The organism is Tardiphaga sp. 862_B3_N4_1 (assembly GCF_051811085.1).
GTDB lineage: Bacteria > Pseudomonadota > Alphaproteobacteria > Rhizobiales > Xanthobacteraceae > Tardiphaga > Tardiphaga robiniae.
In genome coordinates this window covers 1-226364 of the sequence record NZ_JBPWQB010000002.1, presented here as the reverse complement: position 1 = coordinate 226364, position 226364 = coordinate 1, and the positions used below count along the sequence as shown (strand labels likewise).

218 protein-coding genes and 4 pseudogenes (1 of these 222 running past the window's edge) are annotated in these 226364 nt (G+C 60.2%); 136 read left to right on the top strand and 86 right to left on the bottom strand.

The genetic code is table 11. The features are described from left to right. Positions 1-827, bottom strand: partial view of an IS110 family transposase gene (locus AB8B02_RS18385; protein ID WP_439064770.1) — the 5' portion only. It extends 226 nt beyond the left edge of the window; the window shows 827 of its 1053 coding nt (coding positions 1-827); it begins with the start codon at positions 825-827; its stop codon lies beyond the left edge, outside the window. A gap of 116 nt (positions 828-943) precedes the next feature. Further along, positions 944-1492 carry a MarR family winged helix-turn-helix transcriptional regulator gene (locus AB8B02_RS18380; RefSeq protein ID WP_439064769.1) on the bottom strand — a complete coding sequence of 183 codons (549 nt, stop codon included), beginning with the start codon at positions 1490-1492 and terminating at the stop codon, positions 944-946. A gap of 80 nt (positions 1493-1572) precedes the next feature. Between AB8B02_RS18380 and AB8B02_RS18375 the strand changes: the two genes are divergently transcribed. Next, positions 1573-2364 carry an SDR family NAD(P)-dependent oxidoreductase gene (locus AB8B02_RS18375; protein WP_439064768.1) on the top strand — a complete coding sequence of 264 codons (792 nt, stop codon included), beginning with the start codon at positions 1573-1575 and terminating at the stop codon, positions 2362-2364. A 212-nt stretch (positions 2365-2576) separates the two neighbouring features. Here the strand turns inward: AB8B02_RS18375 and AB8B02_RS18370 are convergent, their stop codons facing one another. The 3 genes from AB8B02_RS18370 to AB8B02_RS18360 form a co-directional block, all read right to left on the bottom strand. Continuing rightward, positions 2577-4508 carry a caspase family protein gene (locus AB8B02_RS18370; protein WP_439065892.1) on the bottom strand — a complete coding sequence of 644 codons (1932 nt, stop codon included), beginning with the start codon at positions 4506-4508 and terminating at the stop codon, positions 2577-2579. A gap of 385 nt (positions 4509-4893) precedes the next feature. After that, positions 4894-5817, bottom strand: coding sequence for a dienelactone hydrolase family protein (locus AB8B02_RS18365; RefSeq protein WP_439064767.1), 924 nt, complete (start codon positions 5815-5817; stop codon positions 4894-4896). A gap of 108 nt (positions 5818-5925) precedes the next feature. Beyond that, positions 5926-6123 (bottom strand): hypothetical protein, encoded by a 198-nt coding sequence (locus tag AB8B02_RS18360; protein WP_244628280.1) that lies wholly within the window; start codon positions 6121-6123, stop codon positions 5926-5928. Between the two features lie 67 nt (positions 6124-6190). Between AB8B02_RS18360 and AB8B02_RS18355 the strand changes: the two genes are divergently transcribed. The 11 genes and pseudogenes from AB8B02_RS18355 to AB8B02_RS18305 all read left to right on the top strand — a co-directional run bounded on the left by AB8B02_RS18355 (position 6191) and on the right by AB8B02_RS18305 (position 19129). Then, positions 6191-9355, top strand: coding sequence for a CHAT domain-containing protein (locus tag AB8B02_RS18355; protein WP_439064766.1), 3165 nt, complete (start codon positions 6191-6193; stop codon positions 9353-9355). Between the two features lie 26 nt (positions 9356-9381). Further along, complete coding sequence (locus AB8B02_RS18350; protein ID WP_184511667.1) at positions 9382-9834, top strand: hypothetical protein; 453 nt, start codon at positions 9382-9384, stop codon at positions 9832-9834. A gap of 213 nt (positions 9835-10047) precedes the next feature. Then, positions 10048-10815 (top strand): hypothetical protein, encoded by a 768-nt coding sequence (locus tag AB8B02_RS18345; RefSeq protein ID WP_120286831.1) that lies wholly within the window; start codon positions 10048-10050, stop codon positions 10813-10815. Positions 10816-11184: 369 nt separating this feature from the next. Beyond that, positions 11185-11364, top strand: a pseudogene (locus tag AB8B02_RS18340) (PilZ domain-containing protein); the annotation flags it as partial. A 261-nt stretch (positions 11365-11625) separates the two neighbouring features. Beyond that, complete coding sequence (gene uvrA, locus AB8B02_RS18335) at positions 11626-14169, top strand: excinuclease ABC subunit UvrA (protein ID WP_120286830.1); 2544 nt, start codon at positions 11626-11628, stop codon at positions 14167-14169. 265 nt (positions 14170-14434) lie between these two features. After that, a complete protein-coding gene (locus tag AB8B02_RS18330; protein WP_120286829.1) occupies positions 14435-14842 on the top strand; it encodes a BLUF domain-containing protein in 408 nt (135 codons plus the stop codon). 661 nt (positions 14843-15503) lie between these two features. Further along, positions 15504-15752 (top strand): hypothetical protein, encoded by a 249-nt coding sequence (locus tag AB8B02_RS18325; protein WP_120286827.1) that lies wholly within the window; start codon positions 15504-15506, stop codon positions 15750-15752. Beyond that, on the top strand, positions 15752-16366 hold the full coding sequence (locus tag AB8B02_RS18320) for a cell envelope biogenesis protein TolA (RefSeq protein ID WP_120286826.1): 615 nt from the start codon (positions 15752-15754) through the stop codon (positions 16364-16366). The genes AB8B02_RS18325 and AB8B02_RS18320 overlap by 1 nt, the downstream gene beginning before the upstream one ends. Positions 16367-16612: 246 nt before the next feature. Further along, positions 16613-17170: an alpha-ketoglutarate-dependent dioxygenase AlkB gene (locus tag AB8B02_RS18315; protein WP_439064765.1), complete on the top strand. Its 558-nt coding sequence runs from the start codon at positions 16613-16615 to the stop codon at positions 17168-17170. A gap of 28 nt (positions 17171-17198) precedes the next feature. Continuing rightward, complete coding sequence (locus tag AB8B02_RS18310; protein ID WP_120286824.1) at positions 17199-18443, top strand: DUF763 domain-containing protein; 1245 nt, start codon at positions 17199-17201, stop codon at positions 18441-18443. After that, positions 18440-19129 carry an alpha/beta hydrolase family protein gene (locus AB8B02_RS18305; protein WP_439059642.1) on the top strand — a complete coding sequence of 230 codons (690 nt, stop codon included), beginning with the start codon at positions 18440-18442 and terminating at the stop codon, positions 19127-19129. Before AB8B02_RS18310 ends, AB8B02_RS18305 begins: the two co-directional genes overlap by 4 nt. 31 nt (positions 19130-19160) lie before the next feature. Here AB8B02_RS18305 and rpoH read toward each other — a convergent pair whose 3' ends face one another. Together rpoH and AB8B02_RS18295 are read right to left on the bottom strand one after the other, a co-directional pair. Continuing rightward, positions 19161-20042, bottom strand: a complete 882-nt coding sequence (rpoH, locus tag AB8B02_RS18300) for an RNA polymerase sigma factor RpoH (RefSeq protein ID WP_439064764.1) — start codon at positions 20040-20042, stop codon at positions 19161-19163. Positions 20043-20152: 110 nt separating this feature from the next. Beyond that, entirely contained in the window at positions 20153-20605 is a 453-nt protein-coding gene (locus AB8B02_RS18295) for an Hsp20 family protein (protein ID WP_231081045.1), read from the bottom strand. Between the two features lie 661 nt (positions 20606-21266). On the opposite strand from AB8B02_RS18295, the gene AB8B02_RS18290 reads away from it, so the two are divergent. Further along, positions 21267-24449: a GAF domain-containing protein gene (locus tag AB8B02_RS18290; RefSeq protein ID WP_439064763.1), complete on the top strand. Its 3183-nt coding sequence runs from the start codon at positions 21267-21269 to the stop codon at positions 24447-24449. A gap of 353 nt (positions 24450-24802) precedes the next feature. After that, a complete protein-coding gene (locus AB8B02_RS18285) occupies positions 24803-25141 on the top strand; it encodes an integration host factor subunit beta (protein WP_439064762.1) in 339 nt (112 codons plus the stop codon). A gap of 388 nt (positions 25142-25529) precedes the next feature. On the opposite strand, the gene AB8B02_RS18280 is transcribed toward AB8B02_RS18285, so the two are convergent. The 6 genes from AB8B02_RS18280 to AB8B02_RS18255 form a co-directional block, all read right to left on the bottom strand. After that, positions 25530-25880, bottom strand: coding sequence for a hypothetical protein (locus AB8B02_RS18280; protein ID WP_068738777.1), 351 nt, complete (start codon positions 25878-25880; stop codon positions 25530-25532). Between the two features lie 69 nt (positions 25881-25949). Beyond that, a complete protein-coding gene (locus AB8B02_RS18275; RefSeq protein WP_068738776.1) occupies positions 25950-26174 on the bottom strand; it encodes a hypothetical protein in 225 nt (74 codons plus the stop codon). Between the two features lie 48 nt (positions 26175-26222). Beyond that, on the bottom strand, positions 26223-26462 hold the full coding sequence (locus AB8B02_RS18270; protein WP_439064761.1) for a hypothetical protein: 240 nt from the start codon (positions 26460-26462) through the stop codon (positions 26223-26225). Positions 26463-26840: 378 nt separating this feature from the next. After that, positions 26841-27491 carry an outer membrane protein gene (locus AB8B02_RS18265; RefSeq protein ID WP_068738774.1) on the bottom strand — a complete coding sequence of 217 codons (651 nt, stop codon included), beginning with the start codon at positions 27489-27491 and terminating at the stop codon, positions 26841-26843. A 520-nt stretch (positions 27492-28011) separates the two neighbouring features. Continuing rightward, positions 28012-28269 (bottom strand): hypothetical protein, encoded by a 258-nt coding sequence (locus AB8B02_RS18260; RefSeq protein ID WP_120286816.1) that lies wholly within the window; start codon positions 28267-28269, stop codon positions 28012-28014. A 302-nt stretch (positions 28270-28571) separates the two neighbouring features. Further along, positions 28572-28892: a hypothetical protein gene (locus AB8B02_RS18255; protein WP_120286815.1), complete on the bottom strand. Its 321-nt coding sequence runs from the start codon at positions 28890-28892 to the stop codon at positions 28572-28574. Between the two features lie 1155 nt (positions 28893-30047). Here AB8B02_RS18255 and AB8B02_RS18250 point away from each other — a divergent pair. Then, positions 30048-30226 (top strand): annotated as a pseudogene (locus AB8B02_RS18250) (RlpA-like double-psi beta-barrel domain-containing protein); the annotation flags it as partial. A 1261-nt stretch (positions 30227-31487) separates the two neighbouring features. On the opposite strand, the gene AB8B02_RS18245 reads toward AB8B02_RS18250, so the two are convergent. After that, positions 31488-31781, bottom strand: coding sequence for a hypothetical protein (locus tag AB8B02_RS18245; protein ID WP_120286813.1), 294 nt, complete (start codon positions 31779-31781; stop codon positions 31488-31490). A 736-nt stretch (positions 31782-32517) separates the two neighbouring features. Here AB8B02_RS18245 and AB8B02_RS18240 point away from each other — a divergent pair. After that, complete coding sequence (locus AB8B02_RS18240) at positions 32518-32694, top strand: hypothetical protein (RefSeq protein WP_199711949.1); 177 nt, start codon at positions 32518-32520, stop codon at positions 32692-32694. Here AB8B02_RS18240 and AB8B02_RS18235 read toward each other — a convergent pair. After that, positions 32654-32863 (bottom strand): PepSY domain-containing protein, encoded by a 210-nt coding sequence (locus tag AB8B02_RS18235; protein WP_439064760.1) that lies wholly within the window; start codon positions 32861-32863, stop codon positions 32654-32656. The genes AB8B02_RS18240 and AB8B02_RS18235 overlap by 41 nt on opposite strands. Positions 32864-33906: 1043 nt before the next feature. Between AB8B02_RS18235 and AB8B02_RS18230 the strand changes: the two genes are divergently transcribed. Further along, a complete protein-coding gene (locus AB8B02_RS18230; protein WP_439059631.1) occupies positions 33907-34602 on the top strand; it encodes a helix-turn-helix transcriptional regulator in 696 nt (231 codons plus the stop codon). Positions 34603-34709: 107 nt separating this feature from the next. Then, positions 34710-35015 (top strand): ribbon-helix-helix domain-containing protein, encoded by a 306-nt coding sequence (locus AB8B02_RS18225; RefSeq protein WP_439059630.1) that lies wholly within the window; start codon positions 34710-34712, stop codon positions 35013-35015. Between the two features lie 9 nt (positions 35016-35024). Here AB8B02_RS18225 and AB8B02_RS18220 read toward each other — a convergent pair whose 3' ends face one another. Further along, on the bottom strand, positions 35025-35210 hold the full coding sequence (locus AB8B02_RS18220; protein ID WP_068738891.1) for a hypothetical protein: 186 nt from the start codon (positions 35208-35210) through the stop codon (positions 35025-35027). 1309 nt (positions 35211-36519) lie between these two features. Here AB8B02_RS18220 and AB8B02_RS18215 point away from each other — a divergent pair. The 3 genes from AB8B02_RS18215 to AB8B02_RS18205 are packed head-to-tail and all read left to right on the top strand — an operon-like array spanning position 36520 to position 37425. Beyond that, positions 36520-36747, top strand: coding sequence for a hypothetical protein (locus AB8B02_RS18215; RefSeq protein WP_068738890.1), 228 nt, complete (start codon positions 36520-36522; stop codon positions 36745-36747). Between the two features lie 4 nt (positions 36748-36751). Continuing rightward, the gene (locus AB8B02_RS18210; protein WP_439064759.1) at positions 36752-37102 is read left to right on the top strand and encodes a hypothetical protein; all 351 of its coding nucleotides are present in this window, start codon (positions 36752-36754) and stop codon (positions 37100-37102) included. A gap of 59 nt (positions 37103-37161) precedes the next feature. Then, a complete protein-coding gene (locus AB8B02_RS18205; protein WP_147421558.1) occupies positions 37162-37425 on the top strand; it encodes a hypothetical protein in 264 nt (87 codons plus the stop codon). Positions 37426-37721: 296 nt separating this feature from the next. On the opposite strand, the gene AB8B02_RS18200 is transcribed toward AB8B02_RS18205, so the two are convergent. Beyond that, entirely contained in the window at positions 37722-38060 is a 339-nt protein-coding gene (locus AB8B02_RS18200) for a hypothetical protein (protein ID WP_439064758.1), read from the bottom strand. A 34-nt stretch (positions 38061-38094) separates the two neighbouring features. Here AB8B02_RS18200 and AB8B02_RS18195 point away from each other — a divergent pair, with 34 nt between their 5' ends. Beyond that, positions 38095-38298, top strand: coding sequence for a cold-shock protein (locus AB8B02_RS18195; protein ID WP_068738889.1), 204 nt, complete (start codon positions 38095-38097; stop codon positions 38296-38298). A 64-nt stretch (positions 38299-38362) separates the two neighbouring features. On the opposite strand, the gene AB8B02_RS18190 is transcribed toward AB8B02_RS18195, so the two are convergent. After that, the gene (locus tag AB8B02_RS18190; RefSeq protein WP_158596709.1) at positions 38363-38515 is read right to left on the bottom strand and encodes a hypothetical protein; all 153 of its coding nucleotides are present in this window, start codon (positions 38513-38515) and stop codon (positions 38363-38365) included. Between the two features lie 542 nt (positions 38516-39057). Between AB8B02_RS18190 and AB8B02_RS18185 the strand changes: the two genes are divergently transcribed. Then, positions 39058-40200, top strand: a complete 1143-nt coding sequence (locus tag AB8B02_RS18185) for an AI-2E family transporter (protein ID WP_439064757.1) — start codon at positions 39058-39060, stop codon at positions 40198-40200. Positions 40201-40855: 655 nt separating this feature from the next. Here AB8B02_RS18185 and AB8B02_RS18180 read toward each other — a convergent pair. Then, complete coding sequence (locus tag AB8B02_RS18180; RefSeq protein ID WP_439064756.1) at positions 40856-41719, bottom strand: hypothetical protein; 864 nt, start codon at positions 41717-41719, stop codon at positions 40856-40858. A gap of 685 nt (positions 41720-42404) precedes the next feature. On the opposite strand from AB8B02_RS18180, the gene AB8B02_RS18175 reads away from it, so the two are divergent. After that, positions 42405-42614, top strand: coding sequence for a hypothetical protein (locus AB8B02_RS18175; RefSeq protein WP_439059625.1), 210 nt, complete (start codon positions 42405-42407; stop codon positions 42612-42614). A gap of 305 nt (positions 42615-42919) precedes the next feature. Here AB8B02_RS18175 and AB8B02_RS18170 read toward each other — a convergent pair whose 3' ends face one another. The 3 genes from AB8B02_RS18170 to AB8B02_RS18160 form a co-directional block, all read right to left on the bottom strand. Then, positions 42920-43381 carry a low affinity iron permease family protein gene (locus AB8B02_RS18170; protein WP_068738758.1) on the bottom strand — a complete coding sequence of 154 codons (462 nt, stop codon included), beginning with the start codon at positions 43379-43381 and terminating at the stop codon, positions 42920-42922. A gap of 703 nt (positions 43382-44084) precedes the next feature. Beyond that, positions 44085-44324, bottom strand: a complete 240-nt coding sequence (locus AB8B02_RS18165) for a hypothetical protein (protein ID WP_081422159.1) — start codon at positions 44322-44324, stop codon at positions 44085-44087. Positions 44325-44491: 167 nt separating this feature from the next. Beyond that, positions 44492-45241, bottom strand: a complete 750-nt coding sequence (locus AB8B02_RS18160; RefSeq protein ID WP_439064755.1) for a DUF1236 domain-containing protein — start codon at positions 45239-45241, stop codon at positions 44492-44494. A gap of 343 nt (positions 45242-45584) precedes the next feature. Between AB8B02_RS18160 and AB8B02_RS18155 the strand changes: the two genes are divergently transcribed. Further along, positions 45585-45713, top strand: coding sequence for a hypothetical protein (locus AB8B02_RS18155; protein ID WP_286144418.1), 129 nt, complete (start codon positions 45585-45587; stop codon positions 45711-45713). Between the two features lie 253 nt (positions 45714-45966). On the opposite strand, the gene AB8B02_RS18150 is transcribed toward AB8B02_RS18155, so the two are convergent. Then, a complete protein-coding gene (locus tag AB8B02_RS18150; protein WP_081422136.1) occupies positions 45967-46599 on the bottom strand; it encodes a response regulator transcription factor in 633 nt (210 codons plus the stop codon). A gap of 26 nt (positions 46600-46625) precedes the next feature. Between AB8B02_RS18150 and AB8B02_RS18145 the strand changes: the two genes are divergently transcribed. Next, complete coding sequence (locus AB8B02_RS18145; RefSeq protein ID WP_439064754.1) at positions 46626-48011, top strand: histidine kinase; 1386 nt, start codon at positions 46626-46628, stop codon at positions 48009-48011. Here AB8B02_RS18145 and AB8B02_RS18140 read toward each other — a convergent pair. From AB8B02_RS18140 to AB8B02_RS18130, 3 genes are all read right to left on the bottom strand, one after another. Beyond that, a complete protein-coding gene (locus AB8B02_RS18140) occupies positions 48008-48196 on the bottom strand; it encodes a hypothetical protein (RefSeq protein ID WP_139069975.1) in 189 nt (62 codons plus the stop codon). The genes AB8B02_RS18145 and AB8B02_RS18140 overlap by 4 nt on opposite strands. A 360-nt stretch (positions 48197-48556) precedes the next feature. Continuing rightward, positions 48557-48961: a DUF1236 domain-containing protein gene (locus tag AB8B02_RS18135; RefSeq protein ID WP_068738747.1), complete on the bottom strand. Its 405-nt coding sequence runs from the start codon at positions 48959-48961 to the stop codon at positions 48557-48559. A 1148-nt stretch (positions 48962-50109) separates the two neighbouring features. Beyond that, positions 50110-50349 (bottom strand): hypothetical protein, encoded by a 240-nt coding sequence (locus AB8B02_RS18130; protein ID WP_439064753.1) that lies wholly within the window; start codon positions 50347-50349, stop codon positions 50110-50112. Between the two features lie 263 nt (positions 50350-50612). Here AB8B02_RS18130 and AB8B02_RS18125 point away from each other — a divergent pair, with 263 nt between their 5' ends. The 4 genes from AB8B02_RS18125 (at position 50613) to mdoH (ending at position 55740) form a co-directional block, all read left to right on the top strand. Next, entirely contained in the window at positions 50613-50927 is a 315-nt protein-coding gene (locus tag AB8B02_RS18125; RefSeq protein ID WP_068738741.1) for a hypothetical protein, read from the top strand. A 15-nt stretch (positions 50928-50942) separates the two neighbouring features. Continuing rightward, a complete protein-coding gene (locus AB8B02_RS18120) occupies positions 50943-51554 on the top strand; it encodes a hypothetical protein (protein WP_068738739.1) in 612 nt (203 codons plus the stop codon). Between the two features lie 548 nt (positions 51555-52102). Continuing rightward, the gene (locus AB8B02_RS18115) at positions 52103-53566 is read left to right on the top strand and encodes a glucan biosynthesis protein G (RefSeq protein WP_309943909.1); all 1464 of its coding nucleotides are present in this window, start codon (positions 52103-52105) and stop codon (positions 53564-53566) included. A gap of 14 nt (positions 53567-53580) precedes the next feature. Continuing rightward, entirely contained in the window at positions 53581-55740 is a 2160-nt protein-coding gene (gene mdoH, locus AB8B02_RS18110; RefSeq protein ID WP_439065891.1) for a glucans biosynthesis glucosyltransferase MdoH, read from the top strand. 137 nt (positions 55741-55877) lie between these two features. On the opposite strand, the gene AB8B02_RS18105 is transcribed toward mdoH, so the two are convergent. Next, the gene (locus AB8B02_RS18105) at positions 55878-56888 is read right to left on the bottom strand and encodes a DUF1236 domain-containing protein (protein ID WP_439059620.1); all 1011 of its coding nucleotides are present in this window, start codon (positions 56886-56888) and stop codon (positions 55878-55880) included. Between the two features lie 813 nt (positions 56889-57701). On the opposite strand from AB8B02_RS18105, the pseudogene AB8B02_RS18100 reads away from it, so the two are divergent. From AB8B02_RS18100 to AB8B02_RS18090, 3 genes and pseudogenes are all read left to right on the top strand, one after another. Next, positions 57702-57803 (top strand): annotated as a pseudogene (locus tag AB8B02_RS18100) (DUF3606 domain-containing protein); the annotation flags it as partial. Positions 57804-59465: 1662 nt separating this feature from the next. Continuing rightward, positions 59466-59762: pseudogene (locus AB8B02_RS18095) on the top strand (RlpA-like double-psi beta-barrel domain-containing protein); the annotation flags it as partial. Between the two features lie 58 nt (positions 59763-59820). Then, positions 59821-60117 carry a hypothetical protein gene (locus tag AB8B02_RS18090; RefSeq protein ID WP_120286796.1) on the top strand — a complete coding sequence of 99 codons (297 nt, stop codon included), beginning with the start codon at positions 59821-59823 and terminating at the stop codon, positions 60115-60117. 103 nt (positions 60118-60220) lie between these two features. Here the strand turns inward: AB8B02_RS18090 and AB8B02_RS18085 are convergent, their stop codons facing one another. Together AB8B02_RS18085 and AB8B02_RS18080 are read right to left on the bottom strand one after the other, a co-directional pair. Further along, entirely contained in the window at positions 60221-60547 is a 327-nt protein-coding gene (locus AB8B02_RS18085) for a nuclear transport factor 2 family protein (RefSeq protein ID WP_439064752.1), read from the bottom strand. A gap of 326 nt (positions 60548-60873) precedes the next feature. After that, complete coding sequence (locus tag AB8B02_RS18080; RefSeq protein WP_147421557.1) at positions 60874-61071, bottom strand: hypothetical protein; 198 nt, start codon at positions 61069-61071, stop codon at positions 60874-60876. 832 nt (positions 61072-61903) lie between these two features. Between AB8B02_RS18080 and AB8B02_RS18075 the strand changes: the two genes are divergently transcribed. Beyond that, entirely contained in the window at positions 61904-62131 is a 228-nt protein-coding gene (locus AB8B02_RS18075; RefSeq protein WP_439064751.1) for a cysteine rich repeat-containing protein, read from the top strand. A 78-nt stretch (positions 62132-62209) separates the two neighbouring features. On the opposite strand, the gene AB8B02_RS18070 is transcribed toward AB8B02_RS18075, so the two are convergent. Then, on the bottom strand, positions 62210-62521 hold the full coding sequence (locus AB8B02_RS18070; RefSeq protein ID WP_192855954.1) for a hypothetical protein: 312 nt from the start codon (positions 62519-62521) through the stop codon (positions 62210-62212). Positions 62522-62875: 354 nt separating this feature from the next. Between AB8B02_RS18070 and AB8B02_RS18065 the strand changes: the two genes are divergently transcribed. Next, positions 62876-63118, top strand: a complete 243-nt coding sequence (locus AB8B02_RS18065; protein ID WP_081422132.1) for a ribbon-helix-helix domain-containing protein — start codon at positions 62876-62878, stop codon at positions 63116-63118. Here AB8B02_RS18065 and AB8B02_RS18060 read toward each other — a convergent pair. Beyond that, positions 63079-63201, bottom strand: coding sequence for a hypothetical protein (locus AB8B02_RS18060; protein ID WP_439060590.1), 123 nt, complete (start codon positions 63199-63201; stop codon positions 63079-63081). The genes AB8B02_RS18065 and AB8B02_RS18060 overlap by 40 nt on opposite strands. 1791 nt (positions 63202-64992) lie before the next feature. Here AB8B02_RS18060 and AB8B02_RS18055 point away from each other — a divergent pair. Next, complete coding sequence (locus AB8B02_RS18055; protein ID WP_068738729.1) at positions 64993-66684, top strand: alpha-amylase family protein; 1692 nt, start codon at positions 64993-64995, stop codon at positions 66682-66684. A 233-nt stretch (positions 66685-66917) separates the two neighbouring features. After that, on the top strand, positions 66918-68084 hold the full coding sequence (locus tag AB8B02_RS18050; RefSeq protein WP_439064750.1) for a glycosyltransferase: 1167 nt from the start codon (positions 66918-66920) through the stop codon (positions 68082-68084). Here AB8B02_RS18050 and AB8B02_RS18045 read toward each other — a convergent pair. From AB8B02_RS18045 to AB8B02_RS18035, 3 genes are read right to left on the bottom strand one after another with little or no spacing between them, the layout of a single operon-like run. Next, positions 68017-68592 carry a class I SAM-dependent methyltransferase gene (locus AB8B02_RS18045; RefSeq protein ID WP_439064749.1) on the bottom strand — a complete coding sequence of 192 codons (576 nt, stop codon included), beginning with the start codon at positions 68590-68592 and terminating at the stop codon, positions 68017-68019. The two genes, AB8B02_RS18050 and AB8B02_RS18045, sit on opposite strands and share 68 nt — an antisense overlap. After that, positions 68589-69326 (bottom strand): PIG-L family deacetylase, encoded by a 738-nt coding sequence (locus AB8B02_RS18040; protein WP_120286792.1) that lies wholly within the window; start codon positions 69324-69326, stop codon positions 68589-68591. Before AB8B02_RS18040 ends, AB8B02_RS18045 begins: the two co-directional genes overlap by 4 nt. Continuing rightward, positions 69326-70465, bottom strand: a complete 1140-nt coding sequence (locus AB8B02_RS18035; protein ID WP_081422130.1) for an acyl-CoA dehydrogenase family protein — start codon at positions 70463-70465, stop codon at positions 69326-69328. The genes AB8B02_RS18040 and AB8B02_RS18035 overlap by 1 nt, the downstream gene beginning before the upstream one ends. Before the next feature lie 93 nt (positions 70466-70558). Here AB8B02_RS18035 and AB8B02_RS18030 point away from each other — a divergent pair, with 93 nt between their 5' ends. After that, the gene (locus AB8B02_RS18030; RefSeq protein WP_068738721.1) at positions 70559-70786 is read left to right on the top strand and encodes a hypothetical protein; all 228 of its coding nucleotides are present in this window, start codon (positions 70559-70561) and stop codon (positions 70784-70786) included. Between the two features lie 145 nt (positions 70787-70931). Here AB8B02_RS18030 and AB8B02_RS18025 read toward each other — a convergent pair whose 3' ends face one another. Both AB8B02_RS18025 and AB8B02_RS18020 read right to left on the bottom strand, forming a co-directional pair. Next, the gene (locus AB8B02_RS18025; protein ID WP_120286791.1) at positions 70932-71141 is read right to left on the bottom strand and encodes a hypothetical protein; all 210 of its coding nucleotides are present in this window, start codon (positions 71139-71141) and stop codon (positions 70932-70934) included. Between the two features lie 963 nt (positions 71142-72104). After that, positions 72105-74027: a PAS domain S-box protein gene (locus AB8B02_RS18020; RefSeq protein ID WP_439060533.1), complete on the bottom strand. Its 1923-nt coding sequence runs from the start codon at positions 74025-74027 to the stop codon at positions 72105-72107. A 694-nt stretch (positions 74028-74721) separates the two neighbouring features. Here AB8B02_RS18020 and AB8B02_RS18015 point away from each other — a divergent pair. The 8 genes from AB8B02_RS18015 to AB8B02_RS17980 all read left to right on the top strand — a co-directional run bounded on the left by AB8B02_RS18015 (position 74722) and on the right by AB8B02_RS17980 (position 79411). Further along, positions 74722-74946, top strand: coding sequence for a hypothetical protein (locus tag AB8B02_RS18015; protein ID WP_081422128.1), 225 nt, complete (start codon positions 74722-74724; stop codon positions 74944-74946). Positions 74947-75042: 96 nt separating this feature from the next. Next, positions 75043-75258 (top strand): hypothetical protein, encoded by a 216-nt coding sequence (locus AB8B02_RS18010; RefSeq protein WP_081422127.1) that lies wholly within the window; start codon positions 75043-75045, stop codon positions 75256-75258. A 692-nt stretch (positions 75259-75950) separates the two neighbouring features. After that, the gene (locus tag AB8B02_RS18005) at positions 75951-76112 is read left to right on the top strand and encodes a DUF2934 domain-containing protein (RefSeq protein ID WP_081422126.1); all 162 of its coding nucleotides are present in this window, start codon (positions 75951-75953) and stop codon (positions 76110-76112) included. A gap of 111 nt (positions 76113-76223) precedes the next feature. Beyond that, positions 76224-77084 carry an SDR family oxidoreductase gene (locus AB8B02_RS18000; protein ID WP_068738716.1) on the top strand — a complete coding sequence of 287 codons (861 nt, stop codon included), beginning with the start codon at positions 76224-76226 and terminating at the stop codon, positions 77082-77084. A gap of 41 nt (positions 77085-77125) precedes the next feature. Further along, a complete protein-coding gene (locus AB8B02_RS17995; RefSeq protein WP_068738714.1) occupies positions 77126-77401 on the top strand; it encodes a SemiSWEET family sugar transporter in 276 nt (91 codons plus the stop codon). A 153-nt stretch (positions 77402-77554) separates the two neighbouring features. Beyond that, positions 77555-78034, top strand: coding sequence for a phosphatase PAP2 family protein (locus AB8B02_RS17990; RefSeq protein ID WP_439064748.1), 480 nt, complete (start codon positions 77555-77557; stop codon positions 78032-78034). After that, a complete protein-coding gene (locus AB8B02_RS17985) occupies positions 78031-78369 on the top strand; it encodes a DUF3147 family protein (protein WP_439059611.1) in 339 nt (112 codons plus the stop codon). The genes AB8B02_RS17990 and AB8B02_RS17985 overlap by 4 nt, the downstream gene beginning before the upstream one ends. Positions 78370-78802: 433 nt before the next feature. Beyond that, complete coding sequence (locus AB8B02_RS17980; RefSeq protein ID WP_439064747.1) at positions 78803-79411, top strand: cysteine hydrolase family protein; 609 nt, start codon at positions 78803-78805, stop codon at positions 79409-79411. A gap of 111 nt (positions 79412-79522) precedes the next feature. Here AB8B02_RS17980 and AB8B02_RS17975 read toward each other — a convergent pair whose 3' ends face one another. Continuing rightward, positions 79523-79867, bottom strand: a complete 345-nt coding sequence (locus tag AB8B02_RS17975) for a hypothetical protein (RefSeq protein WP_439064746.1) — start codon at positions 79865-79867, stop codon at positions 79523-79525. Between the two features lie 291 nt (positions 79868-80158). Here AB8B02_RS17975 and AB8B02_RS17970 point away from each other — a divergent pair, with 291 nt between their 5' ends. The 4 genes from AB8B02_RS17970 to xth all read left to right on the top strand — a co-directional run bounded on the left by AB8B02_RS17970 (position 80159) and on the right by xth (position 84844). After that, positions 80159-80668, top strand: coding sequence for a (2Fe-2S)-binding protein (locus AB8B02_RS17970; protein ID WP_439064745.1), 510 nt, complete (start codon positions 80159-80161; stop codon positions 80666-80668). After that, complete coding sequence (locus tag AB8B02_RS17965; RefSeq protein WP_439064744.1) at positions 80665-81678, top strand: FAD binding domain-containing protein; 1014 nt, start codon at positions 80665-80667, stop codon at positions 81676-81678. Before AB8B02_RS17970 ends, AB8B02_RS17965 begins: the two co-directional genes overlap by 4 nt. A gap of 20 nt (positions 81679-81698) precedes the next feature. Then, a complete protein-coding gene (locus AB8B02_RS17960) occupies positions 81699-83954 on the top strand; it encodes a xanthine dehydrogenase family protein molybdopterin-binding subunit (RefSeq protein WP_439064743.1) in 2256 nt (751 codons plus the stop codon). Between the two features lie 119 nt (positions 83955-84073). Continuing rightward, complete coding sequence (gene xth, locus AB8B02_RS17955) at positions 84074-84844, top strand: exodeoxyribonuclease III (protein WP_439061867.1); 771 nt, start codon at positions 84074-84076, stop codon at positions 84842-84844. Positions 84845-84853: 9 nt separating this feature from the next. Here the strand turns inward: xth and AB8B02_RS17950 are convergent, their stop codons facing one another. Next, positions 84854-85222: a hypothetical protein gene (locus AB8B02_RS17950; protein WP_120286780.1), complete on the bottom strand. Its 369-nt coding sequence runs from the start codon at positions 85220-85222 to the stop codon at positions 84854-84856. A gap of 161 nt (positions 85223-85383) precedes the next feature. Here AB8B02_RS17950 and AB8B02_RS17945 point away from each other — a divergent pair, with 161 nt between their 5' ends. Further along, positions 85384-87771 carry a PAS domain S-box protein gene (locus AB8B02_RS17945; RefSeq protein ID WP_439064742.1) on the top strand — a complete coding sequence of 796 codons (2388 nt, stop codon included), beginning with the start codon at positions 85384-85386 and terminating at the stop codon, positions 87769-87771. A 5-nt stretch (positions 87772-87776) separates the two neighbouring features. Here the strand turns inward: AB8B02_RS17945 and dinB are convergent, their stop codons facing one another. Together dinB and AB8B02_RS17935 are read right to left on the bottom strand one after the other, a co-directional pair. Continuing rightward, entirely contained in the window at positions 87777-88889 is a 1113-nt protein-coding gene (dinB, locus tag AB8B02_RS17940; protein ID WP_439064741.1) for a DNA polymerase IV, read from the bottom strand. Beyond that, positions 88868-89137, bottom strand: a complete 270-nt coding sequence (locus AB8B02_RS17935; RefSeq protein ID WP_439064740.1) for a hypothetical protein — start codon at positions 89135-89137, stop codon at positions 88868-88870. The genes dinB and AB8B02_RS17935 overlap by 22 nt, the downstream gene beginning before the upstream one ends. Before the next feature lie 261 nt (positions 89138-89398). On the opposite strand from AB8B02_RS17935, the gene AB8B02_RS17930 reads away from it, so the two are divergent. Continuing rightward, positions 89399-91060: an acetolactate synthase large subunit gene (locus AB8B02_RS17930; RefSeq protein WP_439065890.1), complete on the top strand. Its 1662-nt coding sequence runs from the start codon at positions 89399-89401 to the stop codon at positions 91058-91060. Positions 91061-91469: 409 nt separating this feature from the next. Here the strand turns inward: AB8B02_RS17930 and AB8B02_RS17925 are convergent, their stop codons facing one another. The 3 genes from AB8B02_RS17925 to AB8B02_RS17915 all read right to left on the bottom strand — a co-directional run bounded on the left by AB8B02_RS17925 (position 91470) and on the right by AB8B02_RS17915 (position 94528). Then, positions 91470-91943 (bottom strand): TspO/MBR family protein, encoded by a 474-nt coding sequence (locus AB8B02_RS17925; RefSeq protein ID WP_439059603.1) that lies wholly within the window; start codon positions 91941-91943, stop codon positions 91470-91472. 417 nt (positions 91944-92360) lie between these two features. Then, on the bottom strand, positions 92361-93182 hold the full coding sequence (locus AB8B02_RS17920; protein ID WP_120293169.1) for a DUF1365 family protein: 822 nt from the start codon (positions 93180-93182) through the stop codon (positions 92361-92363). Further along, the gene (locus AB8B02_RS17915) at positions 93182-94528 is read right to left on the bottom strand and encodes an NAD(P)/FAD-dependent oxidoreductase (RefSeq protein ID WP_439064739.1); all 1347 of its coding nucleotides are present in this window, start codon (positions 94526-94528) and stop codon (positions 93182-93184) included. The genes AB8B02_RS17920 and AB8B02_RS17915 overlap by 1 nt, the downstream gene beginning before the upstream one ends. Positions 94529-94663: 135 nt before the next feature. Between AB8B02_RS17915 and AB8B02_RS17910 the strand changes: the two genes are divergently transcribed. The 3 genes from AB8B02_RS17910 (at position 94664) to AB8B02_RS17900 (ending at position 96937) form a co-directional block, all read left to right on the top strand. Continuing rightward, the gene (locus AB8B02_RS17910) at positions 94664-95317 is read left to right on the top strand and encodes a sigma-70 family RNA polymerase sigma factor (RefSeq protein ID WP_439064738.1); all 654 of its coding nucleotides are present in this window, start codon (positions 94664-94666) and stop codon (positions 95315-95317) included. Further along, on the top strand, positions 95314-95964 hold the full coding sequence (locus AB8B02_RS17905; protein ID WP_231079600.1) for a ChrR family anti-sigma-E factor: 651 nt from the start codon (positions 95314-95316) through the stop codon (positions 95962-95964). The genes AB8B02_RS17910 and AB8B02_RS17905 overlap by 4 nt, the downstream gene beginning before the upstream one ends. A 142-nt stretch (positions 95965-96106) precedes the next feature. Next, positions 96107-96937 (top strand): DUF1295 domain-containing protein, encoded by an 831-nt coding sequence (locus tag AB8B02_RS17900; RefSeq protein WP_439064737.1) that lies wholly within the window; start codon positions 96107-96109, stop codon positions 96935-96937. Between the two features lie 69 nt (positions 96938-97006). Here AB8B02_RS17900 and AB8B02_RS17895 read toward each other — a convergent pair whose 3' ends face one another. Further along, entirely contained in the window at positions 97007-97417 is a 411-nt protein-coding gene (locus AB8B02_RS17895) for a DUF2177 family protein (protein WP_439064736.1), read from the bottom strand. 481 nt (positions 97418-97898) lie between these two features. Here AB8B02_RS17895 and AB8B02_RS17890 point away from each other — a divergent pair, with 481 nt between their 5' ends. The 5 genes from AB8B02_RS17890 to AB8B02_RS17870 all read left to right on the top strand — a co-directional run bounded on the left by AB8B02_RS17890 (position 97899) and on the right by AB8B02_RS17870 (position 102304). Then, positions 97899-98735, top strand: a complete 837-nt coding sequence (locus AB8B02_RS17890) for a hypothetical protein (protein ID WP_120293181.1) — start codon at positions 97899-97901, stop codon at positions 98733-98735. Positions 98736-99307: 572 nt separating this feature from the next. Continuing rightward, positions 99308-99559, top strand: coding sequence for a hypothetical protein (locus tag AB8B02_RS17885; protein ID WP_184511612.1), 252 nt, complete (start codon positions 99308-99310; stop codon positions 99557-99559). A gap of 15 nt (positions 99560-99574) precedes the next feature. Then, positions 99575-99736 (top strand): hypothetical protein, encoded by a 162-nt coding sequence (locus AB8B02_RS17880; RefSeq protein ID WP_184511611.1) that lies wholly within the window; start codon positions 99575-99577, stop codon positions 99734-99736. A 650-nt stretch (positions 99737-100386) separates the two neighbouring features. Further along, complete coding sequence (locus AB8B02_RS17875) at positions 100387-100590, top strand: CsbD family protein (RefSeq protein WP_068738686.1); 204 nt, start codon at positions 100387-100389, stop codon at positions 100588-100590. Between the two features lie 988 nt (positions 100591-101578). Further along, positions 101579-102304 (top strand): Crp/Fnr family transcriptional regulator, encoded by a 726-nt coding sequence (locus AB8B02_RS17870; RefSeq protein ID WP_120293185.1) that lies wholly within the window; start codon positions 101579-101581, stop codon positions 102302-102304. 248 nt (positions 102305-102552) lie between these two features. Here the strand turns inward: AB8B02_RS17870 and AB8B02_RS17865 are convergent, their stop codons facing one another. Beyond that, entirely contained in the window at positions 102553-103263 is a 711-nt protein-coding gene (locus tag AB8B02_RS17865) for an outer membrane beta-barrel protein (protein WP_120293187.1), read from the bottom strand. Positions 103264-103465: 202 nt separating this feature from the next. Here AB8B02_RS17865 and AB8B02_RS17860 point away from each other — a divergent pair, with 202 nt between their 5' ends. Beyond that, complete coding sequence (locus AB8B02_RS17860) at positions 103466-103594, top strand: hypothetical protein (protein WP_276511282.1); 129 nt, start codon at positions 103466-103468, stop codon at positions 103592-103594. 315 nt (positions 103595-103909) lie between these two features. On the opposite strand, the gene AB8B02_RS17855 is transcribed toward AB8B02_RS17860, so the two are convergent. Further along, the gene (locus tag AB8B02_RS17855; RefSeq protein ID WP_120293189.1) at positions 103910-104089 is read right to left on the bottom strand and encodes a hypothetical protein; all 180 of its coding nucleotides are present in this window, start codon (positions 104087-104089) and stop codon (positions 103910-103912) included. 426 nt (positions 104090-104515) lie between these two features. Between AB8B02_RS17855 and AB8B02_RS17850 the strand changes: the two genes are divergently transcribed. From AB8B02_RS17850 to AB8B02_RS17810, 9 genes are all read left to right on the top strand, one after another. Continuing rightward, positions 104516-104782: a hypothetical protein gene (locus tag AB8B02_RS17850; protein ID WP_439064735.1), complete on the top strand. Its 267-nt coding sequence runs from the start codon at positions 104516-104518 to the stop codon at positions 104780-104782. A gap of 108 nt (positions 104783-104890) precedes the next feature. Continuing rightward, positions 104891-105103 carry a hypothetical protein gene (locus tag AB8B02_RS17845; RefSeq protein ID WP_141137210.1) on the top strand — a complete coding sequence of 71 codons (213 nt, stop codon included), beginning with the start codon at positions 104891-104893 and terminating at the stop codon, positions 105101-105103. A gap of 194 nt (positions 105104-105297) precedes the next feature. Continuing rightward, a complete protein-coding gene (locus tag AB8B02_RS17840) occupies positions 105298-105801 on the top strand; it encodes a YciE/YciF ferroxidase family protein (RefSeq protein ID WP_120293195.1) in 504 nt (167 codons plus the stop codon). Positions 105802-106205: 404 nt separating this feature from the next. Next, entirely contained in the window at positions 106206-106400 is a 195-nt protein-coding gene (locus AB8B02_RS17835) for a hypothetical protein (RefSeq protein ID WP_147421763.1), read from the top strand. Between the two features lie 413 nt (positions 106401-106813). Beyond that, positions 106814-106987 (top strand): DUF3606 domain-containing protein, encoded by a 174-nt coding sequence (locus AB8B02_RS17830; protein ID WP_439064734.1) that lies wholly within the window; start codon positions 106814-106816, stop codon positions 106985-106987. Positions 106988-107058: 71 nt separating this feature from the next. Next, positions 107059-107217, top strand: coding sequence for a hypothetical protein (locus AB8B02_RS17825; RefSeq protein WP_158596886.1), 159 nt, complete (start codon positions 107059-107061; stop codon positions 107215-107217). After that, positions 107217-107438: a hypothetical protein gene (locus AB8B02_RS17820; RefSeq protein ID WP_120293201.1), complete on the top strand. Its 222-nt coding sequence runs from the start codon at positions 107217-107219 to the stop codon at positions 107436-107438. The genes AB8B02_RS17825 and AB8B02_RS17820 overlap by 1 nt, the downstream gene beginning before the upstream one ends. 57 nt (positions 107439-107495) lie before the next feature. Beyond that, positions 107496-107672: a hypothetical protein gene (locus AB8B02_RS17815; RefSeq protein ID WP_172980498.1), complete on the top strand. Its 177-nt coding sequence runs from the start codon at positions 107496-107498 to the stop codon at positions 107670-107672. Between the two features lie 472 nt (positions 107673-108144). Beyond that, entirely contained in the window at positions 108145-108411 is a 267-nt protein-coding gene (locus tag AB8B02_RS17810; protein ID WP_199712138.1) for a helix-turn-helix domain-containing protein, read from the top strand. A 322-nt stretch (positions 108412-108733) separates the two neighbouring features. Here AB8B02_RS17810 and AB8B02_RS17805 read toward each other — a convergent pair whose 3' ends face one another. Beyond that, positions 108734-109054: a hypothetical protein gene (locus AB8B02_RS17805; RefSeq protein ID WP_184511600.1), complete on the bottom strand. Its 321-nt coding sequence runs from the start codon at positions 109052-109054 to the stop codon at positions 108734-108736. 361 nt (positions 109055-109415) lie between these two features. Here AB8B02_RS17805 and AB8B02_RS17800 point away from each other — a divergent pair, with 361 nt between their 5' ends. Together AB8B02_RS17800 and AB8B02_RS17795 are read left to right on the top strand one after the other, a co-directional pair. Next, positions 109416-110444 (top strand): ABC transporter substrate-binding protein, encoded by a 1029-nt coding sequence (locus tag AB8B02_RS17800; RefSeq protein ID WP_439064733.1) that lies wholly within the window; start codon positions 109416-109418, stop codon positions 110442-110444. Then, on the top strand, positions 110441-113134 hold the full coding sequence (locus AB8B02_RS17795; protein ID WP_439064732.1) for an ATP-binding protein: 2694 nt from the start codon (positions 110441-110443) through the stop codon (positions 113132-113134). Before AB8B02_RS17800 ends, AB8B02_RS17795 begins: the two co-directional genes overlap by 4 nt. Here AB8B02_RS17795 and AB8B02_RS17790 read toward each other — a convergent pair. Further along, a complete protein-coding gene (locus tag AB8B02_RS17790) occupies positions 113131-113871 on the bottom strand; it encodes a response regulator (protein WP_439064731.1) in 741 nt (246 codons plus the stop codon). The genes AB8B02_RS17795 and AB8B02_RS17790 overlap by 4 nt on opposite strands. A 77-nt stretch (positions 113872-113948) precedes the next feature. Beyond that, the gene (locus AB8B02_RS17785; RefSeq protein WP_439064730.1) at positions 113949-115532 is read right to left on the bottom strand and encodes a ShlB/FhaC/HecB family hemolysin secretion/activation protein; all 1584 of its coding nucleotides are present in this window, start codon (positions 115530-115532) and stop codon (positions 113949-113951) included. A gap of 513 nt (positions 115533-116045) precedes the next feature. Here AB8B02_RS17785 and AB8B02_RS17780 point away from each other — a divergent pair. From AB8B02_RS17780 to paaE, 9 genes are all read left to right on the top strand, one after another. Next, positions 116046-116699, top strand: a complete 654-nt coding sequence (locus AB8B02_RS17780; protein WP_120293213.1) for a hypothetical protein — start codon at positions 116046-116048, stop codon at positions 116697-116699. A gap of 67 nt (positions 116700-116766) precedes the next feature. Continuing rightward, the gene (locus tag AB8B02_RS17775; protein WP_439064729.1) at positions 116767-123882 is read left to right on the top strand and encodes an MBG domain-containing protein; all 7116 of its coding nucleotides are present in this window, start codon (positions 116767-116769) and stop codon (positions 123880-123882) included. A 393-nt stretch (positions 123883-124275) separates the two neighbouring features. After that, positions 124276-124659 carry a filamentous haemagglutinin family protein gene (locus tag AB8B02_RS17770; protein ID WP_439064728.1) on the top strand — a complete coding sequence of 128 codons (384 nt, stop codon included), beginning with the start codon at positions 124276-124278 and terminating at the stop codon, positions 124657-124659. Between the two features lie 1047 nt (positions 124660-125706). Then, entirely contained in the window at positions 125707-126579 is an 873-nt protein-coding gene (gene paaX / locus AB8B02_RS17765; RefSeq protein ID WP_439064727.1) for a phenylacetic acid degradation operon negative regulatory protein PaaX, read from the top strand. 75 nt (positions 126580-126654) lie between these two features. Further along, a complete protein-coding gene (gene paaA / locus AB8B02_RS17760; protein WP_439064726.1) occupies positions 126655-127647 on the top strand; it encodes a 1,2-phenylacetyl-CoA epoxidase subunit PaaA in 993 nt (330 codons plus the stop codon). 17 nt (positions 127648-127664) lie between these two features. Then, positions 127665-127952, top strand: a complete 288-nt coding sequence (paaB, locus tag AB8B02_RS17755; protein WP_439064725.1) for a 1,2-phenylacetyl-CoA epoxidase subunit PaaB — start codon at positions 127665-127667, stop codon at positions 127950-127952. A 79-nt stretch (positions 127953-128031) separates the two neighbouring features. Next, entirely contained in the window at positions 128032-128808 is a 777-nt protein-coding gene (gene paaC / locus AB8B02_RS17750) for a 1,2-phenylacetyl-CoA epoxidase subunit PaaC (protein ID WP_439064724.1), read from the top strand. Beyond that, entirely contained in the window at positions 128802-129305 is a 504-nt protein-coding gene (gene paaD, locus AB8B02_RS17745; RefSeq protein WP_439064723.1) for a 1,2-phenylacetyl-CoA epoxidase subunit PaaD, read from the top strand. Before paaC ends, paaD begins: the two co-directional genes overlap by 7 nt. Before the next feature lie 11 nt (positions 129306-129316). Next, positions 129317-130396, top strand: a complete 1080-nt coding sequence (gene paaE / locus AB8B02_RS17740) for a 1,2-phenylacetyl-CoA epoxidase subunit PaaE (RefSeq protein WP_439064722.1) — start codon at positions 129317-129319, stop codon at positions 130394-130396. On the opposite strand, the gene AB8B02_RS17735 is transcribed toward paaE, so the two are convergent. From AB8B02_RS17735 to paaG, 8 genes are all read right to left on the bottom strand, one after another. Further along, positions 130397-130822: a PaaI family thioesterase gene (locus tag AB8B02_RS17735; RefSeq protein ID WP_439064721.1), complete on the bottom strand. Its 426-nt coding sequence runs from the start codon at positions 130820-130822 to the stop codon at positions 130397-130399. Positions 130823-130853: 31 nt separating this feature from the next. Continuing rightward, positions 130854-132092 (bottom strand): cytochrome P450, encoded by a 1239-nt coding sequence (locus tag AB8B02_RS17730; RefSeq protein ID WP_439064720.1) that lies wholly within the window; start codon positions 132090-132092, stop codon positions 130854-130856. Positions 132093-132130: 38 nt separating this feature from the next. After that, positions 132131-132442, bottom strand: a complete 312-nt coding sequence (locus AB8B02_RS17725) for an EthD family reductase (RefSeq protein ID WP_093756946.1) — start codon at positions 132440-132442, stop codon at positions 132131-132133. A gap of 65 nt (positions 132443-132507) precedes the next feature. After that, positions 132508-134535 carry a phenylacetic acid degradation bifunctional protein PaaZ gene (gene paaZ, locus AB8B02_RS17720; RefSeq protein ID WP_439064719.1) on the bottom strand — a complete coding sequence of 676 codons (2028 nt, stop codon included), beginning with the start codon at positions 134533-134535 and terminating at the stop codon, positions 132508-132510. Between the two features lie 43 nt (positions 134536-134578). Continuing rightward, the gene (locus tag AB8B02_RS17715; RefSeq protein ID WP_184511591.1) at positions 134579-135217 is read right to left on the bottom strand and encodes a TetR/AcrR family transcriptional regulator; all 639 of its coding nucleotides are present in this window, start codon (positions 135215-135217) and stop codon (positions 134579-134581) included. A 22-nt stretch (positions 135218-135239) separates the two neighbouring features. Further along, complete coding sequence (paaK, locus tag AB8B02_RS17710; RefSeq protein WP_439064718.1) at positions 135240-136574, bottom strand: phenylacetate--CoA ligase PaaK; 1335 nt, start codon at positions 136572-136574, stop codon at positions 135240-135242. 21 nt (positions 136575-136595) lie between these two features. Beyond that, positions 136596-137066, bottom strand: coding sequence for a hydroxyphenylacetyl-CoA thioesterase PaaI (paaI, locus tag AB8B02_RS17705; protein ID WP_439064717.1), 471 nt, complete (start codon positions 137064-137066; stop codon positions 136596-136598). Beyond that, complete coding sequence (paaG, locus tag AB8B02_RS17700; protein WP_439064716.1) at positions 137066-137857, bottom strand: 2-(1,2-epoxy-1,2-dihydrophenyl)acetyl-CoA isomerase PaaG; 792 nt, start codon at positions 137855-137857, stop codon at positions 137066-137068. The genes paaI and paaG overlap by 1 nt, the downstream gene beginning before the upstream one ends. 200 nt (positions 137858-138057) lie before the next feature. Here paaG and AB8B02_RS17695 point away from each other — a divergent pair, with 200 nt between their 5' ends. The 5 genes from AB8B02_RS17695 to AB8B02_RS17675 all read left to right on the top strand — a co-directional run bounded on the left by AB8B02_RS17695 (position 138058) and on the right by AB8B02_RS17675 (position 142642). After that, complete coding sequence (locus AB8B02_RS17695) at positions 138058-139239, top strand: ABC transporter substrate-binding protein (protein WP_439064715.1); 1182 nt, start codon at positions 138058-138060, stop codon at positions 139237-139239. A 106-nt stretch (positions 139240-139345) separates the two neighbouring features. Continuing rightward, positions 139346-140218 carry a branched-chain amino acid ABC transporter permease gene (locus tag AB8B02_RS17690; protein WP_439064714.1) on the top strand — a complete coding sequence of 291 codons (873 nt, stop codon included), beginning with the start codon at positions 139346-139348 and terminating at the stop codon, positions 140216-140218. Between the two features lie 3 nt (positions 140219-140221). Then, positions 140222-141166: a branched-chain amino acid ABC transporter permease gene (locus AB8B02_RS17685; protein WP_093756939.1), complete on the top strand. Its 945-nt coding sequence runs from the start codon at positions 140222-140224 to the stop codon at positions 141164-141166. Beyond that, complete coding sequence (locus AB8B02_RS17680; RefSeq protein ID WP_439064713.1) at positions 141163-141945, top strand: ABC transporter ATP-binding protein; 783 nt, start codon at positions 141163-141165, stop codon at positions 141943-141945. Before AB8B02_RS17685 ends, AB8B02_RS17680 begins: the two co-directional genes overlap by 4 nt. Then, positions 141938-142642, top strand: coding sequence for an ABC transporter ATP-binding protein (locus tag AB8B02_RS17675; protein ID WP_439065889.1), 705 nt, complete (start codon positions 141938-141940; stop codon positions 142640-142642). Before AB8B02_RS17680 ends, AB8B02_RS17675 begins: the two co-directional genes overlap by 8 nt. A 434-nt stretch (positions 142643-143076) precedes the next feature. Here the strand turns inward: AB8B02_RS17675 and AB8B02_RS17670 are convergent, their stop codons facing one another. Together AB8B02_RS17670 and AB8B02_RS17665 are read right to left on the bottom strand one after the other, a co-directional pair. Further along, positions 143077-143853 carry an SDR family oxidoreductase gene (locus AB8B02_RS17670; protein WP_175366272.1) on the bottom strand — a complete coding sequence of 259 codons (777 nt, stop codon included), beginning with the start codon at positions 143851-143853 and terminating at the stop codon, positions 143077-143079. A 25-nt stretch (positions 143854-143878) separates the two neighbouring features. Beyond that, on the bottom strand, positions 143879-144577 hold the full coding sequence (locus AB8B02_RS17665; RefSeq protein ID WP_175366271.1) for a GntR family transcriptional regulator: 699 nt from the start codon (positions 144575-144577) through the stop codon (positions 143879-143881). A gap of 181 nt (positions 144578-144758) precedes the next feature. Between AB8B02_RS17665 and AB8B02_RS17660 the strand changes: the two genes are divergently transcribed. The 5 genes from AB8B02_RS17660 (at position 144759) to AB8B02_RS17640 (ending at position 151460) form a co-directional block, all read left to right on the top strand. After that, positions 144759-146015, top strand: coding sequence for an ABC transporter substrate-binding protein (locus AB8B02_RS17660; RefSeq protein ID WP_175366270.1), 1257 nt, complete (start codon positions 144759-144761; stop codon positions 146013-146015). Between the two features lie 121 nt (positions 146016-146136). Beyond that, positions 146137-147015 (top strand): branched-chain amino acid ABC transporter permease, encoded by an 879-nt coding sequence (locus tag AB8B02_RS17655; protein ID WP_068734877.1) that lies wholly within the window; start codon positions 146137-146139, stop codon positions 147013-147015. A gap of 10 nt (positions 147016-147025) precedes the next feature. Continuing rightward, positions 147026-149545, top strand: coding sequence for a branched-chain amino acid ABC transporter ATP-binding protein/permease (locus AB8B02_RS17650; RefSeq protein WP_439064712.1), 2520 nt, complete (start codon positions 147026-147028; stop codon positions 149543-149545). An 8-nt stretch (positions 149546-149553) separates the two neighbouring features. Further along, positions 149554-150501, top strand: a complete 948-nt coding sequence (locus AB8B02_RS17645; protein ID WP_175366268.1) for a 3-hydroxyacyl-CoA dehydrogenase — start codon at positions 149554-149556, stop codon at positions 150499-150501. A gap of 35 nt (positions 150502-150536) precedes the next feature. Continuing rightward, positions 150537-151460, top strand: a complete 924-nt coding sequence (locus tag AB8B02_RS17640; protein WP_068734883.1) for a 3-keto-5-aminohexanoate cleavage protein — start codon at positions 150537-150539, stop codon at positions 151458-151460. A gap of 393 nt (positions 151461-151853) precedes the next feature. On the opposite strand, the gene AB8B02_RS17635 is transcribed toward AB8B02_RS17640, so the two are convergent. Beyond that, positions 151854-152027, bottom strand: coding sequence for a hypothetical protein (locus AB8B02_RS17635; RefSeq protein WP_158596890.1), 174 nt, complete (start codon positions 152025-152027; stop codon positions 151854-151856). A 269-nt stretch (positions 152028-152296) separates the two neighbouring features. After that, positions 152297-153361, bottom strand: a complete 1065-nt coding sequence (locus AB8B02_RS17630; protein ID WP_439064711.1) for a LacI family DNA-binding transcriptional regulator — start codon at positions 153359-153361, stop codon at positions 152297-152299. Between the two features lie 71 nt (positions 153362-153432). On the opposite strand from AB8B02_RS17630, the gene AB8B02_RS17625 reads away from it, so the two are divergent. From AB8B02_RS17625 to AB8B02_RS17600, 6 genes are read left to right on the top strand one after another with little or no spacing between them, the layout of a single operon-like run. Next, entirely contained in the window at positions 153433-154323 is an 891-nt protein-coding gene (locus AB8B02_RS17625; protein WP_439064710.1) for a dioxygenase, read from the top strand. Positions 154324-154330: 7 nt separating this feature from the next. After that, a complete protein-coding gene (locus AB8B02_RS17620; protein WP_089265522.1) occupies positions 154331-155077 on the top strand; it encodes an SDR family NAD(P)-dependent oxidoreductase in 747 nt (248 codons plus the stop codon). A 19-nt stretch (positions 155078-155096) separates the two neighbouring features. Beyond that, positions 155097-155981 carry a 3-keto-5-aminohexanoate cleavage protein gene (locus AB8B02_RS17615; protein WP_320447864.1) on the top strand — a complete coding sequence of 295 codons (885 nt, stop codon included), beginning with the start codon at positions 155097-155099 and terminating at the stop codon, positions 155979-155981. A gap of 20 nt (positions 155982-156001) precedes the next feature. Beyond that, positions 156002-157021, top strand: coding sequence for a quinone oxidoreductase family protein (locus AB8B02_RS17610; RefSeq protein ID WP_439064709.1), 1020 nt, complete (start codon positions 156002-156004; stop codon positions 157019-157021). Between the two features lie 4 nt (positions 157022-157025). Further along, a complete protein-coding gene (locus AB8B02_RS17605; RefSeq protein WP_089265520.1) occupies positions 157026-157376 on the top strand; it encodes a cupin domain-containing protein in 351 nt (116 codons plus the stop codon). A gap of 34 nt (positions 157377-157410) precedes the next feature. Then, positions 157411-158379, top strand: coding sequence for a Bug family tripartite tricarboxylate transporter substrate binding protein (locus AB8B02_RS17600; protein ID WP_175366263.1), 969 nt, complete (start codon positions 157411-157413; stop codon positions 158377-158379). A 45-nt stretch (positions 158380-158424) separates the two neighbouring features. Here AB8B02_RS17600 and AB8B02_RS17595 read toward each other — a convergent pair whose 3' ends face one another. From AB8B02_RS17595 to AB8B02_RS17575, 5 genes are read right to left on the bottom strand one after another with little or no spacing between them, the layout of a single operon-like run. Beyond that, positions 158425-159399, bottom strand: a complete 975-nt coding sequence (locus AB8B02_RS17595) for a sugar ABC transporter substrate-binding protein (protein WP_439064708.1) — start codon at positions 159397-159399, stop codon at positions 158425-158427. A 54-nt stretch (positions 159400-159453) separates the two neighbouring features. Then, on the bottom strand, positions 159454-160434 hold the full coding sequence (locus AB8B02_RS17590) for an ABC transporter permease (protein WP_439064707.1): 981 nt from the start codon (positions 160432-160434) through the stop codon (positions 159454-159456). After that, positions 160431-161408: an ABC transporter permease gene (locus tag AB8B02_RS17585; RefSeq protein WP_439064706.1), complete on the bottom strand. Its 978-nt coding sequence runs from the start codon at positions 161406-161408 to the stop codon at positions 160431-160433. The genes AB8B02_RS17590 and AB8B02_RS17585 overlap by 4 nt, the downstream gene beginning before the upstream one ends. After that, a complete protein-coding gene (locus AB8B02_RS17580) occupies positions 161405-162976 on the bottom strand; it encodes a sugar ABC transporter ATP-binding protein (RefSeq protein ID WP_439065888.1) in 1572 nt (523 codons plus the stop codon). Before AB8B02_RS17580 ends, AB8B02_RS17585 begins: the two co-directional genes overlap by 4 nt. Before the next feature lie 56 nt (positions 162977-163032). Beyond that, positions 163033-163497: a RidA family protein gene (locus AB8B02_RS17575; protein WP_158596893.1), complete on the bottom strand. Its 465-nt coding sequence runs from the start codon at positions 163495-163497 to the stop codon at positions 163033-163035. Between the two features lie 176 nt (positions 163498-163673). On the opposite strand from AB8B02_RS17575, the gene AB8B02_RS17570 reads away from it, so the two are divergent. Continuing rightward, positions 163674-164180: a MarR family winged helix-turn-helix transcriptional regulator gene (locus AB8B02_RS17570; protein ID WP_439064705.1), complete on the top strand. Its 507-nt coding sequence runs from the start codon at positions 163674-163676 to the stop codon at positions 164178-164180. A 92-nt stretch (positions 164181-164272) separates the two neighbouring features. Here AB8B02_RS17570 and AB8B02_RS17565 read toward each other — a convergent pair whose 3' ends face one another. Then, entirely contained in the window at positions 164273-165421 is a 1149-nt protein-coding gene (locus AB8B02_RS17565) for a LacI family DNA-binding transcriptional regulator (RefSeq protein WP_439064704.1), read from the bottom strand. Positions 165422-165610: 189 nt separating this feature from the next. On the opposite strand from AB8B02_RS17565, the gene AB8B02_RS17560 reads away from it, so the two are divergent. The 10 genes from AB8B02_RS17560 (at position 165611) to AB8B02_RS17515 (ending at position 176132) form a co-directional block, all read left to right on the top strand. Next, complete coding sequence (locus AB8B02_RS17560; protein ID WP_439064703.1) at positions 165611-166690, top strand: maleylacetate reductase; 1080 nt, start codon at positions 165611-165613, stop codon at positions 166688-166690. Further along, entirely contained in the window at positions 166687-168054 is a 1368-nt protein-coding gene (locus AB8B02_RS17555; protein ID WP_439064702.1) for an amidohydrolase family protein, read from the top strand. The genes AB8B02_RS17560 and AB8B02_RS17555 overlap by 4 nt, the downstream gene beginning before the upstream one ends. Further along, complete coding sequence (locus AB8B02_RS17550) at positions 168051-168968, top strand: NAD(P)-dependent oxidoreductase (RefSeq protein ID WP_439059570.1); 918 nt, start codon at positions 168051-168053, stop codon at positions 168966-168968. The genes AB8B02_RS17555 and AB8B02_RS17550 overlap by 4 nt, the downstream gene beginning before the upstream one ends. 9 nt (positions 168969-168977) lie before the next feature. Further along, the gene (locus AB8B02_RS17545) at positions 168978-169862 is read left to right on the top strand and encodes an intradiol ring-cleavage dioxygenase (protein ID WP_439064701.1); all 885 of its coding nucleotides are present in this window, start codon (positions 168978-168980) and stop codon (positions 169860-169862) included. A gap of 59 nt (positions 169863-169921) precedes the next feature. Next, positions 169922-171322: an FAD-linked oxidase C-terminal domain-containing protein gene (locus AB8B02_RS17540; protein ID WP_439064700.1), complete on the top strand. Its 1401-nt coding sequence runs from the start codon at positions 169922-169924 to the stop codon at positions 171320-171322. Further along, the gene (locus tag AB8B02_RS17535; RefSeq protein ID WP_439064699.1) at positions 171319-172857 is read left to right on the top strand and encodes a sugar ABC transporter ATP-binding protein; all 1539 of its coding nucleotides are present in this window, start codon (positions 171319-171321) and stop codon (positions 172855-172857) included. The genes AB8B02_RS17540 and AB8B02_RS17535 overlap by 4 nt, the downstream gene beginning before the upstream one ends. Further along, positions 172850-173800, top strand: a complete 951-nt coding sequence (locus tag AB8B02_RS17530; protein ID WP_439064698.1) for an ABC transporter permease — start codon at positions 172850-172852, stop codon at positions 173798-173800. The genes AB8B02_RS17535 and AB8B02_RS17530 overlap by 8 nt, the downstream gene beginning before the upstream one ends. After that, positions 173797-174771 (top strand): ABC transporter permease, encoded by a 975-nt coding sequence (locus tag AB8B02_RS17525; protein WP_089265507.1) that lies wholly within the window; start codon positions 173797-173799, stop codon positions 174769-174771. The genes AB8B02_RS17530 and AB8B02_RS17525 overlap by 4 nt, the downstream gene beginning before the upstream one ends. 36 nt (positions 174772-174807) lie before the next feature. After that, positions 174808-175779, top strand: a complete 972-nt coding sequence (locus tag AB8B02_RS17520) for a sugar ABC transporter substrate-binding protein (protein ID WP_120293316.1) — start codon at positions 174808-174810, stop codon at positions 175777-175779. Between the two features lie 65 nt (positions 175780-175844). Further along, on the top strand, positions 175845-176132 hold the full coding sequence (locus tag AB8B02_RS17515) for a YciI family protein (protein WP_439064697.1): 288 nt from the start codon (positions 175845-175847) through the stop codon (positions 176130-176132). A gap of 127 nt (positions 176133-176259) precedes the next feature. Here AB8B02_RS17515 and AB8B02_RS17510 read toward each other — a convergent pair whose 3' ends face one another. Continuing rightward, positions 176260-177897, bottom strand: a complete 1638-nt coding sequence (locus AB8B02_RS17510) for an isocitrate lyase (RefSeq protein ID WP_068734918.1) — start codon at positions 177895-177897, stop codon at positions 176260-176262. A gap of 146 nt (positions 177898-178043) precedes the next feature. On the opposite strand from AB8B02_RS17510, the gene AB8B02_RS17505 reads away from it, so the two are divergent. Continuing rightward, a complete protein-coding gene (locus AB8B02_RS17505; protein WP_439064696.1) occupies positions 178044-179483 on the top strand; it encodes a helix-turn-helix domain-containing protein in 1440 nt (479 codons plus the stop codon). 6 nt (positions 179484-179489) lie between these two features. Here the strand turns inward: AB8B02_RS17505 and AB8B02_RS17500 are convergent, their stop codons facing one another. Next, positions 179490-180989 carry a helicase HerA domain-containing protein gene (locus tag AB8B02_RS17500; RefSeq protein ID WP_439064695.1) on the bottom strand — a complete coding sequence of 500 codons (1500 nt, stop codon included), beginning with the start codon at positions 180987-180989 and terminating at the stop codon, positions 179490-179492. A 376-nt stretch (positions 180990-181365) separates the two neighbouring features. Here AB8B02_RS17500 and AB8B02_RS17495 point away from each other — a divergent pair, with 376 nt between their 5' ends. The 8 genes from AB8B02_RS17495 to soxA are packed head-to-tail and all read left to right on the top strand — an operon-like array spanning position 181366 to position 187656. Continuing rightward, on the top strand, positions 181366-181815 hold the full coding sequence (locus AB8B02_RS17495; RefSeq protein WP_093756882.1) for a (2Fe-2S)-binding protein: 450 nt from the start codon (positions 181366-181368) through the stop codon (positions 181813-181815). Positions 181816-181826: 11 nt separating this feature from the next. Continuing rightward, entirely contained in the window at positions 181827-184001 is a 2175-nt protein-coding gene (locus AB8B02_RS17490; RefSeq protein ID WP_439064694.1) for a molybdopterin cofactor-binding domain-containing protein, read from the top strand. Between the two features lie 43 nt (positions 184002-184044). Next, positions 184045-184332, top strand: coding sequence for a cytochrome C (locus tag AB8B02_RS17485; RefSeq protein WP_120293318.1), 288 nt, complete (start codon positions 184045-184047; stop codon positions 184330-184332). A gap of 1 nt (position 184333) precedes the next feature. After that, positions 184334-185614, top strand: coding sequence for an FCSD flavin-binding domain-containing protein (locus AB8B02_RS17480; RefSeq protein WP_439064693.1), 1281 nt, complete (start codon positions 184334-184336; stop codon positions 185612-185614). After that, positions 185607-186071 carry a sulfur oxidation c-type cytochrome SoxX gene (gene soxX / locus AB8B02_RS17475; RefSeq protein ID WP_439064692.1) on the top strand — a complete coding sequence of 155 codons (465 nt, stop codon included), beginning with the start codon at positions 185607-185609 and terminating at the stop codon, positions 186069-186071. Before AB8B02_RS17480 ends, soxX begins: the two co-directional genes overlap by 8 nt. Before the next feature lie 12 nt (positions 186072-186083). Beyond that, positions 186084-186560 carry a SoxY-related AACIE arm protein gene (locus AB8B02_RS17470; protein ID WP_439064691.1) on the top strand — a complete coding sequence of 159 codons (477 nt, stop codon included), beginning with the start codon at positions 186084-186086 and terminating at the stop codon, positions 186558-186560. Beyond that, positions 186560-186880, top strand: a complete 321-nt coding sequence (soxZ, locus tag AB8B02_RS17465; protein WP_439064690.1) for a thiosulfate oxidation carrier complex protein SoxZ — start codon at positions 186560-186562, stop codon at positions 186878-186880. The genes AB8B02_RS17470 and soxZ overlap by 1 nt, the downstream gene beginning before the upstream one ends. Then, positions 186877-187656 (top strand): sulfur oxidation c-type cytochrome SoxA, encoded by a 780-nt coding sequence (soxA, locus tag AB8B02_RS17460; RefSeq protein WP_439064689.1) that lies wholly within the window; start codon positions 186877-186879, stop codon positions 187654-187656. The genes soxZ and soxA overlap by 4 nt, the downstream gene beginning before the upstream one ends. A gap of 38 nt (positions 187657-187694) precedes the next feature. Here the strand turns inward: soxA and AB8B02_RS17455 are convergent, their stop codons facing one another. Together AB8B02_RS17455 and carA are read right to left on the bottom strand one after the other, a co-directional pair. Continuing rightward, entirely contained in the window at positions 187695-188189 is a 495-nt protein-coding gene (locus AB8B02_RS17455) for a PaaI family thioesterase (protein ID WP_439064688.1), read from the bottom strand. A gap of 184 nt (positions 188190-188373) precedes the next feature. Continuing rightward, positions 188374-189564 carry a glutamine-hydrolyzing carbamoyl-phosphate synthase small subunit gene (gene carA, locus AB8B02_RS17450; RefSeq protein WP_439059556.1) on the bottom strand — a complete coding sequence of 397 codons (1191 nt, stop codon included), beginning with the start codon at positions 189562-189564 and terminating at the stop codon, positions 188374-188376. 309 nt (positions 189565-189873) lie between these two features. On the opposite strand from carA, the gene AB8B02_RS17445 reads away from it, so the two are divergent. Further along, positions 189874-191499 carry a glycosyltransferase family 39 protein gene (locus AB8B02_RS17445; RefSeq protein ID WP_439064687.1) on the top strand — a complete coding sequence of 542 codons (1626 nt, stop codon included), beginning with the start codon at positions 189874-189876 and terminating at the stop codon, positions 191497-191499. A 142-nt stretch (positions 191500-191641) separates the two neighbouring features. Further along, entirely contained in the window at positions 191642-192097 is a 456-nt protein-coding gene (locus tag AB8B02_RS17440) for a GatB/YqeY domain-containing protein (protein ID WP_439064686.1), read from the top strand. A 130-nt stretch (positions 192098-192227) separates the two neighbouring features. Here the strand turns inward: AB8B02_RS17440 and AB8B02_RS17435 are convergent, their stop codons facing one another. Both AB8B02_RS17435 and AB8B02_RS17430 read right to left on the bottom strand, forming a co-directional pair. Continuing rightward, positions 192228-192578, bottom strand: a complete 351-nt coding sequence (locus tag AB8B02_RS17435) for an endonuclease domain-containing protein (RefSeq protein WP_120293285.1) — start codon at positions 192576-192578, stop codon at positions 192228-192230. An 89-nt stretch (positions 192579-192667) separates the two neighbouring features. After that, positions 192668-194296 (bottom strand): fatty-acid--CoA ligase, encoded by a 1629-nt coding sequence (locus tag AB8B02_RS17430; RefSeq protein WP_439064685.1) that lies wholly within the window; start codon positions 194294-194296, stop codon positions 192668-192670. A 163-nt stretch (positions 194297-194459) separates the two neighbouring features. On the opposite strand from AB8B02_RS17430, the gene AB8B02_RS17425 reads away from it, so the two are divergent. Further along, positions 194460-195464, top strand: a complete 1005-nt coding sequence (locus tag AB8B02_RS17425) for an extensin family protein (RefSeq protein ID WP_439064684.1) — start codon at positions 194460-194462, stop codon at positions 195462-195464. A 275-nt stretch (positions 195465-195739) separates the two neighbouring features. On the opposite strand, the gene AB8B02_RS17420 is transcribed toward AB8B02_RS17425, so the two are convergent. Beyond that, the gene (locus AB8B02_RS17420) at positions 195740-196426 is read right to left on the bottom strand and encodes a L,D-transpeptidase (protein WP_068734945.1); all 687 of its coding nucleotides are present in this window, start codon (positions 196424-196426) and stop codon (positions 195740-195742) included. Between the two features lie 443 nt (positions 196427-196869). On the opposite strand from AB8B02_RS17420, the gene AB8B02_RS17415 reads away from it, so the two are divergent. Then, complete coding sequence (locus AB8B02_RS17415) at positions 196870-197850, top strand: magnesium transporter CorA family protein (RefSeq protein ID WP_089265493.1); 981 nt, start codon at positions 196870-196872, stop codon at positions 197848-197850. Between the two features lie 1105 nt (positions 197851-198955). Here the strand turns inward: AB8B02_RS17415 and AB8B02_RS17410 are convergent. Then, the gene (locus AB8B02_RS17410; protein ID WP_089265492.1) at positions 198956-199675 is read right to left on the bottom strand and encodes an SDR family NAD(P)-dependent oxidoreductase; all 720 of its coding nucleotides are present in this window, start codon (positions 199673-199675) and stop codon (positions 198956-198958) included. 65 nt (positions 199676-199740) lie between these two features. Continuing rightward, positions 199741-200391: a pyridoxamine 5'-phosphate oxidase gene (gene pdxH / locus AB8B02_RS17405; protein WP_175368250.1), complete on the bottom strand. Its 651-nt coding sequence runs from the start codon at positions 200389-200391 to the stop codon at positions 199741-199743. A gap of 164 nt (positions 200392-200555) precedes the next feature. Between pdxH and AB8B02_RS17400 the strand changes: the two genes are divergently transcribed. Continuing rightward, positions 200556-200927, top strand: a complete 372-nt coding sequence (locus AB8B02_RS17400) for an RT0821/Lpp0805 family surface protein (protein ID WP_338117596.1) — start codon at positions 200556-200558, stop codon at positions 200925-200927. A 140-nt stretch (positions 200928-201067) separates the two neighbouring features. Beyond that, on the top strand, positions 201068-202045 hold the full coding sequence (locus tag AB8B02_RS17395) for a DnaJ C-terminal domain-containing protein (protein WP_231079672.1): 978 nt from the start codon (positions 201068-201070) through the stop codon (positions 202043-202045). Positions 202046-202070: 25 nt separating this feature from the next. Here the strand turns inward: AB8B02_RS17395 and AB8B02_RS17390 are convergent, their stop codons facing one another. After that, positions 202071-202844, bottom strand: coding sequence for an anti-sigma factor family protein (locus AB8B02_RS17390; protein ID WP_439064683.1), 774 nt, complete (start codon positions 202842-202844; stop codon positions 202071-202073). 18 nt (positions 202845-202862) lie between these two features. Beyond that, complete coding sequence (locus AB8B02_RS17385; RefSeq protein ID WP_089265487.1) at positions 202863-203351, bottom strand: RNA polymerase sigma factor; 489 nt, start codon at positions 203349-203351, stop codon at positions 202863-202865. A 225-nt stretch (positions 203352-203576) separates the two neighbouring features. On the opposite strand from AB8B02_RS17385, the gene fabI reads away from it, so the two are divergent. The 4 genes from fabI (at position 203577) to AB8B02_RS17365 (ending at position 207412) form a co-directional block, all read left to right on the top strand. Further along, a complete protein-coding gene (gene fabI, locus AB8B02_RS17380; RefSeq protein ID WP_093756866.1) occupies positions 203577-204398 on the top strand; it encodes an enoyl-ACP reductase FabI in 822 nt (273 codons plus the stop codon). An 11-nt stretch (positions 204399-204409) separates the two neighbouring features. Continuing rightward, a complete protein-coding gene (locus tag AB8B02_RS17375; RefSeq protein WP_439064682.1) occupies positions 204410-205009 on the top strand; it encodes a histidine phosphatase family protein in 600 nt (199 codons plus the stop codon). A gap of 75 nt (positions 205010-205084) precedes the next feature. Continuing rightward, positions 205085-206170 (top strand): chorismate synthase, encoded by a 1086-nt coding sequence (gene aroC / locus AB8B02_RS17370; protein ID WP_120293301.1) that lies wholly within the window; start codon positions 205085-205087, stop codon positions 206168-206170. Positions 206171-206221: 51 nt separating this feature from the next. Beyond that, entirely contained in the window at positions 206222-207412 is a 1191-nt protein-coding gene (locus tag AB8B02_RS17365) for an adenylate/guanylate cyclase domain-containing protein (protein ID WP_175368409.1), read from the top strand. Between the two features lie 2 nt (positions 207413-207414). Here AB8B02_RS17365 and AB8B02_RS17360 read toward each other — a convergent pair whose 3' ends face one another. The 3 genes from AB8B02_RS17360 to AB8B02_RS17350 all read right to left on the bottom strand — a co-directional run bounded on the left by AB8B02_RS17360 (position 207415) and on the right by AB8B02_RS17350 (position 209937). After that, on the bottom strand, positions 207415-208170 hold the full coding sequence (locus tag AB8B02_RS17360) for a hypothetical protein (protein WP_120291939.1): 756 nt from the start codon (positions 208168-208170) through the stop codon (positions 207415-207417). A gap of 90 nt (positions 208171-208260) precedes the next feature. Continuing rightward, positions 208261-208572 (bottom strand): ATP-dependent Clp protease adapter ClpS, encoded by a 312-nt coding sequence (clpS, locus tag AB8B02_RS17355; RefSeq protein ID WP_120291842.1) that lies wholly within the window; start codon positions 208570-208572, stop codon positions 208261-208263. A gap of 48 nt (positions 208573-208620) precedes the next feature. Then, positions 208621-209937, bottom strand: coding sequence for a tetratricopeptide repeat protein (locus tag AB8B02_RS17350; protein WP_439064681.1), 1317 nt, complete (start codon positions 209935-209937; stop codon positions 208621-208623). Positions 209938-210157: 220 nt separating this feature from the next. On the opposite strand from AB8B02_RS17350, the gene AB8B02_RS17345 reads away from it, so the two are divergent. Further along, complete coding sequence (locus AB8B02_RS17345; protein WP_439064680.1) at positions 210158-211003, top strand: DUF1194 domain-containing protein; 846 nt, start codon at positions 210158-210160, stop codon at positions 211001-211003. Positions 211004-211008: 5 nt separating this feature from the next. Here AB8B02_RS17345 and AB8B02_RS17340 read toward each other — a convergent pair whose 3' ends face one another. From AB8B02_RS17340 to AB8B02_RS17320, 5 genes are all read right to left on the bottom strand, one after another. Continuing rightward, positions 211009-212328 (bottom strand): cobyrinate a,c-diamide synthase, encoded by a 1320-nt coding sequence (locus AB8B02_RS17340; protein WP_439064679.1) that lies wholly within the window; start codon positions 212326-212328, stop codon positions 211009-211011. Further along, positions 212325-213650, bottom strand: a complete 1326-nt coding sequence (locus AB8B02_RS17335; protein WP_439064678.1) for a type II toxin-antitoxin system HipA family toxin — start codon at positions 213648-213650, stop codon at positions 212325-212327. The genes AB8B02_RS17340 and AB8B02_RS17335 overlap by 4 nt, the downstream gene beginning before the upstream one ends. Next, positions 213650-213901 (bottom strand): helix-turn-helix domain-containing protein, encoded by a 252-nt coding sequence (locus AB8B02_RS17330; protein ID WP_068734977.1) that lies wholly within the window; start codon positions 213899-213901, stop codon positions 213650-213652. Before AB8B02_RS17330 ends, AB8B02_RS17335 begins: the two co-directional genes overlap by 1 nt. 126 nt (positions 213902-214027) lie before the next feature. Continuing rightward, positions 214028-215572: an acyl-CoA synthetase gene (locus AB8B02_RS17325; RefSeq protein ID WP_439064677.1), complete on the bottom strand. Its 1545-nt coding sequence runs from the start codon at positions 215570-215572 to the stop codon at positions 214028-214030. Between the two features lie 233 nt (positions 215573-215805). Beyond that, positions 215806-216978: an acetyl-CoA C-acetyltransferase gene (locus tag AB8B02_RS17320; RefSeq protein ID WP_439064676.1), complete on the bottom strand. Its 1173-nt coding sequence runs from the start codon at positions 216976-216978 to the stop codon at positions 215806-215808. Positions 216979-217119: 141 nt separating this feature from the next. Between AB8B02_RS17320 and AB8B02_RS17315 the strand changes: the two genes are divergently transcribed. From AB8B02_RS17315 to AB8B02_RS17280, 8 genes are all read left to right on the top strand, one after another. Then, a complete protein-coding gene (locus tag AB8B02_RS17315) occupies positions 217120-217785 on the top strand; it encodes a TetR family transcriptional regulator (protein ID WP_439064675.1) in 666 nt (221 codons plus the stop codon). A 230-nt stretch (positions 217786-218015) separates the two neighbouring features. Beyond that, entirely contained in the window at positions 218016-218774 is a 759-nt protein-coding gene (locus AB8B02_RS17310) for an SDR family NAD(P)-dependent oxidoreductase (RefSeq protein WP_231079680.1), read from the top strand. A 207-nt stretch (positions 218775-218981) separates the two neighbouring features. Further along, positions 218982-219788: an enoyl-CoA hydratase/isomerase family protein gene (locus AB8B02_RS17305; protein ID WP_439064674.1), complete on the top strand. Its 807-nt coding sequence runs from the start codon at positions 218982-218984 to the stop codon at positions 219786-219788. 78 nt (positions 219789-219866) lie between these two features. Continuing rightward, complete coding sequence (locus tag AB8B02_RS17300; protein ID WP_439064673.1) at positions 219867-221741, top strand: AMP-binding protein; 1875 nt, start codon at positions 219867-219869, stop codon at positions 221739-221741. A gap of 32 nt (positions 221742-221773) precedes the next feature. Beyond that, a complete protein-coding gene (locus tag AB8B02_RS17295; RefSeq protein WP_439064672.1) occupies positions 221774-222901 on the top strand; it encodes an acyl-CoA dehydrogenase family protein in 1128 nt (375 codons plus the stop codon). Between the two features lie 12 nt (positions 222902-222913). Further along, positions 222914-224158 (top strand): acyl-CoA dehydrogenase, encoded by a 1245-nt coding sequence (locus AB8B02_RS17290; protein WP_439064671.1) that lies wholly within the window; start codon positions 222914-222916, stop codon positions 224156-224158. 64 nt (positions 224159-224222) lie between these two features. Next, positions 224223-225464: an acyl-CoA dehydrogenase gene (locus tag AB8B02_RS17285; RefSeq protein ID WP_089265469.1), complete on the top strand. Its 1242-nt coding sequence runs from the start codon at positions 224223-224225 to the stop codon at positions 225462-225464. A gap of 144 nt (positions 225465-225608) precedes the next feature. After that, positions 225609-226286 carry a nitroreductase gene (locus AB8B02_RS17280; RefSeq protein ID WP_120291820.1) on the top strand — a complete coding sequence of 226 codons (678 nt, stop codon included), beginning with the start codon at positions 225609-225611 and terminating at the stop codon, positions 226284-226286. Positions 226287-226364 lie beyond the last annotated feature (78 nt).

Sequence of the window (226364 nt, the reverse complement as noted above, 5' to 3'; positions counted from 1 at the left end):
CTGCCGCGCTTGGAGATGCCGCCCAGGATCGAGCGCCCTCCGGTGCTGTACTGTCGCGGCACCAGCCCAAGCCAGGCGCCAAAATCCCGGCCTCGGTTGAAAGCCTCACCCGTGCCGATCGCTCCGACAATGGCCGTCGAGATTAATGGCCCAACGCCAGGCACACTCATGAGGCGGGTGCAGTTCTCCTCGTGCTCGCTGATCTCCTCGATCTCGCGCGTGGTCGTCTCTATGCGCTCGTCGAGCCGGAGCCAGTCCTCATGGAGCCCGATGATCAGATCGCTCATGCGCGGCGATATCTCGTCTTTGCGGTTCTTCAGAATCTCGAATAGTGAGGTGCGCAAGGCGCGCGAGCCGGTTCGCACGGCAATGCCCTGTTCGATGAGGAAGGCTCGAATCTGGTTGATGGTCGCTGTTCGGCGGGAGACCAGCCGAGAGCGAACCCGGTGGCAGGCCTGCAGATCAAGCTGATCCTGACTTTTCTCCCGGACGGTAGGCAGGTTAGGCCTTAAAGCGGCTTCGGCAATTGCCTCAGCGTCGTTGTAGTCGTTCTTCTGCCCCTTCACGAATGGCTTCACATAGATCGCCGGAATGATCCGCGGCTCATGGCCAAGCTGTCGCAAAGCGCGACTGACGAAGTGGGCGCTGAGGGAAGCTTCCATGCCAACGATGCATGGCGGTAGCTTCTTGAACGTTTCCACAAGGGCTAGTCGCTTGATCTTGCGACGGAACGCGATCTTGCCGTCGGTGCCGAAGCCGACGAGGTGGAAGACTTCCTTGCCAATATCGATGCCGATCGAGTCGAGGGGCGCAATGGTTGTATCCATGGGCTGCTTCTCCGGTTGAAATGCAGCAGTCTAGGCCGACTGCCGCGCGGGAGAAGCAGCCGGTCCATCCCATTAGCGGACATAAAGCGTTTTCCGGTGACCAGTTCCTGCCGAAGCTAAGCGTCACGCTCTGATCGCTTTGAACCAGCAGGCCGCCCGGCCCTATAAGCGTCAAGAAATTTTCTGGACGAGACGCCATCTGCAAGCTCCCGAAGTTGAGTGGCCGAATCGTGTCCGAGTACCAGCTCGGTGCGACGATTTGCAGTGGTCCACAACTTGATCCCTTCGGCCAAACGCTTTCTGCCCAGCGCTGTGAGTGATGCGTGTTTCGTTCGTTTGTCGTGTTTGTCCTGCTCAAGCTTCATCAAGCCATCGCGCACCAATGGACGCAGCGCATATGTCAATGATGAGATGCTGAGTGCGAGACGTTCGGCAAGCGTATTTAGAGTAGGGCCATCCACCCCGCCGAGACGATCGGCCTGGAAAAGTAGGCCAACTTGCGTAGCCTTCAGGCCAGTTGGTGCCACAGCCTCGTCATAGAGATGGCCGAGCCGTCGGGCAGCCTGACGAAGCGCTGTATGCGTGCAGGGAAGCTCGTCCAACTCATAAGCCGACGAAATCTCGCTGTTTTTCCGGTTTCTCATATCCTCAAGATAGTTGGGCACCGTAGCATTGAAAAGCCCTGACCATCACCTAAATACTTGGGTACCCAACAATTGGGTGCCAAAGTTTATGGAGAAATGCCATGTCCGCACCGAAAACCGCTGTTATCACAGGAGCGTCCTCGGGTATCGGCGCCGTCTACGCCGATCGTTTTGCCAAGCGCGGCTACGACCTTGTGCTCGTCGCGCGGCGCGTTGATCGCCTTGAGGATGTAGCCGACCAGATCCGGAAAGCTCACGGCGTAAACGTCGAAGCGCTTCAAGCTGACCTCGAAAAGGATAATGACATCGCCAAGGTTGAGCGCGTTCTATCAACCAATCCGACAGTCCGAATCCTGGTAAACAATGCTGGTTTGGCTCGGCTGAAACCGCTTGCACAGTCTCTCCTTCAAGACTCGCTCGCGCAGATTGCGCTCAACATGACGTCTTTGACGCGCCTCACCCATGCCGTTCTGCCGGCCTTCGTGAAGGCGAATGACGGCTTGATCATCAACATTGCTTCGGTGCTCGGGATTCACGCGCTGCCGGTCAGCGCTGTTTACAGCGGCACGAAGGGCTTTGTTATAAATTTTACGCGCGGCCTTCAAGAAGAGCTCGCCAGCACCGGTGTCAGGGTTCAGTTGGTCAACCCGGCTACGACCGCAACTGAGATATGGGACAACTCCGGAATTCCTCTCTCGGCACTCAACCAGGAAGCGGTGATGACGACTGAGAACATGGTTGATGCGGCATTGTCGGGCCTAGACAACGGCGAGAAGGTTACTTGGCCGTCGGTCGCCGACGCGACTCTCTGGGATAGGTACGACGAGGCACGCTCGGCACTTTTCGCCGCGACTCAAACCGGCAAGCCAGCTCCGCGCTATAATATTGCCTGATAAGAGATAGTAGAGAGACGCGCAATCTGTTGGCCAGAGCGTCGGCGGCGCGCGTCTCGCACGGAACGAATGCAAGATTTCCATGACCGCTTATGGCGCAAAACGGACGTTCATGCTCGCGCTCGTGTGTGAATTGTGAACACCTCCTGCGGCGAAGCGATTGACACATCTCCAGCGCCGGCGCGGCGCGTACAGGAATTTCGGATTTGTGCTCAGTTACAGACTTCGAAGTTTCCGGCGTATCCATTGCGCGTCTGCACTAGTTTGCATCCCTTGCCGATTGGGCGGCAGCCACCATTACCACAAATGATTTGCGCGGACGGCGCTGCGGGCGCCGCCACCTGGGTCGTTGAAGGGGCGCGCTTAGTTGGCGGCTTCTTGACTTCGATTTTTTCGCAAGCGTTGTTGTTTCCAACCTCATAGCCGGCGCGGCATGTTACTTTCGTGCAGCGATCGCCATCGGCCTTGTAGCCGCTTTCGCAGACCAACGGGCAGATGCGGCCGGTTTTACTTTTGACTAGATCGAGCGCATCAAGACTTGCAAGTTTCACATCTAGGGTGGTGCCGGCGTGCTTGTTAAAGAGACCGAGTGCGCGCTGGGCGGCGCCGTTCCACTCGCTGGTAACGGCTCCGGTGTTGCAACCAACTCTACGCAGCTCTGCTTGTACTTGACGAGGTATATCAATTGCATTTTCGGCAGATCGTGATGAAGTTTCGAACTTCGAATCGGATGCAACGCTGGCCACCGGCCCAGTAGGTCTGTCCGTATCCAAATTCGGCGAGATCGCCTGGCGTCCGTCAGCTTCGCGCTTCCTCTCCGGTAGATTTGGGCCATCGGTAGCGTTTTTCTTCTCCGCCGCAACGCGTGCTTCTTCCGCAGCCTTCGCTACCGCGGCGATCTTGGCGCGCTCTGCTTGGGCCAGCTTGGCGTCTTCCGCCGCTTTTTTCTTTTCCGCTGCAACGCGCGCCTCTTCTGCAGCCTTCGCTACGGCGGCGGTCTTGGCACGCTCTGCTTCGGCTAGCTTGGCGTCTTCCGCTGCTTTTTTCTTTTCTGCAGCGATCCGAACCTCGTCGGCTGCCTTCGCGGCTTTCGCTGCTTTCGCTTGTTCCGCAGCACGCGCACCGTCGGCAGCGAGCCGGGCTTTCTCTTCGTCAGCGATACGTGATCGCTCGGCCGCGGCGCTGCGAGCTTCCTCGGCCAATAACTTTGCGCGCTGCGCCTTGGCGAGCTCCGTGTATAGGCCTCTCGGATAATCGACAATAAACGCCTCCCAAACCGCTTGGGTACCGATCGTCACTGCGGCGTCGTAGTCACGCCGGGCATCGGCATTGGTGGAGCCTGGCAATGAAGATGGGGGGGCAACTACAGTCGGTGATAGAACCGCACCCGACGGCACTAGCGACACGTCGTTGCCGCCGAGGGACCCGTAAACATAGGGCTCTTGCTTGTTGTCGGTAGCTTTCATCACATCGTCGCGAATGAAGCCGAAAGCCTTACGCAGGTCCAGTCCGGGTTTAGGCAGGTGATCCACGAGTGCGGTGGCGAAGGGGCTATTGCGGCTCGTGCCGTCTGAAGCGGTCGAACCTGCTTTGGCGGCGAACGCAATCATGGTATTGGGCGTGGTAGGCTCAACCTTTGCCAAGCCTCGGCCAATCGCGCGAGAACCCAACGTACGCTTCATGGTCTTGGCGAACGGGTTGTCGCGACAAGCATCAAGGATTACCAGCCGCAGCTTTTTGGCGGGCTCAACAGCGACAAGGATACGGTCGAGCGAAACCGCTTCATCGTAGATATCCGTGTCCTGCTCAAGAGTCGCGTCGATCGGAATAATGTAATTGATTCCGTCGACTTCAATACCGTGTCCCGCGTAATAGATAACGGCTACGTCTGCATCACGCGTCTTTGCCGTGAAGTCCCGCAGTACTTTTCTCGTGTCACTTATGGAAAGATCACGACGCGAATCGACCGTATCGAAACCGGCTTTTCTCAACACTGTTTCGATGGCGGCCGCGTCATTCGCCGGATTCGCAAGTCTTCCGACATGACTGTAGGCGGAGTTTCCCACGATCAACGCGACTCGTTTTTCTGCCGCCGCCGCTGTAACCAACGTGCAGTAGAGCCCAGCCGCGATCAAAAGGCGTATGACGGTCACTATCAAAATTCCAAAAAGTATAACTTAGATTGCTACAGAAGCCCCCTGTTGGGTAGCGTAAAATTCGTCTGGTTAGCTTGGACTACCTGGCAGGCAACAAAAAAGATAGCGACGGTCGTTTCTGCGTTCACCATCAACCTCCGTGGCGATCGCCGCTAATGAGATTAACCAGATACCGCTGTAATTTACCGTACCGGAACTGCCCCGCCAGAGCGGGTAGGGTCCTTTAAGATCCGGTTGTATTGAAAAGGAAATCGTTCGAACTACCGCCTCTCGCCAATCCTGAACGGTTGCAGTCAGGGCGCCTCGCAGATGCAAGTCCTTCAGTGTCGGAGGAGCGGGGGTCTATTCCTGTGGAGAGAGTCTGTCACCACAGTTATTTGCCCCGGTGCGGAGCGGCTAGGAATTGAAATAACCGCTTGGATGAGTCTGTCGTGACGTCCTGTCTAAACTTATAAGAAACTAGGTTCCCGCGTAAATCCGTCTTGCTACGACCGTCGAGTTGCCGGCAGTCCCAGCAGTGGCCAGTGTCAGGGTAGACATGCCATTCTACGGCTGAGCCAGCCGACTTGGCTTCATGTAGTTTTTCAACGCATTCGCTGGCGGGGGTTTCATTGTCGGTGGCGCCCATGAGAACCAGTGTTGGCTGCTTCATGTCATCGCTGACGATGTCAAAGCTCGGCGTATTTGGCCGCGAAACGCGGAAGCACCCGGGATAGAAACTTGCAACGGATGCGAACGGGCGACCGCCCAGCGCTTCCGCGTACCTTGCGCTGGAGACGATAAGGCCAACCATCGCTCCCCAAGAGAACCCGACGAATGATAGCCGAGTCGGGTCCACGAACGGATATTGACGGAGATAGTCCGCCGCTTGAAATGCGTCTTTTGCTCCGCGGAATAGATTGACGCCGTTTCGCGGCCCGAAGCACAACGTGCTAACCTGCCGAGGCGTCAGACTGTCGATCAGGAGAACGACATAGCCAAGGCTGACAGCTTCACGCGCCCAGAGGACGATCGCTTGGTTCACGCCTGCGCACTGATGGACCATCACCAGCGCAGGAAACGGGCCATCGCCGTCAGGCTTCAGAAACGCAGCTTGGGACGAGGTCAGTTCATCTCCCGCCTTGACCGGCTGCGGATAGGTGAGCTCCTTCGCGAATGACGCGGCGCGGCTGGCGATTTCAGAAGGAAGCATACGTAACGGCGGGACAAAATCTTCCGCCAGAGAGCTCGTCAACAGCCCGGCGGTACCTGCGATCAACACTAGTGCAACGTAAGACACTCGGCAAATGGTCGCCATCTCGTCTCCGAGCGTTACTACAATGAACCTGGTTCCATGCGGAACCTGTCTCAACGCGCTTGTCGATCAAATTGGTTTGCGGCTAGGATCACGTCATATTTTGATAAGTTATTTTGGAGCCGTGATCATGCAAGCGGTCATTTCCAAGCGATTGATAATTCGGCATGTGGCTTTATGCGCATCGGCGACGCTCTTCATCAGCGCAGCGCTCGCGCTGTTGTCGCAGGCGGCATTTGCGCTCACGCAGGAAGCTGCGATCGAGCAGTGCCGGATGTCGGTTGGAAAGCCAATTGTGATGTCCTGCATGCGCGGTGGCGGCGGCAGCCTGGAGGCATGCCGGACGAAGGCCACTCCCGCAGTACGCTCTTGTGTGATGTCGAGACTGAACGCGGCAAACGGGCGTGCCAATGTCGCCGTCGCCGTCCCCGCCGATGTCACGCCGAAGATCGCACCGGAAACGGCATTGCCGGTCGGCTTTGTCGCACCGCCGCGCTCGATCTCCGATATCACGGCGATCCTCGATACCGAAAAGCCGGACGAGAAAAAGATCGAGCAACTAAGGGCCGACGCAGACGTGAAGCCTCCCGGCGGAGCTTCGCGCGTCTCGCTTGCGCAGTTCTATCTCGACCGTGCGGGCGCAAGAAGCCAGCTCGGTCGGCTAACGGATTCCATCTCCGATCTTGAAAAAGGGATTGAGGCGGGCCGCGGTGCTGCTCCGCCCGGACTGATGGCGCGCCTGGTTCAACTAGCGGCTGTCCAGTACGGCAGTGCGGGCGATCCGAAGAAGGCGCTCGAAACATATCAGCGGCTACTGCGCGACACCGCGAACACGCCGGGTGCGAAGGGGTTCGTACATACAGCTAATCGCTCGATTGCCAATTCGCTGATCCAGATGGGCGATATCGTTCAGGCAGAAGGCTACATGCGCCGCAGCCGCCCGGCGATCGAGGAGGCGCGAACGAGTGGCCATCCTTCCATGCGCGCAGCGTATGCGCGTTACGGGCAGAATTGGGAGGCGGAGATCGAGCTCGGGAATGCTGCCATTTTCGAGGCACGTGGACAGTTTAAGGAGGCTGAGGCTTCGCTTCGCATTGCGGAAGCCCGCAAGCGTGCAGGCATGAAGGGCCTTCTCAGTGGCGAGAATCCGCCGACGGAGTCGGCATTGCTTCAATCCATCGATTTTATCACGCTCAGTCTTGCACGGACGAAGGCCCGGCAGGGCCGTCTTGCGGAGGCCGAATCCGATGCACGTCGCGCGCTGTTGTCCCGGTTGAAGGACCAAGGCAAATATCACTACGCGACGCCGCGTTTCATTGCAGGTCTTGCGGGCATCCTGGTCGAACAGGGGCGCCATTCCGACGGCGAAAAGCTGCTGCGCGTGGCACTCGATATCGGCAAGACAACGGGCGTTCCGGATGAAGCGCCACAAAGCGTGCAGATGCTTTCACAGCTTGGCGGCGTCCTCAACTTGCAGCGCAAGAGCCGTGACGCCGTCGCGGTTTATGCTCAGATCGATAGGGCAATCGCCAACTGGGAGCCGATGCGGCGTCAGGTATTCGAACTGAACGGCTCGCGTATCGCATCGCTCTATGCTTCGGGCCAGATCGAGGCGGGCATTTCCGCGGCTGACCAGTTGGTCAAGAAGCAGATCGCACGCGTCGGCGAGAGCCATTTTGATACGGCGTCGGCGCGCGGAACCCTTGCTATCGGCTTGATGCGAGCAGGACGCGATGAGGAAGCTATCCGCGAATTCAAGACCGCAATACCAATCCTAGTCGCATCGTCGCGAGAGAATGCAGACGGTGACGACACAACCGTCGTTGCGGCCAAGAATCAACGCTTCCAGGCGATCATAGAAGCCTATTTCAGAATGTTGGCCAGGCAGAAGAGCCGGTCCGCAGATATCGGTGTCGAAACATTCAGCTTGGCGGACGCCGTCCGTGGCAGCTCGGTGCAGCAGGCCTTGGCGGCTTCGAGCGCGCGTAGTTCAGTCAAGGATCCCGCGCTGGCCGAGCTGGTGCGCAAGGAGCAGGATCTGTCGAAACAGATCAATGCGCAAATCGGTACGCTGAACAATGTGTTGTCCTTGTCATCGGCTGAGCGAGATGAGAAGGGCGTGCAGACGCTGAATGTGTCGATCGCCAATCTGCGCAGCGCGCGGACCACGGCGCGACAAGAGATCAATCGGCTTTTTCCGGCTTATGCAGATCTGGTCGCGCCAAGAGCGCCATCCGTGGACGAGATTCGCGATACGCTGGCGCCCGACGAGGCGATGCTATCATTTTACTTTGGTCAGGACGCGAGTTTCGTCTGGGCGGTTCCGAAGACCGGTGCGGTTGCCTTTGCTTCAATCGGGTCCAATGCAGCGGATGTCCAGACCAAGGTAGCTCAGTTGCGCGAAGCGCTCGAGCCGCAGGCGGCTATGATTTCCGATATTCCCGCTTTCGATGTGGCATTGGGATATGACCTGTATTCGTCGCTCCTTAAGCCCGTCGAGGTCGGCTGGAAGTCGGCCAAGACATTGGTCGTCGTCACCAACGGCGCGCTGGGCCTGCTGCCGCTCTCTCTTTTGCCAACGCAGCCATCGACGATCAAGAAGGATGAAGACGTTCTGTTTGCGAGCTACAGGGATGTGCCCTGGCTGGCGCGCACCCATGCGGTCGCCATGGTTCCGTCCGCAGCCGCATTGCGCACTTTGCGGCAGCTACCGCCCGGCAAGTCCGACCGTAGCGAGATAATCGCGTTCGGAGATCCGTATTTCAACACCGAGCAGCAGGCCGAGGCCGAGCAGATCGATGCAAAAATACGAATCGCCGATGCCGCCGACGCCAATACCATGCGCGGTGTGCCGCTGAAGCGGCGCAACAGTCCGAAGCTTGACGGCGTGGATAGCGCGGAGCTTGGCTTGTTGCCGCGGCTTCCGGATACGGCGGACGAGCTGCGCTCGATCGCCTTGGCGCTGCGGGCCGACCCGTCGAAAGTCTTGAATCTAGGCAAGGGAGCGACGGAGAAAGCCGTTAAGTCGATAAATCTGTCCGGCTTCAAGATTATCGCGTTTGCAACGCATGGCCTCGTGCCTGGCGAATTGAATGGGCTGACCCAGCCGGCGCTTGCATTGTCCTCGCCGACTGTGACCGGTGAAGAGGGCGACGGCCTATTGACGATGGAGGAGATACTCGGTCTCAAACTCGACGCGGACTGGGTCATTCTTTCGGCCTGCAACACCGGTGCGGGCGCCGGCGCCGGCGCAGAAGCCGCCTCGGGCCTTGGCCGGGCGTTCTTTTACGCGGGCACCCGCGCTCTTCTGGTCACCAACTGGTCGGTGCATTCACAGTCCGCGCGAGAGTTGATGACAGATCTGTTTAAGCGGCAGGCCGACGATCCAAAGCTGGCACGCGGCGAAGCTCAGCGTCAGGCCATGATGGCTTTGGCTGACGGACCCGGCTATCTGAATGCCGATGGAAAGACAGAGTTCGCTTACGCACATCCGTTATTCTGGGCGCCCTACTCCATTATAGGGGATGGGGGCACCAGATAAGTTTATAGATCGCGTTGGGGGGAATGATGCGACGTCGTATAGGAATTTGCTTTACGTTCGCCTGCCTGATCGTGCTGTGTCAATCCGTGCCGTCGCGGGCCGCGGGGGTATTAATCACACAAGAGGAGGCCTCCTTGCCGCCGCCGAAAGGTGCAGTGGTCGTCGATCGGCGCGGTGTCACGCGTGGCCCGAAGATCGAGCTCCTTTCCGGCAGCGATAACATCCAATCGCCGACTCACTTTCAGCTCAAGTTCCTGTCATTTGGTGGAGCGACGATCGATGTTACCTCCGTAAAGGTCATTTATCTTCGTACGCCGAATGTGGACTTGACGGAACGGTTGAAGGTGTTCGTTCAACCGGCTGGCATCGATATGCCGGATGCGTCTCTACCTCCCGGCGAGCACATGCTGCGCGTGGATCTCAAGGATTCTGATGGGCGCCCCGGCAGCACGAGTTTCGTCCTCAAGGTCGCGCGCTGACGCGATGGCAATCATTTGTCCGTACTGTCTTCGAGAGAACAGCGATCTCGTACTGGTCTGTGGCTGGTGTTCCAGAGACATCGCCGTTCCCGAAGCACTGGCGAGGGAACGCAAGGACCTGATTGCCAAGCGTGATGCAGCAGTGGCTAAACTTTCCCGGATCAGAACCGAGATCGCGTCCATCCGTGCGAAGCGGAAGGGCTGAGGCGTCTTATGGAATGCCCGTTCTGCACAGAGACAATCAGGGATGAAGCCATCGCGTGCAAGAACTGCTCGCGTGACCTGCGTTTCGTCCGTCCGATCCTGCTCGAGGTCCAGGACCTTGTCAGTGAAATCGACAATCTAACGCACGCGCTGGATCGGGCCGAGGTTGCGCTGGCGCGGCTGACCAGTCCGCTCCGCTACTACGTAATTCACTTTGCGGTCTATGTACTGCTGCCAGCCGTGTTACTTGTAGCCGCCCACATTGTAATCACCATCGTCCTCAATGTTGCACCGCTATATCTGCGTCTTGCATCGATCGTGATCCCGTTGCTGTTCGGAATTGCTTCGATGCCCTTCAATAAGCTTGGGCCACTCGGCGCTTGGCTGGTGGGGTTGATCACGGCCATCCTGAGTGTAGGGTGCATGTTGGTTGTTACCGGAATCAACGACAGCGTGCCGATTGTCCCGGCATCGGTCGTCGAGTGGCGTGAGGTCGGAGAATATGTAGCCAGCATCAGTTTGGCATTCCTGTCCGGCAATGTCCTCGGGATGGTTATTTTTCGAATTTTGCCGAACACATTGGCGCAGGGTGGCAAACCCAATGCCATTGCCTTTAAGGCTGCCCGCCTGCTCGGAGAGCACGTTGGCGGAGAGCAGATGAGACGTCGTGCAAGATTGATTCAGGAGTTTGCGCAGACCGCGGGACCACTGCTCGGCGCAGGTGCCGGCGTGGCTGGGTCTCTTTATACCGGACTCAAAGGTGTGATTGGATCCTAACTTCCACAAGCCAACGTGTGTTCCGTGCCGTTGGCCAAACGCGCGCCAACTCCGTCAGCTGAACAATGTTTGTTGGCCGCTCCGCAACCGTCCGCTTCTGGCGCAAAGCCGCCGTTCATAGGGCTCGCTGTCGGGGAGCGAGGACTTCTATTTCACCACGCGATAGGCCGCTCCGGCCAAATCCGTCTGGTGGCTCGCGTCGCCTAATTTTTAAATGGAGAAGCTCCGCCGGGTCTGACGTTTATGTTTTTTCCCCGTCCGTATTTGGGTTAGTGGTGCTCAATATCCTGAGGAGATAGAGCCTCCAGTGCTCCTAAGACCGCTACCAGTTTCGGCAGCGTTCGTTTCGAGCGCGGTGTCTACGTCCAAATGACGGCGATCAATGGTTCGTGGCGCCGCTCATGCGTCATGAGGGATGTATCGACATACGGAGCCACGCTGACGACTAAGGCGTCGATCGAAGGCCTTAACCTCTGCGAATTCTTCCTCCTATTATCCACTACCGGACTCGCTTCTCGCAGGTGCGAATTAGCTGGCGTCAAAGGCGATGTTTTCGAAAGGGGCGAAGAAGAAGCCTCAGTCGGTTAAAGCGGAATGGCGCCAGCAACCGATCGACCACGATGGCGCGCAGGATGGCCACGCCCGACCAATTGCAAAGGCTTGAATAAGGATCAACTCCGGGGCGATGAAGTATGTAGTCGCTATGACAAACAATGCTACCGGCCGGAAGCTCCGTGTGGGGAACGGAACTCGTCCGCCAAAGTTTCATCTGCGGTTGATATCACACGCCAATTTGCGCGGAAGGGCAAGATGCACGCAGGAAGAGGTGGTTCGTACGGTGCCGACTCGGCCGTCGATGAGGGCTTCGTGCGTGTTCGCGGAGCTCGCGAGCACAATCTGAAGAATATCGACGTCGACATTCCCCGCAATGCACTTGTCGTTTTTACAGGGGTGTCGGGATCGGGCAAGTCCTCGCTGGCCTTCGGCACGCTCTATGCCGAGGCGCAGCGGCGTTATCTTGAGTCGGTGTCCCCTTACGCGAGAAGATTGTTCAATCAGATGTCCATTCCTGAGGTGGACGAAATCGAAGGTCTACCACCAGCCGTGGCTTTACAGCAGCAACGCGGATCTCCGACGACACGCTCGTCGGTCGGCAGCGTGACGACATTGTCGAACCTGCTGCGCATGCTGTATTCGCGCGCCGGCGACTACCCGCGTGGACAACCACTGCTCTATGCCGAGTCATTTTCGCCCAACACTCCCGAAGGAGCTTGTCCTCACTGTCACGGAATCGGTCGGATCCACGATATTACCGAGGCCTCGATGGTCCCCGATGACAAGCTCACCATACGGGAGCGAGCCGTGGCGGCTTGGCCGAGTGCCTGGCAGGGACAAAATCTGAGGGACATCCTGGTAACTCTCGGTCATGACGTAGACACGCCCTGGCGCAAACTGCCGAAGAAGACCCGCGACTGGATACTCTTTACCGAGGAACAGCCCACCGTCCCGGTATATGCAGGCTACACGCCAGCTGAGGTGAGGCGAGCCCTCAAACGCAAGGAAGAGCCGAGTTATCACGGCACCTTCACCGGCGCGCGCAAATACGTCTTGCAGACGTTCGCAACAACGCAGAGCGCGATGATGAAGAGGCGGGTTTCGCAATTCATGCTGAGCGGCCGTTGCCCGGTATGTCGGGGAAAACGGCTTAAGCCCGAAGCTCTCTCGGTCAAATTCGCAGGCTTGGATATTGCGGAACTGTCTGAGCTTCCTTTAAGGGGCGTTCGCGAGTTGATCGTGCCGTATCTCGAAGGCAAAGCTCATACGCCCAAAGACCATCCGGAAAAAGCTCTCGTGGTCCAGCGCATCCTGGAAGATCTGAACGGGAGATTGGCGGTTCTGCTCGATCTCGGCCTGGGATATCTCGCCCTCGAGCGCAGCACGCCGACACTGTCCCCCGGCGAATTGCAGCGGCTCCGGCTGGCGACCCAAGTCAGGTCGAACCTGTTTGGCGTGGTGTATGTTCTGGATGAGCCCTCCGCTGGGCTTCATCCAGCCGACACCGAAGCTCTCCTGCGAGCGCTGGACCGGCTCAAGGCAGCAGGCAATTCGCTTTTCGTCGTCGAACATGAATTGGATGTCGTCCGCCACGCGGACTGGATAGTCGATGTCGGCCCCGCCGCGGGCGTTCACGGGGGCGAGGTGCTTTACAGCGGTATCCCTAAAGGACTTGCCGGCGTCGAGGCGTCTCAAACAAGGCGCCATCTGTTCGGAAACGCGACGGCCATCGACCGCACGCGCCGTCTCCCGCGAGGTCAGCTACAACTTCGCGGTGTCACCCGCAACAATCTCAACGACCTCGACGTCGACATTCCTGTCGGTGTGTTTACCGCGGTGACCGGCATCTCGGGGTCGGGCAAGTCCAGCTTGATCACTCAATTTCTGGTCGAGAAGGTTGGGGAAATATTGGGGCACAAGAGCGGCGAAGAGGATCGGGGCGCTCCGGACGAAGGAGACCTTCTGGAAACCGCCATTCAAACGCTTGGCGGCAACATCGTCGGGGGCATGGAGCACGTAAAACGTCTCGTTGTCGTCGATCAAAAGCCGATCGGGCGCACCCCGCGGTCGAATCTCGCCACCTATACAGGGCTTTTCGATCACGTCAGAAAGCTGTTCGCGGCCACGAAGCAGGCCAAGACACGGCACTATGATGCCGGCCGCTTTTCTTTCAATGTCGCCAAAGGACGTTGCGAAACCTGTCAGGGGGAAGGCTTCGTCACCGTCGAATTGCTTTTCCTCCCGTCAGTCTACGCGCCATGTCCGACCTGTCATGGGTCGCGCTACAACGCGAAGACGTTGGAAATCAAGATCCGGGACAAATCCATTGCCGACGTGTTGGGCATGACGGTGGACGATGCGCTCGCGTTTTTCGAGAAAGATGCGCTACTCGCACGTTCGCTCGGTGTCATTCGAGAGGTCGGCCTCGGTTATATCAAACTCGGTCAGTCCGCAACGGAACTCAGTGGCGGCGAAGCCCAACGGATCAAGCTCGCTACCGAATTGCAACGAGCTCAGCGGGGGGCGGCACTATATGTACTGGATGAGCCGACGACTGGATTGCATCCCTCAGACATCGAAAAGCTAATGCTGCAGCTTCAAGGCCTGGTGGATGCCGGTAACACGGTGGTCGTCGTCGAACACGATATGGCAGTGGTCGCCGAAAGTGATTGGGTAATCGATATGGGCCCCGGCGCAGGCAATGAGGGCGGATCCGTCGTGACCGCTGGCGAACCGCAACATGTTGCGCGCAACGCCGAAAGCCGCACGGCCAAATTTCTGGAAGCCTCAATCGGTTAGAGACCCGATCAACTTACTCCCGTCTTTCTGAAGAAGCCGGCGCCAGACATGGCTTATCGCAACGTCACCGGGATCGTACCGTAAAATGGGGTGATGCGGGCATTGAAGCCGCCGTGGTCATGGACAAGTCGGCGGGCCAACCGTCAAACTTGATGACACCTGTTCCGGTGAGCTCAGGGGCGCGGCCGGTCAGGGGAGGCGTGATCGTCTACGGCACGATTGAACTCTCTTTGGAACCCGGCGTTGACGGGTATGGAGGTCGTTCGTGTTTCGAATTTTGTATCTTAGCACTGCAAATGAGCCATTTTCATCCGGGGATCTTTCCGAGCTACTGCAAAAGGCAAGGGCCCGGAATGATGCGGCGCATATAACAGGCATGCTTGTCCATTCGGACGGCGACTTTCTTCAGGTGCTTGAGGGAGAGCCGGATAATGTAATCGAAGTTTACAGCCGCATCAGCGTCGATCCGCGGCATCGAGATATCAGCTTGCTCCAGCGCGGCCTTGCATATGGTGATCGACTGTTTCCGAACTGGGCAATGGGCTTCAAGCGGGTGCCGGATCAGACATTAGTTAACGAGGCCGTTGGGTTGAACGGCCGTGTGAAATTGCGATATCTAGATGCTATGTCGGCTCTGGATTTCCTGTTGGCGTGCAGCCAAAACCAGACCTAAACAATCCCTCAGATGGGCGCCCTGAACTTGAGATGGACCTCCAACCTGATGTCTGGCACCTGAGGGGAAGCGCCGAAGCCGCGTGCGTCTCCACGAATGATGGTCCCGGCGAAGCTCAGCGTCGCCTCGTCCAGCCCGAACAGGGACGGGATTTCGTTGGCGTGACGCGATGTCCGCACAGTCGCTTCGAACTTCCCGTCTCGTTGCGAGTAAGCGCCTTTGTACAGCAGAGAAGAATCGCCCCCAAGCAAAACGCCGTCACAGAGCACGACGACGCCGGCACCTCCGGACCCACCGAGACCGGCATTGAACGCAATGCTATAGAGCCCATTTTGTAGCAACGACCTACGCCCTTTGGCCGCGGTGGATAGCTACTTGCAATCGCTCAACTCGCTGTCTGGTTCCATCGACCCGAGGCTTTAGAACACGCCTTCGAAAGTCCGGCGACCGCCGGTATCGCCGATTGGTGGCGGAAGCTCTGACGCAAGGCATGGTGAATGCCTTTCCGACCGAGAAGGAACTCAAGAATAGCTTAGCTGTTTTCAAGCCGTGCCCGACGATGACAACATTCTCGAATGTCAAAACACCGAAACGGCATGTCTGATTTCCGGTCAACGCCAAATCCCATTCTCGGGACGAAATTCCCTAGAGAGACGCGACTATGTCGAAGAACACGAACGACGCCGAGACTCTATCCATATGGGCGACGGATATCCTCCTTGAGGCCCACGCCATCGCGCCCTGTCCGGATCACGGCTATCTGCGCCTTCGTCACAGCCACCATGCCGTGGATTATGCAAGATCGATCGCCGAACATCGAAAGTTCTCCGGTAAGAACAAGGAGCAACGGGTGAAAGCCATCGAGAAAGTACTCGATGGCCTAGCGGACACCTGTCCGGCCTGCGAGTGATGGCCCGGAAGCTCAAGACCTACCAGACATCGATCGGCTTTTTCGACCTGGCCGTTGCCGCGCCGTCCATGAAGGCCGCGCTCGAGATCTGGGGCGCCGACAGCAACCTGTTTCACCAGGGCTTCGCCGAGGAGACCGACGACCCTGCAATCGTCTCGGCAACAATCGCGCATCCCGGCATCGTTTTGCGGAGAGCAGTCGGCACCAATGGCGCGTTCAAGGAGACGAGCGAACTTCCGAAAGGCCTTGCGGCCGGCAAGAAAGTGTCAATTCCGCGGAAGCGGGTGGCTCCTCAGGCCAAAGCGACCAAAGTCGACAACGCGGAAGCACGTAGAGCCGCGGCCATCTTCGACAAACAGCAGCGGAAACGCGAAGCCGACCAGCGCAAGGAAGAGCGAGCCAGGATCAAGGAGCGAGACCGGAAAGCAGCGCAGGTTGCAAGCGCACAAGTAGCCTTTGATGCCGCTGAACAGGAGCACGACGCGAGAGATGCCGCGATACAGGCGGAACGCGACGAAATCGACAATCGCACGGAGGCCGAACGACGGCGCTGGGAGCAGCAACGGGAGAAGCTGGGCGCCGCGCTACGTCGGGCCAAGAAGGGCGGCGACTGAGGCGGGAATTGGAACGGAACTCAGATTGTTCGGTTTCGTAACCATGCAGCCTCGCAACATGGATACAATCTTCATTGCAACGGCTTTTCCACTGGCGCTTATTCTCCTCGCGATCGCGTACGCCCCGTTCTTATTTGGTTGGTTATGATGTGCGGGATCCCCCTGACCTTTGACTTTGCGCTGCGGCTCCATAAGTGGGTCGTAGATCCACAGCCTTGGTAGAATCCACTGTCCGACCAATTCAGTTTGTTTGCGGAAAACACGCCAGGTCCCGATGGACTCCGGTATGCCGAAGACTTCGTTTCGGCAGCGGAAGCGCTCGACCTTATAGCCCAAGTGGCCGACTTGCCCCTCCAGCCGTTTCAGTTCGGCCAGTATGAGGGCAAGCGTCGCGTAGCCTCCTTCGGGTTCAGCTACGACTATACGGCACGCCACCTCGTTGAAGCCGAGCCAATTCCTCAATGGCTCTCCGATGTCTCACATCGCGTCGAGACTTTCGGTGGACCCAGTACGCGAATACAGCAAGTCCTCTTCACCGAATACGACGTCGGCGTCGGGATCGGTTGGCACAGGGACAAGCCGCACTTCGACCGGATCTTCGGCCTGTCGCTGGGCGCGATATGCAAGTTCGGATTTCGCAGGCCCGCTTCGACCAAGTTCGAGCGTTTCACCCTCGAAGCGAAGTCTCGTTCGATCTACATGATGTCCGGCGAGGCGCGGTCGGTATGGGAACACAGCATTCCGGCCGTCGAAGCCAAACGCTACTCCATCACCTTCCGGACGATGGTCGAGCGTAGCCCCTAAATGGCAAAGAATCGGATATCGAGGACGAATGGCGAAACGGACCGGCAGCGCCGATCTTCCTTTGCATGGTGGACGGGTTCCGCCATGGCTGGCCTCGCGCATGTCAGCGCTCGGTGCCATCGTCACCCAGGCGATCGTCCACCATTACGGTCGCGACGAATTTTTGCGGCGGCTGTCCCATCCGTTCTGGTTTCAATCCTTCGGTGCCGTGATGGGAATGGACTGGCATTCGTCCGGGATCACGACCAGCGTCATCGGTGCTCTCAAGCGCGGCCTAGGTCCGCTGCAGGACGAACTCGGCATCCACGTCTGCGGAGGTCGGGGCCAGCATTCGCGGAAAACTCCTGACGAACTTCACGCGCTCGGCGACCGCATCGGATTCGACGGGGCCGCCCTGACGCGCGCGAGCCGTCTCGTCGCCAAGGTCGATAGCGCAGCGGTCCAGGATGGCTTCGATCTCTACCTGCACGGCTTCTTCGTCACCGACGAGGGCAAATGGACGGTGGTCCAGCAGGGCATGAACGGCGACAAGAAACAGGCCCGTCGCTATCATTGGCATTCCGAGAACCTGACGAGTTTCGTCGATGAACCGCACAGCGCCATCGATGGTCCGTTTCAAGGAAACGTCGTCAATCTGACGGATGGGCGCGCCGCGCCTTCCCGAACAGCGCAACTGGACCTGCTGATGGCTTTGGGGCCCGACGGCATCGTCGACGAGTTCGCGGCGCTGACTGGCAGCGCGCCTGCCCAGCCCCTCCTGCCGCATCTCGTCATGCCGGCGCATCACGATGTCCGCTCGAGCGATGTGTTCACCCGGCGCCTTCATGGCACGCTCGCCGCGGCTTCCGAGCGCGGGCCGCTCGACTTTCCCGAGCTACTGCTCACGCCGGGCGTCGGCGCACGGACGGTCCGCTCGCTTGCGATGGTGGCCGAGGTCGTCCATGGCGCGCCGTACCGCTTCCGCGACCCGGCGCGGTTTTCACTCGCCCATGGAGGCAAGGATCGTCACCCGTACCCGGTGCCGATCAAGGTCTACGACGAGACCATCCGCGTGCTGAAGACAGCCGTCCAGAACGCCAAGCTCGGCCGAGACGAGGAGATGCAGACTCTGAAACGGCTCGACGACCAGGCTCGCCGCCTCGAACAAACGGCAAGCGGTCCGTCCTTCGAGGATTTCGTGGATGGCGAATTACAGGCATCCTCCGCGCTCGGCGGTCGCTCGGTCTTCGGCTTGGAGGAGGAGCGATTCGGCGAGCGCTCGACAGCGAAATGAACACCCGGCTGCCGCGCGTAACGCCCCTGACGCTGAAGAGCAAGGACGCGCTCGCGCTTTCAGCCCTCCTGATGAAGCCGCGGAACGCGCAAGCCTGTTTCGTCTTCGCCCACGGTGCAGGCGCAGGCATGACGCACCCGTTCATGGAAGATGTCGCTGCAAAGCTTTATGGCCATGGCATCGCGACCTTGCGCTTCCAGTTCCCGTTCATGGAGAAGGGCAGCAAACGCCCCGACACTCCGGCTGTTGCGCATGCGGCCATACGATTGGCCGTGGCGGACGCCCGCCGTCGATGCCGCGGCATGCCTATTATCGCGGGTGGCAAGTCATTCGGCGGGCGCATGACCTCGCAGGCGCAAGCAGAAGATCCGATCGAAGATGTGCGCGGGCTGGCCTTTGTCGGTTTCCCCCTACATCCGACCGGTAAACCTTCGATCACAAGGGCCGAACACCTTGCAGGCATTCGGATCCCCATGCTCTTCATCCAGGGAACGCGTGATAAGTTGGCGGAGCCCGTGCTCCTTCGCCAAGTTTGCAAGGGACTGAGATCGAGGGCAACCTCTCACCTAATCGATGGCGCCGATCACGGCTTTCATATCCCGGCCCGCAGCGGACGGACCGACCAGGACGTAGTGGCGGAAATTGCGCTCACCATCTCCCAATGGGTGGAGCGCTTGGAAAGCTAATGTCGCCCCCGTCGAGCCCGCTCGGATCGAATTACTTCGCGCCCATGTCTCCGGCCAGCAAAGCTGCATACGCGCGGGCCTTTTCGAGTGCCCTGACTTCCACCTGCCGCACACGTTCGCGTGACACGCCCAGTTCTGCGGCCAGGTCGTCAAGTGTAAGAGGGGTATCCGACAGCCATCGTGCTTCGATGATACGCTGCTCTCTCGGTTTCAGATGGGCGAGCGCTTGCCCGAGGATCTGCCGCCTCCAGTTAAGTTCGCTGCGTTCCGCGACGTCGTCTTCAAAATTCGACGTTGGGTCGGCCAAGCGCTCCTGCCACTCAGCGCCTTCTTCTTCGTCCACTCGTGAAGCCGCATTGAGCGACATGTCTCCGAGGAACCGCCGGTTCATCTCAATGACCTCGCGTTCAGGCACATTCAAGCGGCGCGCTATCGTTGCTACGTGGTCGGGCTGCATATCGCCTTCTTCGAGCGCTGCGATCTTGCTCTTCAAGCGACGCAGGTTAAAGAACAGCCGCTTTTGGGTGGACTTGGCGCTAATCTGGACGATCGACCACGACCGCAGGATGTAATCTTGGATCGTTGCCTTGATCCACCAGGTGGCGTAGGTCGCAAGCTTGAAACCTTTAGACGGATCAAATCGCTTCACGGCTTGCATCAGGCCGATGTTGCCTTCCGAAATGACATCAGCGATGGGCAGCCCATAGCCGCGATAGCGCATCGCCAATTTGGCGACCAGACGGAGATGACTTGTCACAAGATGATAGGCAGCGTCCCTGTCGCCGTCTTCGCGTAAGCGCCTGGCGTAGGCGAGCTCCTCTTCAGGTTTGAGGAGAGGAAACTGCTTGATCGCGGTAAGATAATTTGTGAGGCCCTCTCCAGCGGCCAAGGCTGGAAATGCGAACTGCGTCATGCCTGTCTCCTGGCGATTTCACGAACGATCAGCGCACCATTCGAATATCGCGCGTATCCGCGACGGCCGAAGCCGTCGCGGAACGATTGCACAAAGTGATCGAATAGGCGTCAGGCCGCCTTGGCTTCAAGTTGCTCGACGTTTGAGCGCGGGCCAGCGTTGATGGCGATCTTTCGCGGCTTCATGGCCTCGGGAATCTCGCGGATCAGGTTGATCTGCAGAAGGCCGTTCTCGAAAGTCGCGCTGGTTACCTGGACGTGGTCGGCGAGGTTGAACTGCCGCTTGAACGCGCGACCGGAGATGCCCTGGAAAAGGAAGTCACGCTTCTGTTCACCTTTGCGGCCCTCGACAGTCAGAACGTTCTGCTCTGCCGTCAAGCTGATCTCGTCCGGCGAGAAACCCGCCAGAGCCAGGGAGATGAGGTATCGGTCGTCACCGACACGCTCGATATTGTATGGGGGAAAACTGTCCTCGTTGGCGCGTTGTGCGGCATCCACAAGATCAAACAGGCGGTCGAAGCCAATGCTTGAGCGCCAAAGCGGAGCAAAGTCGTAAGTCTTCATAGCCAAATCCTCCAATGAGCAAGATGGGTATGAGCGGGCGCCGGACACCCCCGGCGTCCGCCTCACGCTGGACCCAACCTCTGGCGTCCAGCGCACCTAAAATAAAAAAAATTGGCGGAAAGTTTCAAGGGGGGTGGGGCAAATTTTTTTGGCTTCCGCGCGGGCGAATTCTTGACCGCCCAGTCGACCGCTCTACATCGCTGATCGCCGTCTCAAACAGAAAGGAGTGAAGGAGGCGACCACTAAGCTTACGTCGATCCATGACGCCTAGTAAGGGGCGATTAGCCGATCGCGGTCGAGACGACTGATCCCGCCAGATGCGGCGGGCTCCTAGCGCCGACGGGGGCGTTTCACCACTGGCTTTCCTTCTTCGACGGCAATGCCATCCGATGCCCAAGCGGTATGAACGCATTCCTTGTCTGGGATGAACGGACTCCTCAACTCTCTGACAGCCGCAAACCCTATCAGCTGAATATTTGGCAATCGCGGCGGTCAGCTAACCTGGCCAAACGGATAATTGGAACCTGACGGCCGGCAACGAATTGACCAAATTCCGAATTTTATTGAATTTATGGGGTCACGTGAGCCTTTTTCTCAGTCCCGTTCGAAACGCTTCGAGTCGTCGCGACCTTGTACAGCTGCCGCCAGCTGAGGCCTTCGCATGACGGCAATGATGGCTTCGGGGCTGCGCAGTGATGTGCTATCCGCATTGGGCGATCATATCCGCCAGATATCAGACCCTGACGATCTTGCGTACTCCGCCGCGGAGACCTTGGGGCGGGCTCTCGGTGTCAGCCGCGCGGGTTACGGCACGATCGACCTTTCCGCTGAAACCATTACGATAAGCCGGGACTGGAATGCGCCGGGCATAAAAAGCCTGGCTGGGGTTCTGCAATTCCGGGATTACGGCAGCTACATTGAGGACTTGAAGCGCGGCGTAACCGTGGTGTTCGCCGACGCCGAAAAAGATGGTCGGGTAGGACATCAGGCGAAGGCCCTTGAGCTTATTTCGGCACGCGCCTTGGTGAACATGCCCATCCTTGAGCCAAACGGCGTGGTGGCATTGCTCTATCTCAACAATGCCGAAGCACGAGAATGGTCAGACGCCGAACTTGACCTCATGCGGGAGGTCGCTGACCGGACCCGGACTGCGGTAGAACGGCGTAGGGCAGAGGCAACTATTCGGGCGAATGAAGCCCGTCTTGTCTTTCTGGATGACCTCGGCAAAGAAACTGCGAAGTGCCGGAGGGCCGACGAGATTCTATCAGTCACGACCCGGATGCTAGGCCAGCACCTCAACGTGTCTAACTGCGCCTATGCCGACATGGATGAAGATCAGGATGGCTTTACTATTCGCGGCGACTGGGCAGCACCTGGCGCGAAACACATCTTAGGTCACTACAGCCTTGCTGACTTCGGCAGAAAAGCTGTTCAGGAGCTGGGTAACGGCCGACCGCTGATCATCAATGACAATCTTGAAGAATTGGAGCCGGAAGAAGCCCGAACCTTCCAAGATATTGGGATCGGATCCACTATTTGCATGCCCTTCGTGAAAGAGGACCGCTTAACGGCATTGATGGCAATACATCATCAGGCCGCCCATCGCTGGGCGGCTGGCGAGCTGGCCCTGCTTGCGGAGGTTACCGAAAGGTCGTGGGCTCATATCGAGCGAGTCCGTTCAGAAGAAGCCGCGCGAGAAGCCGCAGAGCGCCTCAGCCTAGCTAACAACGCAGCCGGTATCGGAACGTGGGACTTTGACCCGGTAAATAACGTCCTTCGCTGGGACGCGAGATGCAAAGCTCTGTTTGGCCTTTCATCCGAAGCCGAGATTTCATATGAAAAATCGTTTCTTGCGGGGCTGCATCCTGACGATCGCGAACGCGTTCATCGCGCGGTGACCAACGCCTTGGACCCCTCCTCCTCGGCTGCATATCGCATCGAGTATCGGACGATTGGAATCGAGGACCGGATCGAACGATGGCTCGCCGCAACGGGTGACGCAATATTCGTCAATCACAACGCAGTGCGCTTTGTTGGCACTGTCATCGATATCACGGCGCGCAAGAAATCCGAACGACATCTCAGGATCTTGAATGACACGGGGGCAACCGTCGCCAGGGAACGCAATCTCGAGACCATCGTCCAGACCGTTACGGATGCCGGCCTGGAGCTCTGCGGTGCGGAATTTGGCGCGTTCTTCTACAATGTTCTCTCGCCCGAGGGCGAGAGCTACATGCTCTACGCGCTCTCCGGCGCGCCCCGGTCTGCATTCGCGAATTTTCCGATGCCGCGGAATACAGCAGTGTTTGAGCCGACGTTTCTTGGCACGGCGGTTGTACGATCAGAAAACATCCTCGCCGACCCGCGATACGGCAAGAACGCTCCCCGCAAAGGAATGCCCGAAGGCCACCTTCCGGTGCGCTCGTACCTTGCGGTACCGGTCATCTCACGCACCGGTGACGTTTTGGGAGGGCTGTTCTTCGGCCATCAGGAAACCGGCAAGTTCCAAGAAGAGCATGAGGCTGCTCTCTTGGGAATTGCGGGACACGCGGCGACGGCCATCGACAATGCGAGGCTGTTTGCGGCTGTCGAAAGGGAGCTCGCCGAGCGGAAACGGGCCGAGGCGGAGCTGCAGGCGCTCAATATCGATCTCGAGCAACGTGTGGCCACGGAGATTGCCGAACGTTCGAAGGCGGAGGAGCAGCTGCGACAGGCCCAAAAGATGGAGGCGGTTGGCCAATTGACTGGCGGGATAGCTCACGACTTTAACAACATGCTCGCCGTGATCATCGGAGGCTTGAATCTAGCCCGCCGGAAGCTGGCAAAGGGTGACATTGACATCACCCGCTTCATTGACGGAGCCTTGGACGGCGCTAACCGGGCCGCTACCTTAACCCAGCGCTTGCTGGCTTTCTCCCGCCTGCAGCCCTTAGCTCCAGAAGTCATCGTAGTGAATCGTATGATCGCGGGTATGAGCGAGCTTCTCGATCGGTCGCTGGGCGAGACCATTGCAATCGAGACAGTGCTCGCAGCGGGGGTGTGGAACGTCCAAGCCGATCCGGCTCAACTTGAGAGCGCTTTACTCAACCTCGCGGTCAATGCGCGGGACGCGATGCCTCAAGGAGGAAAACTCACGATCGAAACGATGAACGCGTCCGTGGATGCGGCGTATGCCCGACAATACTCAATTGAACCGGGACAGTTCGTTCTCATCGCAGTGACCGACAGCGGTACCGGTATCAACAGCGATGTGCTGAGCAAAGTTTTTGATCCGTTCTACACGACCAAAGAAGTCGGAAAAGGCACGGGCCTTGGCCTTAGTCAAGTATACGGCTTCGTGCGTCAGTCGGGCGGTCATGTGAAGATTTATTCGGAACCTGATGTTGGCACCACCGTAAAAATCTACCTGCCGCGTTTCTACGGCGAGGTTACGACCGATGCTTCGACTGGCGCGGTGCGCGCAGACGTGGGGCAGCATCAAGAGCTGGTCCTGGTGGTTGAGGACGAAGAACGCGTGCGAGCGATCTCTGTCGAGACGCTTCGAGAACTTGGCTATTCGGTCATAGAAGCTGCAAGCGCGCGAGAAGCCATTCACCTCATTGAGAACGGCTCACGGCCCGATTTGGTTTTCACGGACGTTGTGATGCCCGAAATGACAGGCAGTGAGCTCGCAAAAGTCCTCCAACCGCTGTTGCCCGACGCCAAGATTTTGTTCACCACGGGCTATACGCGAAACGCCATAGTCCATAATGGCGTTCTGGATGCGGGTACGCATCTCATCTCAAAGCCTTATACAATCAACGATCTTGCAGAAAAGGTCAGGGCGTTGCTTGACGGCCTCTAAAACCAAAGCTGCGGCGCCTTAAGCTGAACGAAAACAACAGATACAGGAGCTCTGGCAGCCGACGTATTCCCCTCGATCGACGCGATCAATTGACGCTCCTCGGCTAATGCCCATCGGCCAGATCGAAGGTGCACGGAAGCCTCAATATCGGGAACAGACAGGAAATCGATTGGGATATCGCACTTGGATTATGAAAACAGAAGTGGTTGATTTGGTTCCGCTCCAAGATTGATGAGTGCAGATCAACAGGTCTCGCCGCGTCAGGTTTTTCGACGATTCCCCAATTTATTGCATCTTGACAGTGCAAGTCAGATCGAGGAAATGCGGCCTCCCGCCAAATTTCCGACGTCACGATGGTCAAATCCGAACTTGTTCAACGCATCGCTAAACATAACCCGCGCCTCTACCAGCGGGACCTTGAGAACATCGTGAACGCGATTCTCGATGAGATCGTCGCTGCGCTGGCACGCGGTGATCGGGCTGAGCTTCGCGGTTTCGGCGCATTCTCGGTAAGGCATCGCCCCGCTCGTGCAGGCCGCAACCCACGTACTGGAAAACATGTTACCGTGCACCAAAAGAGCCTTCCGTTCTTCAAGGCCGGAAAGGAAATGCGCGAGCGCCTGAATCGCGAAAATGCTGCGCCGGAAATGAGCGCTGCCTCAAGACCGGCCGCCGGTTTTTCGGGGAGCTAAACCAGCTTTGTCTAATCGTAGGGGAAAGTCTGAAAGCATTTTAGGCGCAATCGCCAAGGACCGGCGCTCTCCTCACGCGCAGATTTTTTCCTGTCTGGGGAAAATGCATACTGCGTATCACAAAACGAGTAGGCGGAAACCTCAACGACATCCGCCACTTGAGCTATTTTTCGGACGGCGAGGTACGCATCACAGATACGCATCTGCGTACTGCGTACCGTAGGGTAAAGGTCTGGCGCCGGATGCCTTAGCGGCGCGTGCCTTTAATGAAGTTTTTAAGACGAGCTTCGAAAAAGGCCGTTCCGATACAGAAGCTACAGCTCACGAGATGTCTTTTGCTGTTTTCTATCGGACGCGTCCGTTTCTCCGCATTCCGCGCGCACGATGCCTATTGATCGTGAACGTTTAGCCACAACTGGATTGCTCGCGCGGCACGCATCCACTCGCTGGAGCTTTGGGGGACGCTTCGGCTGTGCTGATATCCAGCCAGATCGCGGATCGCAGTCAAAGCTACTCGTTCAGCCTCGGCCATCGCGGGAGAGGTGTTCGTGGTAACCTGCTCGGTGGCCAGGCCGTTCAGCAAAATGCGGGCTTCCTGCTCGGTGCTGATCGCGGCGACCTTCAGGATCGATCTGCAGTAACGGGCCTTGATCAGGCTTTGGTCGTCGCTCATTCGAGAGCGCTCGGCGGCTTGGGCATGTGGCAGCGTAGGAAGGTCAAACTGGTTGGTCTTGTTCAAGATGCAGCCTTGGTCGATGGGACCGTAGAACAGGCAATCGCCGGCTTAGTTCCCGCCCGTGAAGGGAGATCAAACTTCTTTCAGGAGGTAGCGAGCGCGGAGTTGTTTCTCTATTCGCACCACAGTCTTTGCCAGATCGGGATAGTGCCGGCGTTCGGTGGCATTCGTCAGCGCGGACCAATTGCCGTTACCGATTGGAATAATCGCAATCCCGGCATTGGGAAAGTTGGAGCCTGCAAGCTTCTCGTGAAAGAGCCAGATCAGCTCGTTGGCGGTCGCTTTCTTTTTAAGCATGGAGGTCAGACTTCAGGACAAGGTGGGAGTCTGACTTCCTGTAAGGGATCACTCCGGGGCGTGCAATTCATATTGATGGCGCAGTTTGTTTACTGTCATTTCCAGCGCGCTATGCAAAGCACCTGGATCAATTCGGCCTTCTGTGAAGGCATACAGAGTCCAATTCGTATCGGCTCGAAGGTCACTGTATTGGACGTCGACTGCCTTCAGCGTCTCGCAACCTGGGCGTTTTCTCATCTCCGCGAGGGCTTCGCGCTCCAGCTCCTTTTTAGAAAGTATCACTTTCATCGATTGGCTCCGGCGAGTTTTCCAGAAAACAGCCGCTGTGGCGGATCGTTCCCGGTCGCGAAGGTTCAGCAATGAATGATCACTCTGTCGCCATGTTTCACGCCGCCCTTAAGGTGGTCATCAAACGTGCAATCATCGTGCTCGATGCGCTCGGCGACTCCGAGATGAGGTGTCAGAACCAGGGGCAGGTCTGGATAGGGCGATCAACGATGTGCGCTGGCTGAGGGTATATTGACTGACAACTCTCACCTTGATTGAAGAAATGCGCCCGCCACGGAGATGTCCGCGGCGGCCGTAATTGTTCTGATTGTCTCGCCAATCGTCTGGCAAATAGAAAAGGCCGGCATTCATTTGCCGGCCTCTCACTGACGTCAGTGTTTAGAAGGTGCCGGTGCCGAAGTTGCCCAGATTGAAGCGGTAGTTCAGGCCCGCTTTGATCGTGTGCTCGTCGTTTCGGAAGCCGCCGATAGCAAACGTCGGAGTGACGAAACTGGTCGTCCCGAAATCGTAGTACTGATATTCCACCTTGCCCGACCAATTCTGGCTGAACAGATATTCGAGACCGCCGCCAACTGTGTAGCCATCCCGGCCACCATCGCCGGTGAAGCCGTTGGTGAAGCGCGAGTCGGCCCAGGCGTAACCGCCCTTTACGTAAAGAAGGGACGGGCCCCATGTGTAACCGAGACGGCCGGTAACCGAACCGAGACCGCGGTTTGCAAAGCTGCTGCTGGTGTCGATGAAGCTGTAGTTCGCTTCCAGACCAAACACCCAGTTAGGCGCGAACTGCGTGTCCCAACCGATCTGACCGCCGCCCATGAAGCGACCGTCGTCACCGCCGCCGAGAACGTTGTTCGAATTGCCGCGGAAGGCGCCGCCGACGTGACCGCCGATATAGAAGCCGGTCCAATTGTAGATTATCGCGGGCGCCATTGCGGGCGCCTTGGTATAGGGACGTGCAGCCATGTCGGCAGCCGAGGCCGACGTTGCAGCGAAAAGTAGCGCGGCCGTTGCGAGTAAATACTTTTTCATGTGTCGCTCCATTTTGAATCTGTAGCGAGATCGTATGAACTAATACGCCCCACTACCGTCTCTCAAAAGGCACACACGGGGACGATCGCGCCGAAGTTGTGAGCGGCAGGCGGGAACAAATTAAAGCGTGCGGCACCCGCTACCGTCTGGTTCCATACGCAGGAAGAGCGACGTTGAGCATCCAGCTGATCAAGCAAGCCTTGATGGAACATGCCGGCGTGACAGGCCTGATCATGGGCACGGATCGAGGCGGGACACCGCCGGTATCCAGACTTCGGTATTGAAGCTGTCCGCCCGCTGCACCCGGAGCGAGGCGGGTTTCGCATTCAATGGGCGAGTGATGTCGCTGCGGAGCATTTTTCTAACCCGTACTCTCGTTCTTCTGTCTATCGTCCTCGATTTTCGCGCTGCAGCGATCATGTCCTGTTGTTGCGAGTGTCGGCGATCCGCACCTGGATGCACTCGAAGTCCGTTTCTTCGGAATGTGGGCAACAAGCTCTACTGACCAATGGCAATCTGACTATTCGTTACGTTCGACCAGAGACGGGCTATCGCCTCGGAGAAGAGCTCGTGCTTCTTGGACCAGTTCGTTGGCGATCTGTTCGTTGATCAGAAAATCGTAGTGCCCATCTCGGGTGACTAACGTCAGAGTACCAAGGAGCGGGGAATCGTGTATCGACATCACGCCCACATCGAGGGCCAGCAGCGCTTCGAGGTCATCCTCGGCGGGCATGTTGAGTGGTTTGTCATGCAGGGAAGCCGCGGGTTTCTTTGTCATGCTTTGAGCTTACCCGAGCGCAGTACGACATTTGGAAAGTCGATGAGATCTGGCAAGCTGGGTGTCAGCATGCGGGACACTCATCACTCAGCCCATCGAGCACGCTCTCGACCGCCGCGATCCGCTCCTTTTTGCCCGAGAATGTTCGGTGTTCTGCCAGCGACAGAGCGTAGTCCACAGCGTGATGGCTGTGTCGCAAGCGCATATAGCCGTGGTGGGGCATGGAGCGATCGCGTGCGCTTCCATCAGTAGATCTGCGGCCCACATCTCGAGTTCATGCTCAGTCTTTCTCTTGGGCATGGTTAGGCCTTCTTGGTTCGTTTCGGCTTTGGAGGAGGCTGCTGCGGGATAGATCGAAATATTACGTCGCCGATGACGTGCCGCTCGGTCGTCTCGATGCTATCCGCTGCGAACGAGACGCGATCACGCCAATCCCGTCCCATGGGATCTGCTCTCGTCGCAATGGCGCGAGCCACCCCCTCGGTCTCGGCGGGGACGATGGCAATCTGTCTGCTCTTCTCAAGCAGATTCAATGCAGGCGTTAACCGCCACAATCGATTGGTTTCGGGGACCAAAACGGGCGGAGCGGCGATCTCGGTGACGGGCTCGTCTTCGTCGGACATAAGGGGAAAACGACAACCAGCGCGCCATGTTCCTTGGAGAGATGGGGAGCAGCCGGGCGTGCGCTTGCTACCGGGATCGATGATCTGCGTAACCAGCAATCACGGCCCCTACGGCGATGCCGATAATGATGCCAGCGGTCACGTTCCTGATGGCAATGCCGAGGACAGCTCCAAGGCACACCCCTAACGCAATGCCTAGCCCCATCCTCGAAGGATGTTGTTTCATCGGATTCCAAACCAGTTGGGATAAGATAGCTTAGGGAATCGGCGCGCTGTAAGTCCAGATGTTTAGGGCCCCGGTCGGGTCTCTTCGTGGAAAAGGCAAACGCGGGGTCGAACCGGAGCGCAAATCTAACATCAGGCCTTGTGCGCCATCACCGCCACAAAGGAAGCGCCGTCCTCGAAGAACAAATCCTTCATCATCGAGGAGAAGGCCCCGAGATCGTGCGCCGCTATTGGGACTGGCATCACGTTCGCCTTGACAGGTTTTTGGAGAGCCGAATTCGTCCGAGCGCGCACGCTTAAAGAGGCGGCCCAGCGCCCGTTTGGACTCAGGCGCCGAGCCTAACCAACAGCCGCTGAGGAAAGCTGCCGGCTTCGTAAAAAATCAACGCAAACCTAATTCGTTCCTCGGGGAAGATCGGCCCGACGGCGGATGGGATCGACCGCCGGGCCGCCTCACTGAACTCGGTGCGGAATGATCCCGAGCCCGGTGATGGAAATTTAGAGAGGCCCGGCGGCGGTCGAGTTGGGTGCAAGGGTACGCCGCCGAGCCCGGAAGGCAGCCCACGACAGAAACTGCCGACCGCGGAAAAAATTGGCAAAAACGGATTTAGTTCCAACCAAGCCCGGCAGCGAAATGGCCCGACGCTCAACCGAATCCATGAGCGCCGGGCCTGGCCTAAGCGTGGCTTCTAGGGTCACGCCGACCATCGACCTCTAGCATCGCAACCCAAGGAAACTCATTGATCCGCCTGTTCTCCGCGTGCGTTTTGCTGTGCGCATTTTTTTCAATTCGCCGGCGTTTGCCCAGAATTTTCTCGAAGGCGTTGTCTCGATTGGCGTCAAGTTGACCAAGGAAGAAACGTGCGTCGCCAGCCAGTACGGCGTTGGGGATGGCTACCACGGCGGTAGGACGGCTTCGGGCGAACGATGGCCGCGCACAAGAGCCGGCGCTTCGGTAGCCACGTCACGGTCACGAACAAGAACAACGGCAGATCGGTGCGGGTCCGCATCACGGACCGGCCCGTTCATCGAGGGGCTGCATCGACCCGTCTCGAGCAGCAGCCAACGCAATCGGCATGGGCGGGATCGCGCGCGTAACCGTTCAGTAGCCCACGAGGCCCGAGAGGGCGACCCGGATGACCCGGTCTTGTTTACGGAGCGATTCTCAGCCGGCGAGAAACTAAGCGACTTGAGACAGAAATCCGGTTATCATTGACGTCGCCGGCTGCGGGCGGGGAGAATACCGTTTCGACGTCGAAGCTCGTGTACATGCGGCGAAGAGCTAAGGTCCATGAAGCATGGAGGCCCTGCGATGTGGATAACATTAATGGCTTGCTTCGCTTGTTTTCTGATCGGCGGATATGCGGGCCTCTGCCTTGGTTACTACTCGGGTACGGAAGTGGTCCGGCAAGAGGTGCGAGAGTTGTTGGACAGACGGTGGCCGATCGCAGAAGGTCAGTCGGCAGTCATTCAGGACAACGGCGGCGCCTTCTCCGCAAACTGAACGACGGCCTGTCGTCAGGCGTGCCCCCATTTAAGTACACTCCGGCGCGTTCCTCAACTCTCCGCGCTCGTTCCTGGTATTTCACCGCCAGAGCATTTAGCCGGTCGGACACTGATCGATACCCGCCGAATTTCGCAAACTCTTCGCACCTTCGAGATATCGCTCTCAGTCGTGCAGCCGTTGCGATCGCTTCTCGTTGGGGCGTCGTCAGAGCCATCGACGCACTCGGCACAGCGCTACTAATCGATCCACAATCTCGAAAGTGGTCTTTTGCGCAATTCGATGCGCTCTCCACCTTTGGCAGACGTGAGTCTGGCCCTCAGCAAGCAAGACCGAAAATATGATTGAACCGCCATGTTGCGGCGCATAATCTTTTTTTGCCGGGAAGGTAGCGTCGGTATGGAGGATGGAAATGCCGCACGAATATCGGGTGTGGACCGATGATGATATTGCAAAGTTACGAGATCCGGCTGGCAGCCGATCTCCTGACGATATTTCCAGAGAGTTGGGACGGACGCGAGCGGCAACTGTGTGCAAAGCTCACCTGCTTGGTATTTCAATGCGTAGGCCTGCAAATGCAGGACTTCCACGAAATTGGTATAAGCAGCCGCAGGAACGTTCACCTAGACTTTAGTTTACTATGGCCGGACTTATCCTGAGGGACAGCTGGCCATTTTTATTCCACGAGCCGAAGGCGCCCGTAGCCCTTGCGCAGCCGCTCCTGTGCAGCGCTCACGTCTTCGTGGTCAAGTATTTCGAGCATGCGTTGTAAGACGAATTGCGGGCTCCGCGGTCCCGGCCACATGAGCTGTGTAAGACGGCCCGAGCGTCATCCATGGCGTCGTTGATGGTGTCGATGTCGCGCATCATTGATCCCTCACGAGCTTGTAGCGGTTGCGCCACTTCGGATCCTTGTCGACGGAGTGGTAAACCGGCGTGCCTCCTGGAAAGAGTGCTTGCAACATGCCGAGGCGTGCGAACTCGATCGGCCCGTCGTACTCGGCGGCCTGTATCAACACGTGCATTGCGTTCTGCCACGGTGGGGCGTCGTGCATCTGCTTCGGCAGGCGGGTGATGTATTCGCCGGCATCCTGCAGGGTGGCCAGTTTACCGCCAGCGGGGAGGGCAATGGGGTCTGGAAAACGCGTCGACCATGGCATAACTCAAATCCGCAACTGAACGGCAGATTCAAACGTCCTGTTGCGGATTAGTTCCGGTCAAGCGCTCAGGCTTCTCCCACAGACTATCGGTGTCGAAGGTCTTCGATAGCGCCTTTGGCTCGCAGGTCCGCCCTTACCTTGCGGACGCTTGGCAGCGAAATCCCCAGATCGCACGCCTTCCTTTTGACTGACGTAATGGGCCGGCCGAGCGCCGCTGCGGCACGTAGAGCAGACGCTCCGCTGTCGACTAGCTCTTTCAGCTTGGCGACGTCTTCCGTATCCCATGGTTTCGCAAGCAGGCGCCTTGTCACGGTTATTTCTCCAGCGGTCGCAGCTCGCCGTTCAACCAGCCCTCGGCCTGGATCACTGGATCTGGCCCAACAGCGGCATGGATGAAGCTGCACTTTGGACATTCGTAGGCATGGATGACCATGCCCTTGTCCGCCGGAGTAGACCGCAGCCAAGCAGTGACAGATCCGCATTTCGGACAGATCGGCGTTTGGGTCTGTGGCATAGCGGTGACAAATTATCAGAAATGGTCAGTCTGAAAAGTGAATTGCGCTTGAGATCAATCGAGCAGCGGGGGTACCTCGCAATAATTCGGCCCGACGTCATCGGGGGCAATGTCGTCGGGCCTCACCGGATTATCGACCTTGGAGAGATGGTGTCCGGCTGCTCCAACAAGCAACGTCAGGGAACATCGTTCCTTAAAGGGCGCGCCGCGATATAATGTGGGATGAAACCAACGAAGTCGCTCAGGAAGCAGGCTAAGAAAGCCGAGGCTGTAGCTCTGCGCTCGGAAGACACCGAGCACGCTGAACGCATGCACAATCTAGCCGAAGCGTTCCGAGCTCAAGCTGAGGCGCTGAAACCTAAAAAGAAAGGGAAAGCGAAGAACAGCAGCGGAGATTAGTCGGCCAGCTTCTGGCAATGATTACGTCACTCTTCGGGTCGGCGTGAAAGTTCGTCCTCTTGCCGTTCTTGATGCCTTCAACTTCCCATCGGCCATCGTCGGCCTCGAGCTTGGAAATCAGCGAGTAGCCGGACTGCAGCACCTTCGCAATCACTTGCTCCACTGGCATGCCAAAGCGTGCGAGACCTTACCTCGTTGCCTTGACAGTCACGAAAACCGATGCGTCATCGCCAAGCGGATTCTGCACCGCGTCAATGAGGGAGAGCGGACCTTCGTCGGCATGGCAGTTGCCTCGCTCAATGATTACTACGGCACTCCTTGGGTCTAGCTCCTCGATCGCGGTAAGTCGTGGCTCTTTGATCTTAAAGCAAGAAACTATTCTACTTTGGCTGAATTGTCTGACGCATACGCCGGGTGACAACCGGCCAAAACGGGGATGATGGACGCGGCGGTTTTGCCGGTTTCTCGTCACGACAGCAACGCATTGGTACGCGCGGCCATCTAACCCGTTCCCGGCATATGCGCTTAAGTACTTCGCTCGGTTCGCGGCAGAAGCGTAATGCTCATAGTCGTACTAGAAAAATGCCAGCAGCCGCGACGGCGATGATCCAGGCAACCAGCACAGCGATTGGCGCGATCCTTGAGGTGGGCATTAGAATTCTGCATGAGCGGAGCTCACAGAAACGCAAGTACGTTTGCGCTGGAGGCCTTTGAGGGAGCCGACGACCCTCAGCACCTTGCCGTAACTACAGCTGTTGTTCTGGACATAGACGACAGCAAAGGGGGGCAGGGTGTGGGGCTCACGGGCAAGGATGGGCTGAGCCGACGCGTCCGCGTCAAACAACAATGCGATACCGAAAATGAGCATACGCATAACACATCCCATCATCCAATAACCGCGTACAATACTTCTATTGAGATTTAGTTCGCTTTGCGAAAACGTCGCACCGCCCGTGGCACAGGGGGTAGCCACAATGGGGTACGAGTGTGCATGAGCCTTCTAGCCCGACGCCTAGCGCAGAAGGGAGCAAGGTTCTGCATCGCTCTTCCTATTTTTCTGTGTCAGTCGGAGCACTAGATTGCGAGGCTTCGGGGAGGTGTGCAGTCGGATTACTCCGTGCGGAGCATTTACACGGCTCGTTGACGTCGGAATGCTCTTGGCTCGATCAAGCCTTGTCATTCAAACGACGTAATAGGCAAAGGGAAAACGCAATGTTGAACTTGACCCAGAGTGCCGCATTGCCTGCCGCAATTGCATCCCTTCATCCATGCAGGGAATCAATCTTCAACATTTCCAATCGCGCATCCCTCGTCAGGTCGGATGCTGATCCAGACAAGAAGCCTGACCTAGCTGGACAACGTGACGTACTACACGCGGTCCTGGCGCGAATTGGCTGCGGGCAAGTTCTACTCAAACGAGGCGGTTTGCTTGACGTGAGCGCAATCGGTCGTGCGATATTGGAACGCGAATGTGGCGCCGCGAGCGGGGAAACACTCTATCGCGCCGTCAAGCAACTCGTGAATCGCGCGGGAGCGCAAATTCCCGTTGGCTCGACATCATGGCTCGCGACTTCCTTCAGGGAAGGCGTCACCAGGCTTGTAAGCCAGATGATCAATGTTTGGACCGATGAAACCAGCACCATCATTCTGCTCGATCTTGACGCTCATCCAGAGCCGACGCCTGAGGCGCTGCGGCGCTTGTTCGGCCTTACAGCCGCGGAAAGCCAGCTTGCAGTCGAATTGGCGCGTGGTCATAATTTGCTTGATATTTCTCGCTCCCGGCGTCTGAGCCGGACGACAATCCGCTCACACCTGGCCTCTCTGTTCGTCAAAACTCAAACAAGGCGGCAGGCGGAGCTGGTTGCATTACTCGGGCGTGTCGCCGTCCTCCCGTCTCATGGCAATTGAGGTCGGCGATAGGCAGCCAGAAAGCCGGAGTGCGGTGCGATCGATGGAGAGATGTTGGAGCTGAAGGGCGTAGCTCCGCTTTGCGCGCACTAAGGGGATCAATCGCTATGGCTAACCTGGGGAAACCTATAAAGCCACGAAAGCAAACTTTCACCCGAACTAACGGGACGTCAACGAGCGTTAGCCTCGAGGATGCCTTTTGGGACGCGTTGACAGAGATTGCGAGCGAAGAAGGTATCTCTCGGTTAACACTGACTAGGCGGATAGATCGCGACCGAGTCCACTCCAACCTTACGTCAGCTATCCGAGTTTCTGTTGTGGAGCGTTTTATTGCTAAATACCGCTCGGCAACTGGCGCCGATGCGGATAGGCAGCAAAAAGCCCGCCCCGGAGAGGGCGGGCTTTCTCGATAATTGCCGACATTATTTTTCCGGATGACCGGAGCCGGGCGGTGTCGTCTTCGGAGCCTTGCCATCTTCGACACGGCCTTCGTTGCGGAGGTCGCGACCTTGCTGGGCCTTCTTCTTGCTCTCCGCGTCCTTGCCGTGTTCGTTCAGCTCTTCCTTGACGAAGCCGGCACCTTCTTTGATTTTACCTTCCACGCTCATATTCATCTCCTGTGCTGTTAGCCATAAAAAACTCAGCTGGGGCAGTTTTGATCCGTCGCAAAAGCGATCTTCCGCAAGACGCCGGATAGGCACCGACGCCGAACCAGTCCGCAATTGTCACCGACACAGCCGAGCGCCCGGTGCAGGACCGGGGAGAAGCGATCACATTCACCGGCTCTTTCTGCTACCGCCGCCCTTGGAAACCAGGCCATCGCTTCCGCCGTCACCTGAAACAAAACAGCCCGAACTGCGTCATTGTCCCGGGAGCGACCATGACCGGGAAAGGACAGGCGATGTTACGGAAAACAGTAATCCTTGCAGTTGCTGTTGCCGCCATGAGCCTGCTTCCACTAACCGATGCTTCGGCTCGCGGCGGTTTCGGCGGCGGTGGGTTTCATGGTGGCGGCGGCTGGCACGGAGGTGAATGGCATGGAGGTGAGTGGCGCGGCGGTGGATGGCGCGGCGGCTGGGGGGGCCGGCGTTCGTCGGCGCGGGATTTGGTCTGGGCCTGGCGAGCGCTGGCTGGGGCATTGGCGGTTGGGGTCCGGGTTGGCGTGACCCGTGTCTTCGTCATCGACAGGTTTGGACCCGTTGGGGTTGGCGGATTGTGCCCGTGAATGTTTGCTGGTGAATCCTGGTCGGCGCTGGGAATTTCGCCTGCTAGCGGCCGACTGCAATCACCACGTCGATTAAGCGCTGGGTATGACTGCTACCGCGCATGGTCTGAACTGAAACTTCGGAAACAGGCGGCTGCTGGTGCGCGGCCTCACTTCGCATCTTGGCTCGGAGTTTTGTCCCCAACCCGGCCGGCCGGAGCGACGCTGGCGCCGCTATTTCTCAAAGAAGGCGGCCCAGCGTTCGGATTGGCCATCACGCCCGTGTTGGTGCTGCTCAGCGAGTTCGTCGCAGCCGCGCCAGCCGGCGACTGTCCGTAGGTTTGCGAGCTGGTTGAGGACGATGGCGCCGCGGTGACGCTGTTGATGTTGCCGGTCCCGATGTTGCCGGAGTTGGCAGCGCCCGTAGCTCCGCCGGCACCAGCGCCAGACGATCCTGCGCCGCCAGCTGAAGACGCGCTGCCACCCGCCGAGCCGCCGCTAGATCCTCCCCCGCCGCCACCTCCACCACCTTGGGCGAAAGCAGGCGCTGAAATTGCGACAATTGCCGAGATTAATATCGCGACGGCTGTGGATGACATGATCGAGCTCCCTGTTGAGCCGGTTCAAAGCGAATGTTGGAGAACAGTTCCGAGACTGTTTGGAACGATATGCCGGATCGCAAGCTTGTGCTGCTGCAGCGAGGAGATCACGACATGACTGACAAAACGCTACCACCTGCAGAGCCGGCCGAAGATTTGAAAGATGTCGTCATCGACGGCGTCAAAGACGCCGCCGACCGGGTCAGCACAGCGATCGACGAGGGTCGCAAGCCCGGCAGACCGTTAGACATTCTGGCAAAGGTCACACGGGACGCGCCATTGGGGGCCCTCTTAGTTGCTTTTCTTTTCGGAGCAGCAATGGCGCGGCGGCGCCATTGGTAGACAGATGAGTTACGATCCTGCTCGCAATATTGTCGACGGTTTGTTGAAACTAGGCGCGCTGAGCGTCCAGATAGGTGTCTTGATGGCTGAGGCGCTCCTCGCTGCGGGTGGTTACACCAAAACGTTGCCAGCCGATGACGTTCCAGATCCGCCGCCTTCCCCCGCTCAGATTGAAGCGATTGCGCTAGCGCTCGAGCGGGAGATCCTTGGCAACTACGAACTCGGCTTCCAGGCTATGCTTCGGCTGAACTTTCCCCGGGATCGACTTCGAGAAATCGCCGTCACAGCGCTGAATGCGGCGCGCGGCGCCGGCCGCACGACCACCGGTGCAACTGCAGGGAACGATGCTGAATAGGAGATGTTCCAACGTAGTCCCGTCCCGTTTGAACGGGAGCTCATAAGCTGGGAGCCAACATGTTTGCATCTACTCTCGTCGCAATGACCGAAGCTTCCCTTCTCGGCTTCGAAGCAAGCCGGGTCGTCGCATTGCGTATGCAAGTTTTTATGCTGGGCGGGACGGCCGCATGGAATGAGGCTGATCTGATGGTCCGTGAAAAGACGAAAGCCTTCAGTCAGGCGTTCCGTGATCTTGCGGCTGGGTCATCCCGATCAGACGTCTACTCTGACCTCAGAGCGATAGTGAAAGAAAATTACGATCGGCTCTCCGAGCGGCATTAAGCCCTATGAGCAATGCCGTGTTCCAGAAAACAAGTGCTCCGACGATAGTAGGCATCGTGAACTCACCACCTTTTGGTCAGGAGCGCGGAAGCCTCTCGGCTTCCGTTGCTTGGGCCGGGCGTCACTCCAGCAATTCTTGCCGATGCAAGAAGGCGTCGATCAGGACAACTGCATGGTAGCGGATGGCGAATACCACAGCCGGCCTGTGTCGCGAAACGCGCGGTCCAAACCATCGACCGCATCATCACCGCACTGCGGTCGGGATCCTTCTTTAAGGTTCCTCCGATAGCTTCATCTCAAGCGGCACTGTAATGCCTACTGCTAGCTGGTAGACGAAACGACAGAGCCGCCGGAGCGACCCGGCGGGTTTTCTTTGGAGGCGGCAGTGGCATCAGCAAATCGAGCTTATCGTCAGCGCATACATCCAGGTTGGTGATCGGGCGGCGCTGGTCGGTCTGCTGGATCATCGAAAGCGCATCGCTAAGGACCTGCGAAGCCGGACCGGTTTCGATTTTCGCGTGCCGCTGGATGCTGTCGAGAATGAAATCGAGGTCATAGAGGCAGGCGTGGCCACATTCGATAACTCGCCGTCCTAGTCTCTCGTGCGTGCTCTTCTTGACTCTCGGTGGCTTCATGCGACGTTGTGCCGATAGCCGTAGGGAGAGCGATGTGGCGACTGGTACCGTAAAGTGGTTTAACGCGACCAAGGGCTTCGGCTTCATTCAGCCGGACACAGGTGGCAAGGACGTGTTTGTGCATATTTCGGCCGTGGAACGGGCGGGGCTGAGCACGCTCAACGAGGGTGCCAAGGTCAGCTATGAAGAGCAGGAAAACCGCGGAAAGACGTCGGCAGAAAACCTGCGCGTCGGCTGATTGCGGCGAACTGACTGAAATATCGATCCGCCGGTTTCCCAGTCCCCCGGCGGTTCTCCTTTGCTCAGAAGAAACCCGGGCTGAGATCCAAGCCGTAGGTCATTGCAAGGATCGATACGAACAGTCCGGCCGCCCCGAACCAGACAAGATGCATCCAAGGCGACGTTGTGGGTGCTGTGACGATCGAGGGCGTTGGCTGCTTCAGTGCGACTGGCATGATGGCCTCCTGTGTTGCTGGCCTTCATAGGTGCGGCGAGCTGTCGCAGAGGTTCAGTTCTATTTTGCTGACGAGACGATAGCGGCCGCGCACGAACAGCGGGACCGTCGACAACCACGAAGACGGCCCCGCCACGCGCTCGAACCCTAGCCCTGGGGGCATCGGGCCGTTCGGCGAACCTCAGGATGGATTGGTTTTCAGGAGGTGTCGTCACAGCATTTTGCCGCATCGACGACGTTACCGCGCATAGAGCGATTCGCTAATACCGTATTGCGTGCACTCATCGTGACTAAAAGGGAAAGCCCGAAATCGAAGGGGTTTAGCAAATACGAGATGCAGCACGTAAATCCGCAAAAGAACGAAGCCGATACCGAGCGAAGTAGCTGAATTTTGTTGGGCAATTCATGTTGGCCTCGGAGCGGTTCGAACGTCCGCCCCTCAGAATCGAAATCCGGTGCTCGTTCATGGCATTGCAACATTTTCCCGATTGGAACTGAACGACAGTCTTTTTTGTTCTTCCCCGATAAACGGGGGCGTGATGGATGGTAGAAAAGGCCGGAACGGAAGCGTTGCGCAAGCGACGGATGGTGCACATCGAACAAGCGTCACCCAAAGCAGAGCGAAAGCCGCTACCTTTAGGAGCTGACGCGCGTAGGAACTCCCGGGTCGTGCTTGCCCTGGTCCTTTTCGGCCTCGGGACATGGACCGCCTCAGCTTTTCTGCCGGCCCTGATATGGGCCACCATTCTCGCAGTTGCCCTGTGGCCGCTGTACCTTAAGTTTGCGGGGCGCTTTTCGTCAGGTCATTCAAGTCTGGCAGCGTTCATCTTCACCGCAATCGTGGCTTTGGTGCTGTTCACCCCACTGTCACTTGCCATCTACCAAATCGCGCAGCAAGGCGACGTTCTTGTGAGGTGGCTAAAGCAAGCCCGCGAGAGCGGTGTTGAGGTGCCGGATTGGGTCGCGCGTCTACCGCTCGTTGCGGAAACTCTGCAAACTTGGTGGCGCGCCAACCTCTCGGATCCAAAAGCTGCAGCGGCATGGCTTCAAACTGTTAACGCGGATAATGCGTCGGAGTTGTTTAAAACATTCGGCTCACAGCTGCTTCATCGTCTTTTTCTGTTGCTGTTCTCACTTCTGACCTTGTATTTCCTCCTCCGTAATGGTCGCGCTGTCACGAGCCGTTTCCTCGAGACGTGCGACCGCCTTATCGGCGATCCAGGAGAGGGACTCGTCGAGAAAATGGTCGAAGCGACGCGCGGCACGGTCAACGGCACAATTCTCGTCGCTGTGGGCGAAGGATTGCTTATTGGTGTCGGATTCTTGGTCGCCGGCGTACCGACCCCCGTGATATTTACTATAATAACCATAGCATTCGCGATGTTACCGTTCGGAGCCTGGTTGGCTTTCACCGCGGCGGCATTAGTTTTGGTCTCCGGCGAAGGCAGTGGGTTTGCGGCCGCTGGGGTGTTTCTATGGGGTGCGATCGTTATGCTTGCTGGCGATCACTTCGTATGGCCCACTCTGGTCGGTGGTTCGGCGCGACTTCCCTTTCTTCTAGCATTTGTTGGTATCTTTGGAGGTATTGCTGCATTTGGCCTGTTCGGCTTATTCCTAGGGCCTGTCATTATGGCAGCACTACTGACCGTGTGGCGCGAGTGGATCTTCCGGCCAGTGCCGCAGTAACTTTGTGATCCTTCTTGAAGAGCTCCGCAAAATGAAAGATTTCCATATGAACTACGCTAGCAACTAACAAACAATGAGGTGCCTTTGCCGTCACAACATCTGTAATGGTCCAAAGATCGTGGCCCGCGGGGAGGGGCCCACACAGCAGACATCAGCTTTAAGTCAAGGCGTTCTGCGCGGAATTTATTAATTTCTCAAGCCAATCCCCGGCATTGATGTAGTTCACCTTCAGCGCCGCGTAGCTCGCCCGCAGGCAACGAAATAATGGGTCTAGCCGCGTCTAAGCAAGAATTACTCGACTAGAGGGTTCACCAGATCGCGCCCGTCAGCAGTGGCGAATCCGCGCGGCAACGAAAGGCAACTCGTCGTCTTATAACACCCGACCGGCGAAACGGCCGGTCTTGGCGCACGGCCATTGTGAGGTTGAGTGCCTTGCTGTGAGTGACCTCCAGCCCGCATGTGGCTCGCGTAGACGGCTTGCTTCAGGTTTCGCCCACAGGCGTCATACGCGTCATCGAACGGCTTGGCCTAATAAATCCAAGCGAAATCTAAAGTCCCCGTCGTCCGCCTTAGCCGCTGTTCAGTACAAGACTTGCGAGGCAAGGTTAGCGAGAAGATCGGCGCATTCAATTCGATCTACTACGTTCCACCTAACTCACGCGACCTCACGTCGATAGGCAGCTCCAGATCCGCGAGCACCCATCCAATGCGGCATCGCTGCGCCGTCGCGGTGGCTGCCGCCGACGCTGCCGGCGGCCACCGCGATCACAGCGCCCAGCAATATGGCCGCCGCGACGGAGAAGGCCAGGATCACTGAACTCCGTCGAGATTTGGCTATCGACGCTTGAGAGGTTGCAATCGCGGCATCGACCCGTTTTTCCGCCTCTGCGCCGGCGAGACCGGTGTTCGCGGCAACGAGTTGAGCAAGATAAGATCGATCCTCGCTGCTCATTCCCAAGTGGCTCGACGAGGTCAAGAGAATTCTTCCCGCCTCCGCACGTTCCTGCAGAAGGTCTACGTTTGCGGCGCGACGCAAGGGCCTGAACAGGCGGTCGATCTCGTAGCTTAGCAAAGGCTCCGCAGCGCTGGTGCGTGCTGACGATCCGTTACTGTTCGGCCGCGTTAGTGTCGCGCTTCCAATGAAGGCCGCAAGCGCCACGCCAAGAACAACGGCAAGCGCCCACGCAGCGAGTCCATGTAGACCATCGCGCTGTTCAATTTCGGCGGTATCCAAAGCAGCGAGACCGACATTTGTCCGCCCGGCAATATAGCCTCCCACTCCGAAACTCAGCGCGGCTTGGAGAATGAGATAAAGTCCCGACAATATCCAAAGCGCAGCGGAGGCGTCCCGCCAAGTCGGAGCCGTGGATGAAACGCCAAGTCCGAGCGCTACGCCAAAGGCCAGCAGAATTGACGAAAGCGCGGTCGCTATGAGGGCACCGAGGATTACGGGCGTCCAGCTCAAATACCTTGAGGGGACTTCAATGGAAGCTTCGGCAGGTTCAATCGATTTAACCATCTCAGCGCAGCCCGAAAAATGACAACACGGCCAAGATGACGACGATTAATCCCACCAGATAAATCAAACCATTCATCGTTCTTCTCCTCGTTTTGTTACCGTCAGAGCCTGCAGTCCTCACCGCTGTATTCAAAAGCATCGCTCGGCCGTCTGCTGCATGAATCGACTTTTTTGCCCTGCGTTTTCAAACTCTCGAATATTGCTTATTGTTCCCGACGCGTTGAGGCTCGCGGCCTTAAGTGACGGTGGCTCTACCTGCCGCCAGGGGCTGCGGCGCATCCTCATCGCTCGCTTGTGTCTTCTCGGCCTCCAACGTATTCCCCAACCGGGAAAAAGATGATTGTGGCCGAAGGCGCCCGTCGGGATGGCCTTCGGGCGGTAAAAACGACCTCGCGTCCAAACGGCGAATCGGCCTGCTGTCTCCTTGATTGATCGTTCGCGGCGGTCCTTAGCCTCCAGCGCCACGGCGGCGCTTCCGGGCCGTCGAGGAGCAAAACGATGAGCTACCATCTTTCAAATGGATGCCCAGTCCGGGCTGCGGGACAAAAATGTACTGATCTATTGAACGTCAATTTACGGCGACACACCGCGCGCTTCTCCGCTATGGCCGACGTTTCGGGAAGAACTGGCAACTTTCGCCGTCGTGCTGAGTTGGCACCGACTGTAAGCAATCGCCGGAGCGAGAATGGTTGACGAAGTGGCGGTGAGAAGGGCGGCAGAGACAGCATGGACGGTGTACAGGGCGGCGCATCCCGACGTCGATACACAGGACAGCCGCCGCTGCCTGCTGGAGCGCTATCTGCACAGGAGGGGTGAAACGCGAGAAAGCGATACCGAAGAACTCGCCAGCTTCGGCATAGCGCACCTGCGTCGGCTTCCCCAAGACGAATGTTGACGGGCATGAAAATGCTCGCTGGATGGGCTCAAGGAAGCACAAGGCCGAATTGGACACTGCTCGCGATTTCATTCCTCATTTCCGCGACCATCGTGACAGTCCTGCGGTTCGTGTTCGGAGGCTAGCCGATGCGGATTGACCAACTTGCTTCGTTGTAGGTTGCGGCGAACTTGACACCCCGGCCCGTGAACGGGTCGGCAGGATGCCGAGCGTCGTCTAGTCCTGAGCCGGCGCATGGACATGGCGACGACGAAAGTTACGATGAGGGGGTGCGAAGCCAGGACGGAACCCGCATCATCCGTCCATCAGGACCCGGCGGCGTCCGCGGCTTCGCGAGCTTTCTCGCCCATGCGTTGCACAGTCCTTTCACCGACCTTCTCGGCAGCAGCGCGTGCCTCGCACTTGGTCCGGATATCCTCTAATTCCTCGTCGGTCAGATGCTCGATGCCGACGAATGAGTTATGAGCGGCACTCGTTCGGATGAGTTCGTCTAGCTTCACCTGAATGGCGGCGCTGTCTCGGTTCTGAGAGTTCTGGATGAGAAAGACCATCAAGAACGTCACGATCGTCGTCCCAGTGTTGATGACAAGCTGCCACGTGTCCGAGTAACCGAACAGAGGACCGGTCACGGCCCAGATGATCACGACGGCGGCTGCGACGATGAACGTCGTGGCTCGACCCGCGAGTTGAGAAGTCTTGTTAGCAAGGTCTCCAAAAAAACGGGAAAATCCGCTTCGACGTTCGTTGTTTGACACTATTGAATCCATTTGCCGGTGCGACCTTCCACAACATGCCGTGCAAATTCAAGGCGATGGTAGTTTATTGCTCGAGCGCTTGGGCGCGCCAGGCGCGACATTTCTTGGCACCCATGGATGACGTGACGCTCAATAGCCCAACAATCATTACGCGCAAACGCTGTAGCAAGCTCACCAGGTCAAGGGTAGTTGCTCGGAATCCTCACGTTGCATCACTTGTGGCCTTGAAATGCGCCGGCTTGCATAGTGCGGCGTCTGGCGCATCTTACGCCGGCGGGGCGTTTCTGTGACTTGGCGGAACTCAGTTGGCTTGCGCTCGGCGGTGTTTGTAGAGGCGAGGATAGGTGTCGGCTTCGCCGGCTCGACAGCAGCCGGTTGTAGGTGAACTTGACGCGGAGTGGATCCGCCGCCTTCGCCGCGCAGGCATTCTTCGGAGTAGTATGGCCAGTTTTGCTTTTCGCACACGCTATCGGCAGCAGTTTGCGAAACCCGTGCGGCGTCTTGGTCCATAGGCGCTCTGCCTGATGCGATTAGCGCGTCAGAAGCTCCTGCGGGGGCATTAGGCACCGCGGAGCCCTGAGTCGCAAATGTTAACGTGATGAAACCAGCGAAGATGATTAAGCCAGCTGCACGTCGATCGAATGTCTTTAGAAAAGTCATGCGGATAACCTTGTCAGAAAAGGAGGAGGTGGCCCATGCGGGCCACTTCCTAGGATCAATCCCAACGATGACGGCGCTGCTTAATCACTACCACCCGGTCGCGATTGCGCCAGCCGCGGTGCCATCCATGATCGCGGCGATATTCCGCGCGAGGGCCGCGGTAGCCGCGGTCATAGTCGCGGGACATTCCGTGATCCTCGCCGATGCGAACGCGCACGTCCTGCGCACTTGCAAAGGTCGGGGTAGTTATGGTCGCCACGACGGCAGCGGCAAATGCGTAAGTTGATAACTTCATCTTCAAGCTCCCTTGTTCAACCGAGACGCCAACGGGATAAAGTGGCAATCGTTCCGCTGTAGCTGCATTGATCCGCACAAGGTCAAAAAAAACTGCCCGCGGATGTGGACCCGGGGCAGTAGAGTGAACGAGGAACGAGTGTCTAGCGCCACAAGGCGGCGCCGGGCCTAACCTTCGATGATGTAGACGATCTCATGTGTCTGCGGTCGAAGGATAACGTAACGACCATTGACCAGAATGAAGTCGTATCCGCGCCATTCTGGATAGATTTCGATCACTCGCGTTGGGAGCGGGTGCACGCGCACTGTAGACGGTACCGTCACGCCTACTGAGATGTTGAAGTTCACATTGCGAACTTCCTCGACCTTTTCTTGCCGGATCGCACTTGTGATCTGCGTGCGCTTTTCAGCAGGAAGGGCAACGGTTGCAGACGTCGCGGCATTGCCCGTCGTAGACGCGGAGCCGGCCTTGCCGTCGCCGGTCTTCGCGTCAGTGGCAGCCTTGGTATCAGTTGTCGACTTGGTGTCCGTCGCGGACTTCGCGCCCTTGGTGTCGGTGCGCTCTTGCGCAGAGGTCCCGGCTTTATCCGACGGAGCGACGGCAGACTTATCCTGGGCGGTCGTTGCTGGTTTGGCAGGCGCTGCCTTCTGGTCGGAGGCGGCCTTGGCATCAGGTGCAGACCTGGTATCGGTCATCGACTTGCCGTCACTTGCCGTCCCCTTTGCAGCGGGCATGTTGGTCGAAGGAGCCTCGCCGGCCCGCGGTGCTGATGCGGCAGGTGCATCGCCGCCCTTTGATCCGCTCGCGCCGCCGCCCTGCGCCAGAGCGAAAGCAGTCGTGGCAATCAAGGCAATGGCCGCAGCCGATCCCATCAATCTCCTATTCATTTTATGACCTCCACTGTCGAGACCGCTCATTCGGTCTTGCGCAACAACAGCGAAAGCAGTTTCTTGGTTCCGTTCTTGGATGACGATTCCGGGTAAAAGAAGCAATACGGGCGGCGCCATATTCCAAAAGACGCGCTGATGCCAGCAGTTGTCTTCGTAACGCCGAGCTCAGGAACCCATCGCAGCCCGGGAATTTGTGTCAACGGCCGCATGGTGCGGTCAAAGGAGAGCAATATGAAACGGATGATGATCGCCGGGGTCGCGGCCCTTTTGCTGACGGCGGGAAGTGGAGCGGCCGTGGCCGCTATGCCGCTAGCGCCGATGACAGCTTCGGGCGATGCGATCGAGATAAAGGGCGGCCACGGTCATGGTCATGGCCACATGCATCGTGGTGGACGCGGACATCATTACGGCTGGTCCCGCGGGCGCGGGCATCATTACGGCTGGAGCCGCGGCCGCGGTCATCGTCATCATTGGTGATAAGTCCGGCGGACGCGATTAAGCGTCCGCCACTCGTTCCGCGCCTGGCGCTGTTGTTGCGCTGCGCTGCGCTCACGACGCAATGCAGCAGCGTTTCCGCAGGGAATTTCGCGCGGATCCGGCGACAGGCGTCGCGCCTCCCCAAGACTGTGGCGGCACGTTCTCCCATGTCATAGGAACGCTAGCCACTTGTCGATCCTCGTCCTTAGGCTTTAAGCCTGCGGCTGATGGGAGCTGTGCCGAAAGAAGCGGCCAAGACTTGATCGTGAAGAACTCTAATTTAAGCCCATCTCGACGGCTATACGGATAAGATCGGAGTGGTTCCGTGCGCCCAGCTTCTGCTTCAGTAGGGACGTGGTATTTGCTACCGTCTTGTAGGAGATGCCGAGCGCGTCGGCGACCTCAACGATCTTGTCGCCCCGGCCGAGGAGCCGAAGAATTTCCAGTTCCCGGGCCGACATGCTGGTGGCCGGATTTGCCCGGATAGCAGCGCCTGAGAACGTTACTGTCTTTGCGAGATGCGGAGAAATGAAGTTCTCACCCGCAGCCACTTTGCGTACTGCCTTGATGAGCAGGCGCGGATCGTCGCCCTTAGAGACATAGCCTTGGGCACCGAGCTCGATGGCTCGGACCACAAAGGCTGGATCGTCATTCATGCTGAACATGATAATACGCGCGTCGGGATCATCCTTGCGGATACGACGCATCAACTCGAAGCCGGAAAGATCCGGCAGATTGATGTCGATGATCGTCACGTCGGGCCGTTTAGATAGATAGGCGCGGTGCCCCGATTTCTCATCGACCGCCTCATCGATGGATATTGTAGGGTCCGACGCAAACAGCGAACGGCAGCCCGACACCACGACGGGGTGGTCATCGACAATCAGGAGCTTCACAGGCTGTGCCATCGGCGGGACAATCTCGCAATTATGCTATGCATATTGGATTTCAACGCTTTGACCAGAGGAATGGTGCCGGGTTGACCAATTTAATGATTCCAATGTGGACGACTTTGTCGCTGCGTGCACGCATTTGCGTGCTGCTGGGCGGCATGTTTCTGAGCGCCCTGATTGCCGGCCTCGCTTTGCTATGGATTTTCTCCTCGGATCAAATTTTGGAGGAAAACGAGCCATCGGCGCGGTCGGCGATCACCGTCGCGGCGGGTTTGAACGCCGCTCTCGCGGCTTCCACAAGACCCGACGCAATCCTTGCGGCGTTCGTCGATCAGCTCGGTTCGACACCTGCGGACGCGATCCGGTTTCGCCGTGATGGCGAGGTGCATGCACCGGAGCAGGGCAAGACGTCCGGCAGGGTCCCGGAATGGTTCGTGAAAGCGCTGTTCGTGCCTGACCTTGCGCAGCATATTCCCGTCCTGGTCCAAGGTCGCCGGGTCGGCGATCTTATTTTCGAACCAGATCTCTCTGCGCAGGTCTACGAGAAATGGATCGGCTTTCTCTCGCTTCTCGGGTCACTCGTCGGCATGGCATTGCTTGCCGGCCTCTTGTCGTTTGTGACGATTGGCGCAGCGCTGCAGCCCTTACGCGATCTCACTGAGGGGCTGGCACGGCTCCGCACTGGTGACTTCTCGAAGAAAGTCGATTGTTCCGGCCCCCCTGAAGTTCGGGAAAGCTGCTTGTCCGTGAACGAGCTTGCTTTGACTCTCGGTCGCCTCAGTTCAGAGAACCGAAGTCTATTACGAAGGATGATCTCCATCCAAGATGAGGAGCGACGTGACATCTCGCGTGAGTTGCACGATGAACTTGGTCCGCTTCTGTTTGCTATCCGGGCTAACGTTACTGCTATGATCGACGACTGCGGCAGCGGCACCAACCGGTCCATGGGAGAGGAGCGTGCGCTGCAGGCGGTGGAGGCTTTGCAAATCGCCAACCGCCGCATTCTTGAGCGGCTGCGACCAATGCTCATCGAAGAGCTGGGTCTCGATGCTAGCATCCAAAAGCTTTTGCGTGACGTACACACGCAGGTGCCTGAAATGGCCGTGACATTCGAGATCGATCCCCGGATCGTCACGGCGGACAGTGTGGTCGCTCAGACCGTATACCGTTTGCTGCAGGAAGGCATCACCAACGTCCTGAAACATGCCGGTGCGTCTAAGATGAGCGTGAAGACCGAGGTGACGAACGAAGCTATTCTGGTCGAGGTTGCCGATAATGGTGCGAGGGCGCCCCTAGAGCCGAAATTCGGCCGGGGCCTGACGGGGATGCAGGAGCGCCTCCGCGCCTTAGAAGGAAAGTTTGACTACATCCGTGCCGACGGATGGACAACAATCCGGTGCAGCCTACCGCTGGCAGCGCCGGATTAGGTTGGACCGGCCGTCTTTGCCATCGGCGTGATCTCAAAACCGGCCAGCGAGAGAGCCGTGATCACTACCTTTGCGACGCAGGTCGCTTGCTCGCTCGTTATCGGCAATTTTTCTCCGTTGCGGTTCTCGATAGCACAAGTGCTAATAGCCTCGGCTATGATCGTCATTAGCTGGAAGTCATCCACCTCTAGCAACTCCTGAACAAAGCAACGACCTGCTTAAGTCTCTAGGAACGGCACGTTGAATAGACAGGGCTTGGGGCCTCCGATCTATTACTTGACGATGCGAAACGCCGCGTCCCGGGCACGTGGCGGGTCTTCCGGCTGACGATGATGCGCCATGCTGCGCAGTGAATCGGTGGGCCTCCAGCCCTTTGCGGAGGAGCTTTTTGTCGGAGAGCTGTCGCTTTCGCCGATGGCAAATAGAACTCCCAGCAGTACGGCGCCGACCCACACGAAATATTGAAATATGGGCAAGATGATCCTCCCACAAAGACGCATCGAACTGGTCGAGGCGGCCCTTTCGGCCCGCCTCGAAAAGCGCGCTTAGTCGATCACTTCGACAATACGATGGGTGCCCGGGTCGACCAGTACGGTCCGATCGTTGACCACCGTGTAGCGATAGGCAGTGGAACCGTACTCTCGCGGAACTTCATAATAGGTGACGCCGCTGTCGGGCAATACGGCACCGACGCGTAGCTCGCGGTCATACCGGTATGACGGGTGACGACGCTCGGTGACGTAGCTGTGGAAGCGGGGACGGTTGGCCTCGGAAATGCCGCCTGCCGTGGCGCCGGCGGCAGCGCCAACGGCGGCACCGACAGGGCCGCCGACGGCGCCACCGACGATTGCGCCGCCGACGGCTCCGCCCGCCGCTCCATTCTGAGCGAGGGCAGGCGAGAAGTAGGCCAGCGAAGCGATTGCAATGGCAGCCGTGGAAATGAATTTCATGATCGTCCTCCTGGGGTGTTGGCGGAGTGAAAACTGCCAACGCTTAAGGTCGTTCCGTCGAATTGCCGCTTTATCCCGACATTTTCCATCGACCGTGTGGAAGGCGGGGAAACGGCTTCTAACCGAGTGATCGAGGACCGCGCGCCACGTTTGTACCCGTTAGTACATTGACTTATATGACCTATCATAACTATTGGATGTGATTCAGAAAGCGTGGTGCTGACTATTATGAGCCCTGGCGGAAATAGACGAGCGGGAAATCCTGGTATCTCGATTGCTGCCGAGGAGGAAGACAGCTGCATATAGAGCGCGGGGATTTGGACGCGCATCCGGCGTCGGAGGAATTGTTTGTCGACATCGCCGAGGCGGCTGACGCTCCATGCCGGGATTGACCGCTATGAGCTGGTGGAAGGTCAGATTTTCTGACGTTAGAAAATAGTGGGATCGATAGCCGACTAATGCATGACCGAACTATAAACAGAAATCCTAGGCGCGAAATGAACACAGACAATGGTGCGGACGAACACGTCATCTACCAAACGAGATTTCAGGGAAGGGTACTGGATTTTCGCGGGCGTCCCGTTTTCCTGAGATACGACTGCTGTGAGTTCGTCAAATGCCAGATACTGCTCGATGAGGGGACCACCAGCGTCGCTTTCACGTACTGCACGTTCGAAGATTGCAACATCGATGCAATCCAAGCCGACGAGCATCGAGGCGTGGTCGCTCGCGATAATATTTTCAAGCCGCCAATAGAAGATCGCAGGCTTAACTTAGAACGACGCTTAGCGTTGGCGCTCGCTGCGAGGGATGTGTCACGCGGACGAAGGTTCCCTTAATCGATCGATGTGCTCCTGAAATTGCAACAGAGGCGTGATGCTCACTCGATTAGCACTTCGGCAACGGGACCCATTGAGTGATCGATTCATGCGTGTCCCGCTTTCCGCTACGCGCGAAGGCGGCTGGCACTGTCATTCGCTAAGGCGCGAGCCGCGCCGACACGTGCTGCAAGCGCGAGACGTGTGCTGGACATGCGATTGCGCATCCTTGCGATTAGTCGCGTCGACTCTCGCTAATCGGAACCGCGATACCGTGACCGGTCGGCACAAGCACCCGTCACCGATCGAGGTGACGGGTGCTGACGCGCGTCAGTTCTCTGTGCAGACCTTCATGGTCTTCATGCCGGTTTCGGCTTCCGTTCTGGTCTTGAACGTTCCGTTGTCGACAACCGTCGTTGTCGTGGTCGTTGGCTTCTTATCTACGATTGTGCACTTCTTGGTGGTGGCATCGCGCACCACGTAGTAGTCGCTGGAAACCGTCGTCGTTTGAGCGAAGGCCGAGGTACAAGCGAAAGCAGCTAGCGCACCGGCGAGATAAAGTGTTTTCATGGCGTATCCTCCAATTGCAAAATTTGCGAGACGCAAACGCGTCAATCAATCCGCGCAATTGCCGAAAGTTCCCGATCATGGTTTGGCGGTGAGTCAAGAAAAGGCACGCAAGCCGGCCATATGATCCGCCGTTGCGGGAAAGAATGGCATAAGCAAGGGATGTCGCGCCGCTATCGTAGGTCTAGGCCTTTTTTCGGCAATCAATGGAACGCGTCAGCTAACAGCTTGTTGGAGGATCCCAAACACCAACCTATGAGGGACCTATGAAACGCGTTTCGACTATTTGTGTCGCCGCTCTCCTGATCTCGGGAGTAGCCCATGCCCAGAGCCCGGCGGCAAAAGATCGTCCGGGCAACAATGCCGTCAACAGCGAGCAGAAGAACTCCAATGCGCCGGTCGCCGGACGCAACTCCTTCACCGAGGGGCAGGCCAAGAGTGCCATCGAAAAGGCTGGCTACACGAACGTCACCGAACTGAAAAAAGACGACAACGGCGTATGGCGCGGCAAAGCGACCAAGGGTGGCTCGACCAGTGCGATCAGCGTCGATTTCCAGGGCAACGTCAACGCAGCAAAGTAACCGGAAGGTAATCTCATGACCGTGACCATTTCACGTTTGTACGACTCGTATACGGAAGCGCAGAAAGCTGTCGGAAGCCTTGAGGCCGCCGGCGTTCCTCATGGGGACATCAGTATCGTGGCCAACAACTCCGAGGGCTGGTTCGACGGCAAGAAGGACCGCGACGGTGATGGCGTCGATGATCGCGCCGAAGCAGCCGGCACCGGTGCCGGAATCGGTGCAGGGATCGGCGGCGCTGCGGGCCTTCTAGCCGGACTAGGGCTGCTTGCAATTCCTGGCCTTGGACCAGTTGTCGCGGCAGGATGGCTTGCCGCCACGGCAGTCGGCGCTGCCGCCGGAGCAGCAACCGGCGGCATTGTTGGTGCTCTGACCGAGGCTGGCGTCTCCAAGGAAGATGCACCGCTTTACGCGGAAGGCGTTCGCCGCGGCGGCACGTTGGTCTCGGCAAAGGTCAACGAGGCCGATCGCGCGCGCCTCGAGGCGCTGATGAGCCCATCGTCAGTCAATCTCAATGATCGCCGTGTGGCCTGGGAGAAGTCGGGCTGGAGCGGGTATGACCCGGCAAGCCCGCCCTACGATGCGGGGCAGGTGCGCAAGGAGCGAGAATTGTACGGTCGTTCCCGATAACAACGATGGCCCGCTTCGGCGGGCCATTTTTTTCACCGGAGGTCAAGCTCAGCAGTCAGGGCGGAGTGGTGTGGCGTGTCAGGCGGCCGATGCGAGAAACCGGGCTACGCGACGGGGAATTATGAACAACCGGCGGGATAAATTGGCAGCACTAATGCGGATCAATGCAGCATCGTCGAAGCGCTGCGTCCGTCGTTGAAAGCTGATCTTGTGGGTTTTCGTGAGTCATCCGGCAGGGGGCGTATTGGCTACCGCATTGAATGGTGACTTAGCGCCGTCGCACGGCGTGGACCGAGTGATTCAACGTCTATCGACAACCGGACAGCGCTATTTTTACTCGTCTATGGTCAGTTCGCGCGCCGTCGACTGGCATTTGACACCGGTGAGGTAGAGTCGGGAAACACCGGCAATCAAGGCAAGCGCAGAGCGCTGCATGTTCCAGCTCGCGGAACTCGATGGTGCAGCGCGTGTTATTGCATATCACTCTGGCGTTTGGAGACACCTTGAACCGCAGACAACTTCTCGGCGCTTCGGCCGCTTTGCCATTGATGACGATTATCCCGCGCAGCGCCCGCGCAGCTCCCGGGCCTGTGCCGTTCGACGCCGCCGTGGTGCGGCAAATGGCGCGGGAAGCCGCCGCCAAGGCGTTCAAGGCGCCAGACAACAAGCTGCCAGACTCCCTCAAGGATCTGGACTACGACCGATACCGCGCGCTGCGCTTTAATCCGGAGAAGGCTTTGTGGCGCGGCGAGAAGCTGCCCTTCGAGGTGCAGTTCTTTCATCGTGGCTCGTTCTACACCAATCGCGTCGATATCTATGAAGTGGCCAATGGCCAGGCGACCCAAGTCCCTTATCAACCTGAGCATTTCTCCTTTGGCGCTACGCCGCCCCCGCCGGCCGGCGCCGACTTAGGCTTCGGCGGCTTCCGGCTGCATGCCCCGATCAACAAGCCCGATTACTATGACGAGGTCTGCGTTTTTCTCGGCGCCAGCTATTTCCGCGCGGTGGCCAAAGGCCAAGTATACGGCTTGTCCGCGCGGGGCCTGTCCATCAACACCGGCGAGGCGGCCGGCGAGGAATTCCCACAGTTCAAGTCCTTCTGGATCGAGAAGCCGGCGTCCAACGCCAACTCGATCGTAGTGCATGCGTTGCTCGACAGTGAAAGTGCCGCGGCCGCCTATCGGTTCACCATCCGGCCAGGCGATACGACCATTTTCGATGTAGAAATGGTCATTTACCCGCGGGTGGAAATAAAAAACACTGGCCTCGCGGCGATCACGAGCATGTTCTTCTTCGGTCCGAACGACCGCAAGGAAGTGGACGATTTCCGCCCTGCCGTGCACGATTCCGACGGTCTGGCAATTTTCAACGGGCGAGGCGAGCAGCTCTGGCGACCCCTGCATAACCCGCGCGATCTGCAGATCAGCTCTTTCGGAGACCGAAATCCGCGCGGCTTTGGACTGATGCAACGGCAGAAGGACTTCTCCGACTACCAGGATCTCGAATCAAGTTTCGAACGGCGCCCCAGTCTCTGGGTGGAGCCGATTGGCGATTGGGGCGAGGGATCGGTGCAACTGCTGGAAATTCCGACCAAGGAAGAGATTCACGACAATATCGGTACCTTTTGGCGTCCGAAAAACCCGCTTCCAGCAAAGGGCGAACTCGCGTTTACCTACCGCCTGCATTGGGGGCCCGATCAACCGAAGCCGTCGGCGCTGGCGATCTTTTCACGCAGCGGCATCGGTGCGCGCGGGGACGATACCAAGCTATTTGTGCTCGATCTGATTGGCGACAAGCTCAAATCCATCGATCCCACCAAGATCAAAGGTGTTGTCACGGCCGAAAAGGCTGAAATCCGCAATATCGTAACACAGCGGAATCCGCAAAACGGCGGCTGGCGCCTGAGTTTCGAGATGCCGGTCAAGAGTAAGGCGCCGGTCGAATTGCGCGCTTCTTTGATGCAGGACGATCAGGCGATCTCCGAAGTTTGGGTCTATCGATGGACACCATGAATGTGAAGAACCAAATGCCGTTGGTTACCGTGCCTGCGGCTACGTTGCCGGCCGGCGCGGGCGAGAGGTTTCTACCGCCAGAGATGCCGCTGACGATGATATCGGATGGGCTCGCAGGGCCAGCTTCCTCCCAACGACGCGCGCAGTTCAGGCCCATGCCGACTGTTCTGCGGCGCGCTTACATCCTCCTCGGCACCGTGGCCCTGACCGCGGCCGGCGGCTACGAGATGTTCGAGGTGCTGAAGGTCGGCGGCGTGACCATCCTCGAAGGCATGGTACTGGCGCTCTTCGTACTGCTGTTCGCCTGGGTCGCGTTCTCGTTCATGTCGGCACTGGCCGGCTTCGTCCTACTGTTGATGCGCGCACGGGATCCGCTCGCCATAGAACCGCTTACGCCACTTGCGATGATCTCAAGCCGCAACGCGATGCTGTTACCGACCTATAACGAAGATCCCCATCAGATCACGGCGCGGTTGCGGGCGATGTGGGAATCTATATCGGAGACCGGTTACGCCGCGCAGTTCGACTGGTACGTGCTGAGTGACAGCACTGACCCTGCAATCTGGGTGGCCGAGGAAAAAGCCATTTTGAAACTGCGCCGCGAGACTGCCAGCGATCGCATCTTTTATCGCCATAGGATGCGCAACACCGCGCGCAAATCGGGAAATATTGAGGATTGGGTCAAGCGGTTCGGCGCTGGGTATGATCACATGATCATCCTGGACGCCGACAGCCTCATGACTGGTGACACGATCGTGCGCCTGGTCGCCGGCATGGAGCAGCATCCCGGCGTCGGTCTGATCCAGACGCTGCCTATCGTTGTCAATGCGCGGTCGCTATTCGCACGGATGCAGCAATTCGCTGGCAGGCTTTACGGCCCGGTAATCGCCTCCGGAATCGCTTGGTGGCACGGCTCGGAAGGCAATTACTGGGGACACAACGCCATCATCCGCGTGCGCGCCTTCGCAGAACATGCCAGCCTGCCCGAACTTCCCGGGCGCAAGCCGTTCGGCGGCCATATTCTCAGCCATGACTTCATTGAAGCAGCTTTCATGCGGCGCGCCGGATGGGCGATCCACATGGCTCCGAAACTGGGCGGCAGTTTCGAGGAATGTCCGCCGTCGCTCCTCGATTTTGCAGCGCGCGACCGCCGATGGTGTCAGGGCAATCTGCAGCACCTGGCTGTGCTGGCAGCGCCGCGGCTTCATTGGGTCTCGCGGTTGCATCTCCTGACCGGCATCGGTTCTTATTTAACTGCGCCGCTGTGGCTCATGTTTCTGGTGCTCGGGATTCTCATCTCGCTGCAGGCCCAGTTCGTGCGTCCGGAATATTTCGCAAAGGGATTTTCGCTGTTTCCGCAGTGGCCAGCCCAAGATCCGGTTCGCGCGGCCTGGGTCTTCGCCGGCACGATGGGTCTTCTGATCGTACCAAAACTGCTTGCCTACGTTTTGCTGCTCACCCAGGCCGAAAATCGAGCGCGGTTCGGCGGCGGCTTTCTTGCTTTGTCCGGCATCATCGTCGAGACTTTGCTGTCCGGCCTGATCGCGCCAGTGATGATGATCTTCCAATCGTCGGCGGTAGGCGAGATTCTGCTTGGTCGGGATGCCGGCTGGCAGGTCCAGCGCCGCGACGACGGCGTCGTCCCGATCCGCGAAGTGGTCAGAAAGTACGCGGTACCGACCGTGTTCGGTGTACTGATGGCGATTAGCGCTTATGCGGTGTCGCTACCGCTATTCCTGTGGATGACGCCGGTAATCGTAGGTCTGTGGCTGTCGATGCCGCTGGCCATCGTGTCGTCGCGCGCTCTGCAGCCAGGCCAGCACGCCGGCTTATTCGGAACTCCCGAACAGAATCTACCGCCGAAAGTACTGATTCGCGCAAAAGAGTTGGCCTTGGCGGCACCGATCTACGGCGCAAGCTCGCTGCACGAATTGCGTAAGGACATGGATCTGTGCGCGGCCCATTTGAGATCGCTGGTTGATGAGCCACGCAGCCGTGGCCAGATCGATTCCGACCTCGCCATCGCGCGAGCAAAAATTGTAGAAGCTGAGGATTTTGACGAAGCCGTCAGTTTTTTCAGTACGCGCGAGACTTTTGCGGCGCTGAACAGTCGGGTCGCGCTTCAGCAATTGGCTGCACTGCCCGATAAGGCACACGCCACGAAGTCTGAGTAGGACCTGCCAAAATATAATACGGAAAAGTGCGCGAGCCCCCATATGACAGCCATCGCACCCGAGGTTTCGGCCTTTGTAATGACATTGCGAAAAAGAGGCGGCCCACTGGCCGCCTCGATTCACTTTGTGAAGTCGTGTCAGTCAATTTCGTCGATCACCACGCGCTCTCCGGGGTCGACCAGATAGGTGCGATTTTCGCGGTGGATGTAGCGGTAGTCGCGCAGTGAAGGAGCTTCTCGGTAAACGACGTCGGGAAATTCTTCAATCTCGACCGTTTCCGGTAGACGCTCGCCGCGGCGGATAACCGTCTTGGCCGTACTGCCGGTCGTTTGGCGCTCGGTTGTCCTCGTTTTGACGTGCTTGCGCACAACGTCCCGGTCCTTGTCGGTAAACGAGACCTTGGAGCGGGCCGGTGCAGGCGCGGCGGCCGTTGATCCACCGGAGCGCGGCAGCACAGTTACGATTTGCAAGGTCGAAGGTTCGACGATGACGATTTCGTCGCGCACCACAAAGAAGCTGTAGCCTCGATATTGCGGTACGACTTCGACGACCTCAGAGGGAAGCGTCTGCAGACGGGTGTCGCGGGGAACAGAGGTGCCCACGGTCAGGGAAAAATTAACGTTGTTAAGAGGCTGCACGTTGAGTCGAGAAATCGACTGGGTAACACGCGTGCGCTGCTGGTCATTGATATTGACGGAAGCATTGACGCTGGTCGATTGCGACTGCGCATTGTTGTTCGTCGAGGGAGCTTGCGCCGCGTTGTTAGAAGGAGACTGGGCCGTATTACTCGTTGTCGTTGGCTGCGCTGCAGCGTTAGTACCGCCGCTGGTCGGAGCCTGCATCTGGCCGCCGGCCGTTGCGGGCGGCGTGTTGGTCTGCGCCTGCGGGGGCTGCGATGTCGAAGACCCGGCCGCCGACGATGGAGCAGTCGTCTGCGCCTGCGAAGAGCTGGTGGATGTGCTTGGTGAGGTGGACGTGGACCGATCGTTGGTCGTATCGGGCGCCTTCTGAGTCGTAGGCGAAGAGGTGCTCGGAGACTGCGTTTGTTGTGTGCTAGGGGAGGTTGCTGTCGCGCTTGGCGACTGAGCAATTGCTGCGGTGGCGAACACCAAGCCGACCGCCGTGCTAAATAAGAAACGCGCCTTCATGATCAATTCCTCCATTTTTTGTAGTCATCGTGAACGAGGGAGACACACGGTAGTTCCGATAGAGGTCGGGAATAAGTGGCAAATTCTAATGACAAGGGGTCTCTTCTCGGTCGCGTAGGCACTGATGGCCGCGTGGCAGAGCCGGAGAGCGAGGGCCTGGTGCAATTGCACGGCGCCTGCTGATCTTAATGCGAGCTGCGGCATCGTTCTGCTCAACGCCGTCCCTGCGAGTTCAAGTCTGCTAACCGGCTCCCTCCTTGTATTCTCGCAAAATTCGCCGGACTGCTCCGGCAATCAAGCAACCATTGTAATTGGGGAGTACGTCAAGGCAGACACATGCTCGCGGCGCACCCGCGACGCTCGCAACGTGACGGGAACCGTATGGTGTTTTAGCGGGACCAAAATTATTTGTAGGCGGGACGCATTGCGGGCCTACCGGGAACGGCGTCTCAACGACTACCCGGCTTCGGAATTAGACGACCTTCAGCCGGTCCGCAGCGGGGTCGCAATTGCATACCTTTCCCACCACCAGTCGCTTGGAACAACGCTCAATTAGAGCTCTTGATCCCACGTCCTTGCATGCACGCAAACTCTTGCATAGACGAACTCGCCGCGCGGGCCTTTGGGTTGGCGCGGCTCCTTTATGTGATCGTAACGTTTTACAGAGCGCTAACCTGCGCGACTGGCGCCAGATGTGTCTGTAGCGGTCTTGGCGGGAACTTGATGCCGCTGTCCGCCGTTTAACACGCGAATCGAGGCTGTTATGGACGATCTTAAAAAAAACTCCGCAAGGTCGCAGCAAGAGTTCGATACTGGACCAAGCACCTCAAGGTTACGAAGGAGGAGTTGCAAAGCGTGGTCGAAAAAGTTGGCAACTCTGCCGCGACCGTGCGTAAAGAGCTCGCAATTTCATAACGGGAGGCGACCCTGACTACGCTCGCTGCGCTTCTTGATGAGTCCGTCGATATCGCTTTCGATTTTCTGCGGCGCTCGGGAGACTTGGAAGATGTTCGTGAGGCTAACCAGTTCCTCACATTTCACGTAGCCAGACTGATGCGAGAGGGCATCACGAGCCGCCTTCTGTTGTCCAATCGGGCTATCGCGGCATATCGATCCCGGGCGGCCAATGGCCCGCCAAGGGATGTCAAGCGCTCAGCGGGCTAGCGTGGAGTTTTACCGGTCCTACCTTCGCGCGTCGCCGAAGGTTTGACGCCGACTTGGCCTTCGCCAACTGGGAGATCCCCGGCTAAGTCCTCAGGCCAAGTCTGCGCTCATTCTGGCCGCAACGCTCGTTGGATGGGCCCTCATTCAACGTCGAGGCCAAGCTCACGCAACGCTCGGGCTGGCTCAACCGAACCGAATGCGTCTCGGCGCTCCTCGGGATCATAGCGTCCCAACCGAAATGGAGAGCGGCGACGCTTTTGTACCGCAGTATCCGGAATCCTATCGCCCAGATGAGATGGGAATGCCGTTCGACGAGGGGCCGAGGAAAGCTTCCGGCTCCGTGAAAAGTCAGCACAAACTAATTCGTTCCTCGGGAAGGATCGGCCCGGCGGCGGAGGGATTTCGCCGCCGGCCGCCTCACTGAACTCGGTGCGGAATGCCGCTCAGCTCGGCCAACAGCTTCTGCAAAAGCTGCCGGCTCGTGAAAATTGGATCAAATGGTTTCGTTCCGGCGGCGCTTCATCAAGCCCCCAATAATATAATGGAAGGCCCGGCCGCCTGAGGTTGAGGGACATGGTGAGCCGCCGAGCCCGGCGACAGCTTAAGGGATCATCTGCCAGCTGCCGGAAAGAACAAACTTCTTGGAATCCTTCCTGGGCCGACGGAAACCGGAGTGTATGACCTTGGAAGAACGACCATCGGTTCCTCAAATAATCAGATCTGATCGACAACGTTCCGGTCAACATCCGCCTAGCTTAGTGGGGCCGCTCATATTGCAATTGAGCGACCCCGTGCCACGCAATTGAAATGTTGCCGGTACGAACGACAAGTCCGGCAACGTCACGCGACACTTTTGACGCTAAGCCCTTCGTTCATGTGCACAACACAAGCCGCTCCTTAACCTAACTACTCAACCTTACCGGCGAAATTCGTTAGCTGCTTCTCACGGCTTGCGGAGCGGATTTCGCCATCGCCTGTCACCGGCGGCGCAGGGCACATCAGCTGAGTACAATCATAGGAGGCTCGGCGGCGTTGGGTTTTGGGGGTGGGGAAGCCGCCGAGCCCGGCCGACAGCACCACACAACTGCCGACCGCAGGAAAAAGCGGCAATAATAGATTTCGTTCCCTCAAATAGCAGCCAATGAAATGGCCCGACGCTCAGCCGAATCCTTGAGCGGCGGGCCGACCGTCGCGTGTGCTTCCTGGGATCGCTCCGGCCGGGAAAATCTAGCATCAACACAAATGGAAACTCAATGACCCGCCTTTTAGCGGCAGCCTGGCTGTGCGTGCTCTCCGTCAGGCCTGCTGCTGCTCAGAACTTCCTCGAAGGCGTCGTATCCCTCAACCTCACCATGACCAAGGAGGAAACTGCATCGCTAGCCATACGGCGTAGGAGATGGCTATCACGGCCGCGGGACGGCCTCGGGCGAACGGTTCGACTTACGCCCTGGCGGCCGCACACCGCACCACGCGCTTCGGCAGCCACGTCACGATGATAACGCCAATGATCGGTCGGTAAAAGTTCGGATCACGGCTCGCGGCCCGTTTATCAAGGGTCGTTGCATCGATCTGTCTCGAGCAGCAGCCAATGCAATCGGCGTGGGTGGTATCGCGCGCGTCACCGTCCGGGTAGCCCCACGAGCGGGTGACCCGGTCGTGTTTGCCTCCGGAACTTGCCCGGCTGTCGAACGGAGGCCGGGCTTTTTGTAATCCGTCGCGATGGAGTGTCTAATAGCCGGACAGGCACGGTGCCGACAGGGAGGTTGCAATGCGCGAGCAAAATCCATCCCGGACGATTAACTTTGGTCAGGCCATCGTTTTAATCGTTCTGTTCGCCATGCTGCTCTTTGCAATTGTCTGGTCGATGATGGCATGGACGTCAGCTGAGGACGCTGAGATGTCGATCCATGGTTGGATCGCCTTGGCGCTCGGGACGGTTTTCTCACTCGTTATTGGATGCGGCCTGATGGCCTTGATGTTCTACAGTAATAGAAGCGGCTACGACGACACGGCAAACACCGATTGGCGCAGCGAAAAAAAACCGCCAGATGATGAAGTCGGGTAGGTACCCGCGATTAGCCTGCAGCCGCTCTTGCTCGGCGCCGGTGACCGGGCTTTTTATTCGACTAGCCTGATGACCCTCAGCGCGTTTGCGCGGTCAAGTGGCCCTAATTTGGCGGGCCGCATTTTTGGAAGGTGATCTGGCCAGCATCATCAAATTCAAAGTCAGCCCGGATATTTGAGCCGTGGCAAACGTAAGTAATGGCAACGCCATCACGGGCCGGTTCGAGATTGTCCAAGTCCGCGGCCGGAGAATCTCTTAGGCGCTGCTCCCAATATGCACGTAAAGCCTCGCGACCATTTATCGTCGTGGCGCCGCCGCAACCACATTCGATCGTAGCGGCTTCGGCATAAAGGCCGAGAATACTTTCAAGGTCGCCTGAGCGATAGGCATCTAGCCAATCAACTACCGCGGCCATCGGGTCAAAGGACATTTTCTCACCTACTTGCCAAACGTATGCGTCTAACAAGCGATTTAGAAGTAGTCTAATGAATGCGTCCTGAATGGTTTATTCAGGGAAGTGGCCTGAAACCCACCGTGGACGGTATACCAGTATGTTAGTGGTGTTTGGTGATCGCCGTCCTCTTAGCACTTTGGAATCTGGGGATTGCTCCATGGTCGGATCGACAGCACGAGCGAGCGCATTAACGATGCGCTAACCAAGCTCGATCAGCCTATCCAAGAATGCGGCGGCACCGGACGGGGAGCCGGCAGCCCCATCAGGATGCCGGCCGGTGTCATGCCCGGGCGGCTTTTTCGTCATTCGATCAATCGGATCACTTTGCGCCGATTGAGCCGATCCAGCGTGGCAACGAAGTCCCGATCGTCGAGCACGTCGATCAGCCGATCGACTAGATCAACGGCACTTCGCGAGCCCGGCCCGATGTAGTCTTTCAAAAGATTTCTCGCCGCGGTCACAGAACGTATCAGATGATCGATCTCATCTCGCTCACTCATTGGTCCCTCGCCAGCTTGGTCGCGCCACGCCGGCTCCTTCTTGCCCTAGTGATAGACGGGTTCATCCATCGGAAAAGGTTTGCATCGAGCCAAGCCGAGCGAACATTTGCGGTCTAGAAACTGGCCCCCGACACCAACAGAACCGCACCAATTACCATTAGGAGAATGCCCGGCCAGTTGGTTCCGAGCCCCAAGAATCTCATGCCCCGCCGCGGTGGCTCCAGAGTGTCGCGAACTGGCCGGGAGGAATCTGGGCCGCTAAGCGATCCCCGCCAAATAGCGGCGCGTGCCATGTACAAGACGCCGCCTAGGACTAGCAGCGCGCCAAGGCCCATCAGGAACATTCTCGGCTCCGCATTCATCGCTGACACACGCACGGACCGGGATTTTAAGAGCCGGCGGAATAATTCGTTCCGGGCTGGCCGATCGACAGGCGAGGCAGATTGCTGACGAAGTATACGCTAACAAAAAAAAAGCCCGCCGAAGCGGGCCTTTTCTCAATCAGAGAGAACCATACAGCTGGCGCTCTCTGCGCATCTCGTCCGCATCGAAGGTTTGCTCGCAGGATCGTAGCCAGTCCAGCCGCTTTTCTGCCAGGCGGGCTCCTTAGAAAGTAGAGAGCGAAGACGCTCATCGATGCAATACGTTTCATGTTCTTCACGAGCAGGGGGCCCGTCCAACTCGCACGTGCGAATGGTGTTCCAATCCCATCGCGCTCGATGGTGCGGTGCGATCCGACCAAGTGGCCAGCCAGATGATGTTTCCAATTGGTGAGCCGTGGAGGAACAGAGCAAGGCGAAGAGCTGTTATCAAGGGCAAATAGGAGTTACTGATGACACGTTCGATCCTGTTAATAGCTGCGGCAATCGTATTCTCCGGCACAGCCCTTGCGCAAAGCAGCGGAACGCCGGAGGAGCAGGCTGCGTGCCGTGCCAGCGTGCAGCGCTATTGCGCACAAGCGATTCAGGGCGGGGATATGATGGTGCTTTCCTGCCTTCAGCAGAATAGGCCGCGCATTTCGAAAGCATGTCGGCAAGTGTTATTGAAGCATGGCCAATAGGCGTGCTCAGGCGAAGGGCCCCGGCACTTGTTCCGGGGCCCCAGCTGTCCAGTAGAGTACATCCGTCCAGCTGGACAATTAGTTCCCGCCGCCCGCGCCACCCCCGGCACCGCCGCCTGCGCCACCACCTGCGCCGCCTGCACCACCGCCCGCGCCGCCGCCGCTAGTGCGGCCTTGGTCAACGTTGTTCATTGAGTTGGCGCCGCCGGCTTTTCCTGCAGCTGCGTTCGAACCGCTGAGAGAGCTGGCGTTGTTGCCGCGTTCCGAGCCAACTGCGCCGGTCGTCCGGTCCGACGTTGTTGGTGCAGTGGGCGAGCTCGGCGTCGTCTGGGCGAGCGCCGGCGCTGCAATAAGTGTCAGTGCTGCACTTGCAATAAGAAGTTTTCGCATGTCGTTTCCTCTCGTGACGCCCCAACCGAGAAATGCAAACTAACAAAACCTGTTCCGAACGACTTCACTTTTAGATGGGAACAATTTCTGGTTCTCGCATTTCTCAGAATGCCTCGCATGAGTGTGTCTTCGTAAGGCGTTCAATTTTCTGGTTGCCTCGCCGCGGCGCCTCGAACACCGGGGGACCCTTGAAAGTAGCCTCTATGTTGAAGAGTCCGCGACGATCCATCCGACCGATTTACGGCTACGCGCTCGGCTTCATCTTGTTGCTGGGTCTCATTGGAGGCGCGGTCTCGGTCATCAGAAACGAAGGTAAGGCACCTGTCGATCAGCAAACCAAAACGGTGAAATAGCGTGCCTCAGCCGAAAAGGAGAAAGCAGGGACTCGTTAAAGCCGACGGATCGAAGTCGAGCGTCAGCCTTGAGCCTGAGTTTTGGAGCGCTTTAAAGGAAATTGCCAGTGAACGAGGGACGAGCCCAGCAGCCCTTGTCAGACTGGTCGACCGCAACGGGCCTCAGGTGAACTTAACCTCGGCCGTCCGTCTGTTCGTCTTGCATCATTTCAAAGCCAAAATAAAGGACGGGTCTCCCGCGTAACTTAGCCGGCTGTTGGCAACGTTCGCATTGTGAAATTCAATGCGGTCATCAGCAACCGGCCGGTAATGCTCAATCATCGTCATGTATGCCTCCGCTGGAAAATCCGCGAAATAAGCGCGCGCTCGTTGTCTGGCGGCAAGACGGGGCCGGGTAAATGTCTCGGGGACGGACCCACTGTTAAGTCGAAGCTTTTCACGTCGTGATCGAAGCCGTTCGCTCAACGACCGGGGCTTCGTTTACGATCCTCAACTGGCCATAACCCTTCTGCAAACTCTCCAGAGCGGCGATTTGCATCGTCACGGTCAGGTATTTCAGGCATGCACTGGAGAACCGACTGCGGGTGGCGACGCCTAGGCTCGATGTAGTCCCATAGAAGCCGCAGGTCCATTTTCAGATGCCAGACCTTTCCGGGTTCGCATTCCAGTCTTGCTGAGCGATGGTGCCGACGTCTACGTCGCCGTACCGGATGTCCATGTCTCGAGCAGGGCGGGAGAGCGATGGCGGGAGAGTTCGGGCGGGCATCACAGCGCCTTTGTGGCGTGCCGCCGTCCGGGCGGCGACGATTTCGATGAGCGTCGGGATGGGCAAGCGGAACAATAGGCGCGAATTGGCATTGCAACACAATGGAAGACAGACTCTACCGAGTCCTTCTCGCGTTAGGCATAGCCGGGCTGATTACTGCATTCGTGGTTTTGGTCCTCCTACTGCTTTATTGGGCAGTAGGTAGTATTTGAGCGGCCGCCTCAGTTGGCGGCCTCTTTCATTATGACTCGATGCGACGTCTGCGGATCGCGCCAAATCAAAACGCGGCTCCTACCTCTTTAGACGATGGCCGGTGGGTGTCGCCCTCGCGCATCAGAACGAGCCGTCATTTGGCTCCTGGTGTGTCTGAAGGATCAGCGCTATGCCGAAGAGTAAGATGCCCAACATTAGAAGATCGAAAATATGGTCCTGCATATCCCCATTTTATCCGATGGCGGGGAGGGCGTCACGTGCTGATGGGCGCCGCGTTCTGCGTCCCCGTTAGCTTGTTCGAAATCGTCGCGGGCTCGCGCATAAAAAACCGCCCGCATTTTCGCGCGGCGGCTACCGGAACTGCTCAAAATGGATCGGTAATAAAAACCTTTCCTCCTCCGGTCGGATGAGCAGATCAGATGCGAGAAACATACCGTTGATTCGTCGGGTCCCTTCTACAAGTTCACATCGGATGTTCGCGACGCTTGATTGGTTGAGCCTGCGTTTTAATAGCCTTTCAAACGTCTGATCAGAAGTTGCGCGTCAGTGGCACCCACTTCATAGGGAATCCTCGTGACGTTTCATTGAGTTCGTTCACTCAACCCAGAAATAAAATAAGCGTCAGCAAAGGGCATTATAAATTGCCGCTTGTTCCCGAATTGGAATCCTCGACACGATCGGACTGTTGTGGGTAACGGCCGGTGCCATGCTGCACGGCGTGCATCCCAGGTTTTTTTGCCCGGTCGGCAATCTTTGCCGGCGCGCCGCGACGTCCCGGATGCCGCGGGGCTGAAACTCGTCGACTTCCGCGCCGTCCAGTTGCTAGCATTCTGTCATAGTCGACACTGACACCAAACGACAACTCCGCTTTATTCGCACATGCTGTTTATAAGGATCGCTGTGTTGACGGGAACCATTGATAGCACCAGCAGTTTAATCGACTTCATCCGCACGGCCAAAGTAATTGCGGCTCATGTAGGCGATGGATCTTTTCTTCGCGTCGAGCTCTCATGGTTCAGGACTGAAAATGGCGTTGCGATTTTGGACGTGTGCGCCGTCGGCAAGCTCCAACGATTCCGAGTGAGTCCCGGCTGATCGACGCGACCCGGTCGCGACACAACCACGGACCAAAGGGCCACATGATCGACGACCTCTGGTACAAGAACGCCGTCTTCTACTGCCTCTCCGTAGGCAGTTTCATGGATGCTGATGGCGACGGTTGCGGCGACTTCAAGGGCCTGACGCGGCGGCTCGACTACATTCACGGCCTCGGCATCACCGCGATCTGGCTGATGCCCTTCCAGCCCTCGCCCGGCAAGGACGACGGCTACGACATCTCCGACTACTACGGCGTCGATCCGCGCTACGGCACGCTAGGCGACTTCGTCGAATTCACCCATGGCTGCCACCAGCGCGGCATCCGCGTCATCATCGACCTTGTGGTCAATCACACCTCGGACCAGCACGCCTGGTTCAAGGACGCGCGCAGCGCCAGGGATTCGCGCTATCGCGACTGGTATGTGTGGTCGGACAAGAAGCCGCCCAATGCCAACAAGGGTATGGTGTTTCCCGGCGTTCAGAAATCGACCTGGACGCATGACACGACCTCGAAGTCCTGGTTCTTCCACCGGTTCTATGACTTCCAGCCGGACCTCAACACATCCAATCCTTATGTGCAGGCCGAGATCCTGAAGATCATGGGGTTCTGGCTGCAGCTTGGCGTCTCCGGCTTCCGCATGGATGCGGTGCCCTTCGTGATCGCCACCAAGGGACCGAAGGTCAACAAGCCCACCGAACAATACGACATGCTGCGCGCCTTCCGCGAATTCCTGCAATGGCGCAAGGGCGACGCCATCATTCTCGCCGAAGCCAATGTGCTGCCGGAAACCGACATGGAATATTTCGGCAGCGACGGCGACCGCATGCAGATGATGTTCAACTTTCACGTCAACCAGAACCTGTTCTATGCGCTGGCCTCCGGCGACGTGCGCCCACTGGCTGCGGCGATGAAGGTGACCAAGCCACGCCCGGCGACGGCGCAATGGGGCCTGTTCCTGCGCAATCATGACGAGCTCGATCTCGGCCGGCTGACCGAGGAGCAACGCCAGACGGTGTTCGCGAAATTCGGCCCGGACAAGGACATGCAGCTTTACGATCGCGGCATCCGACGTCGGCTGGCGCCAATGCTCGGCGGCGACCGACGCAGGCTCGAGCTTGCTTACAGTCTGATGTACACGCTGCCGGGTACGCCGGTGCTGCGCTATGGCGACGAGATCGCCATGGGTGATGATCTCACGCTGCCTGAACGCAACTGCGCGCGGACGCCGATGCAATGGTCGAACGAACCCCGTGCCGGCTTCACCAAGAGCGAGAAGTCAAAGAATCCTGTGATCGACAAGGGCCCCTACGGCTACAATCACGTCAATGTCGCCAAGCAGCGCCGCGATCCCAATTCGATGCTGAACTGGACCGAGCGCATGATCCGGATGCGCAAGGAGGTCCCCGAAATTGGCTGGGGCGACTTCACCATCATCGCCACGCGCAACCCTGCCGTGCTGGCGATCCGCTACGACTGGCGCAACAACTCCGTGCTGTTCGTGCATAATCTCGACGAACAGCCACGCGAAGTGTCATTTGCACTCGGCCTCGATGGCAAGCAGGGCGACCACCTGATCAATCTTCTGACGGAAGACCATAACCGCGCCGATGCCCAGGGCAAGCACCACCTGATGCTGGAAGCATATGCCTATCGCTGGTACCGCGTCGGCGGTCTAGATTATCTGCTCCGGCGCAGTGACATCGACAGTGATACGGATGCGCATCCGGCGTGAGGGTGCCTGCGCCCGGATCGCGGGACCAAGCCTGCGGCGATCAGCAAGTACGCCGACATCAGCGGAAGGCAGATGAAGAAGCTTCGCTCTAAAACCTGGAGAGCGATACGACCTGGAACATGGACAGGCCTTCGCGCCAGTCTCTTGATAGAGTAGCCGCTGCGGCCCAGCTGAGGGAACATGCATCGAACCTGGCGATTAGCAGGCGCACCTACGCCAGGACGCTCCGCCTTATGAATACGAACATCGAGCCTTTCGCGATCGTCACCATTCCGGCATGCAACGAAGCCGACCGGATCGAGCGGTGTATCGCTGCGCTGGCCGTCCAGCGCGACCGTTTCGGCGCGCCCCTTGCCGCGGACGCGTTCGAGATCCTGGTGTTCGCCAACAATTGCACTGACGGTACCTCGGGAGTCGCCAGACGTTTCGCCGGCTCGGTCCCGCAGAGGGTGGTGGTCATAGAGGAGGAATTGCCGTCGGAGATGGCCAACGCCGGCTGGGCGCGGAAGCGTGCAATGGACCTTGCGGCCGACCGCCTCGATGCGCTCGGCCCGGGCGGTGTAATTATGAGCACGGATGCCGATAGCTGCGTCGGCCCCGCGTGGTTTTCGTCTAACCTCCATGAGTTGGCGAACGGTGTGGAGTGCGTGGCAGGCTACGTCGATGCAGAACCGCTCGAGATCGTTTCGCTTGGACGGGATTTCCTGTCCCGCGGTAGGCTCGAAGATACTTACCTCAGCCTTGCCGCGGAAATCATCGCGCGCTGTGATCCGCGAGCCCATGATCCCTGGCCGAACCATCGTGTCTCTTCGGGCGCGAGCCTGGCCGTAACCGTGGTGGCCTATCGGGCCATCGGAGGACTTCCTGCACGCGCTCTCGGCGAAGACGCCGCCCTTACGGCTGCGTTGGACGAGGCGGGATTCAAGGTTCGTCACTCGCTCGACGTCGTCGTCCAGACGTCCTGTCGGATCTTGGGGCGGGCGCATGGCGGAGCGGCCGACACCATGCAACGCCGGCTCGCCGATTTGAATGCTCCTTGCGACGACGATCTTGAGCCCGCCTTGCAGATCGCCCGTCGCGCCATGTACCGATCGCTTTTCCGCCGGGCGTGGCAGAGTGCGCTCGAAGACGGGCCGATGTCGGCCCGGTTGTGCATTCCCTCCGACTTCGTTCGTCACCTCCGTGCCGAGGAGGCGACGCTTCGTGAGGCATGGGAAGCCGTATCGGGCAGAAGTCCTGTTCTCACGGTTCACCGGGCGCTACGCCCCTCGGAGCTGCCTCGGCAGATCGCGATCGCCAGAATGATCGTCGCAAGCCTGAGGGCCGCCGCAATCACGCGGACAGCCGCTCCAGGCGGTAGACTTCATCGCGAAGGATCCGGCGAGCCGGAACTCGCTTGACGACGGCGTCGGCGAAAGCGTCGCTGGCCTCCGTTCCCCTCAGCGGATAGTCAGTCTCGCCCAGCCAGTGGCAGAGGACGATCTCTCCGTCGGGAGCGAGGACCCTGCAGCAGTTTTCGGCCACCGAATGGAGATCGGCCCGGCTGAAGTAGTACAACACTTCAGATAGCACGATGAGGTCGAAGGCGCCGTCCGGGAATTCGGTCGGCAGCACACATTCCTCGAAGGCGACGTTCGGCGGCGCGTCCTTTCGCGCAGCTTCCAGCGCCGTGCGGGACGCGTCGATCGCCAGCAGTTCTCCGCCTCGCTGCGCGAGCCTTGCCGTCAGGACCCCGATCGAGCAGCCAACTTCGAGGATACGATCGTAATGGGCGCGCGTAAGAGCCGACAGAGTGCGGTCATATTTCTCCCGCTCGTAGGCGCTGGTTCGGAATCCCCAGGGGTCGATATCCTGCCGGTACCGTTCCTCGAAGTATGAAGCGGGCAAACTCTCTATGTGCCTCGTCATCGGGAGACCTCGTAAACGTACTCGTGCTCGCCAAGGAACGGCGCCAACGTCTCTTCGGTGAACCGGAAGCCCGTTGGATCGTCTTCGATAAGCGTGGACATCTGCGAAGCGTGGGCCGCGATAGCACGGTGCTTGAGATCACGTTCTCCAGCGATATCCAGCCGGTGGCCCCGCGGGAAGCCTGGGACATCGTCGTCCTGATCGAGGTGCCACCCCCAGATGGGGTAGGCCCAGAGCCTGACAGCTGGGTTGGCGACTCCGGCCGCCTTGGCGATGGCAGCGGCCGCCTGATGATCGCAATGCGGATCCCGATCCCACGTCACAAACAAGGCCTTTGCGCCCGTCTCCTGAAGAAGGTCGGACACGGCGCGGACCGCCGCGTCGAACTGGGGTCCCTCCAGAGGGGCTTGCGTGTCGGGGAGGTCGAGATGGCGTACGAACGCCGGATGGAGGCCCAGAATTTCGCCTGCCGCCCTGACTTCCGCCTTCCGGAGATCGACCAGCCGTTCCGGAGGGTACTGGACCGACCGGGGGTGCGAACCCGCACCATCGGTCAAAACCACGACGTGAACCTTCTGGCCTGCTTGGCAGGCCTGAGCGATCAGACCGCCAAGACCTAACGTCTCGTCGTCCGGGTGCGGCGAGAGAATTAAGAAGGGCGCACCCTCCGTCAGCGCCTCGCGCGAGATGATAGGAAGCGCCTTCGTCACTTCGAGATATTCCGAAACCTTCACTAAAAGTCTCCTGCCGACCGCGACGAACTCAGAAAGACCTGAGCCCCATCGCTCATGGCGCGGTCCGGCACCGGTTGCCGCAGATACGTCGCCAGGTCGCGGCAGATGCGCTCAACGTCGTGAGGACGCACAAACGCCCGAAGCCCGATGCCCCTCTGGACGGTCTCCATGACAGTCAGGGCGGATCGTTCGACAACCATCCGGGTGAGGTTGGCGAAAGCCACGATGCTCTCTGGATCATCTTCGACCGCCAGACGGCGCGCGGCGTCCTCCACCCAAAAGCGCGCCGTCGTCGCGTCGGCGACACAAGTCGCAAGGCGCTCGAGCTGATACGCGTCTTCGCCCCTTGCTGAGGAATTAAGGTGCTCTCGGAACAGGTCGACTAGCCGTTCCGTTGCGCCGGTATGGACGGCGCAGAAGCGCCATGCGCCGCCCGAGAAGTGCGGCTGTCGCATGAAGTCGCCGGGAGCGCCGATCCGCTCACGATCCGTGATGCGTCGCCCGGTGAAGTCGACCGTCCCGGTCGCCGTCGCGCGCATGCCTTGCGCCTGCCAGCTGGACGTGTCGTGCGCATATCCGATCTCGAGGTCGAGCAGGCACATCTGCTGCCCCTCCGGTGCTGATGCGGTAACCAGGGGACGCGTCACGAACCCGGCGCCGGACGCCAGGATCTTGCGGCCTTTGAGGACGTTGCCATCCCGCTCCGGGGTGATCCTCAGGCCCTGCGCGTCGTCGGCGCCCCATACTGCGGACAGCGCACCATCACGCACGCTTCCCGCGAGACCTTCGATCTGCGCTTGTGTTCCGTAACGGCAGACCAGCCCCACCGCGTTGACGTGGCCCTCAAATATACGGGCAAGCGAGAGGTCCGCTGCGCCGAGTAGACGCAGGATGGTGCAGAGTTCGGCGCCGAACCGCGGGTCCCAGAGACTGCTGCCGCCGAGCTCATGAGGCAGTGGGCTCATGGCCAATCCGCTGAAGCGGAAGTCCGTCCAGACGTCCGGTGCGATGTGAGCAGTTCTGTCCGTATCAAAGGCGCGGCTTGAGAGCTTCGCGGCGAAGGCCTGCGCATTCTCCAGCAGCTTATGACATTCGGAAGGGGCGAGAATGACGGTGTCCTCACGACAGTTGGCGAGCATGCGATGAAGTCCGCAGCGCACCGATAGTTCCGATCTGCTGGAACGACTCCTAATCTTGGCGTTGTCCTCGGGCACTCCTTTTGGACGAACTATATGGCGACCATCGAGCTGCAGCCACACAACGAGAACTCCCAGACGTGGCTGCTCGTCTGGGCCGAGCGTCAGGAGATCGTCGGACGCGTCCGACGGGGGGAGGATGGGTGGTTCCATATCACCGCTCACGGACCGCACTGGAGCCCCATGAAGAGTTTCGCCGGCGACAAGTTCGACGACCCGTCCGAGGCTCTGAAGCAGGCTCAGGCGTATTTCGGAAACCGGTAGGGCACTGTCCTACAATAAGCAGATAGGACAAAGGCCACGTCGTCATGGGCGATGCGGCCTTTCTTTTTAAGCATTATCTAGTCGATCGTTCGAAGGACCAACCGCACATGCGAAGGGCCGTAGGCGCCAGCGGGCCGCGGCCATCCTAATGCGGTTTGAATAAACTCACGACGAAGTCGTCGCCGACAAGGCGAAACGACGCTAGGTCCGTTCCAGTCCGGTCCATTTCCTCGATTGGAATCCGTAATGGACCGCCGCCAAGCCGCTTCAACATGACGATCAGCAACTGATCTTTGAAACGATCGACGAGACCATCGCCGTTAAGTCTCGGATCACTTCCTAGTGCAGTCTTCATGAAACGCTCCGCGGCCGCTTAACGGCCTTTGCTGGTGAATCGTGGGCAAAGACGCTGCCTCCAAAGAGATCCAAGCGAGTCATCGCCCAGGCGCAAGCACGCCGGAAAAGGTTAGATAGCCAAGGCTCAAGGCGCGGAGAGCTAGGCGACCTTGATCGTTGAGACTGCGAAAGCGAGTTCAAGCGTCCGGCGACTTCACTGTATGACCAAGTGAAAATTGTTAGCGTTGTTCCCAAGATGTACCGCTGACATTGGTCCATCCACCGAGCAGAGCCGCCTGCCATGCGAATTATTACTACTGCCGCGGCGGCAATCAGGCCGACAGCGTCAACGTCACCAAGATCCGAAGTCCCGCCCCATTAAGGCGATCCGCTGGGCCCGCTGGCGTCCCGTTGCCGACCGCCGGCCGCAAGATGAGCGCAACCGGGCAGGCCGTGAAGGAGGAAGCGAGGCCTAGTCCTTCGCCGCCTTTGCTAGGATAGCCCGTGCCTGCTCCAAAATCCGACGTGCAATTTCAAGCTTGGCCACCTGCTCGGCGTCTATCCCGGGGATTGTGGTTCCGTCCCTTGTGACCATGGCAAACACTTCCACGCTGATGAACGCGAAAACAGTTTGATCTTCAAAAGCACGTTCCAAAGCTGGCGCGAAACGGCGCCGCGGCCCTCAAGGACAACGAACAAGGCGGCAAGCAAGACGATCTGCAACGTGGAGTCTGACAGAAGGGACATGGCGCCCTTACTACGTTCATTTCGCAGATGCGTTCCAATCTAAATTGCGTTCTCAACATTCCGCATTTAGATAAAATTACGGCCACGCAATCGAAGGCATCGTCGCATCGCGAACCCATGAGGGACCTTCGCCTTGCTCCATCGGCTCTCGCCATGGCAGGCAAAGTGTCATGAGCCGATGAGGCTGACGCTAGTCAAGACAGGTGGGCGTAAGATCCGGTGCATTGTTTGTGGTTCAATTTAATAGAGCGCCCTTCGATCTTTGGTGAAGGGCTGTCTGTAAGGCACTACTCAGCTCATGAAGCTCGTAAGGTTTTCGCAACAGCAAAAATTCAGAGCCCAGTTTCCGCGCTGCCTCACTGTAGCCCGTTGCGAGAACGACGGGGATGTTCGGGTAATTCTGCCTAAGATGGCGGGCCAGGCCGAGACCATCCATTTTTCCAGGCATCACGACATCGCTGAAAACGAGGTCGATGCCGTCGTGCTCGATCTCGCGCAATGCGGACTCCGCGTCCGGTACGCATTTCACGCGATATCCCAACTCTTCCAGAAATACGGCGCTGGCGGTGGCAACATCCGGATTGTCTTCAACAAGAAGGACATTGCCGGCGCCTTTGGCCAGAACCTCTGCTTCGTGCGCACCTGCATGGCCTTCGCCACGCGGAAGCCGAATGGTGATTTCCGTACCAGCGCCGAGCTTGCTTTGGATTTCGACACGACCGCCGGCCTGGTTGGCAAAGCCATGCACCTGTGAGAGTCCCAATCCTGTTCCTTTGCCGACGGGTTTGGTCGTGAAAAACGGATCGAACACCTTCGCAATGACGTCCTCGGGAATACCTGCGCCGGTATCAGCCACCTTGATCTGCACGTACTCGCCTTTATCCTCTCCATCCCTGACCCGGTAATTTGCTGCCGTAATCGTCAAGGTGCCCCCGTCGGGCATGGCGTCACGAGAGTTGATGCTGAGATTGATGAGTGCAGTTTCGAGTTCGGTTGGATCCGCGAAGATTGGCCAAACTCCGGCCGGTACGGAGATTTCGAGCTTGATCGCGCTACCCAGAACGGTAGCCAAGACCTCGCGTACAGCTTGCACGGTCTCTTCAAGATTGAGCAGCGTCGGAGCGACTTGCTGACGCCGCGCAAACGTCAGCAACTGACGAGTAAGTGCCGCGCCGCGACGAACGCTTGCCTCAATCGCTCCTGCTGCCTCGATCACGCGGGGGACAATGGCATGCCGTTTGATCAGCCGAACGTTACCCGTGATTGCCATAAGGAGGTTGTTGAAGTCATGAGCCACTCCGCCGGTCAGCTGACCGAGCGCATCCATTTTCTGCGCTTCCGCCAGCTGCTTTTGCATACGTTCAAGTTGCTGCGTTGCTTGACGTCGCTCTGTGATGTCGCGCGTGATCTTGGCAAACCCGATCAGCTCGCCTGCGTCATTGCGGACGGGATCAATGACCACACTCGCCCAAAAGAACGTGCCGTCTTTGCGGACGCGTAAGCCTTCTTCTTCGTAACGGCCCTTTTCACGTGCAATGCTGAGAGCACGCGCTGGTTTTCCAGCGTCCCGGTCGCCGGGGGTATAAAAGCGCGAAAAGTGCTGACCGATAATCTCGTCAGGAAGATAGCCTTTGATCCGCTGACCGCCGAGGTTCCAGCTGGTGACATGACCTTCCGGATCAAGCATGTATAACGCATAGTCCGTGACATTGCTCACCAACAGGCGAAAAAGATTTTCGCTTTCGCTCAATGCGGAGCGGGCTTGCATCCGTTCGGTGATGTCCCGCGTGATCTTGGCAAAGCCGACAAGGACATCGTTTTCATAGATGGCGTCGATAACCACGGACGCGAAAAACCGCGTACCGTCTTTCCGCATCCGCCAGCCTTCCGCTTCGAAGCGCTTATTCCGGCGTGCGGCCTCCAATGCGGTGGCGGGAAGTCCGGCTTCGCGATCCTCCGGCGGATAGAACACCGAGAAGTGCTGGCCCACGATTTCGTCGGCGCCATACCCTTTGATCGTCTCGGCGCCTGCATTCCAGTTTGATACGATGCCGTTGGGGTCGAGCAGATAAATCGCATAATCTGTGACGCCTTGAACGAGAAGTCGGAAGGCGCGTTCGCTTTCTAAAAGATTGCGGTCGTTTTTTGTTTTTGGCATCATTCACTTTCCGCGAACCAATCCCTCTGGTAGAGGCGATAACTGCCATCGTTTAGCGGCACGGGAGTCGCAGGTCAGAGTAGGCTCCCCCACATACGCGGCACAAGAACACTTTTACCGTCAGATTTGGAACCAAAGTTTGCTTTAAGGATTGTCTCTGCCTTCTCAGATTAGCCGCTCGTTACGGCGATAAATTCAAATTTCTAGAAGAGGGCAAGGCGGCCGGCCGGAGGATCGCCTAAGCCGCGACCTTGTGCGGGCGCGGGCTCTGTCGATGAGGATCAGGCTTGGGTCTGAGAACGGCGCTCAGTTCAGCTAGTTGGTCTGAAGGGCGGCCCGCTCGCAGTGCCTTTTGCTGCACGGACAAATCTGTTGTGCCGTCCCCAACGGGACGATTCGCCGTCGATAATCGCTGACTTGGTTTTTAAATGCCACGCGTCGGTTGCGATCTTCTTAAAGCGTCCCCGCCAGTCGTGAAGAAGTAAGGCGATGCTCCCTAGGCCCAACATTCTCGGCGCTGTAGCCCTGCCGTTGCTACCCGGCAGAGCGCTTATTCTGCGTGACGCCGGCTCGCGCGAACCGCCCGACCAGGTTTTCAAAGCGCAACGGGAATGATCTTGGACCGGGAAGAACCGTCTTGCCCGGAACAATACTCATAGTGAGTGCTTGTGCAACGACCCGATGAGGACGCGCCATGACCGATCAAGAGACGCCATGTGTAAGTGACCAATGGTCTGATCTGAAGGCCACCGTGGCGGATGGTGTCAAAGCCGTCGCATCAACAATAGGAGAAGCAATCGAGGAAGGCAAAAAGCCCGGCAAGCCGCTCGACATACTAAGCAAGCTTACGCGTGAAGCTCCGCTCGGTATGTTGTTGGCAGCATTTCTCATTGGCCGGGCACTGGCACGGCGGCAATGATTAGGCCGGTTGCCTTTTGAGATCGTCGAGCGTGACGCTTTTGGGAAACATGAATCTAGCAGTGGCTTGTGACCGACAGTTATTCCGGAGGACACTATGGGTTTAGCAACTTATGCCGTCATCGAATCTAACGATGGCTGGGGCGTTCTGCACGATGGAGACGTGGAAGGGAAATTCCTGACCAAAGAGTCTGCTTTCGAAGCAGCCGTGGCTGCAGCGTCTCTTGCGATCCGCCAGGGACACGAAGTCCATGTCAGCGCCCCGAGCAGCGAAGCCGGAAACAAGACAGCGCTTGGCGGTCCAACAAATTGACGGGGGCTCAAGCTGCGTGAAAGGATATGAATTGGGACGAGATGATGATGGCGCCGAAGTAAAGTCAGCGCGCAAAGCACGCGGCGCCGAGCCAGGGCCGTCGGTTCGCAACGTTTTAATTTGGAGCCTTGGCTTAGTTGTGGCCGCCTTTGCCGTTGTATATTTCCTGTTTTTCAGAACCTAGCCGACCGTCAGCTGGTGGCGACGTACCCGCTTGGAGACGCCGATCAGGTTGCCGCCTGTTACTTAGAAACGACTTACATTCCTTCCTCTTTTGAGGTTGAGCGTCCTGTTCGCATGGTGGCCATTCCGATGGCCCTGCCATCGCTCCAAACGTGGCGGAGCTTTTGCTGTCATAGCCGTTGGTATGCAGTAGCCGGATGAACTCGTCCATCGAGGCATTAACTGTTGGTACGCTCGGCAGCTTCCGGTGTGAGGGGGCGGCCAAAAAGCCGGCTGATGGATTCGCGAAAAGCCATGCGAGTCCCCTTTTTTCGTGACAGCGCTTTGCTGCGCGGACGAGAGAAAGGTTCATTCGGGAGCGACAGTCCTAACGGAATATTCTTGGACGGGGAACTGGTCGCATAGTGGCGTCTTAAGCGCACAAGCAATTATAGCGATCGATGCGCTCGCCTGCATGACTGTACCAAAGCGATTCGCCGCCGCAATTATCCGTTTTTGAGGAGAGGCCGATGCCCCGATACTCTGAAGAACAGATCCGAGAGTACGCTCACAAACTTTGGGAAAGGGAAGGTCGCCCGGAAGGTAAGGCCGATGACTTCTGGCACCAGGCCAAAAGCGAGCTCGAAAGCGATGCGCCTGGCGACGAAGACCCGAAACCGATGCCAGAGTAGGAAAAAGCGCTGCCCAAGCGCCCCTTCGTCATTGGGCGGGCGATGTCGCCACCGGCGGAACGCTGCATCCAATCAAGCGTTTTCGATTGGCACTTATCTAGGAGCTGGTTCATGCCCCATTCTTATCCCGCGCCTCCGTTTGCTTCCCAGAAACAACCGATGCCCGGCCGAACGGAGGCCATGCAGCCTCGTCCCGATCATGGCGAGAGCAGCTACAAGGGGGGTGGTCGATTGCAGGGCATGAGAGCGGTAATTACCGGTGGCGACAGCGGGATCGGCCGCGCTGTCGCGTTGGCCTACGCACGCGAAGGTGCCGACGTCTTGATTTCTTATCTCGATGAGACCGAGGATGCCCTCGAAGCTAAAGCTTTAATCGAGCGCGAAGGCCGCAAGGCCATAATGGTCCCAGGTGACATCCAGCATCGGCGCCATTGCGACGTGATTATCGATAAGGCGGTAAGGGAATTGGGCGGGATCGACATCCTCGTTAACAACGCCGCGCATCAAGCGACCTTCAAGGACATCGGCGACATTTCCGATGACGAGTGGGATTTGACGTTTAGGACAAATATCTATGCAATGTTCTACCTGACAAGGGCCGCCGTGCCTCACATGAAGCCCGGAAGTGCGATCATCAATACCGCGTCGGTCAATTCGGATATGCCGAACCCCACCTTGCTGGCCTATGCAACGACGAAGGGGGCCATTCAGAATTTCACCGGCGGCTTGGCGCAGATGTTGGCCGATAAGGGCATCCGCGCAAACGCGGTGGCACCGGGACCGATTTGGACGCCGCTCATTCCATCCACTATGCCAGACGAAGCCGTTAGAAATTTCGGCAAGCAGACGCCGATGCAACGTCCCGGACAGCCCGCAGAGCTTGCAACCGCCTACGTGATGCTCGCAGATCCACTCTCAAGCTACGTTTCCGGGGCCACGATCGCCGTTACAGGCGGCAAACCTTTCATCTAATCGGATCGAGCGTTTCGGGGCAAAGCAGTGGGGTCTCATCGGTGTCCAGCATTTTGCCGTGGGTGGGAGGGTTCGCCGCTGTCCTGACTTCGCTGTCGTACATTCCACAGGTCCGGAAAGCATTGCCCCGGAGCTCAACCAAAGATCTGTCGCTCAAGATGCTTGTGGTGCTGACATCAGGCCTGGGTCTCTGGATCGGCTACGGTCTACTCAAGGGCGACTGGATCATCGTTCTGGCGAACAGTATCGGCTGTGCGCTGACAGCAACCGTGCTCGGCTGTAAAATACGAGACATTCGCGGGGAGGACTCTGCATAGGGGGCGGAACCTGGCTGCATGATCAGGGTTTAGAGTGCCGTTATCTAGGTGTCATACGGAGATGCCATGCGGCCAATAATGGTACCACCCACTCTCCTTGATCGCGAGGTCGCAGCAACCGCCGTTCGGCACGCACGTGCCGCAAGCGAACAAGTGGCCGAAGCTCTGACGTGGGGCGCGGACGAGCATGTTCTCGTTGTTGCTGCAGCGGCCTTCTGGCTCCTGTCGCGTAGCGGCTCCCCCCGGAAGCGAACTGTCGGTACGCATTTTCTGGCGGCCTCGGTGGCCACGGCCGTTGTGCCGCATGCACTGAAGCATGTTTTCAATCAACGTCGACCGGATAGGCTCACCATTCTTGGCCATCTACACGGAGTACCGATCTCAGGCCGCGCGAATGATGCGTTCCCCTCGGGGCACGCGATGCATATGGGGGCTCTCGCGAGCGCAGCATCCTCATTCGATCGGTCGTATCGCGAGCTGACCTGGACGGCTGCGGTCGGTATCTCGCTGACGAGGATCTATGTTCTCGCGCACTGGACGAGCGATGTGGTCGCGGGCTTCGCCAGCGGATATCTGATTGATCGGCTATTGAGACGCTGGACCGGCTACGGCAATGGGACGACGACGCCATGACGGATTACGCCGTCCGATTTTTCGTTGGAGGGGCAGTCGTCTCGATATTCGCGCTGCTCGGAGACGTGTTACGGCCTAAGTCCTTCGCGGGACTCTTCGGCGCCGCGCCATCGGTGGCCCTGGTTTCGCTCGCGCTCGCAATCTCCAGGCACGGACCGGACTACGTCTCTACGCTGGCTGCTTCGATGATGGCCGGCGCGACCGCTCTTCTCGTGCTCAGCTTCGTGACGTGCCGTTTACTCAAACGCACGGGGTTGTCAGTTCTATCTGTTACCCTGCTCGGGTTTCCCCTGTGGCTGGTAGTCGCGTTTGGCCTCTATGGGATGGTGGGCTGAATGCTTGTTCGAGCCTCATTCTCGTCGTTGAGCGATGGTCGCTGGTACGAATACATCGTCCGGTTCCTGCTGGGCGGAGCATCGACTGCAATAACTGGCCTGATCGGCACACGTTGGGGTCCGGGCGTCGGAGGTCTGTTCCTGGCATTTCCAGCCATGCTCTGCGCCAGTGCCACGCTGGTCGAGGCGCACGAAAGGCGCCGCAAAAGGGAAATTGGCCTGCAGGGCAAGAGACGTGGTGAAGACGCCGCTGCGCTCGAGGCCGCTGGAGCGGCTCTGGGAAGCATGGGCCTCGTTGCGTTCGCTCTCACAGTCTTCCTCGTAAATGCCGCGGCTCCCTGGAGCAGCTTGGCGCTGGCATCTCTGGTATGGGCGGCGACCGCAGGTTCTTGCTGGTGGACTTACAAGAGACTTCGCAGGACGTGGACCTGAGATGGGCGAGCTCCGATCAAGAATAGACACCAGTCGGGCAATGCACTTGTGTCTGGACATGCAGAGGCTGTTCGGTCCCGAAGGGCCTTGGCCGACACCTTGGCTCGAACGTGTCATGCCGGCGGTGGAAAGCCTCGTCCAACGTGACCCGGCACGGACTGTCTTTACGCGCTTTATTCCCCCGGCGTCGCCCGAGCATGCAAATGGGATGTGGCAGAGCTACTTCCGAAAATGGCGGTTGGTCACGCGCGAACGTCTGGACCCGCACCTCCTCGAGCTTATGCCGCCTTTGCAGCGACATGTCCCACCGGCGATTGTCTTCGACAAGTCTGCGTATTCTGCGTTCTCGAACGGAAGGCTTCACGATATTCTGCAAGACGGTAACGTTAATACCTTGATTGTGAGCGGCGCGGAGACTGACGTCTGCGTTCTCTCAACCATCTTGAGTGCTGTTGATCTGGGCTATCGCATCGTCGTTGCGCAAGATGCGATGTGCAGCTCAGCTGACGAAACTCACGATGCCTTACTTGGCTTGTACGCCCGGCGTTTCGACCTACAGATCGAACTGGCAGATTGTGCCGAGATCCTTGAAAGATGGTCGCAGGCTTGAAGGCGGTCAGGGCTAGGGCTGGCGGGTGAAGTGTTTGGCGCGCGCGCCACCGGCGCGGGCGACCAAGAGGAGACCCCGATCATCGGGGTCTCCTCTGGTTGGCATCACGGGCTAGTTGCCGCCGGCACCACCACCTGCGCCACCACCACCACCACCGCCGCCCGAAGTGCGACCTTCGGCAGAGCTGTTAGACCCGGTAGTTCCAGTCGCTGCATTCGATCCACTAAGGGAGCTGGCATTGTTGCCAGTCTGCGATCCTGCAGCGTGCGGCGCCGCGTGTGGAGTGCTCGAGGTCGGGCGATCGACTGCCGTCCCCGTACTGGTAGTGCCGGGCTGTGTAACGCCATTGCCTGCGGAATTGACCTGAGGCGCGCTCGGATTTGCACCGCTCTGTGCGAATGCGGCAGGAGCAGTCATCAGTGCCGCTGCCGCAACTGCTATCAACGTCTTCTTCATATTGTCCTCGTTCGTTGTCATGCCCCGAGCTGGATGAATTAACTTGCTCGCTTGTTGTTCCTGGCGAGAAATCGCGCAACAGTGGAACAACACTCGCTTCTCCTTCACCCATTTGCCCGCGGCGGTTCCCCGACGTCATCCTGGCGGCCTTCCGACGGCGCGCGTGAGACGCCAGAAGCGGGAAGGTTGGCCTCGCCGATCGGTGCGGGCAAGCCGATCCTGAGGGCGGAAGAAAACGGAACATCCTACGATTAGAATGGTTCTGATGGCGAACGCATAGCGAGGCGCCCCGTGAACCAGATCCCAGATCACCCACAGATCCCAATTTTCCTGACGATCAACGGAACGTTGCACGAACTCAAAGTAGAACCGTGGGTGACGCTGCTGGACCTGTTGCGCGAGCGCTTCTCGCTCACCGGGACTAAGAAGGGATGCGATCAGGGACAATGCGGCGCCTGTACCGTGCTCGTCGATGGCAAACGCGTCAATTCGTGCCTGGCACTCGCGGTGTCGCGCGACGGCGCCGAGATCACCACTATCGAAGGGCTGGCCGAGAATGGCGAACTGCATTCGCTGCAGGTCGCCTTCATCGAGCGCGACGCGTTTCAATGCGGCTACTGTACGCCTGGCCAAATTTGCTCAGCGGCGGGTCTGCTGGCGGAAGGCCACACCCGTAGTCGGGCCGAGATACGCGAGCATATGAGCGGCAATCTGTGCCGCTGCGGCGCCTATACCAATATCGCCGATGCGGTCGAGGACGTGCTGATGCCGCGCATCGCGGCGAAGGAGGCCGCCGAATGAACCGGTTCGAATATATCCGCCCGGCCACAGTGGCCGATGCCATCGCGGCGCTGAATGAACCTGCAGCGCGCGCGCTGGCGGGTGGCACCAATCTCGTCGACCTCATGAAATATGATGTGGCGCAGCCGTCGCGGCTGGTCGACATCAACCGGCTTCCGCTCAAATCGATCGAAATCACTCCCAGTGGAGCGCTGCGCATCGGCGCGCTGGTCACCAATACCGATCTGGCGTGGCATCGAGACGTTCGGGAAAAGTGGCCGATACTGTCAAGCGCCATTCTTGCCGGCGCATCGCCGCAATTGCGAAACGCAGCTACAGCCGGGGGAAACCTGATGCAGCGAACCCGCTGTTATTATTTTTATGATCCGTCGACAGCCTGCAACAAGCGACAGCCCGGAAGTGGCTGCTCCGCCATTGGCGGCGTCAATCGCATTCACGCCATTCTCGGCGCCAGCGATAGCTGCATTGCAGTCCATCCGTCGGACATGTGCGTCGCGATGGCTGCACTCGATGCATCCGTCGAAGTCGAGGGGCCGGACGGCAATCGATCGATTCCGATGTCTGGTTTCCACCGCCTCCCCGGCGGAGAGCCCGAACGCGACAACACGCTGAAGGTCGGCGAGCTCATTACATCGATCATTATCCCCAAGCCCGACTTCGGTGCCCATCACACCTATCTCAAGATCCGGGACCGGCTCTCCTATGCTTTCGCGCTGATCTCCGTCGCCGCCGCGCTGCGTGTGGAGGAGGGCATCATCCAGGACGTCCGGATCGCGCTCGGCGGGGTCGCGCATAAGCCGTGGCGGGATTTTGACGCAGAAAGATCGCTGAAAGGCGAGCGAGTCGGGACCCAGAGCTTTAAGCAGGTCGCTGATTTCATTCTTCGTGATGCGAAGGGGCAGGGCGACAACGACTTCAAGATCGAGCTTGCTCGCCGCGCTATCGTTCGTGCGCTGGAGCAGGCGGCTGCGGGCACACCCCAGGATCAGGCCGACAAATCGATCCACTAGAAAGTTAACGGGACCATCGCATGTCAGTTGGTGAAATCACGCATATCGGACGTCCGACCAACCGGGTCGACGGTAAACTGAAGGTGACAGGCCAAGCGCACTACGCGGCGGAGTATCCTGCTAACGATCTGCTCTATGGCTACATCGTTGGTAGTACGACCGCCGCTGGACGGATCGCGGCGATGGACTTGGATGCAGCAAGGCAGTTTCCAGGCGTCGTCGAAATCTTCACGCACGAAAATCGCAGCAAGGCGGCATGGCTTGATCGTAGCTGGCGGGACGAAGTCGCGCCTCCTGGCCATCCGTTCCGGCCGCTGAATTCGGACCGTATCCTGTTTGACGGTCAGCCGGTCGCGTTGGTTGTCGCCGAAACGTTCGAGGCCGCGCGCGATGCGGCCTCCCTGGTTCGCATTGCCTATGATGTCGATGCGCATTGTACCGAGCTTGAGGCGAAGCGGGCAGAGGCCTATGTGCCTCCGAAGAAGCGTAGCGGTATTCCGCCGCCACCGGACCCGCGCGGCGATGCCGAGCAGGCGTTTCAAAATGCGCCCGTCAAGATCAGCCGCGATTACCGGATCAATGCCGAGCACCACAATCCGATTGAGATGTTCGCCACCACCTGCGTGTTCGAGGGCGACGGCAAGCTGACGATCTATGACAAGACGCAGGGCTCCCAGAATGCGCAGGGCTATGTCACCTCAGTGTTCGGCCTGCGCAGCAAGGATGTCCGCCTGGTCAATCAATATGTGGGCGGGGCATTCGGCGCCGGCTTGCGGCCGCAGCACCAATTGTTCTTCGCCGTCATGGCCAGTCTCGAACTTGAACGCTCGGTGCGGGTGTCGCTGACGCGTGCTCAGATGTTTCATATCGGCTACCGGCCGGACAGTTACCACACCGTCTCGCTCGCCGCCGATCGCGATGGGCGGCTGCAGTCGATCATGCATGATGCCGTTGCCTCGACCTCCCGTTACGAGGATTATCAGGAGGCTGTCGTCAATTGGTCGGGCATGATGTATCACTGCGACAACGTCAAGCTGACCTATCAGCTTGCCAAGCTCGATACGGCCACGCCGTGTGACATGCGCGCACCCGGCGCAGCCATCGGCGTGACAGCGCTCGAATGCGCGCTCGATGAACTTTCATACGAACTCGGTATCGGTCCGCTCGAAATTCGGCGGATCAATTTCGCCTCGAAGGACGAAAACACCAACAAGCAGTTCACATCCAAGGCGCTTATGGAATGCTACAGCGAGGGCGCTGCGGCATTTGGATGGGAGAAGCGAAGCCCCAAGCCGCGTGCCATGAAGGAGGGTCGCGAGCTGATTGGATGGGGCGTCTCAACGGGAATGTGGGACGCCTTCCTGCAAAAGGCCCAGGCCACTGCGACTCTCAAGGTGGACGGGACGCTGGAGGTGGCAACGGCGGCGTCCGATATTGGCACTGGGACCTGGACAATCCTGACCCAGATCGGCGCCGAAGCGTTCGGATTACCACTCGAAGACGTTCAGGCCAGGATCGGCGATTCGACTCTGCCGATGTCGCCGGTCGAAGGAGGTTCGTGGACCGCAGCGTCGAACGGCTCGGCAGTTCAGGCCGCATGTGAGGCGGTCAAGCATTCTCTGTTCAAGCAAGCCAGGAAGATGGCCAATTCGCCTCTTGCGGATGCAAGTTTCGAAGACGTCGAGGTTCGGGATCGACGCATCTTCCGGAAGGATGATCCGGCGCGCGGGCTTTCCGTTTTCGAAGTCATGCACGCCGCCGAGCTCACGGAAATCACCGAGCAGGGCAAAGTCAGCCCGAACCTGCGGCAGATGCTGAAATATATCAGCTACACGAATTCCGCCGTGTTCGCGGAAGTGCGCGTGGATGAAGATCTGGGGGTCGTTCGCGTGACGCGCGTCGTGTGCGCGGCGGCGGCGGGCAAGATCCTTAATCCCAAGACGGCCCGCAGCCAGATCCTAGGCGGTGTGGTGATGGGAATCGGCATGGCGCTTCACGAGGAAGCCATGACGGATCATCGCCTCGGCAAGATTATGAATGCCAATCTCGGCGAATATCACGTTCCGGCCCATGCCGACATCGAGGATATTGAAGTGATCTTCGTCGATGAAAAGGACGACAAGGTCAGCCCTCTTGGCGTCAAGGGCCTGGGCGAGATCGGCATCGTGGGAACCGCGTCTGCCGTCGCTAATGCGATCTTTCACGCAACTGGTGTGCGGGTGCGTGATTTTCCCATCACGATTGACAAGATTTTGAATGCTCCACGACCTTCCTGAGTTCATCTCGTACAGACCCAACGGTGGCATACGCCGATGGGGCTTCACTTGTCGGCTTTGGAGCCCGGGCCGCTGCATGACTGAGCTAAATGTCCGTAAGCCTCGGATCAGGAGAGCGCGTGAAGATCGCTACCTTCAACGTGAACAATATCAACAAGCGATTGCCCAATCTGCTGGCATGGTTGAAGTCGTCGAAACCGGATGTGGCCTGTCTTCAGGAGTTGAAGGCCGCCAATTCCGAATTCCCGGAAAGTGCGTTGCGTAAGGCGGGCTATTTTGCCGAGTGGGTTGGGCAGAAGACTTGGAATGGCGTCGCAATCCTCGCTAGAGAATCCAAGATCGTGGTAACGCGCAGGCGGTTGCCTGGTGACGAGAGCGACGAGCAAAGCCGATACATCGAGGCTGCCGTCGACGGCGTTCTCGTTGGCTGCGTCTACGCACCCAACGGCAATCCGCAGCCGGGACCGAAGTTCGATTACAAGCTCACCTGGCTGAAGCGTCTGAACGCCCACGCCGGCAAGCTGCTCAAGTCCGGTGCTCCTGCCGTTATCGCCGGCGACTTCAACATCGTGCCAACGCCCTTCGACATCTACCCGACCAAGTCGTGGGACAAGGATGCGCTCGTGCAGCCGGAAAGTAGGGCGGCGTTCGGCAAGCTCCTCGAGAAGGGGTGGATCGATGCACTGCGCGAACAGCATCCGGATGAGCCGATGTATACGTTCTGGTCGTATTGGCGGAACCGCTACGAGCGTGGCGCTGGCCTTCGCATTGACCATCTGCTTCTCAGTCCTGCGCTGAGCCCGCGGCTTGCGCAGGCCGGTGTCGACCGAAAGGTGCGCGGCAAGCTGGATCCAAGCGACCATGCTCCAGCGTGGATAGTGCTGAAGTAGCGCTACGCCTTACTTTTTTGCTTTCCGATCGACCCGGACGTCGCGGAATTCCTCGGGCCCTTTGAGCAGGCGCCGCTTCCGACTGGCCTGATCGTCCGCACTGGCGCCCTTGTCCGTCAGCTTGTCGATTGCGCCGGCGGCCATCTCACTGGCACGGGCTCTATGAGCGACGTTCTTTCTGCGAGACGGTTTAACGGTAAGACCCAGTTCGACAAGGCGGCGCACAGCTTCTGAGAGTTTCGGAGTGTCCGGCTGAAACTCGGCCCAATGAACAATCCTGCCGCGTAGTTCGTCTGCGGCGCGAAAGCCGAGCATTGGCGTTTGGCCGGTCGCAGGTCGGCCTTTTGATTTTTGCTTTGCTACTGTCGTTTTCTTCATAAGATAATGTTTAGCATAAATGCCAGACCGCGAGAAGTTGGAACTCTGCGTCATGTTATTGAGTTGCGATCTCCGAGGGCACGCTGTTTTAGCGGACTTTCCCCTTGCGCCTTGCTAAACAGTGTGAGAGCGGCCGACCGCCGCATGATGGCGAGGAAGCCGTGGCGAAAGAACTGACAGCGTCCGAACAGGCCCTGCGCGATCGGGAAAGCGAACTCGCGGAGGTCCAACGGATCGCGAAAGTCGGCGGTGTGATCGTCGACCTGCGCGATGGATTTCAGAACCGACGATCACCTGAATATCTCGCCATACACGGGTTACCCCCTGAAGCTGCAAACGAGACACATGAAGACTGGGTCGCCAGGCTTCATCCGGACGACCGGGAGCGCGCTGAGCGGCAATTTCTGGACCTTCTGAATAGCGATACGGAACGTTATTCTTCGGAGTATCGCATCATTCGGCCCAGCGACGGGGAAATTCGCTGGATCGTAGCAGAGGCGCGTATCGAGCGTGATCCAGAAGGCCGACCGCTGCGGATGATCGGCGCTCATATCGATATCACGGAACGTGCGATCGCCAGAGAGGCGCTACGCGAGAGTGAAGAGCGGTTCCGATTGATCGCCGACAGTGCGCCAGTCCCGATGTGGGTGACACGTCTTGATCGGACGCGGTCCTTCGCAAACAAAGCCTACCTGGAATTTCTTGGCCTTGAATATGAAGAAGCGTTGGCTTTCGATTGGAGGACCATCCTTCACCCGGACGATATGGCGCGCGTCGTGCGCGAGAGCATTGCAGGTGAGGCATCCCTAAAGCCGTTCGTGCTGGAAAGCAGATATCGACGTGCGGATGGCGTGTGGCGTTGGGTCAGATCCGAATCGCAACCCCGATGGGACCCAGCGGGTAAGCATATCGGCTTTATTGGGGTTGCCCACGACATCACGATTGCAAAAGAAGCAGAGATCGAACTGCGTGGGTTGAATGAGGTGCTTGAACGGTGGGTTGAAGAGCGAACCGCGCAACTTCATACCCACGAGGCTCATTTACGAGCCATTTTGGAGACGACCAACCAGTATCAGGGATTGCTCGCGCTCGATGGTACGCTCGTTTTCGCGAATGCGGTTGCACTTGCCGCCATCGCGGTGGAAGCGAAGACGGTGCTCGGGATGCCGTTCTGGGATACGCCCTGGTTTACTGCGACGCACCGTATGCCCGAACGAGTTCTCAGCGCGTTTAAAACCGCTCTGAGCGGCGATGCGTGGCGCGCCGAAGTTCAATTGAACCTATCCGGCGCGGAGCGGCATCTCGACCTCGCCATGCGCCCAGTATTCGGCAGTGGAGGTAGGATTACAGCCGTCTTGGCAGAGGCCGTCGATGTGACGGAGCGTCGCCGGAACGAGGACGCTCTGCGCCAGGCTCAGAAGATGGAGGCGGTCGGACAACTCACCGGAGGCGTGGCGCACGACTTCAATAACCTCCTGACGATTATCAGGTCAGCCACAGATTTTCTTCGTCGGCGCGATCTTCCAGAGGAGAGACGAGGGCGGTATATCGACGCGATTTCCGATACAGTTGACCGTGCGGCCAAGCTGACCGGACAGTTGCTTGCATTCGCTCGCCGACAGCCGCTTGCTCCGCGCGTCTTCAATGTTTGTACGCAGGTCGCGAGCGTGGCGAATCTGATCCGACCACTGGTCGGCGGCCGGATTCAGATTGATCTGGAAGTTCAGACTGCCGACCAGTTCGCCATGGCCGATATAACGCAGTTCGAAACCGCGTTGGTCAATCTCGCTGTTAATGCACGCGACGCCATGAACGGCGAAGGGCGCCTCGTCATTGGTGTCGCGGCAGTGGGTTCGATCCCGGGGATGCGTTCTCATCCTTTGAGGGAGGGCGACTTCATCGCGGTTTCCGTAACTGACTCTGGCGTCGGCATAGCTAGCGAGTACCTGGATGCGATCTTCGAACCATTTTTCACGACCAAGGACGTGGGAAAAGGAACGGGCCTCGGCTTGAGTCAGGCCTTCGGGTTCGCCAAACAGACGGGCGGCGAGATCGGCGTCAGCAGCACGCTTGGAGCGGGCGCGACGTTCACAATTTATCTGCCGCGGGCCGAAACTGGCGCCGAAGTCGAAAGCAGCGCGCCGCCATTAGCAAGCGCAGCGACAAGCGGGCGGGGGCACCGCGTTCTTGTTGTCGAGGATAATACGGATGTCGGGGGATTCTCGACAGAGCTTCTGCAGGATCTCGGATACGCAACCGACTGGGTGACGTCAGCTTCCGCGGCACTGGACGTTCTAGCCAAGGATGAATTCGCATTCGACCTCGTGTTTTCGGACGTCATCATGCCCGGCATGAACGGGGTGGAGATGGCCACGATTATCCGCGACCAATACCCTGGATTGCCGGTCGTTCTGACAAGTGGCTACAGCCACGTTCTAGCCGAAAACGCCCATACAGGCTTTGAACTCATCCAGAAGCCGTATTCGGTTGAGCTTTTGTCGCGCACGCTGCGCAAGGCGATCACTGATCGACGGACTGAATCGGCTTAGCGCTGCTAGATTGGTAATTGGAACTGGGATTGCGCGTCGTCCCCCTTCGTCTGAAGTGTCGATAGCGACACACCGAGCAGCCGCACGGCTTTCGGCAGTGGCATTGAGCGCTCGAGAAGTGATGCCGCGACCCGTTCGAGCTCTTCGCGGTTTGATACGGCTGTCGGCATTGATTGGCTTCGTGACATGATCTCGAAGTCAGCGAACTTCACCTTCAGCGTGACGGTTCGCCCGCGGTTCCCTGTGTTCGCACAGTGTTGCCACACTTTGTCGACGAGGGGCTGCAGCGCGGCAATCATGGCGTCGAACTCGGTGAGGTCGTCGAAGAAAGTGTTCTCGGCGCCGATGGATTTCCGGATGCGGTTGGCGCGGACAGGACGCTCGTCGATGCCGCGTGATATCCAGTAGTAATAGGTCCCGGCTTTGCCGAAGTGCGCTTCCAGGAATGTCAGCGACTGGTTCCGGATGTCGAGGCCTGTGTGGATACCCAATCCATTGAATTTGGCCGCAGTCGCCGGGCCGATGCCGTGGAACTTGCTGACGGGCAGCGTCTCCACGAAGGCCGGGCCCATCTCCGGAGAGATGACATACTGACCGTTTGGCTTGCGATGGTCGGAGGCGAGTTTGGCCAGGAACTTGTTGTAGGAGATGCCGGCGGAGGCGTTAAGCCCGGTCTCGTCCTTGATTTTAGCGCGGATCGCCAGCGCAATGTCGCGCGCTAGTCGAATACCCTGAAGGTTTTCGGTGACGTCCAGATAAGCCTCGTCCAGGGATAGCGGTTCGACGATCGGCGTGTGCTCGGCGAAGATCTCGCGGATCTGCTGGCTGATAGTCTTGTAGACCTCGAAGCGCGGTTTCACGAAGATTAGATCTGGACACTGGCGTTTGGCGGTAACGGACGGCATCGCCGAGCGGACGCCGAACTTGCGGGCTTCGTAACTCGCCGCAGCCACGACCCCGCGCTCCCGAGAGCCGCCGACGGCCACAGGCTTGCCGCGAAGCTCCGGATTATCCCGCTGTTCGACCGACGCGTAAAAGGCGTCCATGTCGATATGGATGATCTTGCGCTGTCGGATTTCCGGCGCGACGTCGTTCGTCACCGGGCCATCGGTTTCCATTTGCCATCTCTGATCGCCAGCATCGCCTTCGCGACCGGAGTGGATGCGCGATCGGCCGCTCCATCGGCCGCCGCCTCGATGGCGCGCCAGTCGATCAGAACGGTGCCGTCCGGAGCGACCTCATAGAGGCCGACGCCCACTGGAGTGCCTGAGATGCGTTCGGTTCGGACGGGGCGCTGCGTGATGTCTTGCGCCAGCGCGGCAGCGGGCAGCATGATGGCAAGTACGGCGATCCACATTATGCGCATCTGGTGCATCCTTCTTCAGGCCTTGGACTACGATCTTACAGGGCAGGCAGATCGGATCGTCAACGGCCGAGGATATGGCGTCTCGAACGCGGGTCAGCAACCATCGTCCTCTCGGCTGCCGGTCGGTTCCTGGCAGGTGCTATCGAGGAGGCGCATATCCTGGCAAGGGAAAGGCGCGCTTCAGACGCCTGTTCCACCAAACGTTTCATTAAATGGACCTGTTTGTCCAATACGGTACTGTGCAAATGGAGGAGCTTGACGATGAACAGTGAGGACCGGGAAATGAAAGGCTCCGATCTGCTGGTGGCGGCTCTCGAAAACGAGGGCGTCGACCGCATCTTTGGCGTCCCCGGCGAGGAGAACCTCGACGTCGTCGAGAGCTTGCGCAAGTCTTCCATCGAGCTGGTCGTCACGCGTCACGAGCAGCCCGCCGCCTTCATGGCAGCGACCCACGGGCGCCTCACAGGGAGGCCTGGTGTGGCCCTCAGCACTTTGGGGCCCGGAGCCCTGAATCTCTCGACAGGGGCTGCCTATGGGCTCCTGGGAGGCATGCCGATGGTCCTGATCACTGGCCAGAAGGCGATCCACGCCAGCCGGCAGGCGCACTTCCAGATCGTGGATGTCGTCGCGAGCATGAAGCCGCTCACGAAACTGTCGCAGCAGATCGTCAGTGCGTCGTCCATCGCGACCGTCGTCCGGAACGCTTTCCGGATTGCGATGGAGGAGCGTCCCGGACCCGTGCACCTGGAGCTTCCGGAAGATGTCGCGGCGGAGAAGGTGTCCGGCGTTTCGGTCGTCCCGGTCCACCCGATCGATCTCCCGGCGCCCTCGATGGACGCCGTCCGGAAGGCCGCCGAGCTCATCCTCTCGGCAAAATGCCCGTTGCTCATGTTCGGTGCCGGTGCCAGCAGGCCTAGGCTCGCGCCCGCGCTCTCCGAATTCGTCCGCCGGGTGAAGATCCCATTCTTCAACACGCAGATGGGGAAGGGGGCCGTCGGCGGGGCGTCCGACTACTATGTCGGCACGGCGGCGCTCAGCGAACGCGACTACGTCCATCGCGCGATCGACTGCGCCGACCTGATCATCACCATCGGCCACGACACCATCGAAAAGCCGCCATTCATCATGGGGCGTGGCCGCCATCAGGTGCTTCACATCGGCTTCACGCCAGCGACGGTCGAGGAGGTTTACTATCCGCAAGCTGAACTTATCGGCGACATTGCGAAAGGTCTCGACATGCTGGCGACCGAGCTCGAAGGGAAGCTCAAGCAGACCACGCAGTGGGACGGCGTGCGCGCGGACATCCTGAGCCACATCGGCGACCGTGCCAACGAAGACCGCTTTCCGCTGACGCCGCAGAGGATCGTCCACGACGTCCGCCAGGTCATGCCACCCGACGGCATCGTCGCGTTGGACAACGGGATGTACAAGATATGGTTCGCGCGCAACTACCGCACGGACGTCGCCAACACGCTGCTGCTCGACAATGCGCTTGCGACGATGGGCGCGGGGCTTCCGTCGGGCATGATGGCGGTGCTGCTGAATCCGAAGCGCCGTGTGGTCGTTGTCGCCGGCGACGGCGGTTTTATGATGAATTCGCAGGAACTGGAGACCGCGCAGCGTCTGAAGCTCGATCTGGTCGTGCTTGTCATCGAGGATCACGCCTACGGGATGATCAGGTGGAAGCAGGCCGTCGACGGTTTCGCCGACGCGGGGATGACTTTCGGCAATCCGGATTTCGTCGTCTACGCGCAGTCCTACGGTGCCCAGGGTCATCGCGTGACCGAGGCGGGCGGTCTGGCACCGACACTGGAGAAGGCCTTCGCGGCCGGTGGCCTTCACCTCGTAGTGGTGCCGGTGGACTACAGCGAGAATGTTCGTGTTTTGGTGGATGAACTGGCCGACATGCAGCAACAAGAATGAAAAAACCATTCGACAACTGAAACGGGTTAGGCATTTGCAGTACGAAGGGACATCAGGCCAATTCGTTCCCCTATTCGTTTGAACCCAGTTTTGGTGCTGGCCTGTTTTTGGCCGCAGTGGCCTATTCTGGCTGCGCCCTTATTTCGGAGGTTCTAGAGAACCAATTTCTCCGTCCCGCGTAACGATATCGGCGGAGGGTGGAATGCATACACGACGTACAGTCAGGGAGCTTCGAGAGAAGGTAGATAAGTATCGGGCCATGGCCCGGATGACGACCGATCCTGAAACGGCCAGACGTATTATCGAGCTTACTGACGAATTGGAACAACAGGCCCGCGATATCGAGCGGGGAAAGTAAGGCCTCAATGGGCGGCCTCTTTCGTCAATGCGGTCTCATGCCGCGTTGTCGCTAATTCATTGTAAGAATGCGAGCATTGAGTGCAGCCGCAAAAAGTATCCAAGCGAGATAGGGCAAAAGCAGTAAGGCGGCGGTACTGTCGACGCCCAAGCCTATGATGACGGTCACTCCTATTGCCGCGAACAACAGCGAAATAACAATCATGCCAGACCGCAGATCGTGGCGACCGAAGAAGATCGGCGACCATATCGCGTTCAGGGCGAGCTGGATGCCGAATGCGCCAAGAGCTGCGGTTCGAGCGGGCGAAGGAGGCGCCTCCCAGAACATCCACACGGACAGCGCCATGAGGAAATACAGGATGGGCCAGACGATGGGAAACGCGATGCGCGGTGGTGTCCACGATGGTTTCGCCAAACTCGCGTACCAAGTCGGAATCTCAGGCGTCGTAACCCGAGCGCCGATAAACGCGACGCTATAACAAATCCCAAGTGAGCAGAGTAAGGACGCGACCGAACTGTTAGTCATGCACCGTTAAGTCCTTGCGTTCTCGCCAGTTCCCCGGCCTCAGACGACTTCCACATTAACGTGGCGCCGCGCTCGTACATTTCGATGATGCCGTCGGAGACGTCTTGTCGCGGTCGGTCGTGTACTCTCCGGCACTCCCGCCCTTCAGGAGTGTGCCGTTCCACTCACCAACGGGCATGCGGCCAGCCATCGCGTCCAGTGCTTGCTTTCAGGTCGCAGAATGTTGGTAGTGCATTGTCCGGCTTTTTCCGGAGTTATTCCCCGGTGGCGTACTGCTTGCCCTAGGCGTCCGGCTTGTCGGTGCGCTCCTTTGCCTTCTTGGAGAAGGCATCGCTCGACGACGGCATCCCCAGCGTAGCATGGCCAACTCACGCCATCTTCCTTTCGGCGGATGAGGTGACGCTCTCCCAGATTTGGCTATCGGAGGACATTTGTCGTGTCCTTCGTCAAATGGGGGGCGGCTTCGAGATCGCGGCCGAGTGTTATCGGTCGATCGGGGGGAGAAGGGTGGTGATGCCGGCGAATGCCCTTGAGCCAAATCAGCAGTGCTTCCCAGTGGATGCCTGCGATCACCTTCAAGGTCAGCAGGGGGTAAACGCAGAAGGCGTGCGCTAGAGCTGCGTCGGTCAGATTCTGGCGGGTTGCAGCGAGCTTGGCGATGAGCAGCGGCCCTTGTGCATCGTGACCGATGACCGAAACCGTCAAATTCTTTCCCGGAGGGACGACAGAAAACGAATAGACCATGTCGGTGCTCATGAAGGGGGAAACGTAGAAGGACTTCTGGCTTTTCTGGCGGATTGGCACTTTCGTGTCGCGGGCAACGGGAATGAGATAATTGTGACGCTCACCGAACGTATTGCTGACCTCGTATAAGATCGCCGAAATCGAGTTGTCTCGCCTGTAGCAGAAATAGATGCTCAGCGGATTGAAGGCGTATCCCAGGATGCGCGGCATGGTGAGAAGCCGGAGCGGGCCGCCGGCTTCGATGCCGGCCTCTTGCAAATGCCGCTCGATCCTGGCCCGCGGCGACGTGGTCTCTCCCTCGCCGTGATCCCGATCATGGAAGCTGAAGAGGTTGAAGCGGTTGTGCGAGAAGAGGTGCAGCCTGCCTGCCAGCATATCGACTTCATCAAGATCGAGAAGCATGTAGAAAATGCTGTAGCGCAGCCGATGCTCTCTTGGCCGCAATCGGTGATGCATCACTGAGCCGGAGTAGAGGGCCGAACGAAAGCCCGACATCAGGCAGCCTCCGTTTCAGGCGTGGCGAGCACAGTCTCATGAACATGGATGCGGCCGGATTCGTCAGCGACTGTCCAGGGGCGCCGCAGGTCCCCGAGGGCTTCAGCGACGGCAAGCCCGGCTTGTAATCCATCCTCGTGGAAGCCGGCGCCGAAATAGGCGCCGCAAAACCATGTATTGCGCTTGCCCTGCAACGACCAAAGCTCTCTCTGCGCTTGCATCGCCTGCGCATCGAAACGGGGATGGCTGTAGCGCATTTCCCTGAGAATAGCGTTGGGTGCGATCTCCCGGTGGGGATTGAGCGTGACGAAAAGCGGTCGCTCGCTTTCGATTTCCTGAAGACGGTTCATCCAATACGTCACGGCGAGCTTGCGACCGCCATCGTCGTCCCTCGCCATGTAGTTCCAGCTCGACCAGACCCGGCGGCGGCGCGGCATCAAGCGAGGGTCCGAATGAAGGACTGCATCGTTGTCGATATAGTCGAACGCGCCGAGCAATCGCCGTTCCTCGCTGCTCGGATCAGCAAGCACTTGGAGCGCTTGATCCGCGTGAGTGGCAATCACCACCTGATCGAAACGGCGACGATCACCGTCATATCCGACGACCTCGGAACCGTTCGTGGTGCGAACGATTGTACGGATCGGATAGTCAGACACCACTTCGGCTATGGCGTCAGTAAGCACTCGCACATAGGAGCGGCTGCCGCCGCACACGGTGCGCCAGATCGGGCGACTAGACAGTTTCAGGAGGCCGTGGGTGTCGCAAAATTTGATAAATGAAGCCGCTGGATAGGCCCCGATCTTTGCAGCAGGCGTGGACCAAATGGCCGCCGCCATCGGATAGAGATGATCGTTGCGGAATCCTTCTCCATAACCGGCGGCGTCGAGATACTCATCGAGCGTAATCAGGCCCAAGGCCGCCACATTGCGTGGCGCCTCGCGATAGAAGCGCACGAGGTCGCGCAGCATCCGCCAGAATCGTGGGCTGATGGCGTTTCGACCCTGCGCGAACAGGCCCAGAAGGCCGGTTCCGGAGTATTCGAGCCTGCCATCGTCGAGCGAGACGGCAAATGACATGTCGGATCGCTTCGTGGCGACGCCGATATGCTCAAAGAGTGATGTCAGGTTTGGATAGGTGGATTCGTTGAAGACAATAAAGCCCGTATCGATCGCGGCACCCGCCACATCGACCGTGTGGCTATGCCCACCCAGGCGGCTATCGGCTTCGTATAGAACAACCCGATGTCGTTTTGAAAGCAGCCACGCTGCGGACAGGCCGGAAATACCACTCCCAACAACGGCTATGTCGAGGCTTCCGCTATGTGCCGCGGCGTTAAAACTGTTCATTCTATCACTCCCAGCAATCTTTCTCGTCAAAAGACTTCCCTCCACGGGCCAAGCTGCCAATATTTACGGAACCCAGCGCGCATTGGATCACTTGAGGCGTGATCCAATTGGGGGGACGGTGCGTATGAAGGGCAAATGGATGCTGCAAGATTACATCTCGACATCAGGCGCACGCGGGACGTCGGTCCGGCGGCGAGGCTCATTGTTTTGAGCGAGGGCATTAAAAAAGAGGTGCTGCCCTCTCCTGTAGAGTTGATCCGCCTGATTGATGCCGTTGCACGGGCGCGGGATCGCAAGGCGTTCGCGCAGCTCTTCGCCTATTTCGCGCCGCGTGTGAAAGGCTTCCTTATGCGGACCGGTCTCGCGGAGTCGGTTGCCGAGGAGGTGACACAGGAAGTCATGATCGCGGTATGGAGAAAGGCGTCCTATTTCGATCCCAGCCGGGCGGGCGCGTCGACATGGGTGTTTACGATTGCTCGTAACCAGAGGATCGACAGGCTGCGCCGCTCGCGTTCCCGGACGGCCGATCATCTCTTGGATCTGAGTGACGAACCGGACACGCCACCGTCGGGCGAAGATATCGTGATCATGGCAGAGCGGGAAGAAGAGGTCCGGAAAGCGCTGGCGACCCTGTCAAATGAACAGGCAACCATCGTGAAACTCTCTTTCTTCTCCGAAGCGCCGCATGCGGAGATCGCTCGTGAGCTGGGCATCCCGCTCGGCACCGTTAAATCCCGCGTCCGGCTCGCATTGAACCGGCTGCGAACCCTATTGGACCGCGATATATGACGATCAATCATCACCCCAGCGATGAAACGCTTCTGCGTCTTGCGGCCGGAGCGTTGGGTGCCGGCCCGGCGCTAGTCATCCGCGTCCACCTCGAAGGATGTGCCGTTTGCCGCGAGCGCTTAACCCGGTTCGAGGCTATGGGCGGGGCGATCCTCGACGAGATGCGCTTGGCTCCGCTTGCTGAGGATTTGTTCGGACGGACCATGGAGCGGCTGGAAAGCATTCCATCCACGTTAGTGAAAGAACCCAGGCCGAGGAAACAGCCGGACCTGGGCATCGAGCTCCCTCATGCGATGCGCCACTGCGAAATTGGTCCCTGGCGATGGCTTGGCCCCGGCTTCAGATGGAGCAAGGTCCAAATTGCTGGAAGTCCAGATGCCAAAGTCATGATGATTAAGGGTAAAGCGGGGCTTCATCTGCCTGCCCATGGACACACCGGCATGGAGTTTATGCAGATTCTATCTGGATCTCTGTCGGACGAGCGCAGTCAATATTTTCCCGGCGATCTCGACGAAGCAGATGATGAAGTCAATCACCGGCCCCTTGTCGGCGAGAAGTCGGATTGCGTCTGTCTCGCTGCTTTGGAAGGAGATACGCGCCTTCATGGATTTCTGGGGCGTCTCCTACGTCCGATCGTGGGATTTTGAACGATGGCGGCGGCACAGCCATTAGATTCCTTTGGCTAGCCTCGGTTGGCCTATGAAGATGTTTCATGAGGTCGTGTAATTGGCCTTGCGAGAAAGCCGTCGCGAAAATTATGCCAGATTGGACGGCACGGGACAGTATCGCATGACACTGGTTATCGCAGTCGTTGCGCTTGCGATTTTCCTTTCACTGACCATGGCGGGAGCATGGTTGGTCGCGCTTCGAACCGGCCAGTCAGGATGGATCGACGCGATATGGTCGTTTGCCACTGGCGTGTTCGGCGCTGCGGCCGCTCTTCTTCCTTTCGCCGGGGGGGAAATTTCATCGCGTCAGATACTCGTGGCAGTGCTGGCGGTCTTGTGGGCACTGCGTCTCGGCATCCACATCGTGGCGCGCACCGCGCGAGAAGGCGATGATCCTCGCTACCGGCACTTGCGCGAGCAGTGGGGAAGTGCCTTCAGATCGCACCTGTTCTGGTTCCTGCAAATCCAGGCGTTGGCTGCGTTGGTGCTCGTCCTCTCAATCATGATAGCAGCACAAAATCCGGCGCCTGGCCTACAGGTCCTGGACTGGTTCGGAATTGCCATCCTGATCACGGCCGTTGTCGGGGAAACGATCGCGGATCGCCAGCTGTCCACCTTTCGCCTAGACCCCGGAAACCAGGGGAAAGTTTGCGACGTCGGGCTTTGGAGTAGGTCACGCCACCCAAACTATTTTTTTGAATGGTTGGGATGGCTGGCTTATGCCGTGATCGCGGTCGATCGCACGGGCGCCTATCCGCAGGGGTGGCTAGCTTTCGCCGGGCCATTGCTGATGTATTGGCTCCTCGTCCACGCCTCCGGCATTCCGCCTCTCGAAGGGCACATGCTGCGCTCGCGCGGCAAGGCCTTCCGAGAATATCAGCACCGCGTCAACGCATTCTGGCCTGGCCCGCAGAGCGGCACTGGCGCCGCCGGCAACAAAGAAGACCTTTGATGAGCCTGATTCCTCGGCCTGCTTCGTCGGACTTGTCGCATCGGAAATGTTGCCACGTCCTTAAGCTCGTCAGGATGAAGCTGTGAACGCGCGCGTGATCAGAAAGCCGATGGTTGCGGCAGACGCCGTCAGAAACGTTCCCCAGCATAGATCTGCGATCGTCACCGCGACCGGCCAGTTCCGCAACGTCGCCTGGTTGGTCAGATCGTAGGTCGCATACGCAACGAATCCGAGGAAAGCACCGAAGAACGTGGCCGTTGTCAAACGCTGGCTAGCAATCGCCGGGGCAACGGCGAACACCACGATGCCGGCAACGTAAATCAGATAGAAGAGCACTGCCGGTACCGGCCGGAAGCTATCAAGCAGCATCTGGCCCATCAGGGGCCGATACAGACGCTGCGCCGCAAACGTTAGCCAGATCGCGTCGATTGCGAGAAATACTAGACCCGTCGCGACATAGGCGATGCCGTATGTTTTCAAGTTAATTTTCCTTCCGAGTCGATGCTGAAGATATTACGCGCCAGCAAGATGCTCGGATCACTCTGCCGCATGACGGCAATGTCCAACATCAGAAACAGATTGATTTCCCGTAGAAGGAATAAAAGCCGGCGCGTGCTGCGTCGAGGTCCGGGGCCACTCTGAAACATTTGTCGGGATTGAGCGTAAAAGCCGCAAGGCCATTTCCAGACGCCAGACCGCTCCGGGTTCGGATCCCAATCCTGCTGAGCGATAGTACCGACGTCAACGTCGCCGTACCGGATTGGATGATGGGCGATCGTCTTGAGTTGGCTGATCGTTGCTCGAGGGGCTTAGCGTCTTTCTATCAAGCTCGTCGTCCGCCCACCTTTGCGCAATCGCTGAAGACAGGCGAATTCGCCTTCGCGGGCGGAACCATACTATTGAATGCACATTGTGTGGGCATCGGTATCTATTCCGGAGCCGCTCCAAGGGGAATTTCAGAATGATTGATACTGTTGTCGTGCAGCCAGCTTCCCCTGGCGTAGACGAGCCTTCGGTTGCGGGTGTCTCGTGGGCTGCAGTCGCGGCTGGTGCCGTCGTCTCGCTCGCGTTGACACTCGTTCTTATTGCTTTCGGGGCAGGGCTTGGTTTGTCAGTCGTGTCGCCCTGGTCGTCCAGCGTATCGGCTACGACATTCAAAATCACGACGGGAATCTATCTGATCGTCATCGCCATGATCTCGTCGTCGATCGGCGGATATCTCGCTGGTCGTCTGCGGTCGCGCTGGATTGGCGTTCATGCAGATGAGGTCTATTTCCGCGACACCGCGCATGGGTTTCTGGCATGGGCATTTGCAACGGTGCTCGGTGCTGTACTCCTAGCTTCGCCCGCGACGACCGTTTTAAGCGGCGCGACGTCGGGAGTCTCTGCTGGTGCGACGGCGTCTGCGGCGCAGGCGGGACCGGTCGAAGGCTTCATCGACGCACTATTGCGTCCATCGACACCATCTGGCGATGGCAACAGTGCTGACGCGCGCGGTGAACTGTCCCGCATAATGGCCTCTAGCCTCCGAGCCGGTGAGCTGAAGCCAGCCGATCGCGCTTACGTCAATAAAGTCGTGGCCGCTCGCACCGGTTTGAGCGAACCTGATGCTGACAAGCGCGTTACCGAAGTCACCAATGATGCAAAGGCCGCTGCCGATAATGCTCGAAAGGCTGCAATGCAGCTCGCCTTTTGGCTCACGGCATCACTTTTGATTGGCGCCTTTTCTGCGAGCCTGGCGGCGACCGAGGGCGGTGGACTTCGAGACGGAACTTGGAAAGCGCGTCGCACGCGATAAGGAGAGAACAATGCCTATTCTGCTATGGCTACTTGGAATTCCACTGCCGCTGATCATTCTGGTCCTGCTGCTTCGATGAATAAAGGCCCCGCGGTGCGGGGCCTTTATTCATTGCGTAGGAGTGCAGGGAACAAGAGCCGGTCGCATTACTTGACCTTCATCGCTGCTCGGATTTTGGCTAATAATCAGTGATGAGAGCATAGCTCCAGCCTGAAATGGGAGCGCAATATGTGTACCAAGTGCATCGGACTGGAAGATCAGATCGCCCGATATCTTGGTTTTGCCAGGCGCGTAAACGCTTTGACGAGGGGGCGCATCTACGATCTGGTTTTGCATCTCCAGAATGATAAAGAAGCGATTGTACACGGCCAGGATGCTCTTCGGCCGCGCCTTCTTGTGTAGCTCACCTTGCCTGCACGCTTTTCGTTAGTTTATCTGACCGCCACGAGAAGAGCTTGGCGGGCCGGTTCGGGGATTGCCACGAGGCTGTTAGTGGGGGCCCGGCGCGGAACGAGTCAGGCAGCGCCACGTTCGACTGACAAGGGCTTCATGAACAGATTGGCTTTGGTTCAATGCAAAAGATTATAACGATCAGCGCTACAGCGCTTCTCCTCGTCGGTGCCACGATGTCGTCGGCGTCCGCCGAAAAGTCCCGCCGGCACCACACTCAGCAGGGCGTCACCTCCGGTCAAGGCATGACCACCGGTACCGGCCGCACATATACTGGCGGCAATACCGCTCTGAAGGGCAACAGCGGCAATTCGGGGCAAGGGGACAACTCGCTGGGCAACATCAAGGGCGGCAACATCGGCGCCGGCAAGTAGCATTTCGGAGGGACCATGAGCAAAGAAAATCCCAAAGATGATCCCCGCACGGAGTCAGATTGGGCTCCGACGAAACAGACCGACAAGCCCTGGAAAGGCGTGCCGGAAAAGGAACAGTTTGCTCAGGACCGGGAAAAGCCGGACCTTGAAAAGTGGAAAAGGACCGACACTCATTGACGTTGCGGCGGACGTGCATCCATCTTTTCGATGGGTCGACGATTGAGCCGTCCGAGCAATATGCTCGGGCGGCTTCTTTGCGAAAATGGTTTCGCGTCTTATGGATGGATGTCCGCTAAACGGCGGCGTCGATCCTCTCCTACGGTCTGGCCCACGGCTCGGACACGTATGGGTGCTTCCGGCAACGGCATTCGCGACGTCTTCGGTGGAGGACCGTCATCCTCATCAAGGGATCGGAGAGCTGCGAGAATATCACCGATCCTAACAGTCTCATGGGAGCCTGGAATTTGGCGTAGCCATGGCTTCCCTTCGACAGTAAACGCATCCGATGCCCAAGCGGCTAGGATGCATCGCTTTTGCAGCGTGTCTAAGAAGGGATTGGCAAGAACCTCCCGCGGGTGCGAGAAGGTGCTGGCGAGTAGAGAATTCGCGTGGATTTCATTCATCGACATGGCAGCGCTTGTCATGCTGGGCCTCCTAACTCCTTTCGTTTAAAGGCGATTATCGATGTAGATTTTCGCTGCTTTCGGTCAAGGGGTGACGCTAAAAATTTTCGGGGCGCTTCTCAGACTGCCGGGCGCTGTCTTAGTGTCGCACGGGAAACAAAGACCTGATCACGACGTTCATCCCACTAACAAGGGAGAGAAAAAATGGATTGGAACAGGGTCGAAGGAAATTGGAAACAGATGAAGGGCAAGGTCAAGGAGCAGTGGGGCAAGCTCACTGACGATGACCTCGACGTCATCAACGGCAAACGGGAGCAACTCGAGGGTCGTCTTCAAGAGCGTTATGGCTACGCCAAGGACCAGACCACGAAGGAAGTCGACGACTGGTATGGACGTCAGAGTTGGTAATCAGAACGTACTTCGCTCCAGAGTTGTTCCACGCTTTTCGAGAACAGGATTGAGCGAGTTGCCTCAATCTAATGGCTGATGGATTTGCGGTCGGAGTTAACGCAGGATGACAGCGACCGAATCTTGACCCCAGAAGCCTCGCTTCGGTCGGCCCGGCGGTAGAGCGACCTACCCGCCAGGCCTTTAAGCAGCAATGTTCCCTAACGTTGCTGTTCGAGCAACCAGACAACACCCTCCAGTATCGACAAGCCGGTCAGGCCCGACGCGCACTTGCCTAGCTCCCAAGGACGTCAATCTTCGATCGCAGGCTTCTGCTGCCTCAACTTGCGCGTTGAGCCTCGGTCGATGACACTTCGGAAGTCTGACATGGAAGGCACCAGACGCGATTACATCGCCAGCATGGTGGAGACGACGCCGTGGGTGGCAAGGATCCGGGTGCCAAAACGGCGAAGGTGCACCGCAAAAAAACATTGAGATCCGCTCTCGGTAAATTCGTCTCAAATGAGACGATGTCACCTCCTGGCTTGTGGTTCCATCCCGAGGAACCGTTGGAGGAACCGACATGAATGAGCGTCAGCTGATAACCCGCGCATGGCAAGATGCGGACTTGGAGAAGCTCAAACAGTTGCATGCAGAGGGGGCTTCGCTTCTACGAGCATGTGCGGCTATGAAGCGACCAATGGCTTCCGTCAAAAAACGTGCTCGTGAACTTGGCCTGCATTTCGCAAGTGTTCGAGAAGTTCGGCGAGAGATCAGCGCTCGCGAGCAAACCCAATGACAGTTATTGGGTCTTCAGCGCCGAAATGCCCAAAGTGCAATCGCAAGATGACGTCATCTGAAAAGGGAGATTCGGAGTTTAGATGCGCGAGGTGCGAGGTCGATCCGATGGAGCGCAGCAAGGGTTGGCTTTCGAGCGAGTTGAAGCCACCGTCAAGATGACTAGGATGCTGAGCGCAGCCGAACAGGTTCAGCCGCGTAGGAGGCTACAATCGACCCTCTAGTCGTCCTTATAAAAAAACTGAAAGAGCACTCGCACCTGAGCCAAGAGGACCTTTTGGAGGTCCGCCGCCTGCCGTGCTCTGTCCGCGAATTGGATAGTCATGAGGACTTCATTCGGCAAGGCGATCGACCCAAGGTGTCCGCAATCGTCGTCGAAGGAATGCTGGCTCGCTATCATCTCCTGCCGAACGGCGCACGCCAGTATTTGTCCTTTCATCTCGCTGGCGACATGCCGGATTCACAGTGTCTGTTCATCGAGGTGATGGATCATGCCGTCTGCGCGATCGGCAAGGCCGTCGTCGCCTCGGTCCCGCATCGGGACTTGATGAAGTTATTCGATAGTAGACCAAAGGTTGGCGCTGCAATCTGGCGTGAAACCCTGATCGACGCAGCCATCTTCCGTGAAGCGATCACGAACAATAGCGCGCGGTCCGCCCCTGCCCGCATGGCTCATCTCTTCTGCGAACTCTTCTACCGATCGCGGGCTTCCGGCTTGACGCGTGACGATACGTGTATTCTGCCGATAGGTCTTAATCAGCTGGGAGAGGCTCTCGGGCTGTCGCTAGCTACCGTAAACCGCGCTTTGGCCAACCTTCGAGACACCGATCTTGCCGACTTCAAGAGCGGGTCTCTCACCATCAGAAATTGGGCGGGTCTGGCGGACTGCGGCGAGTTCAATCCTCGCTACTTGCATCTGCGACGCGAGCCGTTCTGACATCGCGAATGTCAACGAACAGCACAATAGCGGCACCTATGCCAATCTCAAGACCGCTGTCGAGTTTGTAGAGAGGCTGCACAACGCGATCACGGTTCTTAGCATCTCGGCGGTCGTCGCGGTCTGACCGACACTAGCCTCTGACCAAATCCCGGTAACGCCTTCCCGGCATTGGCGGAGATTATGCGTAGGCAGGGAAAAGGCCCGGCTTTCGCCGGGCCCCGGTCTGTTGAATTCAGTGTTGGGACTTAGAAGTTTGAGCCGCCCCAGTTGAAGTGATAGTTGATGCCGCCCTTCACAGTGTGGGTGGTGGCACCAAGCTCCAGACCGCCCGGAGCAAATGCAGTCAGATAACGTTCGCTGCCATAGTCGGCGTACATGTACTCACCCTTGAGCGACCAGTTGGGGGCGAACATGTATTCCACGCCAGCGCCGACGGTCCAGCCCGACAGCACTTTGCTCTCGCTGAAGCTGCCGCCCAGGCCGGCGATCGAAAAGCGATTATCGGCCCATGCGTAACCGCCCTTGGCGTAGAACAGCGCTGCGCCTGACGTCACACCGATGCGACCGGTGACACTCCCGAATGAACGAATCTTATCCTCAAGCGTGACCGGAAAAATGCCGAACAAGCCGGTCTGGCTATATGAGATGTCTGACGCTGCCGCGTCTGCTTCAAGACCCCAGACCCAAATGCTACCGGGCGTCTGCCAGTTATAGCCTATAGTGCCGCCGCCGAAGCCGCCCTGCAGGTCGCTGCTCGTGGTCGTGACACCGCCGACGTTGACGCGATCCGACCAGCCGTAACCACCCATGACACCGAGATAGAAGCCCGACCAGTTGTAGCCTACCGGAATCGGAGCGGGCGGGGCTTTAGTGTAGGGACGAGCTGCCAGATCGGCGGCAGAAGCCGAAGCTGCGCCCAAGGTTAGAATGACAGCGGCCATCAGAATCTGTTTCATGCGGACTCCCCTGTGAAAGTTCGGTGATCACAATCCTATGTGCACGCGCATCTCGAAGCTGTCACCGTTTCGCCACACGCGCGAGTTTTTACCGCACCACAACCTCACCCCGATCCCAGCCGATATGCTAAGTCGACTGCGGCAATAACCGATAACAATGTCTCCACGCTGCAGGGTAGCCATCCCTTGAAGCGAGAGTTCTTTGAGAAACTGGAAGGACGATTTCGAGCTCGACTGGACGCTCCGCGACATCCACGGCGGCAGGCTGAAGCTGTCACCGATCACGGAAGACCAACTGAGCGAGCTATTGGAGATGGGCCTCGTGAGGTAGTGAACGATCAAGTGAAGCTCACCGAGACGGGATACCAGAAGATCCACTAGTGGAGCCATGGCAAGACGCCGATTAACAGGACCTGGACTCCAGAAGTCATTGCTCGATTGATCAGCCTTGCCGACAGCGGCGCAACGGTGTTGCGAGCCGCTGCCGCCCTCGGGCGGCCGGCGACAGCGGTGCAAACAAGGCCCGCGAACGAGGGAAGCCGTTGGTAGGTGTTCGGGACTCCAGGGCGGCAATACGAGCCCATATCGAGGCCAAGTGAATGTGGAGAATGTTCATCGCAAGCTCCCTTGTTCTGTGTGAGCCAAATCAGAACACCTTCCGATTTCCGGCCTCCGTCAGTTTGACCTGGTCGTCCACGATTTCGACGAGGCCCATCTCCAGGAGTTCGCTGAGTTGGTCTTCCGTGATCGGGGACAGCTTCAGCCGGCCGCCACCGATATCGCGGAGCGTCCAGTTGAGCTCGAAATCGTCTCTCCAGTATTTCATCTGATGGGGCCGTCGCCGGCAGAGGTTGAAAAATTAAAAGCCCGCCGGATCGTCCACGGGGGCTTTCACTATCTAATGCCGAAAACCAACGTAGAGACCAATCATGGTAATGGCCGATACCAAGATGAAGCAAAAAAGCCCCCACGCAATAATAGTGGCTTCATCTGGGGTATTCCGATTCATCTTCTGAAGAACGTTCAATGGTCTCTCCCTGTAATCTCTGTCATCGGCGCTCGCATCTTGAGGCGAACTTGTGCAAAGCGTAGCGACGGTAGATCGCAGGGTCCAGAATGAATTGATGGTGCGCTGCAGCGCGGCGCGTCACAGCGGGTTGCCCATTTCGGTAGCTGCCGTAAGCACCGCAGCTCCCATTGAAGGAACTAAAACACCAAACGCACGATATAGGAGAAAACAAGGGAGGTCGTCATGTTGATGGAAGATGGAATTGCAGGACGGCCAGTCGCCAGCGCACCGCCATTGGTCGCGCAGATGGTCGACAAGCGAACAATTCTCGAGATGGAGATAGCCCTTACCAAAGCGTGCGAGGTCTTGCCGCGCGAGTTGGACAACCACAAGAACCGCTGTTTCGTCGCCAAGAAAATACTGAAGCGCGTGAATGCGGGTGAGCGCACGTTCGGCGGCATGATGTCCGCGGGGATGGCGGCAGTGGAGACGCTACGGCGCAGGCAATAGCAGGTTTGACGGCGTTTCCTGAACAATCATTCAGGAAATTTATCCTGAGACGACGGAACGGCCCCTATAGTCGCGCATTCAATCTCCGCTCATTCAAAGGAGAAGATAATGCGCAAAGTTCTTTTGGCTATCGCTGCCTTCGCTACCATCGGCATCGCTGTTCCTGCCGCTACTTCACAGGCTGATGCTCAGACCGTAGTGGTGCGGCATGGCGGCGGCCATCACGGCGGCTACCATCGCGGTCATCGTGCCAACAAGGTTGTTATCGTGAAGCGCGGTCATGGTCACATGCATCGTGGAATCCACCACGGCCATCGCTGAACGCGTTGCTCTTCAAAAAAAAGGCTCCCTCCCGGGGGCCTTTTTCGTTGGGCGCTATCAAGGGCAACTGAACAGAGGCCATCGCGTTTTGGAAAGAAGAGCGCAGCTCCTCATCGGAACTTAAGTTCCAGCGGTCTGTTGGGCTGGCGTGATAAGCCGCCCCAGCTCACCGGGGCTACTGGAGGAAATTTCCCATGGCCAAAAAGCCGAAGCTTCTTGCCGACCTTTTCCATGACACGCTCAAGGATGTCTATTTCGCCGAGAAGAAGATTCTCGCCACGCTGCCGAAGATGGCAAAAGCCGCACAATCGAAAGAACTCAAGGCCGCCTTTCTGAAGCATCAGAAGGAGACCGTTGGTCAGATCAAGCGGCTCGAAGGCGTGTTCAAGATATTCGGCAAGAAGCCGACCGCCAAGAAGTGTGAAGCCATCATGGGTATTACCAAGGAAGGCGCAGAGATCATGACCGAATACAAGGGCATGCCTGCTCTCGATGCCGGTCTTGCTGCCGCGGCACAGGCGGTGGAGCACTATGAGATCTCCCGCTACGGAACGCTGGCGACTTGGGCGAAGGAGCTGGGGATGCCTGAAGCTGTCTCGCTTCTCGATGCCACGTTGAAGGAAGAGAAGGCCACCGACGTTGCGTTGACCGCGCTGGCCAAATCTGTCGTCAACGTCGAAGCAGAGCAAGATCTCTAAGGCTAAATGTCCGGCTCCGTCACTGGAGCCGGACTACGTAAGTCCTCCCACCCGTCGAAGAAACCTTTAGCGCAACAGTGGCTTATGTTTTCGCTGAAATGGAGAGCGAAAATGCGCCAAGGTACGTCGTTTCGGTTGATGGCATCCGATGCAGCGAGACAGGCAAAAGAAGCCACGGACCAGGCTGAAGCTCTCCGGCTTTTACAGATGGCACACTACTGGATCTCAGCTGCAGACAACGAGGACTGGCTGAATGCCAACTCGATCCATCATCCGGTAAGATCACCTGGCTCCGACTGAAAACTGAGAAATTTCGGAACGATAGGAAGTAGCGGGACTTGACTTCGACAACTGTCGCACATGGCGACGGTGAACGGGTGGCTGTGGCCATCAGAAAGCTCGCCATGAACATCCCGGCCGTCGACCGCGCCATCGATATTTATGGCGCCCTCTCAGGACATTCGGAAGCACCGGGCGTCCGCGCGCAGCTTGCCCAGCATCTTGACCAACTGCACAATGAGGGGGAGACCGATCATCACCGCCTTACGGTGCATGGCCTCTCGTTCCTTCGGCAAAACGATCTTCAGCGCAACAGCTAGCCGCGCTGCATAGCTCGCTGCTTCTGCAATGATTTACGGAGCGTCGCTTTCGCAGAGTGAGCACGTTCCTTGTCGCTCGCCGATTTCTTGATCGGACGAAATGGGCCGGTCTTGGAATTTCCTGCCATCGGCATTGCCGGCATCATCTGCGAGCAGGATTCCGACTGGGAAGGTTGAAGGCCCATAGGGGCCGATGTCCGTGTGCGTTTGGGCATATTTCTCAACCCGCCACTCAACCCAAAGTTCATTCGTGCAGATCAAGCGGCGGCAAAAAGACACCTCGTCCCTTTAGAAGGCCGGCATCAGTACCGCGAAGAGGCGCGGCGACCTACCGCGGCGGCTGCCTCACTGGCCGCGCCGGAACAAGAAAGTCAGAAATGCGTTCCTTTAGGCATCAAACACTGGAGGATGCCATGGACGATCTGAATAACAAGGGGCAGCCGGATCGCAGCAAGATCAACATGCACGAGGCGCATGAGGTCAAGTATTGGACCAAGGAGCTCGGCGTGGATAAAGACAAGCTGCAGAAGACGGTCGCCAAGGTCGGCAACTCAGCCGCCGCAGTTCGCAAGGAGTTGGCAGCCTGAGCCAGTCAACGGAATCCCTGCACGAGCAATCTGTAAAGATCGCGCTGGATTACCTGGCGGGGGTTGGCCGCTTGCGCGACCTGCAAGAAGCGTTTGAATTTATTGGAAAGCATGTCGCGTACCAGATCGGGCAGGGAGTCGTCAGTCCTCTGCTGCTGTCGAACCAGGCGATTGCAGCCTACGAGCGCCATAGGGAAAAGACGCCGCTTCGGTTGGTGGAGTATGAGTGATGATGCCACTAATCCGGCCTTGGTCGGCCGACGAAAGTGAAAAACTTAAAGCCATGGCTGAAGCGGGGGCATCGCCGATCAAAATTGCTGCGGCCATGAAACGTAATGTGCAGGCCGTCAGACGTCAGGCGAATCGATTGGGGATCTCTTTGCCCACAACGCGAGAGACGCGCAAACGACAGCGTGCGTTAGAGGCGGAAGCCACAACGTCTTCAGCATGACATCGCAAATGGGAACAAGCTGCGCGTTCCGTAGTTGCTAGGGAAATGGAGGTTCCCATGCTTACAGACGATCAACTGATGGTTCTGCGGGAAATCGATAACGCCTTTGCTTTTGACGATACAGCGAAGGCAGAAGAGTTGGTGCTGGACGGCTATGTCCAGAAGGACGGCGACCTTTATCAGCTCACGCCGAAGGGTGAGAAAAGCCTGCTCGACAATGGCGTCTCGGCATAGACTGCATCGTGAAGGGATTCCAGACCTCACATAGAAGCTCAGGGAGGACGACGAGGCGCTCCGGGACCGGTCGTCGCTCCAGAGGCGTCAAATTACATCGCACAATTGAGGGACATTGAGCCAACTGAAAGCTGCGGGTTCTGCGACTATGGCTAAGCACGATGTTGCCGACGATAGGTTTAGTTTGCCCCTGCACCGTATCGGTCACAACTAGCCCTCCGCAACTTCACAGGAGGCTGTGAGATAGCATAGATCTCGGTAAGCAAGCATGACAGCCGCCATGCCCGCCGCGACTCATTGTTGTGGCTGATGCGGTCAGTGAAAATTCACCTCACCGCCGTTGATGTCCGGATATGCTCGAAAAGTCCGTCGAAGCACGCTGTTGTACGCAAGGGCCCTCGCTTGCTCGCATTGACGTTGCTCGTCGCGCGGTCAACTCTCGCCGTCGAACGCTTTGCGATTGGGAGGCTTCGTGAGATACAGACGTCGAGAGAAGAACGGAGGACAGCAGCCACAGGCTACTCCATGCCTTCCAAAATCTGCTGAACCGCAGACGATTGCATTCTCCCAGCGGTTCACCTGTACGATCGACGAAGCATGTGAGGCGACCGGTTTGGGGCGCACGAAGCTTTACGAACTGATAGGAGCGGGACATCTCGCGACCACAACGGTCGGACGTCGGCGACTTGTGGCAGTACAATCACTTCTGTCGCTTCTTAAAGCGAACATGTCGACGTGATGAGGCTACTTAAGTGGCGCGGCTACATTTCGGTTCGTGTTTTCCTTCACACTCTCACTCTGAGGACGCGACCGTTCTCCCTCAACAGGTCAAGCGCGTCGGCCCAAAAACGCATCATCCGAACACGCTCCTGCCAGAATTCGACGGCGTGGGTATAGGCGCTACGGATTTCGTTCGCGCGGCAGAGCCAAATTTGTAGAGGTCGATTCTCGCCTATTTTAAATCAGCGTCGCGGGTGCTCGGCCAGGATGGGTATTAGTTGATCAAGATATCGGGCAATGTTCACAGGCCCGTCGTGTCCGAAGCTGCGAAGTATGCTATCCTACCGAAGCCAGTTGGTGGGTCTGAGCCTGTCCAACGCTTCGAGTATGCCACGAGCGCTACTGGACGCGGCGGTGATCGGGGGGCGCCACGCCTCCCCTTCGAAGTGCTGGTCCACCTTGTTACTGAAGCCGTCCCAAGTGACCTGATCGGCCTCCTTTAACTGTTCGCTGCTATCCATATCGAAGCGGTTTTTGGCGAAGCACGCTCCCAGGTGATCGGTCTCATCGAAAAGCAACGCCCTACCCATATCGGGAATGGTGCCGTAGTCTGCCTGCCGGTGGTGCTGGTCGACGATATCCGCCCGCTGGCGGCCGGGCATTCGTTGTCCCGGCAAAACTCAGTCAACATTCGCAAATTGTTGGTATCGACGTTGGTAGCGTCTCGGATCAACCAAAAAAATCATGTGTCTTGTCAATATTATAGCTTTGCAATGCGGAGCCGCCCCTGGGCACCAAAGGTCCCGGGCCAGCCGATGGTGCTGGCAAAGCCAGCGAGCACTGTAATTCCCGTAATCGCACGGCACGCTTGCCGAGTTTGACCGTCTAGGCCCTCTCCCGTCGGGCGGCGAGCGCTTGACCGTTCTCGCTCAGGTCGTCCATTTCGGATATTTGAGAAAAGCGAGTAGTGGGACGTCCGCTCCCCGCGGTAGAACGTCTCGCTGTTGTGCTGGGAAATTCCTCATGCGGAAGACTATCGCGCTCCATCGACGAAGTGTTCTTGCGTTTGCTGCGATCTTGGCCCTGCCGCGTCTGGCGGTCGCGCAGGTGGCGCTCGAGCGGCGGCGCGTCTCATTCCTACTGAGCACCGCCTATGACGAGCCTATGACCGTTGCACGCCTGGCAGCGATGAAGGCCCGACTTGGCGAGCTTGGATGGGTCGATGGGCGTGTGATCGAGTATGAAGCGCTGTCGTGTCTGAACGATCCGGTCCAACGCAAGGCGATGGCCAAGCAGATCGTGGCACGGACGCCGGATCTCATCATCACGGGTGGCGTGCTCGACGCCCAAGCCATTCTGAGTGAGACCCAGACCATTCCGCTCGTCTTCTCGACGGCCGCGGATCCGGTTAGCAGCGGATTTGTGCAGAGCCTGGTGCGCCCGGGGGGAAATGCCACGGGCTTCACGACCAGCCATCCGTCGATGGGGAGCAAATGGCTGGAGATCCTTTTGGAGCTTGCGCCTCGCGTCAAGCGCGTCGGTGTGATCTTCAATCCGCTCTCCGCGCCGCGCAATGGCGACTACTATCTCGATCCATTGAGGGAGATGGCATCATCTTTCGGCGTTGACATCATCCCGCTTCCGATTTCGGATCCGGACAACATATCGGCGCAGATTGCCCGGCTCGGCGGTGCACCGGCCGGCGGGCTTGTCGTGACGCCGGATGCGTTCACCGTCCTCAACCGCAAGGCGATCGTATCCGCTGTCGCGGCAAATGCGGTCCCGGCGGTCTATTCCTATCACTTCTTTATGACCGAAGGTGGCCTGGTCTCCTACGGGTTCAAGTATGAATCGGCGGCGTCGGAGCGCTCGGAGCTGGTGGAGGCGATGGTCGAATATATCGACCTGATCTTGCGCGGCGCCAAGCCCGCGGAGCTGCCGGTGCGATCGCCGCGCACCTATCAGCTGATCATCAATCTCAAGACTGCGAAGTCACTGAACCTGACGGTGCCGCCGGTGCTGCTGGCCCGCGCGGACAAGATCATCGAATGAGCGCGATCGGCGCCGATCGCGATACACGACCACCGGTACGCGGCGGTCTGTTCCGCAAGTATCTCGTTTCCTTTCTGGTGGTCGTTTCGGCGGCGCTGATCGCCAACAATGTGATCGATGCGATATTCTCCTATCGCGAGCAGCAACGCCTGCTGATCGCTGTGCAACGCGAGCAGGCCGGTGCCGCGGCGGACAAGATCGATCAGTTTCTCAAGGAGATCGAGCGGCAGCTCGTCTGGTTATCCCAGCTCTCGCTGCAGATGCTTCCGCCGGAGGAAATGCGCATAACCGGCATTCGCCTGCTGCGCCTGACGCCGGCGATCTCCGAAATCGCCCAACTCGATCCGCAAGGTCGCGAGCAATTGCGCGTGTCGCGCTATGTGCGTGACATGGTCCGCAGCAATACGGACCTTTCGCAGTCTCCCGCATTCGTCGATGCGAAGGCACGCGGCATCTATTACGGGCCGATCTTCTTCTTCCGCGAGACCGAGCCGTATATCACGGTTGCCGTGAGCGGCGCGGATGGCGGCGTGATCATCGCCGATGTCAATCTGCGCTTCATGTGGGATCTCGTCTCGCAGATCAAGGTCGGCAATGAGGGCAATGCCTTCGTCGTCGATACGAGGGGGCGTCTGATTGCCCATCCCGATCTCCGCCTCGTGCTCAAGAACACCGACCTGTCGGGGCTTTCGCAGGTTGCGTCCGCGCTCGCGGGAAGCGCAGGCAGCGATGCGGATTCCGTCGTCACCGATCTGGCGGGAAAACGCGTTCTTTCGGTTCACACATCCATCGCGCCGGTCGGCTGGAAGGTGTTCGTTGAACTGCCAACTCACGAAGCCTATGCGTCGCTCTACGCGTCGATGCTCAATTCGGCGCTGCTGCTGCTTGTCTCGCTGTTCTGTGCGTTTATCGCGGCGCTGTTGCTCAGCCGTCGTATGGCCGATCCGATCCGTGCGTTGACGGAAGGTGCAGAACGCATCGGAAGCGGCGATCTCGATCAGAAACTCGTCATTCGGACGGGCGACGAACTGCAGACTTTGGGTGAGCAGTTCAACCGGATGGCAGAGCGCCTGCGGGAGTCATATCTGACCCTTGAAGGACGGGTTGTGGCGCGGACAACCGAGCTCGCGCAGGCGCGCGATCAAGCGATCGAGGAACGGGCAGAAGCGCATCACGCGCGACAGGCGGCCGAACTGGCCAATGAAACCAAGTCGCGCTTCCTCGCGGTCGTCAGTCATGAACTGCGGACTCCACTCAACGGCGTGATAGGCGTGCTGCAATTGCTCGATAATAGCCGCCTGGACGAGCGTCAGATCCGCTTGCTCACGGCCGCCAAGGTCTCGGGCGATACCCTGCTCGCACTGATCGAATCGATTCTCGACTATGCCCGCCTCGAAGCAGGCGCCGACAAGCTCGAATTCCGCAGTTTTCGCCTGGATCAACTGATCGAAGCAGATCTGGATCTGTTGAGGGAGGAGGCGGAGGCGAAGGGATTGACGTTGAGCCTGTCGATGCGAGGCGATGTGGCCGCGGATGTCGCCGGCGACCCGATCAAGCTGAATCGATTGGTGCTCAATTTACTCGGCAACGCTGTCAAATTCACCGCGCGAGGTAGCGTCCAGGTCGATCTCGCATTCGATACACTGGATGCTCCCCGCATGCTCCATCTGTCGGTTACGGATACGGGTATCGGAATCGCGCCGGATATTCAGGAGCGCATCTTCGAAGACTTCGTGCAGGCTGACAGCGATATCGAGCGTCGGTTCGGCGGGACGGGGCTTGGCCTCGCCATTTCCCGCCGGTTGGCGCGGCTGATGGCCGGCAATCTCTCGGTCCGCAGCGAACTCGGCAAGGGAAGCACGTTTACTCTGTCCATTCCCCTCGATCGGGCGCAACTGGTGCCGGCCGTTGTCGAGACGAGACCTCCGGCGACGAAGCTGTCCGTGCTGCTCGTCGATGACGATCCGGTCAATCGCGACGTGGGGCATGCCCTCCTTGTTCGTCTCGGTCACGAGCCAGTCGTAGCATCGAGTGGGGCCATGGCTCTGGAGCTCGTTCGCTCAGGTGCCTTCGACGTCGTACTCATGGATGTGCATATGCCGGAGATGGACGGCATTGCCACGGCCAGGCTCATTCGGAAACTGCAGCTTGATCGATCGCCACGGATTATCGCACTGACAGCTGACTTGTCGGATCGCACACAGGGACGGCTCACTGCCAATGGCATCCGCGCGCGCGTCGGCAAGCCGATCACGCTACAGGCGCTGCAATCAGCCTTGCAGGCGGGTGTCGACGATCTGCCAGGCGCCCCGGTTGGTGCGTCCGAGCTAACCGCTGGTTCTCTCATCGATGACGATTTCTTTAACGATCAGGAAGAACTGCTAGGGGTGCCCCGGTTGCGTGGTCTGCGCACCATCTTCCTTGACACCTGCCTTCCGCTGACGCGGAGCATGGTGGAAGCGGCCAGCATGGGGGATCGGCATCACATGCAACGCCTGGCGCATCGGATCGGCAGTGCGGCCAGTGCGCTCGGTCTCGAACGTCTGTTCTTCCAATGCAACGGGATCGAGGCTGATGCGGCGCGATTGCCGGCAGATGCGCTTGAAGCTGTTGCCGTCCAGCTGGAGGCAACCTGCCGTGAATCTATCGCTGCGCTCAATGAACGGTTGCGAGAGTCCGAACAGGCCTAGCGCTTTGATTCGAGCATGAGTTTGTAACCTATGCCCGTCACGGTCGTGATCAGGGGCTGGTTGCTGCCGCTGGCGAGTTTGCGTCGGAGTCTGGCAACGAGGGCGTCGACGGTACGTATATCGACATCGGTCTGCCGATTGCTGACGACTTCGATCAGATACTCCCGGCTGAGCGGCCTGCCGTCGGCGCCGACCAGCGCTGCGAGCAGATCAAATTCGGCGCGCGTGAGATGCACCAGCTCGCCGCCGAGCGTGGACAGTTCGCGTCGCACGAGATCGATGATCCAGCGTCCGAAGACGATCGTGGTGCCGGCGGTCGCGGCGTCACGCTCGATCGCGCGGCGCCTGAGGACCGAGCGAGCGCGCGCGAGCAGGTCGCGCAGGTTAATCGGCTTCGTGACGTAGTGATCGCCAGCCACCTCGAGGCCAAGGATCCGATCAACTTCGGTATCGCGGCGCGTGACGAATATGATGCCGGCCTGGCTTACGCTCTGGATCTCTCTCGCGAGTTCGAACCCATCGCCGTCCGGAAGCTGAACGTCGATGAAAACGAGCTCGGCGCCGTTCTTCCTGATCTTCTGACGGCACTCAGCGCAATTTACCGCTTCGGCGACGTCAAAGTTGTGATCGGTGAAGTAACCGGCCAGCATGGCCCGCGTCACGGGGTCGTCCTCGACGATCAGGAGCCGGTCGCGGCGCTGCGAATCTCGGTTAAATGAAGGGACCGGCGCCGACATCTTGTGCTCCTGCCGTATCAATGGAATGGCATCTGACCGAAAGCAAGTGATCTGTCCGTTGTTGCCATCTCTGGAGTCTAGTAGCGGATCGAGCCGCCGGCGAACACCATCCAGCCGTCGAGGCTGGAAGCGCTGGCGCGTCGTTCGCTCAGCTCCACGAAGCCGGACAGCGACGGGGCGTCGGGTGCCTGCGGCGCGAGCTGGAAGCGCATACCGCCACCATAGTTGTTCGCGCGAATGACGGGGATTTCCAATACGGTCGGCATTTCATAGCGGCGCTCGCCAGTAGCTGCAAAGACGTAAGGTACGATTGCATGCGGTTCGGCGATGAACGGGAGCTGGGTGCTCCAGCCGAACTCTCCGCGTCCCACCCAGCCTGTATCGCCGGCGAGCGTGCCGGCGGCGAAGCCGGACAGCATGTTGGTGCCAATGATCGGAAACTGCTCGGATGTGAGCATCGGGCGACCGAATGATGTCTGGCCTGCGAGTCCTGCCGAGAGAAACAGATTCTCGGGAAGCGTTTGCATGACGTCGATGCGACCGTCGAGCTTGCTGAATTCGGCGTCTGCGCCTTGCCGCGAAAGTGGGAGCAACGGCGTTGCATCGGCTATGGAGCGGGCCCCAAGCGCATTGATGCCGTGAGAATAGGTTGCCGTGTAGCTGAGGGTGGTTCCGCTTTCGCGTAGTCGCAGGATGCCGTCGAGGCCGACGCGTGGCACGCGCGTACGGTCAAGCGATAGCGGCGTGGCCGGTGTCGTAATCAGCGTGCTGACCTGTTCCTCTGTGAGATCAAATCGCGCATTGAAGCTCAGTTCGGTGTCGCGGCGTTTGACAATATCGTAGGCGAGTTTTGCGCGCCCTTGCCGGAAAACACCCTGTGATGCGAATATCGCATCAACCCGCGGGGTCGTGCGACCATCGGTGACGCCGAGTTCGAACCGCCAGCCGTCGATACCGAGTGGGACGGCGAGGTTTGCACCGAGATAGCGGCGCGTAGGATAGGGCGTCACGAAATCATTGTCGGGCAGTCCGGCGATGGAGATCGAGATCTGTTCGCCAAATCCCGTCAGATTGTTGAGCGAGAAATACGTTGCCGCCTGCCACTCGCCAAAGGATTTGGGCATGCCATTGTCGAGATAGAGGCTCGCCGAGACTGGCCTGTACCGGCCGCTAAGCACCAGAACAGAGCTGCCGACGGCCGAGCCGGAAGCAAAAGTGGCATTGAGAACGAGACCCGGTGTATCGCCCGCAATCAGCAATTGCCGTTCGAGTTCGCTCTGCGTGAGGCGTCGCTTGTTGAGCAACGGCGCCAGCACGGCTGCAACGCGAACAGCCGATGTTCCGGACAGGGTGCTGGTATCGAATTTCTCGACATAGCCGTCAATGACGCGCAGCTTTACACGTGCGCGCCGATCAAGTTCCTGGGGCAGGATGACGACGCGCACGAGCGGGTAGCCTGCGCGCACATAGGCTTGCTGCAACTTGTCGGCAAGGCCGAACAGATCTGCGACCGTAACGGACCTTCCCAGCAGCGTCGCCGCGGCTTCTTTTCTCGCTATGGCGATCTCATCAAATTCGCCTTCGATGTCGATCCCGGTTAGGATGAAAGTCAGCTTTTTGGCAGCGTCCGGCACGGTTGAGCCGGCGGCGATTTGCGGCAAGGTAATACGCGTCGATGCGGGCGGCGTGGCAATCGTGGGTGGTTGTACGAGGCTTGGTGCGGGAGCGGGGGATTGAGCGAGCGCGCCGCTGCACGGCGATCCCAAGGCGATTGCGATCAACGCCAAGGATTTCTTTGTCGAACGAATAGACATCAAGACAGCCCCAGAACTTCCCACGTGCAGTGCGCATGCATCCGTCGGTCATGCGCAATCCGACGACTGGCATCGTCAGGCTGCAGCGACGCGGCGCATATATGCACGGATAGTTTGGGCATGCATCAACCATAACGGTCGTTGATGGCCGATGTGAACGAGCGTTCACACGGTGTTCGAAACTGATTGCATCCAGCCCCTAATAAGACGCTGGTATCATGGGCATCGGCCGCGTTTGCGCAGCCCGGGGCGGTTCTGCGCTCAACCGATGCAATTGATCGCTTAGGAGTTGAGCAGGTGAGAGATCGTTTCGGCACTTCCATTCGTTGTGATTCCGCTTCGCATGCGCTCAAGCGCGCGATGGCACGGTTGATCCTCGTTGCCGCGATTGTCGCGGGCGTGGTCGATGTTTTGCCGGCCCGGGCGCAGCAGGAAGCACCGAAATATGAAGTCACCGGATTCCGCGATGCCCGTTTCGGCATGACGGAGGCGGAGGTGCGGGCCATCGTGACGAAGGCATTCAATGTCAAGGGGACCGACATCGCGAGCAGCGTGAACAGCATCGAGGGCACGAATGTCCTGACCGTCGCTGTGCCGTCGCTCGATCCTGGTCCGGGCGCTGCACGGGTCGCCTACATCTTCGGCAACAAGTCGAAGAAGCTCATTCAGGTCAATGTCGTCTGGGGCGAGGTCGCCTCCACGCCGCCGGTCGATCCCAATGCGATGATCACTGCCGGCACGCGTCTTGAGCGCTATCTCGCAGGCTTTGTCTGGAAGAAGGACACGCTCCGCTCCGGCATTCCCGTTGGCGACAATACGATTGTGCTGTTCGCCGGCGAGGATGAGAAGAAGGGGGCGGTCCGGCTGATCGCCGATGGCGTCAAATACCAGATGCAGCGCGAAGGCAATCAGACCACGTCGCCGGACCCGAAGGGGCCGCCGAAGCTGATCATCAACTACATCGCTGAACGCGACGATCCCGACATTGCGCGGATCGAGCGCGGCAAATTCTAAACAGGGCAGACAAGACGACCTCGGGAGCGCCGGTCAACGGCGCCCGTGCAGGTGACAGGAGCTGGGCATGACACAGACATATGACGTGACGCCGATCCGCGGCAGCGTGAGGGCGGCTTTCGCACCGCTGGTGTTCGGCTGCGTGGTGTTCAGTGGCAGCATTGCACTGGCGCAGACGCTGCCGGGCGGAGGCACCGTGACCCATGGCGCCGCGAGTATCGCCGCGCCGTCGAACGGGACGCTGAACGTCAACCAATCCTCGAACAGCGCCATCATCAACTGGAATTCGTTCTCGATCGGTGCCGGTGGCACCGTCAACTTCAACCAGCCGAGCGCGGCGGCTGCCACCCTCAACCGCGTTACGGGTACCACGCCCTCCAGCATCGCCGGCACGATCAACGCGCCCGGCACTGTACTGCTGGTCAATCCAAACGGCGTTGCGATCACCAATACGGGCGTGGTCAATACCGGCTCCTTTGCGGCGTCGACCCTGGATATCCGGAACGAGGACTTCCTGTCGGGCAAGTACACGTTCATCGGCAACGGCTCGTCGGCTGTTGTCACCAATGCTGGTCGCATCAATGTGTCCGATGGTGGCTTCGCTGCGTTGCTCGGTGGCCGCGTTGCCAACGACGGCGTCATTTCGGCGCGGCTCGGCAAGGTCGGCCTCGGCTCCGGCGAGATGATTACGCTCGATCTGTCCGGCGACGGCTTCCTGTCGGTCGCTGTACCGTCCAACCAGCTTGGCAATCTCGTCGATGGCACCGGCAAGGCGCTGGTGACCAATAGCGGAAAGATCCGTGCCGATGGCGGACAGGTGTTCCTCAGCGCCGCCACGGCGAACAACATCCTGCGCGATGCGGTGAACGTTCCGGGCACGATCCGCGCCAATTCGGTCGGCACCCGCGCCGGCCGCATCGTGCTCGGTGGCGGCGAGGGTGGCCGCGTCAACGTGTCCGGCCGTGTCACGGCGACCGGCAAGTCGCGCAATCAGGTGGCTGCCAAAAAGACAGGCGGCCAGATCGACATCAGCGGCGCCGAGATCGCGCTGGCCGGTGCGCGCATCGACGCGTCGGGCGCGGCCGGCGGCGGCGGCGTTCGCATCGGTGGCGATGCCTATGGTCGCGGCGATTTCCAGCATGCCGTCAAGGTCACGGCGGATTCGGCGACGGTGATCCGCGCCGACGCGCTGGACAGCGGCAAGGGCGGCAAGATCGTGCTGTGGTCGGACGGTCTCACCAGCGTGCGCAGTACGTTGTCGGCGCGCGGCGGTGTCAATGGCGGCGACGGCGGCCTCATTGAGACCTCGGGCAAGCAGCTTGATTTCGCCGGCATCCGCGTCGATGCGTCAGCGCCGAAGGGCCGCACCGGCGACTGGCTGCTCGATCCGGTCACACTGACCATCGATTCCGCGGCGGCGGCGACCATCGGCGCCAATCTCGGCGCGGCCAATGTCACGCTGATCACCACGGCATCGTCCGCGAGCGGCCCGGGCAACCAGACGCAGGGCGCCGGCGATATCATCATCAATGCGCCGATCTCCTGGACATCGGCCAATACGCTGTATCTCAATGCCTATCGCGACATCCAGATCAACGGCACGATATCCGGCCGCAACGGGACGCTGTGGCTGACGTCGCCCGGCAGCATCTCGCAGACCGCGCCGATCATGGTGTCTAACCTGGTGCTCCCGATGACGTTCACGTCGGTATCACTGACCAGCGCCGGTAATGTCGTCGGCCGGCTGTCGAGCGATACAGCGAGTGTGGGCTGGGGGAACGAAGACCCGCAGTCGTTTACTCCCGGTTCGGTGGCCTTCACCAACAACGGCAATCTGGTAACCGGCGACCTCATTGGGCGCGATATATCGCTGGTGATCGGCGGCTCGCTCACTTTCGAAGGCAGCATTCGCGCAACAGGGACGGCGGCCTCGACCTCGACATCGATCGTGGCGTCGGGCGACGTCACTGCCGGAAGGATCGGCAGCATTGTCGGCGGCAATATATCGATCACGTCGGGTGGTGCGATCACCACCAACTCGCTGGGCTCGTTCGGCACGATCAATCTGCGGTCGGCCGGAAATATCCAGATCAACGATCACATTTCCAACTTCAACAGTGCGCTGACTTCGGTGACGCTCCGCTCCGACAACGGCCTCGTCAACTTCGCGTCCAATGCGCGGGTGAATACGGCCACGCCCGTCGAAATCTTTTACAATCCCTATGCGGCAACCGGCAGCTACGCCAATACGATCAACTATTCCAGCATCACGCAGAGCGGCTACGGCGCGACCGTGGCAGCGTATATGCTGGTGAATGATGTCTACCAATTGAAGGGAATCGAATCCAATCTCGGCGGTACCTACGCGCTGGGCCGGGACATCGATGCCAGCGTGACGTCGACCTGGACCTGTCTGAGCGGCATCTGCCGCGGCTTCGATCCGATCGGTGCGTTTGGAGATGGTCGCCCCTATCAGGGCTTCACCGGTACGCTCGATGGCCGCGGCTATGCGATCCTGAACATGTACCAACGCCGCGGCGAAGGGCAGGTCGGCGGTGGCGATGTCGGCGTGTTCTACCAGAACAATGGCACGATCCGGAATGTCGGTATCATCGGCGGTTCGTTCAGTGGCAATGCCAGCTATGTCGGTTCGATCGCCGCAGAGAACAATGGCACGCTGACGAATGTTTATTCGACGGCGAGCGTGACCAACATCGCCAGTTCGCTGGGCGCGGGCGGTCTGGTGGCACGCAATAATGGCATCATCAATGGCGGCTCCTATTCGACCGGTGCCATCCGCGGCTATGTTGTTGGCGGCATCGCCGGCTACAATTACGGTACCATCCAGGACTCCTATTCGGCCGGCTCGGTCACCGGCGCGACGGCAGGTGGCATTGCCGGCATCAATGGCGAAGGCGCCATGGTCCGCTGGACTTATTCGCTTGCCAGCGTGAACGGCACGAGCTGGACCGGCGGTCTTGTTGGCGAAAATCAATGGAGCGTGATGGGCTTCGCGTCGCTTCAAGATTCGTATTTCGCGGGCGTGGTGTCCGGCACCAATGTGGGTGGCATCGTCGGGCGCAACCAGTTCCGCGACTGGGATACGATGGAAAGCTTCAATTCCCAGCACAGCCAGTCAGCACGCATCTGGCATGTTTACTGGGATCAGGCCACGTCCGGCACCAGCCGCGCCTTCGGTCGCTCCTATCACGACATGCCCGGCGGCTGGACGTCGGAGCAGATTCAATATGTTGCTGCGCTGAACACGAATTCCGACAACAGCCCGTATTCGCTTAACTCCTACAGCAATTTCAACGACCCGAACTATCTCAATGGATACCAGGAAGGCAACTTTCACTCCCACTGGTACATGGTGGACGGCTATACGCGTCCGTTCCTGAAGGCCGAATATTCGACCAACATCCAGAACCTGCACCAGTTGCAACTGGTGAATATGAACGGTGCTGCCAGTTACAAGCTTGCGCGCGACATCAACGCGTCGGCAGAATTGTCCACCGGGATGTGGAAGGGCAACGCCTTCTCGCCGATCTCGCCGATCAGCTATAGCGGTTACACGACGAAGTACTTCATGCGCCTGCAATTTGGCGAGAATCGACCGTCCGATTCGTATGAGGTCTGGAACAATGGAGTGCGCGAGGTCTACACGACTGTTTATACGCTGGGGGAGACAGGATATTCGCAGTCGGGACAGTACGCCGACTACGCGAAAACGGCAGCCTCGTTCACCGGAACATTGGACGGCCAGGGTCACGCGATCAGAAACCTCTTCGTGAATATGACCGACGGCAATCATGCGGGCGTGTTTGCCTATCTGGCATCCGGCAGCGTGGTGAAGAATCTCGGCGTCGTCGATAGCAGGATCATAGCCGACTGGGGATCTGCCGGCTCGATCGCTGGCGTGAGCGACGGCACGATCTTCCGCTCATGGGCGTCGCGCAGCGATGACGCGAGCGGGGTCTATTCGAACTGGGCCGCCGGCGGCCTGGTCGGCTACAATCGCGGCACGATCGAAGAGTCCTACAGCACAGTCGCGGTCGAGGCTGTTGGCCAGCAGTCTGATTACGTCACCTTTGTCGGCCAAGGGGGCGGCCTCGCCGGCGTCAACGTGAACGAAAACGGCGGACCCGGGCGGATCGTCAATTCCTATGCGACGGGCCTCGTGCGCGGCAATGGCACGATCGGCGGTCTCGTCGGTACCAATGCGACCAATGACGGCACGGGCACCATCATTAATTCCTATACGACCGGGCGGCTCGACCGAGCCTGGAACTATGGGGTGCACTTTGTCGGCTCGGTCGTCGGGCGCAATGTAAGCGACAACGGGCGGACGGGAACGGTCACCAATACGTATTACGATTCCAGCGTCTCGAATCCGTCCTGGCTCAATCCCAATCGTGGCCAGACCTTCGTCGGCACCGGCCTGACCACGGCGCAGATGCAGGATCTCAACACGTTCCGCACCGTCTATACCGGCTGGGATTATCGCAACGTCTGGATCCCGTCGAACAGCGCGGGCCAGTCGGACGGCGTCGCGCGCTATCCGGAATTCTACTGGGCCAATCACGTCGCCGTCGTCGAGACATCGAATGCCACGCGCATGTATGGCGATGCCAATACGACGCTGGCGGCGATGATCTACGGCCTCAAAAACTACGATACGCCGAACAAGATTCCGCTTGCCCTGAGCACCACCGCCAATCAGTCGTCGGGCGTCGGTACCTATGCCGTGACGGCGGGGATGACCGTCCTGCCGCCGCAGGCTGTCGGCGCTGGTGCCCCGAGCCAGGGCGGGTTTGGACCGCAATATCTCGGCATGCGGATCAACAACGGGAACGACATCCTGTGGGATCGGAATTCGACCGCGCAGCAGATCGCGGATCGCATCAATCAGTTCACCTCGCAGAACGGCGTATCCGCCACGGTCAACGGCAATGGTGCGATCGTTCTCACCGGTACGTCGGACTTCTTCCTGGTTCCGATGGGCGTGACTATTGGCGATGGCGTGGCGTGGCTGCGCATGACGCCGTATGTGACCAACCGTCCTACCCAGCTCCAGCCCGTCAGCAATGACGGATCGACCTATCGCATCGTCAATCTGCCGAGCGGGCAACTGACGGTGACGCAGCGTGCGATCACGGTGGCGGCCGATGCCGGTCAGGGCAAGACCTATGGCGACACAGGTTCCGCCCTCACCTGGCAGGTGACCAGTGGATCGTTGGTGAATGGCGACAGTCTCACCGGCACGATCGGCCGCGCCGCGGGCGAGAATGCCGGCAACTATGCCATCAATCAGGGCTCGCTCGCCGCATCCTCGAACTATCGGGTGAGTTTCGTCGGGAACGATTACAGCATCGCCAAGCGCACCGTGACGCTGTCGCTCACCGGCACGGTGGAGAAGCAGTATGACGGCACCAACACCGCCGCGCTCGGCACCAACAATTTCACGCTGAGCAATGTGGTGGTGGGCGATTCCGGCCTGCTGTCGGTGACGAACCTGCCGACCTCGGGCGCCTATGACAATGCCAATGCTGGAAGCGGCAAGACCGTCTCGTTCAATCTCGGTTCCGGCGGCCTCACCGGCAGCGCGGCCGGCAACTACACGCTGGTCGTCAACAATAGCCGCAATATCGGTAACATCACCAAGGCGGCGCTGACCATCACGGCGAACGACCAGTCCAAGACCTATGGCGATACGCTCGCCCTCGGCAGCAGCGGTTACAGCATCGGCGGCACGCTTTATGGCACCGACCGCGTGACCGGCGTGACGCTGGCGAGCCTCGGCGCGGATGCATTGGCGAATGTGACGGGCGCACCCTACGGGATCACGGCCAGCAATGCGCTCGGCAATGGCCTCGGCAATTATACAATCAGCTATGCCGGCGGTTTGCTGTCGGTCACTGCGGCGGACATCATCGTGTCGGCGAATGGTGGCAGCTCGGTCTATGGCCAGTCGCCGTCCAATCCGGGCTTCTCGGCGAATGGTTTGAAGAACGGTCAGGATGTCGATGCCCTGACCGGCCTGAGCAACTCGTTCGGCATCCTGCCGACGACGGGCGTGGCTGGCGGTCCGTATACGCTCAGCGTGGCGGGAACACTGACCAATGCGAATTATCGCGTGGCGGCGCGCAACGACGCCAGCTGGACCGTCACACCGGCGTCTATCGTGGTCTCGGCCAATGGCGGCACATCGGTCTATGGCAGCTCGCCGCTCAATCCTGGTCTGTCGGCCACCGGCTTGCAGAATAACGAGGGCGTCGACGTTCTTGCGGGCCTTCGCAACTCGTTCGGCATTACCGCGACCAGCGGCGTGGCACATGGGCCATATGCGCTCAGCGTGCTCGGCACGCTGGCCAATCCAAACTATCAGGTCTCCGCGTTCAATCCGGGTAGCTGGACCGTCACGCCAGCCTCCATTGTTGTCACGGCCAATGGCGGCACATCGGTCTATGGCAGTTCGCCGCTCAATCCCGGCCTGTCGGCCATCGGTTTGCAGAACGGTCAGGGGATTGAGGTTTTGACCGGGCTCGTCAATTCGTTCGGCATCACCGGCCGGACCGGCGTCGCGGGCAATCCCTATTTGCTCGACGTAGCCGGAACGCTGACCAATCCGAACTATGCGATCTCGGCCCGCAACAGTGGCGTCTGGATCGTGACGGCCGCGCCGCTGACAGTCACCGCAGATCCCCAGAGCAAGATGTTCGCAGAGCTTGATCCGGCGCTGACCTATCGTCTCACCGGCGGCACGCTGTTCAACGGCGACCGCTTCTCCGGCTCGCTGGAGCGCGCGCTGGGTGATGTGGTGGGCGACTATGCCATTCAGCTAGGCTCGCTCGGCGTTTTGCCGAACTATGCGCTGAGCTATGTCGGGGCGGTTTTCACAATCAAGTCGTTCAACGTCTCGCTCGCGCCACCCCCCGGTCAGATCGCCGTGGTCAACCCGGCAGCGCCAAGCGCCAATACGATGTCGCCGTCCCCTGTCGGCAGTGCGAAGTCCTCCTTCGATAACCTCTTCCAGCCGCCGCCGAGCTCGCCGGCTCCAACTGGAATCGTCGCCGGCAATGCTGGCGGGAGAACCAACACCAACGGATCGCCCAACGATGACGTGACGAACTCCATCGGCGGTGAGCGACGCGAAGACAGAAGGCGGAGGAACGGTCGGTGAAACAACTCTCGCCGGCAGTTTCGCGTCCTCTGAACTGCCCTCAAATCCAATGGGTAGTTACGATGAGATACGTCCGCTGAAAGAAAGGATCGGAACGCTTGGCGTCGCGCGATCGCTCTTAGCTCACGCCAAGCTTAAAAGCACTATCGGTACCGGGGGAATTGAGGTGAATGATGCGCTTGCCATGTCAGAATATGTCGATTTCTAAGCAAGGTCATGAGGTGCCTTATGCAGGTGACGTATTCCCACAAAGCAAAGTCTGAAATTCCGGCAGAAGATTACCAATTACAGATCGGCCACAGAAATCCGTGATCAAAGCACGATGACCGGTGCCAGAAATTTCTGAGTATCTCGGATTTTTCGCCTTTCTGTGAGATAGCAACGTTCGACAGGTTGGGGCTGTCCGCTCCGATCGCACCGCGCGGCACCATCGATGCAGGCGAAGCGGTCATCCGCGTCTCTGGCAATGTCAATCTGGCAGCGCTGCAAATTCTCAATGCTGCGAACATCCAGGTGCAGGGCACGTCGTCGGGTATCCCGACCGTGCAGACACCAAACATCAGTGTGGCACTCTCGACGTCGAACGCGACTGCGGCGACGCAGCAGGCGGCGGCGCCGGCCCAGACGAACAATGACCGTCCCTCGGTCATCATCGTCGAAGTGCTCGGCTATGGCGGGGGCAATGGCGACAGCGCTCCGGACGATGAGTATCCCGCCGCCGCGATCGCCGCAGCGACAACGATCGCATGCAGGATCCATTCAGCCCCGTGCACGTGATTGGCTCCGGAGAGTTGTCCCCATCGCAAAGGCGGAAACTGACAGCGGTGGAATGGCGAAATTCGATGAGCTGTAGAAGGCATTGTTTCCTATTGAAGTGCAAGGGATATGAACACGCTGATCCACCAATGCCGAGCCTCACGCCATCATATTGACGACAAACAGCGGTTCGTCGTGTCGGTGGTTGCGTATGATTCCCTCCTTGGGCACCAGGACTTTATCCGTTTTATCCTGCCCGCAACATGATGCGAAGCAACGACTGCTAACTTTCGCCTAATGGCGTAAGCCGCTCATGGATATTGTAATTGCCGGCTATTCCGACTCGTCGAGCGACTGAGTATTTCGAGCATTGTCGGCCTGTCGATCGCCATGACCGCGCGTTTCTGTGGGGCAATCGCCTTCTGCCGTATCCGGTGGAAGGCCGGGCTGACTTGGGGATCAATCTATTCTTTAGCGTCTGGGCCTTCACGCTCCTGCACGCGTCGGTACGTCCAGCCAGATCGGCCTGGGTCGAGCAGCTGTGGGCGGCGTCCGAGCTGCTCTTTCTGCTGCCAGTCCTCGATGCATTCTCCACGCAACGACCGCTATGGCACAGCCTGATTCAGGGCGATTGGGTCTCGTCGGTGTGGGTCTCATGTGCTGAACGCTTGCACTGCTCCATGCTGTCCTGGCTATACGGACCTGCGGGGCCGTCGCGCTCAGCCCAGGCCTACGGCAAACAAGCGAGGTTCGATCGCGGTCGCGCCCGAGAAAGAGCAGCATGAATCACCTTATCGCTTTTGTGCCGTGCTCGGCAGGTTTTGCTGCGTTGGCGTTTGCCAAGCATCGCCACCAATCGATATCATCGGCAGGTCGCCGCCGCTGACCATGACGCGAGTCCTTCGAATGGTCGGAGCGGGTGCACTGTGTTTTGCGCTCAGCACTCAGTACTTCGCCGGATGCTGATCTTTGCGCCGGGCCGGCGGCGCATGTTGGATCTCATTCTACCAATCAAAGTGCAGGGGCGAGCAGGTTGGTGATTGCCCCGGAATGTTTTACGGATGTGGCATGTCGCAGCATCCGCTCTTTCGCATTATCAGCCGATTCAAGCGTGAACCATCGCGCACCGGCTCACTGATCATCACCTTCTACGGCGATGCGATTTTGCCGCGTGGCGGATCGGTGTGGCTCGGCACATTGCTGGCATTTCTGGAGATGCTGGAGATCGACGGCGGCGTGGTGCGCACCGCGATGTCCCGTCTCGCCGCCGACGGCTGGCTCGATCGCGAGAAGGTCGGCCGCAAGAGTTTCTACAAGCTGGCTCCAGACGGGCAGGAGCGCTTCGCGTCAGCCGTAGCGCATGTCTACAATCCGCAGCCCTCCGAGTGGCAGGGGCGTCTTGAATTGCTCCTGATCTCCAATGGCGGGGATCGCGAGGTGTCGCGCGCCGCATTGACCGAGGCGGGGTTCGGCAATCCGATGCCGGGCGTCTGGGTCGCGCCATCCGGCACCGCCGTGCCATCGGCAGCGGCCGGTGCGATCCGGCTGGAAGTATCGGCCGATAACGAAATGGGGCGACGCCTGATCGGGGAGTCCTGGCTGCTGCCGCGGATCGCCGATTCGTATCGGGATTTTCTGAAGACTTTCGCGCCGCTCGAGGCGTGGATCGCCGGCGCGGATGCACTGCCGCCCGCAGATGCGATGCTGGCGCGTATCCTGCTGATTCATCAATACCGTCGCGTCCTGCTGCGCGACCCATTGCTGCCATCGGCGCTGCTACCGGCGGATTGGCCCGCCGCAGAGGCTCGTGCGCTGTGCGGACGGATCTACCGGGCCTTGCTCTCAGCCTCCGAGCAGTGGCTCGACCAACACGGCGCAAGCGCGGGCGGACCATTGCCAGCGCCTGGCATGGAACTCGCCCGCAGGTTCTCGCGCCAATAGCTGTTATGTTACAAAAATATATTGCCATTAGATTTTTCCGTTATATGTTGTGGGAAACATACGGGAGGATGAGGCATGTATACGCAGGCCCTGAATGCGCCGCAGGCCGACGACCGGCATCTGGAAGACGCTGACAAATCCGCTCGTTTCGAGGCCCGCGTCGCCAATGAGGAGCGCATCGAGCCCAATGACTGGATGCCTGCTGCCTATCGCAAGACATTGACGCGGCAGATTTCCCAGCATGCCCATTCCGAAATCGTCGGCATGCTGCCGGAAGGCAACTGGATCACGCGTGCGCCGACCCTGCGTCGCAAGGCGGCCCTGCTGGCGAAGGTGCAGGACGAGTGTGGGCACGGACTCTATCTTTATGCGGCCGCGGAAACGCTCGGCACCTCGCGCGAGGAACTTGTCGATCAGATGCTCAGCGGCAAGGCGAAGTATTCGTCCATCTTCAACTATCCGACGCTGACCTGGGCCGATATCGGCGCGATCGGATGGCTGGTGGACGGTGCCGCCATCATGAACCAGATTCCGCTGTGCCGATGTTCCTACGGCCCCTATGCGCGCGCGATGATCCGCGTCTGCAAGGAAGAGTCGTTTCATCAGCGCCAAGGTTACGAGATCATGGTCACGCTGTCGCACGGGACGCCCGAACAGAAGGCGATGGCGCAGAGTGCGCTGGATCGCTGGTGGTGGCAGTGCCTGATGATGTTCGGCCCGCCGGATGGCGAGAGCCAGCACAGCGATCAGTCCACCCGCTGGAAGATCAAGCGTTTTTCCAATGACGAGCTGCGTCAGAAATTCGTCGACGCCACCGTTCCCCAGGCCGACTATCTCGGCCTCAAGATCCCGGATGCGGATCTCAAGTGGAATGCAACGACGGGCCATTGGGATTATGGCGCCATCAACTGGAAGGAATTCCAGGACGTGCTGGCCGGCAATGGCCCCTGCAATCGCGATCGTCTCGCCGCGCGCCGCAAGGCACATGACGATGGCGCATGGGTCCGCGAGGCCGCCGCGGCCTATGCGGAGAAGCAGCGGGCACGCCGCGCAGCTGTCGCGGCTTGAACGGACAGGAGCTGATCATGAGCACGCCGAACATCCAGCTTTGGGAAGTCTTCATTCGCAGTCGCAACGGGCTGGCACACAAGCATGTCGGATCGCTGCACGCCGCGGATGCCGACCTGGCGATGCAGGCGGCGCGCGATATCTACACGCGCCGCGGCGAGGGGCTGTCGATCTGGATCGTCCCGTCGGACACCATTGTCGCCTCGGATCCTGCCGAAAAGGACATGATGTTCGAGCCGGCACTGTCGAAGATCTATCGGCATCCGACATTCTACGATGTGCCGGACGAAGTCGGCCATATGTGAGCAAGCGCACGCGCTGCTTCTTTCGCGTACGCGCCATGCTCTTACAGCAACAGAATTCTTGCCAGCAGGATCACAGGCCATGGCTGCAGCTTCGATTTCGGTAACTGAGAGTCCCCTGGTGCTTTATGCGTTGCGTCGTGCCGACGACGCGCTGATCTTGGGACACCGGCTTTCAGAATGGTGCGGCCATGCGCCGATGATGGAAGAGGATATGGCGCTCGCCAATATGGGCCTTGACCTGATTGGCCAGGCGCGTGAGCTGTATAGCTACGCGGCCAAGGTCGAAGACAACGGCAATGACGAGGATCACTACGCCTATCTGCGCGACGTCCGCCAGTATCGCAATCTCCTGCTGGTCGAACAGCCGAATGGCGATTTCGCGCGCACCATCGTCCGGCAGTTCTTCTACTCGGCCTTTGCCGATGCCTACTGGCGCGCCATGATGGGTTCCAAAGATGCCACGCTGGCGGCGATCGCCGCGAAATCCGAGAAGGAGAGTGCCTATCATGTCAGGCATTCGTCCGAATGGGTGATCCGCCTTGGCGACGGCACGGCCGAGAGCCACAGTCGTGCGCAAGACGCAGTTGACGATCTCTGGGCATTCACCGGCGAGTTGTTTCACACCGATGAAAGCGACGCCGGATTGATCGGCGATCGGCTTGCGGTCGATCCCGAGAGCCTGCGCGCCGGCTGGACCAATACCGTGACCGAAGTCTTGCAGACGGCGACGCTGGCATGCCCGAAGAAAGACTGGATGCAGAAGGGCGGGCGTTCGGGACATCATAGCGAACATCTCGGCCATCTTCTCAGCGAGCTGCAGTCGCTGCAGCGCTCGTTCCCGGGCGCAACGTGGTAGCCGCCGACACCAGCGACAGTGCGTTGCGCGCGCGCGCATGGGCTGCGGCCGCCGAAGTGGTCGATCCGGAAATTCCGGTCCTGACCATCGCGGATCTCGGCGTGCTGCGCGAGGTCTCCATCGTGGATGGGCAGGTCGAGGTCGCGATTACGCCGACCTATTCGGGATGCCCGGCGATGAACATGATCGAGCTGGAAATCGAACTGGCATTGGCGCGCGAGGGAATCCGGAATTCGAGGATCAGGACGGTGCTGTCGCCGGCCTGGACGACGGACTGGATGAGCGATGATGGCCGTCGCAAGCTTAAAGATTACGGCGTCGCGCCGCCGCAATCCGGCGGTGGCCGCCGCGCATTGTTCGGCGAACAGCAGGTGGCCTGCCCGCAATGCGGGTCGCTCGCGACCGAAGTGCTGTCCGAATTCGGCTCGACGTCCTGCAAGGCGCTGTGGCGCTGCATGACGTGCCGCGAGCCGTTCGATTATTTCAAGTGTCACTAGGACGAGCGCCGATGTCCCACACCCCCAAATTCCATCGTCTCGCGGTCGATGACCTACGCCGGGAAACCTCCGATGCGGTGTCGATGACGTTCGCCATTCCCGAAGATCTCGAACAGGATTACGCGTTTGCGCCGGGCCAGTATCTGACGCTGCGGGCTATGATGGATGGCGAGGAGGTGCGCCGGTCCTATTCGATCTGCTCCAGCCCTGATGATCGCGAACTGCGCATCGCCGTGAAAAAGGTCGATGGCGGCGCCTTTTCGAACTGGGCGCTCGAGCAGCTCAAATCGGGGGACGAACTCGACGTCATGACACCGACCGGTCGCTTTGGCATCGCGCATGCGCCGGAGCAGGCGCGCATCCATGTGGGCTTCGCTGCCGGATCCGGTATCACACCGATCATGTCGATCATTCGCGGCATTCTCGCGCGTGAGCCGCAGAGCCGCTTCTTTCTGTTCTACGGCAACCGGACGGCCTCCGGCATTCTGTTTCTTCAAGCACTGGAGGAATTGAAAGACCGGTTCATGGGCCGTCTGTCCGTGTTCCACGTCCTATCTCAGGAAGAACAAGACCTGCCGATCCTGTATGGCCGGCTGGACCACGACAAGGTCTCCATCCTGCTGCGCGCGATGGTGCCGGCGAAGGCGATCGATCATGTGTTCATCTGCGGACCAGCGGCCATGAGCGAGGAGATCGCGGCGACCTGTACCGAACTCGGCGTCGCCACGGAGCATATTCACGTCGAGCGTTTCGTCTCGGGCCTGGGTGGCAAGCCACGGCCGAAGCCGGTGGTGGCCCCGGAGGCGCCGCCCAAGGCGGTCGCGGCGCTCATCGTGGACGGCAAGCGCAAGGACGTGCCAATGGTGGATGGCGAATCCATCCTCGATGCGGCGCTTCGCGCGGGCATGGATCTGCCCTATGCCTGCAGGGGCGGCATGTGCAGCACCTGCCGCGCCAAGGTCGTCGAGGGCGACACGCAGATGGATGTCAATTATTCACTGGAGCCGTGGGAACTGGAGGCGGGCTTCGTGCTCACCTGTCAGGCGCATCCGGTGTCTGAGCGCATCACCGTCGATTATGATCAGGTCTGATCACTTGCTGTCGCGCATGATCGCATAGGCGGTTTGGGCCAGCGCAACCGGCTTTGCGTCGCTTGCGGTTTCGATCGACACGCTGCCGAATGCCATGGTGCGGCCCAGCCGGACCACGCGCGCCTGCGCCAGCAGATCGGAACGCAGGGCCGGCTTGAGGAAGTGGATAGTCTGATCCACTGTGGTCATCGGCAGATATTCGCCCGCTGCCGAAGATATCGCGAACACCATGGCGGTGTCGGCCAGAGACATCAGCGCCTGTCCGCAAACCACGCCGTTATCGCGGCAGAGCCTGTCCGAGAACTTCATGCGCAAGATTGCGCCGTCACCGCCGATGCTTTCGATGGAGAGGTCGAGGTCCTGCACCCATGGGGCAAAAACGGTCTGCAGCAGATGAGTGGCAGTGGAGGCGTCGAAGGTCGTCATCACGGAGCATCCTGCATTCGGTGTGAAGAAATCATCCAAGCGTTACGGGCAATGACGTGAAGCCGCGGAATCGTGCGCGCCGGGCGCGTTTTGCGGGTCCCGCGGCTGCGAAATTCGGGAAGCGAGCCATGAAGCGTCCGATGGCGATGCGGCCTTCCATGCGGGCAAGATTGAGGCCCGCGCAGACATGGGCGCCCGAAGCGAAAGCCAGATGACGGTTCGGCGCGCGGCTGATGTCGAGTTGATCGGGCGCAGAAAATTGCGCGGGGTCGCGGTTCGCGGCGCCGATGCACAGCGTGATCAGCGTGCCCTTTGGAAGTGCGATGCCTCCGATCTCGGTCTCGACCGCGACGCCGCGATTGCCGAGCTGATTGGAGCTTTCGAACCGCAGGAATTCCTCGATCGCCGTGCGGATCAGCGCCGGCTCGTCGATCAGGCGCTGCTTCTGTTCCGGAAAACGCAACAGCAGTTCGAGGCCGTTGCCGATCAGATTGGTGGTGGTCTCATGGCCGGCATTCAGGATGAAAATGCAGTTCTGCAGCAATTCACTTTCACTGAGCCGTTCGCCGCCAGCGGTTTCGCCGGCGATGAGACGTGTCAGGACGTCGTGTTCGACATCGCCCGGCCGTACTCGCCGGTCCGCGACAAGCCGGCGCAGATAGTTGAGGAATTCGGTGACCGCAGTCTCGCCGCGGGCCTGTACCTCCAGCGATAGCGAAGGTTCGAGCGCGCCGAGAATGGCGAGCGACCAGCCGCGCAGCGGGCCGCGTTCCGCATGCGGAACACCGAGCAGGTTGCCGATGACTTCGATCGGGATCGCTGAAGCGAAGTCTTCGATCAGATCGACATGATCGCGGGCTGTCATATCGTCGAGCAGCCGATCGACGAGAGTGATCAGCCGTGGTTCGGTCTCGGCGATCGCGCGGGGGCTGAGGGCGCCGGCAATGAGATGGCGGACGCGCGTATGCAGCGGCGGATCGTTGAACACCAGACTGGTGGTGTGGTGTTCGAACAGCAGCGAGCCCACGCCGTATTTGGGCGCGAACTCCACCTTCTTGTCGGAGCTGAAGCGGGTCGTGTCCTTGTAGATGGCCTCGAGATCGCTGTGCCGTGTCAGGAACAGCGAACCATCCGGCATCCTGTGCAACGGGTCGTGCGCCTGCAGCGCGCGATAGGTTGGATAGGGGTCATCGTAAAAGGCGTCGGGCAGTGCCTTCAACGAAAAGCCGCGGACGAGCTCCGCATCACCAATCGCCGTCGTGCTGGCCATGAGGTGCATCTCCACCGATCATCGACGCCATGACTGGCTCAGGCCAGAATCTCGCTGATCTGAACCGTAGCCTGAGTATCGGTGAAATTCGGGATGTCGGCGAAGATCTCACGGCCATGCGCCTTGCCGGCAGCCTTGAAATTGTCGAGCGATCCGAAGGTCAGCAGCGCCATCATCTGGAAGTCCGGTGCGCTGCCGTCGGGTTTGCTGACGCCCTTCACGACCTGGGTATTGGTCAACCCATGCGGTGTCCAGCGTTCCCTCACCAGCGGCATATGCTTGCTCAGATAATAATCGAGGTCGAATTTCGTTTCGGCTCCGGCGGGATACATCACTGTGACGAGGATCATGGTGGTCTCCTGAATAAATTTCGGGTGTGGTGGCGGCAGCCAATGGGCGCTGCCCAATACAAGAATCAGGGGCGCACGGCGTTCATCGTGAGCAGTTCATAGGTCGCCGCCGTTTCGTTGGTCGCGGTGGTGATTTCGACGTCCCAGCGAACCTCGCCATATTGCTTGTTGCGCGGCGACTTATCCTTCGCGGTCAACCGTACCTTAATGGCCTCACCGGGTTGCACCGGCTTGATGAAGCGCAGCGAGTCGAGGCCGTAATTGGCGAGCACCGGGCCGGGATCGGGATCCACGAACAGTCCGGCAGCGAAGGACAGCAGCAGGTAGCCATGGGCGACGCGGCCGGGAAAGAACGGGTGTCCCTTGGTCGCTTCCTCATCCATATGGGCGTAGAATGTATCGCCGGTGAAGTGGGCGAAGTGCTCGATGTCCTCGAGCGTGATCGTGCGTTCCTTCGACATGAAGGTCTGCCCGACATCGAGATCTTCGAAGTGATAGCGGAACGGATGTCGTTCCTTCTCGACGATCGGCGCGCCTTTGGACCAGCTTCTGGTGATCCCGGTGAGCATGGCAGGTGATCCCTGCAATGCAGTGCGCTGCATGTAGTGCTGCAGGCTGCGGATGCCGCCGAGTTCCTCGCCGCCGCCGGCGCGGCCGGGGCCGCCGTGGACCATCTGCGGCATGGGTGAGCCGTGGCCGGTCTGTTCCTTGGCACAATCGCGATCGATCATCACCAGGCGCCCGTGGAAGCTGCCGATGCCGAATACGAGGTCGGATGCGATTTTTGTATCATGCGTATAGACCGATGCGACCAGACTGCCGCCGCCACGATTGGCGAGCGTGATCGCGTCATCCAGCGCGTCGTAGCCCATGACAGTGCAGACCGGGCCGAACGCTTCGATCTCATGCACGCTGATGGCGGTGGCGGGATTCGCGCAATGCAACAGCAATGGCGGCACGAAAGCGCCGCGTGCGGCGTCCGCACCCTCGACGGAAAAATGGTCGGGATCGCCGCTGACCAGTTCGGCCTCGGTCCGAAGCTTCGCCACATGGGCGAGCACGTCGCGCCGCTGGTCCAGTCCGACCAGCGGGCCCATGCGCACGCTTTCCAGTTCTGGATTGCCGATGGTGATCTTGGCGAGCCGTTCGCGCAGCGCCGCGATGACCGCATCGACATGGGCGGATGGTGCCATGGCGCGGCGGATCGCGGTGCATTTCTGTCCCGCCTTCACCGTCATCTCCTTCGCCACTTCCTTGATGAAGAGGTCGAATTCCGGCGTGCCCGGCGCGGCATCGGGCGCGAGGATGGCCGCGTTGAGCGAATCCCGCTCGGCCACGAAACGGACGGCCTCCCGGGCAATAATCGGATGTCGCTGCAGCTTCTGCGAGGTCTCGGCCGAGCCGGTGAAGGACACCACGTCCTGGCAGGTGAGGTGATCGAACAGGTCGCCGGTCGAGCCGACGACAAACTGGAAGGCGCCGTCGGGCAGAATGCCGGACTCGGCAATCATGCGCGCCAGCGCATGCGCCACATAGGACGTCACGGTCGCGGGCTTGGTGACGACCGGAGCGCCGGCCAGCAAAGCGGGGGCGAGCTTTTCCAGCATCCCCCAGCAGGGGAAATTGAACGCATTGATATGCACCGCGACGCCGTGCAGCGGCGTCACGATGTGCTGGCCAGCGAAGCTGCCGGCTTTCGACAGCGATTCCACGCTGCCATCGAGCAAGAATTTCGCGTTAGGTAGTTCGCGGCGGCCCTTGCCGGCATAGACGAACAGGGTGCCGATGCCGCCGTCGACGTCGATCATGTTGTCGACGCGGGTCGCGCCGGTCTGGAACGACAGCTTGTAAAGCTGCTCCTTACGCTCGGTCAGATACTGACCGAGTTTCTTCAGCATGTCCGCGCGCTGGTGGAAGGTCAGTCGTCGCAGATGGGCGCCACCGGTGCCGCGGGCATAGTCCAGCACCTTGCGCATATCGATCCCGCCACTGGTCGCTTGCGCGACCACGTCGCCGGACACCGCGCTGGCGATCTCGATCAGGTCGCGCCCGGGGGCCGCCCATTGTCCGCAAACGAAGCTTTCGAGTTTCATGAGATCGCCCTTCTTTGTGAGTGGCCCGAATTGGTAGGTAGAGTTACTTCCGCCGCGCGGCGGCACGTTTGGGGACTGGTGCGGGCTGTGCCAGCAGGTCGCGGGTGCCGTCGACGATCAGCCGCGTGACCAGGTCGGCATAATCCGCGCGGGTGAACGGACCCTGGCTCCTGAACCAGAGGTAGTGCCAGTTGACCATTCCGAACAGCGACATGGTCACCGGCTTGAGCATCGTCGTACCCGCAAGCTGCGGCGCGATCGCGGAGACGGCGCTGGAAAAGATGCGCACGAGCTCTCGCTCCATGTTCTTCAACGTGGACTGGCGCTCGTCGGACAGGAACCGCATGCTGCTGATCTGGACGCTGTGCTGCGCGTCAGCGTCGCGATAAGCCTCGAGCAGCGCCGCCACCAAGTCGCGCAACCGCGCGGCGGGTGCCAGATCGGGGTGGTCGGCAGCCTCGACGACTTGCAGCAGGTCTTCGAGATGGACGCGGATGACGTCGAACAGAAGCTCATCCTTGTCCTTGTAGTAATGATAGAGATTTGCCTTCGACACCCCGCATGCAGCGGCAATCTTGTTCATGGATGCACGGTCATAACCGTATTCGGAGAACAGCTCCGCCGAGCGATCGAGGATCGCGCGGCGCTTGTCGTCGTAATTATTGGCGCGGGGACGGGCCATGCTGAATCGGATTCCTTGGGATCTAGCTCTGTGGCCGGCGGTCAAGGATGCGTCTGGCCTTGCCGGCCGAACGCTCGATGCCGTCGGGGTCGCGGATGATGACGCGCGATGTGATGCCGATGGTGTCCTTGATCGCCTGCTCCAACCGGTTGGCGGCGGCCTGACGGAGGTCTGACGCAGAGAATTCGGGACGGGCCTCGACGTGAATCTCCATCTCGTCCATGCGACCGCTACGCGTCAACACGATCTGGTAATGCATCGACAATCCAGGGATGGTCTGCAGCTTTTCCTCGATCTGGGTGGGAAACACATTGACGCCGCGGAGGATGATCATGTCGTCGGTTCGACCGGTGACCTTCTCCATGCGTCGCATGGCGCGCGCCGTGCCGGGCAGCAGGCGGGTGAGGTCGCGCGTCCGGTAACGGATGATCGGCATCGCCTCCTTGGTCAGCGATGTGAACACCAGCTCGCCTTCCTCGCCGTCTGGCAGCACCTTCCCGGTGTGGGGATCGATCACCTCCGGATAGAAATGATCCTCCCAGATATGCAACCCGTCCTTGGTCTCCACGCACTCGCTGGCGACGCCCGGGCCCATCACCTCCGATAGGCCGTAGATGTCGACGGCATGAAGATCGAAGGCTTCCTCGATCTCCTCGCGCATCGCATTGGTCCACGGCTCGGCACCAAAGATGCCGATTCGCAGCGACGACTTGCGCGGATCCAGGCCCTGCTTCCGGAATTCATCCAGGATCGCCAGCATGTAGGATGGCGTGACCATGATGATATCAGGCTTGAAATCGGTGATGAGCTGCACCTGCCGTTCGGTCATGCCGCCGGAGATCGGGATCACCGTGCAGCCGAGACGTTCCGCGCCGTAATGCGCGCCGAGGCCGCCGGTGAACAGGCCGTAGCCATAGGCGTTGTGCAGCTTCATGCCGGCGCGTCCGCCCGCGGCGCGGATCGAGCGAGCAACCACATCGCTCCAGGTGTCGATGTCGCGCTTGGTGTATCCGACGACGGTGGGCTTGCCGGTGGTGCCCGACGAGGCATGGATGCGTGCGACCTGCTGCTCGGGCACGGCGAACATGCCGAACGGATAGTTGTCACGAAGGTCGGCCTTGGTGGTGAACGGAAATTTCGCCAGATCGTCGAGGCTCTTGAGATCGCCCGGATGAATGCCGGCGGCGTCGAATTTGGCGCGGTAGTGCGGGACGTTGTCATATGCATGGCGCAGTGACCATGAGAGCTGCTTCAGCTGCCAGGTCTGCAGGTCTGCGGTGGCCGCGACTTCATAGCGGTCCAGTTCGGTGGGCTCTGGCTTAAGCTGGTCCAGCTTGCGCAATGGCATTTGAAACATGGAATCCTCCCGGATCTGCTTTTATTGATCTGCCGTGGAATTCGGCGGCAGCACCTCGCCCGCAATGGTGCGCGAGTGGCCGCGGAATTCTGCAACGACGATATTCTTGCTGTCGCGCACAGTGACGTCGTAGATGCCGCCGCGCCCGGCCTTGGAGCGTTCGATGGCATGGGCGGTGAGCGTCTCGCCGGCAGGAACAGCGCGGATGAATGTCACGGCGCATTGTTGCGCGACGGTGCGCTGATTGTAGCTGTTGCAGGCAAAAGCGAAGGTCGAGTCGGCGAGCGTGAAGATGAAGCCGCCATGGCAGATGTCGTGACCATTGGTCATGTCCGGGCGCACCGTCATGGACAACACGGCTTCGCCGGGCGCGATCCGCTGGATCGACATGCCCATTGCCTTGCTGGCGCGATCGTTACGCCACATCGCATCGGCACAGGCCTGCGCCACAGTCTGCGCCGCGGCCTCGGCTGTTGCCTCGCGCGCTTCCATCACTGCCTCCCGACGAAACGCGGTGCGCGTTTTTCCATAAAGGCGGTGACGCCTTCGAGATAATCCGGCGTCCGGCCGGCCTGTCCCTGCAGATCGCATTCGAGGTCGAGTTGCTGGTCGAGACTGTTGGTCTCGGAGGCATCGAGCGCCTGTTTCATCAGCGCAAGTCCTGCCGTGGGTTGGGTCGCAAAATGCGTGGCGAGACGATGCGCCTCGGTCATCAGGTCGGCGTCATCGACCGATTTCCAGATCATGCCCCAGGCTTCCGCCTGGTCCGCGGGAACGGGTTCGGCGAGCAGTGCAAGCGCGCGGGCCCGCGCGGTGCCCACCAGTCTCGGCAGGATCCACGTGCCGCCAGCATCCGGGACGAGGCCGAGCTTGGCAAAGGCCTGAATGAATTTCGCGGAGCGCGCGGCGATCACGATGTCGCAGGCGAAGGCCACATTGGCGCCCGCGCCGGCCGCGACGCCGTTGACGGCACAGATCACTGGCATCGGCAGGCTGCGCAATTTGCGAACCAGCGGATTGTAGTAGGTCGCAATGGTGACCGAGAGATCCGGTGTTTCACCCGGCGTGAACACGCCGTCGGAGAGGTCCTGCCCAGCACAGAAGCCGCGGCCGGCGCCAGTCAGAATGATGGCCCGGCAAGACGTGTCGGTTTCCGCAGTCACCAGCGCCGCCATCAGTTCGGCATGCATTGCAGCGCTGAACGAGTTCAACCGGTCCGGCCTGTTGAGCGTGAGAACGCGATAGCCTTCGCGGATATCGGTCGTGACGAGGCTCGTATCCACCGCTTCCTCCCTATTATTGCTTCGTCGTTATTTTTCGGCTCTGCGCCGTTGTGAAGCAGACGTTACTATTGACCAACCGTCCGGTCAATTATAAAAGTCGACCCGGGATTTGGTGCCATCGCGCGCGGTTTGGCCGCTAGGATGCACACAAAGCGCCGGGAACGCTCAAAAATGGGCGGCCATCACAAGGGAGGAACGAGATGACGTGCCACTCGCATTTCAAGAGCCTTGCTATTGCCGCAGCCATCGCGCTGCCGCTGTCGGGATTGTCCATCTACAGTCCGGCGCTCGCACAGCAGACTGTCAAAATCGGTTCAGTGTTGTCGGTTACAGGTCCCGCGTCGTTTCTCGGCGAACCCGAAGACAAAACGCTGCGCATGTATGTCGACAAGATCAACGCCGCTGGCGGCGTGGCCGGCAAGAAGATCGAACTCGTGATCTATGACGACGGCGGCGATGCCAACAAGGCGCGCACATTCGCCACCCGTCTGATCGAGGACGACAAGGTGGTCGCGATGGTCGGAGGCTCCACCACGGGCACCACCATGGCGATGGTGCCGGTGTTCGAAGAGGCGCAGGTCCCGTTTATTTCGCTGGCGGGTGCGATCGAAGTGGTCGATCCCGTGCGCAAGTTCATCTTCAAGACGCCGCACACAGACAAAATGGCGTGCGAGAAGATCTTCGAAAATCTCAAGCAGCGCAATTTTACCAAGATCGCGATGATCTCCGGCACCGACGGCTTCGGCGCTTCGATGCGGGCGCAATGCGTCAAGGTCGCCCCGACCTATGGCGTGCAGATCGTCGCCGAGGAAACCTATGGCCCGCGCGACAGCGACATGACGGCGCAGCTCACCAAGATCAAGGGCGTTGCCGGGGTGCAGGCCGTGGTTAACCCCGGTTTCGGACAAGGGCCCGCGATCGTGACGCGCAACTATGCGCAGCTCGGCATGTCGGCGACCCCGCTGTATCAGAGCCATGGCGTGGCATCGAAGAGCTTCATCGAACTCGCCGGTCCAGCTGCGGAAGGCGTACGGCTTCCGGCCGCGGCGCTTCTGGTCGGCGACAAGCTGCCGGACGGCGATCCGCAGAAGAAGGTCGTGGTCGACTACAAGCAGACCTTCGAGGCGACTGCCAAGCAACCGGTCTCGACCTTTGGCGGTCATGCATATGACGGGTTGTACCTCATGGTTGAGGCGATGAAGCGCGCCAATTCCACCGACGCCAAGAAAGTGCGCGATGAAATCGAGAAGACCAAGGGCTTTGTCGGCACCGGTGGCATCGTGACCATGTCGCCGACTGACCATCTCGGCCTCGATCTATCCGCCTTCCGCATGCTGGAAGTGAAGGGCGGCGACTGGGCCCTGTTGCCACCCGGTACCTGACGTCACAACCGGCGATCTCCGCGACACGCATGGTCGTGCGCGGGGATCGACTGCTCTCGCTCCACGCAGAACAGATTGTACTGGCAATGAAAGGCCGTTGGCACGCATGCCGGAGTTTTTTCAATTCCTGGTCTCGGGCCTGACGATCGGCGCGGTCTACGCCCTGGTCGCACTTGGCTTTACCCTGGTCTACAACGCCTCCGACGTGGTGAACTTCGCTCAAGGCGAGTTCGTCATGCTGGGCGGAATGGTCACGGTGTTCGTTCATGCGGCCGGTGTGCCGCTGCCGCTTGCGGCGCTGGTCGCGGTCATCGTGTCGGTCGTCCTTGGCCTGTCGCTGTACTGGCTCGCAATCGCGCCGGCCCGCGGTGCGTCGGCCGTGTCGCTGATCATCATCACCATCGGTGCGTCGATCCTGCTGCGCGGTGCGGCGCAGATCGTTTTCGACAAGCAGTTTCACAAGCTGCCGGCATTCTCCGGCGATACGCCGGTGCAGATGCTGGGCGCCGCGGTTCAGCCGCAGAGCTTCTGGGTGATTGGCGGCACCGCCGTGATGGTCCTGCTGCTCTACGTCTTTCTCGAACGCACCCTGCTCGGCAAGGCTGTGCTCGCCACATCGGCCAATCGGTTCGCCGCACGGCTTGTCGGCATCAACACCACGACCATCATGGCGTTGGCTTTCGGCGGCTCGGCCGCCATCGGTGGTGTTGCCGGCATCCTGATCACGCCGATTACCCTGACGAGCTACGATGTCGGCACGTTGCTGGCGCTGAAGGGCTTTGCCGCAGCCATGCTCGGCGGCATGGGCAATCCACTCGGTGCTGTTGCTGGCGGGCTGCTGCTCGGGTTGCTCGAAGCGTTCGACGCCGGCTACATCAGCTCAACCTACAAGGATGCGTTTGCCTTCATCGTGATCCTCGCCGTGCTGTTCGCCGCGCCACAGGGGCTGTTCGGCCGCCGTACCATCGAGAGGGTCTGAGCGATGCTTGCAGCCCTGCGTCACCGCTATGGAATTCTGCTGGTGCTGGCGATCGTCATCGCCGTCCTGCCGCTGGCATTTCCGTCGAGCTATTATTTCCGGGTCGCGTCATTGGTCTGGGTCTCTGCCTTCGCGGCGATCGGCCTGAATATCCTGATGGGCAAGGCCGGGCAGGTCAGCCTCGGCCATGCCGGTTTTTTCGGGATCGGCGCCTATGCGGTCGCGATCGGCCCGACGCATCTCGGCATCTCGTCGCTGGCGGCGCTGCTGCTCGGCTGCCTGCTGTCGGCGCTGCTGGCCTTCCTTGTCGGCCGCCCGATCCTTCGTCTGAAGGGGCACTATCTCGCTATCGCAACGCTCGGATTCGGGGTGCTGGTGGCACTGGTCATCACCACAGAAAGCCGCTGGACCGGAGGTCCGGATGGTATGTCGGTGATGAAACTCACGCTGTTTGGCTGGCGCGCCAGCGGCTCCGATACCTGGTACTGGATCACAGGCGGACTGCTGCTCGCAGGTACATGGATCGCACTCAATCTCGATGAGACGCCGACCGGACGCGCATTTCGGGCGCTGCATGACAGCGAGATCGCTGCAAGGGTGACCGGCATCAACGTCAATCGTTTCAAGCTGCAGGCCTTCGTCATTGCAGCGGTCTACGCCTCACTGGCGGGCTCTGCGCTCGCGCTGATGAACGGCTTCGTCAATCCGGATCAGGCCGGCTTCCTGCATTCCATCGAACTCGTGACCATGGTCGTCCTCGGTGGCCTCGGCTCGGTGCTGGGCAGTATCGTCGGGGCGGCCGTGTTGATCATGCTGCCGCAGGTGCTTACCGTGTTCCAGGAATACGAGAACCTGATGTTGGGTTTCATCATCATCGTCTCGATGATCTTCATGCGCGAGGGCATCGTGCCCGTGCTGTCGAAATTCATGACGGGGCGGCGCGCATGACCATTCTCAAAGTCAGCGACATCGGCATCTCATTCGGAGGTCTCAAGGCCATCGACGGCGTCGGCTTCTCGGTGGAGGCTGGTCAGATATTCTCCATCATCGGGCCGAATGGTGCCGGCAAGACCACATTGTTCAATGTGATCTCCGGCATCTACGAGGCCAGTCAGGGTCGTATCGAACTGGCAGGCCAGGATGTCACTCGCCTCGAACCCGATGCGCTGGCGGCGCGGGGCCTGTCCAGAACATTTCAGAACCTGCAGATATTCCAGCGCATGACCGCAGTGGAGAACGTCATGGTCGGCCGCCATCTGCAGGAGAAGTGTAATCTGTTCGCGGATCTGTTGCGGCTGCCTTCGGTGACGCGCCAGAACGAGGAGACCCGTGCGGCTGCGCTTGCTTTCCTGGATGAGGTTGGCTTGCGGGACCAGGCCGACACCCCGGCGGGCGCGCTATCCTATGGGGCCTGCAAGCGCCTTGAGATCGCACGCGCGCTGGCTGCCGAGCCGCGTGTGTTGTTGCTCGACGAGCCGGCGGCAGGCTGCAATTCAGTGGAGACCGAGGAGATCGACCGGCTGATCTGTCGGGTGGCCGCGAAGGGCATCGCCGTGGTGCTGGTCGAGCATGACATGAAGCTGGTGATGAAGATCTCTGATCGAATCCTGGCGCTGGAGCGGGGGCGGCCGCTCATTGAGGGCAGTCCGGGCGAGGTGCGCGCCAACCCGGCCGTGCTTGAAGCCTATCTCGGCAAACATGGCGCGCGGGAGGCTGCCCGTGCTTGAGATCTCCAATCTCCGCAGCTGCTATGGACGTATCGAAGTCCTTAAGGGCATCAGTCTCGACGTGCAGACCGGCGAAGTTGTTGCGCTGATCGGTTCAAACGGCGCGGGAAAGACGACGCTGCTGCACGCGCTATCCGGAGTTCAGCCGATCAGCGACGGTCAGGTGACGTTTCTTGGTGAACGCATCGACGGCTTGCCTGCGCATCGCCGCGTGGCGCGTGGCATTCTCCAGTCGCCGGAGGGGCGGCAGATATTCGGCCCGCTCACCGTGGAGGATAACCTCCGGCTCGGCGCCTATCTGCGGCGCGACAAGGAGATCGCTGCAGATCGCGACAGGATCTTCGGCATGTTTCCAATTCTGGCCGAGAAGCGAAATCAAATAGCAGGGGGTTTGTCAGGCGGACAGCAGCAGATGCTGGCCATCGGCCGTGCTTTGATGGGCAAACCAAAGCTGCTGCTGCTAGACGAACCTTCGCTCGGTCTGTCACCCTTGCTTGTTGACCAGATCCTGACGGCCATTGTTTCGCTACGTGCCCTCGGCATGACCGTATTGCTTGTTGAGCAGAATGCCATGGCAGCGCTTGAAATCGCTGACCGCGGTTATGTGATTGAAACCGGCCATATTGTCCATGCCGGACCCGCATCGCAATTGCTGTCAGATCCCAAAGTAAAAGCGGCTTATCTCGGCTTGGAATAACGTAGGTATGGCTGCTTGTGGCGCAAAGTGGACACCCAGGGTGTCAATGGGAGCAGTAATTCATCCACTGGCCGTCACCGTCATCGCTCACGCCATCATACTGTGGGACAAACAGGGGTTCGTCGTGTCGGTGGTCGCGTATGATTCCCTCCCTGGGCACCATGTTATTGAAGAGATCTTTCCCTTCATTAATTTAGGCGCCGTCAGTGTGTTGCGCTTGCCCGACTGCCTACAAGGGTACGCAACAATGCTGTTTCGGGTGGTACGTCCTATGAAGTGGAAAAGCTCGCATTCTGCCTATTTCGCGTAGCGCATTCCGGCCGACATAAAGCATCGGGTTCGCAGTGTCCGTACCTGACCCACTGCGAACTTAGAAATTAGAGACTGCTTCGCAGTGTCGTCAGTTGGCTTGCTCGAGTCTTGAGCATCGACCGCTAGCCTAGCATTTGGGTGTCGCCGCAGATCGAAATAGCCTGGCCCGAGATCGTACGTCCGCGTGGGCTGGCCAGGAACAGGATCTGGTCGGCGATCTGTTCCGGTGTGACATAGTCCTTGATTGACGTATAGGAGAACGCTGTTTTCTCCATCTCCGCAAAGGAAATGCCGCGCTGCTGCGCCTTGGCTTCCAGCACGCGGCGCTGGCGATCGCCGGCGACGAGGCCGGGCAGGATCGTGTTGACGCGGATGTTGTCGGGGCCGAGCTCGATGGAGAGCGATTTCGTGAAGCCGATGACGCCCCATTTCGCTGCGGCATAGGGCGAGCGCATCGCGAAGCCTACGCGGCCAGCCGCCGAGGACAGGTTGACGATGGAGCCGTTGCTGCTCTGGCGCAGCAGCGGTACGGCGAGGCGCGTGCAGTTGAACTGGCCGGTCAGGCAGATGTTCAGGCAACGATCCCAGTCATCGGGATGCATCTCCTCGACCTTGGCGGTCGGGCCTGCGACGCCGGCATTGTTGACGAGGACATCGAGGCCGCCGAGTTTGGCTGTTGCCTCATCGAACAGCCTTTGAACTGACGGACGATCAGCAACGTCGCAATGTGTCTGGGTGATTGTGGGATCACTCGCTGTGAGTGCGGCAAGAGCAGCCTGGTCCACATCGCAGACATGAACGCGTGCGCCTTCGCCGGCAAAGGCGCGGGCGATGGCGAGGCCAATTCCGTTGGCGCCCGCGGTAACGATGACGCGCAAACCCTTGATGTTGAGATCCATGGTGGCTCCGGGGACTTTGTGAGGACTAGGCGGAGAGGCCGCCGCGCGACAGGATGAAATTGGCAGCGCTGGTGATATCGGCAGCGATCCCGACTTTGGCAGCTTCGGCATCACCGATCTCGATCGCCTTGCGAACGTCCGCATGAAACCGAATGGCTTCACCCTTGGCGAGGCGATCGGGATTGCCGCGCAGATCGAGATTGATGACGGGGCCAGCCTTGAGCCAGAGCGCACGGATGATCTCGACCAGGATCGGCGACTGCGCGGCCTCGTAGACGGCAAAGTGAAACGTCTTGTTGAGTTCGACGGCGCGCGGCAGGTCGGGTGCCTTCAATTCACTTTCCGCGCGCATCGCGGCTTCGGCGATCGCGATCGATGCAAGATTGCGGTCTCCACGTAGTCGCGCTGCCTCTGCTGCGGCATGACCCTCGATAGCGATACGCACCTTCGTCAGATCGCGAAACTGCGTAGCCGACATCACGGGCACGCGCACGGCACGGTTTGCCGCGACTTCCAGCGCCTTGTCGGCGACGAGGCGGGACACCGCTTCGCGCACCGGCATGATCGACACGCCGAGCACTTCGGCGGCCGTACGCAATGACAGCTTTTCGCCAGGCGCGAGTCTACCCGAGATGAGCAAATCCGCCAGTTGCGCGTAAGCGCGCTCGCCCAGCGTCTGGCGGTCGAGCGGCTCCACAAGGGTCAGCGCAGTCGGCAGGTTCAACGCGGTCTCCGGGCATCGTCGCGAAATTACAGGGAGGGACTCGACAAAGTCCCCGTCTTTTGCAACTCTAACTGTGATCACAGATCACGGCAAGCGGACAAAGCCCTCTCAACAGAAGAGTGCGGCGCCTGCCGGAGGGGAAACAGCCGCGCCGCGCGGCCGTATCAGGGAGACGAATCTGATGTCGAACACCAATCAATTCACGCGCCGCAGTCTGCTGAAGACCGCGGGCGGTCTCGCACTTGCTTCCGGCCTCTCTGCGCCATCGGTTCTGAGCGCGCAGACCTCCGACGTCATTCGCATCGGCCATCTCACGCCGCGTACCGGCTTTCTCGGCCCGCTCGGCGAATATGGTGTGATGGCCATCGATCTCGCTGTTGAGGAGATCAATGCCGCTGGCGGCCTGATGGGGCGCAAGGTTGAACTGCTCAAGGAGGACTCGATCAATCCTCAAACGGCATCGACCAAGGCGGAGCGCATGATCGAGCGCGACAAGGTCGCCTGTATCATCGGCGAAATTTCTTCGGCATCGTGTCTGACCATCGCGCAGGTCGCCACGCGCAACAAGACGCTGTTCATCAACACCGGCGGAAATTCCGATGCGCTACGCGGCAAGGACTGCCAGCGCTATATGTTCCACGTCGAGTCGCAGAACTCGATGTATGTAAAGACCGTCGGCCGCTCGTTTCTGCGCGATGGTCTCGTGAAGGGCAAGAAGTGGTACTCGCTCACGGCCGACTATGCCTTCGGCCATGACCTGCTAAGCGTATCGAAGCGCTTCATGCAGGCCAATGGCGGTAATTTCGCGGGCGACGACCTGGTGCCCACCGACGCCACGGACTTTTCTGCCTATCTCCTCAAGATCCGCGAGGCCAAGCCTGATCTCGTGGTGATCAATCTTGCGGGCAACCAGATCACCAACTTCCTCAAGCAATATGCCGAATTCGGTCTGACTTTCCCGGTCGGCGGTTTCGGCTTCGACACGGCTCTGGCCTGGGCTGCTGGCAAGGGCAATTTCGTCGGCACCTGGCCTGTGGTCTGGCACCATCTGCTGGACACGCCCGGCAGCAAGGCCTTCGTCGCGGCCTTCACCAAGAAGTACAACAAGCCGCCGGAGAACCAGGCCTGGGGCGACTACATCGCCACCAAGATTGTGGCGCAGAGCATCAACGAGTTGAAATCGGCTGAGTCGCCGAAGATCATCGAGCATTTCGAGAAGGGCGCGAAGTTCGATCTGTTGAAGACACGTCCCGGCTACTTCCGCGCATCGGATCATCAGCTGATGCACGAAATGTATGCGGTGACGGCGCTGCCTGCGGACAAGATCAAGAACCAGTGGGACATCTTCTCATCGAGCCCGGCCGTCCCGGGGCCGGATGAACCGCTCGAAGTGATTGCGTCTACCGCGGAAGAGAACGTCTGCAAATTCCCGAGCTAGCAACAATGTCGGCGTTTCGCCTTCGGGCGAGACGCCGACATTCTGCTCGCGAAGTTGCTTTCGTCTCGTCCTTCCGACCCCTGTCAGATGCGCATCAGCGCGCGACTGCGGAGCCCATATCATGTCCGCCATGTTGCTCACCCAGCAGATCCTCAACGGACTGCTTGATGGTGTCTATTATCTTCTGATTGCGCTCGGCCTGTCGCTGATCTTTTCGCTCGGCGGCATCGTGAATCTCGCGCATGGCGCGTTCTATGCGATTGGCGCCTATCTTACCCTTGTCATTTCGCCCTATCTCGGCTTCGGTGGTGCATTCGTCGTGGCCCCCGTTGTCGTTGCGTTGCTCGGCGTTGTCATCGAGCGGACGTTGTTCCGGCGCTTCTATCGGTCAGATCCCATTCTCTCGCTGCTACTGACTTTCGGGCTCGCGATGGTCGCCGAGCAGGCCTTGCGTATGATCTTCGGCGCGCCGCCTTTGTCGTATTCGATCCCGCCAGCGCTGCGCGGTCAGGTCGCGATCGGAAGCTTCATCTATTCGTTCTATCGCGTGGTGTTGCTCGGCATTGCCGTGGCCTGTGTGGTCGGGCTCTGGGTGCTGCTGCAGAAGACCTCATTCGGCCGTGTGGTCCGGGCCGGCGTGCAAAATCCGGACATGGTCGGAGCGCTCGGTATCTCGCTGCAGCCCTATATGTCGGTCGTCGCAGCCCTGGGTATTGGTCTGGCGGGACTCGCGGGCGTGTTGCTGGCGCCGATCTATTCGATCCATCCGGCGATGGGACAGGAGATCATCACGCCCGCCTTCGTGGTGGTCGTGATCGGTGGCCTCGGCTCGTTCTGGGGCGTGGTGATCGCTGCGCTGCTGGTCGGATTGGTCAAGGGCGTCATGGTCGGCATCGGCTATTCGGCGGCGTCCACGGCGGCGATCTATTTGTTGATGCTTCTGGTGCTGCTGTTCCGGCCGCGCGGCTTGTTCGGCGAACGCATCATGCGGTTCGAGTAAGGCGATGCCAATGTTGAATCGTCTTCCCGTTCCATTGCTGATCGCGGGCGTCGGCTTGCTCATCCTGCCGCCGATCTTGCTGGCGCTCGGATTGACCGTGACGTCGGCGACGGAGATCGTCGTCTTTGCACTGGCCTGCATGGCCCTGAATATCCTGGTGGGGCACACCGGTCTCGTCTCGTTCGGTCATGGCGCCTGGTTCGGCCTTGCGGCCTATGCTGCAGCGCTGATCCAGCGTAACTGGATGCCGAATTCATTCGTCGGGCCGACGCTGCTTGCGCTTGTCGTGGTGGCCATCACGGCGGCTGCCTTCGGCTACCTGATCCTGCGCCGCCGCGGCGTGTATTTCTCGCTGCTGACGCTGGCGCTCGCGGCCATGCTCTACAGCGTCTCGTTCCGCTGGACTGACGTCACCGGTGGCGAGAACGGCCTTGGCGGCATCACCCGGCCGGCACTGCTTGGCTTCGACCTCGATGCGGGTGCGACCTATTATTGGTTCGTGGCGCTGATCGCGTTTCTCGTGCTGATCCTGCTGTGGCGCTTCCACAATTCCACGGTCGGTTCGGTGCTGGTGGCGATCCGCGAAAACGAACAGCGCGCGCGCTTCCTCGGCTATCCCACCAATCGCTACAAGCTCGCCGCCTTCGTGCTGTCGGCTACCATCACCGGGCTGGCCGGCATTCTGCTGCTCTACAAGAACCGTATGACGTCGGCGGATCCCATTTCGGTGGCGTTCTCTGGCGAGCTTCTGGCCATGGTCGTGATCGGCGGCATGCGCAGTTTCCTCGGGCCGGCGCTCGGTGCGCTGTTTTTCATTCTGTTTCGTGAGTTTCTCGGCATCTATTCCGAGAACTGGTTGTTCTGGTTCGGTCTCGTTTTCGTTGGCTTCATCATCTTCTCGCCTACCGGCCTAATCGGTATGGGCGAGCGGCTGATCGCGCCATTCCGCAAGAAAGTGGAAGAAGACGCGGCAATGTCGGCGCGGCGCATCGAAGTGCTACCACTGCCGGAGTTTTTGCGACCGAAGTCGTCAGTCGACGGAGCGGTACTCGCTGCCAGCCATATCGTGAAAAGTTTCGGTGGCATCAAAGCCGTGCAGGGCGTCGATATCGCCATCGCCGATCGCACGCTGCATGCGCTGATCGGCCCGAACGGTGCCGGCAAGACCACGGCGTTCAATTTGCTGTCGGGTATGTACAAGCCGGATCAGGGAAGCGTGTCGCTGATGGGCATGCCTATCGCAGGCCATACACCGGAAGATATTGCAAGGGCCGGCATTGGGCGTTCGTTCCAGATTACCAACCTGTTTCCCACGCTCAGTGTTGGCGAAAATATCCGCCTCGCGGTGCAAGCACGGCATCCGCGGCGCTTCGATCCCGTGACCAACGCGCTATCGATTAGCGCAATCAACGCGGAGACCGATGCGGTGATCCGCTATCTCGGCCTCGCTGGAATCGAGAAGGCAGAGGCAGGCATGCTGTCTTACGGCGGCCAACGCCTGCTCGATATGGGCGTCGCGCTGGCTACAGCGCCGCGCGTCCTGTTGCTTGACGAACCGCTTGCAGGCCTCGCTGCTGCCGAACGTGAACGTATCGGTGCGATCATCAAGCGCATCTCGACCGATTTACCGGTCCTGCTGGTCGAGCATGACATCGATCGGGTGTTCCAGCTGGCCGACCACGTCACCGTCATGAATGAGGGACGCGTATTGCTGGATGGCTCCGTCGAAGAGGCGCGGTCCAGCCCGAAGGTGCAGGAAGTCTATATCGGGTCGGGCACGACGGCTGTGGCTGCGCGCCCCCGCGAGACCGCGGCGGGGGCGAAGCCGCTGCTGACGGTGAAGAATGTCGATACGTTCTATGGCAAGAGCCATATTCTCAACGACGTCAATTTTACCCTGCACGAGAACGAGATCATCGCACTGCTCGGGCGCAATGGCGCGGGTAAGTCGACCTTGCTCAAGTCGTTGATCGGGATCGCGCCGGCATCGAATGGCTCTATTCAACTGGCAGGCAGCGAGTTGATCGGCCTGTCGTCTGCGGAAGCTGCGCGGCTCGGCATCGGCTACGTACCACAGGGACGCGCCTTGTTCGCAGGCATGACCGTCGAGCAAAATCTCGAACTTGGTGGTCTCAAGCGGCAGACTGGCAATGGTGTGCATTGGACCCGCGAGCGCATCTACGACTATTTCCCACGCATTCGTGAGCGTCTCGACAGTCCCGCCGATTATCTGTCAGGCGGCGAGCAGCAGATGGTGGCCGTGGCGCGCGCGTTGTCGGGCGACGTCCGCGTCTTGTTGCTGGATGAGCCATTCGAAGGATTGGCGCCCGCGGTCGTGGAGCAGTTGTTTGAAACCTTTGACCGGCTTCGCAAGGAAATTGCCATCATCATCGTCGACCATAATCTCGATCTGGCTTTGGCTTTGTCCGATTCGACGGTGGCGCTGGAACGGGGCAAGGTCATTCATCAGGGGCCGTCGAAGGCCCTGCGTGACGATCTCGATCTGCGCCGCAAGGTGCTGTGGCTGTGAGAACATCAATGACACTGAACAATCGACATGTAGCGATCGTCGGCGTTGGCTTGATCGGACGCGCCTGGGCCGCGATTTTCGCGCGCGCTGGATGGACCGTGCGGCTGACAGATCCGCATCGCCCGACGCTGGATGCTGCGCCCGGGCTTATTCGCGATGAACTGCATGCGCTCGCCCGCCACGGACTTGCCAATGACCCCGACGGCGCCGCCGCGCGCATCTCGATAGCGGAAAGTCTGGCCGATGCGGTGAAGAACGTTTCCTTCGTACAGGAGAATGGCCCGGAGAACGTCGATCAGAAGATCGCCATCTTTTCCGAGCTGGATCGTCTTGCGCCTCCAGATGCACTGCTCGCATCATCCACCTCGGCCATCGTCGCCTCTCGCTTCACGGAAGCGCTTCCGGGGCGGGCGCGCTGCCTCGTCGGTCATCCCGTCAACCCGCCGCATCTGGTGCCGCTGGTCGAACTATGCGGCGCATCCTGGACCTCGCAGGAGACTATCGACCGCGCGCGTGAGATCTATCGCGAGATTGGGCAGGTCCCCGTGACCGTCAACCGCGAGATCAACGGTTTTATCCTCAATCGGCTGCAGGGCGCCTTGCTGGCGGAAGCGTTCCGTCTGGTCGGCGAAGGCTATGTCTCCGCGGAGGATCTCGATCACACTGTGAAGGACGGTCTCGGTCTGCGCTGGTCGTTTCTGGGCCCGCTGGAGACCATCGAGCTCAATGCGCCCGGCGGCATCCCGGATTACTGCGCGCGCTACACCGGTTTCTACAAGGAGCTGGCCGCTGCATCGGCAGGGCCCGAGGTTTATCAAAGCCCGAATGTCGACCGGGTGATAGCGGCCTGGCCGCATCAGCCGTCGCCCGATCGGATTGCCGCACTGACACAACAACGCAACGAACGCCTCGCAGCGCTGGCGGCTCACAAGGCCACGCAGCGTCCCAAATCCTGACTACACCATCTCTTAACAGTAAGACGGAGACTGACATGAGCCGCAAAGTCATCATCACCTGCGCCGTGACGGGCGCGATTCATACGCCCTCGATGTCCAAAGCATTGCCGGTAACGCCGCAAGAAATCGCCGACGCTGCCGTCGATGCGGCGGAAGCCGGCGCCGCCATTGTGCATCTGCATGCGCGCAACCCGAAGACCGGGCAACCCGATCAAAGTCCCGAAGCCTTTGCGCCATTCCTGAAGATCATCAAGCAGCGCACCAATGCGGTGATCAACCTGACTACCGGTGGTGCGCCCACCATGACGGTGGATGAACGCGTACGGCCTGCCGCGGTCTACAAGCCGGAAGTCGCCTCGCTCAACATGGGCTCAATGAATTTCGGATTCTTCGGGATGCTGAACCGCTTCAAGAAGTTCGAACATGATTGGGAATTGAAGCACCTGCAGAACAAGGACATTGTGTTCCGCAACACATTCCAGGACATTGAGTATGTGCTGAAGACACTGGCCGAGACGGGTACACGCTTCGAGTTCGAATGCTACGACACGGCGCACCTCTATAATCTCGCCTACTTCCTCGAACAGGGGCTGGTGAAGCCGCCGCTGTTCATCCAGACGGTGTTCGGTTTGCAGGGCGGTACAGGTGCACATCCCGAAGATGTGCTGCACATGAAGCGCACGGCGGATCGGTTGTTCGGCGACAAGTATGTCTGGTCGGTGCTCGGCGCCGGTCGCAATCAGCTGCCGATCGCGGCGATGGCCGCGGCCATGGGTGGCAATATCCGCGTCGGTCTGGAAGACTCGCTGTGGGCGGCGCCAGGTCGCATGGCCTCCTCGAATGCCGAGCAGGTCACGCTCGCGCGCAAAATCGTCGAAGGCTTGGGTCTTGAGATCGCGACCCCGGATGAAGCGCGCGAGATGCTTGATCTGAAGGGTGGAGACAAGCTGGAGGTCTAAGCTATCCCTGGAGGAGGCGGACAGTGCAAGAGATGTCCGCCTGCTCTGCTTTGGGGGAACCCTGCTGGCGAATGCCCGCTTCTGACACAAAGTCGACGTGATGGGTTACCGCTTTTGGCGCAAAGCGGACATTTGGCGCGCTGGACGTTGCGGGGATCGCATACTTTATCGTTCATGAATTTGGCATTTCTCAACCAAATCTCTCCGTATGATTCTGTTCACCATCCGCTTTAGGGAAGCGAAGAGCCGCATAAGAGATGCTGTGCCATGTTCGAAGATCAACTTCGACAAGGAGGCGTCAATGGCCCTTATCATTATGCCGTTTTTGGTGACCGCAGCGGCTGTCGGTATGTTTGTCCTGGCGACCGAGCGCACCGATGACAAACAATGCAGTTAGGCGCGGGGCTGGTCAGATTTAGAAACTTCCGGCTGATCGGAGAGCAGCTGAACAGCTTGCGAGATCAACAAGGCTACATCGCTTAGATCCAGGCGTTGGGCCCGGCCTCGCATGATGTGCAGATCGTTTTTCAACAGAATAAGTTGAGCGCGGCGAGAAACATCATGCATCTTGGGTTCCCTAGCGTGGGAACCGCCCAGCTTATAGCGCCGAATTACTGCACATGAATGTTCAATGCATCCCATATGACGTCAGATCTGTCATGCAACTCGCTCCGGTCTGATCACTCGCTTGTTATCGTTTGGTAGTCGCTTCTGGATTTGGCCGAATTGATAAGGAACGTCGGGGGCGTTTGCCGGTATGCGAGTCCGCCCTTGTTCAAAGCGAAGGGGCGCAAACCAGAATCACGCTGGCTCAATTAATCAGATCCAACGCTGGCTTATCGCGAGATCCTTGGTGGCTGTGTCGAGCGGCGCACGATGAGCAGGGGCGCTGTGACGACATAACGCGCATCGCCGCGGACACCTTCGATCAGGTCGAGCAGGAGCTGGCCGGTTTGTTCACCCATCTCGCGGTGGCTGATGCGGATCGTGGATAGCGGCGGATCCACCAGATCCACCAGCGGCATGTCGTTGTGACCGATCACTGACAGATCTTCCGGACATCGCCGGCCCGTTTCGCGCAACGCTTCATAGATGCCGAGCGCGAGGAGATCGTTGGCTGCGACGATGGCGGTGGCCTCAGGCTGTCGTGCGAGCAGTCTGAGTGCGGCAGCGCGTCCTGCCTCGCGCGTGAATGCTTCAGCCTCTTCAATATCATTGTCGGCTGGCGCGAAACCGGCTTCGTGCATTGCCTCCAAGAAACCGCGGCGGCGAAGCGATCCGGTCGATAGCATTTGCGGGCCGGCGAGGTGGAGGATGTGGCGATGTCCAAGTTCGAGAAGATGCGCAACCGCGAGCCGCATGCCGGCCACATCGTCCGAGACCACCGAAGGCACACGCGCCTCAGCTTCCGCGCGATTGACAAGCACGACAGGGACTTTCCAACTCAGACAACGCTCGATCGAATTATCCTTGAGCGCGACATTCGCCAGCACGAGGCCATCCACGCGGCGCGCCACGAGCCGTTGAACGATGTCGTCGGTGCCCGTCCGTTGCGGTTGCGGGTCGGCGACAATCAGCGCGTAGCCGCGCGCCGATAGCACGTCTTCGAGGCCGCCGATGATCGGCGAGAAGACGGGGTTCGCGATGTCCGGGACGATGATGCCGACCATGTTCGAACGGCCGCTGCGCAGACTCGCGGCCACCGTGTCCGGGCGGTAACCCAGCCGCTCCGCTGCTTCCAGAATCCGGCGCACGACCGGCTCACCGATCCGTCCGCGGCGGGCAGGGTCGAGCGCGCGCGACACGGTGGAGGGGTGCACTCCCACCTCGCGCGCCACGTCTTTGATTGTCGTCATCCCTGCCACGATCTCCAAACTAGCTGGTGCGGTTGACTTGCGCAATCGATTGCACTACATGTGCAATCGATTGCGCAGCGTGGACAGCCAAAAATTCGCAATGTGAGGGAGTGTCGATGATCATCACGCGTCAGGAGGATGTGACCGACGTTGTGCTTGCCGCGATGAGCGGTGCGCCGAACGAGCGGTTGCGCACGGTCATGGCCGTTTTCGTTCGTCATCTGCACGAATTTGCCCGCGAGGTTCGGCTGACCGAGGCGGAATTCGAGTTTGCTATCGATTTCCTGAACCGCATCGGCCAGGCGACAAACGACACCCATAACGAGGGCGTGTTGTTCAGCGATGCAGTCGGGCTCTCGACATTGGTCTGCCTGTTGAACAACGGCCAGGATGGCGCGAGCGAGACCGCCGCAGCGTTGCTCGGGCCGTTCTGGCGGGCGAACGCTCCGCGCGTGGAGAATGGTGCCTCGATCTTGCGTTCGCCGACGCCCGGTGCACCACTGTTCGTCGATTGCCGCATCACCGACGCACTGGGAGCGCCGCTCTCGGGTGTCAGCGTTGATGTCTGGCAGGCCTCGCCATCGGGAATGTACGAAAACCAGGACGCGGGTCAGGCTGACATGAATTTGCGCGGCGTGTTTGAGACCGATGCGAATGGCCGCTTCGCGTTCCGCTCGGTCAAGCCTGCTGGCTATCCGGTGCCGACCCATGGTCCGACCGGGGAGATGCTGGCCGCGCAGCGCCGGCATCCGTTCCGGCCGGCGCATCTGCATGTGCTTGCCTTCAAGCCAGGCTTCAAGACGCTGATCACGCAGATCTTTGTCGATGACGACGAGCATCTGGAGAGCGACGTCGTATTCGGCGTGACGCGTGCGCTGATTGGCGATTTCCGCAAGGGCGAAGGCGCGTCGCCAGCGCCGGATGTCGCTGGCGAATGGTTCAGCCTCAACTACACATTCGTCATGGAGCCCGGCGAAGCCGTCCTCCCGCATCCTCCCATCAAGTGAGCTGTCGATGTCGGATATTCTCGCTAACAAGGTAGCCGTGGTGATCGGCGGTTCGGGCGGCATCGGCGCCGCAGCCGCGCAAGCTTTGGCAGCCGAAGGTGCCCGTGTCGTCGTGACCTGGCGCTCTGGCGAAGCAGCTGCCAACGCGTTGCTGGCCGGCCTTCCGGGCGAAGGCCATCTCGCCAGACGCGCGGTAATTGAAGATAGCGCAACGCTGACGGCGCTTGCCGGCGAGGTGGAGCGAGCGTTCGGTCGCTGCGATATTCTCGTCAACACCGCCGGCTACACCAAGCCGATCCCGATCGGCGATCTCGACGCGTTGACCGACGAGTTCATCGACGACATGTTCAAGGTGAACTGGCGCGGCCAGTTCGCGGCCATCCGCGCTTTCACGCCGCTGCTCAAGGCGAGCGGCGACGGGCTCATCGTCAACGTTTCCTCGATTGCGGGGCTGAATGGCGTCGGCTCCAATCTGGCTTACGCTGCGATCAAGGCGGGCATCGACACCATGACCAAGTCGCTCGCGCGGGCGTTAGCGCCGGCAGTGCGCGTGATGGCGGTGTCGCCGGGCGTGGTGGCCACTGACTTTGTGCCGGGCCGTGATGCGGCCGCGCTTGAAAAGGTCGCGGGGACCATTCCGCTCAAGCGTGTTGCGACGGCCGAGGATGTCGGCCGCGCAATCGCGGCCTGCGCCACCCACCTGACCTATTCCACCGGCTCGCTGATCGTCGTTGACGGCGGCCGAGCGTTATAAGGAGAGATTGATGCGCCCGATGCTCGACAAGATCGTCATCACTTGCGCCGTCACCGGCAATCTGACGCGGCCGGACCAGACCCCCCATCTGCCAATCACGCCGGAAGAAATCGCCGACGCCTGTCTCGGTGCAGCTGAGGCCGGCGCGGCAGTCGCGCATATCCATGTGCGCGAGCCCGGCACCGGCGCGCCGTCAATGAAGCTCGAATATTATCAGGACGTCGTGGCGCGCATTCGCGCGCGCAATCGCAACCTGATCCTGAACATCACCACCGGTCCCGGCGGTCGTTTCGTGCCTTCGCAGGACGATCCCAAGGTCGCCGCCGCCGGTACTACGCTGATGAACCCGGAAGAACGCGTTGCCCATATCACGGCGCTGAAGCCTGACATCTGCACGCTCGATCTCAACACCATGAATTCCGGCGGGCAGGTGGTGATCAACACGCCCGGCAATGTGCGCCGCATGGCCAAGGTCATCCGCGAGGCCGGCGTGAAACCCGAGATCGAACTGTTCGATTCCGGCGATATCGCGCTGCTGCACGATCTCCTCGCCGACGGTACGCTCAGCGGCCCGGCGCTCACCTCCTTCGTGATGGGCGTGAAATACGGCTTCCAGCCGTCGCCGGAAACGGTGCTCTATGCGCGCGGTCTGCTGCCGCGGGATGCGCATTTCACGGCCATTGGCATCGGCCGCTCCACATTTCCCATGGTGGCGCAATCGGTGCTCGCCGGCGGTCATGCCCGCACCGGTCTGGAAGATGCGGTGATGCTCGGCCGCGGCGTACTGGCACCGTCGAACGCCGTGATGGTGGACAAGGCACGCCGCATCATCGAAGAACTCGGCGCGCAGATCGCGACGCCTGCTGAAGCACGCGCACTGTTCGATTTGCCGGGCGCCGCATAACACAGCATTCGAGGACTGAAATGACTGCAGCCGCCAAGACTTCCTCCAGCGTCACCGCAACATGCCTGCGGGTCGCCGCCAAGGCTGATCGCATCGAGAATGTGGCGCTCGGCATCGAGCAACGCACCCTCGCCTGCGCCAGGCCAGGCGATGCGCTGGTTGAGATAAAGGCCGCCGCGATCAATCCGTCGGACGCCAAGGCGACGCTCGGTCTGATGCCGCATGCCGTATTTCCGCGTACGCCTGGTCGGGACTTCGCCGGCGTCGTGATCGACGGACCGGCCGACCTGATCGGCAAGGAAGTATTCGGCTCGTCCGGCCAACTCGGCATCGGCCGCGACGGCACCCATGCCACGCATCTGGTGGTCGAGGCGTCCGCGCTGGTCGAGAAGCCGGCGAACATCAGCCTCGCGGAGGCGGCGGGCATCGGCGTGCCCTTCGTCACCGCGCAGGAAGGCTTTCGCCGCAGCAGCATGCCGAAACCCGGCGAGACGGTGTTGATCCTCGGCCTGAACGGCAAGGTCGGTCAGGCGGCGACGCAGATCGCGTCATGGCAGGGCGCTCGCGTGATCGGCGTCGTCCGCAAGGACGAGCTTTATGCCGGCTATGCCCATGGCGAGGTGACCGTCATCGATTCCAGCCGCAATGACGTCGCCGCGACGGTGCGCGAACTCACCGGCGGCAAGGGCGCGGATATCGTCTACAACACCGTGGGCGAACCCTATTACGACGCCGGCACGAAATCGCTCGCGCATCTCGGCCGTCAGATCTTCATTGCCTCCACCAAGGCCACCGTGCCGTTCGACATCTTCGCCTTCTATCGCGGCAAGCACACCTTCTTTGGTGTCGACTCGCTGTCGTTGTCATCGCCGGAAGCCGGTGAGATCCTGCGTGAATTGGTGCCGGGTTTCGCCAGCGGCGCGTTGAAGCCGTTTCCGATCAAGCCGGACGCGATCTACCCGCTAGAGCGCGCTGCAGAGGCCTATGTCGCCGTGCTCGGCTCCTCGCGCGACCGTCTCGTTTTTCAGCCGAACGGGTGAAGCCATGCATGTCGTCCGCCTGAACGATGCCCCGCGTTACGAAGCCCCTGGCCACAATGACATGCGGATGTTCCGCCTGCAGGGCCGCGACGCCGGGCCGGGCGATGTGATGTGGCTGGGCATGAGCCAGATTCTGCCGGGCGGCGGCATTACGCCCTCGGCCTCGCCGGAGGAGAAGTTCTATGTCGTCCTCGAAGGCGAAGTAACCTTCGAGACGCCGGATGGCATCGCCACTCTCGGCATCTGGGATTCCTGCCGCATCGCGCCCAACGAGACGCGCGCGCTGCGCAACGAGACGAAACGACCGGCGGTGGTGTTGCTTGCAATGCCGCTGCCCAACACCGCCAGAGGCTGAAAGCCCGGCACTTGGTTCTTTAAGGGAGAAAATGATGGATCGCCGACACTTCATGATCGGCTCTGGCCTCGCCGCGACTGCGGCGCTGATGGGCAGCGGAGCCATTGCACAGACTTATCCGAACCAGCTCGTGCGTATTATCGTGCCGTTTTCGGGTGGCAGCCTCACCGACATCCTTGCCCGTTCGGTGGCCGAGAAGCTTGCTGCGAAGTGGAAGCAGCAAGTCATCGTCGAGAACAGGCCCGGCATCGCCGGTGTCAGCAGTGTCGCCAAAGGCCCGACCGATGGCTCGCAGATCATGCTGACCTCAAACGGCCACAGCGTGATCGGCGTGGTCAACAAGAACCTCAACTTCGATCCGATCAAGGATTTCGCTGCGATCAGCCGCGTCGGATCGACGCCGTCCATCCTGATCGTGCCGCCGGATGCGCCGTTCAAGACGCTGGCCGAACTGATCGCTGCGGCAAAGGCCAAGCCGGATTCGCTGAGCTACAGCTCTGCCGGCGTCGGTAGTTCCACCGGTATCGCCGCCGAACTGTTCAGGCACCTCACGCAGACCAAGATGGTGCTGATCCCGCATCGCGGACTGCCGGAATCCCAGATCAGCATCATGCGCGGCGACACCTCGGTTGCCTTCACTTTCTTCGGCGTCGGTGGCGACCTGATCCAGTCGGGAAAGTTGCGCGCACTGGCAGTCACCGGCAAGAGCCGCATGGCGCAGCTGCCCGATGTGCCAACCTTCGCCGAGGCAGGGCTCCCCGAATTCACCTACGATAGCTGGTTCGGCATGCTCGCCGCCGCGGCGGTGCCGAAACCCATCGTCAGCCAGATCGCACGCGATCTCGCCGAGGCGCTCAGCGATCCGGCCCTGATCAAGCAGTTCGCCGCGCAGGGCGCCGACATCGCCAGCTCGACGCCAGAAGCGTTCGAGGCCGAATTGCGCGGCGATGCGGAGCGTTATGGCAAGCTCATCGCGATGTCGACGGACGGGGCGACAAAGTAAGAAGGCGGGCCTGCAGCACGCGACGCGTCTGCAGGCCCGTTGGCGCTACTTCTCGATATACGCGTCCGGCGTCGGGCAAGTCCGGTCCTTGTAGGGGACGAGCCACGGCGCGTAGTTCGCCTTGGTAATGATCGCGCCCGGAATCGTGACCTGCTTCGGCGCGCTCTGGCCGCGAATGGCGTTAAGGCCCACCGCGGTGGCGACGCAGCCGATCTTGAAGCCGTCAAACTCGGCGATCGCCAGCAGGCTGCCCGCCTTCACGGCTTCGACGGCCTCCGGCACACCATTGATCGAAACCACAGCAACGTTCTTGCGGCCGGCGGCATTGAGTGCCTCGATGGCGCCGAGCGCGGACGCGTCGGCAGCGGCGATCACGCCGTCAATGGTGCTGAACTGCTGGATCAGGTTTTCCATCGTCTGCATGCCGAGCAGGCGCTGGAAGTTGGTGGGCTGCGAGGCAAGTATCTTGATGCTCGGATAGTCCTTGGCCGCGGCGTCGAAGCCGCGCTTGCGTTCGTCGCCCGTAGTGGAACCCTTGACGCCTTCGAGGATCACCACGTTGCCCTTGCCGCCGAGATGGTCGAACAGGGTCTTGGCAATGTCATAGCCGAGCTTGTAATCGTCCTGACCGATGAAAGACAGGAACGGCGCGTCGCCGCCGCGGTCGTTGTAGTTGATGATCGGCAGGCCGGACTCGATCAGGCGCTTGATCGTTGGCAATTGCGCCTTGGCGTCGATTGGCATGAACAGCATCAGATTGGGCTTGGTCACGCCGACGTCTTCGAGCTGCGACATGCCTTCGGTGATATTGTTCGGCTTGGTCGGCGTGTAATATTTAACCGTCGCGCGCATTTTCTCCGCCATCTGCGCGACGCCGGCGCGCACACCCTCGAAATGCGGGTCCACTTGGTTCTTCGTGAAGGCTGCAATCACTTCGCCATCGGCGCGCACCGCCGAATTGAACAGGGTGCCGCAAATGACGGCGGCAAGAACGCATCGGATAGATCTGGTGGTTCGCATGATGGCCCCTCTGGTTGTGAATGACGAGACTGTGGTGAACTGGTGATGCCGGGTCTATCCGCTCCCTGATCGGCGTCGGCTGATGACGAGATCCGCAATGATGGCGACCAGGACGACGGCGCCGTTGACGAAGGGATGCCAGGTCGCTGCAACATTCAGCAGATTGAGGCCGTTGACGATGATGGTGAGCAGGATGGCGCCAAGCATGGTACCGACGATGTTGCCGTTGCCACCGAACAAGGATGTGCCGCCGACCAGAACTGCGGCGATAGCAGGAAGCAGCAACGGCTCGCCGATTCCGGGCTCGGCGGCATTGAGGCGTGCGAGATAGACGAGAGACGCGATGCCCGCCGTCAAGCCGCTGAGCACGTAGAGCAGCAGCCGACGACGCTCGACCGGGACGCCGGACAGCAGCGCGGCGGTCTGGTTGGCGCCCATGAAATACGCCTCGCGGCCGAAGGTCGTGCGGTGCAGGAGGATGCTGCAGGCGAGACAGACCACAAGCGTGATCCAGATCGGCAGCGGAACGCCGAGGAAGAAGCCGGTGCCGAAATAGCGAAACGACATCGGCATGCCGTAGATCGTCTGCCCGGCCATGAACCAGTAGGCGATGCCCTGCGCCACCCACAGCATGCCGAAAGTCGCAAGGAAAGGCGGCAGCTGCAAGCGGTTGATCATCAGCCCGTTAGCGTAACCGACTAGCGTGCCGGCGCCGATGGCGACCGCGACGCCGTACCACGGATTGCCGGTGGTCTTGATCGCGGCTGCGGCGAGACAGGCCGACAGCGTCAGATTGGCGCCCACCGACAGATCGAGCCCACCGCCGATGATGACGAGTGTGAGGCCGGACGCGACGAGAAACAGCAGGCTCGCCTGTCGTAGCATGTTCAGGAGATTGCTCACCGACGCGAATCCCGGATCGGCCGCGGTCAATGCGCCGGCGATCAGGGCGATCAGCACGAACCGGCCGAGCAGGGCCGCGGCGTCGGGCGACAGGGACGATGGGCGGATATCGAGCGTTGCCGGGATCGTCATGCCGTACGCCTCACAAATTGCTTGCGCGCCTGGTCGATCAGCAACGCGAGGATGAGCAGGATGCCGATGCACACGACCTGCAGCGACGAGTCGATGGACAGAATGTTGAGTCCATTGCGCAGCACGGTGATGGCAAGCGCGCCGAGCACGGCGCCGAACAGCCAGCCCTGTCCTTTTTCGAAGGAGGTGCCGCCGAGCACGACTGCGGCGATCGCCTCGAACTCCATGCCGATGCCGACGGTTGGATGCGCTGAATTGGTGCGTCCGATTAGCAACACCGCCGAAAGGCCGATGATCGCGCTGCCGAGCACATAGACGGCGAGGTGGACGAGATTGGCGCGAATGCCGGCGAGACACAGCGCGTCCTTGTTGCCGCCGATGGCGATCACGTAGTTGCCGAGCCGAGTGCGATAGAGCAGTAGCCACAGCACGGCATAAAGGGCGGCCGCGATCGCGATCGGCGTCGGAATGAACCAAAGCTGGGAGCGATAGAAGGTTTCGATGGCAGGCGTGAAACCGCCGACCGGATCTCCATTGGTGAGCACCAGCGCAATCCCCTGCATCAGCCCCATGGTGCCGAGGGTGACGACGAAAGCGGGTAGCGTCAGATAGGCGATCAGGACGCCGTTGAGGGCGCCAAAGGCGGTGCTGATCGCGAGTGCCGTCGCGCAGGCAGCGAACACGCTCCAGCCTGCGAGAAGCGCTTCAGCGACGATGACGCCACTCAGCCCGAGCAGAGCTCCGGCCGACAGGTCGAGGCCCTCGGTCATAATGATGAGCGTCATCGGCAGGGCGAGCATCAGTAGTAGCGAGGTCTGCAAGCCGACATTGATGAGGTTGGTCTGGGACACGAATCTCGGATTGACGATCGTGAACAGCACCAGCATCAGGATCAGCAGGAGGCCGGCGCCGGGGATTGCGCTGAGGAACTGGCCCATGCCGGACCTGCGCTGCAGCTGGATCGTTACGCTCATTGATGCACCGCCAGTTCGAGGATGGCCCGCTCGGTTAGCTGGTCGCCGGCGAGATGCCCGACGATGCGATGGTCGCGCATGACATAGGCGCGGTCGCAGAGCTGAACGAGCTCCGGCAGTTCCGAGCTGATGACGACGACACCGGCCCCGCCATCGACCAGTTGATCGATCAGGCGATAGATCTCTGCCTTGGCGCCGACATCGACACCGCGCGTCGGTTCGTCCAGCAGAAACAGTTTGGCTCCCGCGGCCAGCCATTTGGCCAGCACGACCTTCTGCTGATTGCCGCCGCTGAGGGTGTGGACGCTCTGGCGCGTGCCATGGGCGGCAATGCCGAGCTGTGCGATCAGCCCGCGTGTGTCCCGCTCAGCTTTGGCCGGTGAGAACCAGCCGGAGGTGAAGCTGCGCCACAACGAGGCGACTGTCGCATTGTCGCGGACATCGAGTGGCAGCGCCAATCCCTCCCGTTTACGATCTTCCGGGAGCAGGGCCATGCCCGCACGCACCCGTCTGTCCAGTGTAGCCGGCGCGCGCGATCCGAACAGAGCGATCTCGCCGCTCGCGATTGGATCCGCGCCGAACAAGGCGCGGACCACTTCGGTCCGGCCGGACCCAACGAGGCCGGCAAGCCCCACCACCTCGCCGGCGAGAATTTCGATGGAGATGTCCGACAGTTTGGCCGTGTTCACATCCCTGGCGAGCAGGACAGGCTCGCCGGGCGGGCGCGGCGTCCGCGCGAGTTGCGATCCGGATGGCCGTCCGATCATCGCACCGACCATCTCGGCCTGGCTTTTTTGATCGCGCAGCACGCTGGTCACGACAGCGCCGTCGCGCAGGATGGTGATGCGATCGCCGAGCATCTGCACCTCCTTCATGCGATGGGAGATGTAGACGATGGCGACGCGCTTCTCCGTCAATCGCGCGATGGTTTGAAACAGGCGATCTGATTCACGCTCGGAGATCGCCGCCGTCGGCTCGTCCATCACGAGCACCCGCGCGTTCTGCGAAAGCGCCTTGGCGATCTCCACCATCTGCTGCTGGGCTACGCCGAGATCGGCGGCGTATGCGTGGGTGTCGTAGTCGAGGCCGAGATCGTCAAGGATGGTGCGTGCGGCTGCATGCATGGCCGCGGAATCGACGAGGCCGAAGCGACTGAATGCGGCTTCGCGACCGAGAAAGATGTTCTGCGCGATGTCCAGATACGGGATCAGCGAGAATTCCTGGAAGATGACGGCGATACCAAGCGCGCTGGCATCGGCCGGGCGGGCGACGGCGACTCGCCGGCCCTCGATCTCGATATAACCGCGATCGGCCGCATAGGCGCCGTACAGCGTCTTGATCAGCGTCGACTTTCCCGCACCATTCTGGCCGAGGATGACATGGACCTCACCGGCATAGACGTCGAGCGACACGTTCTTGAGCGCATGCACGCCGGGAAAGGATTTGTCGATACCGACCAGACGCAGGAGCGGCGCATCGGCTTCGCTTCCGGTCGCCCGCGGCGCAGACCCCTTTGGGGCGTGCAGCGTGCGGTCCCCTTGCTCATTTTGATTTTCAGTGCCGTGCATCATTGTCGGCCTCGTTCGGCCCGATGACCCGGGGCCGGCGGGAGGTCACATCCGGTCTACTTTTGCACGGGAATGGCGGCGATCATGTCGAGCTCGACACGGGCGCCCTGGGTCGAGAGCTGGTTGATGCAGATGGTGGTGCTGGCCGGCGTCCAGTCGCCGAAATATTCCTTCATCACCTTCACCATACCGTCCTGGTCCCGGATGTCGGTCAGGTACTTCGTCACCTTGACGATGTCGGTCCAGGTCAGCCCTTCGTGATCCAGGATCGACTGGATCGTCTGCATGGCGCGGTGGGTCTGGTCCTCGATCGAATTCGGATGATCGTGCTCCTCCAGAACATGGGGATGCTTGTGATAGAGCGGCGAGGGCGTTGCTCCGGAAATGAAAAGCATGCCGCAGGGCACTTCGACCCGGATCGCTGGCGCATAAGGCATGTCCGGCTTCCGCTCCGGCATCGTCTGGATTTCCTTGACGTGCGGATTGGATGGCGAGGTCGCAAAGGCCGGCTTGGCTGTCATGATCATTTCCTCGATGGCGGGCGTTGATAACCTCGTGACCTTCTCGCGAGGGGGCATCCGATCAACCCGTCACGAAGCGTGAGGTCAAACTATCTTTGAGTCAAGATAAAATATCTTTGCAGAAAGATAGATGAATTTGCATATATTCGGTGCCCCGTGCCTATATGCTGATCATCATGACCACCGATTCGATTGACAAGATCATTGCTGGCTGGGGCCGGCGGCGGCCCGACCTCGACGCCGGCCACCTCGACGTCGTCGGCCGGATTGTCCGGCTGTCCGTGCATATGCGCAGCGCCATCGAGCCCGCACTCGAGGAGCAGGGCTTCAATTGGGAATTGTTCGACCTGCTCCTGACGATTTACCGCCGCGAGGCCGATAGCAGTATCGGTGTTCGACCGACTGACCTCTATGCGGAGTGCCTGCTGTCGTCGGGCGGGCTCACCGCGCGGCTGCGGCGTGCCGAGCAGGACGGCTTCATCGTCAGGCGTCAGGATCCTGAAGATGGCCGTGGTGCTCGGATCACACTTACGGCCAAGGGGCGAAATTCCGTAGACAAGGCGATTTCCCAGCACTTCAAGCTGTCCCGGTCGGTCGACGAGGTCCTGACGGCCAACGAACGCCAAACGCTCACGCGCCTGCTGCGGAAACTTCTGATTTCGGTCGAGAAGCCAAGTCTGTAACGGATCGCGTCTGAGCGCCCCCGTCGTCAGCAAATTCGGATTGGTCGTTGGCACCTTTCCATGTCACCGCGGCAGCGTGTGTCAGGTTTCGCTTAGCTTTGTCGGTGCCGTATTCTGACTTCTCTTTTGGCCGCGTCAGAAAATCTGACGAACGTCTTGGTCGGCAGCTTGATCGCGGCGACAGAATCCCGCGCAAGCAAAACCGGCTTCAGTACGATCCGATCGTTTTGAACCGGCGTTCCCTTGATCATCGCAATAAGGATGTGAGACGCCTGCGTTCCCAGTTCCGCAGTCGGTGTACTGATGGTCGTCAGCGCCGGTGCTATCGCATCCATGAACAGCATGTCGTTCATGCCGACCAGCGAGATGTTGCCGGGACATGAAATGCCCTTGTTTCTCAGGTGCCGAAGGCAGCCTACGGCCAGCATGTCGTTGCCAGCCACAATCGCCGTAATATTGGGGTTCTCCGTCAGCAAACGTTCGCAAGCGAACTCGCCTTCCTCGACCGTAAAGGCCTCACCGAAGACGGCAGTGGGCGCAACTCCGTCTTGAGCCAAGACTTTGCAAGCGCGCCGAAAGCCGCGATAGCGGTGGTAACCCGTCGACACATTTTGCGGGCCGCCGACATGAGCAATTTGCCTGTGCCCACACTCGGCGAGATGATGAACCGCCAGTTCCATTGCCTTCGCGTCGTCGACCCGGACGCTCGGAATGAATTCGCTTTCAGGATCGCGAAACACCGCGACGACTGGAATATTCGCCTCGACGCAGGCTGCGATGCCGGGATCGTTTCGCTCGAAGGTCGCGACGATCAGCCCCTCGACGCCTTGCTGGATGAAACGATCGATCAGCGCGGCCTGCCTGAGCGGATGGTTGTCGGTATTGCCGACGATGGTGACGTATCCAATCTCGGCGAACCGGTCCTCAATCGCCCGCACTATGGGGGGATGGACGGGGTCACCAAGGTTCGAAACAATAACGCCGACGGTGCGAGATCGCTGGGTCCGAAGCGCCGATGCCATGGCGTTGGCCCGATATCCCAGCTTCTTCGCGCAAGCTTCGACGCGCTCGATCATTTCTGGGGAGATCAGGTGGCGCTTCTCGGGATTGAGCCCGCGCGACACCGTTGACCAATGGACGCCAGCACACTTCGCGACATCAATGATTGTCTTACGCGACGACCGCTCCTGAAGCGCGGGTGACGTCTTCTTGGTATTCTTGGTTTTTTTGGGCATCGCCATCCAGCCTGCTCGCGCGCGTCGTCGTATCCGCTAACGATCACGTGAGAATGCCTCATCTTGCACAAATTGACAAACGTGTGCAGAGTTTCTTGACAAACGTGTGCACGGGAATGATGGTAGCGAAAATCCGCTGCATGCCTTGGTGCAATGCAGCAGAGGCGCCTAACGGCGTCGACGATGAGGGATGGAATGATGGAGAGCTTCGTCTATCAGGCGGCGCCCATGCGGGTCGTCTTCGGCTCGGGACGGCTGGCAGATCTGGCCGCTGAGCTCGACCGACTCGGCGTTAAGCGCGCACTCGTTCTGACGACAGCCCAGCAGAAATCTCACGGCGAGCAGATTGCCGCCCTGATCGGTGACAGAGCGGCGGGCGTCTATGCCGGTGCGGTGATGCATACGCCGGTTGATGTGACCGAACTTGCGATGCAGCAGGTCAAGGCTCTGCAGGCCGACGGCATCGTCGCGGTGGGCGGTGGTTCGACCATCGGGCTAGGCAAGGCGATCGCGCTACGGACCGACCTGCCGCAAATCGTCGTACCGACCAGCTATGCCGGGTCCGAAATGACGCCGATCCTGGGTGAGACCCGCGAGGGACTGAAGACCACGCAATCGAGCCCGAAGATACTCCCCGAAACGGTCATCTACGACGTCGACCTGACGCGCACATTGCCGCCTGCATTTGCCGTGACATCGGGCGTCAATGCAATCGCTCACGCTGTCGAAGCGCTCTATGCGCGCGATGCCAATCCGGTCGTGTCGTTGATGGCGGAAGAGGGCATTCGCCTGTTCGCCGGCGCGCTGCCGAAGCTTGCGGCTGGCGAGGACAACGCGGCGGCACGCGATAATGCCCTGCGCGCTGCCTGGTTGTGCGGCGCCTGTCTCGGCGCCGTCGGCATGGGTCTGCATCACAAGCTCTGCCATACGCTGGGCGGCACGTTCAATTTGCCACATGCCGAAACCCACACGGTGATCCTGCCGCATGCGATGGCCTATAATGCTCCCGCCGTGCCAGTTGCGGCGGCTCGCGTCGCGCGCGCGCTTGGCGCCGGACAGGCCGCGCAGGGACTGTTCGATCTTACGCAGGGACTTGGCGCCAAAGTCGCGCTGCGCGATCTGGGAATGCCGAAGGACGGCATCGAACGCGCCGCCGACCTTGCCGTCAGCAATGCCTACTGGAACCCGCGGCCGCTGGAACGCGATGCCATCCGCGATCTGATCGCGCGGGCCTGGGCGGGCGAACCTCCGGTCGTAGCGGAGGCGTTGCGATGACGGCCACGCGCACGCTCATCAAGTCCGCCACGATCCTGACAATGGACGACACGATCGGCGATCTCGCGCAAGCCGACCTGCTGGTTGATGGCGATCGCATCGTCGACATCTGGCCGGGCCTCGATGCCGGTGATGCGGAGATCGTCGATGGTCGTGGTCGCATCGTCATTCCGGGCCTTGTCAACGCGCATATGCATACGTGGCAGACCGCCTTGCGCGGCTTCTCCGCGAACTGGACGCTTCCCGAATATTTCCGCCGGATGCATGCGGGACTGGCCACGGTCTTTCGTCCCGAGGATATCCATATCGGCACGCTGATGGGCGCGCTGAACCAGATCAATTGCGGCACCACCACGCTGGTTGACTGGTGTCACAACAACCCAACGCCTGCGCATAGTGATAGCGCCGTCGCGGCGCTGAAAGAGAGCGGCATCCGTGCCGCCTTCTTTCACGGCTCGCCGAAGCCGGAGGCGGCGCCGGGGCAGCCGCACTTCTCCGAGGTTCCGCATCCGCGCCATGAGGTCGAGCGCTTCCTGGCAGGGGCACTGTCTAGCCGCAGTGATCGCGTCACGCTCGGGCTCGCGATTCTCGGCCCGCATTATTCGACCATGGATGTTGCCATCCATGATTTCGAATTGGCGCGTGAGTTCGATCTGATTGCCTCGATGCATCAGGGCGGAGGCCCGGCCAAGACGCCGGGTGGCTGGGCGAAGCTGATTGCAGCCGGTCTGGTCGGTCCCGGCATCAACATCGTGCACGGCAACGATCTTCCCGACGATCTGCTGCATCAGCTTGTCGATCTCGGCGTGTCGTTCTCGGTCACGCCAGAAAATGAAATGAATCAGGGCCACGGCTACCCGATCACCGGGCGGCTGTTGAAGCTGGGATCGCGGCCATCGCTCGGGGTCGATCTGGAATCGGTGCTGCCCGGCGACATGTTCAGCGTTGGCCGCATCGCACTTTCGATGCAGCGTGCGCTAGACAACGCCGAGAGCCGGCGGGCCACGGGCGCCATCCCGGCTGCCACGACGATCACGACGCGTGAGGCCTTGCGCTGGATCACCATCGAGGGCGCTCGCATGCTCGGGCGTGAAGACACCATCGGTTCGCTCACACCGGGCAAGAAGGCGGATCTGGTCGTCATCAATGCCACCGACCTCAACCTCTGGCCGGTCCATGATCCGGTTTCTACGGTCCTGATGCAGTCCAGCATCGCCAATGTCGAGGCGGTCATGATCGACGGCATCTGGCGCAAGCGAGGCGGACACCTGCTGGCGGAGAACCTCGACCACAAAAAGAATGAACTCGAGCGATCAGGCATGCGTATCGTCTCCGAGATCGAACGTCAGGAGAAAGCGGCATGACAACCCCGTCGAGAGATCAAGCACAGGCCGTCGCCTGGATCGGTGTTGGCAAGATGGGCTTGCCGATTGCCGGCCGCATGGTGGAGGCCGGTATCCGTGTCACCGGTTACGACCCAAGCCAGCAGCGCTTGGTGTTGGCACAGCAGCTTGGGCTTCAGACGGCTAACTCCGCGGCGGACGCCGCTGCAAACCACTCGATCATCTTCACATCGCTGCCCGACGATGCGGCGTTGCGTTCCGTGGTGCTCGGACCAGACGGCTTGCTGAACAAGCTGACACGTGGTGCGGTTCTGATCGAGACGAGCACTGTCAGCGCCGAAATATCAGCGGAGGTTGGTGTCGCGGCGGAGGCAACGGGTATTGCCTATCTGCGCGCTCCGGTGTCCGGCAATGCAGCGATCGCGCATACCGGCGCGCTGACCTGCTTCGTGTCGGGGCCGCGCGACGCGTTCGATGCGGTTCAGCCGGTGCTGGCGACGTTCACACGCGCGCAAACCTATCTCGGCGTGGCTGAAGAGGCGCGATTTGCCAAGCTCGCGGTCAACCTGATGATCGCGGTGTCCGCCGGAATGATGGCCGAAAGTCTCGCGCTGGCGCGCAAGGGCGGCATCTCCTGGCCGGATATCCTCAAGGTCCTGGATGATAGTGCGGTCGCCTCGCCGATGGTCAAGTACAAGACGCCGCCACTGGCCACGCGCAACTTCGAGTCTACTTTCTCGTGCCGGCAGATGGCCAAGGATCTCGACCTCATCATCGGGGCCGGCCATCACGTCGGCGTGCCGCTGCAACTCGCAGCGCAGGTGCGAGAAATCTACGGATCGCTTGTTGCGCAAGGAGATGGCGAATCCGATTTCATCGCCACCGTGCGCCATGTCGAGCGACTGTCGGGTCTCGGCGAGCCGAAGCTTGGGTGAAGGGAGGCCATGCGGAATTTCAACGAGAACACCATCACCGACGCCGTGCTGGATCGCATCACGGATGCCGGCCAGCCGCGGATCAGACAGATCAGCGAGGCGCTGGTACGCCATCTGCATGCCTTAGTCCGGGAGATTCGGCCGACCCAGAGGGAATGGGAGCAGGGCATCGAATTCCTGACGCGTACCGGTCACATGTGCGACGATAAGCGCCAGGAGTTCATCCTGCTTTCGGATACGCTCGGGGTGTCGATGTTGGTCGATGCTATCAATCATGGTGCCGAAAAAGGTGTGACGGACACGACCGTGCTCGGGCCGTTCTTCGTCCAGGCGGCCCCGGAGAAGAAGCTTGGCGAAGACATCTCCGGTGGCATGGAGGGCGATCCGATGATCGTGACGGGATCGGTCTCGATGCCGGATGGCAAGCCGATCGCAAATGCGACAATCGACGTCTGGCACTCCGACGACGACGGGTATTACGATGTTCAGCAGCTCGACAAGATCGGCGATCTGGCGATGCGTGCGCGGTTTCATGCCGATGCCGAGGGCCGTTTCCGGTTCTGGTCGATCAAGCCAGCGGCCTATCCGATCCCGCATGACGGGCCGGTCGGCGATATGCTCACGGCTCAGGGGCGTCATCCGTGGCGGCCCGCCCATGTTCACTTCATGATCTCGGCGCCTGACTTCGAACAACTGGTGACGCATGTGTTCGTCGCGGGCGACAAGTATCTCGACTCCGACGTCGTCTTCGGCGTCAAAGATACGCTCATTCGCGAATTCGCCCGCAAAGATGCCGGCGAAGCTCCCGACGGGCGCATGCAGAACACGCCTTACTATCATTTGAATTACGATTTCGGTTTGAAGCCAGACGCCAACAAGGCGCATGCTGTCTAGCTAACAATGCGCATCACGGGCCGCAGAGCCTGAGCGCTGATATGGAAGGGGAGGATGCTATGGGAGCGCCAGTGAGCGCCGAGACGGCCGTGGTCCGTCTGAACGAGATCATTGGGGCGCGCGCGACGATCGCGCGCGGCGTGCTCGATGATCACGGCCGCAGCGAGGCCTATCACGCCAGTCGTCCACCGGACGTCGTGGTGTTTCCGGAGACCACGCAGGAAGTCGCTGAGATCGTGAAACTCTGCGGCGAACTCGGCATGCCGGTCGTTCCATTCGGCGCGGGCACCTCGCTTGAAGGCAATGCGGCATCGGTGGCTGGCGGCGTCTGTATCGATTTTGCGCGGATGAATCGCGTGCTCCGGGTGCATGACAAAGACCTCGATGTCGTCGTGCAGCCTGGCATCACCCGCAAGCAGCTCAACGCGCATCTGCGCGACACCGGATTGTTCTTTCCGATTGATCCCGGCGCCGATGCGTCGATCGGCGGCATGACTTCGACGCGCGCGTCCGGGACCATGGCCGTCCGCTACGGTACCATGAAGGACAATGTGCTGGCGCTCGAAGTCGTGCTGCCGGATGGACGGGTGATCCGCACCAGCCAGCGTGCGCGCAAGTCGTCTGCCGGTTACGATCTTACCCGGCTGTTCGTCGGCTCCGAGGGCACCCTCGGCGTCATCACCGAAATCACCCTGAAACTTCATCCTTGGCCCCAGGCGATCTCGTCGGCCGTCTGCAGCTTCGGGCGGCTCGATCAGGCCATCGATGCCGCGATTGAAGTGATCCAGTCGGGCATTCCGGTCGCGCGGATGGAACTGCTGGATGAAGTCATGATGCGCGGCATCAATGGTTATTCCAAACTTGGCTATCGCGAGGCGCCGACGCTGTTCTTTGAATTCCACGGCACCGAGGCGAGCGTCGCGGAGCAGGCCGAACTGGCGGAGGCGATCGCTGCCGAACATGACGGCCAGGGCTTCCAATGGGCGCGGGCCGCCGAAGACCGGACGAAGCTGTGGCATGCCCGCGACAACACCCTCTATGCGGGTCTCAGCCTGAAGCCGGGCGCCAAGGCAATGATCACGGATGTCTGCGTGCCGATCTCACGGCTGACGGAATGTCTGACTGAAACCCGCCGCGATATCGATGCCAATGGACTGATCGCGCCCGTGGTGGGCCATGTCGGCGACGGGAATTTCCATCTGCTGATTTTAATCGATCAGGACAATGCCGACGAGGTCGCGCGTGCCAAGGCGCTGCACGCCCGGTTGGTGGCGCGGGCGATCGCGATGGAGGGCACCTGCACCGGCGAACACGGCATCGGTACCGGCAAGATTGGATTCCTCCAGGACGAGCTCGGCGACGCCGTCGATATCATGCGTGGCATCAAGGCGTCGATCGATCCGAAAGGCATGATGAACCCCGGCAAGATCTTCTTGCCCAATGCACCGGTGCTGGCATGACGCAGCTCGCTCAGTCCAAGGCGGCCATGTCGATTGTTCAGGCGGCGCCGCCGCTGTTCGAACTGCGCGGCATCTCCAAGGAATTCCCGGGAGTGAAGGCACTCGACGATGTGTCGTTCTCGGTGTGGCCAGGCGAGGTGCACATGCTGCTCGGCGAGAACGGAGCAGGCAAATCGAGTCTGATGAAAGTACTGTGCGGGGCCTATCGCGCCGATAGCGGCTCGTTCCACTACAACGGCGAGACAGTCGAGATCGCGTCGCCGGCCGATGCGCAGAAGCTCGGCATCGCCGTCATCTTCCAGGAATTCTCGCTCGTCCCCTATCTCGACATCGCGCAGAACATCTTCCTTGGACGCGAGCCGGCAGGACGTGTTCCCGGCACGATCGATCGCAAAAAAATTCTGGCCGATGCCAGGCGCGTGCTGGATTCGATTGGATTCGACATCGATCCGGCGATCCGGATCGAGAAGCTGGGCGTCGCCCAGCAGCAGATGGTGGAGATTGCAAAGGCCATCAGCCAGAGCGCGCGAATTCTCGTGATGGATGAGCCAACGGCGGCGCTGTCCGATCGCGAGACGGAATTGCTGTTCGCACTGATCGCGCGGCTCAAGGCAGACGGCGTCGCCATCATCTACATTTCGCACCGCATGGCGGAGGTGTTCTCGCTCGGTGACCGCATCACGGTGCTGCGCGATGGGCGTCGTATCGATGAAGTGAAACCCGGTGCCGTGTCATCGGACGATCTGGTCCGGATGATGGTCGGTCGCAGCGTCGATATGAGCTATCCACGGACCTTCGCCCAGACCCCTGGCAAGGTCATGCTTGAGGTGAAGGGTCTCTCCTCTGCCTCGGGCATTGCGGGCATCGACCTGGTGGTGCGGCAAGGCGAGATCGTGGGGCTGTGCGGGCTGGTCGGCTCGGGGCGCACCGAAGTGGTGCGGGCCATCTTCGGAGCCGACAAGGCGACCGCAGGACAGATCCTGTTCGACGGCCAGGAGAAATCCGGTGGTCCGGACGAAGCTGCCAGACTGGGGCTCGCGCTGATTCCGGAAAGCCGCAAGGCCGAAGGTCTGGCTCTGATCCGCTCCGTCGGAGACAACCTGATCGTTTCCGCGCTACGCAAGATCTTTCCGCGTGGCTTCTTCGATCAGGGGAAATCCAGGCAGGTTGCCAATGATCTGATCCGGCAGTTGAGGATCGTGACCCCATCGGACAAGCAGGCTGTGGGTCTTCTGTCCGGCGGTAATCAGCAGAAAGTCGTCATCGGCAAATGGCTGGCGGCCGGCGCCAAGCTGTTCATCTTCGACGAACCGACACGCGGCATCGATGTCGGAGCCAAGGCCGAGATCTTCGCGCTCATCGACCGGCTGGTCGCGGATGGTGCCGCTGCGCTGATGATCTCGTCGGAGCAGGCGGAAATCTGCCACGTCTGTGATCGCGCCTATGTCATGTGCGACGGACGGATCGCGGGTGAACTGGCTCGCCACGAACTGAGTGAGGAAAACATCGTGAGGTTGGGGATGCATCATGCGTGAACAAGCGATGGTACTAAACATCAATCCGCTTCAGCGGATTCCCGGCGTTGCCGTCATGCTGGTGCTGCTATGTGTTGTCTTCAGCCTGATGACTCCCGGCTTCCTGACGGTGCCGAATATTTCCAACGTGCTCGTCCAATCGACGATCCTGCTGATGCTGGCGCTGCCGATGACGCTGATCATCATGACCGAAGGTCTCGATCTGTCGATGGGCGCGGTCTTGACGCTGACCTCGCTGATCGTCGCCATCGTCGCCTTGGCCACTGGCTCGCTGCTGCTCGGTCTGCTTGCGGCAATGGCCGTTGGAATCTTGTTCGGGACGGTCAACGGCTGGCTGGTGGCCGTTGTCGGTATTCCGCCCTTTGTCGCCACGCTGGGAACACTTGGCATGGCGCAGGGACTCTCGCTGATCGTCAGCGATGGCCAGAGCGTCGTCGGCATGCCGGCCGCCGTTCGGGGCGTCTATTCCGGAACGCTTGCCGGCGTTCCGCTTCCGATCGTACTGGCGCTGGGAAGCTACCTTGCCTTCCATGGATTGCTCTACCACACGCGTTTCGGGACTTACATTTTCGCACTCGGCGGCAACCGTGAAGCGCTGGAATTCGCCGGCATCTCGGCCCGACGCTTGCTGATCCTCGTCTACGCGCTCGGCGGCGCCATGGTCGGTCTGGCCGGTCTCCTGATGACCGCGCGCATGAACTCCGGGCATCCGACTGCTGGCCTCGGTCTTGAGTTCGATGCCATCGCTGCGGTTGCCGTCGGCGGTACGTCGTTCGAACGCGGCAATGGCTGGCTGCTCGGCACCTTGCTCGGCGTGGTCACCGTAGGCGTGTTGCGAAACGGATTGAATCTGCTGGCGCTGCCGTCTTCGATTCAGGTGGCAAGCGTCGGCTTGCTGGTGATTGCAGCCTTGTTCGTCGATGGATTGCGGAGCCGATCATGACCGATATCTCAAAGCCGATCACAGGCGGCAGAATGTTGCTCTCCGACGAGATGATCCAGGTATTCTATCGCCTGCTCGCCGCGTTTCTGATCTGCGCGGCGCTGACCATCCTGACCAACTCGTTCTTCAGTCTCGGCAACATCCTCAACGTCCTGCGTCAGGCGAGTCTGCTGTTCTTCATTGCGTCGGGTCTGACTTTGGTGGTGCTGACAGGTGGCCTCGACCTTTCGATTGGTGCCAATGTCGCCATTTCCGCCTGTATTGCCGGAACGGTGATTCATCAGACGGGCTCGCCGACCTTGGGGGTACTGACAGGCATCGGCGTCGGTGGCGCGGTGGGGATGCTGAACGGCGTGATGGTCACGGCGCTCCGAATCCCATCTTTCATTGCGACCTACGGGATGCTGTGGGTGCTGCACGGCATCACTTACTGGTACATGGGCGGAGAGACCATGCACGGCTTCCCGGCTGGCTTTCGTCAGATCGGCAGCGGCTATTTTCTCGGCCTTCCGATCCCGGTCTATCTGTTGCTGGTCTTCCTCGCCATCGGAACCATTTTCGCGCAGCGCACCACGTGGGGACAGGAAATCTATGCCATCGGCGCCAACCCCGTCGCCGCGCGGCTGTCAGGCATTCCCGTCGCTCGCCGGCTTCTGCTGGTCTACACAGTGTCGGGCGCAATGGCCGGGCTCGCGTCGATCATCTTTCTTGCGCGACTAAACTCTGCCGAAGCCGACATCGGCGAAAGCCTGACACTGCCGGCGATTGCCGCGGTTCTGATCGGGGGCACCTCGCTGTTCGGCGGTCTCGGAACGGTGTTCGGCACGTTCGTCGGCGCACTCATTTTGACCCTGGTCCTCAATGGCATGAACCTGTTGTCGGTCAACGCGAGTTGGCAGCCATTGGTGACCGGCGTCATCGTCATTCTGGCAGTATGGCTGGATATGAAAACACGGCGCCGTGCGGCGTAAGTGTTCGATCTTAAAAAACAAACGGAGGGAACGAATATGAAGAAAGCCTATGGCGCGCTTGCTGCACTGCTTCTGACGACATCACTCTCATCCCACGCGTTCGCCGACGGCGAGACGATCGCGGTGTTTACAAAAAACCAGACCAATCCGTACTTCCAGACAGTACGAGTTGGGTCCGACGCAGCCGCCAAGGCGATGAAGGCAAAGACGCTGCATTATATCCCGACCAAGCCGGACAGCATCCCGGAGCAGCTCAGCCAGATTGAGGACGTGGTGGTGAAGAAGCCGTCGGCGATCGTCTTCATCCCGGTCGACTACAAGGCGATGGTCCCCGGTGTCGAGAAAATCAATGACGCAAAGATCCCGGTGGTCAACGTGACCGATCGTTCCGCCGGTGGCAAGTTTGTCGCCTTTGTCGGCGCCGATGACTACAGTCTGGGTCTGGAGACCGGGCGCTATCTGCTGAAGACGCTGGGCGGCAAGGGCAACTTCGTGATCATTGAGGGCGTCAAAGGATCCTTGACGAGCATCGACCGCGTCCGCGGCTTCAACGATGCCTTGAAGGAAAACCCGGGGGCCAAGCTGCTTGCGTCGCAGCCGGGCAATTATCAGCGGCTGCAGGCGCTCCAGGTCATGGAGAATCTCATGCAATCGAATACCCAGATCGACGGCGTATTGGCCGCCAACGACGCAATGGCGATCGGCGCGATCGAGGCGCTCGACGGTGCCAATCGCAAGGCCCAGGTCATCGGCGTCAATGGCACCAAGGAGGCGATCGACGCGATCAAGAGCGGGAAGTTGCTGGCGAGCGGCGACTACAATGGCTTCATGCAGGGATGCCTCGGCATGATGATCGCCATTCGCTCGCTACGTAACGAGCCGGTGATCACCGAGATCGTTCTCAAGCCCACGGTGATTGGCAAGGAGAACTATCAGCCCTACGATGTGCCGCTGGAATCGCGGACCTGCCCGAGCTGGGACGAGGCTGCGAAGCTCGGCACCAAATAACATCTGTTGCCATCAGGACGGTCGCCGCAGGTCGGCGGCCGTCTTCTGCTTTTCAGGAGCTACTTATGCTGTTTGCCATCCATGCCGTCGATCATGTCGGCGCGCTCGACAAGCGCTTGTCTCACTACGAGGCTCACAAGGCCTTTTTGTCCGACACCTCGACCTATGACGTGACGATCGTCATGTCCGGTCCGCTGACAGCCGATGACGGCCAGACCATGATTGGCAGTCTGTTTCTCGTCAAGGCCGCTGATCGCGCGGCGGTTGAGAAATTTCATCACGCCGATCCGTTCTTTGCCGCCGGCATCTGGCAGACCGTCACGATTACCGGCTTCCTGCGCCGACAGGGATAACCGGAATGGAGGCCGGCGCCTTGCCTGTCGGTGAGGCAGTCGTTCGGCATTTGAACACCGACAACGACATCAGCCCGGGGACTGATGGGACCCCGGGCTGGTTTTACGATGAGCTGAACCGTAACGATTAGCCGAACTGGTTCATCGTGTTGTGCGCGCCGCCCGCCTTCAGGGCTGCTTCACCGGCGAAGTATTCCTTGTGCTCGTCGCCGATGTCCGAACCAGCCATGTTCTGATGCTTCGCGCAGGCGATGCCTTGACGGATTTCCGCGCGTTGGACGTTCTTCACGTAGCCCAGCATGCCCTGTTCGCCGAAATACTCCTTGGCGAGGTTGTCGGTCGACAGCGCAGCCGTGTGATAGGTCGGCAGCGTGATCAGGTGATGGAAGATGCCGGCGCGCTTGGCTGAATCAGCCTGGAACGTCCGGATGAGCTCGTCGGCTTCGACAGCCAGCGGCGTGCTGTCGTACTCCACCTTCATCAGTTCGGCACGGTTGTACTTGCTGACATCCTTGCCGGCTTCCTTCATCGCGTCATAGACCTGCCAACGGAAGTTGAGCGTCCAGTTGAACGACGGCGAGTTGTTGTAGGCCAGCTTCGCATTCGGGATCACCTCACGAACGCGATCGACCATCTTGGCGATCTGCTCGATGTTCGGCTTCTCGGTTTCGATCCACAAAAGGTCGGCACCGTTCTGTAGCGAGGTGATGCAGTCGAGGACGCAGCGGTCCTGACCGGTGCCTTCGCGGAACTGGTACAGGTTGCTGGCAAGACGCTTCGGGCGCATCAGCTTTCCATTACGCGTAATGACGACGTCGCCGTTGCCGATCTTTGAAGCATCGATTTCTTCGCAATCCAGGAAGCTGTTGTACTGGTCGCCGAGGTCACCGGGCTTGTGGCTGACAGCGATCTGCTGCGTCAGGCCAGCGCCGAGCGAGTCGGTGCGGGTGACGATGATGCCGTCTTCGACGCCCATTTCGAGGAAGGCGTGACGGCAGGCGCGGATCTTCGCGAGGAAGACCTCGTGCGGCACGGTGACCTTGCCGTCCTGATGGCCGCACTGCTTCTCGTCCGAGACCTGGTTCTCGATCTGCAGCGCACAGGCGCCGGCTTCGATCATCTTCTTGGCGAGCAGATAGGTCGCTTCAGCGTTGCCGAAGCCGGCATCGATATCGGCGATGACGGGAACGACGTGGGTCTGGAAGTTGTCGATCTTGTTGATCAGTTCTTCTTCCTTTGCCTTGTCGCCAGCCTTGCGAGCGGCGTCGAGGCTGCGGAAGATGTCGTTGAGCTCGCGCGAGTCAGCCTGACGAAGGAAGGTGTAGAGCTCCTCGATCAGAGCCGGGACCGAAGTCTTCTCGTGCATCGACTGATCCGGCAGCGGGCCGAATTCCGAGCGCAGCGCCGCGATCATCCAGCCCGAGAGATACAGGTAGGTGCGGTCGGTGGTGCCGAAATGCTTCTTGACCGAGATCAGCTTCTGCTGCGCGATAAAGCCGTGCCAGCAGCCGAGCGACTGGGTGTACTTGGTGGTGTCTGCATCATAGGCGGCCATGTCGGCACGCATCAGCGATGCCGTGTAGCGTGCAACGTCGAGACCGGTCTTGAAGCGGTTCTGCAGGCGCATGCGTGCGACGGCCTCGGCGGTCACGCCGTTCCAGGTGTCCTTGGTCTTGAGCAGCGCCGACGCCGCCTCGACTTCGCTCCGATAGGAGCCTGTGCCGAGGATGGTCTGGTTGCTGATCCCGCGTGGCTGGAAGTTCATTTTCTCGATTCCTTTGGCTGACGAAAACCTGTCCTTGGTTGTAAGCGCGGGATCGCCAGCCGCTAGACGGAACGCAGATAACTTGTCATACTTTACAAATTGAAGACGTAAGGCTGTAAAGTAGTTACAAGGTATTGGAGTGTGCGATGGCCGCCTCGGCAGGTCGTTCGGTGTTCATGGGGCCGCGAATCCGGCGGCTTCGGCGCGATCTGGGCCTGACCCAGGCTGATATGGCGGCCGATCTGGAAATTTCGGCCCCTTATGTCGCTTTGCTGGAGCGCAACCAGCGGCCGATGACGGCCGACATGCTGCTTCGGCTGGCGCGCACCTACACGATCGATCTCGCCGATCTCGCCGGCGATGGCGGTGCCGACAATACGGCGCGGATGCAGTCGATCCTGAAAGAGCCGATGTTCTCGGACATCGATATCCCTGCGCTCGAAATCAGCGATCTCGCGGTGAGCTATCCCGGCATGGCCGAGGCTTTTCTGCGCCTCTACACGGCCTATCGCGAGGAGCAACTCGCGCTGGCGGACCGACGCGCGCCGGCGCTCGCGGGCGGTGCATTGCAAGCGGGTAGCGAGGGCTATGATGCCAACGATCCCGTCGCCGAGGTCCGGCGTTTTCTCGCCGCACGCCGGAACAATTTCGCGGGTCTCGATGACGCGGCCGAGCGTCTTGTGCAGGCGACGTCAGGCCCGAGCGGCTTTGTCGAGCGCCTCAAGACCCGGCACAAGCTGCAAGTGCGCTATCTACCGCCAGACGTCATGCTCGGCTCTGTGCGACGACTGGATCTGCATCGGAAACAATTACTACTTGAGGACTCGCTCGACACCGCCAGTCTTAATTTCCAGCTAGCGCAGCAACTCGTCTATCTCGAAATGGAAAACGAGATCGGCACCGCGCTCGAAGACGGCCAGTTCACCACCAAGAGCGCCGAACTTCTGGCGCGCCGTGCGCTTGCAGGTTACGCCGCTGCGGCATTGATCATGCCCTATGCGGCCTTTGCGCGCGCCGCCGAGACGCGGCGCTATGATCTCGAAGCGCTGGCGCGCCAATTTGGCGCCAGCTTCGAGCAGACGGCGCATCGCGTCACGACCTTGCAGCGGCCGGGCGCGGAAAAGGTTCCGTTCTTTTTGATCCGCGTCGACCCCGCCGGCAATATTTCCAAGCTGCTCGATGGCGCGGGCTTTCCATTTGCGAAACATGGCGGTGCATGCCCGCTGTGGTCGGTGCACGATGTCTTCCGGACGCCGCGCCAGATCGTTACACAGTGGCTGGAATTGCCGGACGGACAGCGCTTCTTCTCGATTGCCCGTACCGTCACCGCCGGCGGTGGTGCTTACGGTGCACAACGTGTCGAGCGCGCCATCGCGATCGGTTGCGCAGCCGAATATGCGGGCCAGTTGATCTATACGCGCGACGCGGCGGCGCCGCGCGCCGATGCGCCCACGCCGATCGGCGTCGCATGCCGTGTCTGTCACCGTCCGCGCTGCGCCGCGCGTTCGGCGCTTCCGATCGGGCGCGAGTTGTTGCCCGATGATTTCAGGACGCTGAACGTTCCGTTCGGCTTCTCGGCGGACTGAAACGGCTCAGGCCTGCTCGGCCGCAGCTTCCTCGGCATTGGGATCGCCGGGCGCCGTAGCCCACGCCAGTTCGACCAGCGTCACGATGCGCCGACCGGCGCCATCAAGCTGGCACACGATGAGGCCCTGCTCCTCGATATAGTTCAGCAGGCGCTGTGCACGGCGCAGCGAATGCGAGCCGTAGGCGCGGGCGATCGCGGCATTGCTTGGGCAGGGCCAGCCTTCCTTGGCGGCGCGGGCGATCATCATGAAAACGCCCTGCATATCTTCAGGCAGGATCGAGGCGCGGACCGAGACGTCCTGCCACCCGTCATCTTCTGTAATGTCGGAGCCGAGCCCGGCGCGGGCGCGCGTCAGCATGCGGCGAAAGTCGTCGAGGTCCGGCACGGCGGCACCGAGACCCTCGATGCGGCAGCGGACCACGAATTCCTGATAGAGCACGCCAACCACCCGGAAGCCTGCATCGGGCTCGGCCATCAAGGCCTGCAACACGCGGTCGACGCGCATGCGCCGCTCGGCCAGTTCCTCGGCGCTGATCGGCGTCTCCGCTACGTCCGGCCGAATTTCCAGCGCTGCGGACTTCGCCGCCATGAGCTGGCCAAGCAGATCCGGCGATGACGGTGCGCGGCGCTGCGGCCGGGCCGGCTCCGGCGGGGGCGCTGCGAGAATAGTGGCGCGGACGTCGTCGAGTGTCGCTTCCGGCAGCGGCATCAGGCGTGGGGTCGCATTGCGCGGACTTGTTTCGGTGACACCGATGCGCAGGCCCAGCGGACGACGGGAGAGGGCGGGACCCAGCGCCATGAACTGGCCGCGCTCGAGGTCGCGGAAGGATTCGGCCTGCCGTCGCTCCATGCCGAGAAGATCGGCGGCGCGTGCCATATCGATATCGAGGAAGGTGCGACCCATCAGGAAATTCGACGCTTCGGCCGCGACGTTCTTGGCGAGCTTCGCCAGTCGCTGTGTCGCGATGACGCCGGCAAGGCCACGTTTGCGGCCGCGGCACATCAGGTTGGTCATGGCGCCGAGCGATAGCTTGCGGGCTTCGTCGGACACCTCGCCGGCAACGGCCGGGGCGAACAGCTGTGCCTCGTCCACCACCACGAGCATCGGATACCAATGGTCGCGAGGCGCGTCGAACAGCCCGCCCAGAAAGGCGGCGGCGCGGCGCATTTGATTCTCGGCATCCAGCCCTTCGAGATTGAGCACTGTGGAGACGCGGTGCATGCGCGCGCGCTCGCCGGCGACCTGCAACCCGCGTTCGGTATGCGCCTCGGCATCGATCACCAGATGACCGAATCGCTCCGCCAGCGAGACGAAATCGCCTTCAGGGTCGATGATGGTTTGTTGCACCCATGGGGCGCTCTGTTCGAGCAGCCGGCGCAGCAGATGCGATTTTCCGGAACCCGAATTGCCCTGTACGAGCAGGCGCGTCGCCAGCAGTTCCTCAAGGTCCAGAGCCGCCGGGGCGCCTGACGTCGTATGCCCCATCTCGATCGCAACGGTCATGTCTCGACTCAGGTCTCCTTGTAGAGAGGGCTTACCAACCCGGCCACAGCGCGTCGAGCGGCGCACGGCTATCATCCCGTGTTCCGCGCAACTCTCACCAAGTAAATCGCGACAGCGAATCGGCGATGTTCTGCACACGGCGGTGCCCGGTTTTGCCAATGGCAATCTTCCTTGCATGATCGCATTGTGTTCGACCCGCGGTGATAGAGCGTCAGCAAACAGAAAATCCCGCGTGACGTAACTGTGACGTCCGCAAGGCAGGGACATCGCTGGAATCTTCGGGCGCCGCAGTCACCAAACATTTGATTTGGAATTCTTCCAGTTTCAGGGGAGGGTTGCTGCAACGGCGATATGCGCCACGACCCGGGGAAATGCGATGGCAAGCCTCACGATCAATGGACGAACCTACGAGATCGATGCAGAACCGGACACGCCGTTGCTATGGGCGATCCGCGAAAATGCCGGGCTGACAGGGACAAAATACGGATGTGGCGTCGCCCAATGCGGCGCCTGCACCGTTCATGTCGATGGCCAGCAGGTCCGTTCCTGCAGCATGGCGCTCAGTGAGGCGATCGGAAAGCAGATCACGACGATCGAGGGCCTTGCGTCCGAGGGGGCCGTGCACAAGGTGCAGCAGGCCTGGATCGATCATGATGTGCCGCAATGTGGTTACTGCCAGAGCGGCATGATCATGGCAGTTGCAGCGCTGCTGGAGACAGTGCCGCAGCCGACCGATGAGGATATCGACCTCGCCATCACCAATATCTGCCGTTGCGGCACGTTCCAGCAGGTCCGTGAAGCGATTCACGCCGCTGCAAGCGCTTGAGGAAGATGGTCATGGGTCATGCTCCGCAACTCAATCGCCGTTCGTTTGTCCTGGGAACTGCTGCTATCGGCAGTGGCCTCGCGCTGGGTATTCCCTTTGGCGGGCCGACCGCAGTCTATGCGGCCGATGGTACGCCTGAGGTCAATGCCTGGGTGGTGATCCGGCCGGATGAGACCGTTGTCGTGCGTATCGCGCGGTCCGAGATGGGGCAGGGAACGCTCACGGGTCTGGCGCAATTGGTCGCAGAAGAACTCGAATGCGACTGGTCCAGGGTGACGACGGAATATCCCACGCCCGGGCAAAGTGTCGCACGCAAGCGCGTCTGGGGGGACTTTTCCACCGGCGGCAGCCGCGGTGTTCGCACCTCGCATGATTACGTCCGCAAAGGTGGCGCGGCTGCGCGCCTGATGCTGATCCAGGCTGCTGCCAATGAGTGGGCCGCGCCCGTGTCGGAATGTGCCACGAGCAAGGGCGTTATCACCCACGTCCCGTCGGGGCGCACCATCACTTACGGCAAGGTCGCGGAAGCGGCTGCTAAGCTGCAGCCGCCGGCCGACGTCAAGCTGAAGGATCCCAAAGACTGGACCATCGCCGGCAAGCCGCTGAAGCGGCTCGATACGGTCGAGAAGACCAACGGCAAGATGATCTACGGCGCCGATATCAAGCTGCCGGGAATGCTCAACGCCGCGATCAAGGATTGCCCGGTGTTCGGCGGCACGCTGAAGAGCTTCGACGACAGCAAGATCCTTGGCATGAAAGGCGTCAAGAAGGTCGTGCGCGTCGGCGAGAGTGCCGTGGCTGTGGTCGCTGATACGTGGTGGCACGCCAAGTCGGCGCTGGAAGCGATGCCGGTCGTCTGGGACGACGGCAAGAACGCCAGCGTGTCCAGCGAGTCCATCGCCAAGTGGCTGCAGGAAGGCCTGGACGCTGCGCAGCCCGCTTTTGTCGGCAACAAGGCTGGCGATGTCAAAGCAGCGTTTGCGGGTGCTGCGAAGACGGTGGAAGCGGTCTACGCCTATCCCTATCAGAACCACGCCACCATGGAGCCGATGAACGCGACGGTGCTCTATACGCCAGAGAAGTGTGAGGTCTGGACCGGCACGCAGAACGGCGAAGCCGTGTTTGCGGCCGCTGTCGAAGCGTCAGGTCTGCCAAGCGACAAATGCGAGGTCTACAAGATCATGCCGGGCGGCGGCTTCGGTCGGCGCGGCATGACCGATTACGTCCGTCAGGCGGTGGCCATCGCCAAGCAGATGCCCGGCACGCCGATCAAGCTGATGTGGTCGCGCGAAGAGGACATGCTGCACGGCCGCTATCACCCCATTACGCAAAGCAAGCTGGTCGGCGCCTTCGATGCCGATAACAATCTGATCGGTTTGCACATGCGGATCTCAGGCCAGTCGATCCTGGCCAGCGTGCGTCCCGAGGGAATGCAGAACGGGATGGATCCCGTCACTTTCCAGGGGCTGAATGCCAGCGGCGAAGCAGCGATCGGCTACACCGTTCCGAATTTGCTGATCGACCATTCCATGCGCAACCCGCATGTGCCGCCGGGCTTCTGGCGCGGCGTCAACGTCAACCAGAATGCGATCTATCTCGAAGGCTTCATGGACGAGCTCGCGCATTCGGTCGGTCAGGATCCGCTCGAATTCCGCCGCAAGCTGATGACCAAGCATCCGAAGCATCTCGCGGTGCTCAATGCGGTTGCGGAGAGGATCGGCTGGACGACGCCGGCGCCGCAAGGCGTGTTCCGCGGCATCTGCCAGCACATGGGCTTCGGCAGCTATGTCGCGGCCGCGACGGAAATTTCGGTGACGGGCGGCAACAAGATCAAGATCCATCGCATCGTAGCCGCCACAGATCCCGGTTATGCGGTGAATCCCTGGCAGATCGATCGCCAGATCGCCGGCTCGTTCGTCTATGGCCTGTCGGCGCTGTTCTATGGCGAATGCACCGTGAAGGGTGGTCGCATCGAGCAGGAGAACTTCGACACCTATCAGTCGATGACCATGAAAGAGATGCCGAAGGTCGAATCAATCCTGATGCCATCAGGCGGCTTCTGGGGCGGCGTCGGTGAGCCGACGATCTGCGTTGCGGCGCCGGCCGTGCTGAATGCCTATTTTGCCGCGACCGGCAAGCGCATCCGTTCCGTGCCGCTGAAGAATCACGACATCATCTTTGCGTAACTGACGCGTCGCCATGCTTGCTGCCCATCACTGGATTTCACTCATGAAGACGTTGCGTACCTCACTTGCGATCGGGCTGATCGTCACCTCGGCGGCGCCGGTCCGGGCGGCATCGGCGCCGCCGCCTGGAGCGGCCTCGTGCTCCGGCTGCCATGCGGCGACATCGCAGGCCATCCCGAACATCTATGGGCGCGATGCCGATGCGACGCGCTCCACATTGCTGGCCTTTCGCAATGGGTCGATGCCGGCCACAGTGATGACGCGGATCGCCAAGGGCTTCTCCGAAGACGAAATCGGGTCGATTGCGGCCTGGCTGGCAACGCAGAAATAGCATGACCCACAAAAATCATACCTCACGACGGGAGTTTCTTCGCACTGCCGCTGCCGCGACGGCATCCCTTGCGCTGGCATCGCCAAGCCTGGCGCAATCGCCTGCGCGGGTCGTCGTGATCGGCGGCGGCTTCGGTGGCGCCAGTTGCGCCCGCGCGCTTCGGCAGCTCGATCCGTCGCTGGATGTCACGCTGGTGACGGCCGATCGCCAATATGTCGCGTGCCCGTTCAGCAACGAGGTCATTGCCGGTGACCGCGCCATCGAGGCCCAGCAATTCACCTACGAGAAAACCGCTGCCGCCGGCATCAAAGTCGTCGTGCAAATGGTGCAGACGATCGACCCGCAGGCGCGCACGATCGGTCTCGCCGATGGATCGACGTTGCGCTACGACCGGCTGGTTCTGTCTCCCGGAATCGATCTGCGCTTCGATGCGCTGCCGGGCTATGACGAAGCTGCAGCATCGCGCATGCCGCATGCCTGGAAGGCCGGTGAGCAGACGCTGCTGCTGCGACGCCAGTTGGAAGCGATGGACGATGGCGGCGTGGTTGCCATCGTCGTTCCCGCCAACCCCTTTAGGTGTCCTCCGGGCCCCTATGAGCGCGCGAGCCTGATCGCGCACTACCTCAAGACCCGAAAGCCGCGGTCGAAGCTGATCATTCTCGACTCGAAAGACGCGTTCTCGAAACAGCGGCTGTTTCAGGCTGCATGGCAGGAGCTGTATCCGGGATTGATCGAATGGGTCGCGCTGTCGCAGGGCGGCAAGGTCACGTCGGTCGATCCGGCGACCAATACGCTGGTGACCGATTTCGCGACACATCACGTTCAGGTGGCCAATGTCATTCCACCGCAGCGCGCCGGACGCATCGCGGAGATTGCCGGCGTCACCGATAAATCCGGCTGGTGTCCGATCAATCCCGTCAGCCTCGAGTCCACACAGGTGCCGAACATCCATGTGATCGGCGATGCCTGCATTGCCGGCGCCATGCCCAAATCCGCATTCTCGGCGAATGCGCAGGCGAAGACCTGTGCCGGCGCGATCGTGGCGTTGCTGGCGGGGGCGACGCCGACGTCGCCGAAGCTGATCAACACTTGCTACAGTCTGGTCGCGCCCGACTACGGCATTTCCATCGCCGGCGTCTACCAGCCCCGCAATGGCCTGTTTGCGGATATCGAAGGCGCGGGCGGTACGAGTCCGCTGGATGCGCCGCGTGATGTCCGGGCCGGCGAAGCGATCTATGCACGGTCCTGGTTCGAGACGATCGGAGCAGAGGTCTTTGGTTAGTCGCCGCCGCGCATCGACACTGTTGTCGGCGAGCGTGGCGACACTGCTGCTGACTGCTCCGGTTTGTGCGAGTGAACTTGTCCCTTATGCGGTGATTGGCGATGCGATTCCGCTGCCCCTGGCGGGCGCGGTCGGCGACGCGTCGGCGGGCAGGGCGATCGTCGTCAACCGCACATATACGTGCCTGCTCTGCCACAGCGGGCCATTTACCGAACAGAGATTCCAGGGCGATCTTGCGCCAAGCCTTGCCGGCACCGGCAGCCGCTGGTCGGAAGGCCAGTTGCGGCTGCGGCTGGTGGATGCCTCACGCCTCAATGCCGCGACCATCATGCCGTCCTATTATCGTGCAGATGGGTTACAGCGTGTCGGGGAGGCATGGGTCGGCAGGCCGATCCTGTCGGCGCAACAGATCGAGGACGTCGTCGCTTACCTGACAACGCTGCAGAACCCATCATGACGAAAGCAATCCATGGCTGAGCTCGATCGATCGACACGCCGCCAGTTTCTGGCGACGGCCGGTGGCGCTGCGCTTGGCGCGGTGTCACTCGTGCATATCGGCCCGGCCCATGCGACGCCGGACACCATGAAGGCGGCCATCCGCGATATCGTCAACGGCGCCGCCGTGCGCCCCGGCAAAGTGAAGCTCGACGTTCCGCCGCTGGTCGAGAACGGCAACACGGTGCCGCTCACCGTCACGGTGACGAGCCCGATGAGTGATGCGGATCACGTGGTCAGCATCCATATCTTCAACGAGAAGAACCCGCAGCCCAATGTCGGTAATTTCTATATCTCCCCACGTGCAGGCCGTGCGCAGATATCGACGCGCATCCGGCTCGCCGATACGCAGACACTGACGGCCATCGCGAAACTCTCCGATGGTTCGTTCTGGTCGGCGACCGCCGATGTCGTTGTCACGCTCGCGGCATGTACCGAGGAGGCCACCTGATGGCGTCCGCGCTGATCAATGTTCCGTCTACGGCCAGGCGTGGCGATATCATCGAGATCAAGACGCTGATGTCCCACATCATGGAGACCGGCTTTCGCCATACCGTGACCGGCGAGGTTATCCCGCGCAACATCATCACCAATTTCACCTGCCGCTATAATGGCGATGAAGTGTTCCGGGCCGATCTGTTTCCTGCGTTCTCCGCCAATCCCTTCATCTCCTTCTTTACGGTCGCCACGGAGAGCGGAAAATTCGAATTCCAGTGGATCGGCGACAACGGATTTCAGGAAACCGCGTCGGCCAGCATCACGGTCACATGAGGCGACTGCGAAATATCAGCCTGTCGTTGCTGGCAGCCGTCGCCTTCACGTCGCTCATCGAGGCGGCGGAGATCGCGCCGGGCGAGCGACGCTCCGGTGCCAGTTTCATGTCCGTCGAAACCCAGGCCATGCAGAACGACGCCACGGCCAATCCCGGCATGCTGGGGGTGCTGGATGGCGAGGCGCTGTGGATCCGAAAGCCCGTTGCCGGCCGTGCTTGCGCGGATTGCCACGGTGATGCCAGCAGCATGCGCGGCGTCGCCGTGCGGTACCCGGCATTCGACGACAAGCTCAATCGCCCGGTCGATCTCGAACAGCGCGTCAATCTCTGCCGTGTCGATCATCAGCAATTGCCGCCGCTCGCCGATGAAAGCCGCGATCTGCTGGCGCTGACCGCACTGATCGGCCGGCAGTCACAGGGGATGCCGATCGAGACGGGCGCCGATTCACGTCTGCAGGCATTCATCGACAAAGGCCGCGATGCCTTCATGCGGCGTCAGGGGCAGTTGAATCTGGCATGCACGAACTGTCACGACGACAACTGGGACAAACGTCTCGCCGGCTCCGCGATCACGCAGGCCCATCCAACGGGCTATCCCGTCTATCGGCTGGAGTGGCAGGGGCTTGGCTCTCTCAAGCGCCGCCTGCGCAATTGCATGATCGGCGTGCGCGCTCAACCCTACAGCGCCGACGCGCCTGAGATGGTCGAGCTTGAGCTCTACCTGATGTCGCGCGCGCGGGGCATGGCAAGCGAAACTCCCGCTGTCAGGCCGTGACGCTTCGAATGTCTGTGTACGTGCCCGCGGGCTGCAGGTCAGGTCGTTTCCTTCGGTATCTCGAACACCAGACACGTCGTGGTGGCATGGGCGATGAGCCGGTCCTTGGAATCCGTGATGCGCGCTTCGGCGGTGGCGGCGCGGCGGCCGACATTCAGCGTCTTGCCTTCGGTGCGCACGGCGCCAGAATCCTTGCTCATGCCGCGAATGAAGCTGATCTTGAATTCCAGCGTGGTGTAGCCGGTGCCGACAGGCAACATGGTGTGCACGGCGACGCCCATCGCCGAATCCAGCAGGATCGCCGCGTAGCCGCCATGTACCGAGCCGATCGGATTGTAGTGGCGGAAGCCGGGGACGCTGTGAAACACGACAACACCGGGTTCTGCGGTCGAGTCGAACGGCTCGACATTCTCCATGATCGGCGGTTGCGGCAACTCGCCGGAGAAGATCTTGCGCACGAAATCGAGCCCGGGCATCGAGGCCATCAGGCTGGTGGGCACGACGTCGTAGCGGGGCGTGGGGGCGTCGGTCATGGCGCTTCCTTTATTTTTGATGACGATCATCATACAAAGCTGCAGGTGCGGATGCTAGCGCTTGCCGCAAGCCCTTCCACGTCATGCCCGGGCTTGACCCGGGCATCCACGCCTTCGCAGCCCTAAAACGTAGATGGCCGGGACAAGCCCGGCCATGACGTCTGAATTCTATCGATAAAGAGAGCTACGACGCCTTGTTCGCCCGCATCAGATCCGCGAACCGCTTGAACAAATAATGCGAGTCGCGCGGACCGGGGGAAGCCTCCGGGTGATACTGCACCGAGAATACCGGCTTGCCGTCGAGCTGGATGCCGCAATTGGATCCGTCGAACAGCGAGATATGGGTCTGCGTCGCGCCCTTCGGCAGCGTTGCTTCATCCACCGCGAAGCCGTGGTTCATCGAGGTGATTTCCACCTTGCCGGTGGTCTCGTCCTTGACCGGATGATTGGCGCCGTGATGGCCCTGATGCATCTTCTTGGTCTTGGCGCCCACCGCTAGGCCGAGCATCTGGTGACCGAGGCAGATGCCAAATGTGGGCACGCCGGAATCGATCACCTGCTTGATGACAGGCACGGCATATTTGCCGGTCTCGGCGGGATCGCCTGGGCCATTCGACAGGAACACACCGTCCGGCTTCAGCGCCATGATCTCTTCGGCCGAAGTCGTGGCTGGAACGACTGTGACCTTGCAGCCTTCGCCGGCCAGCAGGCGCAGAATGTTGCGCTTGATGCCGTAATCGATGGCGACGACGTTGAATTCAGGGTTGGTCTGGCGACCGAAACCCTTTTCCCATTCCCAGGGAGTCTCGTCCCACGTGAAGCGCTGGGCCGACGTCACCATCGGCACCAGGTCCATGCCTTCGAGACCCGGCCATTCGCGCGCTTCTTCCTTCAGGCCATGCAGGTCGAATTGGCCGTCCTTCGCATGCACAAGCACCGCATTGGGCATGCCCTTGTTGCGGATCAGCGCGGTCAGGGCGCGGGTGTCGATGCCGGAAATGCCGATGATGCCGCGCGCCTTCAGCCAGGCGTCGAGATGCCGGGAAGAGCGGTAATTCGACGGGTCGGTGATCGCCGAGCGCAGGATCACGCCGCGGGCGCCTGGCGTCGCCGCCATGTTCACCGTCTCGATATCCTCGTCGTTGGTGCCGACATTGCCGATATGCGGGAAGGTGAAGGTGATCAGCTGCCCGGCATAGGATGGATCGGTGAGGATTTCCTCATAACCGGTCATCGCCGTGTTGAAGCAGACTTCGCCCACGGCCTGGCCTTCCGCGCCGAGGCCGAAGCCCTCCAGCACGGTGCCATCGGCGAGCACGAGGAGCGCGGTCGGTTTGTGGTCCGGCCAGGCTGAAGATGTTTCTGAGGGGGTCATGAGGGGACTACATAGTCCGCGCATCCGCCGCCGTCAAAGCCGGAAAGGCCGGATTCACACGTCAACCATGGCCTGCGGGGTTAGCAATCGGCGCTTTGCCCGATCAACGGGCCCGGACAGAGCTGCGTTAAGGAATAATATCTTATCCGGCAGAATTGTGGTGTGCCGGTTGTCCGGCGAAACCTGCACGCCGATAGCGCGTAATTTGCAGAATGAGATGTAAAATCAACTAATTATAATTACGGATGCTTGCCGGAACTCACTTTCGCCGGTAGCAAGCTACGACTTCCCGTATTTCCGGATATTTCAGTGCAGTTGGACTATTTCGCCAAGATGGCCGCGCGCTCGGCCGTCGCGCCTGCGCGATGGCGCAGGCCTTTTCTGACCTTCCTCGATGGGATCGAGAAGGGCTGGACGATTCCTGTGCTGATCGTCGGCTTCGCGGGAATCTGGCTGCTGTTTCTGGTGATCGCCTATCAGAGCGGCGATCTACATGCGGATGCGCTGGAAACCTGGACGCTTGGGCGCGAATTCGCATGGGGGAATCCCAAACATCCGCCCTTGATGGGCTGGGTCGCGCGGCTGTGGACGCTGGTTTTCCCGCTGACCGACTGGTCGTTCCAGTTGCTGTCGATGACCAATGCCGCGGTGGCGCTCTGGGCTGTCGATCTGATTGCGCGCCGCTTCGTGCGCGGCGATTCGCGAGCCGTCGTGCTGCTGCTGCTGATGCTGCTTCCGGCCTATCAATTCCATGCCCAGCGCTTCAACGCGAACACAGTGCTGCTCGCGGTCTGGCCGCTAGCGACCTATTGCTTTTTGCGCTCCTTTGAAACGCGCGCTATCGGCTGGGCTGCCGCCGCCGGCGTCCTGTCCGCGCTGGCGATGCTCGGCAAATATTATTCGATCTTCCTGATCGCCAGCTTCGCGCTGGCAGCGATCGTGCATCCGCAGCGGGCGGTCTATTTCAGGTCCTGGGCACCGTGGGTCTCGACACTTGCCGGGCTCATTGCCCTTGGGCCGCACATCCATTGGCTGGTGACGACCGGTGCTGCGCCGTTCGCCTATGCCATACAGGTTCACGGCGGCATCGACTTTGGTCAGTCACTCATCGAAGCCAGCATGTTTTTGCTCGGTCTCGCGGCGACGCTGGCGCTGCCGGCTATTGTCTGGGTTTTATCGGCCGAGCTGCGCCTGAAGTACTTTTCGGCCGATTTCCGCGCGATGGGTCCAGGGTTGCTGCTGCTGTTCTGGGTGTTTATCGGCACGGTGCTACTGCCGCTCGTGACCACCGTCACGCTTGGCACCGACATGCCTTCGCTATGGGCGCTCCAGGGCTTGTTCCTGCCTGCCGTTCTGATCGTCTGCGGCGCCCGCTTCACGCTCGAACGCCTGTATGTGGTCAATATGGTGGTGTTCGTCGCCGGCATCGCCATCATCGCAACCGTTGTGGCTGCTCCGATCCATGCGATTTACCGCAACAGCATCAATCCTAACGAGCGGACTTACTATCGGCTGGCCGCTCAAGAGCTGACTGACCGGTGGCATCAGATGACAGGCCGGCCGATACCACGGATCAGTGGCGACGACGGGCTGGCATTCGCGACGGCCTTTTACAGCCCTGACCATCCCGTCTACAGCCGCCCGTTCCAGTTCCAGTACACTTGGGGCATGCCGCGCGCGACGACGCTGCAGAAGGGGTGGGCTTCGATGTGCTTTGCGACAGATAGCGATTGCCTGATGTGGATGGGCAAGGTTGCGATGCTCGAGCCGCGGCACGTCAGGTTTGATTTCGAGGTTCAGCCCCGGCTATGGGGCCACGCCGGTATTCCGGCCACCATATCGGCGTTGATGGTTCTGCCGTACGTCGCTGGGGCCAATGCGCCCGGGCCGCTGTCCGCAGGCGTGGAGGATTTCAGCTCCAGCCATCGGCAATAGGTTTGGGCAGTAGGTTCGGGCAACAGCTCCGGGCGACGTCCCCGAGAATTGGCGGGTGCAGTTGTGCATACCCCTTAAAACGCTTAGATCGGGGCCAACCGAGTTCCGGCGCTGCGATTGGCGGCCGCAAGAGGAGACGCAGATGCTGCGCGATGATATCAACAACGCCGTCAAGGACGCCATGCGGGCCAAGGACGAGCGCAAGCTTTCGACGCTGCGCATGGTCAATTCGACCATCAAGAATGCCGATATCGAGGCGCGCGGCCAGAGCAAGCCGCCGCTGTCGGACGGCGATCTGCTGAGCCTACTGCAGAAGATGATCAAGCAGCGCCAGGAATCCGTCGAGCTCTATGACAAGGGCGGCCGCGCCGAACTCGCGGCCCAGGAGCGCGAGGAAATCGCGATCATCTCCGCCTATCTGCCGCAGCAGATGTCGGAGGACGAGACCAAGTCCGCCATCGCAGCCGAGATCGCAGCGACGGGTGCGGCCGGCATGAAAGACATGGGCAAGGTGATCGCCGCGCTGAAAGCGAAATATGCCGGCCAGATGGACTTCGGCAAGGCCAGCGGTCTGGTCAAGGCTGCGCTCAACGGCTGAGGCTCTCTTTAACCTCTCCCCGCTCCCGTGCGAAGCGAAGCTTCGCTAGGCGGGGAGAGGTCGCGCGCACCTGGCGCGCGGGTGAGGGGCCAAGCACGCTGCTTCAACGCACGCAGTCTATCGGTTCGGATCAATCCGAGGTCTTGCGCAATTCCTCATCGATGAGCGACAGCACGCCTTCGATATTTGACAGCACATCGTTGTTCCAGAAGCGAAGCACGCAATAACCTTGCTCGCGCAGATATCGATCGCGCATGGCGTCCCGTTGCGACTCCAGATGCTGCCCGCCATCGACCTCGATAACGATCATCTTCTCCCGACAAACGAAGTCGCAGATATATCGCCCGATCGGCTCTTGGCGAATGAATTTGCAGCCGGCAATCTGCCTGTTGCGCAGACGATTCCACAGTTTCGTTTCGGCGTCGGTGGAGTTGGCGCGTAATTCGCGCGATCTGTTGGTGATGCGAATGTGGCCACGCATGTGCCATGCCCCTCACCCGACCGGCTTCGCCGGTCGACCTCTCCCCGCGAAGGGCGGGGAGAGGTTAGGAACGCTGTCGCTCTTGTCAGCTACGCCGCCGCCGTCGGCAGGCTATACGTCTTGAACTGATCGCGCAGCGCGGTCTTCAGGATCTTGCCAGTGGCCGTGTGCGGGATAGCATCGACGAACACGACGTCATCCGGCATCCACCACTTGGCGATCTTGCCATCCATATATTTCAGGATGTCCTCGCGCGTGGCGGTCTGGTCCTGCTTGAGTTGGACGATCAGCAGCGGGCGCTCGTCCCACTTCGGATGATAGACGCCGATGACGGCGGCTTCCGCCACCTGCGGATGACCGACGGCAAGGTTCTCCAGATCGATCGACGAGATCCATTCGCCGCCGGACTTGATGACGTCCTTGGAGCGGTCGGTGATCCGCATATAGCCGTACTGGTCGATGGTGGCGACGTCGCCGGTGTCGAAATAGCCGTCCTCATCGAGAATGTTGGCATCGACGCGATAGTAGGCGGCCGAGACCGAGGGGCCGCGCACCTTGAGACGGCCGAAGGTCTTGCCGTCCCAGGGCAGGTTCTTGCCGGCGTCGTCGGTGATCTTCATCTGGACGCCGAACGGCGGATAGCCCTGGGTCTGCAGGATATCCAGCCGCTCGTCGCCTTCGAGCTGGTCGAACGGCGGCTTCAACGCGGCCAGCGTGCCGATCGGGCTCATTTCGGTCATGCCCCAGGCATGACGTGCACCGATGCCCATATCGACGAACGCCTTGATCATCGAGCGCGGCATCGCCGATCCGCCGCATACCACCATGCGCAGGTCGGGCAGTTTCAGATTGTTCTGCGACATGTAGTTGAGCAGCATCAGCCATACCGTCGGCACGCCCGCGGTATGCGTCACCCTCTCGGTGGAGAGCAATTCGTAGATCGAAGCGCCGTCCATCTTGGCGCCCGGCAGTACGAGCTTGGTGCCCATCGACGGCGCGGAAAACGCGATGCCCCAGCTATTGGCATGGAACAGCGGGACCACCGGCAGCATGGTGTCGGCGGCATTGGCGCCGAGCGAGTCACCGGTATTGGCCATCAGCGCGTGCATCACGTTGGAGCGGTGAGAATACAGCACGCCCTTCGGATCGCCTGTTGTTCCCGATGTGTAGCACATCGCCGCTGCGGTGTTCTCGTCGAACTCTTTCCATTTGAAGTTGCCGTCGACCTCAGCGATCCAGTCCTCATAGGCCACGGCGTTTTTCAGCGTGGTCTGCGGCATGTGTGCCTTGTCGGTGTAGATGATGTAGCGCTCTACTGACGGCAGCTGGTCGGCGAGTTTCTCGAGGATCGGGACGAAGGTGAGGTCGGTCATCACGATGCGATCTTGCGCATGGTTGATGATCCACGCGATCTGATCCGGGAATAGACGTGGATTGACGGTGTGGCAGATGGCGCCGATGCCCATGATGCCGTACCACGTTTCCAGGTGCCGCCACGTGTTCCACGCGATGGTGGCGACGCGGTCGCCCATCTTGATGCCCTCGCGGTCGAGACGCTGTGCGACCTTCAGGGCACGGGTACGAATTTCGGCGTAATTGGTGCGGTGGATGGGACCTTCGACTGATCTGGTCACGACCTCGCGCTCGCCGTGGACTTGGGCCGCATGATCGATGATCCGATGACACAGCAAAGGCCAGTCTTGCATCAAGCCACGCATTTGATCGTTCCTCCGTCTTGTGATTGGCGTGCCGGCTCCCCGATCGTTGCCGGGGAACTTCGACCCTGTTCTTGCTTTAGGTCTTGGCATGAAGTTTAGCGCGGGGAAAGCGGCCCGGAAATGGACTTTTGGCCTATCCGGCTGCGACCAAAGGACAATTGGGGTGGTTCTGGCGTTGCTGCTGGTTGCCGCGCCGGCGCAGGCCTATCTGACGACATCGCGTGTGCCGCTGCCAAAGCCCCGCCCGGCAGAAGCGCCGGCGATCGAGCCGGCGCAAAATCCCGGTGAGGAGCCTGCGAGATCGGAGCAACCCGCTGAGCCTGAGAAGCCTGCTGCCGAAGCGCGTCCGCCGGAGCCGCCGCCGCCTTCAGCCTGCCGCTTGGCGCTCACCGATGCCATCGCTGTTGCGCCGAGTATTCCCGACATCAAGGGGCCGGGCGCCTGCGGCGGACCCGACATGGTGCGGCTGGAAGCGGTTGTGCTGCCGGACAGGACGCGCGTGCCGCTGAAACCGGCGGGAACGATGCGCTGCGCCATGGCAACGGCGGTGGCCGAATGGATCCGCGCCGACATGGCACCGCTCGCGACCAACCTCGGCACCAAGCTTCTTGAACTCGATAATTTCGCCTCCTTCGATTGCCGTGGTCGCAACCGTGTCGTCGGGGCGAAACTGTCAGAGCATGGCCGCGCCAATGCGCTGGATGTGCGCGGGCTGAAACTCGCCAATGGCCGCTCGATCGCACTGACCGAGCGCAACACGCCGCGCGAGCAGCGCGAGGCCGTGCTGCATTCGGTCTGTACGCGGTTCACCACCGTGCTGGGGCCGGGCTCCGACGGCTACCACGAGGATCATATCCATCTCGATATCGCCGAGCGGCGCGGCAACTACCGGATCTGCCAATGGGAGGTCTGGGACGAGTGGCCGCGCATCGCGCCGCTGATGCCGGCGCTACGTCCGGATGAGGCGCCGCCGCGCGAAGTGGCGGAAGGCAAACCGGGGGAGGCGAAGCCTGCAGAGCCTGCGGCGGCTCGACCGGCTGCGACGGAGCCCGAACCGGAGCCCGAAGCAGAAGCCGCGCCTCCACAAGAACAGCCCAAGCCGAAGCCAAAACCCAAGCCGAAGAAGCGTCGCGCTGCGCCGCCATCGCCATTCAGCTTTTTGCGGTGATTTGAAAAGGAGTGGGAGAGCAGGCGTGAGGTTGCAATCGCCTCTCAGCTGTCATCCCCGCGAAGGCGGGGATCCATAACCACGGTTGGCGTGGTTGAGGCGACGGCATTGCCGCATCTACAGCGCTTCAAAAGTTCTTCGGAGTGTATGGATCCCCGCCTTCGCGGGGATGACATCGGTGTTTGAGGTGAATGCTGAGCACCCAACCATCCCACCCATCAACAAAAAAAGCGCCGGATCAACCGGCGCTTTTTCCAATCTCATAAAACCTCAGCTCAGTATGGCGTTCCGCCGCCGCCCTGCAGGGCCAGCTTCGAATTATACGGCGAGTCGCCGGCCTTCGGCTCGAGCACGACGACCACAGCGCCGGGCTTGACGCGGCTATAGAGGTCGATGACGTCTTCGTTGGTCATGCGGATGCAGCCCGACGAGATCGAGGCGCCGATATATTCCGGCTGATTGGTGCCGTGAATGCGGAACAGCGTGTCCTTGTTGCCCTGATAGAGATAGAGGGCGCGGGCACCGAGCGGATTATCGACGCCGCCGGGCACCTGGGCCGGCAGGCCTTCGATGCGGGCGTGAATGTCCTTGGTCGGGGTCCACTTCGGCCATTCGGCCATGTTGCCGACGCGCGCGACGCCCGAGAAGGCCAGCGCTTCTTCGCCGACGGTCACGCCATAGCGGATCGCCTTGCCGCCGTCCTGGACGAAATAGAGATAGTGGTTGTCGGAATCGACCACGATCGAGCCCGGCGCTTCCTTGCGGTGGAAGTCGACGATGGCGCGGCGGAACGGCTCGGCGACGGCAACCTTGGCGTAACGTGCCTTGGCGAGCTGTGCCTTGTCATTCGGCTTGAGGCTGGCTTCCGGAGCGGCCTGGAATTGCGTGGCGGTCTGCATGCAGCCCGACAGCATCAGGCCGGCGGCGACAATCAAACCAAGCTTAATCTTGAGCGGCGACATGTCATTGTTCCAATTGCGTGAGGTCCGAATTCAGACAGGCTGGTGCAAGGAAACGCACCCAAAATAGCCTGCGAACGCCACGATTCCGTTAAAGCTACTATCGCTGAAATCCGCTGCAATTCCAGCGGTTAGATGCGCTGCGCATCATGCAGCGCACAACCTGTGTCATATTTGCCGCAGAATTTTCGACCCTCCGGCCGAATCCTGTGCAGAACCGCAACGCCTCGCGAAGCCGTGATGCGCGCGTGACAATTTTGTCAGATCGAGACCATGGAACGCGCGATCTTGCGGGAAAAATTCCCCGGGTTCGGGTGGGGTTGGCGCGCCGCACAAAGGCTGTCATGACGGCTGCATCCGCATAGGTCATGGTCGGTCGCCCCTGCCGATTCTGTCCGGATCGTCCGTATTGCAGTGTTCCGCCTTTTCAATGTCCCGGAGTTGCCATGCTCGCTGTCTTCACCCCTGCCGACCACGCCTTGAGAAAATCCGAGCCGACCGATCTCGAAGCGTTGCCGGACAATGCGGTGTGGATCGACATGGTGAAGCCGTCGCCGGCCGAAGACAAGGCGGTGGAGAAACTGGCGGGGGTGGAAATTCCGACCCGCGAAGACATGCAGGAGATCGAAATCTCCAGCCGTCTCTATATCGAGAACGGCGCCCGCTACATGACCGCGAGCTTGATGTGCGGCTCCGACACGGAGTCGCCGCGGATCACGGCGGTAACTTTCATCCTCACCCGGCAACGGCTGGTGACGGTGCGCTACGACACACCGCGTCCGTTCGCGTCCGTCGAACTGAAGCTTGGCCGCAACGCGCCGCCCGGCGCCAATGGTGAAACCATTCTGCTCGAACTGCTCGACGCCGTGATCGATCGCTGCGCCGACATTCTCGAGCGCGTCGGCGCCGACGTCGATCAGGTCAGCCACGACATCTTCGAGCCGGATGAGTCGCTGCGGACCGGCCATGCCAAGCGCTATTCGGAAATCCTGATCACCATTGGCCGCAAGGGCGACCTGACCTCGAAAGTGCGTGAAAGCCTCGTCTCGATCGGCCGCGTCGTCACCTTCATCACCGCCGAGGCGGAAGGCGTGAAGTGGTCGAAGGACATGCGCGCGCAGCTCAAGACCATGCAGCGCGACGTGGTCTCGCTGACCGATCACGCCTCCTATCTGTCGAACAAGATCACCTTCACGCTCGATGCGATGCTCGGTGTCGTCAATCTCGAACAGAACAACATCATCAAGCTGTTCTCGGTCATGGCCGTCGTGCTGATGCCGCCGACCCTGATCGCCTCGGTCTATGGCATGAATTTCAAGGCGATGCCGGAACTGCAATGGGATGTCGGTTACCCCATGGCGCTGATCATGATGCTGTTCGCCGCCGTGCTGCCTTATATGTTCTTCAAGTGGAAGAAGTGGCTGTAGGGCACGTAGGGCGGCACTAACCTCTCATTTGTCATTCCGGGATGCGTCACGCCGGCGAAGCCGGTGGGGTGCAGGCCCGGAATCCATAAGTTCGATCGTGGTTATGGATTCCGGGTTCGCGCAAGGGCGCGCCCCGGAATGACAAATGAGGGATAGCAGCGCCCAAACATTTTTCCTGCACCTCTTGACAATATGCCTATAAGGATTATCCTCCGCTCATCCGGTTCGCGAGGGGCGCTTCATGAGGCGTCTTGAAGTGGGACAGGGATGCGGCGCCTGCGGGTGTGGGGTGACGTACCCCGCGCACTCGGGAGGCCTTGGGTCACCGTCCGACCCCACTACGGGGGTCTGCCAGTCATGCTGGCTGGACGTGGCATTGGTGAACGGCGGGAAACCGTCGGGATCAGCGGAGTGCGGAGCTCTGCGCCTTTGCCCGGAAGAACGGTCCCGGGGGCAGAAATCGCCGCGGTGGCGCGCCGGATGGCGTTGCGCGGTTGCAGCTTGCCGGCGTTCCGGCGGAGCGGATCGCGAAAATTACCACCATTTCGCGTCGTCAGGCGCGCTGCCACCCCTCATGTTTCAGGAGGGGACACCGCTTAGACAACCCCGAGCATGCGCTCGCGGGATCATAAAGGCGCGGGTGTCTGAATCTTTTTCCAACTATCAAAACGCATTCATGATGCGTGTTCGAAAAGCCCAATGATCATAGGCTTCGCGCGATTCCCGCCACAATTTATCCGGTAAAATTCGAGCGTTCCGCTGAACGGTTGCGCTAATGGTTGCTGTCATAACGCTGTCAGAAGCGATGAGGACAGCAATGGTTGACAAAACAGAAACATCGGGACGGAACGTCGTCGATCTCAGGTCCTATCAACAGGCGCGCATGGCCAACGGTCGGGCGCAGGCGATGTCTGCGCGTACCTGCCGGCATTGTGGTGCCGGGTTGATGGACGGCGAATCCGAAGACGATTGTTCCAGCGCGGGGATCAGCGCGGCTGCGCCGATGCCGCGGAAATTTTACGCGGACTAGAAAATCCCGCGCTTTTCGAGGAGCGCCAGAATGGCGCGGTCCTCAGCATGACTATTCCCCACCCGTTACCGCTGATCAGACGTGCTGGCCGCCATTGATGTGGATCTCGGCGCCGTTCACGTATGAACTCGTTTCCGTACACAGCACATAGATGATCTTGGCGACTTCGTCGGGCGTGCCGAGCCGATGCAGCGGGATCTGCTGATCGACGATGGTCTGCGTGCCCGGCGAGAGGATCGAGGTGTCGATCTCGCCCGGCGCGATGGCGTTGACGCGGATGCCGAGGCGACCGAAATCCGAGGCCATTTCGCGGGTCAGCGACGCCAGCGCCGCTTTCGATGTGGCATAGGCCGCACCGGCAAACGGATGCACGCGCGAGCCGGCGATCGAGGTGACATTCACCACTGAGCCCTTCGCAGCCTTCAACTGCTCGATCAGCCCGCGGGCCATCATGATCGGTGCGAAGAAGTTGACGTTGAAGACATGGCTCCAGGTCGCGACGTCAGTATCGATCGAGCCCATGCGCGCGCCACCTTCGGCCTTCGGCGAGATGGCGGCATTGTTCACCAGCGCATGCAGCGCGCCGCCGTTCAGCCGTTCCTTGATGTCGTCGATGGCGCGGACGGTGTCGTCATGGTCGGCGAGGTCGACCTGGATGTGATCTTCGGGGCCGGCATCCCATGGGCAGACTTCCGGAAACGGATGCCGCGAACAGGTCAGCACACGCCAGCCGGCGCTTGAAAAGCGCATCACGGTGGCATGACCGATGCCGCGGCTTGCGCCGGTGAGCAGCATGGTGCGCTTGGGCGCGTTCGATCCTGGATGGCTCACGGGTCTGGTTCTCGTCTCGTTGTCGGCGTTCACGGATACAGTCTCACCTTGGTCCAGGACGTATCTGGTGCCGCGGTGTCGCGGCGGAATTCGATGCGGTCGTGCAGGCGATACGGGCGGTCGTGCCAGAATTCGAACCGCTGTGGCGTGATGCGCCATCCGCTCCAGCCTGGCGGACGCGGAACGGCGCCGATCAGGTGCTTGGCGCCTTCCTTGGCGATGGCCTGTTCGAAGGCAAAGCGGCTTTCCAGCGGCTGCGACTGCTTGCTCGCCCAAGCGCCGATCTGGGCCTGTTTCGGGCGGGTCGAGAAATACTCGTCGGCCTCGGCATCGGTCACGCGGGTGACGGGACCGCGAATGCGGACCTGCCGGCGCAGCGACTTCCAGTGAAACAGTAGCGCTGCCTTGGGATTGGCGGCGAGCTCCTGACCCTTCTGGCTGGCGATGTGGCTGTAGAACACGAAGCCGTCGGTGTCATAGCCCTTCATCAGCACCATGCGGACGTCCGGCAGGCCGTCGGCGTCGACGGTGGCCAGCGCCATCGCGTTCGGATCGTTGGGCTCGGACGCCTTCGCCTCGGTAAACCACTCGGAAAACAGCGCAAATGGTTCCGCAGCGGCCGTAAAATCACCTGACGTTAACGGAGTTGAGTCTTTGATGGGGGAGGTCGTGTCGGTCATGTCCGGAGTTCCGCTTGCGTTGGCCTGTTGTAGAGAGCTCGCTGCTGCCCCTGCATAGGCAAGACCTATATAGGATACGGCAACGCATTGGCCTATCGGCCATCTGCCCGCTCGGTGCGGCTTTGACAGCAATTCTTATCGGCAGCACCCTCGGTGGTTGCAGTATGGGCCGAAACGAGTCCGCGCTGGCCAGGATGGAGGGCGGCGATGTCACCGGTTCGATTTCGCCGGCATCCGTCCAGGCCACCAATTACGAGCCTACCGAAGCCGATCTGGTCCTGACGCGTACGGCGGCCTCGGATGTGCTCACCAAGGGCAGCAAGGATTCCAGCCAGCCGTGGGAAAACCCGTCGACCGGCGCGCGCGGATCGGTAACGCCTCTGTCCAGTGCCTATGTCGCGGAAGGTCGCACCTGCAGGGATTTTCTGGCCAGCTATGTCAACGGCACCAGCGAAAGCTGGATGCAAGGTGCGGCCTGTAAGGGTGACCGCGGCAGCTGGGACGTGCATACGCTGAAGCCGTGGAAACGGAGCTAGTTTTCACCGGCGGGCCGCTTGCGGCCGAGTTGCAAAAATGACACGAAGTCACCAGATGAAGAAGCAGGCGGGCCCTGGCCCGCAAACCCAACATGCGGGCCGATTGCCCGCCTTTTAGTTACCTGAAGGAGAGACGACGGATGCGCGACCCCTATGAGGTCTTGGGGGTGCAGCGGGGCGCCAGCGCTGCGGCGATCAAGAGTGCCTATCGCAAGCTCGCCAAGAAGCATCATCCCGACAGCAACAAGGACGATCCGAAAGCCGCCGACCGGTTTTCGGAATTGAATGCGGCCAACGAGATCATCGGCGACGAGGACAAGCGCAAGCAGTTCGACCGCGGCGAGATCGATGCCGAGGGTAAAGCGCGCTTCCAGGGCTTCCCTGGCGGCGGCCGCGCCGGCGCGTCGCAGCGCGGCTTCGAGCATGCTTTCCGCGGCGGTCCCGGCGCGCAGCAGGGCTTTCCCGGCGGTGCCGCCGGCGGCGGTTTCGAGGATATCCTCAACAGCATGTTCGGCGGCGCCAGCCCGCGCGGCGCGCGGCCGGGCGCGCAGGGCTTTGAGTTCGATACCGGTGGCTATGCCGGCGGGATGCCCGATCTGGATTTGAACGTCGCCATGACGGTGACGCTGGAAGAATCAGTGAAGGGCGCCGAGAAGCGCGTACGTCTGCCATCCGGCAAGGAATTGAACGTCAAGATACCGGCCGGCGTCACGTCGGGCCAGCAGATCCGGCTCCGCGGGCAGGGCGAAAGCGCGCCAGGACATCGTCCCGGCGATCTGATGATCACCGTCACCATCGCTCCCCACGCTCACTTCAAGGTGGATGGCAACGACCTGCGCGTCGATCTGCCGATCACGCTCTACGAAGCCGTGCTGGGGGCCAAGGTGCGCGCGCCGACACTCACCGGTGCCGTGGAGCTTTCAATTCCGAAGAACACGTCGAGCGGACGGGTGTTTCGCCTGAAGGGGAAGGGCCTGCCGCTGGCCGGCGGCGCCGCGGGTGATCTCTACTTCACCACCAGGATCATGCTGCCGGACGGCAACGACGCCGAACTGGAAGCCCTGATGGAGAAGTGGCGCGACGGGCACCCGTATCATCCGCGCAGCGATCTGGGGTGAGGCGAGCAGCGATCAGCTCGCTGTCTCATCCCCCCACCTTCTCCGTTTGATCGTAGATCTGGCGCGCGACCTGGTTGAGCCGGTCCTTGTCGGTGGGGCCTGACACGACATAGCCGACGCCCTTGTCAGCCCAGAACATGGCGCCGTCCTTGTCCTGCGCGGCATAGCGCATCTGGGTGGCGTCGGCTTTCGCCGCACGCGATGTGTAGAGCGTGTAGCGCTCGCCCGACGGGCTCTCATACATGAAGAAGGCCGCTGGCGCTTCGGGGCCGGGCAGCAAGCGTCCGCCGACCAGCTTCAATCCGGCCACCTCAAGTTCGGGCGCCTTGATCTCGTAGCCGACGCGCTTCGACAGCCACTGCTGCAGGTGTGCACGTTCATTGGCTGCGACTTCGACCGGATGACGGACTTCGACCACATAGGTCCGGTGCGCACCGAGCGCGTCCACCGTGAAACTCCGGAATATCGATGGCGAAGTCGCTGCGCCGCGTGCGACCCAGCCCGCGCTGCCACCTGCAATGAAGGCGACAAGCGTGGCCGCGACGGCGCCGTAGATCCAGCGCCGCGGCTGCTGAACCAGTCGCTCGATTTCCAGCCGCTGCGGCACGGCTTCGTCGGCAATCGCATCGTAGCGGGCATGCAGCAACTCGGCCATTGCGCGCCATGATGCGACGCGCTCGGCATCGTCAGGATGTGTCGTAAGCCATGCCTCGACATCGGTGCGGCGCTCGGCCGGCAATTCATTATCGACGAAGGCGTGCAATTCGTCTTCGGTCACGGGAATGTTCGGTCCGGTCATTATCATCTTCCCTTTAAATCATTTGACCGCGCGCAGCGCCGGGCGCTCGCCGTCGAGATAGGCTTTGACATGGGCGCGGGCGCGGGCGAGGCGCGACATCACGGTGCCGATCGGCACGCCCTGGATGTCGGCGACTTCGCGGTAGCTCAGGCCCTCGAGCATCACGAGCAGCAGCACCGAGCGCTGCTCTTCGACGAGGGCGGCAAGGGCGCGCGAGATGTCGCGCCCTTCGGCTTCGGTCCCGCTGGCATCCGGATTGTTGTCGAACAGTTCGGTGAAGACTGGTTTGCGTGCCAGCGACCGGCGGCGGTTGCGGTTCAGATTGGTCAGGATCGTATAGAGCCAGCTTCTGAGATCGCCGCCGATGAACAGCTTCTCGGAGCGCAGCGCGCGCACCAGCGTGTCCTGCACCAGGTCGTCTGCGATGTCGGTGTCACGCGCCAGCGCCCGCGCATAGCGGCGCAGCGCCGGAATCATGCTCTCAACGCTTTCGCGAAAGGCGCTCATGGGGCTCGTGCCATCCGTTGCAATCCTGACGGTATCTTGGGCGGTCCGCAATTGCGCCGCATCTATCATAACACCTTGGCGGACCGTCTATTCCGGCGTTAGGCCCGGACGGTAAACAGCCACATAACCGGGCTTTTGGGCTGTACCGAACGCAAGTGCTGGTGTACCCCCAAGGGCAGATCGGCATGGACTGCCAAGTTATCAGCCAAGCAAATAGGATGTGATATGAGTGAAGTTTCAGGCCTGATGAAGGGCAAGCGCGGCGTTATTCTCGGCGTCGCCAACAACCGCTCCATCGCCTGGGGCATCGCCAAGGCGTGCCAGGCGCAGGGCGCGGAGATTGCGCTGACCTATCAGGGCGATGCGCTGAAGAAGCGCGTGGAGCCGCTGGCGGCGGAACTGGGCGCGCTCGTGCTTGGTCATTGCGACGTCACGGATGCCGCGACCATCGATGCGGTGTTCGACGAGCTCAAGGCGAAGTGGGGCAAGATCGACTTCGTCGTCCATGCCATTGCGTTTTCCGACAAGAACGAGCTCGAGGGCCGCTATGTCGACACCACGGCGGAGAACTTCAGCAAGAGCATGCTCATCTCCTGCTATTCGCTGACCGCGGTTGCGCAACGCGCCGAGAAACTAATGACCGACGGTGGTTCGATCATCACGCTGACTTATTACGGCGCCGAGAAGTGGATGCCGAACTACAACGTGATGGGCGTCGCCAAGGCCGCGCTCGAAGCCAGCGTGCGCTATCTGGCGGCTGACCTCGGCGAGAAGGGCATCCGCGTCAATGCGATCTCCGCCGGCCCGATCAAGACGCTGGCCTTCGCAGGGATTGCCGACTCCCGCTACCTGCTGAAATACAACGAGGTCAATGCGCCGCTGCGCAAGAACGTCTCGATCGACGAAGTCGGCCAAAGCTCGATGTATTTCCTGTCTGACCTGTCCTCTGGCGTCACCGGCGAAGTGCATCACGTCGATGCCGGCTATCACGTGCTCGGCACCAAGGTGCCGGATGCGCCGGATATCTCGATGGGCGGCAAGGACTGATCGCTTAGTCCATGCCGAAACCAACGATCTATTATATTCGCCACGGTCAGACCGAATGGAATGCCGCCGGTCGCTTTCAGGGCTCGAAGGACATTCCGCTCAACGATCTCGGTCGTGAGCAGGCTGTACATGCCGGCACCGTGCTGAGGGATATTCTGTCACGGGACGGGCGCGCCAGCGGCGATGTCGCATTCGTCTCCAGTCCGCTCGGCCGCGCGCGCAACACCATGGAACTGGTGCGCGGCAAGCTTGATCTGCCGCATGACGACTACGTCCTCGACGATCGTCTGCGTGAGATCGGCTTCGGTCACTGGGAAGGATTCACGTTGGCCGAGCAGGAAGCCGCACATCCCGAGATCTTTGCGGCGCGCTTGCGCGACAAATGGAGCCTGCCGGCGCCGGGCGGCGAGAGCTACGCTGAGGTGCAACTCCGGATGCGCGAATGGGTTGACGGCCTGACGGGCGATACCGTTGCCGTTGCCCATGGCGGTACGGCGCGGGCGCTAATGGTGGCGCTGGGCTTTGAGACGCCGGACGGGGTCAGTGAGCTGCCGATCCAGCAGGGCGCGGTCTACGTGTTCAACGCCGACGGGATGGACAAGTTTAGTTAAGCATTGCGGCTGACCGGGCGATTTGACCCCTCGGACGGCCCGCGTTACGACATCTGCTCAAGCAGCGAGCGCCCCATGTCCCACAACACCTTCGGCCACATGTTCCGCGTCACGACCTTTGGCGAAAGCCACGGGGTGGCGATCGGCTGCGTGGTCGATGGCTGTCCGCCGCTGATCCCGCTGGATGTGACCGAGATCCAGGCCGATCTCGATCGCCGTCGTCCCGGCCAGTCGCGCTTTACCACGCAGCGGCAGGAAGCCGACGCGGTCAAGATCCTGTCCGGGGTCATGGCGCATCCGGAAACCGGTGTGCAGGTCACGACGGGGACGCCGATCGCGCTGCTGATCGAGAATACCGACCAGCGCTCGAAGGACTATTCGGAGATCAAGGACAAGTTTCGGCCGGGCCATGCCGACTTCACCTATGAGGCCAAATACGGGTTGCGCGATTATCGCGGCGGCGGCCGCTCGTCGGCGCGCGAGACGGCGACGCGCGTGGCCGCTGGCGCCATTGCGCGCAAGATCGTGCCGGGCATGACGGTGCGTGCGGCGCTGGTGCAGATGGGACCGCACAAGATCGACCGCGGCAACTGGGATTGGGACGAGGTCGCCCGCAATCCCTTCTTCTGCCCGGACAAGGACAAGGCCGCCTTCTTCGAAAGCTATCTCGACGGCATCCGGAAATCCGGCTCGTCGATCGGTGCGGTGATCGAGGTGGTCGCCGACGGCGTGCCGGCGGGATTGGGGGCTCCCATTTACGCCAAGCTCGACGGCGATCTGGCAGCGGCGCTGATGAGCATCAATGCGGTGAAGGGTGTCGAGATCGGCGACGGTTTCGGTGCTGCGGAATTGTCCGGCGAGGACAATGCCGACGAGATGCGCATGACCAATCACGGCCCGTCATTTCTCTCAAACCATGCTGGCGGCATCCTCGGCGGCATTTCCACAGGCCAGCCGGTCGTGGCACGTTTTGCAGTGAAGCCGACTTCGTCGATCCTGTCGCCGCGCAAGACCGTCGATCGCAATGGCGCCGATACGGACATCCTGACCAAGGGTCGTCATGATCCCTGCGTCGGCATCCGCGCCGTGCCGGTGGCGGAAGCCATGGCCGCTTGTGTGCTCGCCGATCATTTCATTCGGCATCGCGGACAGGTCGGCTAGAGTAAGTGACTGACCGAAGCCCGCGTTCGCGCGAGTTTGAAAGTGCCAGCCGTGTTGCCCGACAAGCTCAGAGAGATCATCGACTGGCTCAGTGACGGTGCGCGATCCGCGCCGACGCCATCGCGCATGATGGCGGAATGTTGCGAACGGCTTGTCGCTGCGGGGCTGCCGCTATACCGCGTCGGCATCTTCATCCGCACCCTGCACCCGGAAATCTTCGGCAGAAATTTCATCTGGCGTCCGGAGACCGGGGTGGTCCTCAGCTCGGTTGATTTCGACATTCAGGAGGCGCCTGAATTCCTCAGCAGTCCGCTTGCGCTGGTCTTCCGTGAAGGTGTCGAGGTTCGCAGCCGACTTCATGAGCCATCAACCACACCCTTTCCTTTTTTCGACGATATGCGCGCCGAAGGCGTTACCGACTACATCGCGATCCCGCTCACCTTCGTCGACAACATGCTCCACGCATCAAGCTGGACCACGAAGCAGCCTGGCGGTTTTACGGACGAGCAGCTTGCTGCCTTGAAAACGGTGCTGCCGACATTGGCGCGGTTGATCGAGGTCATCGGCATACGACGAGTGACGGTGACACTGCTCGATACCTATGTGGGCAATCGCGCTGGCGGACGTATTCTCGGTGGTCAGATCCGACGGGGCCACACCGAGACCATGCGCGCAGCGATCTGGTTGTCGGATCTGCGCGGCTTTACGGCGCTGTCGGATCGATTGCCGCCGGAAAGCGTCGTCGAGATTCTCAACCTTTACTTCGATTGTCAGGTGCCTGCGATCCTCAAGCATGGCGGCGAAGTGCTCAAATTCATGGGCGATGGCCTGCTGGCCGTGTTTCCCATTGCTGAGGATGATACGGATCGTTCGATGGTTTGCGGTCATGCGCTGGAGGCCGCGCGTGAAGCCAGCGCTGCCGTTGAAGCGCTGCGCTGGTCGGATGCGGCAGGTGCCGAAGAGCGCTTTCGCTTCGGTCTGGCACTGCATGTCGGCAAGGTACTTTACGGCAATATCGGCGGCGGCAACCGGCTCGACTTCACCTGTATCGGCCCGGCGGTGAACCTCGCCGCACGTCTGGAGAAGATCGCGGGCAGGCTGCATCGTACAGTGGTCGCGTCGACCGCTTTTGCTGGTGCGACAGACGCCGACTGGGCCGATCTCGGTGAATTTCCCATCGCTGGCTTCGCCAAGGCCGAGCAGGTCTATGGATTGGGCGATGAAACCGCGGTCGCCGGCTGAGGTCAGTCGCCGCGCAGATGGGATTGCTTGAGGGCCGCGGTCAGGATCATCAGGGTCACCCAAAGCCGCAGCATCGCGAAGCTGAAGATAAAGACGAAGAAGATCAGGTTTCGGATGAAGGTGTTCGTCGTTGGCGCCTGCCCGTAGATCGCAATCGCGTTGCGAACGAGACCCTGGACAAAACCGAGGCCGAAATAGGCGGCGGTCAGGACCAGAAGGCCCACGCCGAGCCACGCGCGTCGCCTGGCGAATTCACGGCAAGCCGCGAAGAAACGAACCCTGTTGTCATGGCGTTCGACGCCGACGATCATCAGCAAGATCAGCGTGGCGATGGAGGCATTCCAGATCTTTCCGGCCGCTGTCGGCTGATCGAACGCCATGCCATCGATGCCGCCCATGAAGTTCAGGTCCAGCGGCGAGATTCCGAGCAATACAGAGATCATGCTTGCTACAAGCATCAGCGCGCCGATACGCGCCAGAATGCGCAGCGATAGTCGGAATTCATCCTCGAACGTCATCGCTCCGAGATGGGTCTCGCCGTCGGCAAGCTCGATCGACCGCCGTGCGGTCACCAGAAACGCGAGAAGAACGGCAACCGTGGCGACGAAGATGGCCGGCAAGGCGATAACGCCACCGCTGAACGCGATCACGCGCATTCCCGCTGCCAGCACGAGCCAAGGCAGGCATTCGATGAAGCGCAAAGGCCCGAACGACAATTCCGGCCGGGATACATATTGCTTGCGGAGTGCAATCGACATCTGGCGAGCTTGCCACATGCCGCCCAACCTCGGATTGAGCCGATCGTTAAATTTTTATCGTCTTGGTGGCCAAAGCAGAAGCGCCACGTCCTATTCTTCCGGCTCGGTCGTGAACAGAAGCGGATAGCCCTTGGCGCGGCCGGCGTCTGTCGCGCGGGTCGCCTTGGTCTCGGCGACGTCACGGGTGAATACGGCGACGACGCAGACGCCGCGTTGATGCGCCGTCATCATTACCTTGGCGGCTTGATCCTCGGACATGCGAAATTCCGCCTTCAACACCCGCACGACGAACTCCCGCGGCGTGAAGTCATCATTGACGAGGATAACCTTGTACAATTTCGGCCGCTCGACCTTCGGCTTGGTTTTAGTCTTGGTCTGCGGGGCGGTGACACTCTCGGGCATGCACACTCATCCGGACGATCGCGCTCTGTGGCGGCGACGCGACGATGATCACTCGGCCGGGCAATCCTTGAGGCGTTGCACGGCATCCTGATCGCCGCGCTGCACGGCCATTGGTTTCAGTTTACAGGCTCCGGGGACGTCGCGAAACTGCGGGTTCTGCGATAGTTTGAGATCGACCAATACGGCAAGTGCGTCAGGCTCGCCAAGTTCCGCAGCCTGAATTGCCTCATACAGAACGATATTGAGCGAGGAAATCTGAACCTGCGGATGGCTGGCCAGCAACCGCAGGGCCTTCAGTCGGGAGTCGTAATCCCAGACCCCGGCAGTGATCAGCAAGTCGATCCCCTTTGACACGTCGCGTGGCACCAGCTTTCCATCGAGATAAAGCTGGCCGAGCAGGCCACTCGCGCTCGCCTGATGGCGCTGGCTTTGCAAGATCGATAATGCGCGCTTCGGATCGGCCGGGCCGCCCTCGCTATCGAGCAGCATCTGCGCCAGCTCGGTATCGCCTCCCAGATGATCGCGCGCAGCCTCTTCAAATAGTTTGCGGGCGCGCACGGGATCGTTGGGACGCGTGGCTTCAGCCCGCGCCGCCTTGGCGCCAAACGAGCCGCCTTGGGCGAGACGTTCGAGTAAATCCCGGCCGAGGGTCTGCTCGTCCGGCTGCGGGGATCGCGCGAGAAGCCGGGCAAGCCTGATCTGCTGGTCCGCACGGGTGACGTTCTCCGGCAGCGGCAACCGAAGCGCGCGCTCGGTCCAGTATCGTTCGGCCGAAGGGTCCCGCTTTACGATGCCGCCACGGCCATAGAGGATGGCGAGCCTGTTTACCGCTGACGGGTTGTCCAGTTCGGCTGCCTTGATCAGCGCGTGCTGTGCCTCGTCGCGCGCAATCAGTTGCGGGCGATCAAGATGATAGTCCCATGAATTGTGCGACTCATAGATTGCGTAATTTGCCTCGCTATCGTTCCGGGCTGCGGCCTCGCGCAACAGTGCGACCGCCTCGGCGCGCCGTTCATGCGGCAGCGATTGAGCGAAGGCCACCTTGTTGCGGACATCGTCCGGAGCTGCAGCGAATGCTTCGCTGCAGGCGGCCTGGCGCATCCGATAACGCAGCTTCTCTTGTTGCTCGGGGAGGTATTCGGTGGCGTTCCGCAAAAGACGGCGGCATTCGTTGGCTGTGTTGGCGCCGAACGGCTGAATAGGTTCATCGTGTTCGGCGGCCCCTGTCTTGCGCTGTTCGGCAGGTGCTGAAACGAACAAAGCGATCGCTGCGCCGATGCAAGCGAGCAGTACGGCCCACACGATTGGGTGCCGCGCTGCGGGCTGGCGGCCACCGTTCATCGGCGCGTTCAAGGCGGCACTCATCTCGGCCCATTCCGGTCGGCAATGGTGGATGTGGTGTTGGCGACATCCTGCGCTAGCTTTGTCGCGCGAGCGCGCAAACCGTTCAAATCTGGGGCAGGCGCTCGTTAGCTCTGCCGCAGCGGCATCGCCGCCATGACCGGATTGTGAACATGCCTGCAGGTTCCTGCTTTGCGGCTCGTCATTTGCATGTCACCATTCGATTCTCAACGGGAGGGCCGCTATGCGCTGGTGTGTCTCGATTGGAGCGGTACTCGTCGCGGGAGCGATGGCCGGCGGCGACGTCGCGAGCATGGCGGCGACAGGCCCGAAAGCGCAGTTTGCCCAGAGCAAGCAGGACCCCGTGGTCGATGTCGAACTGGTGCTGGCGGTCGACGTTTCCTATTCGATGGATATGGACGAGCTGGCGATCCAGCGCGAAGGCTATGCCCAGGCCATCGTTTCCAAGGAATTCCTTACCGCGCTCAAGAGTGGCCCGACAGGCAAGATTGCGGTCACTTATTTCGAATGGGCGGCATCGTCAGACCAGAAGCTGATCATTCCCTGGCGTGTCATCGATGGTCCTGAATCCGCCGACGCGGTGGCATCCGAAATCATGAAGACGCCGATCCGCCGGGCGTCGCGGACGTCGATCTCGGGCGCGATCTACTACGCCATGCCGCTGTTCGATGAAAATGCGCTGCACGGTCTGCGCCGGGTCATCGATATTTCGGGCGATGGGCCGAACAACAATGGAGGACCGGTGACGGTCGCGCGCGACGAGGCAGTCGCGAAAGGTATTGTCATCAACGGCCTGCCGATCATGGCCAAGGAACTGTCCTACTCGACCATGGATATCGAAAATCTCGACCTCTATTACGAGGACTGCGTGATCGGCGGCGCGGGCTCCTTCGTGGTGCCGATCAAGGAGCGCGACAAGTTCAAGGAAGCGATCCGCACCAAACTGGTGTTGGAAGTCGCAGGATTGATGCCCGAGCCGCGCGCGATTCCTGTCGCCAACACGACCAGGGAGCCGCGCGTGAATTGCCTGATCGGCGAGAAGATCTGGCAGGATCGCTGGGGGCGTTAGTTCCGTTAGCCATCGACCCGTGCAATCGCGTGGAAAAACGTGCCGGTGACATGGCCGCGCCGTCCGCCGCGCTCTGCCATGGGTTCGACTTGCGCGTTGCGGAGATCGACCAGCGGGTCGTCGCTGCCCGGATCAATCAGTGACGCGTAGTGGAATTCGTGGCCACGGATTAGCGATCCATTTGGTCCGATAGGGCTGTCGGATAGCAATTGCGCCTCGCGATAGCCGAGATGCAGGCGCCGCTTGTGGAAACTCGTCGTGTGGCTGAGCAGCCCCGTCATCGCATGCCGGTTGCCGTCGGCGTCTTCCAGGCCTTCACCGAGGACCATATAGCCGCCGCACTCGCCATGGATCGAACGTGTCTGTGCGAAGCGCACCAGCCCGTCGCGGAATTTTTGCGCGGAGGCAAGCGTCGCCACGTGAAGTTCGGGATAGCCGCCTGGCAACCAACAGCTATCGCAATCATCCGGCGGAGCTTCATTGGCCAGCGGTGAGAAGCGGACGATCTCTGCGCCCGCATTGCGCCAGCCATCGATCAGGTGCGGATAGATGAAAGTGAATGCGGCATCGACGGCGAGCGCAATGCGCTGACCAGGCGGCGGCAATGCTGGCGTGGCAGCGAGCGTGGGCTGCCGCTCGATGGGGGCGGCCAGCGTGATGATGGCATCGAGATCGAGGTGCTTCTCCGCCATGTCGGCGAGAACGTCCATCCGCGTGGCAAGGTCGCCGTGTTCGCCAGCCTGGATGAGGCCGAGATGACGCTCTGGCAGCGCCAGTGCGGCATCCCGCGGAATGGCGCCGACGACGGGGATGCCGAGCGGCGCGATGGCATCCGTGATGAGGCGGCGATGTCGGTCGCTGCCGACGCGGTTCAGGATCACACCGGCGACGCGGACGTCGGGATGATGACCGGCAAAGCCGCGCACCATAGCGGCGGCTGATTGCGATTGCGCGGTCACGTCGAGCACCAGCAGCACCGGCAACTTGAACCGCGCGGCGATGCTGGCACTGCTGCCGTCGCGGTCGGCGACGCCGGGCACGCCGTCGAACAGGCCCATGACGCCTTCGACCACCAGCAGATCGGCGGCATCGCTGGCGCCAGCCATCAGCGCCTGCAGCAGGGGCGGTGGCATCGTCCAGCTGTCGAGATTGATGCAAGGCGCGCCAGTTGCGACCGCGTGAAAGGCAGGGTCGATATAATCGGGCCCAGCCTTGGCCGCGCGCAGTACCATGCCGCGCCGCGCCAGTGCGGCGAGCAGGCCGAGCGTGACCGTGGTCTTGCCCGCGCCGGAACGTGCTGCGGAGACCAGCAGGCCGGCGGTCATGATGCAACCTGGCTGAGGCTTTTCTCGATCATCGTGATGCGATGTGTCATCGCTTCCGAGATCGATGCAACCAACTGTTCGGGGAAATCTGGAGGCAAGTCATCAATCGCCTGCTCTGCCTTCGTCATCGTGTTTGCGACGATATCCTCGAAAGTGGAGCGCACGAGACTGGCACCGATGCCCGCCATCGCAGCGGATTGGACGAAGTGCCGCGGCATGACCTCCTCGACCCCGTAGTGACGGCTCTTGCCGATCGACATCGCCAGCTTGAAGTTTTTCCTCTGGACCTGCCCATTGTCGAGGCTCGGTTGTGCGCTCAGCACATCGTAGAGCGGGGTCATGCGGAAGCGTCCACCTGGATTGAGGAAGATGCTGAAATTCTTGGCATGGCCGTCGGTGGCGCCGATCAGCCAGAACACGATGATGGCGCGCAGGAAATGCGAAAGGTCTGCTTCGACGGTGTCGCTGCCCTTGAGCAGGCCGAAGATCTCCGTCGTACCGGGGCCGCCGTCGGACTGATATTTTCGCGTCGAGGGTATGGACAGCGATTGCAGGCAGTCCTCCTGAGGCAGGCGCAGCAGGCGCTTGTCGCGCGTCCAGAGCCGGTCGAAGCGTTCGACCACCAGCGTTCGCCGCCCGCCGAAATCGGCGATTTCCGTATGGGCTGACGGGATGCCGAGCGCTGACAGAAGTCTAAGGCAGAAATACTCGTTCTCGACACTGTCCGAGAGATCGACGCCGTTTGGGAGCCGGCCGATCTGCGGCTTCAGGATATGGGTGGTCGCCGTCGTGCCAATTGGTTTGTACCATCGGCCGTCTCGCTTCAGCAGCGCCGTCTTCTCCTGGGCTCCGGCGATAGAAATACGGAAGTCCTTATCCTCGCCGAGCCCGAGCGGGGCAGAAACGAGGTTGTTCAGGATGTCTGCGATATCGCCAGCATCGACAGGATGGCCGTCCACTTTGCCGGCCGGGTCTGGTGTGTGTTCGTCCGGAAGAAATTGCAACGCGCCGACGCAGTCGTGGCCGAGGGCGGCGAGCATGCTGTAGGTGTCGGTGCCTTCGGCGCCGACACGTTCGGCGACGCGCTTGCGGATTGCGTCGCCGTCCGGCAGCAGATTGTCGAAGACATTGAGGACCGCCGCGCCGACGTACTGATCTTCGCGCAGTGGAAGGGATAGCGAGATGGGAAAGGTCGAATCCCAATCCAGCCAGTCGCGCGCATAGCGGAAGTTGACGGCACCAGTTGCCTCGCGCCGGAGCGCACCGACGAGCCTGCCGTTGACGAACACGTTCAGCGGAACGTGCTTCGGCGAACGCGCCATCAGAAAATGCTTTCGATGTCGGCGGCCTCGGTGGTCGTACGAGATCGTACAACCAGTTCGAGATTGAGCGCGGCGAGAGCCGCCATCAGCGTATTGAGTTGGACGGCGGGTTCGCCGGCTTCCAAACGGGAAACCGTTCCCTGCCGCAGATGCAGCTTCTGGCCGAGTTCCGTTTGTGTAAGGTCAGCTTGCTTTCTCGCTCGCCGCAAAATGGCGCCGAGCTGTTTTTCGTTGCGTGCGATCTGGTCCATGGAAAATCTCCCATGAAGTTTATACGCGGTCGCGTATAAAAATACAATATACGCGATCGCGTATATTTCAATTTTATACGCGAATGCGTATAAAAAAGATATATACGCGATCGCGTATAAGCCGCCTCACACTGTCGCTCTTTCCTTCTTCGGCCAGTACTTGTCCCGCAAGTGGCGCTTCACCAGTTTGCCGGTCGGCGTGCGTGGCAGTTCGGCCTCGAAGTCGATGCTCTTGGGGCATTTGATCGGGGACAGATGCTTACGGCAGTACAAGATCAATTCGGCCTCCAGCGCCTTGCCGGCGCGGCTCATGTCGTGCGGCTGCACCACGGCCTTGACCTCTTCGCCCATCTCCTCGTTCGGCACGCCGAACACCGCAACATCGGCGATGTCCGGATGGGTGATGAGAATGTCCTCGGTCTCCTGCGGGTAGATGTTCACACCGCCGGAAATGATCATGTAGGACTTGCGGTCGGTGAGGTATAGGAAGCCTTCGTCATCGAGATAGCCGACATCGCCGAGGGTAGACCAGCCGCGCGCGTTATAGGCGCGCTTCGTCTTCTCGGGATCGTTGTGATAGCTGAACTGCGGCGTATCGGCGAAATACACCGTGCCGATTTCGCCGGTCGGCGCTTCCTGGTCTTCTTCATTGACGATCTTGACGCTGCCGACCACGGCCTTGCCGACAGTCCCGCGATGCGAGAGCCATTGCTGCGAATTCGACACGGTGACGCCGTTGCCTTCGGAACCGGCGTAATATTCGATCAGGATCGGTCCCCACCAGTCGATCATGCGCGCCTTGACGTCGACGGGGCAGGGGGCTGCGGCATGGATCGCGCCGTTCAATGAGGAGACGTCGTATTTCAAACGGACTTCATCAGGCAGCTTCAGCATGCGCACGAACATGGTCGGCACCAGCTGCGACTGGGTGATCTTATGCTTTTCGACAAGCTTGAGGAATTCCTCGGCGTCGAAATGCTCCATGATCACCGACGTGCCGCCGAGCGTGATGGCCATCATGTTAAAACGTAACGGAGCCGCGTGATACAGAGGCGCCGGTGACAGATAGATCGAGTCCGATGTCATGCCGCACATGTTCGCGCAGAGCAGCTTCAGGAACGGATTCGGCACGTCGATCGGATTGTTCTCCGAGGCGCGCTTGATGCCCTTGGGGCGGCCCGTCGTGCCCGACGAATACAGCATGTCGTAGCCGGCAACCTCGTCGGCAATCGGCGTAGCGGGCTGAGCGGCGAGGGCACTATTCCAGTCGCGGAAACCGGTGCGCGAACCGTCGACGATATAGAACATCGGCTCCGCCGTGTTGGTGATCAGCGGTGCAACCACATCGGCGCATTTCTCGGAGGTGATGACAACCCGTGCGCCGCAGTCTTTCACGATATAGGCGATCTCGTCCTGCGTGAGGTAGCGGCTGATCGCCGTGTAATAGAGCCCGGCGCGCTGTGCGGCCCAGCAGATCTCCATGAAGTCGAGCCGGTTCTCCATCAGTAGCGCAACATGATCGCCGGCCTTGAGTCCCAGCGAGCGAAACAACTGCGCGCCGCGGTTGGAGCGTTCGTCGAGTTCGCGATAGGTGAGCGCCTGACCGGAGCCGGCCATGCGGTAGGCAATCTTGTCGGGACTGGTCTTCGCGTGAATCGACGGATGCGTCATGGAGAATTCCTTGGTGTTTCCTCGAAGACCGGCGGATTTTTCCGCTCGTGGTGTGGTTTAGTTTTCTTACGTCCCCTCTCCCCTTGTGGGAGAGGGTGCCTGAGCGAAGCGAAAGGCGGGAGAGGGGTATGGCCAGTCGCGGGCCCTCTCCCGTCTCGAACCCGCTTCGCGTGTTCGATCCACCCTCTCCCACGTCGCGCTGCTACGCAGCGCTAGGGGAGAAGGGAAGAAAATTACAACCTCTCCACGATCGTCACATTGGCCATGCCGCCGCCTTCGCACATGGTCTGCAGCCCGTAGCGCTTGCCCGTCTGCTGAAGTGTATGGACCAGCGTGGTCATCAGCTTGGTGCCGGAGCCGCCGAGCGGATGGCCGAGCGCGATGGCGCCGCCATTGACGTTGAGGCGAGCCGGGTCGGCGCCTGTGGCCTTCAGCCAGGCCGTCGGAATCGAGGCGAAGGCTTCGTTGACTTCGAACAGGTCGATGTCGTCGATCTTCATTCCGGCCTTTTCGAGCGCGCGCTTGGTGGCGGGCAGGGGCGCTTCAAGCATGATCACGGGATCGCCGCCCATCATGGTCATGTGGTGGATGCGCGCCAGCGGCTTGATGCCGAGTTGCTTGAGGCCCTTCTCGTTGACAACCATCACGCCCGACGCGCCATCGCAGATCTGGCTGGCGGATGCTGCGGTGAGCTTGCCGTTCTCGGCGATTAGCTTGACGCCCCTGATGCCGTCGAGCGTGGCGTCGAAGCGGATGCCCTCGTCGATGTGATGGGTGTCCGTGGTGCCATCGGCGCGGGTGATCTGCAGCGGGATGATTTCGTCCTTGAACCGGCCGGCCTCGGTCGCGGCAATAGCGCGCTGATGGCTCTGGAAAGCGTATGTGTCGAGGTCATCCTTCGACAGTCCGTATTTCTCGGCGACCATCTCGGCGCCGGTGAACTGGCTGAACTGGATGTTGGGATAGCGCGCTTCCATGCCGGGGCTCTTGTAGTGGCCCATGCCGGCCTTGGACGCGAGAATGCTTGGCGAGCCCATTGGCACGCGGGTCATGCTCTCGACACCGGCGGCGATCACGATGTCCATAGAGCCAGCCATCACGGCCTGGGCGGCGAAATGCAGCGCCTGCTGCGATGAACCGCACTGGCGGTCGATGGAGGTGCCCGGCACGCTTTCCGGCAGCTTGGAGGCCAGCACCGCGTTGCGCGCGACGTTCACAGCCTGCTCACCGCCCTGGCCAACGCAGCCCATGATGACATCTTCAACCGAGGCGGGATCGGCGCCGGTGCGCTCCACCAATGCGTTCAGGACCGAGGCGGCGAGATCGGCCGGATGCCAGCCGGCTAGACGCCCGCCTTTGCGGCCACCAGCGGTGCGTGCAGCGGCGACGATATAGGCCTCAGCCATGCGTGATCTCCCTTTTTTGCCTTGTTTGGCGGCGTTTCTCGTGGCGTTGAATGCGCGGGATTTAAGTGTCCGCGGAGAGTTTAGTCAATCGGTCAATTAACTCTTGAGTGCGGCCGATTGTTCGTATTATCTGCGCTCCGAATGGCACCGACTTTGAACCCCAGCACCTCTGTGAAAATCGCCGCCGCCCGTAATCCGACGGCCGACAAGCTGTTGCTCGCGGCGAGCGAGCTGATGATTGCCAGCAACTCCATCGAGGTGTCGCTGAGCGAGATTGCGCAGCAGTCCGGGGTCAATGCGGCGCTGGTGAAATATCATTTCGGCAATAAGGACGGCCTGCTGCTGGCGTTGCTTGCGCGCGACGCCGCCACCGAGATGACCAATCTGGAATATCTGCTGGCGCAGCCGATCTCCGCCACCGCGAAGCTGCGGCTGCACATCGCCGGCATCATCAAGGCCTATTACCAGTTTCCCTATATGAACCGGCTGATCCACTACTTGCTGCATGAGAGCAGCAACGAGGCAGCCGACGAAGTATCGAAGTTCTTCGTAGGGCCGCTGCTCGGCTTCCATCGCCGCCTGCTGGCCGAGGGACTCGAATCCGGCGAATTCCGCGCGGTCGATCCGGTGCTGTTCTACACCAGCCTGATCGGTGCCTGCGACAACCTGTTCTTCAGCCGTCATGCCATGTCGCGCGCCATCGGCGTCGGCCCGGTGACCGATGAAGTCTGCCGCGACTACGTCGCCCATATGGAAGCGATGCTGCTCGGCGGGATCCTCACAAACAAGAAGGCCGCCAAGGCCTGACATCACGAGCTCAGAAGAAACGGCCCAAGGAAAACTGCCAAGAAAATTCAAAAACGTCGGGAAACGCCCAAGGAACCAAATTCAAGAACTAAAAATAAGAAACGCCCAAGGATCAGTTCCAAGAACAACAACCAAGAAAACGCCCAAGGACCACTTCTTCTTCTTTTTCTTTTTCGTCGCGACCCAAAATTCAAGAAACGATCAGAAACGCCCAAGGAAAGGCATTATCGATGCAGTTGAAAGACGTAGCCGTATTCATCACCGGCGGTGGTTCGGGCCTCGGTGCCGCGACCGCGCGCGCGATGGCTGCCAAGGGCGCCAAGGTCGCCGTGTTCGATCGTGCGGCGGAAAATGCCGAGAAGGTCGCTGCCGAAGTGAAGGGCATCGCCACCGTCGGCGACGTCACCAGCGAGAATGACGTCAAGGCGGCGCTCGCCAAGGCAGCAGCTGCGCATGGTACCGCGCGCGTGCTGATGAACTGCGCCGGTATCGGCGGTTCACAGCGCATCGTCGGCAAGCAGGGCGTTTATCCGCTCGAGAAGTTCACCAATGTCATCATGGTAAACCTGATCGGCACCTTCAACTGCCTGCGCCTGTTCGCCGAGCAGCTTGCCACCGCCGAACCGATCGGCGAGGAACGCGGCGTCATCATCAACACCGCCAGCGTCGCGGCCTATGAAGGCCAGATCGGCCAGATCGCCTACTCTGCCTCGAAGGGGGGCGTTGTCGGCCTCACACTGCCGGCCGCCCGCGATCTCGCCTCCAGCAAGATCCGCGTCAACACCATCGCGCCGGGCCTGTTCCTGACGCCGCTGCTGATGGGCCTCAACGAGGAAGCCCGCGCCAGCCTGGGCGCACAGGTGCCGCATCCGGCCCGCCTCGGCGACGCCTCGGAATACGGCAACCTCGCGGTCCACATCGTCGAGAACCCGATGTTGAACGGCGAAACCATCCGCCTCGACGGCGCCATCCGTATGGCGCCGCGGTAGTACTTGTCTTCCCCTCTCCCCCAGCGCGGCGTAGCCGCGCGCCGCGGGAGAGGGTGCCTGAGCAAGCGAAGGCGGGAGAGGGCTCGTTGTGGCGCCCCTCTCCCAAGTGAGTTTGTTTCTAACTCCTGCGCTGCCCTCTCCCGCAAGGGGAGAGGGCGCGGCAATGAGCGTCGGCAAGGCGCCAACGAGTGAAACGGGAGAGCGCGTGTGTCTAATCCGCTGCTGATCGAACACGACGATGGCGTGGACCGGGTGACGCTTAATCGTCCGGACAGTCTCAACGCGCTCGATCCTGCTCTGATCGACGCACTGAACGACTATTTCGAAAGCCTGCAGCGCAATCGCAAGACACGCGTGGTCGTCCTCAAGGGCGCCGGCGCCAATTTCTGCGCCGGGCTCGATCTCAAACACGCAATGGCCGCGCGCTCCGGGCAGAATGCGCCGCGCACCGTCACCGAGTCGCTCGATTCCCAGCGCCGCATTGCGGATATCGTGATGCTGATGCGCCGCTGTCCGCAGCCGATCATCGCGCTGGTGCAGGGTGCTGCCGCTGGCGGCGGTTTCGCGCTGGCGCTCGCCGCAGATATCCGCATCGCCGCCAAGTCGGCGCGCATGAACTGCGCCTTCATCAAGCTCGGCCTCGGCGGCTGCGACATCGGCTCAAGCTATTTCCTGCCGCGTCTCGTCGGTGTCTCCGTCGCCTCTGAACTGATCCTCACCGGCCGCTTCATCCATGCCGATCGCGCGCTGGCTGTTGGGTTGGTGTCGGAAGTTGTCGACGACGGTCAACTCGAAGCCGCCGCTGCGCCCTATGTCGATGCGATGATGACCGCGTCGCCGGTAGGGCTGCGGCTGTCGAAGGAATGCATCAACATGTCCGTCGATGCCGGCTCGATCGAGGCCGTCATCGCCATGGAAGATCGCAATCAGGTGCTGTGCAGCCGCTCGGAAGATTTCGAGGAAGGCATTCGCGCATTCATCGAGAAACGAAAGCCGGTTTACGTCACACGTTGAAGCGTGATCTCACGCACCGAATACAAGGTCCGACAAACGAGACCATGGTTCGACAAGAACGGTTTTGGGAGAAACCACATGAACGCCCAGGCTGCCGCGGTGCTGACAAAGCCCGCCTTCCGCAAGATCCACTGGATGGAGCGCGACATCGATGTCGAGCGCCGGCCGGACGGCGTCATCGTCATGAAGTCGCTGATACCGTTGATGCCCTATGAGACGCATCTGCCGGCGTCTCTGGCGAAGTGGGCCAAGGAGCGTCCCGATCACACCTGGCTGGCCCAGCGCGCCGGCGATGACCGGCAATGGCGTCGGCTCAGCTATGGCGAGGCGAAGCGGACCGCCGATGCGCTGACCCAGGCGCTACTCGACATGAAGCTCGCGGCCGATGGACCGGTTGCGATCCTTTCGGGCAATTCCATCGAGCATGCACTAATGACCATGGCGGCGATGCAGGCGCGGCATCCGGCAGCGCCGGTGTCGCCGGCCTATTCGCTGATGAGCCAGGATCACGCCAAGCTCAAATATCTGTTCGAGCTGATCAAGCCTGTCGCGGTCATGGTGCAGGACGGGCCGACCTTCCAGAAGGCGCTGGATGCGCTCGATCTCACCGACATCAAGATCATCCATGTGGCGCGCCCGCCGACGGGGATCGCCAGCACCGCCTATGCCGACATGGTCGCGACCATGGTTACGCCCACGGTCGACGCATCGCTCGCCCAGATCATGTCCGATACGGTCGGCAAGCTGCTGTTCACCTCGGGCTCCACCGGCATGCCCAAGGCGGTCATCAACACGCAGCGGATGATGACGGCGAATGCCGCGATGATGATGCAGACGCGCCCGCGCGATCCGAACGCGCAGCCGCCGGTCTATCTCGACTGGATGCCGTGGAATCACACCATGGGCGGCAACGCTTTGTTCAACCCGCTGCTGATCGATGGCGGCACGCTCTATATCGACGATGGCCGTCCAATGCCGGGCATGATCGACGAGACATTGCGCAATCTGCGCGAAATCTCGCCGACCTATTACGCCAATGTTCCCGCCGGCTATGCTGCCATCGCCAGCGCGATGGAGAAAGACGATGCGCTGGCGCGCTCGTTCTTCAAGAACCTGAATCTGATGGCCTATGGCGGCGCGCGTCTCCCGGATGATCTCTACGACCGGATGCAGGCGCTGGCCGTGCGCGCCACCGGCGAGCGCATCGTGTTCTATACCGGTTGGGGCTGCACCGAGACCTCGCCGACCTCGACCGGCACCTATTGGGACACCGAGCGCGTCGGCCTGATCGGCCTGCCGTTCCCCGGCGTCGAACTCAAGATGGTGCCGGTGGATTCGAAATACGAATTGCGCTTGCGCGGCGTCAACGTGATGCCGGGCTACTATCGCCAGCCGGACCTCACCAAAGCGGCCTTCGACGAGGAAGGCTTCTACAAGATCGGCGACGCTGGCATTTTCGTCGACGACAATGACCCCGTGCAGGGCCTGATCTTCTCCGGCCGCGTGGTGGAGGACTTCAAGCTGACGACCGGCACCTTCGTGCATGTCGGCTCGTTGCGCACCGATGTGATCGCTGCGGCGACGCCGGTGGTGCAGGACGCGCTGATCACGGGACAGGATCGCCCCTATATCGGCGTGCTCGCCTGGCCCAACCTGCCGGCCTGCCGCATCATGATCGGCGAGCCCGAGGCGACATTTGCCGATGTGGTGAAACATCCTGCGGTTCTTGCCTGTCTGAAGAAGGGGCTGCAGGCACATAATGCGTCGTGCGAAGGCGCCAGCAGCAGGCGCATTGCGCGCGCGATGTTCATGGTCGAGCCGGCGTCCATCGACGGCAACGAACTCACCGACAAGGGCTACATCAACCAACGCGCCGGCCTCGAACGCCGCGCGGCACTGGTCGCCCAGCTTTACGCCGAGCACCCCGGCGAAGACGTCATCATCCTCAACTAGACTTTCCATCGATCAGAACAGAGTACACCGCCATGAACTTCGATTTCTCCGACGACCAGAAGCAGCTCCGCGACGAGGCCCGGCGTTTTCTCACCGAGAAGTGCCCGCCGAAGGCTGTGCGCGCCGTGATCGACGGCAAGGCGCCCTATGATCGCGAGCTCTGGAAGGGCCTTGCGGATATGGGCTTCCTCGGCGTTGCCATCCCGGAAGCCTTTGGCGGCTCGGGTGCCGGTCATCTCGAACTCTGCGTGATCGCCGAGGAAATGGGCCGCGCGCTGGCGCCGGTGCCGTTCTCGTCCACCGTGTATCTTGCCGCCGAAGCGCTGCTTCTGGCCGGCTCCGATGCGCAGAAGCAGAAGTGGCTGCCGGCGATTGCGCAGGGCAATGCCATCGGTACGCTGGCCCTGTTCGAAGGCTCTGGTAATCCGTCGCCAAAAGCGATCAAGCTCACCGCGGCCAACGGCGTACTGAACGGCACCAAGAAGCCGGTGGCAGATGGCGCCATCGCAGATTTCGCCATCGTCGCCGCGCGCACCGGCTCCACCGGCCGCGACAGCGATATCGCGCTGTTTCTGGTCGATCTCACCAGCGAAGGCGTCGAGGTGAAGGCGCTGACCTCCATCGATCCGTCGCGCAATCAGGCCGAGATTACCTTCAAGAACGTCAAGGCCGAGCTGCTCGGCGTTGCCAACGAAGGCTGGAGCATTCTCTCGCAGGTGCTCGATCGTGCCGCCGTGCTGATCGGCTTCGAACAGGTCGGCGGTTCCGACCGTGCGCTGGAAATGGGCCGCGACTACGCGCTGGATCGTATCGCCTTCGGTCGTCAGATCGGTTCGTTCCAGGCCGTGAAACACATGCTCGCCGACATGTATGTCTCGGCGACGCTGGCGCGCTCGAATTGCTATTACGGCGCATGGGCGCTTTCGACCAACGCGTCCGAACTGCCCGAAGCCGCCGCCGCGGCGCGCATCAGCGCGACGCAGGCGTTCCAGCACTGCTCCAAGAACAACATCCAGGTTCATGGCGGCATGGGCTTCACCTGGGAGTTCGACTGCCACCTCTACTACCGCCGCTCCAACGCGGTGGCGGTCGGGCTCGGCTCACTGTCTTATTGGGAAGACCAGTTGATCGAGCGCATGCGCCAGAAGAATGCGGCGTAAGGATCAATCGAGATGAATTTCGATGACACCCCGCAGGAGGCCGCGTTTCGCGCTGAGGCGAAAGCCTGGATCGCGGCCCATGCGCCGAAGCAATATGAAGACGAGCTGAAGAAGGCCGCGCTCGGTCGCATCCAGCTCAAGAGCGCAAATATCCTTGAAGTCGCAAAAGCCTGGCAGAAGAAGAAGGCCGATGCCGGCTGGGCCGTACCGCACTGGCCGAAGGACTATGGCGGCCGCGGCGCATCGCCCATCGAGCGGGTGATCTGGCAGCAGGAAGAGGGCGTGTTCGGCAAGCTCGGCGCGCTCTTCATTATCGGTCACGGCATGTGCGGCCCTACCATGATGGCCTACGCCGCCGAGGAGCATAAGCGGCAGTATCTGCCGCCGCTGGCGTCCGGCGAGAAGATCTGGTGCCAGTTGTTCTCTGAACCGGCCGGCGGATCCGACGTCGCGGGTCTCCGCACCCGCGCGGAAAAGGACGGTGACGACTGGGTCATCAACGGCCAGAAGATCTGGACTTCCGGCGCGCACTACTCGGATTACGGCATCCTGATCACCCGTACCGATCCCACCGTGCCGAAGCACAAGGGCCTCACCATGTTCTTCCTGGACATGAAGAGCCCGGGCGTCGAGGTGAAGCCGATCAAGCAGGCCAACGGTCAGGCCGAGTTCAACGAGGTGTATTTCTCCGACGTACGGATACCCGATGCGCAGCGCCTCGGCGCTGTGGGCGACGGCTGGAACGTGTCGCTGACCACGCTGATGAACGAACGCATGGCGATCGGCACCAATGTCGCCACCGGCTTCCCGGAACTGTTTGAGTTCTGCAACAGCCTGATGCTCGACGACGGTCCGGCCATCGACGATCCCGCGGTGCGCTCCAGGCTCGCCAACTGGGCGGTGCGCGCCAGCGGCCTCCGTTACACCAGCTTCCGCGCCATCTCGGCGCTGTCGCGCGGTGAACGTCCGGGTCCGGAAAACTCCATCGGCAAGCTCGTTGCCGGTGCCATGCTGCAGGACGTCGCGACCTATGCGCTCGATCTGCAGGGTGCGGCCGGCGTGCTCAACGGGCCGGAGGATGCGGAGGTCGCCGGCAAGTTCCAGGCGATGCTGCTGCGCTCGCCCGCCACGCGCGTCGAAGGCGGCACTGACGAGATCCTGCGCAACATCATCGCCGAGCGCGTGCTCGGATTGCCGGGCGACATCCGCGTCGACAAGGACGTGCCATTCAACAAGATCCCGACCAAGGGACGATAACTGGCGACCAGGGTGGCTTGCTGCCCTGGTCGCAGTTTTTCTTTTTTCGTAGAGGACGACTGCCATGAATTTCGATGACACGCCGCAGGAAGCCGAATTCCGCGCCGTCGCGCGCAAGTGGATCGATGCGAACGCGCCGAAGGAGCTGGAAGCTGAGCTGACCAAGCCGTCGGCGAAGCGCGCCTCTGAGAAGCGCGACGCGATGCTCGATGTCGCCAAGGCGTGGCAGAAGAAGAAGGCCGATGCCGGCTGGGCCTGTCTGCATTGGCCGAAGGAATATGGCGGCCGCGGCTCGACGCCGATCGAGCGCGTAATCTGGCAGCAGGAAGAGGGCGTCTATGACAAGCTCGCGCGGCCCTTCGCCATCGGGCAGGGCATGTGCGGCCCGACCGTGATGGCCTACGCCTCCGAAGACCAGAAGCGCAAATATCTGCCGCCGCTGGCCTCCGGCGAGAAAGTCTGGTGTCAGCTGTTCTCCGAGCCCGCCGGTGGTTCCGACGTCGCTGGCCTTCGTACCCGCGCGGAGAAGGATGGTGACGACTGGATCGTCAACGGCCAGAAGATCTGGACCTCCGGCGCGCATTACTCTGATTATGGCATCCTGATCACCCGCACTGACCCGAATGTGCCCAAGCACAAGGGCCTCACCATGTTCTTCCTCGACATGAAGAGTGAGGGCGTCGAGGTAAAGCCGATCAAGCAGGCCAATGGCATGCAGGAATTCAACGAGGTGTTCTTCACCAATGTAAGGATCCCGGATAGCCAGCGGCTCGGCGCCGTCGGTGACGGCTGGAACGTGTCGCTGACCACGCTGATGAATGAGCGTATGTCGATCGGCTCCCGCGTCGCCACGGGTTTCCCGGAGCTGTTCGAGTTCTGCAGCAACCTGATGCTGGAAGACGGTCTCGCCATCGACGATCCCAATGTGCGCTCCAAGCTCGCAAGCTGGGCGGTGAAGAATTCCGGCCTGAAATACACCAGCTACCGCTCGATCTCGGCGCTGTCGAAGGGCGAGCGTCCGGGTCCGGAGAACTCCATCGGCAAGCTGGTCTCCGGCATGATGATGCAGGACATCGCGATGTTCGCCGCCGACCTGCAGGGCGCCTCCGGCGCGCTGGTCGGTGCCGATGCGGAAGCGGCCGGCGAATTTCAGGCGACGATTCTCGGTTCGCCCTCAATGCGCATTGCCGGTGGCACCGACGAGATCCTGCGCAATATCATCGCCGAGCGCGTGCTGGGTCTGCCCGGTGATATCCGCGTCGACAAGGACGTGCCGTTCAACAAGGTCCCGACCAAGGGACGGTGATATCTCTGCCCTCATCCTGAGGAGCGTGCCACTTGGCACGCGTCTCGAAGGATGGCAACAAACTCAAGAGCCAAGCCAGCTCATGGTTCGAGACGGCGCCAATTGGCGCCTCCTCACCATGAGGGACCGAGCCAGGATGTTTCCATGACTGACGCCATCTCCACTCTCGAAACCCTTCTCGCCGGCCGTTACTCCTGTCGCGCCTACAAGACCGAGCAGGTGCCGCGCGCGATCATCGACCGCATTCTCAATGCCGCGCAGAAGACCGCGTCGTGGTGCAACAGCCAGCCGTGGCAGGTCACGATCACGTCGGGTGAAGCCACCAAGAAGTTTCGCGACGTGCTCTATCCCGTCGCGGCCGCGGGTACGCCGAATTCGGGCGACTTCCCGTTTCCGCGCGAATATCGCGGGGTCTATCTGGACCGCCGTCGCGAAAGCGGCTTCCAGCTCTACAATACGCTGGGCATCGCGCGCGGCGACAAGACGGCCTATGCCGAGCAGGCGCTGCAGAACTTCAACTTCTTCGGCGCGCCGCATGTGGCGATCATCACGTCGGATGAAGCGCTCGGCGTCTATGGCGCCGTGGACTGCGGCGGCTATGTAAACAATTTCATGCTGGCTGCGCAGGCGCTCGGCCTCGCGACCGTGCCGCAGGCGGCGCTGGCGTTTCACTCGGCCGTGGTGCGCCAGCATTTCGGCATGAGCGACGACCGCCGCGTCGTTTGCGGCATCTCGTTCGGCTATCCGGATCGCGAGCACAAGGTCAACAGCTACCGAACCAACCGCGCGCAGTTGGGCGACGTCGCGACGTTTGTGGAGTGATCCTAGCGGTCATTCCGGGGCGGGGGGGGGGGGGGGGGGGCCCCCCCCCCCCCCCCCCCCCCCCCCCCCCCCCCCCCC

What these genes read in the sequence shown, in the direction of transcription:
- AB8B02_RS18375 (WP_439064768.1), top strand. Translation starts at nt 1,573, where the DNA reads ATGTCCGCACCGAAAACCGCTGTTATCACAGGAGCGTCCTCGGGTATC.
- AB8B02_RS18365 (WP_439064767.1), bottom strand. Translation starts at nt 5,817, where the DNA reads ATGGCGACCATTTGCCGAGTGTCTTACGTTGCACTAGTGTTGATCGCA.
- AB8B02_RS18360 (WP_244628280.1), bottom strand. Translation starts at nt 6,123, where the DNA reads ATGCAGGACATCACAATTGGCTTTCCAACCGACATCCGGCACTGCTCG.
- AB8B02_RS18355 (WP_439064766.1), top strand. Translation starts at nt 6,191, where the DNA reads ATGTCGAGACTGAACGCGGCAAACGGGCGTGCCAATGTCGCCGTCGCC.
- AB8B02_RS18350 (WP_184511667.1), top strand. Translation starts at nt 9,382, where the DNA reads ATGCGACGTCGTATAGGAATTTGCTTTACGTTCGCCTGCCTGATCGTG.
- AB8B02_RS18345 (WP_120286831.1), top strand. Translation starts at nt 10,048, where the DNA reads ATGGAATGCCCGTTCTGCACAGAGACAATCAGGGATGAAGCCATCGCG.
- uvrA (WP_120286830.1), top strand. Translation starts at nt 11,626, where the DNA reads ATGCACGCAGGAAGAGGTGGTTCGTACGGTGCCGACTCGGCCGTCGAT.
- AB8B02_RS18325 (WP_120286827.1), top strand. Translation starts at nt 15,504, where the DNA reads ATGTCGAAGAACACGAACGACGCCGAGACTCTATCCATATGGGCGACG.
- AB8B02_RS18320 (WP_120286826.1), top strand. Translation starts at nt 15,752, where the DNA reads ATGGCCCGGAAGCTCAAGACCTACCAGACATCGATCGGCTTTTTCGAC.
- AB8B02_RS18310 (WP_120286824.1), top strand. Translation starts at nt 17,199, where the DNA reads ATGGCGAAACGGACCGGCAGCGCCGATCTTCCTTTGCATGGTGGACGG.
- AB8B02_RS18305 (WP_439059642.1), top strand. Translation starts at nt 18,440, where the DNA reads ATGAACACCCGGCTGCCGCGCGTAACGCCCCTGACGCTGAAGAGCAAG.
- rpoH (WP_439064764.1), bottom strand. Translation starts at nt 20,042, where the DNA reads ATGACGCAGTTCGCATTTCCAGCCTTGGCCGCTGGAGAGGGCCTCACA.
- AB8B02_RS18295 (WP_231081045.1), bottom strand. Translation starts at nt 20,605, where the DNA reads ATGAAGACTTACGACTTTGCTCCGCTTTGGCGCTCAAGCATTGGCTTC.
- AB8B02_RS18290 (WP_439064763.1), top strand. Translation starts at nt 21,267, where the DNA reads ATGACGGCAATGATGGCTTCGGGGCTGCGCAGTGATGTGCTATCCGCA.
- AB8B02_RS18285 (WP_439064762.1), top strand. Translation starts at nt 24,803, where the DNA reads ATGGTCAAATCCGAACTTGTTCAACGCATCGCTAAACATAACCCGCGC.
- AB8B02_RS18275 (WP_068738776.1), bottom strand. Translation starts at nt 26,174, where the DNA reads ATGCTTAAAAAGAAAGCGACCGCCAACGAGCTGATCTGGCTCTTTCAC.
- AB8B02_RS18270 (WP_439064761.1), bottom strand. Translation starts at nt 26,462, where the DNA reads ATGAAAGTGATACTTTCTAAAAAGGAGCTGGAGCGCGAAGCCCTCGCG.
- AB8B02_RS18265 (WP_068738774.1), bottom strand. Translation starts at nt 27,491, where the DNA reads ATGAAAAAGTATTTACTCGCAACGGCCGCGCTACTTTTCGCTGCAACG.
- AB8B02_RS18260 (WP_120286816.1), bottom strand. Translation starts at nt 28,269, where the DNA reads ATGACAAAGAAACCCGCGGCTTCCCTGCATGACAAACCACTCAACATG.
- AB8B02_RS18255 (WP_120286815.1), bottom strand. Translation starts at nt 28,892, where the DNA reads ATGTCCGACGAAGACGAGCCCGTCACCGAGATCGCCGCTCCGCCCGTT.
- AB8B02_RS18245 (WP_120286813.1), bottom strand. Translation starts at nt 31,781, where the DNA reads ATGCCATGGTCGACGCGTTTTCCAGACCCCATTGCCCTCCCCGCTGGC.
- AB8B02_RS18240 (WP_199711949.1), top strand. Translation starts at nt 32,518, where the DNA reads ATGAAACCAACGAAGTCGCTCAGGAAGCAGGCTAAGAAAGCCGAGGCT.
- AB8B02_RS18235 (WP_439064760.1), bottom strand. Translation starts at nt 32,863, where the DNA reads ATGCCAGTGGAGCAAGTGATTGCGAAGGTGCTGCAGTCCGGCTACTCG.
- AB8B02_RS18230 (WP_439059631.1), top strand. Translation starts at nt 33,907, where the DNA reads ATGTTGAACTTGACCCAGAGTGCCGCATTGCCTGCCGCAATTGCATCC.
- AB8B02_RS18225 (WP_439059630.1), top strand. Translation starts at nt 34,710, where the DNA reads ATGGCTAACCTGGGGAAACCTATAAAGCCACGAAAGCAAACTTTCACC.
- AB8B02_RS18220 (WP_068738891.1), bottom strand. Translation starts at nt 35,210, where the DNA reads ATGAGCGTGGAAGGTAAAATCAAAGAAGGTGCCGGCTTCGTCAAGGAA.
- AB8B02_RS18215 (WP_068738890.1), top strand. Translation starts at nt 36,520, where the DNA reads ATGACTGACAAAACGCTACCACCTGCAGAGCCGGCCGAAGATTTGAAA.
- AB8B02_RS18210 (WP_439064759.1), top strand. Translation starts at nt 36,752, where the DNA reads ATGAGTTACGATCCTGCTCGCAATATTGTCGACGGTTTGTTGAAACTA.
- AB8B02_RS18205 (WP_147421558.1), top strand. Translation starts at nt 37,162, where the DNA reads ATGTTTGCATCTACTCTCGTCGCAATGACCGAAGCTTCCCTTCTCGGC.
- AB8B02_RS18200 (WP_439064758.1), bottom strand. Translation starts at nt 38,060, where the DNA reads ATGAAGCCACCGAGAGTCAAGAAGAGCACGCACGAGAGACTAGGACGG.
- AB8B02_RS18190 (WP_158596709.1), bottom strand. Translation starts at nt 38,515, where the DNA reads ATGCCAGTCGCACTGAAGCAGCCAACGCCCTCGATCGTCACAGCACCC.
- AB8B02_RS18185 (WP_439064757.1), top strand. Translation starts at nt 39,058, where the DNA reads ATGGTAGAAAAGGCCGGAACGGAAGCGTTGCGCAAGCGACGGATGGTG.
- AB8B02_RS18180 (WP_439064756.1), bottom strand. Translation starts at nt 41,719, where the DNA reads ATGGTTAAATCGATTGAACCTGCCGAAGCTTCCATTGAAGTCCCCTCA.
- AB8B02_RS18175 (WP_439059625.1), top strand. Translation starts at nt 42,405, where the DNA reads ATGGTTGACGAAGTGGCGGTGAGAAGGGCGGCAGAGACAGCATGGACG.
- AB8B02_RS18170 (WP_068738758.1), bottom strand. Translation starts at nt 43,381, where the DNA reads ATGGATTCAATAGTGTCAAACAACGAACGTCGAAGCGGATTTTCCCGT.
- AB8B02_RS18165 (WP_081422159.1), bottom strand. Translation starts at nt 44,324, where the DNA reads ATGAAGTTATCAACTTACGCATTTGCCGCTGCCGTCGTGGCGACCATA.
- AB8B02_RS18160 (WP_439064755.1), bottom strand. Translation starts at nt 45,241, where the DNA reads ATGAGCGGTCTCGACAGTGGAGGTCATAAAATGAATAGGAGATTGATG.
- AB8B02_RS18155 (WP_286144418.1), top strand. Translation starts at nt 45,585, where the DNA reads ATGGCCACATGCATCGTGGTGGACGCGGACATCATTACGGCTGGTCCC.
- AB8B02_RS18150 (WP_081422136.1), bottom strand. Translation starts at nt 46,599, where the DNA reads ATGGCACAGCCTGTGAAGCTCCTGATTGTCGATGACCACCCCGTCGTG.
- AB8B02_RS18145 (WP_439064754.1), top strand. Translation starts at nt 46,626, where the DNA reads ATGCATATTGGATTTCAACGCTTTGACCAGAGGAATGGTGCCGGGTTG.
- AB8B02_RS18135 (WP_068738747.1), bottom strand. Translation starts at nt 48,961, where the DNA reads ATGAAATTCATTTCCACGGCTGCCATTGCAATCGCTTCGCTGGCCTAC.
- AB8B02_RS18130 (WP_439064753.1), bottom strand. Translation starts at nt 50,349, where the DNA reads ATGAAAACACTTTATCTCGCCGGTGCGCTAGCTGCTTTCGCTTGTACC.
- AB8B02_RS18125 (WP_068738741.1), top strand. Translation starts at nt 50,613, where the DNA reads ATGAAACGCGTTTCGACTATTTGTGTCGCCGCTCTCCTGATCTCGGGA.
- AB8B02_RS18120 (WP_068738739.1), top strand. Translation starts at nt 50,943, where the DNA reads ATGACCGTGACCATTTCACGTTTGTACGACTCGTATACGGAAGCGCAG.
- AB8B02_RS18115 (WP_309943909.1), top strand. Translation starts at nt 52,103, where the DNA reads ATGACGATTATCCCGCGCAGCGCCCGCGCAGCTCCCGGGCCTGTGCCG.
- mdoH (WP_439065891.1), top strand. Translation starts at nt 53,581, where the DNA reads ATGCCGTTGGTTACCGTGCCTGCGGCTACGTTGCCGGCCGGCGCGGGC.
- AB8B02_RS18105 (WP_439059620.1), bottom strand. Translation starts at nt 56,888, where the DNA reads ATGAAGGCGCGTTTCTTATTTAGCACGGCGGTCGGCTTGGTGTTCGCC.
- AB8B02_RS18090 (WP_120286796.1), top strand. Translation starts at nt 59,821, where the DNA reads ATGCGCGAGCAAAATCCATCCCGGACGATTAACTTTGGTCAGGCCATC.
- AB8B02_RS18085 (WP_439064752.1), bottom strand. Translation starts at nt 60,547, where the DNA reads ATGTCCTTTGACCCGATGGCCGCGGTAGTTGATTGGCTAGATGCCTAT.
- AB8B02_RS18080 (WP_147421557.1), bottom strand. Translation starts at nt 61,071, where the DNA reads ATGAGTGAGCGAGATGAGATCGATCATCTGATACGTTCTGTGACCGCG.
- AB8B02_RS18075 (WP_439064751.1), top strand. Translation starts at nt 61,904, where the DNA reads ATGACACGTTCGATCCTGTTAATAGCTGCGGCAATCGTATTCTCCGGC.
- AB8B02_RS18070 (WP_192855954.1), bottom strand. Translation starts at nt 62,521, where the DNA reads ATGCGAAAACTTCTTATTGCAAGTGCAGCACTGACACTTATTGCAGCG.
- AB8B02_RS18060 (WP_439060590.1), bottom strand. Translation starts at nt 63,201, where the DNA reads ATGACGATGATTGAGCATTACCGGCCGGTTGCTGATGACCGCATTGAA.
- AB8B02_RS18055 (WP_068738729.1), top strand. Translation starts at nt 64,993, where the DNA reads ATGATCGACGACCTCTGGTACAAGAACGCCGTCTTCTACTGCCTCTCC.
- AB8B02_RS18050 (WP_439064750.1), top strand. Translation starts at nt 66,918, where the DNA reads ATGAATACGAACATCGAGCCTTTCGCGATCGTCACCATTCCGGCATGC.
- AB8B02_RS18045 (WP_439064749.1), bottom strand. Translation starts at nt 68,592, where the DNA reads ATGACGAGGCACATAGAGAGTTTGCCCGCTTCATACTTCGAGGAACGG.
- AB8B02_RS18035 (WP_081422130.1), bottom strand. Translation starts at nt 70,465, where the DNA reads ATGCTCGCCAACTGTCGTGAGGACACCGTCATTCTCGCCCCTTCCGAA.
- AB8B02_RS18030 (WP_068738721.1), top strand. Translation starts at nt 70,559, where the DNA reads ATGGCGACCATCGAGCTGCAGCCACACAACGAGAACTCCCAGACGTGG.
- AB8B02_RS18025 (WP_120286791.1), bottom strand. Translation starts at nt 71,141, where the DNA reads ATGAAGACTGCACTAGGAAGTGATCCGAGACTTAACGGCGATGGTCTC.
- AB8B02_RS18020 (WP_439060533.1), bottom strand. Translation starts at nt 74,027, where the DNA reads ATGCCAAAAACAAAAAACGACCGCAATCTTTTAGAAAGCGAACGCGCC.
- AB8B02_RS18015 (WP_081422128.1), top strand. Translation starts at nt 74,722, where the DNA reads ATGACCGATCAAGAGACGCCATGTGTAAGTGACCAATGGTCTGATCTG.
- AB8B02_RS18010 (WP_081422127.1), top strand. Translation starts at nt 75,043, where the DNA reads ATGGGTTTAGCAACTTATGCCGTCATCGAATCTAACGATGGCTGGGGC.
- AB8B02_RS18005 (WP_081422126.1), top strand. Translation starts at nt 75,951, where the DNA reads ATGCCCCGATACTCTGAAGAACAGATCCGAGAGTACGCTCACAAACTT.
- AB8B02_RS18000 (WP_068738716.1), top strand. Translation starts at nt 76,224, where the DNA reads ATGCCCCATTCTTATCCCGCGCCTCCGTTTGCTTCCCAGAAACAACCG.
- AB8B02_RS17985 (WP_439059611.1), top strand. Translation starts at nt 78,031, where the DNA reads ATGACGGATTACGCCGTCCGATTTTTCGTTGGAGGGGCAGTCGTCTCG.
- AB8B02_RS17980 (WP_439064747.1), top strand. Translation starts at nt 78,803, where the DNA reads ATGGGCGAGCTCCGATCAAGAATAGACACCAGTCGGGCAATGCACTTG.
- AB8B02_RS17975 (WP_439064746.1), bottom strand. Translation starts at nt 79,867, where the DNA reads ATGAAGAAGACGTTGATAGCAGTTGCGGCAGCGGCACTGATGACTGCT.
- AB8B02_RS17965 (WP_439064744.1), top strand. Translation starts at nt 80,665, where the DNA reads ATGAACCGGTTCGAATATATCCGCCCGGCCACAGTGGCCGATGCCATC.
- AB8B02_RS17960 (WP_439064743.1), top strand. Translation starts at nt 81,699, where the DNA reads ATGTCAGTTGGTGAAATCACGCATATCGGACGTCCGACCAACCGGGTC.
- AB8B02_RS17950 (WP_120286780.1), bottom strand. Translation starts at nt 85,222, where the DNA reads ATGAAGAAAACGACAGTAGCAAAGCAAAAATCAAAAGGCCGACCTGCG.
- dinB (WP_439064741.1), bottom strand. Translation starts at nt 88,889, where the DNA reads ATGGAAACCGATGGCCCGGTGACGAACGACGTCGCGCCGGAAATCCGA.
- AB8B02_RS17935 (WP_439064740.1), bottom strand. Translation starts at nt 89,137, where the DNA reads ATGCGCATAATGTGGATCGCCGTACTTGCCATCATGCTGCCCGCTGCC.
- AB8B02_RS17930 (WP_439065890.1), top strand. Translation starts at nt 89,399, where the DNA reads ATGAACAGTGAGGACCGGGAAATGAAAGGCTCCGATCTGCTGGTGGCG.
- AB8B02_RS17925 (WP_439059603.1), bottom strand. Translation starts at nt 91,943, where the DNA reads ATGACTAACAGTTCGGTCGCGTCCTTACTCTGCTCACTTGGGATTTGT.
- AB8B02_RS17920 (WP_120293169.1), bottom strand. Translation starts at nt 93,182, where the DNA reads ATGTCGGGCTTTCGTTCGGCCCTCTACTCCGGCTCAGTGATGCATCAC.
- AB8B02_RS17915 (WP_439064739.1), bottom strand. Translation starts at nt 94,528, where the DNA reads ATGAACAGTTTTAACGCCGCGGCACATAGCGGAAGCCTCGACATAGCC.
- AB8B02_RS17910 (WP_439064738.1), top strand. Translation starts at nt 94,664, where the DNA reads ATGGATGCTGCAAGATTACATCTCGACATCAGGCGCACGCGGGACGTC.
- AB8B02_RS17905 (WP_231079600.1), top strand. Translation starts at nt 95,314, where the DNA reads ATGACGATCAATCATCACCCCAGCGATGAAACGCTTCTGCGTCTTGCG.
- AB8B02_RS17900 (WP_439064737.1), top strand. Translation starts at nt 96,107, where the DNA reads ATGACACTGGTTATCGCAGTCGTTGCGCTTGCGATTTTCCTTTCACTG.
- AB8B02_RS17890 (WP_120293181.1), top strand. Translation starts at nt 97,899, where the DNA reads ATGATTGATACTGTTGTCGTGCAGCCAGCTTCCCCTGGCGTAGACGAG.
- AB8B02_RS17885 (WP_184511612.1), top strand. Translation starts at nt 99,308, where the DNA reads ATGCAAAAGATTATAACGATCAGCGCTACAGCGCTTCTCCTCGTCGGT.
- AB8B02_RS17880 (WP_184511611.1), top strand. Translation starts at nt 99,575, where the DNA reads ATGAGCAAAGAAAATCCCAAAGATGATCCCCGCACGGAGTCAGATTGG.
- AB8B02_RS17875 (WP_068738686.1), top strand. Translation starts at nt 100,387, where the DNA reads ATGGATTGGAACAGGGTCGAAGGAAATTGGAAACAGATGAAGGGCAAG.
- AB8B02_RS17865 (WP_120293187.1), bottom strand. Translation starts at nt 103,263, where the DNA reads ATGAAACAGATTCTGATGGCCGCTGTCATTCTAACCTTGGGCGCAGCT.
- AB8B02_RS17855 (WP_120293189.1), bottom strand. Translation starts at nt 104,089, where the DNA reads ATGAAATACTGGAGAGACGATTTCGAGCTCAACTGGACGCTCCGCGAT.
- AB8B02_RS17850 (WP_439064735.1), top strand. Translation starts at nt 104,516, where the DNA reads ATGTTGATGGAAGATGGAATTGCAGGACGGCCAGTCGCCAGCGCACCG.
- AB8B02_RS17845 (WP_141137210.1), top strand. Translation starts at nt 104,891, where the DNA reads ATGCGCAAAGTTCTTTTGGCTATCGCTGCCTTCGCTACCATCGGCATC.
- AB8B02_RS17840 (WP_120293195.1), top strand. Translation starts at nt 105,298, where the DNA reads ATGGCCAAAAAGCCGAAGCTTCTTGCCGACCTTTTCCATGACACGCTC.
- AB8B02_RS17835 (WP_147421763.1), top strand. Translation starts at nt 106,206, where the DNA reads ATGAACATCCCGGCCGTCGACCGCGCCATCGATATTTATGGCGCCCTC.
- AB8B02_RS17830 (WP_439064734.1), top strand. Translation starts at nt 106,814, where the DNA reads ATGGACGATCTGAATAACAAGGGGCAGCCGGATCGCAGCAAGATCAAC.
- AB8B02_RS17820 (WP_120293201.1), top strand. Translation starts at nt 107,217, where the DNA reads ATGATGCCACTAATCCGGCCTTGGTCGGCCGACGAAAGTGAAAAACTT.
- AB8B02_RS17815 (WP_172980498.1), top strand. Translation starts at nt 107,496, where the DNA reads ATGCTTACAGACGATCAACTGATGGTTCTGCGGGAAATCGATAACGCC.
- AB8B02_RS17805 (WP_184511600.1), bottom strand. Translation starts at nt 109,054, where the DNA reads ATGCCCGGCCGCCAGCGGGCGGATATCGTCGACCAGCACCACCGGCAG.
- AB8B02_RS17800 (WP_439064733.1), top strand. Translation starts at nt 109,416, where the DNA reads ATGCGGAAGACTATCGCGCTCCATCGACGAAGTGTTCTTGCGTTTGCT.
- AB8B02_RS17795 (WP_439064732.1), top strand. Translation starts at nt 110,441, where the DNA reads ATGAGCGCGATCGGCGCCGATCGCGATACACGACCACCGGTACGCGGC.
- AB8B02_RS17790 (WP_439064731.1), bottom strand. Translation starts at nt 113,871, where the DNA reads ATGTCGGCGCCGGTCCCTTCATTTAACCGAGATTCGCAGCGCCGCGAC.
- AB8B02_RS17780 (WP_120293213.1), top strand. Translation starts at nt 116,046, where the DNA reads ATGGCACGGTTGATCCTCGTTGCCGCGATTGTCGCGGGCGTGGTCGAT.
- AB8B02_RS17775 (WP_439064729.1), top strand. Translation starts at nt 116,767, where the DNA reads ATGACACAGACATATGACGTGACGCCGATCCGCGGCAGCGTGAGGGCG.
- paaX (WP_439064727.1), top strand. Translation starts at nt 125,707, where the DNA reads ATGTCGCAGCATCCGCTCTTTCGCATTATCAGCCGATTCAAGCGTGAA.
- paaA (WP_439064726.1), top strand. Translation starts at nt 126,655, where the DNA reads ATGTATACGCAGGCCCTGAATGCGCCGCAGGCCGACGACCGGCATCTG.
- paaB (WP_439064725.1), top strand. Translation starts at nt 127,665, where the DNA reads ATGAGCACGCCGAACATCCAGCTTTGGGAAGTCTTCATTCGCAGTCGC.
- paaC (WP_439064724.1), top strand. Translation starts at nt 128,032, where the DNA reads ATGGCTGCAGCTTCGATTTCGGTAACTGAGAGTCCCCTGGTGCTTTAT.
- paaE (WP_439064722.1), top strand. Translation starts at nt 129,317, where the DNA reads ATGTCCCACACCCCCAAATTCCATCGTCTCGCGGTCGATGACCTACGC.
- AB8B02_RS17735 (WP_439064721.1), bottom strand. Translation starts at nt 130,822, where the DNA reads ATGACGACCTTCGACGCCTCCACTGCCACTCATCTGCTGCAGACCGTT.
- AB8B02_RS17730 (WP_439064720.1), bottom strand. Translation starts at nt 132,092, where the DNA reads ATGGCCAGCACGACGGCGATTGGTGATGCGGAGCTCGTCCGCGGCTTT.
- AB8B02_RS17725 (WP_093756946.1), bottom strand. Translation starts at nt 132,442, where the DNA reads ATGATCCTCGTCACAGTGATGTATCCCGCCGGAGCCGAAACGAAATTC.
- paaZ (WP_439064719.1), bottom strand. Translation starts at nt 134,535, where the DNA reads ATGAAACTCGAAAGCTTCGTTTGCGGACAATGGGCGGCCCCCGGGCGC.
- AB8B02_RS17715 (WP_184511591.1), bottom strand. Translation starts at nt 135,217, where the DNA reads ATGGCCCGTCCCCGCGCCAATAATTACGACGACAAGCGCCGCGCGATC.
- paaK (WP_439064718.1), bottom strand. Translation starts at nt 136,574, where the DNA reads ATGTTTCAAATGCCATTGCGCAAGCTGGACCAGCTTAAGCCAGAGCCC.
- paaI (WP_439064717.1), bottom strand. Translation starts at nt 137,066, where the DNA reads ATGGAAGCGCGCGAGGCAACAGCCGAGGCCGCGGCGCAGACTGTGGCG.
- AB8B02_RS17695 (WP_439064715.1), top strand. Translation starts at nt 138,058, where the DNA reads ATGACGTGCCACTCGCATTTCAAGAGCCTTGCTATTGCCGCAGCCATC.
- AB8B02_RS17690 (WP_439064714.1), top strand. Translation starts at nt 139,346, where the DNA reads ATGCCGGAGTTTTTTCAATTCCTGGTCTCGGGCCTGACGATCGGCGCG.
- AB8B02_RS17685 (WP_093756939.1), top strand. Translation starts at nt 140,222, where the DNA reads ATGCTTGCAGCCCTGCGTCACCGCTATGGAATTCTGCTGGTGCTGGCG.
- AB8B02_RS17680 (WP_439064713.1), top strand. Translation starts at nt 141,163, where the DNA reads ATGACCATTCTCAAAGTCAGCGACATCGGCATCTCATTCGGAGGTCTC.
- AB8B02_RS17670 (WP_175366272.1), bottom strand. Translation starts at nt 143,853, where the DNA reads ATGGATCTCAACATCAAGGGTTTGCGCGTCATCGTTACCGCGGGCGCC.
- AB8B02_RS17660 (WP_175366270.1), top strand. Translation starts at nt 144,759, where the DNA reads ATGTCGAACACCAATCAATTCACGCGCCGCAGTCTGCTGAAGACCGCG.
- AB8B02_RS17655 (WP_068734877.1), top strand. Translation starts at nt 146,137, where the DNA reads ATGTCCGCCATGTTGCTCACCCAGCAGATCCTCAACGGACTGCTTGAT.
- AB8B02_RS17650 (WP_439064712.1), top strand. Translation starts at nt 147,026, where the DNA reads ATGTTGAATCGTCTTCCCGTTCCATTGCTGATCGCGGGCGTCGGCTTG.
- AB8B02_RS17645 (WP_175366268.1), top strand. Translation starts at nt 149,554, where the DNA reads ATGACACTGAACAATCGACATGTAGCGATCGTCGGCGTTGGCTTGATC.
- AB8B02_RS17640 (WP_068734883.1), top strand. Translation starts at nt 150,537, where the DNA reads ATGAGCCGCAAAGTCATCATCACCTGCGCCGTGACGGGCGCGATTCAT.
- AB8B02_RS17635 (WP_158596890.1), bottom strand. Translation starts at nt 152,027, where the DNA reads ATGCATGATGTTTCTCGCCGCGCTCAACTTATTCTGTTGAAAAACGAT.
- AB8B02_RS17625 (WP_439064710.1), top strand. Translation starts at nt 153,433, where the DNA reads ATGATCATCACGCGTCAGGAGGATGTGACCGACGTTGTGCTTGCCGCG.
- AB8B02_RS17620 (WP_089265522.1), top strand. Translation starts at nt 154,331, where the DNA reads ATGTCGGATATTCTCGCTAACAAGGTAGCCGTGGTGATCGGCGGTTCG.
- AB8B02_RS17615 (WP_320447864.1), top strand. Translation starts at nt 155,097, where the DNA reads ATGCTCGACAAGATCGTCATCACTTGCGCCGTCACCGGCAATCTGACG.
- AB8B02_RS17610 (WP_439064709.1), top strand. Translation starts at nt 156,002, where the DNA reads ATGACTGCAGCCGCCAAGACTTCCTCCAGCGTCACCGCAACATGCCTG.
- AB8B02_RS17605 (WP_089265520.1), top strand. Translation starts at nt 157,026, where the DNA reads ATGCATGTCGTCCGCCTGAACGATGCCCCGCGTTACGAAGCCCCTGGC.
- AB8B02_RS17600 (WP_175366263.1), top strand. Translation starts at nt 157,411, where the DNA reads ATGGATCGCCGACACTTCATGATCGGCTCTGGCCTCGCCGCGACTGCG.
- AB8B02_RS17595 (WP_439064708.1), bottom strand. Translation starts at nt 159,399, where the DNA reads ATGCGAACCACCAGATCTATCCGATGCGTTCTTGCCGCCGTCATTTGC.
- AB8B02_RS17590 (WP_439064707.1), bottom strand. Translation starts at nt 160,434, where the DNA reads ATGACGATCCCGGCAACGCTCGATATCCGCCCATCGTCCCTGTCGCCC.
- AB8B02_RS17585 (WP_439064706.1), bottom strand. Translation starts at nt 161,408, where the DNA reads ATGAGCGTAACGATCCAGCTGCAGCGCAGGTCCGGCATGGGCCAGTTC.
- AB8B02_RS17580 (WP_439065888.1), bottom strand. Translation starts at nt 162,976, where the DNA reads ATGCACGGCACTGAAAATCAAAATGAGCAAGGGGACCGCACGCTGCAC.
- AB8B02_RS17575 (WP_158596893.1), bottom strand. Translation starts at nt 163,497, where the DNA reads ATGACAGCCAAGCCGGCCTTTGCGACCTCGCCATCCAATCCGCACGTC.
- AB8B02_RS17570 (WP_439064705.1), top strand. Translation starts at nt 163,674, where the DNA reads ATGACCACCGATTCGATTGACAAGATCATTGCTGGCTGGGGCCGGCGG.
- AB8B02_RS17565 (WP_439064704.1), bottom strand. Translation starts at nt 165,421, where the DNA reads ATGGCGATGCCCAAAAAAACCAAGAATACCAAGAAGACGTCACCCGCG.
- AB8B02_RS17560 (WP_439064703.1), top strand. Translation starts at nt 165,611, where the DNA reads ATGATGGAGAGCTTCGTCTATCAGGCGGCGCCCATGCGGGTCGTCTTC.
- AB8B02_RS17555 (WP_439064702.1), top strand. Translation starts at nt 166,687, where the DNA reads ATGACGGCCACGCGCACGCTCATCAAGTCCGCCACGATCCTGACAATG.
- AB8B02_RS17550 (WP_439059570.1), top strand. Translation starts at nt 168,051, where the DNA reads ATGACAACCCCGTCGAGAGATCAAGCACAGGCCGTCGCCTGGATCGGT.
- AB8B02_RS17545 (WP_439064701.1), top strand. Translation starts at nt 168,978, where the DNA reads ATGCGGAATTTCAACGAGAACACCATCACCGACGCCGTGCTGGATCGC.
- AB8B02_RS17540 (WP_439064700.1), top strand. Translation starts at nt 169,922, where the DNA reads ATGGGAGCGCCAGTGAGCGCCGAGACGGCCGTGGTCCGTCTGAACGAG.
- AB8B02_RS17535 (WP_439064699.1), top strand. Translation starts at nt 171,319, where the DNA reads ATGACGCAGCTCGCTCAGTCCAAGGCGGCCATGTCGATTGTTCAGGCG.
- AB8B02_RS17530 (WP_439064698.1), top strand. Translation starts at nt 172,850, where the DNA reads ATGCGTGAACAAGCGATGGTACTAAACATCAATCCGCTTCAGCGGATT.
- AB8B02_RS17525 (WP_089265507.1), top strand. Translation starts at nt 173,797, where the DNA reads ATGACCGATATCTCAAAGCCGATCACAGGCGGCAGAATGTTGCTCTCC.
- AB8B02_RS17520 (WP_120293316.1), top strand. Translation starts at nt 174,808, where the DNA reads ATGAAGAAAGCCTATGGCGCGCTTGCTGCACTGCTTCTGACGACATCA.
- AB8B02_RS17515 (WP_439064697.1), top strand. Translation starts at nt 175,845, where the DNA reads ATGCTGTTTGCCATCCATGCCGTCGATCATGTCGGCGCGCTCGACAAG.
- AB8B02_RS17510 (WP_068734918.1), bottom strand. Translation starts at nt 177,897, where the DNA reads ATGAACTTCCAGCCACGCGGGATCAGCAACCAGACCATCCTCGGCACA.
- AB8B02_RS17505 (WP_439064696.1), top strand. Translation starts at nt 178,044, where the DNA reads ATGGCCGCCTCGGCAGGTCGTTCGGTGTTCATGGGGCCGCGAATCCGG.
- AB8B02_RS17500 (WP_439064695.1), bottom strand. Translation starts at nt 180,989, where the DNA reads ATGACCGTTGCGATCGAGATGGGGCATACGACGTCAGGCGCCCCGGCG.
- AB8B02_RS17495 (WP_093756882.1), top strand. Translation starts at nt 181,366, where the DNA reads ATGGCAAGCCTCACGATCAATGGACGAACCTACGAGATCGATGCAGAA.
- AB8B02_RS17490 (WP_439064694.1), top strand. Translation starts at nt 181,827, where the DNA reads ATGGGTCATGCTCCGCAACTCAATCGCCGTTCGTTTGTCCTGGGAACT.
- AB8B02_RS17485 (WP_120293318.1), top strand. Translation starts at nt 184,045, where the DNA reads ATGAAGACGTTGCGTACCTCACTTGCGATCGGGCTGATCGTCACCTCG.
- AB8B02_RS17480 (WP_439064693.1), top strand. Translation starts at nt 184,334, where the DNA reads ATGACCCACAAAAATCATACCTCACGACGGGAGTTTCTTCGCACTGCC.
- AB8B02_RS17470 (WP_439064691.1), top strand. Translation starts at nt 186,084, where the DNA reads ATGGCTGAGCTCGATCGATCGACACGCCGCCAGTTTCTGGCGACGGCC.
- soxZ (WP_439064690.1), top strand. Translation starts at nt 186,560, where the DNA reads ATGGCGTCCGCGCTGATCAATGTTCCGTCTACGGCCAGGCGTGGCGAT.
- soxA (WP_439064689.1), top strand. Translation starts at nt 186,877, where the DNA reads ATGAGGCGACTGCGAAATATCAGCCTGTCGTTGCTGGCAGCCGTCGCC.
- AB8B02_RS17455 (WP_439064688.1), bottom strand. Translation starts at nt 188,189, where the DNA reads ATGACCGACGCCCCCACGCCCCGCTACGACGTCGTGCCCACCAGCCTG.
- carA (WP_439059556.1), bottom strand. Translation starts at nt 189,564, where the DNA reads ATGACCCCCTCAGAAACATCTTCAGCCTGGCCGGACCACAAACCGACC.
- AB8B02_RS17440 (WP_439064686.1), top strand. Translation starts at nt 191,642, where the DNA reads ATGCTGCGCGATGATATCAACAACGCCGTCAAGGACGCCATGCGGGCC.
- AB8B02_RS17435 (WP_120293285.1), bottom strand. Translation starts at nt 192,578, where the DNA reads ATGCGTGGCCACATTCGCATCACCAACAGATCGCGCGAATTACGCGCC.
- AB8B02_RS17430 (WP_439064685.1), bottom strand. Translation starts at nt 194,296, where the DNA reads ATGCGTGGCTTGATGCAAGACTGGCCTTTGCTGTGTCATCGGATCATC.
- AB8B02_RS17420 (WP_068734945.1), bottom strand. Translation starts at nt 196,426, where the DNA reads ATGTCGCCGCTCAAGATTAAGCTTGGTTTGATTGTCGCCGCCGGCCTG.
- AB8B02_RS17415 (WP_089265493.1), top strand. Translation starts at nt 196,870, where the DNA reads ATGCTCGCTGTCTTCACCCCTGCCGACCACGCCTTGAGAAAATCCGAG.
- AB8B02_RS17410 (WP_089265492.1), bottom strand. Translation starts at nt 199,675, where the DNA reads ATGCTGCTCACCGGCGCAAGCCGCGGCATCGGTCATGCCACCGTGATG.
- pdxH (WP_175368250.1), bottom strand. Translation starts at nt 200,391, where the DNA reads ATGACCGACACGACCTCCCCCATCAAAGACTCAACTCCGTTAACGTCA.
- AB8B02_RS17400 (WP_338117596.1), top strand. Translation starts at nt 200,556, where the DNA reads ATGGGCCGAAACGAGTCCGCGCTGGCCAGGATGGAGGGCGGCGATGTC.
- AB8B02_RS17395 (WP_231079672.1), top strand. Translation starts at nt 201,068, where the DNA reads ATGCGCGACCCCTATGAGGTCTTGGGGGTGCAGCGGGGCGCCAGCGCT.
- AB8B02_RS17390 (WP_439064683.1), bottom strand. Translation starts at nt 202,844, where the DNA reads ATGACCGGACCGAACATTCCCGTGACCGAAGACGAATTGCACGCCTTC.
- AB8B02_RS17385 (WP_089265487.1), bottom strand. Translation starts at nt 203,351, where the DNA reads ATGAGCGCCTTTCGCGAAAGCGTTGAGAGCATGATTCCGGCGCTGCGC.
- fabI (WP_093756866.1), top strand. Translation starts at nt 203,577, where the DNA reads ATGAGTGAAGTTTCAGGCCTGATGAAGGGCAAGCGCGGCGTTATTCTC.
- AB8B02_RS17375 (WP_439064682.1), top strand. Translation starts at nt 204,410, where the DNA reads ATGCCGAAACCAACGATCTATTATATTCGCCACGGTCAGACCGAATGG.
- aroC (WP_120293301.1), top strand. Translation starts at nt 205,085, where the DNA reads ATGTCCCACAACACCTTCGGCCACATGTTCCGCGTCACGACCTTTGGC.
- AB8B02_RS17360 (WP_120291939.1), bottom strand. Translation starts at nt 208,170, where the DNA reads ATGTCGATTGCACTCCGCAAGCAATATGTATCCCGGCCGGAATTGTCG.
- clpS (WP_120291842.1), bottom strand. Translation starts at nt 208,572, where the DNA reads ATGCCCGAGAGTGTCACCGCCCCGCAGACCAAGACTAAAACCAAGCCG.
- AB8B02_RS17350 (WP_439064681.1), bottom strand. Translation starts at nt 209,937, where the DNA reads ATGAGTGCCGCCTTGAACGCGCCGATGAACGGTGGCCGCCAGCCCGCA.
- AB8B02_RS17345 (WP_439064680.1), top strand. Translation starts at nt 210,158, where the DNA reads ATGCGCTGGTGTGTCTCGATTGGAGCGGTACTCGTCGCGGGAGCGATG.
- AB8B02_RS17340 (WP_439064679.1), bottom strand. Translation starts at nt 212,328, where the DNA reads ATGACCGCCGGCCTGCTGGTCTCCGCAGCACGTTCCGGCGCGGGCAAG.
- AB8B02_RS17335 (WP_439064678.1), bottom strand. Translation starts at nt 213,650, where the DNA reads ATGGCGCGTTCGCCGAAGCACGTTCCGCTGAACGTGTTCGTCAACGGC.
- AB8B02_RS17330 (WP_068734977.1), bottom strand. Translation starts at nt 213,901, where the DNA reads ATGGACCAGATCGCACGCAACGAAAAACAGCTCGGCGCCATTTTGCGG.
- AB8B02_RS17325 (WP_439064677.1), bottom strand. Translation starts at nt 215,572, where the DNA reads ATGACGCATCCGTCGATTCACGCGAAGACCAGTCCCGACAAGATTGCC.
- AB8B02_RS17320 (WP_439064676.1), bottom strand. Translation starts at nt 216,978, where the DNA reads ATGGCTGAGGCCTATATCGTCGCCGCTGCACGCACCGCTGGTGGCCGC.
- AB8B02_RS17315 (WP_439064675.1), top strand. Translation starts at nt 217,120, where the DNA reads ATGGCACCGACTTTGAACCCCAGCACCTCTGTGAAAATCGCCGCCGCC.
- AB8B02_RS17310 (WP_231079680.1), top strand. Translation starts at nt 218,016, where the DNA reads ATGCAGTTGAAAGACGTAGCCGTATTCATCACCGGCGGTGGTTCGGGC.
- AB8B02_RS17300 (WP_439064673.1), top strand. Translation starts at nt 219,867, where the DNA reads ATGAACGCCCAGGCTGCCGCGGTGCTGACAAAGCCCGCCTTCCGCAAG.
- AB8B02_RS17295 (WP_439064672.1), top strand. Translation starts at nt 221,774, where the DNA reads ATGAACTTCGATTTCTCCGACGACCAGAAGCAGCTCCGCGACGAGGCC.
- AB8B02_RS17290 (WP_439064671.1), top strand. Translation starts at nt 222,914, where the DNA reads ATGAATTTCGATGACACCCCGCAGGAGGCCGCGTTTCGCGCTGAGGCG.
- AB8B02_RS17285 (WP_089265469.1), top strand. Translation starts at nt 224,223, where the DNA reads ATGAATTTCGATGACACGCCGCAGGAAGCCGAATTCCGCGCCGTCGCG.
- AB8B02_RS17280 (WP_120291820.1), top strand. Translation starts at nt 225,609, where the DNA reads ATGACTGACGCCATCTCCACTCTCGAAACCCTTCTCGCCGGCCGTTAC.